The organism is Sphingobium sp. OAS761 (assembly GCF_024168485.1).
Classification (GTDB): Bacteria; Pseudomonadota; Alphaproteobacteria; order Sphingomonadales; family Sphingomonadaceae; genus Sphingobium.
This window is the reverse complement of sequence record NZ_JALJVY010000006.1, coordinates 114,278-280,219: the sequence shown is the minus strand read 5'-3', so window position 1 is coordinate 280,219 and position 165,942 is coordinate 114,278. Positions and strand designations below refer to the sequence as shown.

Annotated in this window: 153 protein-coding genes (1 of these 153 running past the window's edge); 74 read left to right on the top strand and 79 right to left on the bottom strand. The window is 62.4% G+C overall.

Going from position 1 to position 165,942, the window contains the following annotated elements:
• Window positions 1-75: 75 nt before the first annotated feature.
• Entirely contained in the window at window positions 76-609 is a 534-nt protein-coding gene (locus J3E64_RS10465) for an MFS transporter (protein ID WP_367398623.1), read from the top strand.
• Between the two features lie 177 nt (window positions 610-786).
• Here J3E64_RS10465 and J3E64_RS10460 read toward each other — a convergent pair whose 3' ends face one another.
• The 3 genes from J3E64_RS10460 to J3E64_RS10450 are packed head-to-tail and all read right to left on the bottom strand — an operon-like array spanning window position 787 to window position 4,282.
• Window positions 787-2,538 (bottom strand): amidohydrolase family protein, encoded by a 1,752-nt coding sequence (locus J3E64_RS10460; RefSeq protein WP_253342691.1) that lies wholly within the window; start codon window positions 2,536-2,538, stop codon window positions 787-789.
• Entirely contained in the window at window positions 2,535-3,392 is an 858-nt protein-coding gene (locus tag J3E64_RS10455) for a hypothetical protein (RefSeq protein WP_253342690.1), read from the bottom strand. The genes J3E64_RS10460 and J3E64_RS10455 overlap by 4 nt, the downstream gene beginning before the upstream one ends.
• A 26-nt stretch (window positions 3,393-3,418) precedes the next feature.
• Complete coding sequence (locus J3E64_RS10450) at window positions 3,419-4,282, bottom strand: TauD/TfdA family dioxygenase (protein WP_253342689.1); 864 nt, start codon at window positions 4,280-4,282, stop codon at window positions 3,419-3,421.
• Between J3E64_RS10450 and J3E64_RS10445 the strand changes: the two genes are divergently transcribed.
• The 7 genes from J3E64_RS10445 (at window position 4,224) to J3E64_RS10415 (ending at window position 10,119) form a co-directional block, all read left to right on the top strand.
• The gene (locus J3E64_RS10445) at window positions 4,224-5,651 is read left to right on the top strand and encodes a TetR/AcrR family transcriptional regulator (RefSeq protein ID WP_367398621.1); all 1,428 of its coding nucleotides are present in this window, start codon (window positions 4,224-4,226) and stop codon (window positions 5,649-5,651) included. The two genes, J3E64_RS10450 and J3E64_RS10445, sit on opposite strands and share 59 nt — an antisense overlap.
• A 94-nt stretch (window positions 5,652-5,745) precedes the next feature.
• Window positions 5,746-6,501, top strand: a complete 756-nt coding sequence (locus tag J3E64_RS10440) for an SDR family NAD(P)-dependent oxidoreductase (RefSeq protein ID WP_253342687.1) — start codon at window positions 5,746-5,748, stop codon at window positions 6,499-6,501.
• A 24-nt stretch (window positions 6,502-6,525) separates the two neighbouring features.
• The gene (locus J3E64_RS10435; protein WP_253342686.1) at window positions 6,526-6,918 is read left to right on the top strand and encodes a VOC family protein; all 393 of its coding nucleotides are present in this window, start codon (window positions 6,526-6,528) and stop codon (window positions 6,916-6,918) included.
• Between the two features lie 4 nt (window positions 6,919-6,922).
• Window positions 6,923-7,585 carry a TetR/AcrR family transcriptional regulator gene (locus J3E64_RS10430; protein WP_253342685.1) on the top strand — a complete coding sequence of 221 codons (663 nt, stop codon included), beginning with the start codon at window positions 6,923-6,925 and terminating at the stop codon, window positions 7,583-7,585.
• Between the two features lie 53 nt (window positions 7,586-7,638).
• Window positions 7,639-8,775 carry a Gfo/Idh/MocA family protein gene (locus J3E64_RS10425; protein WP_253342684.1) on the top strand — a complete coding sequence of 379 codons (1,137 nt, stop codon included), beginning with the start codon at window positions 7,639-7,641 and terminating at the stop codon, window positions 8,773-8,775.
• Window positions 8,772-9,680 (top strand): hypothetical protein, encoded by a 909-nt coding sequence (locus J3E64_RS10420; RefSeq protein ID WP_253342683.1) that lies wholly within the window; start codon window positions 8,772-8,774, stop codon window positions 9,678-9,680. The genes J3E64_RS10425 and J3E64_RS10420 overlap by 4 nt, the downstream gene beginning before the upstream one ends.
• A gap of 13 nt (window positions 9,681-9,693) precedes the next feature.
• Complete coding sequence (locus J3E64_RS10415; RefSeq protein ID WP_253342682.1) at window positions 9,694-10,119, top strand: hypothetical protein; 426 nt, start codon at window positions 9,694-9,696, stop codon at window positions 10,117-10,119.
• 41 nt (window positions 10,120-10,160) lie between these two features.
• Here the strand turns inward: J3E64_RS10415 and J3E64_RS10410 are convergent, their stop codons facing one another.
• Both J3E64_RS10410 and J3E64_RS10405 read right to left on the bottom strand, forming a co-directional pair.
• Window positions 10,161-10,877 carry an EthD domain-containing protein gene (locus J3E64_RS10410; RefSeq protein WP_253342681.1) on the bottom strand — a complete coding sequence of 239 codons (717 nt, stop codon included), beginning with the start codon at window positions 10,875-10,877 and terminating at the stop codon, window positions 10,161-10,163.
• Between the two features lie 26 nt (window positions 10,878-10,903).
• Window positions 10,904-11,665 carry an SDR family NAD(P)-dependent oxidoreductase gene (locus J3E64_RS10405; protein ID WP_253342680.1) on the bottom strand — a complete coding sequence of 254 codons (762 nt, stop codon included), beginning with the start codon at window positions 11,663-11,665 and terminating at the stop codon, window positions 10,904-10,906.
• Between the two features lie 175 nt (window positions 11,666-11,840).
• Between J3E64_RS10405 and J3E64_RS10400 the strand changes: the two genes are divergently transcribed.
• Together J3E64_RS10400 and J3E64_RS10395 are read left to right on the top strand one after the other, a co-directional pair.
• The gene (locus J3E64_RS10400; RefSeq protein WP_253342679.1) at window positions 11,841-13,529 is read left to right on the top strand and encodes an FAD-binding protein; all 1,689 of its coding nucleotides are present in this window, start codon (window positions 11,841-11,843) and stop codon (window positions 13,527-13,529) included.
• Window positions 13,526-13,942 carry a nuclear transport factor 2 family protein gene (locus J3E64_RS10395; RefSeq protein ID WP_253342678.1) on the top strand — a complete coding sequence of 139 codons (417 nt, stop codon included), beginning with the start codon at window positions 13,526-13,528 and terminating at the stop codon, window positions 13,940-13,942. Before J3E64_RS10400 ends, J3E64_RS10395 begins: the two co-directional genes overlap by 4 nt.
• Here the strand turns inward: J3E64_RS10395 and J3E64_RS10390 are convergent, their stop codons facing one another.
• The 3 genes from J3E64_RS10390 to J3E64_RS10380 form a co-directional block, all read right to left on the bottom strand.
• Entirely contained in the window at window positions 13,943-14,431 is a 489-nt protein-coding gene (locus tag J3E64_RS10390) for a lipocalin-like domain-containing protein (protein WP_253342677.1), read from the bottom strand.
• Window positions 14,428-15,072 carry a hypothetical protein gene (locus J3E64_RS10385; RefSeq protein ID WP_253342676.1) on the bottom strand — a complete coding sequence of 215 codons (645 nt, stop codon included), beginning with the start codon at window positions 15,070-15,072 and terminating at the stop codon, window positions 14,428-14,430. The genes J3E64_RS10390 and J3E64_RS10385 overlap by 4 nt, the downstream gene beginning before the upstream one ends.
• A gap of 91 nt (window positions 15,073-15,163) precedes the next feature.
• Window positions 15,164-15,967 carry an SDR family NAD(P)-dependent oxidoreductase gene (locus J3E64_RS10380; protein WP_253342675.1) on the bottom strand — a complete coding sequence of 268 codons (804 nt, stop codon included), beginning with the start codon at window positions 15,965-15,967 and terminating at the stop codon, window positions 15,164-15,166.
• A 79-nt stretch (window positions 15,968-16,046) separates the two neighbouring features.
• Here J3E64_RS10380 and J3E64_RS10375 point away from each other — a divergent pair, with 79 nt between their 5' ends.
• The gene (locus J3E64_RS10375) at window positions 16,047-16,766 is read left to right on the top strand and encodes an aspartate/glutamate racemase family protein (RefSeq protein ID WP_253342674.1); all 720 of its coding nucleotides are present in this window, start codon (window positions 16,047-16,049) and stop codon (window positions 16,764-16,766) included.
• A 34-nt stretch (window positions 16,767-16,800) separates the two neighbouring features.
• Here J3E64_RS10375 and J3E64_RS10370 read toward each other — a convergent pair whose 3' ends face one another.
• The 11 genes from J3E64_RS10370 to J3E64_RS10320 all read right to left on the bottom strand — a co-directional run bounded on the left by J3E64_RS10370 (window position 16,801) and on the right by J3E64_RS10320 (window position 28,619).
• The gene (locus J3E64_RS10370) at window positions 16,801-18,021 is read right to left on the bottom strand and encodes an amidohydrolase family protein (RefSeq protein ID WP_253342673.1); all 1,221 of its coding nucleotides are present in this window, start codon (window positions 18,019-18,021) and stop codon (window positions 16,801-16,803) included.
• A gap of 151 nt (window positions 18,022-18,172) precedes the next feature.
• The gene (locus J3E64_RS10365) at window positions 18,173-18,937 is read right to left on the bottom strand and encodes an SDR family oxidoreductase (RefSeq protein WP_253342672.1); all 765 of its coding nucleotides are present in this window, start codon (window positions 18,935-18,937) and stop codon (window positions 18,173-18,175) included.
• Window positions 18,938-19,005: 68 nt separating this feature from the next.
• The gene (locus tag J3E64_RS10360) at window positions 19,006-19,452 is read right to left on the bottom strand and encodes a nuclear transport factor 2 family protein (protein ID WP_253342671.1); all 447 of its coding nucleotides are present in this window, start codon (window positions 19,450-19,452) and stop codon (window positions 19,006-19,008) included.
• Window positions 19,453-19,456: 4 nt separating this feature from the next.
• On the bottom strand, window positions 19,457-20,209 hold the full coding sequence (locus J3E64_RS10355) for an SDR family NAD(P)-dependent oxidoreductase (RefSeq protein ID WP_253342670.1): 753 nt from the start codon (window positions 20,207-20,209) through the stop codon (window positions 19,457-19,459).
• Complete coding sequence (locus J3E64_RS10350) at window positions 20,206-21,330, bottom strand: Gfo/Idh/MocA family protein (protein WP_253342669.1); 1,125 nt, start codon at window positions 21,328-21,330, stop codon at window positions 20,206-20,208. The genes J3E64_RS10355 and J3E64_RS10350 overlap by 4 nt, the downstream gene beginning before the upstream one ends.
• Window positions 21,327-22,187: a sugar phosphate isomerase/epimerase gene (locus J3E64_RS10345; protein WP_253342668.1), complete on the bottom strand. Its 861-nt coding sequence runs from the start codon at window positions 22,185-22,187 to the stop codon at window positions 21,327-21,329. The genes J3E64_RS10350 and J3E64_RS10345 overlap by 4 nt, the downstream gene beginning before the upstream one ends.
• Entirely contained in the window at window positions 22,187-22,600 is a 414-nt protein-coding gene (locus J3E64_RS10340; protein ID WP_253342667.1) for a VOC family protein, read from the bottom strand. The genes J3E64_RS10345 and J3E64_RS10340 overlap by 1 nt, the downstream gene beginning before the upstream one ends.
• Window positions 22,601-22,605: 5 nt before the next feature.
• Complete coding sequence (locus J3E64_RS10335; protein ID WP_253342666.1) at window positions 22,606-23,847, bottom strand: hypothetical protein; 1,242 nt, start codon at window positions 23,845-23,847, stop codon at window positions 22,606-22,608.
• Window positions 23,848-23,849: 2 nt separating this feature from the next.
• Window positions 23,850-25,109 (bottom strand): sulfotransferase, encoded by a 1,260-nt coding sequence (locus J3E64_RS10330; protein WP_253342665.1) that lies wholly within the window; start codon window positions 25,107-25,109, stop codon window positions 23,850-23,852.
• On the bottom strand, window positions 25,106-26,149 hold the full coding sequence (locus tag J3E64_RS10325) for a zinc-binding dehydrogenase (protein ID WP_253342664.1): 1,044 nt from the start codon (window positions 26,147-26,149) through the stop codon (window positions 25,106-25,108). Before J3E64_RS10325 ends, J3E64_RS10330 begins: the two co-directional genes overlap by 4 nt.
• Before the next feature lie 172 nt (window positions 26,150-26,321).
• A complete protein-coding gene (locus J3E64_RS10320; protein WP_253342663.1) occupies window positions 26,322-28,619 on the bottom strand; it encodes a TonB-dependent receptor in 2,298 nt (765 codons plus the stop codon).
• Between the two features lie 263 nt (window positions 28,620-28,882).
• Here J3E64_RS10320 and J3E64_RS10315 point away from each other — a divergent pair, with 263 nt between their 5' ends.
• Complete coding sequence (locus J3E64_RS10315; protein ID WP_253342662.1) at window positions 28,883-29,707, top strand: AraC family transcriptional regulator; 825 nt, start codon at window positions 28,883-28,885, stop codon at window positions 29,705-29,707.
• 16 nt (window positions 29,708-29,723) lie between these two features.
• Here the strand turns inward: J3E64_RS10315 and J3E64_RS10310 are convergent, their stop codons facing one another.
• Genes J3E64_RS10310 through J3E64_RS10300 form a run of 3 tightly spaced genes read right to left on the bottom strand, consistent with a single transcriptional unit; the run spans window position 29,724 to window position 32,673 of the window.
• Entirely contained in the window at window positions 29,724-30,512 is a 789-nt protein-coding gene (locus J3E64_RS10310) for an SDR family oxidoreductase (protein ID WP_253342661.1), read from the bottom strand.
• A gap of 29 nt (window positions 30,513-30,541) precedes the next feature.
• Complete coding sequence (locus tag J3E64_RS10305; RefSeq protein ID WP_253342660.1) at window positions 30,542-31,486, bottom strand: haloalkane dehalogenase; 945 nt, start codon at window positions 31,484-31,486, stop codon at window positions 30,542-30,544.
• An 11-nt stretch (window positions 31,487-31,497) separates the two neighbouring features.
• Window positions 31,498-32,673 carry a sulfotransferase gene (locus J3E64_RS10300; RefSeq protein ID WP_253342659.1) on the bottom strand — a complete coding sequence of 392 codons (1,176 nt, stop codon included), beginning with the start codon at window positions 32,671-32,673 and terminating at the stop codon, window positions 31,498-31,500.
• A 530-nt stretch (window positions 32,674-33,203) separates the two neighbouring features.
• Between J3E64_RS10300 and J3E64_RS10295 the strand changes: the two genes are divergently transcribed.
• Window positions 33,204-35,723, top strand: a complete 2,520-nt coding sequence (locus J3E64_RS10295; protein ID WP_253342658.1) for a TonB-dependent receptor — start codon at window positions 33,204-33,206, stop codon at window positions 35,721-35,723.
• Between the two features lie 97 nt (window positions 35,724-35,820).
• Here J3E64_RS10295 and J3E64_RS10290 read toward each other — a convergent pair whose 3' ends face one another.
• Entirely contained in the window at window positions 35,821-36,567 is a 747-nt protein-coding gene (locus J3E64_RS10290; protein WP_253342657.1) for an SDR family NAD(P)-dependent oxidoreductase, read from the bottom strand.
• A gap of 142 nt (window positions 36,568-36,709) precedes the next feature.
• On the opposite strand from J3E64_RS10290, the gene J3E64_RS10285 reads away from it, so the two are divergent.
• From J3E64_RS10285 to J3E64_RS10240, 10 genes are read left to right on the top strand one after another with little or no spacing between them, the layout of a single operon-like run.
• The gene (locus J3E64_RS10285) at window positions 36,710-37,177 is read left to right on the top strand and encodes a nuclear transport factor 2 family protein (protein ID WP_253342656.1); all 468 of its coding nucleotides are present in this window, start codon (window positions 36,710-36,712) and stop codon (window positions 37,175-37,177) included.
• A gap of 20 nt (window positions 37,178-37,197) precedes the next feature.
• Window positions 37,198-37,653: a VOC family protein gene (locus J3E64_RS10280; RefSeq protein ID WP_253342655.1), complete on the top strand. Its 456-nt coding sequence runs from the start codon at window positions 37,198-37,200 to the stop codon at window positions 37,651-37,653.
• A gap of 42 nt (window positions 37,654-37,695) precedes the next feature.
• The gene (locus J3E64_RS10275; RefSeq protein WP_253342654.1) at window positions 37,696-38,940 is read left to right on the top strand and encodes a CynX/NimT family MFS transporter; all 1,245 of its coding nucleotides are present in this window, start codon (window positions 37,696-37,698) and stop codon (window positions 38,938-38,940) included.
• A gap of 21 nt (window positions 38,941-38,961) precedes the next feature.
• Window positions 38,962-39,960: an alpha/beta hydrolase gene (locus J3E64_RS10270; protein ID WP_253342653.1), complete on the top strand. Its 999-nt coding sequence runs from the start codon at window positions 38,962-38,964 to the stop codon at window positions 39,958-39,960.
• A gap of 17 nt (window positions 39,961-39,977) precedes the next feature.
• Window positions 39,978-40,760: an SDR family NAD(P)-dependent oxidoreductase gene (locus J3E64_RS10265; RefSeq protein WP_253342652.1), complete on the top strand. Its 783-nt coding sequence runs from the start codon at window positions 39,978-39,980 to the stop codon at window positions 40,758-40,760.
• A complete protein-coding gene (locus J3E64_RS10260; protein WP_253342651.1) occupies window positions 40,757-41,566 on the top strand; it encodes an SDR family NAD(P)-dependent oxidoreductase in 810 nt (269 codons plus the stop codon). Before J3E64_RS10265 ends, J3E64_RS10260 begins: the two co-directional genes overlap by 4 nt.
• Before the next feature lie 11 nt (window positions 41,567-41,577).
• Window positions 41,578-42,711, top strand: a complete 1,134-nt coding sequence (locus tag J3E64_RS10255) for an alpha/beta hydrolase fold domain-containing protein (RefSeq protein WP_253342650.1) — start codon at window positions 41,578-41,580, stop codon at window positions 42,709-42,711.
• On the top strand, window positions 42,708-43,679 hold the full coding sequence (locus tag J3E64_RS10250; RefSeq protein ID WP_253342649.1) for an alpha/beta hydrolase: 972 nt from the start codon (window positions 42,708-42,710) through the stop codon (window positions 43,677-43,679). Before J3E64_RS10255 ends, J3E64_RS10250 begins: the two co-directional genes overlap by 4 nt.
• Window positions 43,680-43,702: 23 nt before the next feature.
• Window positions 43,703-44,263 (top strand): carboxymuconolactone decarboxylase family protein, encoded by a 561-nt coding sequence (locus J3E64_RS10245; RefSeq protein WP_253342648.1) that lies wholly within the window; start codon window positions 43,703-43,705, stop codon window positions 44,261-44,263.
• A 12-nt stretch (window positions 44,264-44,275) separates the two neighbouring features.
• The gene (locus tag J3E64_RS10240; protein WP_253342647.1) at window positions 44,276-45,076 is read left to right on the top strand and encodes an SDR family NAD(P)-dependent oxidoreductase; all 801 of its coding nucleotides are present in this window, start codon (window positions 44,276-44,278) and stop codon (window positions 45,074-45,076) included.
• A gap of 17 nt (window positions 45,077-45,093) precedes the next feature.
• Here the strand turns inward: J3E64_RS10240 and J3E64_RS10235 are convergent, their stop codons facing one another.
• From J3E64_RS10235 to J3E64_RS10215, 5 genes are all read right to left on the bottom strand, one after another.
• Window positions 45,094-45,903: a nuclear transport factor 2 family protein gene (locus J3E64_RS10235; RefSeq protein ID WP_253342646.1), complete on the bottom strand. Its 810-nt coding sequence runs from the start codon at window positions 45,901-45,903 to the stop codon at window positions 45,094-45,096.
• A 24-nt stretch (window positions 45,904-45,927) separates the two neighbouring features.
• Window positions 45,928-46,896 (bottom strand): alpha/beta fold hydrolase, encoded by a 969-nt coding sequence (locus J3E64_RS10230; protein WP_253342645.1) that lies wholly within the window; start codon window positions 46,894-46,896, stop codon window positions 45,928-45,930.
• A gap of 93 nt (window positions 46,897-46,989) precedes the next feature.
• Window positions 46,990-49,512, bottom strand: coding sequence for a TonB-dependent receptor (locus J3E64_RS10225; protein ID WP_253342644.1), 2,523 nt, complete (start codon window positions 49,510-49,512; stop codon window positions 46,990-46,992).
• 106 nt (window positions 49,513-49,618) lie between these two features.
• Entirely contained in the window at window positions 49,619-50,407 is a 789-nt protein-coding gene (locus J3E64_RS10220) for an SDR family oxidoreductase (RefSeq protein ID WP_253342643.1), read from the bottom strand.
• A gap of 155 nt (window positions 50,408-50,562) precedes the next feature.
• Window positions 50,563-51,357: a TetR/AcrR family transcriptional regulator gene (locus J3E64_RS10215; RefSeq protein ID WP_253342642.1), complete on the bottom strand. Its 795-nt coding sequence runs from the start codon at window positions 51,355-51,357 to the stop codon at window positions 50,563-50,565.
• 83 nt (window positions 51,358-51,440) lie between these two features.
• On the opposite strand from J3E64_RS10215, the gene J3E64_RS10210 reads away from it, so the two are divergent.
• On the top strand, window positions 51,441-51,836 hold the full coding sequence (locus tag J3E64_RS10210) for a VOC family protein (protein WP_253342641.1): 396 nt from the start codon (window positions 51,441-51,443) through the stop codon (window positions 51,834-51,836).
• A gap of 20 nt (window positions 51,837-51,856) precedes the next feature.
• Here the strand turns inward: J3E64_RS10210 and J3E64_RS10205 are convergent, their stop codons facing one another.
• On the bottom strand, window positions 51,857-52,306 hold the full coding sequence (locus tag J3E64_RS10205) for a nuclear transport factor 2 family protein (protein WP_253342640.1): 450 nt from the start codon (window positions 52,304-52,306) through the stop codon (window positions 51,857-51,859).
• A gap of 183 nt (window positions 52,307-52,489) precedes the next feature.
• Between J3E64_RS10205 and J3E64_RS10200 the strand changes: the two genes are divergently transcribed.
• Genes J3E64_RS10200 through J3E64_RS10190 form a run of 3 tightly spaced genes read left to right on the top strand, consistent with a single transcriptional unit; the run spans window position 52,490 to window position 55,221 of the window.
• Entirely contained in the window at window positions 52,490-53,569 is a 1,080-nt protein-coding gene (locus J3E64_RS10200; protein WP_253342639.1) for a Rieske 2Fe-2S domain-containing protein, read from the top strand.
• A gap of 21 nt (window positions 53,570-53,590) precedes the next feature.
• The gene (locus J3E64_RS10195; protein ID WP_253342638.1) at window positions 53,591-54,457 is read left to right on the top strand and encodes an SDR family NAD(P)-dependent oxidoreductase; all 867 of its coding nucleotides are present in this window, start codon (window positions 53,591-53,593) and stop codon (window positions 54,455-54,457) included.
• A gap of 11 nt (window positions 54,458-54,468) precedes the next feature.
• On the top strand, window positions 54,469-55,221 hold the full coding sequence (locus tag J3E64_RS10190) for an SDR family NAD(P)-dependent oxidoreductase (RefSeq protein ID WP_253342637.1): 753 nt from the start codon (window positions 54,469-54,471) through the stop codon (window positions 55,219-55,221).
• 5 nt (window positions 55,222-55,226) lie between these two features.
• Here J3E64_RS10190 and J3E64_RS10185 read toward each other — a convergent pair whose 3' ends face one another.
• The gene (locus J3E64_RS10185) at window positions 55,227-55,862 is read right to left on the bottom strand and encodes a TetR/AcrR family transcriptional regulator (RefSeq protein WP_253342636.1); all 636 of its coding nucleotides are present in this window, start codon (window positions 55,860-55,862) and stop codon (window positions 55,227-55,229) included.
• 132 nt (window positions 55,863-55,994) lie between these two features.
• Here J3E64_RS10185 and J3E64_RS10180 point away from each other — a divergent pair, with 132 nt between their 5' ends.
• The 3 genes from J3E64_RS10180 to J3E64_RS10170 all read left to right on the top strand — a co-directional run bounded on the left by J3E64_RS10180 (window position 55,995) and on the right by J3E64_RS10170 (window position 60,834).
• Complete coding sequence (locus J3E64_RS10180; protein ID WP_253342635.1) at window positions 55,995-57,077, top strand: hypothetical protein; 1,083 nt, start codon at window positions 55,995-55,997, stop codon at window positions 57,075-57,077.
• A gap of 68 nt (window positions 57,078-57,145) precedes the next feature.
• On the top strand, window positions 57,146-57,940 hold the full coding sequence (locus J3E64_RS10175; RefSeq protein WP_253342634.1) for a sugar phosphate isomerase/epimerase: 795 nt from the start codon (window positions 57,146-57,148) through the stop codon (window positions 57,938-57,940).
• Window positions 57,941-58,323: 383 nt separating this feature from the next.
• On the top strand, window positions 58,324-60,834 hold the full coding sequence (locus tag J3E64_RS10170; protein ID WP_253342633.1) for a TonB-dependent receptor: 2,511 nt from the start codon (window positions 58,324-58,326) through the stop codon (window positions 60,832-60,834).
• A gap of 65 nt (window positions 60,835-60,899) precedes the next feature.
• On the opposite strand, the gene J3E64_RS10165 is transcribed toward J3E64_RS10170, so the two are convergent.
• Window positions 60,900-61,958: a hypothetical protein gene (locus J3E64_RS10165; RefSeq protein WP_253342632.1), complete on the bottom strand. Its 1,059-nt coding sequence runs from the start codon at window positions 61,956-61,958 to the stop codon at window positions 60,900-60,902.
• Window positions 61,959-62,112: 154 nt separating this feature from the next.
• Window positions 62,113-62,517: a VOC family protein gene (locus J3E64_RS10160; RefSeq protein WP_253342631.1), complete on the bottom strand. Its 405-nt coding sequence runs from the start codon at window positions 62,515-62,517 to the stop codon at window positions 62,113-62,115.
• Window positions 62,518-62,674: 157 nt separating this feature from the next.
• On the opposite strand from J3E64_RS10160, the gene J3E64_RS10155 reads away from it, so the two are divergent.
• Window positions 62,675-63,364, top strand: coding sequence for a TetR/AcrR family transcriptional regulator (locus J3E64_RS10155; RefSeq protein WP_253342630.1), 690 nt, complete (start codon window positions 62,675-62,677; stop codon window positions 63,362-63,364).
• Window positions 63,365-63,520: 156 nt separating this feature from the next.
• On the top strand, window positions 63,521-64,702 hold the full coding sequence (gene bktB / locus J3E64_RS10150; RefSeq protein WP_253342698.1) for a beta-ketothiolase BktB: 1,182 nt from the start codon (window positions 63,521-63,523) through the stop codon (window positions 64,700-64,702).
• Between the two features lie 5 nt (window positions 64,703-64,707).
• Here bktB and J3E64_RS10145 read toward each other — a convergent pair whose 3' ends face one another.
• Window positions 64,708-65,085: a hypothetical protein gene (locus J3E64_RS10145; RefSeq protein WP_253342629.1), complete on the bottom strand. Its 378-nt coding sequence runs from the start codon at window positions 65,083-65,085 to the stop codon at window positions 64,708-64,710.
• Window positions 65,086-65,310: 225 nt separating this feature from the next.
• Between J3E64_RS10145 and J3E64_RS10140 the strand changes: the two genes are divergently transcribed.
• A complete protein-coding gene (locus tag J3E64_RS10140) occupies window positions 65,311-66,519 on the top strand; it encodes a cytochrome P450 (RefSeq protein ID WP_253342628.1) in 1,209 nt (402 codons plus the stop codon).
• Between the two features lie 75 nt (window positions 66,520-66,594).
• On the opposite strand, the gene J3E64_RS10135 is transcribed toward J3E64_RS10140, so the two are convergent.
• The 17 genes from J3E64_RS10135 to J3E64_RS10055 all read right to left on the bottom strand — a co-directional run bounded on the left by J3E64_RS10135 (window position 66,595) and on the right by J3E64_RS10055 (window position 85,581).
• Window positions 66,595-67,821: a cytochrome P450 gene (locus J3E64_RS10135; protein ID WP_253342627.1), complete on the bottom strand. Its 1,227-nt coding sequence runs from the start codon at window positions 67,819-67,821 to the stop codon at window positions 66,595-66,597.
• A 10-nt stretch (window positions 67,822-67,831) separates the two neighbouring features.
• On the bottom strand, window positions 67,832-68,029 hold the full coding sequence (locus tag J3E64_RS10130; RefSeq protein ID WP_253342626.1) for a ferredoxin: 198 nt from the start codon (window positions 68,027-68,029) through the stop codon (window positions 67,832-67,834).
• A gap of 53 nt (window positions 68,030-68,082) precedes the next feature.
• A complete protein-coding gene (gene cofC / locus J3E64_RS10125; protein WP_253342625.1) occupies window positions 68,083-68,694 on the bottom strand; it encodes a 2-phospho-L-lactate guanylyltransferase in 612 nt (203 codons plus the stop codon).
• Window positions 68,679-69,656, bottom strand: a complete 978-nt coding sequence (gene cofD / locus J3E64_RS10120) for a 2-phospho-L-lactate transferase (RefSeq protein ID WP_253342624.1) — start codon at window positions 69,654-69,656, stop codon at window positions 68,679-68,681. Before cofD ends, cofC begins: the two co-directional genes overlap by 16 nt.
• Before the next feature lie 61 nt (window positions 69,657-69,717).
• Entirely contained in the window at window positions 69,718-70,392 is a 675-nt protein-coding gene (gene npdG / locus J3E64_RS10115; RefSeq protein ID WP_253342623.1) for an NADPH-dependent F420 reductase, read from the bottom strand.
• The gene (gene cofH / locus J3E64_RS10110; RefSeq protein ID WP_253342622.1) at window positions 70,389-72,779 is read right to left on the bottom strand and encodes a 5-amino-6-(D-ribitylamino)uracil--L-tyrosine 4-hydroxyphenyl transferase CofH; all 2,391 of its coding nucleotides are present in this window, start codon (window positions 72,777-72,779) and stop codon (window positions 70,389-70,391) included. The genes npdG and cofH overlap by 4 nt, the downstream gene beginning before the upstream one ends.
• 6 nt (window positions 72,780-72,785) lie before the next feature.
• Entirely contained in the window at window positions 72,786-73,796 is a 1,011-nt protein-coding gene (locus J3E64_RS10105; protein WP_253342621.1) for an LLM class flavin-dependent oxidoreductase, read from the bottom strand.
• A 17-nt stretch (window positions 73,797-73,813) separates the two neighbouring features.
• Complete coding sequence (locus tag J3E64_RS10100) at window positions 73,814-74,689, bottom strand: LLM class flavin-dependent oxidoreductase (protein WP_253342620.1); 876 nt, start codon at window positions 74,687-74,689, stop codon at window positions 73,814-73,816.
• A 139-nt stretch (window positions 74,690-74,828) separates the two neighbouring features.
• Window positions 74,829-75,794 (bottom strand): LLM class flavin-dependent oxidoreductase, encoded by a 966-nt coding sequence (locus J3E64_RS10095; protein WP_253342619.1) that lies wholly within the window; start codon window positions 75,792-75,794, stop codon window positions 74,829-74,831.
• A gap of 10 nt (window positions 75,795-75,804) precedes the next feature.
• Complete coding sequence (locus tag J3E64_RS10090; RefSeq protein WP_253342618.1) at window positions 75,805-76,587, bottom strand: SDR family NAD(P)-dependent oxidoreductase; 783 nt, start codon at window positions 76,585-76,587, stop codon at window positions 75,805-75,807.
• On the bottom strand, window positions 76,584-77,303 hold the full coding sequence (locus J3E64_RS10085) for an SDR family oxidoreductase (RefSeq protein ID WP_253342617.1): 720 nt from the start codon (window positions 77,301-77,303) through the stop codon (window positions 76,584-76,586). Before J3E64_RS10085 ends, J3E64_RS10090 begins: the two co-directional genes overlap by 4 nt.
• A gap of 389 nt (window positions 77,304-77,692) precedes the next feature.
• Entirely contained in the window at window positions 77,693-79,030 is a 1,338-nt protein-coding gene (locus tag J3E64_RS10080; RefSeq protein WP_253342616.1) for an MFS transporter, read from the bottom strand.
• 61 nt (window positions 79,031-79,091) lie between these two features.
• Window positions 79,092-79,604, bottom strand: a complete 513-nt coding sequence (locus tag J3E64_RS10075; RefSeq protein ID WP_253342615.1) for a hypothetical protein — start codon at window positions 79,602-79,604, stop codon at window positions 79,092-79,094.
• A gap of 25 nt (window positions 79,605-79,629) precedes the next feature.
• Window positions 79,630-80,472: a TauD/TfdA family dioxygenase gene (locus tag J3E64_RS10070; protein ID WP_253342614.1), complete on the bottom strand. Its 843-nt coding sequence runs from the start codon at window positions 80,470-80,472 to the stop codon at window positions 79,630-79,632.
• Between the two features lie 19 nt (window positions 80,473-80,491).
• Window positions 80,492-82,240, bottom strand: coding sequence for an amidohydrolase family protein (locus J3E64_RS10065; protein ID WP_253342613.1), 1,749 nt, complete (start codon window positions 82,238-82,240; stop codon window positions 80,492-80,494).
• Window positions 82,241-82,242: 2 nt separating this feature from the next.
• On the bottom strand, window positions 82,243-84,516 hold the full coding sequence (locus J3E64_RS10060; protein WP_253342612.1) for a TonB-dependent receptor: 2,274 nt from the start codon (window positions 84,514-84,516) through the stop codon (window positions 82,243-82,245).
• A gap of 222 nt (window positions 84,517-84,738) precedes the next feature.
• Window positions 84,739-85,581, bottom strand: a complete 843-nt coding sequence (locus J3E64_RS10055) for an IclR family transcriptional regulator (protein WP_253342611.1) — start codon at window positions 85,579-85,581, stop codon at window positions 84,739-84,741.
• 119 nt (window positions 85,582-85,700) lie between these two features.
• Here J3E64_RS10055 and J3E64_RS10050 point away from each other — a divergent pair, with 119 nt between their 5' ends.
• Entirely contained in the window at window positions 85,701-86,912 is a 1,212-nt protein-coding gene (locus J3E64_RS10050) for an amidohydrolase family protein (RefSeq protein ID WP_253342697.1), read from the top strand.
• Between the two features lie 153 nt (window positions 86,913-87,065).
• Here the strand turns inward: J3E64_RS10050 and J3E64_RS10045 are convergent, their stop codons facing one another.
• Window positions 87,066-89,735, bottom strand: coding sequence for a TonB-dependent receptor (locus J3E64_RS10045; protein WP_253342610.1), 2,670 nt, complete (start codon window positions 89,733-89,735; stop codon window positions 87,066-87,068).
• 195 nt (window positions 89,736-89,930) lie between these two features.
• A complete protein-coding gene (locus J3E64_RS10040) occupies window positions 89,931-90,752 on the bottom strand; it encodes an SDR family NAD(P)-dependent oxidoreductase (RefSeq protein ID WP_253342609.1) in 822 nt (273 codons plus the stop codon).
• A gap of 200 nt (window positions 90,753-90,952) precedes the next feature.
• Between J3E64_RS10040 and J3E64_RS10035 the strand changes: the two genes are divergently transcribed.
• The 8 genes from J3E64_RS10035 to J3E64_RS10000 all read left to right on the top strand — a co-directional run bounded on the left by J3E64_RS10035 (window position 90,953) and on the right by J3E64_RS10000 (window position 100,780).
• The gene (locus tag J3E64_RS10035; protein ID WP_253342608.1) at window positions 90,953-91,849 is read left to right on the top strand and encodes a LysR substrate-binding domain-containing protein; all 897 of its coding nucleotides are present in this window, start codon (window positions 90,953-90,955) and stop codon (window positions 91,847-91,849) included.
• A gap of 106 nt (window positions 91,850-91,955) precedes the next feature.
• Window positions 91,956-92,942: an NADPH:quinone oxidoreductase family protein gene (locus J3E64_RS10030; RefSeq protein ID WP_367398620.1), complete on the top strand. Its 987-nt coding sequence runs from the start codon at window positions 91,956-91,958 to the stop codon at window positions 92,940-92,942.
• Between the two features lie 17 nt (window positions 92,943-92,959).
• Window positions 92,960-95,044 (top strand): 3-hydroxyacyl-CoA dehydrogenase NAD-binding domain-containing protein, encoded by a 2,085-nt coding sequence (locus J3E64_RS10025; RefSeq protein WP_253342607.1) that lies wholly within the window; start codon window positions 92,960-92,962, stop codon window positions 95,042-95,044.
• Window positions 95,041-96,243, top strand: a complete 1,203-nt coding sequence (locus J3E64_RS10020) for an acyl-CoA dehydrogenase family protein (protein ID WP_253342606.1) — start codon at window positions 95,041-95,043, stop codon at window positions 96,241-96,243. The genes J3E64_RS10025 and J3E64_RS10020 overlap by 4 nt, the downstream gene beginning before the upstream one ends.
• Complete coding sequence (locus tag J3E64_RS10015) at window positions 96,236-97,288, top strand: phosphotransferase family protein (RefSeq protein ID WP_253342605.1); 1,053 nt, start codon at window positions 96,236-96,238, stop codon at window positions 97,286-97,288. The genes J3E64_RS10020 and J3E64_RS10015 overlap by 8 nt, the downstream gene beginning before the upstream one ends.
• A gap of 185 nt (window positions 97,289-97,473) precedes the next feature.
• Complete coding sequence (locus J3E64_RS10010; protein ID WP_253342604.1) at window positions 97,474-98,799, top strand: amidohydrolase family protein; 1,326 nt, start codon at window positions 97,474-97,476, stop codon at window positions 98,797-98,799.
• A gap of 113 nt (window positions 98,800-98,912) precedes the next feature.
• Window positions 98,913-99,953 (top strand): alpha/beta fold hydrolase, encoded by a 1,041-nt coding sequence (locus tag J3E64_RS10005; protein ID WP_253342603.1) that lies wholly within the window; start codon window positions 98,913-98,915, stop codon window positions 99,951-99,953.
• Window positions 99,950-100,780 carry a sugar phosphate isomerase/epimerase family protein gene (locus tag J3E64_RS10000; protein ID WP_253342602.1) on the top strand — a complete coding sequence of 277 codons (831 nt, stop codon included), beginning with the start codon at window positions 99,950-99,952 and terminating at the stop codon, window positions 100,778-100,780. The genes J3E64_RS10005 and J3E64_RS10000 overlap by 4 nt, the downstream gene beginning before the upstream one ends.
• Here the strand turns inward: J3E64_RS10000 and J3E64_RS09995 are convergent.
• From J3E64_RS09995 to J3E64_RS09980, 5 genes are all read right to left on the bottom strand, one after another.
• Window positions 100,768-101,364, bottom strand: a complete 597-nt coding sequence (locus J3E64_RS09995) for an amidohydrolase family protein (RefSeq protein WP_367398622.1) — start codon at window positions 101,362-101,364, stop codon at window positions 100,768-100,770. The two genes, J3E64_RS10000 and J3E64_RS09995, sit on opposite strands and share 13 nt — an antisense overlap.
• Window positions 101,307-101,942, bottom strand: a complete 636-nt coding sequence (locus J3E64_RS20825; protein ID WP_367398619.1) for an amidohydrolase family protein — start codon at window positions 101,940-101,942, stop codon at window positions 101,307-101,309. Before J3E64_RS20825 ends, J3E64_RS09995 begins: the two co-directional genes overlap by 58 nt.
• Before the next feature lie 20 nt (window positions 101,943-101,962).
• On the bottom strand, window positions 101,963-103,633 hold the full coding sequence (locus J3E64_RS09990) for an amidohydrolase family protein (RefSeq protein ID WP_253342601.1): 1,671 nt from the start codon (window positions 103,631-103,633) through the stop codon (window positions 101,963-101,965).
• A gap of 167 nt (window positions 103,634-103,800) precedes the next feature.
• A complete protein-coding gene (locus J3E64_RS09985; protein ID WP_253342600.1) occupies window positions 103,801-104,664 on the bottom strand; it encodes an alpha/beta fold hydrolase in 864 nt (287 codons plus the stop codon).
• A 197-nt stretch (window positions 104,665-104,861) separates the two neighbouring features.
• Complete coding sequence (locus J3E64_RS09980; RefSeq protein WP_253342599.1) at window positions 104,862-105,680, bottom strand: phytanoyl-CoA dioxygenase family protein; 819 nt, start codon at window positions 105,678-105,680, stop codon at window positions 104,862-104,864.
• A 315-nt stretch (window positions 105,681-105,995) separates the two neighbouring features.
• Between J3E64_RS09980 and J3E64_RS09975 the strand changes: the two genes are divergently transcribed.
• Window positions 105,996-106,346 (top strand): SDR family NAD(P)-dependent oxidoreductase, encoded by a 351-nt coding sequence (locus J3E64_RS09975; RefSeq protein ID WP_253342598.1) that lies wholly within the window; start codon window positions 105,996-105,998, stop codon window positions 106,344-106,346.
• On the opposite strand, the gene J3E64_RS09970 is transcribed toward J3E64_RS09975, so the two are convergent.
• The 3 genes from J3E64_RS09970 to J3E64_RS09960 form a co-directional block, all read right to left on the bottom strand.
• On the bottom strand, window positions 106,311-107,075 hold the full coding sequence (locus J3E64_RS09970; RefSeq protein WP_301287220.1) for an NADPH-dependent F420 reductase: 765 nt from the start codon (window positions 107,073-107,075) through the stop codon (window positions 106,311-106,313). The genes J3E64_RS09975 and J3E64_RS09970 overlap by 36 nt on opposite strands.
• Before the next feature lie 7 nt (window positions 107,076-107,082).
• The gene (locus J3E64_RS09965; RefSeq protein WP_253342596.1) at window positions 107,083-108,420 is read right to left on the bottom strand and encodes an MFS transporter; all 1,338 of its coding nucleotides are present in this window, start codon (window positions 108,418-108,420) and stop codon (window positions 107,083-107,085) included.
• Window positions 108,421-108,537: 117 nt separating this feature from the next.
• Window positions 108,538-109,401 (bottom strand): AraC family transcriptional regulator, encoded by an 864-nt coding sequence (locus tag J3E64_RS09960; RefSeq protein WP_253342595.1) that lies wholly within the window; start codon window positions 109,399-109,401, stop codon window positions 108,538-108,540.
• 137 nt (window positions 109,402-109,538) lie between these two features.
• Between J3E64_RS09960 and J3E64_RS09955 the strand changes: the two genes are divergently transcribed.
• Together J3E64_RS09955 and J3E64_RS09950 are read left to right on the top strand one after the other, a co-directional pair.
• Window positions 109,539-109,745 carry a ferredoxin gene (locus tag J3E64_RS09955; protein ID WP_253342594.1) on the top strand — a complete coding sequence of 69 codons (207 nt, stop codon included), beginning with the start codon at window positions 109,539-109,541 and terminating at the stop codon, window positions 109,743-109,745.
• Window positions 109,742-110,959 (top strand): cytochrome P450, encoded by a 1,218-nt coding sequence (locus J3E64_RS09950; protein WP_253342593.1) that lies wholly within the window; start codon window positions 109,742-109,744, stop codon window positions 110,957-110,959. The genes J3E64_RS09955 and J3E64_RS09950 overlap by 4 nt, the downstream gene beginning before the upstream one ends.
• Window positions 110,960-111,011: 52 nt before the next feature.
• Here the strand turns inward: J3E64_RS09950 and J3E64_RS09945 are convergent, their stop codons facing one another.
• Window positions 111,012-113,099 carry an acyl-CoA dehydrogenase gene (locus J3E64_RS09945; protein ID WP_253342592.1) on the bottom strand — a complete coding sequence of 696 codons (2,088 nt, stop codon included), beginning with the start codon at window positions 113,097-113,099 and terminating at the stop codon, window positions 111,012-111,014.
• A 154-nt stretch (window positions 113,100-113,253) separates the two neighbouring features.
• Between J3E64_RS09945 and J3E64_RS09940 the strand changes: the two genes are divergently transcribed.
• The 9 genes from J3E64_RS09940 to J3E64_RS09900 all read left to right on the top strand — a co-directional run bounded on the left by J3E64_RS09940 (window position 113,254) and on the right by J3E64_RS09900 (window position 123,392).
• Window positions 113,254-114,069, top strand: coding sequence for an enoyl-CoA hydratase (locus tag J3E64_RS09940; RefSeq protein WP_253342591.1), 816 nt, complete (start codon window positions 113,254-113,256; stop codon window positions 114,067-114,069).
• Window positions 114,066-114,857 carry an enoyl-CoA hydratase-related protein gene (locus tag J3E64_RS09935; protein ID WP_253342590.1) on the top strand — a complete coding sequence of 264 codons (792 nt, stop codon included), beginning with the start codon at window positions 114,066-114,068 and terminating at the stop codon, window positions 114,855-114,857. The genes J3E64_RS09940 and J3E64_RS09935 overlap by 4 nt, the downstream gene beginning before the upstream one ends.
• A 147-nt stretch (window positions 114,858-115,004) precedes the next feature.
• Window positions 115,005-116,894, top strand: coding sequence for an NAD(P)/FAD-dependent oxidoreductase (locus tag J3E64_RS09930; protein ID WP_253342589.1), 1,890 nt, complete (start codon window positions 115,005-115,007; stop codon window positions 116,892-116,894).
• A 7-nt stretch (window positions 116,895-116,901) separates the two neighbouring features.
• Window positions 116,902-117,819 carry an IclR family transcriptional regulator gene (locus J3E64_RS09925; protein ID WP_253342588.1) on the top strand — a complete coding sequence of 306 codons (918 nt, stop codon included), beginning with the start codon at window positions 116,902-116,904 and terminating at the stop codon, window positions 117,817-117,819.
• Window positions 117,807-118,898, top strand: coding sequence for a Zn-dependent alcohol dehydrogenase (locus J3E64_RS09920; RefSeq protein ID WP_253342587.1), 1,092 nt, complete (start codon window positions 117,807-117,809; stop codon window positions 118,896-118,898). The genes J3E64_RS09925 and J3E64_RS09920 overlap by 13 nt, the downstream gene beginning before the upstream one ends.
• 14 nt (window positions 118,899-118,912) lie before the next feature.
• Entirely contained in the window at window positions 118,913-119,758 is an 846-nt protein-coding gene (locus J3E64_RS09915; RefSeq protein ID WP_253342586.1) for an alpha/beta hydrolase, read from the top strand.
• Window positions 119,759-119,848: 90 nt separating this feature from the next.
• Window positions 119,849-121,039 (top strand): amidohydrolase family protein, encoded by a 1,191-nt coding sequence (locus J3E64_RS09910; RefSeq protein ID WP_253342585.1) that lies wholly within the window; start codon window positions 119,849-119,851, stop codon window positions 121,037-121,039.
• Between the two features lie 11 nt (window positions 121,040-121,050).
• Window positions 121,051-122,532 (top strand): class I adenylate-forming enzyme family protein, encoded by a 1,482-nt coding sequence (locus J3E64_RS09905; RefSeq protein ID WP_253342584.1) that lies wholly within the window; start codon window positions 121,051-121,053, stop codon window positions 122,530-122,532.
• A gap of 53 nt (window positions 122,533-122,585) precedes the next feature.
• Window positions 122,586-123,392 (top strand): SDR family NAD(P)-dependent oxidoreductase, encoded by an 807-nt coding sequence (locus J3E64_RS09900; RefSeq protein WP_253342583.1) that lies wholly within the window; start codon window positions 122,586-122,588, stop codon window positions 123,390-123,392.
• A gap of 44 nt (window positions 123,393-123,436) precedes the next feature.
• Here the strand turns inward: J3E64_RS09900 and J3E64_RS09895 are convergent, their stop codons facing one another.
• Window positions 123,437-124,357, bottom strand: coding sequence for an alpha/beta fold hydrolase (locus tag J3E64_RS09895; RefSeq protein ID WP_253342582.1), 921 nt, complete (start codon window positions 124,355-124,357; stop codon window positions 123,437-123,439).
• A gap of 180 nt (window positions 124,358-124,537) precedes the next feature.
• On the opposite strand from J3E64_RS09895, the gene J3E64_RS09890 reads away from it, so the two are divergent.
• Window positions 124,538-125,386: a helix-turn-helix domain-containing protein gene (locus J3E64_RS09890; protein ID WP_367398618.1), complete on the top strand. Its 849-nt coding sequence runs from the start codon at window positions 124,538-124,540 to the stop codon at window positions 125,384-125,386.
• A gap of 2 nt (window positions 125,387-125,388) precedes the next feature.
• On the opposite strand, the gene J3E64_RS09885 is transcribed toward J3E64_RS09890, so the two are convergent.
• Window positions 125,389-125,988: a cysteine hydrolase family protein gene (locus J3E64_RS09885; protein WP_301287232.1), complete on the bottom strand. Its 600-nt coding sequence runs from the start codon at window positions 125,986-125,988 to the stop codon at window positions 125,389-125,391.
• A 186-nt stretch (window positions 125,989-126,174) separates the two neighbouring features.
• Here J3E64_RS09885 and J3E64_RS09880 point away from each other — a divergent pair, with 186 nt between their 5' ends.
• Window positions 126,175-128,124: an NAD(P)/FAD-dependent oxidoreductase gene (locus J3E64_RS09880; protein WP_253342579.1), complete on the top strand. Its 1,950-nt coding sequence runs from the start codon at window positions 126,175-126,177 to the stop codon at window positions 128,122-128,124.
• Window positions 128,125-128,187: 63 nt separating this feature from the next.
• Here the strand turns inward: J3E64_RS09880 and J3E64_RS09875 are convergent, their stop codons facing one another.
• Both J3E64_RS09875 and J3E64_RS09870 read right to left on the bottom strand, forming a co-directional pair.
• Entirely contained in the window at window positions 128,188-128,982 is a 795-nt protein-coding gene (locus J3E64_RS09875; RefSeq protein ID WP_253342578.1) for a hypothetical protein, read from the bottom strand.
• A gap of 126 nt (window positions 128,983-129,108) precedes the next feature.
• Window positions 129,109-130,020, bottom strand: coding sequence for an NAD-dependent epimerase/dehydratase family protein (locus J3E64_RS09870; RefSeq protein ID WP_253342577.1), 912 nt, complete (start codon window positions 130,018-130,020; stop codon window positions 129,109-129,111).
• 327 nt (window positions 130,021-130,347) lie between these two features.
• Between J3E64_RS09870 and J3E64_RS09865 the strand changes: the two genes are divergently transcribed.
• Both J3E64_RS09865 and J3E64_RS09860 read left to right on the top strand, forming a co-directional pair.
• A complete protein-coding gene (locus J3E64_RS09865; RefSeq protein ID WP_253342576.1) occupies window positions 130,348-130,800 on the top strand; it encodes a hypothetical protein in 453 nt (150 codons plus the stop codon).
• A gap of 51 nt (window positions 130,801-130,851) precedes the next feature.
• A complete protein-coding gene (locus J3E64_RS09860) occupies window positions 130,852-131,541 on the top strand; it encodes a TetR/AcrR family transcriptional regulator (protein WP_253342575.1) in 690 nt (229 codons plus the stop codon).
• 199 nt (window positions 131,542-131,740) lie between these two features.
• Here J3E64_RS09860 and J3E64_RS09855 read toward each other — a convergent pair whose 3' ends face one another.
• Window positions 131,741-134,092, bottom strand: coding sequence for a TonB-dependent receptor (locus J3E64_RS09855; RefSeq protein WP_253342574.1), 2,352 nt, complete (start codon window positions 134,090-134,092; stop codon window positions 131,741-131,743).
• Between the two features lie 251 nt (window positions 134,093-134,343).
• Between J3E64_RS09855 and J3E64_RS09850 the strand changes: the two genes are divergently transcribed.
• The 4 genes from J3E64_RS09850 (at window position 134,344) to J3E64_RS09835 (ending at window position 139,186) form a co-directional block, all read left to right on the top strand.
• A complete protein-coding gene (locus tag J3E64_RS09850) occupies window positions 134,344-135,768 on the top strand; it encodes an NAD(P)-dependent oxidoreductase (RefSeq protein WP_253342573.1) in 1,425 nt (474 codons plus the stop codon).
• Between the two features lie 38 nt (window positions 135,769-135,806).
• The gene (locus J3E64_RS09845; RefSeq protein WP_253342572.1) at window positions 135,807-137,756 is read left to right on the top strand and encodes a cellulase family glycosylhydrolase; all 1,950 of its coding nucleotides are present in this window, start codon (window positions 135,807-135,809) and stop codon (window positions 137,754-137,756) included.
• A gap of 81 nt (window positions 137,757-137,837) precedes the next feature.
• On the top strand, window positions 137,838-138,749 hold the full coding sequence (locus tag J3E64_RS09840) for a sterol desaturase family protein (protein WP_253342571.1): 912 nt from the start codon (window positions 137,838-137,840) through the stop codon (window positions 138,747-138,749).
• Window positions 138,746-139,186 (top strand): hypothetical protein, encoded by a 441-nt coding sequence (locus J3E64_RS09835; protein ID WP_253342570.1) that lies wholly within the window; start codon window positions 138,746-138,748, stop codon window positions 139,184-139,186. The genes J3E64_RS09840 and J3E64_RS09835 overlap by 4 nt, the downstream gene beginning before the upstream one ends.
• A 20-nt stretch (window positions 139,187-139,206) precedes the next feature.
• On the opposite strand, the gene J3E64_RS09830 is transcribed toward J3E64_RS09835, so the two are convergent.
• The 3 genes from J3E64_RS09830 to J3E64_RS09820 form a co-directional block, all read right to left on the bottom strand.
• Complete coding sequence (locus tag J3E64_RS09830; protein ID WP_253342569.1) at window positions 139,207-140,265, bottom strand: alpha/beta hydrolase; 1,059 nt, start codon at window positions 140,263-140,265, stop codon at window positions 139,207-139,209.
• A 14-nt stretch (window positions 140,266-140,279) separates the two neighbouring features.
• On the bottom strand, window positions 140,280-140,477 hold the full coding sequence (locus J3E64_RS09825; protein WP_301287231.1) for a family 1 glycosylhydrolase: 198 nt from the start codon (window positions 140,475-140,477) through the stop codon (window positions 140,280-140,282).
• A gap of 148 nt (window positions 140,478-140,625) precedes the next feature.
• Window positions 140,626-142,842 (bottom strand): beta-glucosidase, encoded by a 2,217-nt coding sequence (locus J3E64_RS09820; protein ID WP_253342567.1) that lies wholly within the window; start codon window positions 142,840-142,842, stop codon window positions 140,626-140,628.
• A gap of 144 nt (window positions 142,843-142,986) precedes the next feature.
• Here J3E64_RS09820 and J3E64_RS09815 point away from each other — a divergent pair, with 144 nt between their 5' ends.
• The gene (locus J3E64_RS09815) at window positions 142,987-143,637 is read left to right on the top strand and encodes a TetR/AcrR family transcriptional regulator (RefSeq protein WP_253342566.1); all 651 of its coding nucleotides are present in this window, start codon (window positions 142,987-142,989) and stop codon (window positions 143,635-143,637) included.
• A 64-nt stretch (window positions 143,638-143,701) separates the two neighbouring features.
• Entirely contained in the window at window positions 143,702-144,022 is a 321-nt protein-coding gene (locus J3E64_RS09810) for a hypothetical protein (RefSeq protein ID WP_253342565.1), read from the top strand.
• Between the two features lie 126 nt (window positions 144,023-144,148).
• Here the strand turns inward: J3E64_RS09810 and J3E64_RS09805 are convergent, their stop codons facing one another.
• From J3E64_RS09805 to J3E64_RS09790, 4 genes are read right to left on the bottom strand one after another with little or no spacing between them, the layout of a single operon-like run.
• Window positions 144,149-144,946, bottom strand: coding sequence for a DeoR/GlpR family DNA-binding transcription regulator (locus J3E64_RS09805; RefSeq protein ID WP_253342564.1), 798 nt, complete (start codon window positions 144,944-144,946; stop codon window positions 144,149-144,151).
• Window positions 144,947-144,965: 19 nt separating this feature from the next.
• Window positions 144,966-146,204 (bottom strand): MFS transporter, encoded by a 1,239-nt coding sequence (locus J3E64_RS09800; RefSeq protein ID WP_253342563.1) that lies wholly within the window; start codon window positions 146,202-146,204, stop codon window positions 144,966-144,968.
• A 26-nt stretch (window positions 146,205-146,230) separates the two neighbouring features.
• Window positions 146,231-147,382, bottom strand: coding sequence for an FMN-dependent L-lactate dehydrogenase LldD (lldD, locus tag J3E64_RS09795; protein WP_253342562.1), 1,152 nt, complete (start codon window positions 147,380-147,382; stop codon window positions 146,231-146,233).
• Window positions 147,379-148,779, bottom strand: a complete 1,401-nt coding sequence (locus J3E64_RS09790) for an FGGY-family carbohydrate kinase (RefSeq protein WP_253342561.1) — start codon at window positions 148,777-148,779, stop codon at window positions 147,379-147,381. Before J3E64_RS09790 ends, lldD begins: the two co-directional genes overlap by 4 nt.
• Before the next feature lie 118 nt (window positions 148,780-148,897).
• Here J3E64_RS09790 and J3E64_RS09785 point away from each other — a divergent pair, with 118 nt between their 5' ends.
• Genes J3E64_RS09785 through J3E64_RS09770 form a run of 4 tightly spaced genes read left to right on the top strand, consistent with a single transcriptional unit; the run spans window position 148,898 to window position 154,592 of the window.
• Entirely contained in the window at window positions 148,898-151,009 is a 2,112-nt protein-coding gene (locus J3E64_RS09785; protein WP_301287218.1) for a bifunctional rhamnulose-1-phosphate aldolase/short-chain dehydrogenase, read from the top strand.
• Window positions 151,010-151,029: 20 nt separating this feature from the next.
• Window positions 151,030-151,953 (top strand): alpha/beta hydrolase, encoded by a 924-nt coding sequence (locus tag J3E64_RS09780; protein WP_253342559.1) that lies wholly within the window; start codon window positions 151,030-151,032, stop codon window positions 151,951-151,953.
• Window positions 151,954-151,961: 8 nt separating this feature from the next.
• On the top strand, window positions 151,962-153,254 hold the full coding sequence (gene rhaI / locus J3E64_RS09775; protein ID WP_253342558.1) for an L-rhamnose catabolism isomerase: 1,293 nt from the start codon (window positions 151,962-151,964) through the stop codon (window positions 153,252-153,254).
• Between the two features lie 33 nt (window positions 153,255-153,287).
• Window positions 153,288-154,592, top strand: coding sequence for a sugar MFS transporter (locus J3E64_RS09770; RefSeq protein ID WP_253342557.1), 1,305 nt, complete (start codon window positions 153,288-153,290; stop codon window positions 154,590-154,592).
• Between the two features lie 9 nt (window positions 154,593-154,601).
• On the opposite strand, the gene J3E64_RS09765 is transcribed toward J3E64_RS09770, so the two are convergent.
• The 5 genes from J3E64_RS09765 to J3E64_RS09745 form a co-directional block, all read right to left on the bottom strand.
• A complete protein-coding gene (locus tag J3E64_RS09765) occupies window positions 154,602-155,663 on the bottom strand; it encodes a hypothetical protein (RefSeq protein ID WP_253342556.1) in 1,062 nt (353 codons plus the stop codon).
• A 34-nt stretch (window positions 155,664-155,697) separates the two neighbouring features.
• The gene (locus tag J3E64_RS09760; RefSeq protein WP_253342555.1) at window positions 155,698-155,853 is read right to left on the bottom strand and encodes a hypothetical protein; all 156 of its coding nucleotides are present in this window, start codon (window positions 155,851-155,853) and stop codon (window positions 155,698-155,700) included.
• 35 nt (window positions 155,854-155,888) lie between these two features.
• Complete coding sequence (locus J3E64_RS09755; protein ID WP_253342554.1) at window positions 155,889-156,932, bottom strand: hypothetical protein; 1,044 nt, start codon at window positions 156,930-156,932, stop codon at window positions 155,889-155,891.
• 20 nt (window positions 156,933-156,952) lie between these two features.
• Entirely contained in the window at window positions 156,953-158,926 is a 1,974-nt protein-coding gene (locus J3E64_RS09750; protein WP_253342553.1) for an NAD(P)/FAD-dependent oxidoreductase, read from the bottom strand.
• 118 nt (window positions 158,927-159,044) lie between these two features.
• Entirely contained in the window at window positions 159,045-160,628 is a 1,584-nt protein-coding gene (locus J3E64_RS09745; protein ID WP_253342552.1) for a class I adenylate-forming enzyme family protein, read from the bottom strand.
• A gap of 115 nt (window positions 160,629-160,743) precedes the next feature.
• Between J3E64_RS09745 and J3E64_RS09740 the strand changes: the two genes are divergently transcribed.
• The 5 genes from J3E64_RS09740 to J3E64_RS09720 are packed head-to-tail and all read left to right on the top strand — an operon-like array spanning window position 160,744 to window position 165,316.
• Entirely contained in the window at window positions 160,744-161,922 is a 1,179-nt protein-coding gene (locus J3E64_RS09740) for an acyl-CoA dehydrogenase family protein (RefSeq protein ID WP_253342551.1), read from the top strand.
• Entirely contained in the window at window positions 161,919-162,992 is a 1,074-nt protein-coding gene (locus J3E64_RS09735; protein WP_253342550.1) for a phosphotransferase family protein, read from the top strand. Before J3E64_RS09740 ends, J3E64_RS09735 begins: the two co-directional genes overlap by 4 nt.
• Before the next feature lie 22 nt (window positions 162,993-163,014).
• Window positions 163,015-163,989 carry a nitronate monooxygenase family protein gene (locus J3E64_RS09730; protein WP_253342549.1) on the top strand — a complete coding sequence of 325 codons (975 nt, stop codon included), beginning with the start codon at window positions 163,015-163,017 and terminating at the stop codon, window positions 163,987-163,989.
• Between the two features lie 3 nt (window positions 163,990-163,992).
• Window positions 163,993-164,880, top strand: a complete 888-nt coding sequence (locus J3E64_RS09725; protein ID WP_253342548.1) for a crotonase/enoyl-CoA hydratase family protein — start codon at window positions 163,993-163,995, stop codon at window positions 164,878-164,880.
• Between the two features lie 25 nt (window positions 164,881-164,905).
• A complete protein-coding gene (locus J3E64_RS09720) occupies window positions 164,906-165,316 on the top strand; it encodes a nuclear transport factor 2 family protein (protein ID WP_253342547.1) in 411 nt (136 codons plus the stop codon).
• 16 nt (window positions 165,317-165,332) lie between these two features.
• Here the strand turns inward: J3E64_RS09720 and J3E64_RS09715 are convergent, their stop codons facing one another.
• The gene (locus J3E64_RS09715) at window positions 165,333-165,545 is read right to left on the bottom strand and encodes an SDR family oxidoreductase (RefSeq protein WP_253342546.1); all 213 of its coding nucleotides are present in this window, start codon (window positions 165,543-165,545) and stop codon (window positions 165,333-165,335) included.
• 155 nt (window positions 165,546-165,700) lie between these two features.
• Here J3E64_RS09715 and J3E64_RS09710 point away from each other — a divergent pair, with 155 nt between their 5' ends.
• Window positions 165,701-165,942 carry the beginning of a MarR family winged helix-turn-helix transcriptional regulator gene (locus J3E64_RS09710; RefSeq protein WP_253342545.1) on the top strand. The gene runs 259 nt beyond the window's last position, so the window shows 242 of its 501 coding nt (coding positions 1-242); it begins with the start codon at window positions 165,701-165,703; the stop codon falls past the right edge of the window.

Here is a 165,942-nt window from a genome sequence, read left to right as displayed (position 1 = left end):
CCATGGCAATGCCCTCCAACCGGCACCCATAGATTCAGACATTCATCGCTTTGGGAATCCCCAACGTGAGTCAGGATCATTGGAGGTTGGTATTATACGATCGGCATGTACATGATGGTGATCCAGGGTCCCTTCCTGCTGGCGGCAAAGGGGATCGACGCGCCGTCGGCAATCGGTCGCTACATCGGGCTGTCATCGCTCGTGGGTGCGGTCTGCAGCGCCTTTTACGGGTTCGCACGGCGCTGGCTGGGTTTCCGCCAGATGTTCGTCCTGATCTCTCTCGCGATCGGTATCGGTCTTCCGCTCGCCGCATGGGCGCCCGGAGGCGGCTGGATCATTCTTGCCATTGTCGTCATCGGTATCGGCATCGGGATCATAGAGCCGACCGTTGCGTCGCAGCTGCTGCTCGTAACGCCTGAGCCACTGCATGACCGCGCCATGGGCGTGAACGTGGCCGCGATGTTTCTGGGACAGTTTCTGAACCCGCTCGTAATCGCGCCGCTGCGCGATGGATATGGCATTTTGTTTGCCTTTACCCTGACCGGGCTCGCATTTGTGACGGGAGGCGCGCTGTTTATGCTGTCGCTCGCGCGCCGCCGCGACAGCTAGTGGTCCGGCTAGGCATTTGATACGGTTCGAAGCCAAGTCTCGCTCGAATGTCAGAATCTCTTCGGACCATTAGAAATATTTGATTCGAGTGGATTTCACGATTTTGACATTGGCTGACCCAGCCAAGCCGCCAGGGGCTGCAAATGTCAAAATCAATCCACTAGGGGCGCCGATTTTTCAGGTCGTCGCTGCCACGGCTTCAGGCAGGCGGGGACCTTCCTGTGCGCCTCGCACCACACGGCCGGGCCGCGCGCCTGTGGGACGATCGTGACGGCGAATGATCTCGCCTGAAACGATCGTCGCCACAAAGCCCGTTGCGCTCTGATCGATACGGCGACCGCCGCCGGGCAGGTCGTAGCGAACCTGCGGCGCATGCAGGGTAAGGTTGTCGATATCGATGACGTTGATGTCCGCCTTGTAGCCCGGACGCAGTAGGCCGCGATCGTTCATCCCGACCATTTCGGCGGGATCGCGTGCCAGAATACGGACTGCCTGCGCCAGCGACAGGCGTGCTCCCGCCCGGTCCCGGGTCCAGTATCGCAGCAGGAAGGTCGGGTAGCTGGCGTCGCAGATCGCGCCATAATGCGCGCCGCCGTCACCCAGTCCTACAACCGTGCCGGGATCGGACATCAGGTCATGGATGGCGTCCAGCCGGTTGTCGTGAAAATTGCCCAAGGCATTATAGAGCATCGCATGGCCGCCCCGTTCCAGCATGAGGTCATAGGCGATGTCTTCGGGGGCCTGTCCGCTTGCCGCAGCGCGGGCTGCGATGCTTTCAGCGCGAGCTGGCTCGTAATTGGGCGGGTCGCCAAGCGGAAAGATCCATTCCCAGCGCCGCGCATTCATCGCGAACAGGTTGCGCGGGTCGGGTTCCTCGCTGGTCAGCGCCGCCCGTATCGCCGGATCTCGCAGGCGCGCGATGCGCTCGGCGAAGGGGAGTAGCTCTATCGCGGGCCAGCTGGCACACGCGCAGAAGGGGTTGGTCGACAGTTCGAAACCCATGATCAACCCAACCGGACGCGGCAGCACCTGGGCACGGATATAGGCACCCGCTTCATTCGCGGCGGTAACGCGGGCCATCGCCTGCTCCCACGTCGGCGGCCCGTTGTTCGACGTGCCAAGCGTGAATGTCGCTGGCCGGCCGCTCCTTTCTGCCACCCCGATCAGATGGTCCAGTTCATTATCCCAGCTTTCCATCGGCGCATTCAGCACGAGCTGAATGATCCCAGACCCGGCGTCCGTCATTCCATCGGCGAGCGCCTGCAATTCGGCGTCGGCGGCCTGGTAGCTCGGAATCTGATCGCCCGCCTTGGTGCGATGATACATCATGCGCGACGAGGCGGTGCCCAGTGCCCCCACTTCCATGGCCTCGCGTGTCAGTGTCCGCATCCTTGCCAGATCGTCCGCCGTGGCCGGTTCGCGGTCGGCGCCGCGCTGGCCCATGACATAGACCCGCAACGGGGAATGGGGCAGATAGGCGCCCACATCGATGTCGCGCGGCCGGGCTGCAAGGGCGTCGAGATATTGCGGGAAGGTTTCCCAGTCCCAATCCAGTCCTTCGGCCATGACGACGCCGGGAATATCTTCCACGCCTTCCATGACGCGGATCAGCAAGTCGTGATCGGCCGGGCGACATGGAGCAAAGCCGACCCCGCAATTGCCTGTCACGACAGTGGTCACGCCGTGCGACGATGAAGGGGAAAGTTCCTCCGACCAGATCGCCTGACCGTCATAATGGGTATGGATGTCTACGAAGCCGGGCGTGACGATCATGCCGGTCGCATCGATAACCCTGTCAGCCTCCCCGGCGTAGGGGCCGACGGCCACGACGCGGTCATTGCAAATGGCGACATCGGCGACGAAAGGGTCGGCACCGCTGCCGTCGACCACGGTCCCGTTGCGGATCAGCAGCGCGCAGCGTGCTGTCATTCCGCGGCTTCCGCTATCGGTTCCAAGGGCGTCTTGCCGTCCGATGCCCAGAAGGCGCCTTCGCGTGAGGTATCCACATCTTCCGCGCCGCGAACGCCCAGAGCCGCGCGCGCTTCGTCGAGCGGCAGATGGAATGCGGGTTCCAGCTTCTTCATGAAGAGCGCGTCACTCGCCTGGCCCACCTTCATACCGCGCTGGATTGCGTTGACCGCTGTCGGCCAAACCTGCGGATAGTGCAGCATGGTGCGTACGGTATATCGCAGCGAGCCGAAGATATGGATGACGTTCAGTTCGCCCGCCAGTTCCGGGTCATGCATATGTTTGGGGACGTTCGTCAGGCGATACCAGTAAGGCACGAGCTCGCCCATGAAATTGAAACCGCCACCGCACAGAATGTGCTCGAAATCGTGTGTCTGCCCCGATCTTAGATTATAATAGTCCAGCTGCGTTCTGGGCTCTTTCCAGGGCGTGATCTGGATCTCGTAATCGCCAGACGTCATCTGATCGTAAAAGATGCCGCCCAGCGACCCCTTGGGATATATTTCGAAGTCTTCGATCGCATATGTCGATATGAAACCTTCGTCGAACCAGGCGTCCAATTCCGGATTGACCTTGCGCTCGGCGGTGAACATGGCTTCGATCGCGTCGAAATCGCGGATGTCGTTCAAAATCTGGACGAACTCATGCATTTCAGCAGGCGGCGGCACGTCGGAGCCGTTCCGCCGCAGCAGGATTTTGGCGACCCAGTCGCGAAGCCGTGCATCGTTGAGATATTTGGACGAGGAAACAAGCACGCTGCTGTCAGTGCCCACGGGCATTACGCCGCGCATGAGGTATGGAATGTCGCCTGCCATCTTCACTCTCCTTGAATGCCGACCATTCAGTCCAGCACCAGTTCCTTGCCGCCCGATCCCCAGGCGCTGATCCGGTTGTCCCCGACCTGAAACTGCGGCAGCAGGTCGAAGAAGCTCTTGTCCGCGATCACGATGCGCTGAAGCTTTCGTGGGTTCATGCCCGTCAGATCGCACCGGGAATGTTGAAGCGCGATATTGTCCCAAATGACGAAATCGCCGTTGTTCCAATGATGCGTGTAGATACGATCTTCGCGATAAAGTTCGTCGAACAACCGGGCGAGCGTGGCTTCGCTTTCGTCCCGGTCCATGCCTTCGATCCGGCTCGTCTGCATCCAGTTGATGTAGAGGACGGGCTCGCCGGTTCTGGGGTGCGGGATCAGCAGCGGGCGAATTTGATGGGGCATCTCGGTCGACGTGTCATAATCGACGACGCGGCTGGACTGGATAGGCGCGATCACCGTTACCGCTTGCCTGTCCCTGATTTTCCCCGCCAGTTCTTCCGGCAGGCGCGCGGCGACGTCAACGCTATTGGCAAAGGCGGTCCAGCTTTCGCCGTCGTTGACCGCCACGGCATGCAGCGAGATGATCTTGTAAGGTTCCTCGGTGAACGCAAGGTCGCTGTGCCATGTAAGCGGACCGGAACCCAGCGCGCCGTCGCTGGAGATTTCGCGATATTCGCCATGCGCGCCGAGCACCCGGCCGAAATTCTCCAATATGCGAACCTGATCCGCTTCCGTCATGACCTGGTTACGGAATATCAGCATCTTGTGCCGGTCGAACAGATCGACCAGCCGCTGTTCGAATCCGTCAGGCAGCGGCGCATCCAGCCGAATGTCTATTTCCATACCGAACGGCGCGAGCGGCCGTTCCTCCCATGCATTCCGACTCATCCGCACCTCTCCAGAAGGACGTTTGACCGAACGGTATTTGACCGTTCGGTTCTGGTCAAGGGATGCCCGATGCAACGCGCCACAATCTTGCTATAGGCATCGGATGATGCAGGGGACGGGGCAGACCAACGCAGACCAGAGGCCAGCGCCGGGCATGGGGTCCCGTCGCGTCCGACACCTTTTGGACGTCGCGCGGGGCCACTTCGTGGATCGCGGCTTCGATCCCGTCAGCATCGATGCCATCGCGCGTGCCGCCGGGGTGAGCAAGGAAACCATCTATCGTCATTTTCCCGACAAGGAAGCGTTGTTCCGGGCGGCTCTGGATGCTGCTGGCGAGGAGTTTACGGCGCGCGCCCTTGCCGTCCATGACAGGGCACCAACGGCGTCGGTCGAGCTTGCCGGACTGGCGCGGGCGATTGCGGACTCCGCTTATGATCAGGGATTGTTCAGTACGCTCTGGGTCGCGGTAGGCGTTGCCCATCGCATGCCGGACCTGGCGACCAGCCTGCGTGACGGTCAATGGCAACGACTGGAGCCCGTGCGCGAAGCTCTGGAGCATTTCGCGCGAGATCATGGCGTTTCGCGCCCTGTTGCGCTCGAACTCGCGCTGGACTTCGGGTCTCTTGCGGTCGAGGGCCCCGCGCTGTTGATGGGGTTTCCCGCGCCGGCCGCTCCGGAGCGCACTGTCCGTGCCAACCGCGTTGCCGCCTTGTTCGCTCAAGGTGTGGCTGCCGGTCTGCGATCGGGCGGGGCGACTGTTGCAGGAACAAGGGCCGTCGGCGGATCGGCCGAAGGCATGGCGCCGCATTTGCGAACCTTGCTAGAAGTATCGACGAACCATTTCCTGGAAAGCGGGTTTGAGGGAGCGAACCTTGACGCGATAGGGGTCGACGCGCGGGTGGGGCGCGGGACGCTCTATCGCCATTTCGGCAGCAAGGCCGGTCTGTTTGCCGCCGCCATGCGCTTTTCAGCGCGGGCGTGCATCGAGGAGATCGTACCGCCGCCGCTGCCAGGCCATCTGGACCGGGCGGCGCTTACCATCTTCGTCGAGACCGCACTCGACAACCTCGTCTCGGTGCGGTCGATCGGCTTGCACCGTGCCGTTGTGGCGCAGTCCCGCCGGGACCCGGCGCTTGCGCGCGACGTCTTCGCCATCCTGCGCGCACCCTGGCTTTCGTCGCTGGGACCATGGCTCGCGGCCCTGGGCTTGCAGGATGATCCGGACTGGCATGCTCGCCAGCTTTTGGTCCTCGCCACGCGGGGGAATCGCCTCTTCGCCGGAGCGCAGCCCCTTGGTGTGACGGAACGACACGCCTGCGCAGCGCGAGCCGTAACCATCCTGCTCGATGGATTTATCGCCGTCACCTGACGTCAGCTGTACGCATTCCGTCTTGCATGGGCGGTGTTGACCGCTGTTTGCGTAGCCGACTAGTCGTGACCAACGGTTTCAGGGAGAGAGAATCATGATCAACTACGGGCTCGACGGCAAGGTGGCGACCGTGACGGGTGGCGGTGGCGGCATCGGACGTGCGACGGCTCTGGCCTTCGCCGGTTCGGGCGCCGCCGTTCTGGTGAGCGACGTTAATGACGCAGACGGCGAGGAAACGGTGGCAATGATCGCGGCTCTGGGCGGGCGCGCCGCCTACAAGCGGTGCAATGTAGCCGACCCCGCCGAAGTAAAGGCCATGGTCGCCGCCGCCGTGGAGCGGTTCGGACGATTGGATTGCGCCTTCAACAATGCCGGCATCAACTCCGTGACCGTCGACGAATATGACGACGCCGTGTGGGACCGCTCCATCTCTATCAATCTGACGGGCGTGATGTATTGCATGCGCGAGGCTGCGGAAGTGATGCTGCAACAGGGCGGGGGCGCGATCGTCAACACGGCCTCGATCAACGGGCTCGTCGGCAATCCGTCGCAGCCCGCCTATACCGCCGCGAAGCACGGGGTCGTCGGCCTTACGCGTCACGCCGCCTTGCGCTGGGCTAAATGCGGCATTCGCGTCAATGCGGTTTGCCCGGGCGTCATCGAAACACCGATGTCGGCGCAGGCCGCCGCCGACCCGCAGGCGCGCGCCATGATCGAAGGCATGACCCCGATGGGCCGAATGGGCCGGCCGGAAGAAATCGCCGCCGCCGTCCTGTGGCTATGTTCCGACGCGGCCAGCTTCGTTACCGGACATCCGCTACTGGTCGACGGCGGCGTTACTGCCTATTGATGCCCGGTTGGGAGAGAAAACGTCATGCCGACACGCTTTACCTTCACCAAAATCGTTGTCGCTGATCTGGACAGCGTCATTCCTTTCTACCGTGATGCCATCGGTCTGCGTATGCTGACCCGGCTCACCGCGCCAGACGGCGATTATGCCCAGGAAGAGGCTGTGTTCGCGGGACCGGGCGGGGAGCGTGGTCCGATGTTGTTGCTCGTTCGATACCTGAACCTGGCCGCGCCCGTCGCGGGATCGGCATGGACCGGATTTTCGGTGGACGATCTGGATGCGACGCTGGCCGCCGTCGAAGCGGGCGGGGGCAAGATCGTGATCCCGCGACATGATGTCCCCGTCCATGGCCTGACCGTAGCGGTGGCGGCTGATCCGGAAGGTCATCTGATCGAACTCACGACGCCGTTGACCTGACGACATGACGCGGGTTCCGGATGCGCGCAAGACGAGGGGGGCTGGGCGTGCCGCCTATCTGCGTCGTCGGCGCGACGCGACCCGCACGATGATCCTGGTGGCGGCCCGGCATGTGTTCGCGCGCGCCAACTATCTACAGGCGAAGATCGAAGATATCATCCGTCAGGCCGGCGTCAGCCGGGCGACCTTCTACGATCATTTTGGATCAAAGCTCGATCTGGCCTTCGCGATCTATGACGAGATAGCGCCCCAAAATGCGGCGCTTTTCGCGCGCCTCCCCGGCTTGGTCGATTCGGGTGATCCAGCCGCCATGCGATCATGGCTGGACGATTTTGTCGGGATGTACGTCGAACATAGGTATGTGACTCCGCTGATCGCGCAGTTGCAGCTTTTCGAAAGCGGATTCCGGTCCCGAATCCTGGAAGATACCGAAGCGCTGATGGATGCGCTTGCCGCCGGGGGCGTATCGGGCTTTGCACCGGCCACGCGCGCGGGCGATCCTGTTCCGCGCGCACGCACGCACGGGCGGCTCCTGCTCAATCGGGTCGCGGCGGTGTGCGGGGACATCGCACGGGGGGAACAGCCGGCGGAAGCCAACACTAGCCTCGATATCATAGGCACCGAATTGCTCGCCTATCTGCGGGCTGACCGGGCTGCTGTACATTAAACCAGACTCAGAGTACGCTTTCAAAAACGAGCGCATGCGGAGAGATGTGCGAAATGGCAGAAGACCGCGTCATTCGTGTCGGCATGGTGGGTGCCAATCCTGCCTATGGGTGGGGATCGGGCGTGCATCGCCGGGTGGTCGAGCGGTTGCCCGGCTTCGTCTTGAAGGGTGTATGCACTACCAGGGAGGATAGCGCCCGCGCAGCGTCGGAAGCTTTCCGCGCGCCGCTTTGGTTCACGGATGGCCGGGCTCTCGCCGGGCACGCGGACATCGACTTGGTCGCTATCTGCGTCAAGGCGCCTCATCACTATGACGTGGCGCGCGCGGCGCTTGACGCGGGCAAGCACGTCTATTGCGAATGGCCGCTGACGACGACGCTGGAACAGTCGGAGGAACTGGCGGCGCTTGCGGAAGCGCGCGGGGTCAAGGCGATGATCGGGCTGCATCTGCGCGGCTCGGCCGCGATGCGACAGGCGGCGCAAATGATCGTGGACGGGTATGTCGGCGATGTCCATAACGTGTCCCTCAATGCCCGCATGTTCGGTCCGGTGATGCGGGCCATGGCTATGCGCGCTGGCGGCACGACCTTGCTGTCCATTTATGGCGGACATCTGCTGGATGCCCTCGATCACTATTTTGGCGGCATTGTCGACATCGCCATGCGCGGCGCCATTCACCTGCCGCCCGTCGATGAAACCGGCGCACCGGTCAGCCGGGATGCATTCGATCATCTGAAATTTCATGGCATATTAGTGGACGGCGCGCTGTTCAATGTCGATCTGGCGGGCGTGTCGTTGACGGACATGGGTTGCACCTGGCGGATTGACGGTCACGAGGGCAGCCTGGTGCTGACGACGCGCGACCCCGGTTTGCCCGCAGTCGAATCACTGGTGTTGCATGGCGCGCGGCGGGGGGCCCAGATGGCGCCCATACCCATCGAACCGTCCTTTGATTGTTCGGTGATCCCGGCCTCGCCTGATCGCTATGAAGCCTATCCCAACAGCTTCGCCTCGCGCGAAGCCCTTGCGGCCATCGGCACGCTCTATGCCGAGCTGGGTGATGCCATCCGCCGGGGCGGGCCGGTCGAACCCGATTTCCGCCATGCCGTGAAGGTGCAAAGGCTGCTGGCCAATGCCGAATCCGCGGCCATTGTCTCTCCCTATCGCCATATAGCCGGAGCCATGCCATGACCCTTGAAACCGAAGCGCACAGGCCGACGACAGATTCCGTTGGCGATGAAGTCACGAGCGGGAACCCCGTTTTCTACCTGAACGGACGGCGCAAGGTGCGGACAGACAGTAGCGTGCTGGTCAGTTCATCGCCCTGGCTCAACGATGCGCGGGTGCGCGAATGGACGGCGACCGAAGCTCTTCGCCGTAACGGACATGATTATCCCCTGCTCTACGGGTTGCCGACGTTGATGCAGGCTGTCGACGAAGTGCGCGACATCGACGCTGCCGAGCGGCTTGTGGAAAAGGAACGGGCCCGAAATCCGGAATTCGACCGCTGGCTGACCGAAGGATTCGTGTCGACCTACAGCAAGGATGATCTGCGCCAATATCCGGAAGGATCGGTCGGCCGCCAGCTGTTCGACTATATGGATGAATTCGATCTGTCGCCCGAACTCAATTCCCGCATCCTGGCGAACCCTGAATGGAAGCCGGCCAACACACTCGATTTCTGGAACCTGCGCATGGGGCAGACCCATGACTGCTATCATATTCTGGGCGAGATCGGGTTCGGTTCGGTCGCCGAATATTTCATCACGGGCGTGGTGATGGGCAATGCCTTCCGTCATCTGGGCGCGGAGCTGGCCGGCACATTGATGACCGTGAATACGCTCATCATGTTCCCCTGGATGACGCGGACCATGCTGCACTATCCGGGCGCCTGGCCGACCCTCTATCGCAACCTGTCCTACGGGTACGAGATCGGGCAGCAGTCCGACATGCTGTTCACAAGAAAGTTCGAGGAGATCCTGCACCTGCAACCGGCGGAAGCGCGCGAACAGCTCGGCTGGCGAGGATTTACCGGGCCGACCGACAGCAAGGACGCGTCCTTGATTTTCGGTGAGGGTCGGGAAATCATACCCTGACTGGAGAATAGGCATGCCGGCCCAGCACCTGATCGACGCTGCCCATGCCCATGTCATGGCTGAGGGCGCGTCGGATTTCGATGCGACCCTGGCTACGCTGGAGGGGGAGCCGGTCTACGAATTGCTGCCCGTGGGTTTGCGAATGCGGGGCATGGACGCAGCGAGGCGATATTACCGGCATTTCTTCGACAATGTTCAGCCGCGCATGATTGCCGGAATGGCAGTCGTTCACGGTAACTGGCTGGGGGAAACGGGCCTCGCGATCGAATATACGATCGGTTACAGGGGCGACGACGGGGTCGAACGGTCGTGGCGGATTCTGGGCATCCTGACCTTCGGCGAGAAAGCACTGACCGGCGAGCGCGTCTATGCGGACGAGGAACTTCTGCGCATCATGTTCGCGCCGCTGTGGGACGAAATGGAAGTGATGACGCAATAGGGTGGTGATCGCGCGCGGGGCGCGACCACCTTTTCATTGTCTCAATCGTCCAAGTCGGCGAAGTCGAACTGGCTGGTGGGGATGATGTCGATCTTGGCGAAATCTATGAAGCCCGCGCAGCTGTCGGTCATGTCCTTCGTGTTGCGGGCGAACTTCTCCTCATCGCCGACCGCGTCGAAAAATATATAGGGGTTGGTCATCGCCTCCAGCGGGAAGCACTCCTCGACGAAGGCACCGTAGGCAGGCGCATTGTCGGTCAGCGGCCGCACGATGATGTTCTGCACATATTCGAAATTGGACTGGGTATCGATGGCGACACGGGCATGATGACTGTGCCAGTGCTTGACCGAATTCATCCAGCTTTGCTCCGGTAGGAAGGAAATGAAGCTAGCCTGCGACCAGCCCCATGTGCGTTGCCCGGGCTGCGGTGCATGATCCGCATTGGGAATGATGGTCGATTCGGCCACGAGCCACGCTTCGAACCGGCTGCCATGGTCGGCCAGCACCGCATCCACCGGCCCCCGAAAAATCGCGTTGGCGGACGGCAGCCAGAATTGCGCGACGGCATCCTGCTGCTGCTCCTGCCATTGCTGGTTAAGCGGAGTGGCCGGGTCCACCGTAGCATCGCGGACATTGAGGCGGATGCCCGACGCTCCCGCGGCCTTGAGCGCCGCCGGCAGCGTTTTCAAAATACGGGCGGCATAGTCGGACCGGCTTTCGCCCTCTGGAGCCCACAGGGCGCAGATCACCTTTTCCATGTCAGTCTCTCCTGATCATTCGCGCCTTAGTCGAAATTCGCCTGCCCGCCGTCGAGCGGTACGGTCGCGCCCGTCAGATAGCCCAGATCCTGCCGGCAAAGGGCAACGAGAGCACGGCCGATATCTTCTTCCAGCCGGCCGATGCGGCCCAGGGGAATGGTGCGGAAAAATGCTTCCGCTTCTTCCGGATTATTCTCGATCCACCATTTCAGCCCCGGCGATTCGGCGTGCGGCGCGATTGTCAGCACGCGAATATTCTCGCGTCCCCATTCCGCGGCCGCTGCCCGGGTCAGGGCGCGGGTCGCCTGTTTGATGGCGCCGTAGCAGCCATAGGTCGCCATGTCCCAGCGGATACCCGCCGAAGACGCAAAGTTGAAGATGGTGCCGCCGCCGCGTTTTGCCATGTGCGGATGGCACAGCTTCATGAGGCGGAACGATGCCAGCGGACCGGATTCGAAGCCGGCGGCGAAGGCTTCGTCGCTGACATCGTCGAGCAGGCCGAGCGGCACTTCCTGCGCGTTGTTCACCAATATATCGACGCCACCCAGTTCGGCGACTGCCGTCTGCACGGCCTTGGCCAGATCATCCGGATCCTTGACGTTGCAGGCGACGGGAATGGCGCGTACGCCCTTTTCGCTCGCCATCCGGGCGGTGTCCTGCACTTTTTCCAGCGTTCGTCCCGCCAGCAGCAGGTCGATTCCCTCGCCGGCCATGGCCAGCGCCGTTCCCTGGCCAATTCCCTGCCCCGCGCCTGTGATCAGGGCGATCTTGCCTTTCAGTTCCGTCATAGCGTCTCTCCACATTATCGTAGAATATTGGCCATCCTCCTACGCAAGAAGTTGACATTATGGCAAGGAAAGTCACAGTCCGCGTGACATTTGCGGGAGGGGAACGGCGCGGCGATTATCGTTTCGTCATGCGCCCCGGTCCCCTATATCGCATGCAAAGGATCGGATGGTCGAAATGAGTAATTGGGACAAAGAGGTCGATATCCTGGTCGTCGGGTCCGGTGCCGGCGGGTTGTTGGCCGGGCTGGTAGGCGCGCATAATCGCGCTGAGGTCCTGATTGTGGAAAAGGCCGAATTGTGGGGCGGCACATCCGCCACGTCTGGCGGTGGCATCTGGATTCCGGGAAGCGACGTGGCAAAGGCCGCCGGGTTCGACGACAGCTTGGACGATGCCTTTACCTATCTGCGCGGACTGTCGGCCGACAACGTGCCGGATGCCAATATCCGCGCTTATGTCGACAATGCCGCGCCGATGCTGCGCTGGGTCATGGCCAATACGCCGGTTCAGTACATGGCTTTTCCCTATCCTGATTATCATGCGGAAAATCCGGGCGGCTCACCAACGGGTTATCGCACCCATCTGCCGATGCCGATCGATGGCAAGGTCCTGGGCGATGAAATCCGTACGTTGCGCTTCGCGTCGCCGGCAGCCAGCCTGTTCGGTTATCTGAACTGGCATTTCAGCGAAACCAGCGAACTGCTTTACCGGATGAAGGGCTGGATGAAGAATCTGGTCGTCAATATGGGCCGCTACTGGTTCGACCTCCCTTTCCGCCTGACGTCGCGCAAGGACCGGCGTCTGACCCTGGGCAATGCGCTTGTCGGCGGGTTGCGGATGTCGCTTGACAAGATAGGCGTGCCGCTATGGCTCAACGCGCCGCTGAAGGAACTGGTGCGCGAGAACGGCATGGTGACCGGAGCCATCATCGAAAAGGACGGAAAGGCCACACGAATTGGTGTTCGCAAGGGTGTCGTGTTGGCGGCCGGGGGATTCGACAAGAATCAGGCAATGCGTGACGGCAACGCGCCGCTCTATCCCAAGGCGCGCTATTCTGGCGGCGTCAGCAGCAACACCGGCGACAGTATTCGTGCCGGCGAAGCGGTCGGCGCCGGTACGATGAACCTGCAATCGGCCTGGGCCGCGCCGGTATTTCATGTGCCGGGCGAGGATCGCGGTCGGCTGTGCACGATCGAGCGGGCGTTGCCCGGCTGCATGATGGTCAACCAGAAGGGCGAACGCTATCTGAACGAGGCGGCCTCCTATCACATCGTAGGGCAACAGATGGCGCGGCGTCAGGCCGAACATGGTGATGCCGATCCGAGCTGGATGATCTTCGACCATGAATATCGCCACAAATTCCCGATGGGACCGCTCTATCCGCTGATGCCGACCATGATGCACAGCAAGGCGGTTCGCTCCATCCTGAAGCAGGGCCGGTCGATCGCCGAGCTGGCGGAGAGGATCGGTATCGACCCGGCCGCACTTTCTGCCACCGTGGCCCGTTTCAACACCCATGCGGCAAAGGGCGAAGACCCTGAATTCCATCGCGGCGTAGCGGCCTATGACAAGATGTATGGCGATTTCCGCCATGGTCCCAATCCCTGCCTGCGTCCGCTCGACAAGGGGCCCTTCTATGCCATGCCCATCTATCCGGGCGACATCGGCACCAATGGCGGCCTGTTGACCGACGCGAACGGGCAGGTCGTCGACGATGCCGGCGCGCCGATCCCTGGCCTTTATGCGGTTGGCAACAATGCCGCGTCCGCGATGGGCGAAAGCTATCCCGGTGCGGGTGTCACCATCGGTCCGGCGATGACCTTCGGCTATGTCGCGGCCCGGCACATGACCGGCGGGAACGCTTGATCCTGCAATCCCAACCCGTTGATGAAGCGCGACGTCAAGCCGTTCGTGCCTTTTTCGATGGATTGACGGCAGGGGCCTTTCCTCCAGCACTTTTTGCCCCTGCTCCACTTTTCTGGACTACCCTGTCAGGTCCGATGGTAGGCAATGCCTATTTTCGCGTGCCGGCAATGCTGGCGCGTATATTTCCTGACGGACTCAATTTTACGGTCGAAGAGCTGATACTCGAAGGCGAGCGTGCGGCCGCGGCGGTCCGGTCGGAGGGACGGTTCGATGGCGACAGCCTCTATTCGAACGATTACGCGTTCTTCTTCAATTTTGTCGGCGCGCAAATTTCGTCCGTTGCAGAGCATTTCAACCCGTTGCGCGTTTCGCCGGCGCTGTCGGAACGGATGCGGGTTGCCCTTGCCGATTGATCAGAGGTCCCGCGCGGACGGTGCGTTGACCTTGCGCCATTCGATCCGCACCAGATCAGAACCGACATCGGCTTCCAGATACAATCGATCGCCCGCAAAGGCGTAGCGGCGGGTCTGATCGGTGCCGATCCAGTCGGGATACCAGGCGCCGGTCACATGATGGGTGACGATTCCTGCCGACGCATCGACGGAAAAGCTACCAAAATATCCCGAATATCCGCGCATCGACCGGCCGAGCGCCGCGTCATCGACATGATAGACGCTGGGCCGGTCGAAGAGCGGCCGATCTGTACGCATCAGGTGGCATCTCATATGGCCGTCGGGGCTGTACATGATCTGTCCTGCGGCGTCCCGCCCGAACGGATAGTCCTTCATGCCATCGGGATGATGGGTGGTCCACAGCACCAGCTGCCAGCCGCCCACCAAGGCTAGAAATGCTGCCCGCGCGTCCATGTCGGGCCGTTCCAGCGGCGGCGGCAGGCCGGTCATGCGGCACTTGCCTGGCGGCGCAGGGACAGAGGTTCCGTACCGGGTGGGTAACGTTGCGGCCTGCACAAATTATAGGCGTCGTTGAGCACGCCGATGAAGGCCATGTCCCGATAGGGATCGGCCGGGGGGTCGAAGGCCATGCCCCGGCGCCGCAGATCGGCCATGAATATCTCGGCGACCATGTCGTGGGTCAGATCGTCCCTATGGTCGGAATGCAGCTTCAGATCGTCCAGATCATGATAGACCTCCGCATTCCAGTGCAGCATCAGCCGCAGCTCGTCCGTGTGCAAGATGGCGTTGACCCGATCGCCGGTGGTCATCAGCCAGCGATCGCGGTTATCCGGATCAACGTCCAGTTCGGTAAAATAGCACGTGCCATGGCTGGCCACCCAGCCGCGAAACTGGGCGACGATGAAATGGTCCATCGAGATGTGCGACCCGATGCGGCCGCTGGTCGAGGCTGCAATCTGTTCGACATTCTGGAACCGTCCCTTCGTCACCATGGGCCAGGGGCAATGGTGACGGATCAAGTCCATCAACTGTTCGTGCTGTCGGGGCGTGTAGACGGAGTCGACCTGGATTGGAGGCGCGAATGGGCGGATGTCCATCGGACCGTCGGCTCCGGCAGAAGTCGCCATCATGTCCTGCTCCCCTCCACTGCGCCGCTCTGATGGACGATCCGATGTAGACTGGCACGATCGGTCGACCAGACCAAGAGACTTGGCCGAAGGTTCAGCCGGGCCAGCCGGTGAAGGCGGTGATGCCGCCGTCCACGACCAGTTCCGTGCCCGTGATATAGCGCGCCTCGTCCGAAGCGAGGAATAGCGCCGCGTGGGCGACATCCCATGCATCGCCCATCCGACCCATCGGCACCTGGGCGTTGCGCTTGGCGACCATGCCTTCATAATCGCCGGCATTATATTTGTCGGCCAGCCGCTGGACGATCGGCGTCATCATGAGGCCGGGGACGACGCAGTTCAACCGCACGCCCCGGGCGGCATAGGAAACGGCGGTGACTTTCGTGAACTGGACCAGTCCCGCCTTGGCTGCGGCATAGGCGATCTGATCCTTGCCCACCCATCGCATCCCGGCGATGGAGGATATGTTCACGATGGCGCCGGTGCCCTGCTGCGCCATGACCGGAAGGGTTGCCTTGCTCGTCAGGAAAGCGCTGGTCAGGTTGATGTCGAGCTGCTTTCGCCAGGTCGCTTCATCCATCGTTTCTGGATCGCCGGGTTCCGAGCGGCCGACATTGTTGATCAGAATATCCAGCCGTCCGAACCGCATCAGACAATCCGAGACGAGTGCACCGATCTGTGTTGCGTCGGTGACGTCGCATGCGCCGACATGCAGGCTGTTGCCTTCCGCCTCCACGATCGTGCGGGTGATGGCAGCCGCGTCCATGTTGACGTCGACGCCATAGACCGTAGCTCCCTGCCGCGCGAGCAGTACCGCCGTCGCCTTGCCGTTGCCCCAGCCATCGCCGAAGGACCCGCAGCCCGTGACGATCGCAACCTTCCCGTCCAGCCTCAACATGCCCTTGCCATCCTTCCTGCTTGCGCAATGCTGATGGCATCGTCATGTCGTAATGACAACTGTAGTTGTGGAGACGGATGTGCCCCAATCGCCCCGAGACATGGCCCCGCGCATCATGCTGATCAGCGCGCTTGCACAGTCGCCCGGCCCGGCCATGGCCGCTATGCGCGAGGAGTGGCCGGAGGCCGCCGCCCATAACCTGATCGACGATTCGCTGGCGGGCGATTTCGCCACGATCGGCGAGATCAGCCCCGCGATCCATGAACGCTTTCTCACCCTCGGGCGATATGCTGCTCGAACCGGCGACGGGCGAGTGCCCACCAGCGGCATCCTGTTCACCTGTTCCGCATTCCGGCCAGCGATAGAGAGGGTGAGGGCGGATCTGGCGATTCCCGTCATCACGCCTAACGAAGGCGCGTTCGATGAGGCGCTGGCCCTGTGCCGGGACAGGGAAGGGGGAGGGCGTATCGGCCTGTTGCTGACATTCCAGGGATCGGTCGCGCCGCTGACCGGGGAAATCCACGCCATGGCCGACGCGATCGGGCAGGCGCGACCGCAGATATTGCCCGCCGTCGCCGAAGGCGCTCTGGAGGCGTTGCAGACGGGTGACGCCGACCGGCACGACCGGCTGAGCGCGCAGGCCCTTAATGCCTTGCCGCCGGTCGATGTGATCGTCATCGGCCAGTTTTCAATGGCCCGGGCTGCGCCTCTGGTGCGGGCGGCGCGCGATGAGCCGGTGCTGACCACGCCGCACATGGCCGTGCGAAAGATGCGGCGGCTGGTCGAAGCCGCCGCATGAAACACGGGCGGGCATTGCGCCCGCCCGTGGCCGGTTAGGCCGGTTCGGCGGTCCGCACGCCCTGCGGCAAGGTCAGGGGATCGCCCATCCGCTCATAAATGGCGAGCGCATTGCTGCCCATGAACCCATCCTGATAGCCGCGCGGCAAACGGCTTTCGAACGTCTTGAAGAAACGTTCGTAAAAATCCTTGGGCGTGACATGCCCTTCGAAATGCGGGAAGTCCGAGGAGAATAGCAGCATCTCATCAGGCAATTGCTGCATCAGCATGTCGAGCGGATTGTCGCTGCTGGCATCCAGCGGTGTCGCGCGCACGTTGCGACGGATATAATCGCTCGGCTTCATTGGCAGCTTATATTCGCCCAAAAACAGTTGGGCGGTCGGGTCGATCCGGCCGTCAATGTCGTTGATCAGATAGGGCAACCAGCCGATGCCCAGTTCCGCAATCATCAGTGTCAGGGTCGGATGGCGTTCGAACAGGCCGGACCAGACCATTGCGTTGATGTTGAGCATGGCGGTCACATGCTTGTGACCACTGCCGAACTGCCGCAGCAGCGTCGGGTCGGCATCCATGTTCCACCAGCCTGAATCGAACTTCATCCGTTCAAAGCCGGTGTGCAGCATGGCCGCCATGCCGTTGTCGGTGACCGCCTGCCAGAACGGCTCCCAGTCGGGATGGACAATTGCCTTGCCTTCCACCGGCGCGCCGGGGATCAGCACGATGCGGCTGCCGCGCTGGCGCATTCGTTTCAGCTCGGCGATCGCCCAGTCGAGATCGGTATAGTCGAGCGCAGTGACCGGAAGCAGCCGCCCGCCGCCCTCGTCACAGGTGTCGGCCAGCCAGTCGTTGGCCGCCCGCACCGTTTCCTGCCGCAATCCGGCATCGTCGATGAACGCCTGATAGGTGACGCCCGAAAGGCAGATGACATTCTGGATGTCGATGCCCTGTTCATCCATCCATTTCAGGCGGGCCTGCGTATTGGCGACCTCCATCTGATTGCGGCCCTCAAATTGGGCACGACGTTCCTTCTCGTCGGATTTTTCCTTTGCGAACAAGGTCAGCAGGCCGGGCGGCGCCATATCCTCGACGGAGGGACGGCGGTCTTCCGGAATGGAGGCGATCAGGTCGCCGCAGATCACCTTCACCGCCAGCGCGCCGCCATGCAATTTGGGCAAGCGCCCGGCGAGATCGGGATATTTGGCCAGCCAATCCTCTCCTGGCTCGAAATGGGCATCGACGTCGATCACCAGGCTCATAGCATCTCTCCTCGCGCATCGGACGGAAATGGCGCATCGATGCGCGTCTTCTATTTTCCGAGTCCGTTACCAAGGAGGCTACGCTGCATGGGGCAGCGCGTCCATAGATTACAACCGCCATTGTATTAAATGGGACACGTCTGCCGTGCCGTCAGACATGGGCGGGGCGCAGTATGGCGTCGCTGCCCCCATCTATGAAGATGATCTGACCCGTCAGGTAATGATTATCCATACCCAGCAGGAAGTCGATGAGTTCAGCGATCTCTTCGGGCCCGGCATAGCCTTCGACCGCGATGGGATTGCTCTGGCCGATCAGTTCCACCATCTCGGGCTGGTCGAACAACGGAGCGGTCATAGGTGTGGTGACGACGCCCGGCCCGATGCCATTCAGCAAAATGCCGGAGCCGCCCCATTCGGCGCTGACCGCCGCGCGGCGCAACCAGCGTGACAGCGCCAGCTTTGACGTGGAATATTCGCTGCCAGGCTCTGCAGCCATCGCGTCGAGTGCGGCGGCCTCGTCGCCGGCCAGGCACAGGTCCACCACCTTCGGGTCCGAGGGCAGCATCACCGCCGTCGAGCAGATGGCGACCGCGCGGGGACGGTCGGACTTGGCCAGCAGCGGGCGCAGGTCCTCCAGCGTGGCGACCGCGCCGAAATAGTTGATGGCGATCGTCTGGCGCGCCATGTCCGGGCGGGATATGCCCGCGCCCGCGAGCACGCCGTCGATACCGTCCGGCGCCATTTCGCCGACCGCCCTTGCCATTGCCGCGCGTCCTTCGGCGGTGCCGAGATCGGCGTCGATGTCGCTGCCCTTCAGATCGACTCCGATGACGCGATGACCCGCGCCCTTAAGTCTTTTAACTGTGGCGGCACCTATGCCCGATGCCGCGCCTGTCACGACAATGATCCTGCTCATGATATTTTCTCCTGCAATTTTAGCAACTTGATGGAAGATGTCGGCCCAACCGGCGCGTCGATGCGCATTCAGCCCATCTCCACCCGCAACCGCGTCAGGCGGATGGACGCGATCTTCCATGCTCCGCCCACACGGCAGTAGCGCTCATAATAGTGGCCCCACCCATGCAGCCAAGCGAAGGGCAGGGGCGACCCGGCGTTGGGCCAGACCCAATCCTCCATGGCCCAGATACCGGACGCGTTATCGGTATCCTCCACAGTGATTTCGGGCATATGGCCATGATGTACGGTCGCGACCTGATCCAGCATCGGCGTCAGCATCGCCAGATAGGGCGCTGAGCCGCGGAACAGCATATCGGGCTGGTGCTGCGGCGTGGCGTCTCGAAAATCGGCGATGAGGTCGGGCGTGAATACGGATTCGAGACCCGCCCAGTCCTTTTCGTCCATGGTACGGAAATAGCGGGCCTTGAGCATCTGAATGTCGCGGATCGCGGCGCTGCGGGAAAGTTCGTCCATTATCTTATCCCGACACCGTATATCCGCCGTCGACCGGCAGTGTCTGTCCGGTGATCCAGGCGGCGGCCGGGCTGGTCAGGAACAGGATGGCGCCGGCAATGTCCTCCGGCTCGCCCAGTCGACCAAGCGGCGTGCGGGCTAACGTAGGCGCGGTCCATTCTTCCGATGCGAAGGTGCCCGCCGTCATCCGGCTGCGCGTGATGCCGGCCGCGACCGCATTGACGCGCACGCCGCGCGGTCCCCATTCGACCGCCAATGTGCGGGTGAGGCCGACAAGCCCGGTCTTGGCCGCGCCATAGCCGGGGACGATCGGGATGCCGAAATAGCTGCTCATCGATGCGATGCCGACAACCGACCCGCCGCCCGGCAGGCCGCTTTGCGCCAGCAGGTCGACCGTACGCCGCGCCATGCGGAACGCGCCGACCAGCAGCATGTTGACGGCGCGGGCGAAGACATCGGGCTCATATTCGTCGAGACCGATGCTGGGCAGCGCCATGCCGGCATTGTTGACGAGGATGTCGAGCCGGGGGAGGGCGGCGGCCACTGCATCGATGCTCTCGCCATCCTCCACATCCATGCGCAGATAGCGGTAGCCTGACAGGTCGTCGTCATAGTCGGCCGCGTAGCCGCGCGTGCCCGTGATCGTCACCAGCGCGCCCGCATCGCGATAGGCCGCTGCCGTCGCCGCACCGATGCCGCTGGTGCCGCCGGTCACCAGCACGTGCGCGCCGTCATAATCATGCGTGATGCTGGTCATACCGCCTCCACCTCCACCCATCGGCCTTGCGCTGCCGACAGGCGGCAGGCGTCCAGCACAGCCTGTCCGGCGGCCGCGTCGCGAAAATCACCGCCCGGATCGGGCAGGGGCGCAGGCCGGCCCAGCATCCGGGCCTTCATCTGCCCGAACAGCTTGGCATAGGGTGCGACGTCGAAACCCTGCGTATGCCAACGGTCCATTTCCGTCTGGATCAGTTCCTTGATCGCGAAGGGTTCGGGGGCGGGATTGACGAGTTCGGACGGCATGGCAATCTGGCGTGCGCCTTCCGGGTCCCTCACCCACACTTCTTCCGGGTCACCGAAAGCCGCGCCCGACTGGATCCACGCCGCGCCGGCAGACCCTGCAACCTTGGTCGCCATCACGAACGGGCCGGGGAAGCTCATGGCGGCCTCGATCACTCCGCGACAGCCATTTTCGGCGATGAACTGAACGTTATAATAATCATCCGATGTCATGCTTGGCCGCGTGGTGGTCAGCTTGTGCAGGATGGCGCTGACCACCCTGATCGGCCCGATGGTGGACAGCACCTGATCGATCATGTGGGTGCCGAACGCACCAAGGAAGCCACCCCCTTGCGCGACGTCCGTCCACCAGTCCGCCAGCGGTTCGTCCTCGCCTTCGCCGGGCTGCTGATAAAGCCGGCTGAACATCAGCGGATCGCCGATCATCCCGTCCTTGACGACCCGGCGCAGCAATGCCTGCGCGCTGTCGAACCGGAATTCCGCGCCCAGCGCGTGAACCACGCCCGCCTGTTCCGCCGCGGCCAGCATCTCGCGGGCCTGCGTCAGATCCCTTGCGAAGGGTTTTTCGCACATCACCGCCCGCCCGGCGGCAATCGCCTGCATGACCGGCGTGTAATGGGCGTGGGGCGGCGTTGCGACCGTGACCAGTCTGATCGCGGGCTCATCCGCTAGCACCTGTTCCAGATCGTCCGAAGCGAGCGGAATGCCCAGCGGCGCGGCGCGCTGTGCGGTTCGCTCCCGGTTCCGGCCGACGATTGCGTGCACCTGGAACCCGGCATCGCGCAGGGCGCGGACATGGGTGAACAGGCCAAAGCCCGTGCCCACCACCACTGCGCCGATCGGCTGATTGTCGCTCATGTTCTTGCTTCTTTCCTTGCTTGCGCCACAACCGACAGCGCGGAACCGGCCCAGTCCCGGATCGCGTCAGCCATGGGTTGTTGCGCCAGTTCGCTCGAAAATATTTCAACCGAAAGCGGCGCCGTGGAACCGGTCGCGTCGATCGCCGCGATGAATCCGGGCAGATCGAAACTGCCAGTGCCTGGCAGCATCCGTCCGTTCATCGTTTCGCGCATCAGGTCGTCGCTTGCCCGTGTAGGCGCGTCGTTGATCTGCACCGTATGGATGCGATCGCCCGGAATGCTGCGCAGCAATTCCAGGCTGGAGCCGCTGCGGAAGAAGTGCCAGCTGTCCAGCGTCAGCCCGCCATTGGCGCATCCTGCCGCCTGCACGATCGCCCATGCGGTCGCCAGATCGGGAATGCCGCCGAATGGCAGAAACTCGATATGCGCCCTCAAGCCATGGCCGGCGGCGAGGTCGCAGACATGGGCGAAAGCTTCGGCCGCTTCGTCCAGCGATGGGGTCATGCCCATCATCTCGACCACCGTGAGGGAGGGCGCGCCGATGCGTGCCGCCGTCTCCACGACACGCTCGGGGGTCAAGGACCGCAGCAGCGTCGCCATCGGCGCATCGTCTCCTGCGACCCGGTGCGCGGGCAACCAGCAGGCGGTGCAGTCGATCTCCATCACGGACAGGCCGTGATCCGCCATCCGAGCGGCGATGTCGGATGCAGCCATGCCCTGCCTTTCCAGTCCCCAGACGTCGCCGGGCATCAGTGACATGCCGGTGAAGCCCGCGTCACGCGCGGGCGCCATCCGGTCGAGCAATGGCAGATGCACGAAGGGCGGGCCGGAAAGGACGAGGTCGGTGGACAGCATCAGGTCGCGGCCGAGCGGAAATTCAGTTCCAGCAGCACGCCATTCTCTTCCTCGACGAACAGTTGCACCAGATTGGCTGCGTCAAAATCGACCCGCGATACCGGCCGCCCCGCCCGTTCCAGCCGCGCCAGCATGTCCGGCAGGTCGTCGCACTCCAGCGCGACATGATGGACGGCCCCGCTGCCGCGCGCAGCGGTGAACGGCGTGGTGTCGTCGCTGGGATAGCGTGCCTTCACGGGCCCGATATGGATGATCGGATGACCGGCGGGATCGTGGATCCAGCACCCCTTGTCGATATGTTCGGCGCCCGGAGCGGCGCGCGCCTCCAGCCCCAATATGTCGCGGAAGAACGCCGCGGTTGCGGGCACGTCGGGCGTGCGGATGTTCACATGGTCCAGGGTCTTTACGGGCATGGCGTTCAGTCCACGAACTGGCCGGTGTCGACGGCGGTTTCCGGATCAAGCACGGCGGCACCCTCGCGCTCTAGTGATTGCAGCGGCAGGCGCCATAGTTTCACGGACGGCGTCACCTGCGTCTGCACGAAGCGCAGGCCCCATTGCCCCTTGTCATGGCCGAAGCTGTTGACCCAGTTCGCGCCGATGCCAGGATCGCGCTCGGCAATGACGATACGCACACGGCCGTCGGGTTCGGCAGCGAAGCGACTGTTGTTCACCCAGCCATTGCCGTCCTCGAACGTGTCGAGATTTTCCTGCCAGATGTTGCAGATCTGGAAGTTCCAATATTCGCAGGGGGGAGGGGTGAATTCGAGCACCAGCGCCTCGTCCAGCCCCTTCTCCCATCCACCGAAGGCGACATGCCGGTCGGGCACCCCGCCGTTGGACAGATATTGCGCGCGGCTGAAATCCAGCCGGTTCAGTTTCGCGGAAAAATTGCCCTGATTGCCCTGCCACCAGTTGCGAACCAGTTCGGCATAGCCCAGCACATTCTGCGCCGCCCAGGCGAGATTGTCGGCCATCAGCTTCGGGGTCAGCGGCTCGGGCGTGGCGCCGTCCATGCGTTCGATGGTCATCGCCGGTGCTGTCTGCATGGCGCGGTCGGTCCAGACGAAGCGGATCAGGATGCAGTTGGTGTCGGGCTCCAACTTCAGCCATGTCTTGCCGGCGCCCGGGTCCTGTTGCGACAGGATGATCTCGAACGTGTCATCCTCGGCGATCTGCAATTGCTGGCTGGCGAGGAAGCCGGTGGTCTTGAGGTTGGATGGATCGAACTGCTCCAAGCCCCCCACGCCCAGCGGCGCCCAGTCCCGTGCGCCCGGATCTGCGGGCGCGGGCGCGGTCAGCACTGCCATCACGAAATAGGGGATGGTGCCGCGCGTGCCGGTGATGCGGTAATCGCGCGCCTCGTCGAACTGGCACATCAGATGGTCCTGATCGACGGTCTGGAAATTGATCGACTGCCGCCAGACCATGTCGCGCAGACGGGGCCGCGTCGGCTCGCCATTTTCGACCAGCCGTTCCAGCCCCGACCGGGTCAGGCGAGTTAGAAAGCGATAGAATTCCGCCCGATCAAGGTCGGACGGCTCATCCCCGAACCGGTCGATCATCCGGCCGGCGACCTTCAACGTTTCGCAGAAGTCTTCCCACGCAGCGCCGGAAAGAAGGCGCTCGGACGCCTCGTCCGCAACGGTGTCGAGCGCCATTCTCAATCCTCCTGCCTGACGGGAAAGCGGTCAAAGTAAAAGGCGAAGCGGTCGCGCAGCGCAGCGACGTCGACGTCGAACACGCCCTCCAGATCGTAGAGTATGCGGCCATGGGCATGGCGCGGATTTTCGTCGAGATAGCCGAGGAGCGCACCCTCCGCCTCCGCGGTCATCGGCAGCCCAGCGAGATCATAGACGCGTCGCATCGTGCCTTCCTGATCGGCCATATAATCGTGGAACATCACGTCCATCGACTGATCCTGCCCCCAGGCGTCCCGCTGGTCGATGCAGGCCCGCAGCAGGCGTTCGATGCGCGCGGCCCAGTGCCGCGCCAGCCCCGGCGGATCGACCGGGTCGCGGCGGATGCGATCGCAATAACTCAGCATCGTCGTCAGCGACCGCAATACCGCGACCGGATCGCGATGGGTGATGACCAGCGTCGCGTCGGGGAAGGCCGCCTTGAGCGGTGCCAGGTTTTCCATGTGTTGCGGCGACTTCAATATCCAGCGCGCCGGGCCGCGATACCAGGTCAGTACCTGCAGCACCTTCTTCTCGTAAAGATAGCTGCCGGTGCGATCATGCGCGAAATAATGGTCGATCCAGCGCGGAATGCGCGTCTGGAATTCCCAGCTGTAGCAGTTGAGGTCCATGTAAAGCAGCTCATTATCCTCATGGATCGAGCTCGCTTCCATGCCATGCATCGCCGCCATGTGCGGCAGCATGGATTCGAAATGCCCCCAGAATTCGGCGGTGCGCAGTGCGCGCGGGTCCGGTTCGCCCGGCGGGGGAGGGGGCGCGGCGGGCACCGGTTCCTCCGACTCCCACAGGGTCAGCGAGCGCAGCCGCGTATCGCGCGCCAGCCAGTTGACCAGATGGGTGGTGCCCGATCGCGGCAACCCTGCGATGATGACAGGCTTTTCGATTTGGATCTCGAGGATTTCCGGATGGCGCTTCACCAGATCCTCGATCCGCAGGCGATTGGCCATGACGCGGATGGCATGGTCGATGATGGTGATCCGCCCGCCGCGCGTCAGCCCTTCGTCCTCCGCCAGGGATTGCAGCACCACGGCCAGACGTTCGCCAAACCCGGTATCCTCGCCGAAATCCGTAAGTCCGTCCGTAAGCGCGCTGGCGTGGGCCAGGATGTCGGTCACGCCCATGGTCTCGTCGAATTTCGCCGGGCCTTTTCGTGCGGCGATAATTGCGGGTGTAAGGCGTGGGCTGGCCAAATCGTCGATGACGATGTCCGCGGAGGCGGTCACGCAGCATTGTCCGCGAAGGTCAGCATCACCTTGGCCGACTCTTCCGTACTGGCAGCGGTGCGGAGGGCCTCGTGAAAATCGGCGAAGTCGAAATGATGGCTGATGAGCGGAGCCAGTGCGGAGCCTTCACGCGCGATCATGGCCAGAGCTTTGCCAAAGGCTTCGGCCCTGTCCACCGCGATCGAGCCAGTGATCAAGATCTCGTTTGCCATCATTCGCCACAGGTCGAGCGCGACCGGGTTCTTGTGAAGCGCCACGACGGCGATACGGGCGCGATATTTTGCGGCGCCGAACGCCTGTGTCAGCGCCTGGGGCGACCCGGCGCAATCGATGAACGCATCGGTTTCCACATGAGGCGCGCCAAAGCGTTCGCCCGCCCCGTGAAACTCCGCCAGCGCCTCCACCATGGGCTGGCGATCGACGTTGCATGCCAGGCCAGCACCCAATATGCGTGCGCGTTCCAGGCGCGTTTCGACGCGATCGAATATCGCGATCTTTTCGGCGCCCATGCTGCGCAGCATCGCCACGGTGCAAAGGCCGATCGGCCCGGCGCCGAGTATCGCGACCTTGTCGTGCGGTGCGATACCCAGGCGCTCGATTGCATGAAGGCCCACTGACAATGGTTCTGCCAGGGCCGCCTGCGCGAAACTTACATGACCAGGGAGCGGAAAGACCGTTTCGCCAAGCGACGCGCCCCGAACGCGGATGAAGGGGGCCATGGCGCCTTCCGGTCCGCCCCCGCCAATATAGCCATGATCGGGATTGACCGCGACCCGCTGCCCGGTCGCCAGGCCTGAAACGCCCCGTCCCACCGCTTCGATCGTTCCGGCGAATTCATGTCCGATGGGTAACGGCTCACTTAATGGTTCGACCCCGCCGAGCCCGCCCTGCGCTATATAGCCCAGGTCGCTGCCGCAAATCCCGCAGGCCGCAACCCTGACAATTACCTCGCCATCGGCAGGGAGCGGCACCGGCACATCGTCCAACCGCACGTCGCCCGGGCCGTGAACGCGCGCCAGCGGCATCACCTCTGCCATCATTTTGCATCCTCATATCCCTGGATGGAGAATGACAGGGCTTCAGCGGTCTTGCCAGTCCTGTATGTGTCCCGATTGTGCTTCAATCGTCGATTTGTGATGAAATCTACCGCATGATCTACGCAAAATGGCCGGAACATTGCTCCGGCCATCTTCAATTGCGCTCGATTCGGAATCAATAGCGAGCTGTCGCCGTGATGCCGAACCGCCGACCCTCGGCCCATGCCAATGTGGCAAAGCCGAGCGAACCGAAATCAACCGCGTTGAATCGCACGTCCTGGTTGAACAGATTTTCGCCATAGGCCTGGATCGTCAGGCGGGCCCGGTCACCCAGTGCGATATCCTCCAATGTGATACGTGCCGACAGATTGTCGAGTGCGTTGGTCCGGATGAAGGGATTGTAGGGGTTGACCCGATCCAGCGGGAAGTTCCAGGCCGCAGCTTGGAATTCGTAGCCCAGGTTCAGGCTGAGCTTGCTGTCGTTGAACCGTGCCGCGACCCAGTTGACGTTCACATTGCCCGTCCAGTCGGGAACATGCTGGTTATGGACTTCGTCGGCGACATCGATCGGCAGATTGGTCGTCGGATCGATGTAGATATAGCTCTTATATTTGGAGAAGACATAGCCGACCGATCCGCTGACAGTCAGATTGTCGCTCGGCACGGCCGTCATTTCCAGTTCGAAGCCGCTGAAATTCGCCTTGCCGGCATTCACCGTCTGGGTGCGGCCGCCGCCGGTGCCGGCAACGAACTGACTGACCTGCAAATCGCTATAGTCGGTGTAGAAGGCTGATGCATTCACGCGCAGGGTGCGATCGATGACGTCCGCCTTGAAGCCGACTTCGTATGACTTCACCTTCTCCGGATCGAACCCGTGGGGATTGCCGGAGCCGCCGGCATCGAACCCGCCGGCACGATAGGCGGTCGCGACGCGCGCATAGGTCATGAGTGCAGGGGAGAAGCGATAATTGGCCGATGCCGTCCAGCTGAGATCGGTCCAGTCGTTTTTCGCGAAGCCGGGCGCCAGTGCCGCGCCATTCGAAAGATTGTGCTGCTCGATCTGCTTCTTGTCGCGCGTGTAGCGCAGGCCGCCGGTCAGCTCGAGGCCGGGCGCGAAGCCGGGCGTGTAGGACACCTGCCCGAAGGCTGCATATGATTTCGACGTCTGGATATAATCGCGGACATTCACGAAATTCAGGCCGGCGGTCGGCGAAAGGACATAAGTGAAATTCTGCGTGGTCTTGCTCGCATAGCGCTCGTTGAAATAATAGAGGCCCAGCACGTAGTTCAGTTCGCCCAGATCACCGGAGGCCTGGAATTCCTGGGTGAAGGCGCGGTCCCTGGCCACGGCAGGGGTCGGATAGTCGAACAGGTAAACCCGCCCGACCCCGCCGCCCAGCAACGGCCCCATAAGTTCGCCCTGTGCGCCGTTGCTCACGGCCTGCGCTTCATAGAATTTCCGGTAGCCGGTGATTGACTTCAGTGACAGCGCCGGGCTGATCTCGTAATCCAGCGTCAGCGCACCGCCGTAATTCTTGTTTCGCCCGCGCGGCTGGTCGGCGATCGCTGTCTCTTTGGGCTTTTTGTCGGTGATCACCAACGGATCGCCACCATAGGCGGGCGACTGCGAGAAATAGGCATATTGCAGCGGGTTCATATAGGCGAGCTGCTGCAGGACCGGCGTGCTGTGCGCCTTCATGTAATCGGTGCGGAAGTCGATCTTGAATGCGTCGCTGACGTCGCCATGGATTGCTATATAGGCTGCGTCGCTGCGCTTCTGGCCTGCGGGAGAGGACCCGTTCTTGATCCTGTTGGGTACGTAGCCATCCTGCCCTATGTGGGAATAGGCCATCTTGATCGCGAAGCCGCTGTTGCCGATCTCGCCCGTGTCGACGGTCGTGCGTGCCTTGAACAGGTCATAGGTGCCATAGGTCAGCTTCTGTTCGATTCCGAATTCGCGCGAAGGCTGCTTGGTCGTGATGTTGATCGCGCCGCCTGTGGTATTGCGGCCGAACAACGTGCCTTGCGGCCCGCGCAGAATCTCCACTCGCTCCAGGTCGACCAGATCGAAGATGGCCGCGTTGGGTCGCGCGATGAGCACGCCGTCGACATAGGTGGCGATCGGATAATCGGTCGTGCCGGTGGAATCGCTGCCCCCGATGCCGCGAATATTGACCAGGATGCCGCTGGTGGTCGGACCTGATGTCGCGCGGATCGTGAGGCCGGGCGCAAAGCCCTGAAGCTTGTCCACCGAGGCGATATTTTGTTGTTCCAGTGTGTCGGCGGAAATGCCGGTAACCGACAGCGGCACATTCTGGATGTTTTCCGAGCGACGGCGGGCGGTCACGACGATGTCCGAAACGCCTCCGCTCTGAGCCCGTTCGCCTGTGGCGGGCTGATCTGCCTGAGCATAAACCGGTCCGGCAACGCAAAGCAGCGCCGCCGTCAGCATGAATTTCGATGTGGATCGCATGTTCGGTTTCCTCTCCGCCCTGAACTCGGGTTGTTGGCGCCCATAGGAGCTTGGCGGCTCCTCCTTTTCTCGCATGTGATCTTCAAGACGGCATGATGCGCGTTACGCATTGCCGGAATTGGCGGAGGGCGAACGGAGATTTTCGGGTGGAAGTGATGCGCCCGCGCAACGCTTGCCCTTGCGTGGGTCGAGGCATATCAATGGCCCCGATGGGAGAGGCTCCAGCAACTCTATGCGTTGAATCCGCCCCGCGGCCATGGCGGGTGCTGGCGCGCGCCGGAGCATCGGCGACGCGCATCGAGTTGCGTCGCTATACCCTGCCGCGTCCCAGCGAGATGTGGGAAGTTGACGACGCGCCGATCCTGTCCGTCGTCCTGCCGCGTGCGGAAGGATCGCATGGCGATATCATGTATGATGCGGGGGATCGGAACAGGTACCGCGTCGGACGCGTCATGCTGCGTCCCGCCGGGATAGCCATGCATTCGCGGGGCGATGGCGGCATAATGGACATACTTACCTGTCGCTTTGATCCCGAACGTTTCGAAGCGGCGACGGGATTGAATGACTGGGATACGCAGCGCTTGCGGCTGTGCGCGGCGATCGAGACGCCGCATGTCCGTTCGCTGGCCGCGCGCCTGCGCCGGGAGGCGACGGAACCCGGTTTCGCATCCTCGCTGGCGGTCGATGCCCTTACCGATTTGCTGATGGTGGATCTGGGACGATTGCTGCGCGGCGCGCATCGTGGCGCGGCGGCGAGGGGTGGCCTAGCTCCCTGGCAACTGGCACGGATAGAAGAGGCGCTGCGCGCCAGTGTGGGGACATGGCCCTCAACGCAGACTCTTGCGACACTATGCGGCGTTAGTCGCTCGCATCTGTCTCGCTCCTATGCCCTTGCGACCGGAAAGGCCTTGTCGGATCATGCGGCATATATCCGGATCGAACGCGCGCAGGACATGATCAGGGCAGGCGACCTGCCCCTTGGATCCATCGCCCATGTGCTGGGTTTCGCGACGGCCAGCGCATTCAGTGCAGCTTTCCGTCGGGCAACAGGTCTTACGCCGCGTCAGTTTCGCCAGCGCCAACATTGAAGCGGCGCGCGCTGCGTCAGGGCGCCATCCACTGCCCGCCATTGACATCCAGCACTGCGCCGGTGACTACAGCGGCATAATCCGAAAGCATCATCAGCACCGCGCGGGCGCAGTCATCTTCCGGCGGAATGACGCCCAGGGGAATATTGGCGGTAACGGTGCCGACGACATCCTCTTCCCGCTGTCCCTGCGCCACCATGGCGTCGATATAGCTGCGCACCGGCGCGCCATATATCCAGCCCATGCGGCAGGCGTTGACGCGGATGCCATGGCGGCCCAGATCGGCGGCCATATATTTGGTCAGCACGTTGAGGCCGCCCTTGGCAATGGCATAGCCCATTTCCATGCCATGATCGGCGCCATGCGGCTTGACGGTGCCGATCGTCGACACATTCACGATCGCCCCGCCGCCTTTCAGCATCGGCAGGCAGGCCTGGGTCAGGCGCAATGCGCCAAGGCAATTGACGTCATAGGCACGCGCGAAATCGCCGCTATCGGCATTTTCGACGAAGCTCCATTCGCCATGATAATAGGCGCTATTGATCAACCCGTGAACCTTGTCGCCGAACGCTTCGCGCGTCGCCTGCGCCAGCGCGTGGCACTGATCCGTATCGGTCACATCGCACGGGACCGCGATAGCCTCTGCGCCAGCGGACCGGATTTCGGCCAAAACGGTTTCCAGAAACGCGACATTGCGCGCTGCGAGGACCACGCGGGCGCCTTCTCGCGCCGCAAGACGGGCCAGTGCCTGTCCCATGCCCGGCCCGACGCCACTGACGATTACGGTCTTGTCTTTCAACATCATGTCAAATCTGTTCCATCAGTCATTTCCTGTCAGCGAACGCTCTTGAGAAAATCGATCAGCACCGCCGCCAGCGCGCCTCCCTGTTCCTCCTGAACGAAATGGCCAGCACGCGCTATGCGTGTGTGAGGCTGACCTTTCGCGCCCGGGATGCGGTGCTGAAAAACCGCCTCCCACGCGACCGTTGCCGGATCTTCGTTGCTGAATGCCGTGATGAACGGCTTCTCCCAACGGTCGAGTATCCGCCATGCCGCCCTGTTGTCGGCCATCCCCGGCTGCTCCTCCGCTATCGGGATGCAGCAGGTGATCTCCAGCATTCCAGCCTTGTATGCGGCATCCGGGAAAGGTGCGTCATAGGCGGCCAGGACCGCATCGCCGGGTCGCGTCACGCACGCACGCGCGATCAGTTCGTCCAATGGGAGGTCGTCATTGATCCGGCAGCTCTCGATCCAGTCCAGCGTCACCTGGTTGGGCCAGTCGACGGCACCGAGGGGCGGCGGATCGAGCGTTTGGAGCAGGGTGTTTGTGGCGAGCGTGGCGACGAAGCGATCCGGCAATTCCGTCAGCACGCGCAGTCCGATCGGACCTCCCCAATCCTGGCATACCAATGTGATGTCGTGCAGATCGAGATTTTGCACGAACGCGCGCAGCCACCCCACGAAAGCGGCCAAAGTATAGGCCGATCGCGCCTCTGGCTTGTCTGATCGACCAAAGCCGATCAGGTCGGGCACGATGACCCGGTATCCTGCAACCACGACCGGGTCGATCATGTGCCGATACAGAAAGCTCCAGGTCGGATTGCCGTGGACCATCAGCACGGTCGGTGCGTCCCGGGGGCCTTCATCGATATAATGCATCCGCAACGGGCCGAGTGCGGGGTCCGCGATATCTGTATAATGCGGTTCGAACGCATAGTCGGGCAGGTCGCGGAAGCGTTCGTCGGGCGTTCGCAATATGCCGGGACGTATTTCGGTCACGCCGCTTTCCTTCAGTCCGTGTAACGGGCGCGATAGTCCGCGAATTCCCGCTTGATGGCTTCTTCGTTCAAACCGAACCGCTCCAGCGAATAGTCATGCATCGGACGCTGCTCGCGCTTGTTGCCCGCCAGAAATTCGCTCAGCACTTCTTCCAGCCGGGCGTCGATGGGAATGCCGATGCGCGACAGGACGCGCTGTGCCTGCGCCATCGGGTCCCTGCCGACCTCGCGATAGTCGATGTCGATGAAGCGATCCTCCCCTATGCGGCCGCGCGCGTCCTCGAACAGGCGCATCCACTCGACCAGTCGCGGAAACCAGAAGGCGCCGACTTCATGGTCGGTCAGCGTCGCGCTGAGCTTGTAGAGCGCGGCCTGCATCGACACGTAGGAAGGGACAGTCTGGAGCGGATCGCGATGCGTCATGATCAACAGCGCGTCCGGGAACGCCTTTGCCGCAACTTCGGCATAGGGCAGGTTGGACGGGCTCTTGAGTATCCACTTGCGGCCGCGCCGGGTCTGATCCTGCCATTGGAGATATTTGAGGATCGTCTTGAGGTCTTCATGCCCTTTCGACTGGTCGTATCCGTTCAGCCATCGAGCGAAACTGGGGACGAAATTCATGCCTTCTATCATCGTACTGACGAACATCTGGCCCAGGACGAGTATCTCCTCGTCGGGTGCGTCCGGATCGAGCGGATGGATGGACGCAAGCTCGGGCGACAGCTGCAACCACCCGTCGATCATCGCCTGCGCATAGTCGCGGCGCTCGACCGGATTGCCGCGCTCTTCGCCGGGGAAGGGGGCGAAATTCTGGGCTTCGTACCAGCGCAGGCCGGTCATGCCAGGTGCGCTGGCTAGAAGGCGCTGGAAAATGGTGCTGCCCGTGCGGGGCAGGCCCAGGATGATGCCGGCGACCTCCACGGTTTCGTCCAGGATTTCAGGGTTGCGCTTGATATCGTCGACCATGCGCAGGCGGCTCACCAGCCCCTTGACGATCACCTCGGTCGTCGACGCACGGCCGGCGGGCGTCAATCGCCCCTCGCTGTTCGAGGCAGCGACATATTGATCCATCGGTTCCAGAAACCAGAGGTCGCCGAAATCGGAAAGGCCCGCTCTTTCCCGGGCGAGCGTCAGCAAATTTTCCCGATCGAGAATATCCGTGACGGAATTTTGGGTCAGAGTGGCCATGATGCAGTCATTCCTCCTGATGCAGGATCCCCGCCTCGGCCACCGCGCTGAGCCTTTGGCTCGTGACAGAGCGTGCCGGAATCGCTGTCTTGAATTCGCTATCATCCCGCCTATCCCCGTTCGCAGCAGTTATGCAAGCTTCGGCTTTCGCGTCGGGGCGCATTCAATGCGTAACAAATTTCACACATCACTGCGAAAATCAGCATTGATCGATCTGAAAAGCGATGATCGCAGGGACTATCAGGCAAAAATTCTTTGACAGGTCTACGCGCAATCGGCATGCCGAACCACGTTAGCCGACGCTAGAGAAGCGGCGAATATCAGGCCGGCTAAATGCCGCAAAGCGGAGAGGATTTTGCCACCTTTCGTGTTGTTGCCGATGATAATTATCGATTTTCGAGCGTCGATAAATTTCCTGTCCGCTTCACGATGATGGCCAGACCTCTCCAGACATATGTTCCTTGGAACAGTGGGAGAGAGACATGAATTCGCACGACAAGAGGTTTTTTCTGAAGCGCGGGGCTTGGCTTATGTCGAGCGCCGCGGTGCTGGCTTGTGCGGTGCCGGCAGTTGCAGCCGCCCAGACGGCCGAACAGAGCGCGGACCAGAGCCCGAACACGATGGCCGAAATCATCGTGACCGCGAACCGGCGCGAAGAGCGCGCGCAGGATGTTCCGATCGCGATCACGGCCATTTCGCCTCAGCGTCTCGAACAGCAGGGCATCAACAAGGAACAGGATCTCCAGGCCAGCGTCCCGTCGTTGGTCGTCGGCCCCAACGGGCAGGGATCGCGCGACTCCAATTCCTTCACCATTCGCGGTCAGGGTGCGACCTTCCAGGCATCGCCGGGCGTCGTCGTATATCTGAACGAGGTGCCGTTGCCCGCGGGCATCACTCTTTCACAGCAGGGCGGTCCGGGCAATTTCGTCGATCTGGAAAATCTTCAGGTCCTTTCGGGCCCCCAGGGTACGCTGTTCGGCCGCAACACGACCGGCGGCGCGGTTCTGCTGGTTCCCAAGAAGCCGACTGACGAGTTTGGCGGCTGGATCAAGGGCGAATTCGGCAATTATGACCGGCGATATGTCGAAGGCGCCGTCAACGTGCCGGCGAGCGACAAGCTCGCGTTCCGCGTGGTCGGCACCTATCATGATCGTGACGGCTATACACGCGACGTGGTCTGGAACAAGGACCGCGACAATGAGCACAGCTATTCGGGCCGTCTCGGCATCCTGTTCAAGCCGACCGAGACGATTACGAACTATACGATGGTCTATGGCGCCTACTCCAAGAATAACGGCGCAGGCCTGATCCATTCGCAATTCAATGTCGACGGTCCCGGCGGACTGGCCGCTTTGCAGCTTTGCGCGAACCTGCCTGTTGGCGTGGTTGGCGGCTATTCGTGCGACGTATATCGTGCAGCCACGGCCGAAGCCCAGGCGCGTGGGCCGCGCAAGACGGCCTTCTCCACCGACACCTTCTCGAAAACGGAAACCTGGGGCATCAGCAACACGACCGATATCGAATTGTCGGACGAGCTGACGTTGCGCAACATTGCCAGCTATCAGAAGATGAAGGTCGGCTATCGTTATGACGGCGATGCCACTGTCCTTCAGCAGCACGACGTGGACCCCGGCCGTCTGCCGGCGGACGGCGTTGTGACCTTGCCGGGAACGAACATTCCCGTCCATTATGGCAATGCGACGGCTGCCACCGAATTGCCGCGCGACGACTTCCGCGTCTGGACCGAAGAATTGCAGCTTCAGGGCAAGATGCTCGATGGCAATCTCGACTGGACAATCGGCGGGTTTTATTTCGACCAGCGCCCCGATGGTCCGCAGGGGTCTCGCGCGGTTGTCTATTGCCCTGCCGTGCAAACCGGCCTGTGCACCGCGTCGCAAGCGCAATATGGCACCAGCACCGTGTCGAAGGCGGTATATGGCCAGGCCACGCTCAATCTGGCAGCGCTCTCGCCGTCGCTCGAAGGGCTTCGTCTCACGGGCGGCTATCGCCAGACATGGGACCATGTCTACGGCTTTGCCACGCAGTTCAACTATAGTTCCCTGCTGCCCGCTGGAACTGTCGTGTGCGGCAAGGACAGCGCGCTCCTCGTTCCCGAGGCAACCGCCCTTCAGGATTGCCGCTTCAGCGGTTCACAGCGGACGAGCACGCCATCCTGGCTTGTCGGGCTGGATTACAAGGTATCGCCGAACATCCTTCTGTATGGGAAGATCAGCCACAGCTACAAAGCGGGCGGATTCAATCCCTATGCCGTGTTCTTCGGCCAGAATGGCGATCCTGACACGCGCACCTTCCTGCCGGAGGACGTGACCTCCTACGAAATCGGCATGAAGTCGGACTTCCGTCTGGGCGGGGTGCCCTTCCGCTTCAACATCGCGGGTTACAGCACCGACTATAAGGACATCCAGCGCGCTACGGGCGATTTCAATATCAAGACGGGTGCTGGTGGCGCACGGACACTCAATGCCGATGCCCGGATCCGCGGCGTGGAAATCGAAACGTCGGTACGACCCTTCGGCGGTTTGGAACTGGGCGGCAACTTCAGCTATACCGATGCCAACTATAAGAAATATGATTATGTCTCGGCAACCGGTACGTTGGCGTGCAACGGCGTTGTTCCTGCCGGGGGAACCGCCGATGCTTCCTGCATCCCGTTCCAGTACACGGCCAAATATATCTGGAGCATTCATGCCGCCGCCGATCAGGATATGGGCGACGACTTCGGCACATTGTCCTTTTACGTCGCCTATTCGCACACATCCGCGCAATATACCGAGCCGGTCAATATTCCGGCGGTTCAGCCGGGTACGACGCTGGCGCCATTTGGCCTTCTCAACGCCTCGCTCGATCTGCGACGCGTAGGCGGAACGGGATTCGACGTCGGCCTCTTCGTCACCAATGCCACCAACAAGCTGTATCGCATCAGCAACTCCAACGGTTTTCAGGCCGGCGGTTTGCTGGTCAACGAGACACTCTACGGCGAACCGCGCATGTATGGCCTGCGCGTGAAATATACGTTCGGCGGGGGCTGAAGGCGCCAAGCAGCGGGCAGGCCAGCAGGCCTGTCTCGCTGGAGGTGAGCAAGGGCCGGCGGATCTGGATCCGCCGGCCCTTGCTGTCATTGTGGGTTCAGCCGGCGGTCTGGCCCCCGTCCACGGTGAAGGCCGCGCCCGTGATGCGGCGCGCCTCGTCCGACGCGAGAAAGGCTACCGTGTCGGCAATGTCCGACGGTTCGGCGATTTCGCCGCCGTCCAGCCACGACGCCGATCGCATCACCATCTGCCAGTCGATATCTTCGGGCGGTGCCTGTTCCAGCATCGGCGTCCTGACGCCGCCGGGACAGACGGCGTTGATGCGCACGCCTTCCTTCGAAAATTCCAGCGCGAGCGCGCGGGTCAGGCCGATGACGCCGTGCTTGGACGCAGTGTAGGCCGAATTGTAGGGGACGCCGACCAATCCTGCCGCCGATGCCATGTTGATGATCGTACCGCGCCGGGGGATCAGATGCGGCATGGCCGCGCGGCACATGTGATAGACCCCCGTCAGGTTGACAGAGATAACCCGGTCCCAGCGGCTCCGGTCGACATCGGCGAAGCGGCCGAAATCGAGCACGCCGGCGATGTTGCACACAATGTCCAGTGCGCCATGGCGTTCGACCGCCTGATCCACGATTGCCCGGCAGGAGGCTTCGTCGGAGACATCGAGCGCCGCCACTACTGCATTGGCGTCCAGCATGCCGGCCGTTTCTTCCGCACCTTCGACGTTGCGGTCGCCGATCACCAGCCGGGCACCTTCGGCCGCCAGTTTCCGGGCGACTGCGCGCCCGATTCCGGACGCCGCGCCGGTGACGATGGCCACCCTGTTTTCCAGTCGCATACCCTCTCCTGCATCGATCGTTGTCAATTGGTGCTTGCGTCGCGTCGCTACGCATTTCAAGAAAGGACCGAACGCGGAACCCAAGAATGCGTTGGTCGATTCGATTTTGACCTATAAAATATTTCGAGGAGCGGGATAGGCCATGTTGTCGTTACAGGAAATCTCCGACCGGCTGGAGATTCAGGATCTTCTGGCGCGCTACAGCTATGCGATCGATGAGCAGGACTGGGACGCACTCGATGATGTGTTCGTCCCGGACGCCGTGATCGATTATAGCGAAACAGGCGGGGCCAAGGGTTCGGTCGCGCAGATCAAGGCCTGGCTTCCCGTCGCCATGAAGCGTTTTCCCCGATACCAGCATATGGTCGCGACGACGAAGCTGGAACTGGACGGCGACACCGCGCGCAGCCGCACCTGCCTGTTCAATCCGATGGTCTATCAGGGCGATGACGGCAGCGAACAGGTGTTCTTCATTGGCCTTTGGTACCGGGACCGGCTGGTTCGAACGACGACGGGCTGGCGCATTTCCGAGCGCTACGAGGAAATGGGCTATGCCCATAATGTGCCTGACATGCCTCCCGTCCCCTCGATAGAGAATATGATTGCCTGAAAGCCGAGGGGAGACAGGAAATGATCCGCAGCTTCCCGCATTTCGGCATTTATGTGGCGGATATTGACCGGGCGACGCGCTTCTATGTGGAAGGTCTGGGTTTCGATGCACAGGAAGGCGGCCGAACCGACGCGCCGGGCCCTTTGCTGGAGATGCCCGGCGCAAATGTACGGACGCAATTTGTGAAACATCCCGATGGATTGCGGATGGAGCTATGGACGGTCGAGAATCGCGACCCGGCCGGGGGACCTGTTGACCCGCGGCCCGCCAATGTGCCGGGAAGGGCGCATCTTTGCCTTGTCGTCGACAATCTCGACACAGTGGCTGCCCGCATCGCGGAATTTGGTGGATACCGGCTGAACGAAAGCCGGTCCGACCTGGGCTATGGCGAGTTGATGTTCTGCGCCGATCCCGATGGAACGCGTATCGAACTGGTCCAGGTCAAGAGTGGCTGGACCGGATATGCAGAAGAATAGCGCGGCGCCGCTGGACAGGCGCCGGCAATCGAAGGAGAGACGATGGAAGCCATGACGCGAGCCGCCGAGCCGGCCGGCAGCCCCATGCAGCGACGCCTGATGGTCGGACGCGCTTTCCTGGCCCAGAATGTCGCGGTGGGCTGCGCTTTCGGCGGATTCGGCGTGTCCGTGCTGCCCTTGCAGCAGAAATTCGGCGCCAGCAGTGCGACGGCGGCGCTGGCACTTTCCATCTGCGTCCTGGTTCTGGGTCTTGCAAGTCCCGCCATCGGCGCGCTTATCGGGCGCATCGGCCTGCGCTGGACGATGATGGCCGGGGTTATCATTTCCGCCATCGGCTATGCGCTGCTGGCAGTCGCACCCAGCATGACTGTGGTGTTGCTGGCCTATGCCCTGCCGATCGGCATCGGTCTCGCCATGTTCGGCCCGTTTCCTTCCAGCGTGCTGGCGAGCAACTGGTATGCGCATAATCCCGGCACGGCGCTCGGGGTAGCCAACACGCCGCTGTTCGCGGCCCTTCTCCCGATGATCGGCATGGCGGTGATACGCGATCATGGCCTGTCCGCTTTCTACTGGATGATGGTCGGGCTGCATATTCTGTTGCTGCCCTTCATCCTGGGTGTATCGGACGGCCCGGCGGATCGTGCACATGCACCTGACGCGCACGGGCATGTGGCGCACGAGATGATAACGGCCCGATCGCTTCTGCGGAACCCGACATTCTGGGCCGTCTGTCTGGGAGCGGGCTTTCTCAATGCCGTCGGCATAACCGGAGTGTCCCATCTGGCCGGCTTCGTGGCGGAACGCGGTGTCGCAGCGGCGGATGCGGCTGCCCTTCTGTCGGTCATGGGAGGGTCGGCCGTGATCGGATCGCTCGTGATCGGTATTCTGTGCGGGCGGCTGGGTGCACCGCGTGCGCTCTCGATCCTGGCGGCAGGGTTGGCTTTGAGCTGGTTTGCGATGCTCGGGACGACGGCCTTTGCGGTCATGGCGTTGTGCGCGCTCGTAATCGGAGCCGCCGGCGCCGGCGTGTTTCCTGCCGTCAACATGCTGTCCGCGCACCTGTTCGGCCAGCATTCGCTTCCCCGGGTCATCGGCCTGTTCGCGATAGTCACACTGCCCCTCACTTTCGGCATTCCGCCACTGGTAGGCCTGTTGCGCGACGCGGTGGGTCGATACGGGCCGGTCATCGGACTGGTTATCGGCGGCTGTGCTGTTGCCGCCTTCATGTTCTTCGCCATGTCCCGGATCGGTCGCCGTGCGCCGCCTGCGGAACTACCAGCGGCCTGACGCCGCCAAAGAGAGGATGTCATGACCTACACTATCGACAAGAGCGGGGCGGTCCAGCTTGGCGCGAACTCCGTGCCGGTGCCACGCACGGTCAGTGCGGAAGCGCACGCGTTTCTGGCGACGTCGCCCTGGGCCGAGCCGCCCGATCCCGCGGCCGAGCGGTTGCCTATGTGGGCGTTGCGCGACTTCGTCGACGAGCAGATGAAACTTGCTGGCGAAGCCGCGGTGCAGCAATATCCCGTCGACATCCAGGAAATCGAGATCGCCGGCGTCAGGTGCCATCTCGTTAAGCCGCATGAGATACCCGAAGAAAATAGGGGCCTGACCCTCATGAATCTGCATGGCGGCGGTTTCGTCATGGGATCGGGGTCACTGGTCGAAGCAATTCTCATCGCCTATGAGGCAAAGGTGGCGGTGGTGGCGGTGGATTATCGCCTGGCGCCCGAACATCCCTATCCTGCCGCCGTCGACGATGCGGTCGCGGTCTATCGTACCATGCTCGACTATCATCGCCCCGACCAGATAGGCATTTACGGGACCTCTGCCGGTGGTTTCCTCACGGGTCAGGCGATCATGCGGCTTCGCGCCGAAGGGCTGCCGCTTCCCGCCTGCTGCGGTATGTTCACCGCGGGCGGCGACCTGTCCGATCTGGGTGATACCGCCAATATATTCACGCTGATGGGGTTTTGGGGCGATCTGGTGCTGCCCACGGACCATGAGATAAGCGAGATTCGCGCCTATCTGGGGGGTGCCGACGCGAAAGATCCGGCGGTGTCGCCGGTCTATGGGGATCTGTCGCACTTTCCGCCGACATTGCTGATGAGCGGTACACGCGACGCGGTCCTGAGCGCGACGGCCAGCTTCCATCGTGCGCTGCGACGCGCCGGGCGGGAAGCCGACCTGTTCGTGTTCGAAGCGATGCCGCACGCGCACTGGTATATGTTCCACCTGCCCGAAGCGCAGGAAGCGATCAGTGTGCAGGCAAACTTCTTTCTGCGCAAGCTGCGCGGCGACCGATAACGAGAGCGAGATCAGCCATGGGAAGATTGGACGGAAAAGTTGCGATCATCACCGGAGGGGCGCGCGGCATGGGTGCCGCCACCAGCCGTCTGTTCGCAACAGAAGGCGCGAAAGTGGCGATCGCCGATTTGCTTGACGAAGCGGGCGCGGCGCTGGCGGAGGAACTGGGCGATGCGGCGCGCTTCTACCGCCTCGACGTGACGGACGAAGAGGCCTGGGCCAACATGGTCGCCGCTGTGGAAGCCGACCTGGGCCCGGTCGACATATTGGTCAATAATGCGGGCATATTGCTGTTCCGTACCCTGCTTGAAACCACCCGCGCGGAATATGAAAAGGTGCTGGAGGTAAACCTCGTGGGCCAGTTTCTTGGGCTAAAGGCCGTCGCGCCGGGCATGATCGCGCGGGGGGGCGGTGCCGTCGTCAACATTTCCTCGGTCGATGGCATGAAGGGCGCGAACGGTCTTGCCGCCTATTCGTCCAGCAAATGGGGTGTGCGCGGGCTGACCCGCGTTGCCGCGCTGGAACTGGGGCATAAGGGAATCCGGGTCAATTCGGTGCATCCCGGCGGGGTCGACACCGTCATGACCAACCATGACGGGCGCAGCCGCGACGCGGTCAACGAACGGTTTGGCAATATTCCGCTCCAACGGGTCGGCGCGCCCGAAGAGGTGGCCAGGGCTTCCCTGTTCCTGGCCAGCGACGATGCATCCTATCTGTCGGGCGCCGAAATCGCCGTCGACGGTGGGATGATGACCGGTCAATATTATGAAGGTTACCCTGGCGCACCGGGGGTCGGATGATGGCGGCTACACTCCTTGGCAAGCGAGCGCTGGTCACCGGCTCCAGTTCCGGCATCGGCGCGGAAAGCGCGCGCTGGCTGGCGCGGGCGGGCGCCAGCGTCATCGTCCACGGACGCGATCCGGACAAGATCGACGCGGTCGTTGCCGAACTGCGCAACGGTGGCGCAGATGTCGCCAGCGTGTGCGGCGCGCTGGACGCGCCGGATGACGCGCGCGCGGTCGCTGCCCAAGCGCTGGAGACAGGGCCGATCGACATATTGGTGAACAATGCCGGTGGCGCGGCGGCTGGCAACGGATCGGCCCAATGGTTCGAAGCCATGCCGGAGGATTGGGACAAAGGCTATCGCGCCAACGTGCTTTCCGCCGTCACCATGACCCATGCGATCACGCCGGGTATGATCGAGCGGGGCTGGGGCCGCGTGATCCAGACCGCGAGCGCCATTGCGGACAATCCCATTTCGACCATCCCCGACTATAAGGCGGCCAAGTCGGCAATCGTGTCGCTCACGGTAAGTCTGGCGGTAGCGCTGCGGGGAACGGGCGTGACGTCCAACGCGGTCAGCCCCGGCTTCACCGTTACGGAAGGGCTGCGCGCCTGGATCGAGGGGGAGGCGGCCAAAAATGGCTGGGGCAGCGAATGGCCGGAAATCGAGCGCAACGCCGCCGCTGCGATCTGGCCGGCTCTGGTGCCGCGTCTTGGCCGCACCGAGGACATTGCGCGCGCGGTGCTGTTTCTGGCCGAACCGGGCGCTGATTTCATTACGGGCCAGCATCTGCGCGTCGATGGCGGCCTGGCGATCGCCTGAAAGGAGGGCTGATGGAAAGGGCGGATCATGCCAGCGGCCTTGCCATGAATCGTCGTGGCATCGCGCGCTTCTGTGCCGGGCTGATCGCCATGCTGTTCCCCGCCGGTGTGCGGGCAGCTACGGCACAATCGGTCCGAGGGACGGAAGGCGCCACAGGCGTCCTTCGTGTCGATGATCATGGCATGACACTTGCCGAACGGACCATCCCCTGGCCGCAATCGATCAGCCCGCAGGCTCGCGCCGCGTTACAGGCAGCAGCGCGGCGGCCCGCGCCACCCTTTCCGGACCCATCCGACTCCGACGGCTGGCGCAATCTGGTGGCGCAGATAGACCGCGACATGGCGGCTTATCTCCCGAAACCGGACCCGACCGTGACGGTCGTTACCGAAACACTGGCCGGTGCGACCGTCCACCGCGCGCGGCCCCATGCGCTCGATGTCGCCGACAGGCGGCTCTATATCGACATTCATGGTGGCGGACTGGTGTCAGGCGGAGGCGATTTCTGCAAGGCGGGCGCGGTGCGAGAAGCCGCGCTGCATGGTGTTGAGGTCCTGTCCATCGATTACCGGATGCCGCCGGGTCATCGTTATCCCGTCGCGCTCGATGACTGCTTTGCCGTCTATGCCGCAGAGGTGAAAAGGCGGGGCGCTGACAGGATCATTGTCGGCGGCGGGTCGGCCGGTGGCTATCTGACCGCCGCGCTGATGCTGCGCGCGCGCGATGCGGGCCTGCCGCTGCCGCGCGCGGCCCTGCTGCTCTCGCCCCGGGTCGATATGACCGAGAGCGGTGACACGGTGGCGACCCTGATGGATATCGACCCGGTGCTGAAGGGGCGGCTGGCCGCCACCGCCCTGCTTTACGCCGGGGGACACGACCTGCGCGATCCTTATCTTTCCCCGTTGTTCGGCGACCTGAAGGGGCTGCCGCCCACGCTGCTGCAATCGGGCACGCGCGACCTTTATCTGTCAAACACGGTCAGGATGCACCGCGCCCTGCGCAAGGCCGGCGTCGCCGCACAGCTCCATGTCTTCGAGGCGATGCCGCACGGCCGCTTCTTCGGCGGCGCGCCGGAAGATGCAGCGCTCGATCAGGAGCTCAAGGCCTTCGTATCTGCGCACTGGCAACCGCTCGAGGACAGCGCATGACCGTTGACGAGAAGGGTATGATGCTCGACGCGCGGGTCATCCCGTGGCCACGATCGGTCAGCGGGCAGGCCGCCGACGCATTGCGGGCATCGGCGTCGCAACCACGCGCCGTGATGCCCGACCCGTCTGACACGGAGGGATGGCGCGCGACGATCGCACAGGTCGATGGCGCCATGGCCGCCGCTTATACCGGCCCTGTCGATTCATCCATCATGGTGTCGACAGAGCAGTGTGCCGGGGTCGGCGTGCACCGCGCCCGCCCGGAATCGCTGAGCGCCGACGACCAGCGGCTTTACATCGAAATCCACGGGGGTGCGCTTGTGTTCGGTGCGGGCGACTTCTGCCGGGCCTGCGGCGCGCGCGATGCAGCCCTGTTCGGCGTGGAGGTGGCCGCCATCGACTACCGCATGCCGCCCGACCATCCCTTTCCCGCTGCGCTGGACGATTGCCTGGCGGTCTATGCGGCCGAAGTGGAGCGGCGCGGTGCCCATAATATTATCGTCGGCGGCGGTTCTGCGGGCGGCAATCTGGCTGCGGCGCTGATGTTGCGCGCCAGGATGGCCGGACTGCCGATGCCTGCGGCGCTGCTGTTGTTGTCGCCCGAAGTCGACCTGACGGAGAGTGGCGACAGTTTCGAGACGCTGATGAGTATCGACCCCGTGCTGAAGGCCCGTCTGACCGAATCCATCATGCTCTACTCGAACGGTCACCGGCTCGACGATCCGCTGCTGTCTCCTTTGTTCGGCGATCTTTCCGGCTTTCCGCCGACGCTGCTGCAATCGGGCACGCGCGACCTGTTCCTGTCCAACACCGTGCGGATGCACAGGCGGTTGCGGCAGGCGGGAGTGGCCGCAGACCTGCACGTTTTCGAGGCGATGCCCCATGGCGGCTTCTTCGACGGGCCGGAGGATGAGGAAAAGGATCGAGAAATCGCTGATTTCGTCGCCGCGCACTGGGCACGGCACTGACCTGAACCGAGGAGGAGAGAGACATGTTGCGCATCGATATTCCCGAGCAGGATGCCGCCGATCCCTATGGCTATGCCGCGCGTGCGCATGGGCGGCAGTTGATGGAAACGGCAGGACATTTTTCGAAGGCCGTCTATCAGCACAGCATATTGTCGCTTCGCGAATTCGAGGGCGCGCGCAGCCGCATCGCCCAGATCAATGGCTGCATCATTTGCCAGCAGTTTCGAGCAGCGCGGGATGCGGGCGCCATGTTCGCCGCCAGCGGTACGCGGCCCGATCATCTGGTGACCGATAATGGACCGGCGCCGGACGAGGCTTTCTACGCCGATGTCGAGCAATGGCGCACATCGTCGTTGTTCAGCCCGCGTGAGCGGCTGGCTATGGAATTCGCCGAACGCTTCGCCGAGGAACCCAAGGTCATCGCCGATGACGAAGATTTCTGGGCACGCGCCCATGCGCTGTTTTCCGATGCGGAGATCGTGGATCTCGCGCACAGCGTCGCGGCGTGGATGGGCTTGGGCAGGGTCGCCCATGTGCTTGGGTTCGACAGCGTCTGTCTGCCCTTCGCCAATGCGGCCGAATAAGGATCGAAGCAGATGTCAGAAGGCAGACTGGTGGGCCGCACGGCGCTGATCACGGGCGCGGCCGATGGGATCGGGGAAGGCATGGCCCGGCGCTTCGCGAAGGAAGGCGCTGCGGTGCTGGTGGTCGATTTCGATGCCCAGAAGGGCACGGCGACGGCCCAAACGCTGCTGGCGATGGGCGCGCAATCGGCTTTTTTCCAATGCGACGTCACCGAAAAGGATCAGGTGCAGGCGGCGGTCGCCGACTGTGTGGCTCGCTTCGGCAGCATTGATGTCCTGGTCAACAACGCCTATCGCGGCACGGGCGCCAGCCGCGTCGAGACCAAGTCCGACGCGGTGTTCGCCGATTGCATGGATATGTGCCTCTATGCCGCGAAATGGTCGATGGAAGCGGCCTTCCCGCACATGCGCGCGCGTCATTGGGGGCGGATCATCAACATCGCCTCGCTGAACGGGGTCAATGCCCATATGGGCACGGCGGAATATAATGCGGGCAAGGAGGCGCTGCGTGCCTACACCCGTACTGCCGCGCGGGAATGGGCAGGCTACGGCGTTTGTGCCAACATCATCTGCCCGGCGGCGGCAACCGCCAGCTATCGCCGGTTCAAGGAAATGGAGCCCGAGGTCGCGGCGGCCACGGCGGCGGCCAATCCCATGGGTCGGATGGGTGATCCGGAAGAGGATGTCGCCCCCGTCGCCCTGTTCCTCGCCAGCGAAGACGCGCGTTACCTGACCGGAAACACATTGTATGTCGACGGCGGCGGCCATATCAACGGGGTGCCCTGGGTACCCGACCTTGGCCCTGACAGCTGAGGCATGGGCAGGCGGTCTCAGCCCAGATCGCCCGTTCCCGCATCGAGAATTGCCGGATCGCCGGTATGCGCGGCCCAGATGGCGTCGCGGCGGACGATCCGCCACCCGTCCGTCCGCCTTTCCCATCGGTCGACATATTCGCCGTTCGAATCGAATATCGGGCCGGCGGCATCGCCGATGCGCTGGTGGCGTGCCTGCACATAGGCCCGGCTGACCGCCCGGTCGCCATCGACGTCGACCAATATGCTGCCCAGCAAATGCTGTGTGCCGCCGCATCGGTCAAGGAAACGGCGCATATTGTCGGTGAGCGCCGCCATGCCTGCTTCGTCCCGGCCCGATCCATAATCAAACACGACGTCCGACGCGAAGACGTCGCCCAGCCGGTCCCACTGTTTCCTGTCGAGAATCCGGGCAAAGGTCGACAGGCCGCGCGTGATAGCGCGCTCGTCCTGCAACGCACGTAGCGGGTCGGCTGTGCCATGGCTGGCCTTCTCGTCCACCACGAACATCCGCATGGTCGACCGGTCGAATAGATTTTCCTCATCCTGCGCGATCTGGCGGGCGATGTCCGGTTCGGAGGCGCGGGCGATGAAGCGGTCATAGGCGGCGCGGTCGGCCAGGCGGATCTCCGTTACCACGTCGAAATCGATCGGCCCGGCGGCAGGATAGGAAAAAGCGCCATCAAGGTCGACATAGTTGCGGCGATAATCGACGATGCCGGGCAACAGCCGACGGATCAGGATGGAATGGCGTGTCTCATAATATTCGATGAACGCCTCCCGGCTGATGTCGGCGCGGCGCTTGAGCAACGCAATGCATTTGAACATAGCATCGATCTCCCATGTAGTGGATCAGGCAAGATCCTTCAGAAATTCGATCATCAGCGCGGTGACCGTATCGGCGGCCTCCAGCTGCATCATATGTCCGGCGCCGGTGATCAGCTCGACCCGGCGAACATCGGCATGATGATCGGTGATGGCGGGAATGGGATCGTCGCCATGCCATACCTCCAAATCGACATCCCTGTCGCTGCCGATGAAGTAGAAGGGCTGGCTGGTTTTGCGGCCGCGATAGGATGCGCGCTGCGCCCAGCGCACGTCCATCGTTCGATACCAGTTCAGCCCGCCGGTAAATCCGGACCGTGCATATTCGGAAACGAACCATTCCAGTTCCCATTCGGTCAGCCATGGCCAGGGGAGCGGCGGCGCTTGCGGAAGGGCGTCGATATAGGAGGTGCCCGGCGGATGACGCCAGATGTCGATATAGTGAAAATCGCCCGACAGTGCGTAGAATAGCCGGTGGAGAAAGGTGCGCGGTCGCGCCGCCAAATCGCGGTCGGCGGGACCGACGGGTACAAAATAGTCGATATGGACGAAGTGTTCCTTCGCCCACTCAGACGCCTCCGCCAGAGGGGATATGTCCGGCCGGTCGGGGAAATGCGGGTTCTGCAAGGCGATGATGCCGCGCACCCGCTCGGGATGGCGATGCGCCAGATCATAGATGGTGAACAACCCGAAATCGAGGCCCGCGAACACGGCCTGCTCGTCGCCGAGATGGTCGAGCAGCCCGATCAGGTCGCCGACGACATGGTCAATGTCGTAAGCCGACGCGTCGACGGGCGCATCGGTCTGACCCATGCCGCGCATGTCAGGGGCAACCACGCGCCAGCCCGCGTCTGCCAATGCGGGCATTTGCCGGTGCCAGCTCAGCCAGAGATGTGGGAAACCATGGCAGAGGATGAGCAGGGGCCCTTCGCCCTGCTCGACATAGTGCATGCCGATGCCGTTTATCCGCGCGTGGCGATGCTGCCAATAGGCCATGCGTCCTCTCCGCGCCTCCGCGTTCGCGCGGATGGCATTGTCCTGTGAATAGGGCCGGCGACATCCTGCCGCCGGCCCCGATTCTTTCAAGCCTTATTCGCCGCCGAAGCGGTAGCGCAGCTTGAGCCCGTACATGCGGGGTTCGCCGTACAGCGTCGTGTCATAGAGCAGGCCGCCATAAACATTGGCGTTGCTGATCCGGTACAGCTTGTTCGTGGCGTTGGTCACGAACAGGCCCGCGTCGACGCCGCTCCGGCCGATATTCTTCCAGTCGAGCGACATGTTCAAAATGCCGAACGCTTCCAGATAGGCACCCGGCTGCGTACCGACCAGCGAGTCCTGGTCCGTATATTGGCGTGACGTGTGCGAATAGTTCACGAAGAAGTTAAGGTCGCCCATGTCGTCGCCGACCGGGATGGTCGCATTGGCATGGATGCTCCAGATATAGGGCGACACATATTGATAGGGCAGGCAGCTCAGGTCGACGATACCGCCGGGCTGAACGGTACCGTTACATGCTTGCATCTGCGTGGGCGTCTCATAGGAATAATTTGTATATTTCGCGTCCGTGTAGCTGAAGTTGCCGCCGATCTCGAGCCCCTTGAACGGCTGCATCGAGGCTTCCACTTCGACGCCCTTGATCCGCGCGTCCGCGTTGCGCACCACCGCGCCGCCGGCGCCCGAGCCGGGATTGAAGTCGGCGCCTGCCCGCTGGCTGTTCTTGAAGTCGAGAATGTAGCCGGTCGTGTTCAGCCGGAACGGGACGTCGGCGACGCGGAAGTCCGACTTGAAGCCCGCCTCGTAGGACGTGACGGTTTCCGGATCGAACGTCCGGGTCGTCTCGAACACGGCCTGCTGGTTGAAGCCGCCCGACTTGTAGCCGCGGTTGACCTTGGCGAACAGCAATATGTCGCGCGTGACCTTGTAATCGAGCCCGATCAGCCAGGTCGAGGCGTTGCTCTTCAATTCGGCCTCGTACCGGCAATCGTCGATGGCGGTAGCCGTGGGAACCAGCAGACCGGTCGAATTGCACTTCGCGGTCGTTCCGCCGGTAGCCGCCTGCGGCGTGTAGCCGGCGGAGAAGCCGGTGATCTTGTCCCAGGTATGGCGGTAGCCGCCGGTCAGCCGCAGTCCTTCAAGCGACGGTGCGAACGCACCGAAGTCAAGCGTAGCCTGGGCATAAAGCGCCTTCGATTCCTGGCTCGTGCCATAGGTGCTGCGGCCCGAATAGCAGGCAGCCGACGAACCGGTATAGGCGGCGGGGCAGAACAGGAACACGCCGCCCTGCTGGATGCCATTGGGCTTCTGATCATAATAGAAGCCGCCAACCGTATAGGTCAGCATATTGTCCAGCGTCTTGCCCTGGAACTGGAGCTCTTCGGTAAACTGCTTCAGGTCATCGCGCGGGCTGCCGCTGTCATAGGCATTGGCATATGTCAGAGGCGTGCCGTCGGGCAGCGTCGCCTGGCCGGGCGCCGGATAGCGATTGCCGTCAACGTCATGCTGCTGCAATATCGTGCCGTCGCTGTCATAGGCGTAATCCAGCTTCATCTTCTGGAAACTGACGATGTTGCGCAGCGTCAATGTGTCGGACAGCTCGATATCTGTCGTGTTGGTGATGCCCCATGTCTTTGTTTTCGAAAACACGTCGGTGCCAAGGGCGGTCTGGCGCGGCCCCAGAGCGTTTGCCTGATCGGAAATCTGCTGATAGGCGGAGCAGGGACCGGTGAACGCGCTGTCGCACAGGCCATAGCCCCGCAGACCCGCGATATTGAAGCCGCGATGGATGAAACCGGCGCCGTTATTGCTCGACTTCGCGCCGTAGATCATCGTGTAGTTGTCGATGGTCTCGGTCGGCTTGAAGGTGATGCCGATGCGGCCCGAATACCAATGCTCGTCGTCGCGGTCCTTGTTCCACACGACATCGCGGGTGTAGCCGTCGCGGTCGTGATAGGCGCCCACGACGCGAACCAGCAGCTTGTCCTCGATCACCGGGATGTTGACCGCGCCCTCGATCTCGCGGCGGTCGTAATTGCCGATGCGGCCCTGGATCCAACCGCCGAACTCATTGGTCGGCTTCTTGGGCACCAGCAGCACCGCGCCGCCGGTGGTGTTGCGGCCGAACAGCGTGCCCTGCGGGCCGGAAAGCACCTGGAGATTTTCCAGGTCGACGAAGTTGCCGGGACCGCCCTGTTGCGACAGGGTGATGGCGGCGGGCAGCGGCACTTCGTTCAGATAGACGACGACGCCCGGCGAGGCCTGGAAGGTCGCACCCTGGCCGCGAATCGTGAAGGACTGCGAATCGCGCGATCCCTGGCCGTTGGGACCGACGACGAGCGATGGCACGCTGGCCTGAAGATCCTGTTCCTTCGCAATGCCCTGCTGCTGCAGGCGATCGGCCGACAGGGCAGTGATCGCGATCGGCACGTCCTGGTTGCGTTCGTCGCGACGGTTGGCGGTCACGACGATGTCGGCGATGCCGCTATTGGCCGCGCCAGCTTCCTGCGGCGCCTCGACCTGCGCGACGGCGGCTTGCGGCAACAACCCTGCCAGCCCTGCCAGCATGGTGGCGGCGCAAAGCTGGCGAACATGCCGGCGCCGGATTTCGGATAACATCACACTCTCTCCTGTGCATGGATCAAAGGCGCGCGGCATCGCTGCCCGCACCACATAATCCTCTCCCAGTCTTTTCTAGATTTTTGGATTTTGGTCCGGATGGAGCTCAGGGCGCCATCCAGTGGCCGCCGTTGACATCGAGCGAAGCGCCCGTGACAACGCGCGTGAAATCGGAAATCATCATGAGCACTGCACGTGCGCAATCATCTTCCGGCGGTATCTTGCCGATCGGAATGTCGCGGGTGATGCCTGCCAGGACATCCTCGCGCGCAAGCCCGGCATCGACCTGTGCCTGAATATGTCCTTCGACCGGCGCGCCATGGATCCAGCCCATCCGGCAGGCATTCACGCGAATGCCATACCGGCCCAGATCGGCGGCCATATATTTGGTGAGAGTGTTTACCGCGCCTTTGGCTACGGCATATCCCATTTCCATGCCATGCTCGCCGCCGAAGGGGCGTACCGTCGCCATGGTGGACACGTTCACCACGGCGCCGCCATCCCGCAGATAAGGAATGCAGGCGCGGGTCAAGCGCAACGTGCCGAGGCAATTGACGTCGAATGCGGTAGCCATGTCGGCAGGGTCGGCATTTTCGATAACCGACCAGTCGCCATGATAATAGGCGCTGTTCACCAGACCATCGATCCGTCCGCCGAATTCCGCCGCGGCCTTCTCGGCCAGCGCGCCGCACTGGGCTTCATCGGCGATGTCGCAGGGAATGGCGACGGCCTTGCCGCCATTTGCCACGATGTCGTCGCGCACTTCCTCGAGAAATTTATGATTGCGGGCAGCCAGGATGACCGACGCTCCTTCGGATGCGGCAATCCGCGCCAGAGCCTGGCCCATGCCGGGACCGACGCCGCTGATGATGACCACTTTTCCGTTCAGAAGCATGTCGCTCTCCCTGCCAAACTGCGCGAAGCCGCTGGAATTATGTTATGTTTTGCGGTCACTTAGGGAAACGGCAATGCCAAGGCAACAGCTATTTGTGACTATTCACTTAGATTCGGTCCGTTCGTCGCATTTTGACACTGGGTGTGGCCCAGCTGCTACGCAAGAAATGCAAGGATACGATCCTCCGCGATTCCCAACCCACGTGCGCAGAACAACATGGCGTCTCGCATCACACGATCTTCACTGTCATCATAGGGCACCGCTGTCCGCTCGTGGCAGCGGGCCATCATCATCATCGTGCCGATATGTTCAAGGAATGCTGCTATGTCGGGCGGTGAAAGAACCTCGCCAGTCAGTCCGCCGTCCTCTTGGGCACCCTTTAGCGCCAGTTCCAGGCGTGGAAGAGACAAGCGCAGCGCGCGGCGATAAACTAGGCGGGCATAATTGCCGTCGCCCGCCAGGCTGCCAACCACCATCCGCATGCCGGTCGCGTTGCTTGCCTCCGCGCCTCGCATGGCGTGCGAGACAAGGTCCCGGATCATCTCCAGAAGGCCCTGCGTGTTCGGTTTCACGGCCGCGGCGGCCCTGAACGAGGCATTCTGATCCGAGATCACTTCGCGCAAGACCGCGCGATAAATATGCGTCTTGGTCGGGAAATGACGGAAGAGCAGGGCTTCCGAAACGCCGGCAGCGCGCGCAATCTGCTGGGTACGGGCGCCCTCGAGCCCATACCGGGCGAACACGCCCTTCGCTGCGGTGATGATGGAGGCACGCCGTCCCGCGGCTGAAAGACGAGATGCGGCCATGAGTAACCGAAATACTCCCAAAAAAAATCTCTCGGGGCTGAAAGCAGCACCGGGAGGCTGACAAAGCGCGGCAGGATTGCAATCGATGGTGTAAAGGCAGTCGGCCTTTCCCACAAGCCGCGGAAGCAGCAGGCGCGATCTCAACTCGAGCCCTGCTTGCCGGGGGCAGACTGCGCAGGCATTGAGGCGGTGCACAACGAATCCACTAAATCGGAGATATTGTCATCATGCAAAAGGCGCACTTCGGCTTCACCAAATTGATCGTGCAGGATCTCGAAGCGATGGCGACATTCTACAAAGACGTCGCCGGACTTGTTGAAATGGGACGCGTCCAGAGCGCCGTTGGTGATCGCGCGATCGACGAGATTCTGTTCAATGCCACGGGCGAGGGCGGACCTACGCTCGTTTTGTTCAAGTTTCTGGACCGGGAAGCCCCGGCTGTTGAGGAGTCCATACTGGGCTTCATCACGCCGGACCTCGCCGCGTTCGTCGATCGCACGAAGGCGGCCGGCGGCGCGGTCGTCGCCGATATCAAAACGCATGTCGAACATGGCGTCAAAGTGGCGTTCGTGACGGACCCCGAAGGACATCTGCTTGAAGTGGTAGAATTATTGTCCGCCTGAACGATGCTGGCGGGCCCGGCTCATGGGTCCGCCAGCACGACCATGTCATCAGGCCCCCAATAAGCTTTCAGGCTGACTATACACCCTTCCTGATCGAAGGTGCAGACGTCCAGGGACCGGATACGCACCGGCGGCGCTTCTGGGGGATGAAAGGTCACGTCGAATATCAGCGCAGCGGCATTGGCGTGCGAACCGCGAATCGGGGCGACCTGATCGATATGCGTGCGAAATGCGACGGTGTCAGTGAACCAGTCGACGATTTCCTGCCCGCGCTTGGGCGCCGTTCCGACCGGGTCCTCGATCGTCGCGCCAGGCGCGAACAGGGCCAATATGCCGTCGCGGTCACCTTGATTGATCCTGTCGGCATATGCGGACAGCGCCGCGCGCATCACGGCTTGGCTGGGCTCTGCCGGTGCGATTCCGGGTGTGGCGTAGCTCGGGTCGCCATCATCGGCCTGTCGATCGCGCACTTTGCCTCCCGATTTTCGCGTTGTGCATCAAATGCAACGCCAAATGCCCCGCATTCAACTAAAATCTTGCGCGGTGTGGCCTGCTTTGCGTAAATAGTGCGACACTTGATCGTGGTTATGCGCCGGCGGGTAGTGCCCCGCCGCCCCATTTGCTATGCTGTGGGTAAGCGAGAGGATTGGAATATGGCTAAATCGACCGACTATCGTCTGGGTGAATTCGAATTTCCCCGTGGCTGGTTCATGGTGGGGGAAAGCGCGGAGGCGACCTCGACGCCCAAGGCTATGCGCTACTTCGGCCAGGATTTGGTGATGTACCGCGGGGAAAGCGGAGCGCCCTATGTGGTCGAAGCCTATTGCCCGCATATGGGGGCGCATCTCGCGAAGAACACGACCTCCTACATCGTTCGCGATGGCGAGCAGATCGAGGGCGAATCGATCCGGTGCCCCTTTCATGGTTGGCAGTTCGGTCCTGACGGCGCCTGCAAGGACATACCCTATTCCGATTTCAAGCCCAAGGCAGCCAGGCTGAAGACATTTCCCGTGATCGAACGCGCGGGCACGATATGGATGTGGCACGATCCCGAGGGGCAGGAACCCAATTTCGATCTTCCCGATTTCGGCGGCCATTTCGATATGCCGGGCTGGGTCAACTGGAAGATCGACTATATGGGCGATCTGGACATCCACCCGATCGAGGTTGTCGACAACATGGCCGATTTCGGTCATTTCGTGCCCATTCACGGTGCCAAGGACTTTGTGTATTTCGCCAATGAGTTCAAGGACCATATCGTCCATCAATATTATGCCGCCGGCCATCGCACGCTCACGCTCAATCCGGAGGACGTGCTGACGCTGGATACCTGGTATACGGGACCTTCGATCCTCCAGTCGGAAATGCAGGGCACGTTCGACAGCTTCATCATGATCACCCACACGCCGATCGAGGATGGCAAGATCCGGGTGTGGCACGGGCTGATGGTGCAAGTGAACGACGGTTCAGCGCCGGTAACGGATGATATGCGTGCCGCTGCTCTTGAATATCAGGAAGGCAGCCGCCTGGCTTTCGCGCAGGACGTCGAAATCTGGCAGAACAAGCGTGCCTGCCTCAATCCGCTGGTGGTGCCCAATGACGGGCCCTATGGGAAGGTCCGCCTGTGGTACAAGCAATTCTACAATCCGCGCGAAAAGGCTCCGGATTCGCACAAGCGCACTAACGGCCTGCATGTCACGATGGACAAGCGGTCTTCCAGCGCTGCTGCCTGACCATACATAAGGAGAGAATATATGGGGAGGAGTGAACGCCCGGTGGCAGTGGTCACCGGCGCAAGCCGGGGCGCGGGCCGCGGAATCGCCGCCGCCTTCGGCGCCCAAGGCTACCGCGTATATGTGACGGGTCGTACGGTGCGCGACGGTGAAGCGGATCTGCCGGGCACCATTGGCGCGACAGCCGCGCAGGTGACGGCGGCCGGCGGGGAAGGCGTGGCGGTTCAGTGCGACCATGCGGATGATGCGCAGGTCGCGGCGCTGTTCGAGCGGGTCGCCGACGAATGCGGCGGGCGCCTGGATATCCTGGTCAACAACGTCACCGCCTTGCATGACGATCTTGTAAAGCCAGGCCCGTTTTGGGAAAAATCCTTGGGTCTGGTCGATATTCTCGACGTTGGATTGCGCTCGCATTATGTTGCGAGCTGGCACGGCGCGCGCCTGATGGTGCCTGCGGGAACCGGCCTGATCGCCTTCACATCCTCTTTTGGCGCGCATTGCTACATGCATGGCCCTGCCTATGGCGCGCAAAAGGCCGGCGTCGACAAGTTCGCGGCGGACATGGGCGTGGATTTCCGGGGGACCGGGGTGGTGGCGGTGTCGCTGTGGATGGGGCCGCTCAAGACGGAACGCAGCGCCCGTACCGCCAAGGAGCATCCGGAAACCTATGCCAAGATCCTGGAAAATGCCGAAACGCCGGAGTTCAACGGCCGTGCCATCCTTGCCATGCATGATGATCCGGCGCGCGACGAATTGAACGGTCAGACCTTCATCACGGCCGAAGTCGCCGTAAAATACGGCTTTACGGATGATGACGGACGGCAGCCGCCTTCCTATCGCGGCAAGCTGGGCGAGCCGCGTATCGCGCATCCCGCCATCATCTCCTGAAGGACGAACGCATGGAACCGGGACGCCGTTTCGCCGGCAAATCGATCATTGTCACCGGCGGTGCATCGGGCATCGGGCGCGCCACCGCCTTGCGGCTGGCCGCAGAAGGAGGGCAAGTACTGGCGTTCGATCTGAACGGAGACGCACTTGCGGCTCTGGCCGATGAATGCCCCGCTATCCGCGTCCGGACCGGGTCGGCCTCGGACGAGGATGCCGTCGGTGCGATCGTAAAGGACTGGGCGGCCGAAGCGGGCGGGATCGACGTTTTGGTGAACATGGCCGGCATCATTCGTTCGGGTCATGCGGCGGACATGAGCCTGGACGATTTCATGCGTTGCGTCACCGTCAATCTTGGCAGCACCTTCCTGATGTGCCGGGCGGCATTGCCTTATCTGGAACAGGCGCGCGGCAACATCGTCAACGCGGCATCGACGTCCAGCCATTTCGGGCATCCCTTCCTGACCGGCTATGCTGCGAGCAAGGGAGCCGTGGCGGCCTTCACGCAGAGTCTGGCCTGGGAATATCTCAAGCGCGGCGTTCGCGTGAATGCCGTGGCGCCCGGCGGTATCGAAACGCCGCTGGCGAAAAGCGTGCAGACCGGGATGGTCGAAGGCGCCGATTGGGAACTCTACAACCATCTGAGCCCGATCAACGGATTCGCGCCGCCCGACCGGATCGCCGGGGTCATCGCGATGCTGGCGAGCGAGGATGGTGCGCATATGAACGGGGCCATCGTACGGGTGGACGGCGGCGTCCACGCCTGACACGTTCAGAGAGCGGGCAGGCTGGTCATGTCGAGCGCGGAAACGAACCGCGCCAGCAGCGCCTTGTGCCGATCGATCATGTCGCGCGAAAGAGGATCGTCGCCGCTTAAACTCGCTATCATGGGTGCCGCCCAGAAATAGCCGAACATCAGATTGAAGATGGCGACGATCTGCAAGGCGAGGTCGCGCGCATCCGGATCCATTTCGGCCGCGCGGGCGATGCCGCGCCCATAGTCGGCAAGCCTGTTGACCCACTCGAGCCCGATTTCGTCGCGTGCCGATGGCGAGGACAAAAGCGACCGGATCAGCAGCAACGACACGTGGGAATGACGGGTCAGAACGTCGACCAGCCGGTCGGTAAGCGTGCGGAACGACGCCTCGCTGGCCGGGCGCTGAATCGTCGCTTCCATTTCCTCCACCAAAGGTTGCAGTGCGCGCTGCAACACTTGCCGGTAGAGGGCATCCTTGCTTTCGAAATGCTTGTACAGCCCCGGCTGGCGAATATCGACCGCTGCCGCGATGTCGCGCAGGCTCGTCGCTTCATAACCTTTGTGGGCGAACAGCAGTTCTGCCGCGTCCAGCAGTCGCTCCGCCGTCCTCTGGCCCTTGCTTGCGCCGGCCTTGCCCCCGTTATCGCCCATAATTGGCAGCGTAGCGGCAAAATTTGCTCTTGGCTATCCGGTTATAGGGTGATAACTTTTTTCCACAAGCAGATGGCGCGACTCGTGCGTCTGTCATCCTGTGACCACATTATCCGAGAGGAAGAGCGACCTATGCTGAACGACGCCCAGCGCCGGCACCTGTCCGACATTCTGCAACCCGCTTCGCCGCCGCGCGAACTGAGTGACATCTTCACGCCGGAGCAGCATCGTCGCCTGCTCGACGTCGTGCACGATCAGGGCGAATGGAAGCTCATCATCGCGCAGCATTTCGCGAGCGCCGAGGAATTGATCGCAACCTTCGCAGGCGGCTTTCCCGAAGGGTTCGAACCGACCCTCGACATGTTCCTGACGCCCACCTTCCGCGGGTTTTACGGAAATTATTCGACCTGTCTCTATCCGGAGATCAGCGATCTTTTCTATAACCAGACCTTCCTGGGCCATGCGAAATCATACTGGGGCGCGGAATATGCCAAGCCCCAGATGATGCTGTTCAACGTGAACGGCCCGTGCGGGAACAATGATCCGGGCCATCTCGACACGCCCAGCTTTCGCGGTATTCGGTACGAAAATTCGCCCACCTGGCTCTGCTCGATCATGGGACGCTCGGGGCTGTTTCAGGACTATATGATCAAGATGGCCCAGGTCATCACCTGGTTCAGTCACGATCCGGCCAGCGGCTTTACCTACTGGCCGAAAGGGCCGCTGTCGCAGCCGGCCAGGCTCCAGTCGCCAATCTATAATCGCGGCATCGTCGTCCAGAACGAAATGCTGGTTCACCGCGGCGAAGCCAACGGACCGATTGAACGCCAGCGCCCCGCTGGCCTGGGTTTCGACAGCGTCTTCACCGGTGAGAAGGGCGATCCTGACGGTTGGGTCGTCAAGACAGGAGGCGAGGTGATCGAACGCTATCGTACCGAGGACCTGCGCTTCCTGGTCCATTGGTCCGCCGAAGTGTTCGAGGACTATGCCGAGCTCAAGAAGAACATGGATGGATCGGACAACCTCACTTATGACCGGGTGTTCGAAACCCTGATCAAGGATGTCCGTTCGCGCGGCATCGCCATCGACACGCCGACCGATCCGATGCGTGATCCGGCCTTCATCAAGGCATTGAATTCAGCTTATGATTATGGTGGCCCGGCCGAATATCCGGTCGATGCGCCGCGTGGAGAGGTATACGCAGCGGCGGCATGATTTTCCGCTGATACGGTAGGGCCGCGCATGACATTGCGCGGCCCGCTGCCCTGCAATAGGGCAATATCATGACCCGGTTTTGCCTCGATCATCTGTCTTTCGTGGAACTGGACGCACCCGGTTTGATCGAGGTCGCGGCCAAGGCCGGCTTCACGGCCGTCAGCCTGTTCGCTACGCCTATACCGATCAGCAAGGCAGGCAATCTGGTTTCGGACCGGGCGGCTCGGGTCGCGGTGCAGCGTGCGCTTCGCGATACAGGGCTGACGGTCGGCATTATCGAGCCGTTCATGCTCGAACCCCAAATGAATTGGCCCTTGATCGAGGGCCTTGCCCACCTGACGGCCGAACTCGGCGGCACAGTCAATATATTGGGCATGGACGATGATGCGCCGCGCATGGGGGAATCGCTCGGCCGCCTCGTCGACATCTGTCGTGCGGCGGCAGCCCCCATGGTCATAGAGGCTTTCCCTTTTTCCGCGATCCGAACGCCCGCCGTTGCGCTGGACCTGGCGCAAAGCCTGGGGCCGGACGTCGGCCTCTGTGTTGACAGCATGCACGTGATCAGAGGCGGCGGCACATGGGCGGACGTTGCCGCGCTTCCGCCTGATCGTATTCGACATGTTCAATTGAATGACGGGCCGCTTGTGCCGCCGGTTGACGGGCGCGGGGAGGCCGTTTTTGATCGCTTGGCGCCCGGGGAGGGGGAATTTGATCTCGCCGCGCTGCTGCCCCGCTTGCCTGACCATGCGACAATTGCGGTCGAAGCGCCGAAGCGCTGGCCGGATGACGTCCCAATCCTGGATCGCGCCAGGCTTTTGTATCGCGCAATGGACGCTCTCTTCACCGACGCAGCGACTGGATAATCAGACGGTTCATCAGAGGCCGGGCCTTTTAAAAATCGTTCGATAATGTGCGAATAAATGCGCAGATCCGGCATTGCGGAGAAAAGAAGTATTGATTTGCATATTACATCAGATGATGTAAGTTGCGTTTGGGGATACTGGACCAAGAAGCCGGAATCCGCAGTCGAGAGGTTGTCGGTCGCGTGGTTGCGCGGCATGGGGGGAAATATGGGTGGCCATTTGGCGATCTGTTTCTTTGCGCGTCTGTCGCTTCAGCTGTCATCGTTGACGCCTTTCGGTTCCGCCATGCAGAACCGAACATTCCCATCGACATAATGAACCCGCCGGTCCGTTCAACGAAACGGCCTCGGTGCATAATATCGAACACAGAAGGGAGAGAGATCATGCCAGGATATTTCAGAGGGTTGACGGTATCGCTGCTCACCGGGATAGCGCTTCCCGCGCTCGTGACGCAGGCGCAGGCGCAATCCGAACCGCAGGATGCGGGTGCGCTGACACCCAATACGCTGAGCGACATCGTCGTGACAGCCCAGCGTAGGGAGGAACGCGCCCAGGACGTCCCCATCGTCATCAGCGCCTTTTCGGCCGAAAAGTTGAAGCAGCTGAACGTGAATAAGCCGCAGGATCTTTATGGTAACGTCCCCTCGCTGGTGTCCGGACCCCAGGGACAGGCAAGCAGAGACGTGCAGACCTTTTCGATCCGCGGCCAGTCGACGGGCTTTCTCGCGCTGCCGTCGGTCGCCACCTATCTGAACGAAGTCCCGCTCGTCGCTTCGATCAGCCTCAGTCTTCAGGGCGGCCCGGGCCTTTTCGTCGATCTAGAGAATGTTCAGGTGCTGTCGGGGCCGCAAGGCACGCTGTTCGGACGTAATACGACGGGCGGCGCGGTGCTGCTCACAGCGCATAAACCCTCGACCGACCATGTCGAAGGTTATATTCAGGGTTCGACGGGCAATTACGACCTTGTGAACTTCGAGGGTGCGTTGAACGTTCCTCTGATCGAGGACAAGCTGGCCGTCCGCGTCGCTGGTGCCTATTATGATCGCAAAGGTTTCACGCATGACCTGGTGTGGGACAAGGATCGCGACAACCAGCATTGGTATACCGGGCGCGTCAGCATCCTTCTGACGCCGACGGAAACCTTCAGCAACAATCTGATGGTCTATGGATCGAAGTCGCGCAATCATGGCGCAGGCTATATCAACCGCGGCTTCCGGCCCGGCTCGCTGGTTCTGGGCAATTGCAATACCGCGCTGTGCAACGCAATCGCCACGCGCCAGACCGAAATCGCGCAACAGATCGGTCCGCGCAAGACCCGCAACGATCTGGACAGCTATTCCAATATCGATGCCTGGGGCGCGATCAACACCAGCGAGCTTGAACTGAGCGATACCGTCAAATTGCGTAACATCGTCAGCTATCAGAAGCTGAAGTCGGATTATGGCAACGACAATGACGGCACGCCGCTGCAAGCCTACCAGATCTCGCAAAGCGGCGACTTTCCGACGTTCCCGATCCCGGGTCTGACGGATGAATTCGGCGTGGCGCCGAACGGTTATGTCAACGGTGTAAAGCTGAATGGCCCACGCGACTATCTAAAGCAGTTCTCGGAAGAGTTGCAGATACAGGGCAATGCGCTCGACAACCACCTTACCTACACGGCGGGCGCATTCCTCATAGACACCAAACCGGTGGGTGTATGGGAATCGGCCGCGGTTCAATTTTGCCCGCCTACTTCGACCGGGGCCGAAACATGCCGCGGCTCACGCGGGTTTAGCGGCGTGGCGAACAAATCCAAGGCGCTTTATGCTCAAGGAACGCTGGATTTTGGCGCGTTCTCTCCGTCTCTCGAAAGCCTGCGTCTGACGGCGGGATACCGTTACACATGGGATACGGTAAAAGGTTTTTCCGCGGGCTTCTCCCCGATTGGCGGAGGCTCCTTCCGTTGTGGCGTCAACAACCAAATCACCACGGATCCGATGACGGATTGCCGGTTCGATGCGACGCTGAAAACCAGCGCGCCCACCTGGACGATAGGCCTGGATTTCAAGCCCGTCAGCAACCTGCTTGTGTATGGTAAGGTGACGCGTGGCTACAAGGCGGGTGGCTTTAACTCCGTCGCCGTCAATGAGCAGTATCGGACGTTCGATCCTGAACGTCTGACCACCTATGAAGTCGGCTTCAAGTCCGACTGGCGTCTTGGTAGCGTCCCGGGCCGTCTCAACCTGACCTATTATTATTCCGACTATAACAACATCCAGCGGCCCGGCGGTGACTTCAACCTGACTACGTTCGCCGGCGGTGCCGCCGTCTTTGCGGCCAAGGCGCGCATCCAGGGCCTTGAGGGCGAAGCGTCGATCCAGCCCTTCCCCGGACTGGAACTGGGTGCAACCGCGAGCTACACCGACCCCAAGTACAAGGAATTTTCTTACACGTCGCTGGGGTCCAGCTACACCTGCCTTCCCGGTGGGGGCTTCGCGCTCGCGCCTTTCGGAACCACGGTTGACGCGCGCTGCGTCCCATTCGAATATGTCACCAAGTGGATGTATAATATCCATGCGACGGCCAAGATCCCGGTGGGCGAGAATATGGGCGAGCTCAGCTATTATATCGGCTACTCGCATTTCTCGGCGCAGCCGACCTCGCCGACCGGCGATCCGTCGTTCGAATTGGGCTCGGTGCTGGAACCCTATGGCCTGCTCAACATGTCGCTCGACTGGCGCAACATCGGCGAAAGCGGTGTCGATGCGAGCCTGTTCGTCACCAATGCCACGAACAAGCTGTATCGGATCGCCAACTCCAACAGTTACAGCGGCTTGGGCATTTGGGCCGAACTCTATGGCGAACCGCGTATGTACGGCATCAAGCTGAGCTATAGTTTCGGCAATCGCTGAGGCGCAAGGGCATGAAAAAGGGGGCGTCCCGGCAACGGGACGTCCCCTTTTTTATGAGCGGCAGATCAGGCGGCGATCATGTCCTCGACAGGATCGGGCGGGAATATTGTCGGTTTTCCCAAATCATAGGCACGGGTCAACAGGCGGATGAAAGCCCGGTCGCTGATCGGATCGGTCGGTACCTCGAATGTTTCGCCCCGCGCGCGCAGGTCGGCGATCAGCATGTCGAACGCCTGATCGATACTCAGGTCGTCGGAGTGATCCAGCGACACTTTGAGTTCATCATAATCCATGAAAATCTGCGCGCCCCAATGAACCAGGAAGCGGACTTCCTCTTCCGGAATCTGCTGTATGACCTGATCGTTGTTCATGATCTGCCACCCCGGACCGGACATGTCCTTGCCGATGCGGCTTTCATAGGCGAGCCCTTCGGGTTTGCGCATGGCCGACGGACCATTCATCTCGGCCGTGTGATACATCATTTCGTTTTCGACGACGACGGCCTTGCCCCACATCGGCGCCTTCAATTGCTGCGGCGGATTTTGCGGGCCGTCGGGCCAGTAGGTAAAGCTTCCGCCGATCCGGCCGCGATAATACCAGGCGATGACCTGGGCCTTCTTTGCCTGCCAGCGCTTGAACAGGCCGGATTTGGCCATGATGTTGAGAAGCCAGACCGGTGAACTGTCGAGATTGAGCCCGCGGAAGCGCGTGCCGTCGACATGCGGCGAACCGCCGCCGCCGCATGGGCCTGAAATATTGAACAGCATGGATTCGGGCATGGCATATTGCGCGCGCCAATAGGCACGTACTTTCGCCAGAAATTCCGGATTGTGGTAGCAATCCTCGATTTCCGGGTAGAGGCACACCCCGCCACGGGCGAGGTAGCCACGGAAAACCGGATTGAGGAACGGGTCCCAGGTCAGCGTAACACCCTCGGGAACTTCGCCGGAACTGGTCGCGACGACTTCTTCCGGTGACTTGAAGTGATGGGCAAGGATCATCGGCCATGGCCCATGATCCTGCACGACGCCGACCAGGCGATTATATTGATCGTCGCTATATACGCGATCCAGCACCTGCGGCGGTGCGACCGGCCGGAAACGTTCTGCCAGGTCAGCCTTCATGACATTTCTCCTTTGTTCAGGCGGCAATATCCGCCACGTCTTTGTCGGGTGCCTTGCGGGCACCCCGCACCAGCTGCCCGGGCAGGGTGCCTGCAATGGCGATATTGCCCTGATGGGGCGTGCCTTCGGCCATCGACGATATGCGGTCCGGTGTTCATAGCATCTCGACGACTTCGATCAGATGGCCATCGCTATCCTTGATGAAGGCAACCTTCACACCATGTTGTGGCTGGGCATGGGCAGGGCGATGAACGCTGCCGCCGCATTCCAGTGCGGAAACGACCGTCGCGTCGACATCGGTCACGATGAAACCCAGTGTCGCTTCGCCGGGCTCTGGAATGGGCCGGTTGGGGAATCGCTGGATCACCAGCGTCGCCATGGCATAGCCGCCGCCTTCCGGGCCCAGAATGATCTCGTCCAGCTTGAACTCGCCCTCGCCCTGCCGCACGCGGGCTTTTTCGACCAGGCCAAAGACGCGATGATAGAAGGTGAAAAGGCTGTCGACGTCGGACACGATCAGCTTTGTGAAACTGAAGCCGCTGCGGGTTTGCTCTGGCATGTCGTCCACTCTCCCATTGCGTGCCATTCCGCGATTGTCACCATTTCGCACCGTTCTGCGGAGGGACGCAAGAATATTTTGGTAATCATTACCAAAAATATGATCCGGACGACGTAGACGCTTGACAAGACAGGTCGGTGGGCGGTCAAGAGGCGGCATGGATGCCGGTTCTTCCGCCCCCACAGTCAGACGCGCGGCGACGCGTGGCCGCCCGCGCAAGTTGACGGTGGAGGCCATAGTGGCCGCGACGCGGACGTTGCTGGCCGATCACGCTCCTGCGGATGTGACCTTTGCCCGAGTGGCATGCTCGCTTGGCGTCCCGGGTTCGTCGGTCTATAATTATTTCCCTAATCGGGACGCCCTGTTCGCTGCGGTTGCTGCTGAACTGTTCGCTTCCTTCGCTTTCGACGATCCGGGCGACGACGTTCCATGGCAGATGCGTCTGCGGACCTGGCTGGCGGCGATCGACAGGTTTTTCGACCAGAATCCGATGGCATTCCGGCTGATGGCCACCAGTAGCCAGGCATCGCCCGCCTGGGTTCATGTCCGCATGCCGCTGTTGCAGGTTCTGCGTGCGCTGGGTTTCGAAGGGCGGGATCTTGCCTTGATCCATGCCTGGTTCGAAGGGCAGGTGACCGGTTTGCTGCTGGTCGAAAGTCATGCGGGGCGCAATCGCCTGATCGCCGGTGAACCCCCGCAGGTGCCGATCGACATGAATGACGAAGCAGAGTGCGCCGAACTGGATCGCCGTTCCCATCTGCCCTCGATCCGGCGGGAGGAGATTGTGAAACTGGGGTTTGACGCACTCGTTTCGGAGCTGGAACGACAGGTAGCCGACCGATGCTGATCGGATGCGACAATCGGTCTCGCCGAAGCAAGGGCATTTCCGTAATCATGGGAAAGGCAACGACCGCGTTGACCCCCCAAGACATTGCACCCAAGGCGCCGGCCAGCCATATGCCGAGCCAACTCGCATCTGTTTTTGTCCGATAAGGAATATATGGTGGAAGATATCTACATTGTCGCCGGTGCGCGCACGGCCATCGGTGATTTCGGCGGTGCCCTCAAATCTCTCCTGCCCTCGCAGTTGGGCGCGATCGTCGTGAAGGAGGCGCTCGCGCGCGCTGGTGTTCCCGCGCAGGACGTGGGCCATGTCGTGATCGGGCAGGTGATGCCGACCAGCGCGCGCGACGGGATGTTGTCGCGGACGATCGCGCTTGACGCCGGTGTGCCCGTCACGGTGCCTGCACTGACGCTCAACCGGCTGTGTGGATCGGGCGTGCAGTCGATCGTCTCGGCCGCGCAGATGATGAAGCTGGGCGAAGCATCGATTACCGTTGCCGGTGGCGCGGAATCGATGTCGAACGTGCCTTATCATGATCATGGCACCCGCTGGGGCCGCAAGATGGGCGACAATCGGGTCGAGGACGGGCTGACCGTGGGTCTTCAGGACGCGTCGGGCGGCTATCATATGGGCATCACCGCCGAAAATTGCGCCGAACGCTATGGCGTGAGCCGTGAGGATCAGGACGCACTTGCGCTTGAGGGACATCAGCGAGCGGTTCGTGCCATCGCCGAGGGGCGTTTCGGCGATCAGATCGTGCCGGTGGAGATCAAGACGCGCAAGGGCGTGACGCTTTTCGATACGGACGAGCATCCCCGCGCCGACACGAGCCTCGACATGCTGGCGGGTATGCGCCCGGCCTTCAAGAAGGACGGCACGGTCACCGCGGGCAATGCATCGGGCATAAACGACGGCGCGGCCGCGGTCGTGCTGGCGACTGCGACCGAGGTCGAACGCCGCGGACTGAAGCCGATGGCCAGGATCATTGCATGGGGCCATGCGGGCGTCGATCCCGCCTATATGGGTGAGGCACCGATCAAGGCCGTGCCGGTCGCACTGGAACGGGCGGGCCTCACGCTGGACCAGATGGATGTGATCGAGGCGAACGAGGCCTTTGCCGCGCAGGCATTGGCTGTCGCCAATACACTCAAGTTTGACCGGGAAAAACTCAACCCCAACGGATCGGGCATCGCGTTGGGCCATCCGGTTGGCGCCACCGGAACCATATTGACCGTCAAGGCGATGTATGAACTCAGGCGCTGCGGGGGACGCTATGCGCTGGTCACCATGTGCATCGGCGGTGGGCAGGGTATCGCACTGATCATTGAAAATATCGACTGACCGACTTAACGCCTGTCGCCAACCTCATAGGCGGTCAGCCAAGTGCGCGCCGCCGTTGGCGACAGGAATACCTTCAAGCGTTCCGATGCGGTAAGTCTTTGCGCCTGCATCTTCGCCAGGCTGTTGGCGACGATATAGGCCGCGCGATCTCCACGCGTGGAGATCAGCAAGCTTTCGAGATTTTCGAATTCGTCCATCACTTCTTTAGGCTGAATCTGGGATTCTCGTCCGTCGACCAGCACCAGCGAATAGCCCCAGCGATCGCGCACGTTCGTCAAGTAACGCTTCATTTCGGAAAGATAGCCACGCGCCGTGGGGACATCCCAAAAGCCCGATGTCTCCACCTTCAGTACGCCCGCATCGTCTATTTCGAAGCGATACATCGCATCCTCACCTGATATGCCCAGCCATACAGTAATATTATTCTCTGCTCTGCGTGGCGTTGCATACAATATTATCGTGAATATGCAGTAAACGGTCGGGTCATTATCCCATTCGGGTCCGCCCGCCCCCTTGTCTGTTCCGCCAACCTGGAATAGGGCGACGCTGCGTAGTGACGGTATCGCGGACATGGCAGCGTACGCCCGACCCGGACAAGGGGAGGCGGAATGCGCGATCAACTTCGGAACGATGACATCAACTTCGACCCACATGATCCAAAGCTGGCCGAATCCGGCGTTCCTTTCGACACGCTCGCACATATTCGCGAACGGCGAACTTACCGGACAAGTGCGGGTGCATGGTACCTGTCACGCTATGACGACGTGGCGGCGGCCCTGACCGATGTCGAGGGCTTTCGCGCCGATCTTGGGCCCATCACGGGTATTCCCGCCGGGGTCGAGGCCATTCCGCCCGAACAGCATTATCTCAGCGAGATATTGGAACCGCGTCACAAGGCGATCCGCCGCCTGATAACCGCGTCCATGTCGTCGGCGCGGTTGGCCACGCTGGAGCCGCGCCTCCGCGCCGAATGCGAACTGCTGGTTGATGCAATGTGCGCTGCACCCGTCGCCGATCTGCATGAAGGATATGCGATGGCTATCCCTGCCTTCGCCATGGCGCATGTCATGGACCTTGACGAAGGCGCGGCCGCGCACTTCATGGCTTGGTCCTGGGATGGCACCTTGCTGCAACGGCCGTCATCGCCGGGCGTGCCGCCGCAAGGACCGTCAAGCCATGTCTTTTTCGCCGACTACCTGGCGCGGCAGCGCGCGCTGCCCAGGCCGTCTAACGATCTGCTGCGTCTTTTGATCGAAGCGGAGGTCGAAGGCGCGCCGCTCGGTGACGCGGAGATCATCACCCAGCTGCATTTCCTGATCCAGGCCGGAGTTCATACGACACGGTCGCTTTTGACTCACCTTTACAACCGGCTGGTGCAGGATTCGGCCCTCTGGTCGGCGCTGAAGGCGGACCGGGGATTGATCGACCGGTTCATCGAGGAATCGCTGCGCCGCGACGCCCCTGTTCAGCGAACCACGCGCCGTTGCATGCGCGACACGTCGTTCGCGGGCGTCGATATGCGACGGGGGGAGATTGTGGAAGCGGGCATCGGGTCGGCCAACCACGATGAGCGGCGCTATGACGATGCACGTGCCTTTCGTCTCGACCGTGACAGCCCGCGCACGCACCTGGCCTTCGGTACGGGCTCGCATATCTGCCCCGGCGCGGCGCTGGCCAGGCTGGAGGCGCGGACATCGCTCGAGGTGTTGCTCGATCGTGTGGCGTGTATGGAACCGATAGCCGGCGTGACCTATCCCCCCTTGCCCGGAAGCCTAGGCCATCAGCCCGTCCCGGCCCGGCTGGTGCCGTGCGCCTAGGACAGATTGGTCGTCCGATTCTGACATCCCGTTCGAGGCCAAGTCTCGCTCGAAAAACCAATCCGCCAGGCGCGTTCAGCCCGCCGGCCATTGCAGTTTCAGGCTGCGAAAGCCCATTACCGATCCGCCGAATGCCGTAGCCTGCCCCTGGTCGGGAACCAGCTCGAAATCAGGGATGCGCTTCAGCCATTCCTGAAGCGAAACCATGATTTCCCGCTTTGCGAGGTGCGATCCTACACAGCGGTGCGGACCCACGCCGAAGGTCACATGGACATTGACTTCGCGGTCCAGATTGATGGTTTCCGGGTCGCGAAATGTGCGCGGATCGCGGTTCGCGACCGTATTTGGCAGTGCCACACGGTCGTTCCGCCGCAGCTGCACGCCGCGAAACTCGCAATCGTCCTTCACCCGGCGCACGATATTCGACACGGCATTGATCCGCATCAGTTCCTCGATGGCGCGCAGGAAACCGTCAGGATCGTCCAGCCGGTCTCTGAAATAGGCGCGCGAAGCCGGGGTCGTGGCGAGATGGCGCCAGATATAGGCCATCGTGTTCGTCACCGTATCCAGCCCGGCGACGAACAATAGAAAGCCGCAATTGAGCATGTCCTGCCAGCTATGCGGGTTCCCGTCGGCATCGCGCGCGGTCACGATGGTGCTGGCGATGTCATTTCCAGGATTTTTCTGTTTTTCGCGAAAAAATGCGTCGATTTCGGCGAAGATGCTGTTCACCGCCTCGCCTTTCACCTTGGGATCGCTGGTGCGGAAGAAGGCATTGGCCAGGGTCAGGAAATCGTCCAGCCGCTCCTCGGGCATCCCGAACAGATAGAGGAAGGAGGAGGTGGGAAATTTCTCCGCATATTCGGGAATGAAGTCGCAACTTCCCTTCGCGGCAAACCCGTCGATAAGCACGGCCGAGCGGCGGCGCAGTTCATCGGTGATGTCGCGCACGGCCTTGGGCGTGAACATCGGCGCCAGCAGGCGACGGAAAACATTATGCTCCGGCGGATCGAAGCCCACGGGCTGCAATGTAGGCCAATGTTCCATCGGCGGCATGGAGGCCTGGTGGTTGGAGAAGATGGAATAGTCACGATAGGCTTCGACGATGTCGTCATAGTCCAGGAAGACCCAATGGCCCCCGTTGCGCGGCGTGTAGAATTTGCTCGGGACACCGCTTCGAACCAGATCGTGCCAGATTTCCGTGGGATCGCCTTCGCCGGGCGGAACGGAGAAGAAATCGAAGTCATGGATCAGCTCGGCCGGGACATGGTCTGGCGGAGCTGGGAAGAATGCACGGGTCATATACTGTCCTTCATCGGCTCGAAATGCGAAGCGCGCCTTCGGGGCAGTTTCGAACGGCGAGGCGGGCCTTATCCTCCAGTTCGGGCGGTACGTCCGGCTGGTGGATCACGCATTTGCCCTCGACGGCGTCTGTTCCGAAAACTTCGGGGCAGATATCTTCGCACCGCGCATGCCCCTGACAGACATTCAGGTTGACATGGACTTTCATGCTGCTTGCTCTCCGGGAAAGTGGCGCTACCCACTCTGGTAACCGAGCGAAGACTATAGGGACGAGCAACGGGCGTGTAGGGCGACCGGGGGATTTTTCATATTGCCGGAACATGCCCAGTCGCCGGGCGTGTCCATGTCCCGCGAGAGGCCTTTTAACCGGATAACGCGGCGCGAGAGGCCACGCGCATTCGCCTGCGCCAGATGATGGGCACAGCTTCCCGGACCGAAGGCGAAAAACCGATGCCTGCCCCTCAGCAAAAGGGCGTTGGTTCCCTTGCCGCTCCGGTCGCAGCCGATCAGGACGGTCTGCTCCCGTTGGGCCAGAGCACGCAACTCTGCCGCTGTCAGGAATGGCAGGTCGGCATGCAATACAAGCAGATCGGACAGGGTCGGCACCTGCCGCGCCGCACCCTTCAATTCGGCATTCAGGTCCCCTGCTTCGGACAGGATTATGTCGTCCGCGCCGCAATCGCGCGCCCATGACGCGACCTCGCTATCGGGTGTCACCACCAGCACGGGCTCGTCGAACGCCGATTGCGCGATTCCGATCGTGTGGCGGAGCAGCGTCCGGGCCAGATCGGCGCGCTGGTGCGTGCCCAGCACAGGCGCCAGCCGTTGTTTGGCCAGGCGGAAGTCCTTGGCCGGGATCAATGTCCAGGGCATGGAGCGTCCCGGCTATTCGGCAATGTCCCGGCAAAGCGGATGGCCCGTTCCGCCAGGGTGATGCGTGAAGGCAGGTCGGTCATGACGGTCGGCCCTATATTCACGGCGATACCCTGTGCTTCGATCGTTTCGCCCAGTTCGGCGTCCGCTGTGTCGAGCATGTAGCCGTCGATGAGCCCATGATAATAATGTGCGACCGTGTCGGCAGATACCGCCAGACCCATCTCGCGCATCAGCTTCGCGGTTGGCCCCTTGATCGCCTGTCCCGCGACGATGGGAGCGACCGCAACGACCGGCGCCGTAGTGGCAGCCAGCGCTGCGCGCAAGTCGGGCATGGCCAGTAGCGGCGCGATGCTCAGCCAGGGATTGGACGGGCACAGGATCACGGCTTCCAGCGCCGGATCGGAGAGCGCGGCCATCGCCGTCTCATTGGGGATGGCGGTTTCGGCGCCGCGATAATGGATGGCGCGCATCGCCGGTTCGGCGCGGCGGCCGACGAAATAGCGTTGGAAGGGAAGCAATCCCTCGTCGGTGTCGACTTCGGTTCGGATCGGATCGTCGCTCATCGGCAGGATGCGGGCGGCGACACCCAGCCGTGCCGAGACGTCGGCGGTAACGGCGGTCAGACTTTCGCCCGCACGTAATCGCCGGGTCCGTTCGACGTGCAGCGCCAGATCGCGGTCGCCAAGCTGGAACCAGTCCTCACCGCCCAGACGTCGCAGCTGGTCCATGAAAGCCCAGCTCTCGCCTTCGATGCCCCAGCCCTGCGCCGCGTTGCTGATCCCGCCCAGAGTATAGGTCACAGTGTCGACATCGGGGGAGATATGAAGGCCCAAATGCTCGAAATCGTCACCGGTGTTGACAAGGATCGCAAGCGCCTCGGCCGGAACGACATGAGTCAGGCCCAGCGCCAGCTTCGCGCCGCCTACTCCGCCGCACAGGGCCAGAACGCGCGGCTTCATCAGCACATGCCCATGTGGCGCGGCCGGATCGGGCCCTGCGCGTTGATCAGGCGTTTTCGGCTCATGGCTGGTCGGGGATGCCGGTGATACGTATCCCTGCGCCGTTTGCGACCTTGTAGCGCTTATTCATGGCGATCAGGACCGATGTCAGCGCCTCGGCCGCAGCCGAATTCGCAAGCGGCCCGGCGTGCCAGGCCACGATTCCGATCGCGCGGGCCAGCTGGCACACGGTTTCGCGCGCATCCACATCGTCACCAGCCACCAATACGTCGCAATCGACCGGCTGATCGAGCGCGGACAGTTGATGCGCCGACACATTCTGGAACGCCGACACGACGCGCACACCGTCGCCCAACATCCTTTGCAGCGCCTCCACGGCCGATCCGCCTTCGGGCAGCTGAACGCGGGCGACCTTGGGCGGTTGAAGAGGGACGGTCACGTCGATCAATATCTTGCCGTCCAGCGCCTCGCTCACCTCCTGCGCCAACGCCTGTTGCCCCGAATAGGGAACCGCCAGCACGACGATGTCACCGGCCGCAGCCGCGTCCATATTCGCTGCGCCGCTGACGTCGCCACCGGATGCTTCGGCCAGCCGGCCGGCGGCCTCCGCCGCGCGGTCGGCGTCGCGCGAACCGACGATAACCCTATACCCCGCCTTTGCCCAACGGGCCGCCAGCCCGGCGCCCTCATGGCCCGTGCCGCCCAGCACGGCGATGACTTGCTTGTCGTCATTCATGATCGTCCGGCTTCCTCCAATGCGCGCCGGCGTCGCGGCGCTGTCTGATGTGGTGCGGTCAGCGCCTCGGCACCCCGTCCCGCGGCCATCCGATCGATCGATGCCGCACGGTATAGAGTATCGCGCTGTCTGGGCTCACGACCTTCGGAGCGGATCACTCGTTCCATCGTCTCGGGCGACCATTCCTGTCCGTGGGCCGCGCCTGCCGCTCTGGATATGCTTTCGTTCATCAGCGTGCCGCCCAGGTCGTTGACGCCTGCTGCCAGCGCCGCGCTTACGCCGGCCTCGCCCATCTTGACCCAGGACACCTGGATATTGGGGATCAGCGGATGCAGCACCAACCGCGCCACCGCATGCATCAATATCGCCTCGCGGAACGTCGGGCCGGGTCGCGCGCCGCCCTTGCGATAGATCGGTGCCTCCGCCGCGACGAAGGGCAGGGGGACGAATTCCGTTATCCCGCCTGTCCGTGCCTGCAACGCCCGGATGGCAAGCAGATGGCGCGCCTGATGTTCAACCCGCTCGATATGCCCGTACATGATCGTCGCGGTGGTGGGCAGGCCGACGCCATGGGCCGCCTCTATCGTTTCGATCCACTGGCCGGCAGTCAGCTTTTCGGGACACAGCGTATCGCGGACATCGTCGCACAATATCTCCGCTGCCGTGCCCGGCAGGCTGCCCAGGCCGGCGTCCCGCAACATGGTCAGGAAAGTCGGCACGTCGACCCCCAGCGACGCAGCGCCGTGCCGTACCTCCAGCGGGGAAAAGGCATGGACATGGATATCCTTCGCGCCCGCCTTCGCCGCGGCGAGCAGGTCGAGATAGGTCTGCCCGCTATAATGGGGATGGATGCCGCCTTGCATGCAGACCTCGGTCGCACCGCGCGCCCAGGCTTCGGCGGTCCGGCGGCTGACCTCCTCAAGGTCCAGGTCATAGGCCGGTCCGCGCAGTTCGGCGGCGGTCTTTCCCTTGGAAAAGGCGCAGAAGGCGCATTTGTGGAAACAGATGTTGGTATAGTTGATGTTGCGGTTGACGACGAAGCTGACCTCGTTTCCTGCCGTTTGTGCACGCAGCGCATCGGCGGCATCGCAGACTGCGCCGACATCCGGTCCGCGCGCGCCCAGCAACTGCGTGATCATCGCGTCATCGGGCGAAGCGCCGGATTCGAGCGCTTCCAGAGTGGCCTGTACGCGCGGGTCATATGGTAGCGACGGCCGCCGGACCAACGCCGGCGCCGGCAGCGCGCTGCCGACACGCCAGCCGTCGATGCGGGGCAGGCCGTGCGTGTCCATCGCCTCACGCAAGCGGCCGTGCAATACCGGCACCTGCCAACGATCAAGGTCGACCAGATGGGAAGGATGCGCGGCCAGCCGCTCGGTCAATATACCTCCCCGGGCTTCGGTTTCCTCGCGCAGCCGGGCGATTGCGGGCCATGGGGCTTCCGGATTGACATGATCGGGCGTCACCGGCGACACGCCACCCCAGTCGTTGATGCCCGCTGCGAGCAGCTGCCCGAAACCGGCACCGGCCAGATTGGGCGGCGCCTGTATCGTCATATGCGGCCCGAAAGCCAGCCGCGCGATGGCAATGGTCCACAATAATTCGTCGCGGTCGGGTTCGTCGGCGAAGGCCATGCGCGTATCGGCTTTGGCCCGAAAATTCTGGATGATGATTTCCTGCAAATGCCCGTGGCGCCGGTGGAGCGCGCGCAGGGCCAGCAACGCATCGATCCGCTCGCTGCGGCTTTCGCCCAGGCCGATCAGGATGCCGCTGGTAAAAGGAACCTGCGCCTCGCCCGCGAGCCGGATGGTTTCCAGCCGTCGTTCGGGCAGCTTGTCGGGCGATCCGAAATGTGGTCCGCCCCGGGCAGTGAGGGAAGGGGCTGTCCCCTCCAGCATCAGGCCCTGAGAGATGGATACTTCCCGAAGCGCGGCGATATCCGCCGCCGTCATCACGCCGGGATTGGCGTGGGGGAAAAGGCCCGTTTCCTTCAGCACCAGGCGACACATGGCGGCAAGATAATCGATGGTGCTGCCATACCCCATCTGGTCCAGCGCTTCACGCGCGACGCGATAGCGCAGTTCCGGCTTGTCACCCAGGGTGAACAGCGCCTCGCGGCATCCCGCCGCTTCGCCCGTGCGCGCAATCGCCAGTATCTCGTCGGGCGAAAGATAGGGGCTCTCGCCCGTTCGCGGCGGATGGGCGAAGGTGCAATAGGAACAGACGTCGCGGCATAGACGGGTCAGCGGGATGAAGATCTTGCGCGAATAGGTAACGACGGCACCGAACCCTTCGTCGCGCACCGCCGCGGCCCGCGCCATGAGCGCCGCGAGCGGTTCCATTGCGGCGACGTGCCGCAGCGTCACTTCATCCATTGCGCCGGTCATTGCATCCTACAGCCTGTGCCGCCAACGCGGCTTCGTCGTCCGCGGAACATGCGGATGAACGTGGCGCTCATAAAGCCTCAGCATCTCCCACCCTTTCTCTATCGGGGCGCCGGCGAACAGCGGGGAAAGATACAGCGAGCTGCTGTCGCCCAGCGTCTGCACCAGCGCAACCGCCTCATCGGGGGTCAATATCTGATATTCGCCGCTTTCGCGGATCGTGTCGTCGCTGATGTTCGTGCTGTAGGGGCTCACCGTTTCGTGCTGGGCCTCCGCCGTCCAGGCGGCATAGCTGTGCATGACGTGACGTATATGCGGCATCAGCCATTGCCATTCGCGCTCGGGTTCTTCGGAAATCCAGAGGAAGGTCGGGCCCTGCCGGGGATATTCGCCTGGATCGTTGTGGCCCAGCAGCGCGCATTCCGCGCGATATATGTTCCAAGCCTTCGGCCCGAACAGCGGGACCAGCAACCCGTCGGCGACGTGGGCGGCCGCGCGCGCAACCTTCGGGGCGACGCCGCCCAGCATGATCGGCACTTCCGTGTCCGGGACCGGTGAAACCCGGCAGGGTCGCCCGTCATAATCGAACGGCTCGCCGGTCCAGGCCTGCTTCAGCAATCGGGCAACCCGGCATGTATGATCGAACCGGTCGTCGGCGTTGCGCCCGTACATGGCGAATTCGCTCGGTCGATAGCCAAAGCCCAGTCCAAGTTCGTAGCGCCCGCCGCTTACGATCTGGAGAACGGCGATATCCTCCGCCAGCCTGACCGGATCGTAGCAGGACGCGAGCAGCACCGCCGACCGCAAGATAATGCGCTTCGTCCTGCCCGCCAGCGCCCCCGCAAGCACCAGCGGGGAAGGATTGTAGCCGTCGTTTGCCTGATGATGCTCGCCAAGGCCGATCACGTCGATACCGATGTCATCGGCCCAGGTGGCGATGTCCAGCGCGGCCGCGAAAACATCCTTCCTTGGCGCGCCGAAATCCGGCGCGCGCATGTCAAAGATCAGGACCGTTTCCATCGCGCCGTGCCCATCCTTCAGAGTTTGGAGATCACCTCGTCCGCGAAGCGCTTCATGTCGTCGATTTTGTCCGACAATGGCTGGCTGTCCTCCTCGACAGCGTAGAGGTTGCGAAAGGCGACCGGCATGTCGGTGACGCCCAGATCCTCGTGCCGCTTTACCACGTCGACGTCGATCTTACCCATCGCTGTCGCGAATATGCGGAACGGATTGCCGCTGGTTCCGGCTTCCGCGCGATAGCCGTTGATTTTGTCGATCATGCTCGACACTTCTTCCGTTCCGCCATTGCCGCCGGCATACATGAAACCGTCATTATGTGCCGCGCGCTTGAGCGCCGCGTCCGAAAAGCCCCCGATCAGGATCGGCAACGGCTTGCCGGGGACGGGATTGAGCTTTGCCGGCGGCAGATCGTAGAATTCGCCGTGGAATTCGAAGTAGCCGCCCGCACACAGGCCGCGCACGATGGCGATGCACTCGTCGAACCGCTTCCCGCGCTTGGCATAAGGCACGCCCATGACGGTATAATCCTCAGGCCAGACCGAAAGTCCCACGCCCAGGTTGAACCGGTCGCCGGTCAGCGCGGCGATGGAGGAAACCAGCTTGGCGGAATAGAGCGGGGGGCGCACCGGCAGCTTGACGACATTGGTCGTCATCTCCAGGGTTTTCGTCGACACGCCGATCGCAGTCGCCAGAATGAAGCTTTCGATGAATGGCTTGTTTTCCAGAAACTCGCGCCCGCCATCCTCGGTATAGCTGTAGCTGGTGTCGGATGCCTTGGGATAGATCAGACTGTCGGGGATCGTGAAGCCCGCATAACCGTTGGCCTCAGCCGCCTGGGCCAGAGGAACGTAATTGGCAATGGGGGTCATGCTTTCGGCATAGTGAAACCGCATATCTCTCTCCCGTTCCGTAGCGGTTCGTTACGCCCGGCGCTGGGCTTCACCGCATTTCGCATTGGATTGGTCGCCTACCTATCCGCAAATGACGGTCATTGCCAGATAGTTAATTATTGATTGCGTAGAAAATATGCCTTCACCCTCGTTGTTTCCATGGGTGCGCGGCGCGCAGCAGCGGCAGCATAGGCGCGAGCGCGTCGATCTGCGCCTCCACCTCTTCAGGCATCACCCCCGGCACATGCACGCGCAGGTTGATGGCGTCCGCGCCCACGGCATGGGCAGCCTCGGCTAGCTGGTCGGCAATGGCGTCCGGCGTCCCGTTGATCAGCTGATTTTCCCCCCAATGCTTCATCAGCTCCCTGCTGCCATAAGAGCCATATACACCGATCTGCCTTTCCTGCCGTTCGAACGATCCTTCACCCGCCCACACGCGGCGGATCAGGACGATAGGCCCCGTCCCGCCATGATCATGGTAGATCTGCGCGAGTTCGCGCAGGCGGGGTGGAGGCGTGATGGATTCGAACAGCAGGCCTGCCTGAACGCTGGCGGCAAAGCGGCAGCCGCGCGGGGAAGCGCTGGCCGCCAGGATCGGTACCGGCGCATCGGCGCAGGCCAGGATTGCGGGGTCCTGGCCCAGTTCGCCTTCCGACCGGCCGCGCAGCGCCTCTGCTATATGCCCGAACGCATGGAGGAAGCGGTCTATATGGCCCTCCTTGGGCACTTCCATGATATCGAAATCGCTCTCCAGCGATCCGGTGCCCACCCCGAGTCCGACCCGGCCGGGGAAGCGCGCGGACAGCCAGGCCATATCTTCCGCGACGAGTGCCCAGGGGCGCAGCGGCAGCAGGACCGGGGCAGGGGCTACCCACCCTCCATCCATCGCTCCCAGCATGAATCCGGCCGTCTGGATCGTATTGGGGATGTAGCCCGGGAAACCGCCATGATGTTCGCCCATCATGATCCCGTCGAAGCCGACCTTGGCCGCCTGGCGTGCTTGTTTCATCTGCTGCCCCACAATGTTTTGCGCTGACAGTCCGTCGTGCAGGTAGATACGCAACGAAATGGAGCCGGGCGCGAAGGGCGGAAGATGCTGATAGGCCATGGCACATCCTTCAGAGGGTAGTGAAGCGGCCACCATCGACGATGATCGTCTGGCCGTTGATATAGCCGGAGCCGCTGCTCATAAGGAATGCGACCACCGGCGCGATGTCGGTTTCGGGATCGCCCACCCGGGCCAGGGGCACCACCCGGTCAAGCCGGGCCTTCAGCGCGGGGTTGGCGGCGATCGCACTTTCCAGTCCCGGTGTCATCGACAGGGGGGACAGGCAGGTCACGGAAATTCCGTACCGTCCCCATTCCACTGCCAGGCTCTTGGCAAAGCCGCGCAGGGCGCCCTTGACTGCGGCATAGGCGTGGCGGCGCACGGCACCCTCCATCGCGGCCGGGGATGTCATCAGCAAAAGGCGCCCGCGCCCCGGCCGGAGGTGGGGGAAGGCGGCACGTGCGAGGTTGAACGCGCCGCGCAGCGACACGCCGATCGCCGACTCCCATTGGTCATCGGTTGCATTCTGAATTTCGATTTCCGATCCGCTTCGCCGGTCGATGGCGTTGTGGACAATGCCGTCCAGCCCACCGAAAATCTCCACGGCGCGCGCGACGGCGCGTTCGACGTCGGCCGCGACGGTGACGTCGCCCTGCACCCAGAGAGCCGAGCCTCCCCTTGCTTTCACCGCATCCTGCGTCCTCGCGCCGTTTTCGCTCGGGGCAAGGATGGCGACATTCGCGCCCGCATCGCCGCAGGCCAGGCATATGCCGCGACCGATGCCGGCGCCGCCGCCTGTCACCAATATTGTCCGGTCCGTCAGATCGAGAAAATAGTCGTCGCGCTTGCTCATGGCGTCATCCACCGTCCGTCGTCCGCGCCGATCGTTGTCCCGGTCACGGCCGCGAAGCCTGGCGTCAGCATGGTGGCGATCAGTTGTGCCGTACTCGTCCAGTCCGAACCCGCATGCAGGCTGGGCGCGGGCAGCCCGGGCCGTTCCAGTTCTGCCTCGATGCCGGCGAGGCGGGCGGCGGGGACCGCGATGCTGTTGACGCGAATGCCATGATTTCCCCATGCGCGCGCGGCGGCCTTGGCCAGTGACCGCAATCCTTCAGCCGCTGCCGCCCAAGGCAATAATCCGTCGGCACCGGTCATGGCGAGCGAAGGTATCAGCAGGATGATCCGCCCACCCGTCGGGCGCAGCATGTCGTGCGCGGCCTGAAAGAAGATGCGTCCGTTTTGCAGGGGGCGTTCGCAGCGGGCGATCCAGTCGCCTTCCGTCATCGTTGCGATGGGCTGCGGGGTCGCGACATCCTCGTCCGCGCAGCTCAGGATCATCGCATCTACCCCCCCCAGATTTGCGCATACGGTCGACATGAACGCATGGGTGGCTTCGACGGAGGAAAGCGGGTTCGTGTCGGTCGCTTCGCCCGCGACGGGCGCGCAGCGCACGCCGGACCGATGCAAACCGTCCGCCAGTTGGCGCGCCACTGTTCCTCTCGCGAAGATCGCCGCCCGGGGGGCGGTGCTTTCGTCCGTGAACACTCTTATCGGTGCTTCGGCTGTCATTTCGACAAGCTAACCGCAGCCACGCATATGACCATATGATCATGGCCCTATTCCGACATTTCAGAATATTTCCCATAATATCGAAAAATCTCTCCATACGTTCATTGTTGACCCGGATGTCGGCAGGCCGAAGGGCATTGGGAGAGGATTTGCGATGCTGAATCTGGAAGGGTGCTTTTACATCGTCGCGGGGGCAGGGAGCGGCGGCATCGTAAACCTGACATCGGCGGCAGGACAGGCGTCGATGGCCGATGCGGTGGGGTATGGCGCGGCCAAGGCAGTGCTCAATAATCTGACGAGGACCAGGCTGCCGAATGGGCGGCATTCGGTTCGCGTCATTCCGCTCGGTCAGCGCGAATGCCGCGCTGAGGGAACGGATCGGCTGATGGTCAGGCCTGTGCCGGCAGTTCTGCCTTTTCGCGTTGCAGAGCCCGGACGGTGACCAACCAGTGAACAGCGGCCCAGGCGAACAAGCCTGCAAACACCATGAGCGCCATGCGCAGCCCGATGGAAGGGGCGCCATATGCCTTGCCGAAATGATCGCTCAGCATCCCGCAGACGAGCGGCCCGGCCGACACGCCGATCAGGTTGGCTGCGACGATGCGCACCGCTGCCGCGCGCGCCCGCGTCGCGACCGGGGCCAGGTTTTGCGTCAACGCGATTGCCGGTGCTGTCCAGAAGGCCCCGAATATCGTCGGCAGAAGCAGCATGCCCAGCGCCAGCCGGCCGCTGTCGACATAGAAGACCGTGGCATAGAGCGGTATGCACAGCAACAGGCCGACGACGGGCAGCCACAATGTCCGGTCCATGCCGTTGCGACCGAAGCGCGTCGCCTGCCAGCCGCCGAACATCGTTCCGATGACGCCCCCCGCGCCTGCGATCAGGCCCATGCTGGGCCCCACTTGCGACAAAGGCAGGCCGTGCGACCGGATCAGATAGGATGGAATCCAGGCCATCATGCCCGCCTCGACGAAGGAGGTAACGGCCGTCGCAATCGTGACATGGACGAACGAGGCGCGACGCAGCAGCAGTTTAAGCGCCTGACCAAAGGGAATGAGTGCCTTGTGCCCATCCTCCTTCTGTTGCCGGTCCATTGCGCCGCGCATCGGCTCGCGGGCGAAAAGCCAGAATAGTATCGCGGCGACGATGCCGGGCGCGCCGGCAACGAACAGCGCCGTCCGCCAATCGGAATAGGCCGCGACCAGCCCTCCGATCGAGAGGCCGGCCATCACACCGAAGGGAATCCCGACCGAAAATACCCCGAGCGCGCGTGGGCGTTCGGCGGGCGGGTACAGGTCCGAAATCAGCGCATGGGCGGTGGGCGTAAATCCCGACTCCGCCAGCCCCACGCCCATGCGCGCCATGAAGAAATGCGCATAACCGCGCGACAGGCCGCAGATTGCAGTCATGGCACTCCAAATCGCCAGCAGGCCCGACAGCATCCGTACCCGATTGATCCCGCGATCCACGATCTGAGCGATCGGAACGCCCATTATCGTGTAGAAAAAGCCGAAGGCCGCGCCCGTCAGCAAGCCCAGATGCCAATCCTGCAGCTGGAACTCATGCTTTATCGGCTCCTGTAGGATGACGATGATCTGCCGGTCGAGATAGTTCAGCATGTAGATGAAGCAGAGCATGAAGAGCATGGCCCGCCGCCGGCCTGCACTGATAGCCGGCGGACGAGAGCGCATATCATTTTCCGCCGCCAGCGGGGCTGCTGCCTCCATGTCCGTCATCCTCTCACCTCCGCGCGGGCGGTTGGCCCCGTCATTCTGAAGTAACTTTGGCTCAGCTGCCGTCCTTGGTGACCGCATTGCGTGAATCGGTGAACCATTCCGGAATATCGAGTTGCGCGTCCGGCAGCTGCTCCACGCCTCGTTCCCGGCGCAATTTTTCAAATCCCTCCGGATCGGCCGGGAAGGAACCCGGATCGCCCATCATGATCATATAGGATGTGCAGCCTTCGGGCCCGGCGATGAAAGGGCCGAACGTGTCGCCGTGGTCCAGCGCGATATGCGTGCCCGGACCGCAGACGCGGTCGCCGCAAGTCATCGATCCTTTGAGCACGAATACGATGTGATCGCTGTTATGGCCATGGGCGCGGATCATCATTCCCGGATCCCATTCGGCATATAGCGAATTATAGCGGGGGTTCCATTCCATCCATTTTTCCCGCGCCTCGACGACCCGGTCGCCGATCTTCTGGCGGCGAACGACCTGCCACTTATGGTCTTCCAGCTGGGTGAAGCGGGCCTTCTCGTTGATGCCGGCCAAGGGATAGCGCGCTTGCTCTTCCGCCATGATCCTGATCCTTTCCTGGTGTTGTTCAGGCCGCCATGCCTTGGCTCTCCGGCCCCTTGGGCGGATGCCCGACGAGCGCGACCCGCTTCATGACACGCCTGGTGTTGAAATCGGCGATGGCACAATGCTGCACCGTCCGGTTGTCCCAGAAGGCGACGTCGCCGACATTCCAGTGGAACCGCACGGCGAATTCGGGCCGCTTGACATGTTCGAGCAGGAAATCGAGCAGCATCCGGCCTTCTTCCTGTGACAAGCCCATAATCTCGGTCGTCCAGTTGGCGTTGACGTTGAGCGCCTTGCGGCCGCTGACCGGGTGGACTTCGACCAGCGGATGGACCGCGGTCGGAAAGCTGTGGATTTTATCTCCCAGCGTATCGCGTACGTCCTGGCTTCGCGCAGCGAGGGGACGGATCGAATGCAGCGCGGACAGCCGGTCGACCAAGGCCTGTATCGGTTCGGACAATGCCTCATAGGCGGCAACCGAACTTGTCCAGCAGGTATCGCCGCCGACGTCCGGCTTTACCATGCATTGCAGGATCGATCCCAGCGGCGGAGCCTCCAGATAGGTGCGGTCGCGATGCCAATATTCCGCGCCCCGACCCTTGGCCGATGTCGCCTCCATCCACAGCACTTCGCGATTGGACGATGGTTTCGGCTGGATTTCGGAAATGTCGAGCGTGCCGAAATAGCGGCCCACGCGCATATGTTCCTCTTCTGACAAAGGCCGCTGTTCGCGGAAGAACACCACATAATGGTCATGCAGCGCATTGGTGATCGCGCTGATTTCGCCGTCCGACAACGGCCGGCTAAGGTCTACCCCGCCTACTTCGGCGCCGATCGCGCCCGTCACCTTGCGGATTTCCATCATCTGCATTCCTCCTGCGATGTCACGCCGCTTCCAGGGCGGTGCCGGGTGCCACCACATGCCCGGGCAGCGCACCGGTCAGTTCGCCATCGATGACGATCGGCTGGCCGTTGACGATCGTCGCCTTGACTCCCGTTCCCAAAGCCTTCCAGCGACCGATGTCACCGGGCAGGTCGCGCACGAATTCCTTGCGCCAAGGGCCGATCGTTTCCGGGTCGAAGATCATGATGTCGGCCCAGCCACCGACGCGCAGCGTGCCACGATCGGAGAAACCCAGCATGGCGGCCGGCACCTGCGTGATCTGGCGGACGCCTTCCTCCAGTGTCCAGCGCTTGCGGTCGAGCACCCAGGACCGTAGGAAATAGGAACTCCAGTCCGAACCGTCGTCCTTGTGCAGATGGGCTCCGCCATCGGAGACGCCGACGATCATGTTAGGATGCCCTTGCGCCACGTCCACGGCTTGTGCCCATTCCGGGCTCTCGGTGCGCCAGCGGAACGTTGTGCGCATATCCTCGTCCGCGGCAAGGTCCAGCATCGCGTCCATGGGCGCGACGCCGCGACCGGCCGCCAGATCGGCGATGGATTTCCCTTCCAACGCACGATTGCGCTCCTCGGCGACCTGCACCACGTAAATGTCGCCCCATTGCGGTGCGGGCAGGGTTGTGCCCTTCGCGGGGTCCTTGTTGCAATTTTCGACCGACATGCGCAGCCGGTCCCGCCACGCCGGCTCGCAGATCGCGGCGCGGCGTTCGTCGTCGGGCAGGTTCAGGAATTCGTGAAAGGCGAAGCAGGCCTTGTAATGTCCGTTGTTCGGCCCGATCTCGACCGTCCGGTCAAAGGGGCGGCTCATCATCAGCGAATAGACAGGCGTGCCACGCTCCGTCGCCAGGTCCAGAAACTTGGATGCCGCTTCCCATCCGGCTGTGGGCACATCGACCTTGCTGCGGCCGCCGATGCCCTGGATGACGACCGGCAGCCCCGAAGCATCGCCGATTTCAAGCAGCAGGTCGTAATCATCCTGTGTCATTCCGCCGATCGCGCTGGCGGGGAGGTAACAGATGCTGCCCGGCCGCCCCTTGCCGGCGGTTGCCGACAGGGCCAGCAATTCCCGCCGGTCCGCCTGGCGCGACGGAACGGGCCGCCCCTTTATGTCCAGATGCGTGGCGGCGGCCGATGAGGACAGACCGGCGGCGCCAGCCTCCACCGCCTCGTCGACGACCGCCTGCATCGCCTCTACCTCTTCAGGTGTGGCCGCGCGATCATAGGCGGCGTCCCCCATCACCCAGCGCCTTATGTTCGAATGGCCGACATAACAGGCGAAGTTGACGCCCAATGTGCCCTTGAGTGAGGCGAGATATTCCGGAAATGTCTCGAAATTGTCCCAGGGGACACCGGATAGGGCGATCGGGTTCATGTCTTCGACGGCGGCGAAGATGTCGGTCAGGAACTCCCGGTCGTCCCTGCGCACGGGCGCAGCCGAAAAACCGCAATTGCCCGCGAGCACCGTCGTCACGCCGTGAAAGCACGACATGGTGGCATAGGGATCAAAGGTGATCTGCGGATCGTAATGTGTATGCGGGTCGACGATTCCCGGCGCCACGATCATCCCGGTCGCGTCGATTTCCCGGTCCGCCGTCGCATCGCGCAGATGCGACAACGCCGCGACCCGGCCGTTCCTGATGCCGACATCGACGCGCCGACGCGGGAGGCCCGTCCCGTCGATGACGAAGCCGCCGCGAATGACAAGATCATAGTGCTGGGAAGACTGCATGTTCAGAACCTCACGGTGAAATCCACGCCGAAGCGGGCAGGTTCGCTGTAAACGCCGCCGGCAAAGCCCAGCGAACCGAAGTCGATGGCATTGTTGATATATTCTTCGCTGAAGATGTTCTGGCCCCACAGCGCGACATCGCCTTTGACACGATCCGTCAACGGAATGTCGGAAAGCGAGACGCGGGCGTTGAACACATTGTGCGAGGGGTCGGAAATCAGCGGTGTCCATGGCGCAATGGCTGCGGGGGAGGCCGCGAAATAACGGCGGCTGGTATAGCTGTGGTCCAGCCGGACCTGAAATGTGCCTACGCTGGCCAGCGGCTGCGAATAGCTGATGCCGTTGGCCACTGTCCATTTTGGCTGGTAGGCGAAATAGGCCTGATCGGCATAATTTTCCAGAAAGCCCGTGGCCGGATTGGGGAAGAAAATCCGGTCATACCGGGCGTCGGTATAGCCGACATTACTATAGAGCGTCAGGCCCCGCACGGGACGAATGGTCAGTTCTGTCTCGATGCCCTTGTAGACGGCGGCCGCGCTCAAAATATCGCCGACAGTGCCGTCCTTGGTCACGCCGTTGAACTGGTTTACCTGCAAATCGCGATATTTCGTATAGAAACCGGTCACGTTGAAGCGAACGGCCTTGTCGAGAAAGTCGGACTTGATGCCGATTTCATAGACATTGGCCTTTTCCGGCTTGAAGGTGAAATCAGCGCCGGCCGATGCGCGCGTGTTGAACCCGCCGGCGCGATAGCCCGTGCCCACCCGGCCGAACAACATGACATCGGGCGTGATGCGGTAACTGGCCGTGAAGTTGTAGGACACATTGTCGAAGCTGGCCGTGCCGCCTCTGACGGTGCTGGCTGTCTGCTGGAAAACCTTGCGATCATGCGAATAGCGCAGCCCGCCTGCCATCTCCAGTCGTTCGTCCGCCCAGGACGGACGATAGGTGAGCTGCCCGAAGGCGGCCTTCGCGACGGATTTCACCGAAAAATTGGTCAGAGATGTGAAGGGCGCCGCAAGCGTGTCGGAAATCAGGAAGGTCCCGCGCGAAATTCCTTCTTCGCGCGCCTTTTCGCGGAAGTAATAGAGCCCGCCTATGTAGGAAAGGTCGCCTGATGTCCCGTAAAGTTGCACTTCCTGCGAAAATTGATGCTGATACTGGTTGGGTCGCGAGGCGTAGACGAGCATATCCTGAACGCCAGTCGGGGTCGAACCGCGCAGGCCGTCCGGTCCATAAGGCGCGACGCCAAGCTTGTGGAATTTGCGGTAGGCGCTGATCGACTTGACGGACAGGGCGTCGGACAGATCGGCGTTGAGAGTAAGGGCATGGCCGAGCGATCGTACGTCGATCGGGTCGCTCTCCAGCACCGGCAGATTCTTGATCCGCCCATCGGCCCCCATCACCAGCGGCGCGCCGCCCAGAGATTCCGACCGCCCGAAATAATTTTTGAAGCGATCGCTGGCGACCATGATCTGATAGGCATTGGACATGAAGTCCCCATTCATCAGGTCAAATGTGTAATCCGCCGTGACGCTGCCCCACTCGCCGTGGATGCGGGTCCAGAATGCGTCGAGCGAGAGTGCCCCGGGATCGCGGTCGCTGGGCAGAGTTGGACTGTTGAGGGTGCCGTGCCGCTGCCGGTGCAGATATACAGCGGTGGCGCGCAACCCGCTCTGGCCCAGGTCACCGGTCGTGACCCGCGATCGGGAGATGAACTCGCCGCGCTCACCGATGGTGACCCGCTGTTCGAACCCGAATTCCGGGTCCGGGACGCGCGTTACCAGGCTGATTGCGCCGCCGGTCGTGTTGCGCCCGAAGAGCGTCCCCTGCGGTCCGCGCAACACTTCTATCCGCTGGACGTCCGCCAGCTCCAGGTTGGCGGCGGTCATGCGGCCGATATAGACGCCGTCAATATAGGTTGCGACCGGCGGATCGAGCGCCGCATTGGGGTCGCCCGTGCCGATGCCGCGGATATAGGCGACATTGCCGATGGGACTGCCGCCCACCTGGACCATCGCCACGTTGGGCACGACCGCGTTCAACTGATCGGGCGTGCGGACGTTGAGATCCTTGAGCATGGCCGAGGACACCGCGCTGACCGCAACCGGGACCTGTTGCAGGCTTTCATCGACACGCCGAGCGGATACGATGATCTCGTTGGGATCGGTATTCTGTTCGGCCAGTTTGACATTCTGGGCGTAGGCGGCGGGCATGGCCACGCAGGCCATGGCAATTATCGTGCCTGATTTCAGCGATGCGCTGCTTACGGACATTTTCTCTCTCCCGTCACTCGCTCTCGTCATGGAGCATTGGACCACGGCCCTTGGCGTGCCGATCCGCGCAAAGTCGCAGGGTTTAGAGATTCGTCAATGTTAATTCCTATTATCGAATAATTTTCCGGATATGAGAAAAGAAGCCAAGCCTTTGGTCGCCACGGTGCAGCGATACAGGCGTACCATCACTTGCAAAAATGCCTTTCGTTCTCGCCGGCGCCGTCAAAGCGGCGGAAAATCGCGTCCGGCAATGAAGCGCGTGATGCGGGTGCATGCTGCTCGAAGCTTCGTGCCCATGGCTTCCACGGCGTCGCCCTTCAAGGGCTTGTCAAAACCCACCAGTCCGAGGCCGAATACGACCTTCTGTGCCGCGCCGAAGACGGGGGAGGCTACGAAGGCGAGGTTATAGCTGGCTTTGGGATCGAGCGAGGACAGGGCATAGTCGGTCATGTCCCGTCGGTTGTGCAACTCGAGTGCCCGTTCCAGCCCGTCGATGGACGCAGTCCGGACGCCGAAGGCATAACCACGCTCCCGCAGGAAGCCCATGGCTGCATGCAGGTCATCCCTGTCCGTAGGGTTAAGCGGGGGATTAGCGGCCGAAAACCATGTTTCCAGGTCGGAAAGTTCGTCCCAGGCTACGAACAAGGTGCCGACCGGCGCGGTGGCGCGCAGGGAAGCGCGGCCCGGCATGTTCCAGGCGACATGGGACAGGGCGGCGGCTCGCTCGCGCACCACGATCTGATCGCCCCGCAACGTATAGACGGAACATACGACATCGAATTCATCGGCGATCGCCCGCATTTCCGGGCGGACGACCTGCATGAGCAAGTCCGGATTGACGGCGGCCTGCGCGACCCGGCTGACCCCAGGGCCGATGACATAGGTTTTGGCGGCCGTCCGGTAAATATAGCCGGCTTCGGCCAGCGCCCCCAGCAGATTATGGCAGGTGGCGCTGCTGATGCGGAGTGATTTCGCGATTTCGGTCAGGGTAAAAGCCTGGCCGGCATGGCCACCAAGAAAGTTCAGGACTGCAACGGCCCGGGATATAGGAGGGGAAGATGCCATAGCGCCGCCCTAACATGATTTCGGCGAGGCATGAGCGGATAATTCGCGTCGATCTATGATATAATTTTCGATATGTGGAAAATATAATCGACTTATTGACGAGGGATAATGCCGTGCCGATGCTGGGGGAGATGCCGGAAGCGCACGAGGTTTCCGGCGAAATTCCGGAGAGGATGACCATGGCCGAACTGAATTTCGTTCCCTTCGACGCCGACGCGCATGTGAACCCGCCCCCCACATTCTGGGATGACTATCTGCCTTCGGCCTTTGCCGGCCGGGGACCGCAGATCGAGGCGGGCACATCCGCGGAGGGACATGACTGGGTTGTCTTCGAAGGTGTGCGCAAGCCTCTCAACCTCCTGTCCTCGGTGGTGGCGCAAGGGCGCAATTTTCGGCCGGTGGGCAGTCGTGACGACATCCAGGCCGGTAGCTGGGCGCCCGAAGCTCGTCTGACGGATATGGACAAGGACGGGGTGGGAGCGGCTGCGCTGTTCGGTGGCGGTCCGCTCGGAACCCGCGACAATGATCTTTTCATCGCAAGCTTCGAGGCCTATAATCGCTGGTTAGCGGATTTCTGCGCGCATGCGCCCGATCGCCTGGTCGGCGTTGCTTATCTACCCATGCAGGACATCGACCAGTCCGTTCGGATGCTCAAGGACGCGGCCGGACGGGGCATGCGCGGCGTCAACATCCCCGCTTTCCCGCAATCGTCCAAGGGCACCGACGGCGGCGGGTTCGCTGCCCAGGTGCTGGCGCTGACCGGCGACCCGGACGGCCCGCTGCAATATGATGATCTGGCTTTCGATCCATTCTGGAAGGCTTGCGTCGATCATGACATGGCCATCACTATCCATCTGGGTGCCCGCATCGCACGCCCGGGCATGAACCGGTTTCTGCCCAACCTGGTGATGTCGAAAGTCTGCATGGCAGAACCGATCGCCAACATGATCTTCGGCGGCGTTTTCGACCGTTTCCCCGCACTGCGTTTCGGTGCCATCGAAAGCGGCGTCGGCTGGATGGCTTGGATGGCCGAATATATGGACAGCATTTACGACAATCAGCGCCACTGGCTGCAACTCGACCTGAAGCATCGGCCGAGCCATTACATGGACCAGAATATCTTTGCCTCCTTCATTCGCGATCCCGTCGGTATCCGGAACCGCGACTTGCCGGGCGGGCGCAATATCATGTGGTCGACGGACTACCCGCATTCCGAGACGACCTGGCCGCGGTCTCGCGAAGTGATGGACTGGCAATTTGACGGCGTACCGATCGCTGAGCGCAAGCCGATCATGCGCGATACGGCAAGGCGCTTCTTCGACCTCGACTGACATTTGCAAGAAAAGGCGCTGGCCGGCGCATCCCGAAAAAGGGGCCGCCGGTCTTTTTTTGCGTCGCCGGGGCGGCGCGCAGGAAGGAGTATCAAACGGCCGCCCGGCTGAAAGCGCGGGCGGCCGGGCGATGCGGGCTTTCGCCCGCACCAATCAGTTGGAACCGAAACGATAGCGGATCTGTGCACCCACCATGCGCGGTTCGTTGTAGACCACGTCGTTGAAGCCGGTCGAGCTATCGAGGCTGGATGCCGTGTTGCTGACCTTGAAGGTGGTATTGGTCAGGTTCGTCACGAAGAAGCGCAGGTCGACGCCCGATCCGCCAACGCCGTTCCAGTCGACGGACGCATTGAACAGATTATAGGCATCGACATAGCCGCCGGGTTCCTGGGACGGCAAGGTGGTGACCGCCGTCCAGTTCTTGTCGGCATGGCTGTAGCTGCCCGACAGGACGAGCGTTCCCAGGCCGTTTTCCAGTTCATGCGAATAGCGTGCGTTGATGGCGAACTGGTTTTTCGGAATGAACGGGAAGGGCGCGCAGCTGAAGTCCAGCACGGCTCCGGGCACGCCGATGCCCTTGGGCACGGTCACCGGGCCCGAGCAGGTCTGGCGCACGGCGTTGCTGGATCCGGCCGGCGGATCTGGCGGCAGGGTCAGCTTGTAATCGAGATACCGGCCCTTCGTATAGGAATAGCTGCCCGACAGTTCAAAGCCGGGGAACAGACGCGCGGTCGTTTCCAGTTCAATGCCATGCACACGCGCGGTGCCGGCATTGTATGTGATCGCACCCTGGTCCAGCCCGGTCGTGTTGCAATAGGGGTTGGTCGCGTCGGGACAGCCGTTGGGGAAATTGTCGCCCGCGGCACGCTGAATACCGTCATAATCGAGCCGATAGCCCGACAGGTTGACCCGCATGGGAATCGACCCCAGTGTGAAATCGGTCTTGGCGCCGATTTCATAACTTTTCACATATTCAGGATCGAAGGTCAGGCCATCGGGGCGCACTCCGGCATAGTTGAATCCACCCGCCTTGTACCCCTTGGTAATCTTTGCGTAGAGCAGGGCATTCCGCATCTGGTAATCGACACCCAGCGTCCAGGTGGTCTTCTTGTAGGTGTCGCCGGCCGAAGCGAGCGGGATAACGACATAGTTGGGGGAGATGCGCCGTCCGTCATACTGATCGTTCGTGTAGCGAATTCCGCCCGTGAACTTGAGGCCGTCGAGCGACGGTGAGAAAGCGCCAAAGTCCAGCGTGGCCTGGCCATAGACCGCCTTGCTCTTCGTCGTGACCCAGAAGTAGCCGCCGCCATAGCCTGCCGCGTTGTAGCTTCCGGTCGCCTGGAGGCCTTCGGGCTTTTGCTTGGAATAGAACAGGCCTACCACGCCGGTCAGCTTTCCGTCCAGCAAGTCGGCCTGAATCTGCGGTTCGACCGTCAGCAGGCTCGTGTTGGTGACCTTCGCGCGCATGCCGGCTTCGAGTTCGGGAAAACGTGCTGCCACCGCCGACGAAACCACATTGGGCACCTGCGACAGGATCGGCAGCGGGCTGCCGTCGAGATCCCAGCTGTAATCCTGCTTCATCCGTTGATAGCCGAAGATGTTGCGGAAGGTCAGCTCGTCGGACAGCTGCACGTTCAGCGTGTCGACGATGCTGTAGGTTTCCAGTTCATAGAACTGGTCCTGGTTCAGCGACGTCCGGCGCGGTCCGAGCGCGCGCGATCGGGCCGCTAGCGCCTCGGCAATCGTCGAGTCGCCGGAGGTGAACGCACCGGGGGCTCCAGGCTGGCCCAGATTTGCATTGCCATATGTGTTGGCGACCAGGTTTGTCAGCGTCGGATGATCGGTGGCGACGGCATAGAGGATCTGGCCAGTGCCGTTATTGTGGGACTTGGCGTAATGAACGACCAGATAATTTTCGATCGTTTCGGTCGGTTTGAAGAGCACACCGACGCGGCCGACCCAATAATGGCGATCGTCATAATCCTTGCCGCGGAAATCGGCATGTGTGTTGTTGATGCCGGGCAGGCCCAGATTGCCGGAGTTGGGGCCATTACCCGGCAACACCAAGCCGGAGTTCTTGATCACGACGGGGGTGAAGCCCGCGCCCTGGAACGGCAGGGAAACGGGCAGGTCGGCGGTGCCGGCATCGATGGTATAGCCGTCGCGATCCGCCTTCTTGAACGAGAAGCGCACGGCCAGCTTGTCCTCGACGATGGGGATGTTGACGACGGCTTCAAATTCGCGGCTGTTATAATTGCCCAGCTGCGCCGACACCCACCCTTCCAGCCGGTCGGTCGGCTTCTTGGGACCGATCAGCAGCGCGCCTCCGGTGGTGTTCTTGCCGAACAGCGTGCCCTGCGGACCGCGCAAAACCTGAAGGGATTCGACGTCAAACAATGTGCCCGGGCCGCCCTGGTTGCCGATGATGGAGCCTGCGATCAGCGGGACTTCGGCAAAATAGTTCACGACGCCAGTTGGCGCGAGGTAGGTCTGGCCCTGTCCACGGATGGTGATCGTTTCGGCTTCGCGCTGCTGGCCGTTCGTGGTCACGTTGAGCGACGGTATGCGGCCCATAAGGTCACTCGCCGACGAGATATTCTGTTCGCGCAGCGTGTCGGCGTTCAGTGCCGATACAGCGGTGGCCACCTTTTGCATGCCTTCTTCGCGGCGGTTTGCCGTGACGATGATGTCGGCGATGCCCTGAGCGGGCTGGTCAGCGGCAGCGGCCTGCGCGAGGGCCGTTCCCGGCTGGGCCGTCAGCAGCAGGCCGGCAGTCAGTCCAAACAAAGATGTGGCGGTGGCGGAAAATTTGATCCGTCTCATGATTTCCTCTCCCTGAAGAGGGTGGTCAGTATTCAGCATGGCTTTATTGGTTTCCCGACAGTCTGGAGAGCCGGTGAAACGCGACGCAATTGGAGGAATTAGGGGGCTTCGTGCAATTGCGCCCATGGATATTCCAGCGGGGCGGAAAATTGCGCGGGCGCATCATTCAAATGCATTCAATCGTGTCGGCCGGACTCAATTGATTCCGGGTGAACGACCACCGTCGCTTCGGAAATTGGCGCCGTTGACGAAATCGGCAAGCGGACTGCACAGATAGGCCGTCAGGCTTGCGATATCGCGCACGCGGCCCACGCGCGACACTGTCTGGTGGACAATGTTCGCCATGGCCCAGCGCTCGGCCCGCTTGGCGGCATCAGGCCCGGTCCAGCCCTTTTCCGCTGCGATCTGGTCAAACCATTCGTCGACCGACGGTGTGGCGATCATTCCGGGGCTGATCGTATTGGCGGTTACGCCGGTGTTCGCGAATGCCTTTGACAGGCTGACGGTCAGGTTGATGATCGCGGCTTTCGATGCCGCGTAATGCCCTACCGCCGAACTTGGCGAATTGGCCGCTGACGATGCGAACTGGATGAGCCGCCCCCAGCCGCGTTCCTTCATGGCCGGGGCAAGTCGGTGGATCATGCGCACGGTGGCTATGGTATTCTTCTGATATGTGTCGGCCCAGTCCGTTACCGATGCCGCCATCCAGTCGGATGCGCCGTCGCCGCCCGAGCGGCCACCGGCATTGTTGATCAGTATGTCGATACCGCCAAATGCAGCAACCGCCGCATTGGCGACGGCATCGGCGCCATCGTCGGTCGACAGGTCGCCGATGGCGGTGGCGGAACGGCCGCCGGCATCCGCTATTGCCCTGGCCACTGCGTGGGTGCGATCCGCGTTGCGACCATGAACCACGACCAGGGCGCCCTCCCGCGCCAGTTCTTCGGCGATGCCAGCGCCGATGCCGGAACTTGATCCGGTGATGAGTGCGCGCTTGCCCGTTAGTTGCAGATCCATGATCCCGCTTCTCCTGCTTCGATGTTGCTGGCGACCAATTCGGATGCTGCCTACCGTGATCGGTCGTCGACCAGGGTCAGTGCTTTTTCTTTTTCCGCCTATTTGGAGCCAAGGCCAGAGGGTCTGTCCTTTCCTGTTTTCCGCAAGCCGGTCGCCGCCTATGACAGGCGTCGAAGCAGGGGCCGGATAGAGGGACGCGGGTGAGAATTACGTTGCGGCAGATCGCGGTGTTCGAAGCCGTGGCGCGGATCGGCAGCATCGCCGGCGCGGCGGAGGAAATCGGCCTGTCACCATCGGCCGCCAGCATGTCGCTCAAGGATCTGGAAACGCATCTGGGCATCCCGCTGTTCGCGCGGTCCGGGCGCAGAATGCATCTGTCGGATCAGGGGCGGCCCATGCTGGAAATGGCCCGCGGCGTTCTGGTGCGGGTAGCCGACATGGAGGCTCTGTCCCTGCCGGAGGAAGTGCGCGGGCGCCTGCGCATCGGTGCGGTGGCACCGGTGGGCAACTATGTGCTTCCGTCCCTGTGCGCGGCTTTTCTGCGCCGCCATCCCGGTGTGCGGATGGATGTCCGGGTCCTGCCCTCGCAGGACGTGATGGAAGGGGTGCGGAACATGGCGCTCGACATCGGCTTTGTCGGGGCGCCGGTCAATTCCAGTTATCTGGATGCCGAACCCTGGTTGCGTGACGGACTGGCCGTTTGCGCGGCGCCCGGCCATCCGCTTGCCGGCGATGCCGAAGCGCCGCTCTCGACCCTGGCCGATGCCATGTGGATTTTGGAAAAGACCCAGTCGAGCGAGCGCATCTCCTTCACCGTCGAAGCGCTGAAATATATCAATTCGCTCAACATCATATTCGAGGCTGACAGCATCGAGACGATCAAGCGCGTTGTGCGGGAAGGCGCCGGTCTGGGATGCCTGTCGCGGCTGGCCGTAGAGGAGGAAGTCGCGCGCGGCGATCTCAGGCTGCTCGACGTCCCGGAACTGCGCTTTACCCGCATATTCAGCCTGATCAGCCGCCGCAATACCGAACAGCCCGCTGCAACCCGCGCATTTCGCGCCTTCGCCGCGCAACTGGCGAATATCGAAGGCAACTGACGGCCTGACATCAGTTTCTCTTATGTTATGCGTCTGATATTCGAAATGGTAGCGCACGGCGACAGCGCCTAGGCAGGGCGCGCGATCGTTGGGTGAGGAGAGAGATGTGAAGGCAATGGTGTGTGAGGCGTTTGCGCCCATAGAAACCCTGTCCTTCGGCGAATTTCCGGCACCTGAAGCAGGAGCGGGCGAAGTGGTCGTCGCCGTCTCGGCCGCGGGCGTCAACTATCCCGACGTGCTGATCGTCCAGGGCAAATACCAGACCAAGCCCGCGCTTCCCTTTGTGCCCGGCAGCGAAGCGTCGGGTACGATCGCTGCGATCGGAGAGGGCGTCGAGGGCTTTTCGATCGGCGACCGGGTCATTGCTTTCACCGGCAGCGGAGCGTTCGCGCAGCAGGTCCGCGTCCCGGCGACGCAGATATGGGCGGTGCCCGATGGTGTCGATCTGGACGTCGCGGCCGGTATCTCGATTACCTACGGTACATCTTATCATGCACTCAAGGATCGGGCGGGGCTGCGGCCGGGCGAAACCCTGCTGGTGCTGGGCGCCGGGGGAGGGGTGGGCCTGACCGCGGTGGAACTGGGCAAGCTCATGGGCGCGCGCGTCATTGCCGCTGCCTCCAGTGCCGAAAAGCTTGGACTGGCACAGGCGCAGGGTGCGGACGAACTGATCAATTATAGCGATGAGGATTTGCGAGAAAGGATCAAGACGATCACCGGCGGCAAGGGCGTCGACGTCGTCTACGATCCGGTCGGCGGGTCGATGAACCTGACCGCGGTCAAGAGCCTGGCATGGGGCGGGCGCCTGCTGGTGATAGGCTTTGCCGGCGGGGAAATCCCGTCCATCCCTGCCAACCTGCTGCTGCTCAAGAGCGCTTCTGCGGTGGGCGTCCTGTGGGGCAACAGCGTGCGCGCCGACCCGGTGGCGCAGGGCGCCAATATGCGCCAGTTGCTTGACTGGCTAGCGCAAGGCGCAATCCGCCCGGTCGTCGATACCCGTTTCGCGCTGCCCGATGCGGTCGCGGCGCTCCAGCATCTCGAAGGACGCAAGGTCAAGGGCAAGGTGCTGCTGACCATCGCGCCTGAATCCTGACAAAGGAAAGCAAGATCATGTCCGAAACCGTTGCCTACGCCGTCAACGGCGCCATCGCCGAAGCGCTGATCGACAATCCGCCCGTCAACGCCACATCGGCCAGCGTTCGCCACGGCCTTGCCGCAGCGATCGAGGCGATGGAGGCCGACCCCTCCGTCAAGGCACTGGTGGTCCGCTGTGCTGGCAAGACCTTCATCGCGGGTGCGGACATCAAGGAATTCGGCAAGCCAATGGCCGATCCCGGCCTGCCCGAAGTGATGGCGATGATGGACAAGGCAACCAAACCGATCGTCGCCGCCGTGCACGGCACGGTGCTGGGCGGCGGGTTCGAGGTCGCGCTCGCCTGCCATTACCGCATCGCCGCCAAAGGCACGAAATTCGGCTTCCCCGAGGTGAAGCTCGGCCTGATGCCCGGAGGCGGCGGTACCCAGCGCACGCCGCGCCTGGCCGGCCTCGCCGCTGCGATCCCGCTGGTGACGGAGGGCAATCCGATCGGCGCGGACAAGGCGCTGGCGGCGAACCTGATCGACGCCATCGCGTCGGGCGACGATCTCGCCACGCAGGCGCGCGCCTTTGCCGAACAGCTCGTGGCGGAGAGCAAGGGGCCGCGCAGTTCCTCCACTCTGCCCATGCCAGAGGACGACCCAGCCCTGTTCGAGGAAGCGAAGAAGACGCTTGCGAAGAAGATGAAGGGCCAGACCGCACCGCTGCGCGCGCTGGAAGCGATGCGGCTGGGCTATATGCTGCCCTTCGACGAGGCGGTGAAACAGGAGCTGGCGATCTTCCGCGAATGCATGGGCGGCCCCCAATCGAAGGCGCTGCGCTACCTGTTCGCCGCCGAGCGCGAGGTCGCGCGCATTCCCGACCTGCCGGCCGACACCGCGACCCGCCCGGTCAACACGGTCGGCGTCATCGGCCTGGGCGTCATGGGCCGGGGCATCGTCATGGCGCTTGCCGGCGCGGGCGTGCCCGTCATCGCCGTGGGCCTCGACCAGGGCCATGTCGACAAGGCGATGCAGGCGATTGCCAAGCTCTGGTCCTCCTCGGTCGCCAAGGGGCGCATGAGCCAGGAGGCGATGGACGCGCAGATGGCGCGCATCACCACCGCGACCGACCTCGCCGATCTCGCCGCCGCCGATCTGGTGATCGAGGCGGTGACGGAGGACATGGCCACCAAGCAGGCGGTGTTCGCGCAGCTGGGGCAGGCGACGAAGCCCGGCACCATCCTCGCTTCCAACACCAGCTTCCTCAACATCGACGCGCTGGCGGAGGCCTCGGGCCGGCCGCAGGACGTGTGCGGCATGCACTTCTTCAACCCCGCCAACGTCATGAAGCTGCTGGAAAATGTCCGCACCGCGCGGACCGACCCGCAGGTCGTCGCGACGATCATGGCGCTGGGCAAGCGCATCGGCAAGCTGCCCGTCCTCTCGGGCGTATGCGACGGCTTCATCGTCAACCGGATGCTCTCCAAGCGCTCGCGCGAGGGCTTCTTCCTGGTCGAGGAGGGCGCGAAACCCGCCGACATCGACAAGGTGCTGCTGTCCTACGGCTTCCCGATGGGGCCTTTCGCATTGGGCGACCTGGCGGGCCTCGACGTGCAGGCCGCCGCGCGCAAGGCCCGCGCCGCCTCCGCCACGCAGCGCGAGCTGCGCGCCGACTTCCCCGAACAGATGGTCGCCCAGGGGCGGCTGGGGCAGAAGACGGGCTCTGGCTGGTACAGCTATGACGAGAATCGCAAGGCCAGCGCGAATCCTGAGACCGACGCGATGATCGCCGCCCATGCGCAGCGCCATGGCCTCACTCTGCGGGAGATCGGCGAGGACGAGATCCGCGAGCGGCTGCTCTACGCCATGGTCAATGAAGGCGCGAAGATCCTGGACGAAGGCATCGCCCCACGCGCGCAGGAGATCGACGTGGCGATGGTGAACGGCCTCGGCTGGCCGGCCTATACCGGCGGCCCGATGCACTGGGCCGACCGGATCGGCCTCGACAAGGTGCTGGCGCGGATCGAGCAATTCCGGGCCGAACAGGGCGACGCCTATTGGACGCCTTCGCCGCTGCTGGTCCGCTACGCGGCGGAGGGCAGGGGTTTCACCGCATGAGCTACGATCCCAATCCCAGGACCGCCGACCTGCTGGCGCGGCTGCGCGCCTTCATGGACGCGCATATCTATCCCAATGAACAGGCCTATTATGAGGAGGTGGCGACCGGCGACCGCTGGGCGCACGTCACGCTGGTCGACCGGCTGAAACCGCTCGCGAAAGAGGCGGGTCTTTGGAACCTGTTCCTGCCCGCCAGCGGCCATGGAGCCGGGCTCACCAACCTTGAATATGCGCCGCTCTGCGAGGAGATGGGGCGGGTGCACTGGTGCCCCGCCGTGTTCAACTGCGCCGCGCCCGACACCGGCAATATGGAGACGCTGGAGCGCTTCGGCACCGACGCGCACAAGGAATGCTGGCTCAAGCCCATGCTGGCGGGCGAAATGCGGTCCGCCTTCGCCATGACCGAGCCCGACGTCGCCTCCTCCGACGCCACCAATATCCAGAGCTCGATTGTCCGCGACGGCGACGATTATGTCATCAACGGCCGCAAGTGGTGGATTTCGGGCATGGGCGAGGCGGACTGCGCGCTCATGATCTTCATGGGCAAGACCGATCCGTCAGCGCCCAAGCACAAGCAGCAATCGATGATCCTGGTGCCGCGCGACACGCCGGGCATCACCGTGCTGCGGCCGATGACGGTGCTGGGCTATGACGATGCGCCGCACGGCCATATGGAAATAGTGTTCGAGGATGTGCGCGTGCCCGCGTCGAACATGCTGCTGGGCGAAGGGCGCGGATTCGAGATCGCGCAGGCGCGGCTCGGGCCGGGACGCATCCACCATTGCATGCGCATGATCGGCATGGCCGAACGCGCGCTCGAAGCCATGTGCCGCCGGGTCAAGTCCCGCGTCGCCTTCGGCAAGCCGCTGGCCGAGCAGGGGGTGATCATTGAACGCATCGCCAACGCCCGCATCATGATCGATCAGGCGCGGCTTTTGACCCTCCACGCCGCCCATCGCATGGATACGGTCGGCAACAAGGAAGCTAAGGCCGAGATCGCGATGATCAAGGTCGCCGCGCCCAGCATGGCCTGCCAGGTCATCGACTGGGCGATGCAGGCGCATGGCGCGGCGGGCATCAGCCAGGATTTCTTCCTCGCCAACTATTACGCCCACGCCCGCAAGATCCGCTATGCCGACGGCCCGGACGAGGTGCACCGCCACCAGCTTGGCCGTATGGAGCTGGCGAAATATGGCTGAAGGGCAGGACGTGCGCACGCTGGACGTCGCGCGTCTGTCGCCCTGGCTGCGCGACCATGTGCCGGGCGCGGACGGCGTCATCACGGCGGAGAAATTCGTCGGGGGCCAGTCCAACCCGACCTATTTGCTGGCGGTCGACGGCGAGGAGAAATTCGTGCTGCGGCGCAAGCCCGATGGCGTGCTGCTGCCATCGGCCCATGCGGTCGAGCGCGAATATCGGGTCACCGATGCGCTGAAGGACACGGACGTGCCGGTCGCGCGGCCCTTCGCCCTGTGCGAGGATGCGAGCATCGTCGGCACGCCCTTCTTCGTGATGGACTATGCGCGCGGCCGCAATTTCTGGGACGCGCGCCTCCCCGACCAGTCGCCGGTCGAGCGCGCCGCCATATATGACGAGATGAACCGCGTCCTCGCCGCGCTGCACGCGGTCGATCCGGTCGCAGTGGGACTGGAGACCTATGGCCGTCCCGGCAATTATTTCGCGCGGCAGGTCGCGCGCTGGACGAAGCAGTATCGCGCCACTGAAACGCAACGGATCGAGGCGATGGAGCGGCTGATCGACTGGTTGCCCGCCAATGATCCGGGGCTGGAGGCGAGCCGGATCGTCCATGGCGACTTTCGCAACGACAATATGATCTTCGCGCCCGATGCGCCGCGCATCGTCGCGGTGCTAGACTGGGAGTTGTCCACGCTCGGCCATCCGCTTGCCGACCTCGCCCAGCACGTCATGGCCTGGCGCGTACCGCGTGAGGGCTATCGCGGACTGTCCGACGCAAACTTGCGGGCGCTCGGCATTCCGTCCGAGGCTGACTATGTGCGCCGCTATGGCGAGCGCAGCGGCGCGGGCGCGATCGATCCAAACCATTGGCGCTATGCGCTGACCTTCGCGATGTTCCGCAACGCCGGCATCCGTCAGGGTGTCTATCGCCGCGCGATCGACGGCAATGCGTCGAGCGAGGCGGCGGCCATGCACGGCGCCCGCGCCGGCGAGATTGCCGGGCTGGCATGGCGTATCGCCAACGGGGACGATGATGCGCGTCTGTAGCATGAGTCGGGACGGCATTTGGTAGCGGATGCAAATTCCGCTCCTGCGGAAAGCTTTTAAAAGCCGCCGGCGCCACTGGCGCTGCACAAGTCGATTTGAGCGACGTCAAAGTCGCTTCCCGGTGTCGGCGACACAAGAAGCCCCAAGGACGCCGTCCGTGCGACGGTCAGCCAAGGGAGTTTCCGATGCCAATAGAAAATGCGGTCGATGTCGACTTCATCCGCCGCCGCCTGGAACAGAGCAACCCGGACCCCCTGCGGACCGTTCCCGCCGTCGCGAAGGCGGACGGCACCCATGCACCTTTGCAGAAAGATTCCGCCATGCCCAAGCACGACCTGCCTTTCCCCGTTTATGACGCGGACCATCATTTCTATGATCCTGACGATTCCATCCTCCGCCACATGCCCGCGCAGTATAAAAACGACTTCCAGTTCCTGGAGGTGAACGGGGCGCGGCGGCTGGCCATCCGCGGTCAGATTTCTCGCTATATTCCCAACCCCACCTTCGACAAGGTGGCCGCGCCCGGATCGCACCTCAAATATTATCGCGGCGAGAATATCGAAGGCCTGTCCATCCGCGAGATAGGCGGCGATCCGATCCGTCCGTCGGACGCCATGCGCTATCGCGACGACCGGGTGAAATGGATGGACAAGGTCGGGGTGCAGGGCGCGCTGACCTTTCCCAACCTGTTTTCGGTGATCGAAAGCCGCATGGACCACGACCATGATTTCCTGTTTGCCGCCGCCCATTCGCTCAATCGCTATATCGACGAGGAGTGGGGTTTCGCGCGTGACGGCCGGCTGTTCATGACCCCGGTCATTTCCCTGGCGGACATCGACAAGGCGGTAAAGGAGCTGGACTGGCTGCTGAAGCAGGGCGCTCGAGCGGTGGCGATGAGCCCGCAGCCGGTGCCCGGCTATCGCGGCTATCGCTCGCCGGGCGACAAGATGTTCGATCCATTTTGGACGCGGATCAACGAAGCGGGCATTTTCGTCGCCTATCATGCGTCCGACACGCCCTATTCGCAACTTGCCCAGTGGTGGAATCGCGGATCGGAATGGACGCCTTTCAAGCCGGACCCGATGACTGCTTGCGTCATGACGCTGGAACGCGCCATTTCCGACACGTGCAGCGCGCTCATCTGCCATGGCGTGTTCGACCGGCATCCGAATGTGCGCGTCGCGTCGGTCGAAAATGGCGCGACGTGGGTCGGTTCGCTGCTGCATCGGCTGGACCATGTGCATGGGATGATGCCGCAATATTTCAAACGCCATCCGGTCGAGACCTTCAGGCGGCATTTCTTCATCACGCCGTTTACCGAGGATTCAGTGTCCACCCTGATCGATCAGGTCGGCGTGGACCGGGTCATGTTCGGCAGCGATTGGCCGCATCCCGAGGGGCTCGCCGATCCGCTCGATTTCATCGAGGAGGCGCAGGGCCTGTCGACGGCCGATCTGGCCAGGGTCATGGGCGGCAACCTGAAGGGGCTGTTGGAAGGCTTGCGAGACTGAAAGTCCGATCGGTGCGCCCGCCCGCCTTATTTCCGGGTGGCGCCGGGGTCCGGTCTTCGCCATGGTTTCGGGGAGGTGGATGAACCACCGGCTTGGGCGGAGAGGATGCGGGATTGACGGAAAGCCTGATCGACGTTGGCGGGTATCGGTTGCGGGCCGTGGAACGGGGCGATGGCCCGCTGGTGCTGATGATCCATGGTTTCCCCGGCCTCGCCTGGTCATGGCGTCATCAGATGGCGCCGCTGGCGCAGGCCGGTTACCGCGCCGTCGCCATCGACAGCCTGGGCTATGGCGGCAGCGACCGGCCGAGCGATCCGTCTGCCTATACGTCCGACAGAATGCAGACCTATCTGATCGCGCTGATCGATCATTATGGCGCGGACCGGGCAATAGTGGTCGGGCAGGATTTCGGGGCGCAATATGCCTGGAACATGGCGGTGCGTGCGCCCCACCGCGTCGCCGCGCTGATCACGACCATCCCCTATGACTATGACATGGCCGGACGGGCGATGCTGGGCGTGGCACCGCGCCTGCCGGTCGACGCGCCGGCCCGGCCCGTCGCTTCGTCGCCCGATCGCCTGCCCAGCGAACGGTTTGCGGCGATGGCACGGGACCAGTTCGTCCATTTTCATTATTTCCAGTCGGCCGGCCCCGCGGAACGCGAACTGGGCGCCCGCCCTGCCGATTTCCTGCACCGCCTGTTCCACACATTGTCGGCAGACGGCGACATGTGGGCGTGGAAGGCGGGATCGAGTGACGGATCGGGCTATCTTGACGTGCTGCCCGATGCGCCGCCGCTTCCCTGGCCGTGGCTGAGCGAAGCGGCTTTCGAACATTTTGCGATGGGCTATGACCATCCCGATCCGATGCTGCGCTTTATCGGCGGCCTCAACAGCTACCGCACGGCCGATGCGAACTGGCGGATCGGCGCCGCTTACGCCGACGCCGATGTCACGGTGCCGACCCTGTTCCTTTACGGAGCCCAAGACCCGTCCTTCGGCTTTTTCCCCGACTGGGAAGCGCGGTTGCGCACGCGGGTGCCGGGCTTGCGCGGGATCGAACCGATCGCAGGCGCCGGTCATTTCGTGCAACAGGAGCAGCCTGAGGCTTTCAACGCCGCCATGCTGGGCTTTCTGGACGAGGTGATGCCATGATTTTGGGCGGGCATCTGGGACTGAGCGCCCCGGACCTGCCATTGCTGGCGCATCTGGGGTTTTCGGTCGACCCGCTTGACCAGATCGACGCGCTCGCCGACTACGGTTTTCGCGCTGTGCAGGATCTGTTCCTGAAGCTGCGCCCGGCCGCCGAACAACTGTCCATGGCGCAGCGGATGGCGGCGCGCGGAATGCGTCTGTCCAGTTTCGGCGGCGATCCGCTGCACTGGAACACGCCTTTGTGGAGCGGTAACGATCATGTCGCACTTTCGGGCAGCGTAACGGAAAGCGCCCGGCTGGCGCGGCTTTTCGGCGGGGCGGGAGTAGTGGTGGTCGCTGGCCTTGATCCCGACCGCCCGGTCGCGGCCCAGTTGGCCGACCTGACCGAAAATCTCAGGCGCGTGGCCGAGGACGCCGCGCGTGATGGCCTGGTCCTGCTGATCGAACCGATCGCGCTGCAACGCATTCCCGACATGCTGCTCGACAGGCTGGAATCCGCGGTGGCCGTTGTGCGGGCTGTTGCGATGCCATCCGTCCGGCTGATGTTCGACATCGGCCATGTCGCGATGATGGGGCATGACGTGCCCGTCGCGCTGCGGCAATGTGCAGACTGCATCGGACTTGTCCAGGCGGCAGACGTCAAGGGACGGGAACGGGTCGACATCGGCCTTGGCACGTTGGACTGGGCCGCGATACTCGGCGCGCTGGACGCCGTCGGTTATCCCGGTGTGATCGAGCTGGAGCATGAACCCGTCGACCAGAGCGCGGCCGGCGAGGCAGCGATGCTCGACCGCCTCGCCGCGATCATCCGGGGTCAGAAGCCGTAGATGCGGCGGACATTGCCGTTCACGACCTTCTCGATCTCCTCAGGCGACAGGATTGCCAGGTTGCGCGCCAATATTTCCATCGAGCGCGGATAGGTGGATTCCGTGTGCGGATAATCGCTGCCCCAGCATAGGCCGTCGGTGCCGAAAATGTCGCGCAGGCGCAGACCATAGGGGTCCTCCTGAAAGGACACGAAGATGTTGGAGCGGAAGAAATCGCTCGGCAGTTTGGAACGGTCCTTGAAGCGCATCCATTCCGCCCCGCGCGCCGGCCGGTCGGTGTAGGTATAATCGAGGCGCTGGAGGAACACCGGCATCCAGGACAATTCGAATTCCACCGCGCCGACGATCAGTTTCGGAAATCGCTCGAAAATTCCGGAATAGATCATGTCGGCCAGGGTGATGCGGACGCGATAATCGGAATTGATGAAGGTCGATGGCGGCACTTCCTTCACGTTCAGGCGAAAAGCGGCATCGCCCACGCGCGGGTCGGCGCGGTCCGTACCGATGTGCAGCGACAACGGCATCGTCAGGTCCTGCGCGACGGCCCAGAGCCGATCATATTCGCGGCTGCGTAGGGGGCCCAGGCAGGCGGCGCTACGCTGATCATCGCACCCACGAGCCCCAAGGCCCGCGCCCGCTTCAGTTCCGTCACGGCTTCGTCGATGTCGTCGGCGTTCAGCATGGCAATGCCCTTCAGCCGGTCGGGCGCCGCCGAGCAGAATTCCGCGATCCAGTCATTGTAGCGGCGCATGGCCAGCGTTGCGACCTCGCTGTCGGGCACGGCGTAGAGGACCAGGCCCTGGCTGGGATAGATGACGGAAGCCCAGACGCCGTCGCTCTCATTTTCCTTCAGGTAGCGGTGCGGATCGGTAGCGCCCGGTGCCACATCGGAAAAATGGCCCGACGTGCGCAGGTCATAGCTGTCGATCTCGAACCGCTTGCCCGCGTTGATGCCCAGGAAGGACATTGTTTTCTTGTTGTCGACATACCACCAGTCGCCATCGTCGGCAGTGACGACGCGCGGCGCGCGGTCGCCAAGATGCGCTTCGAGCGGCGCCCAGACGTCGGGCGGCTCGATAATGTGGGAGTCGGACGAAATCACCCTGGTGCGCGCCAGTTCGGCTGCGACATCGGTCGGCGCGGGTTCGGCAAGAGTAGCCATGGCTATGCTCCTTTATGTCGTCAGGCGGCGGGACGGCTGCGCAGGATCTGGCCGGGGGCGCATGCCAGCCCGTCTCGATCGATTGCGCCATTGCGACGGATCGGCACGCCGTTGATCAGGATATGCGCGATGCCGCGCGGCGCGTCGGCGATCAGACGGTCGGCACCGCCGGGGAAATCATGCACACGCCGGATCGGTCCAACCTCCAACTGGTCCAGGTCGAAGACGACAATATCGGCCGGCATGTCGGGTTTCAGATAACCGCGGTCGATGCGCATCACGTCGGCCAGCTCGCCGGTCAGTTTGCGAACTCCCTGTTCGATCGGCATGATCGCGCGATCGCGCACCCAGCGCGACAGGAAGTCGGTCGGCAGCACCGCGTCGCAGATCTGCGCCGCATGGGCGCCTGCATCCGACAGCCCGATGATGCAATTGTCACCCTTCAGCAGCGCCGCGACGGCGTCCTCGTCGTCATTGGCGAACGTCACGCTGAACCGAGTGTCGAGATCGTCCTCGAGTGAAAGATCTATCATGACATCGAAAGGCCGGGCCTGCCGTTCGGCGGCGAGGTCGGCAATCGAACGGCCCAGCAAGGCGCGGTGCCGGGTCGTCTCCGCGACCCGCATCAGGTTCCAGCGCGGTTGCAGCACATTGGGCTGGTCAAGGCCCGCGTGCAGCCGCGCGCGCCAGTCGGGATCGCTATACAATGTGGCGCGCTCATCCGGCGCTGCGGCCAATATTTCGGGAAAGGCGGGCAGGTTGGAATAGGAATAGGGCGTTTTCAGTGACAGGAGCTGGATGATGGGACGGCAGGTAACCTGACCTACCAGCGCAGCTCCTTCGGCTTTTGCTTGCGCCAGCAGGGCCGCTTTCGGGGAATAATCGCGGCCGGACCCATGCGGATAGGCCAGGATCGCGGACCAGTTGATCATACCGCCTATGCGACGCTGGAAAGCGGGCAACCAGGCATAATTTTCCCCCGGTGCGATATGCGCGATGCCTTGCCCTATTTCCGCCGGAACGCTCATCAACGCCTCGGTTTCCTCCTGCGTGGCTACGACCGACGGAACGGGCTTGCCCTTATAGCCAAGAATGAAGCCGGCCCGGTCGGTCGAAAATCCCAACGCGCCCTCCCGGATGGAACGGGCGACCAGAGCTTTCATTTCGGCGATCTCATGCGGCGTCGCTTCGCGTTCACATCCTTCCTCGCCCATTATGTGGATGCGTATGGGGGTATGGCCCACATAGCCGCCGAAATTGATCGCCAGGCCGGCGCGTTTCAGGGAATCGAGATAGTCGCCGTAACTTTCGAAATCCCATGTAATGCCGCTGCGCATTGCGTCGGCATCCATGTCCTCGACCTTCTCGAGCGTCCCGATCAGTATCTCGCGTCCTTCCGGCTTCACCGGCGCGACGCTGAAACCGCAATTGCCGGCCACGACCGAAGTGACGCCATGCCAGGAAGACGGGGTGAGCTGGCGATCCCAGAGCACCTGCGGGTCGTAATGGGTATGCACGTCGACAAAGCCGGGCGCGACGATCTGGCCGGTCGCGTCAAGCTCTTCCTTGCCTTCCAGTCCCTGACCTACTTCGGAGATCCGACCGTCGACGATGCCCAGATCCGCTACAAAGCCGGGCGTGCCCGTTCCATCGATCACGGTGCCGCCCTTGATGACGAGATCGTGCTGCATGCCGGCTATCCTCTATCCTTATCGACTCATCTTCGACTTCGAATAGCAAGATAGATGTATCATACAAATATTTGGTTGAATAATTCCGGAAGACCAGATGCGACACAGGCGCGAGCGGATGCTCGCGCCTGTGGTCTTTCAGAACTCGTTATCAGCGCGTCGCGCTGTCAGCCCGCCTGGCCGGTGAGAAAGCCCAGAACCAGCGTCTCGAATTCCGCCTTGCGTTCGATCATCGCCCAATGGCCGCAACGGGGGAAAACATGCAGTGTCGCGTCCGGTATCATCCGCATGGGCAAGAGCGCCCCATCGAGCGGATTGACCTTGTCGTCGCGTCCCCAGGTGATGAGGGTCGGTGCCTGAATACGGGCCAGATAGTCAAGCCGCTGCGCCCCTTCGGGACCGCTGATCGCGCTGGCGATGAAGCCGAGTGCCGCGCGGGTATATATCTTCTTGCTGCTTTCCATGGTCACCGGGTCCAGCGCCTGCTTCATCCGCGCATCGACCAACTCGTCGGTGATGATCGATTTGTCGTAGACCATCGAATGCAGCCAGGCGATCAGTCGTTCGCGGGTCGGCTCCTCCACGAAATCGACCAACCGGGTCAGCCCTTCGCTGGGGAAGGCGGATGTCAGGTTATAGCCGATGCCACCGATCGTCACATAATGGTCCACCCGGTCCGGGTGCTTTGCGGCGAAATTGCCGCCCACAATGCCGCCATAGCTGTTACCGATGACGTGCGCTTTGTCGATGTCCAGGCCGTCGAGCAACGCAACGCAGGCATCCACCGCCACCTGGACCGGGTCGCCCGCCACCGGCGCGCTCTGGCCGTAGCCGGGCGCGTCGAGAATGATCGTGCGGAAATGGGTCGAAAAGAAGGACAGGTTGGCGCCGAAATTGGCCCATCCCGACACGCCGATGCCCGATCCGTGCAACAGCAGCAGCGCGGTGCCGGTGCCGGCTTCATGATAATGAAGCTTTCCGTTCGCCGTTTCGAGGAACCGGCTGGTTGATTCATAGCTGAGGTCGGTCACGATCCATCTCTCCCAAATTCTCGTAGAGCTGGGCTATCCGTATTGCGGAGTTTGGCGTGGGACAACCGTCTATGATGCAAATCTGCGTAGATTACCCGACCTTGTCGGCACGCACGGCCCAAATCGTGGCGCACTGTCCGGCGCCCGTGAGGGGCCGGACCGTATATTCTACACCAGCGCGGTCGGGCTGGTGAGCCTCACCACTCCATCTCGGGCGTGACGAGCAGGTCCTTCACCGCCTGCGGCGCGAAGGTCCAGGGTTCGTCAAAGCCGATTGCGACCGACGAATATCCCATGAGTTGCCGCAACGTCTTGCTTGAATCCTGCATCGCGGCCGGGTCGGTAGTCATGGGGAACTGGATCATGGGTTTCCACCAGGGCGGGCAATAGCCGATGATGACACCCGCCCGCTCAAGATTGGAAGAGACATTCGCGCCCGTTCCGTGCAGCAGCAGGTCGGTGTAAATCAGGACAGACCCGGCAGGGGCCTCGGCCGCGACCGACTCATATTGCACGCTCCACGACTGCGGCTCGGTATCCAGATGACTGCCGGGAACGACCCTGGTTGCACCGTTTTCCTCCACGAAATCGTCGAGGCACCAGATGAAGCGCGTCTGTGCCGCGCCCGCGCTGAGTGGTACGTTGCCGCCCCGGTCGCGATGAATACCCTGCTGCGCACTGCCCGGCCGCGTCACGTTGGCACCATAGCTGTGAATGAGGTAGGATTCATCGTGGGTCTGCGGACCCAATATCTCCTTAGTTATGCCAAGCGGCAGTTCATGCTCCAATATGTCACGGAAAAAGGGATGGCGATTGACCAGTTCCGCACCTGAAACACGCCGGTTGCGGTCGTCGTTGTCGGTATAGAATCCGCGCACGTTATCGACATCGATCGCCTCCAGCCGTGCGATCTCGTCCGCCAGGAAATTTCGCATCTCCTTGGCCTTTTGCGGCGTGATCACTTCAGCGGCGATGGCATAGCCTGCACGTCCCAGATCGGCGCGTATCTGGTCCATATCCCGGGTCGGGCGAGGCAGCGGACCGTCAAAATCCAAAGGCTTTACCGGTCGCGAGTCTCCAGCAGACATACCGGAAACCATCTGCCGTTTCGCGTTGCCAACTGCCATCACATGTCTCCCTTAAAGCTCGCGCCTCACGCGCGAATCACATATCTTTCTCCCATATTAGCAACGTCCGTGGTCAAATACATCGAATGCTGCAAGATTTCCGCGTGCGACCGGATGATCGTGAACATCGGACGGTACCCGGTGAAGGAACGGCATTTTCATGTCCTGATCATGTAAGGACAAGGGTGAGGATGGAAGGACTGGATGCAACAGGTCGCACTTGTTGTCGGCGCCACGCGGGGCATTGGCCGCGCTATCGCATCGGCGCTCGGCCGGGCGGGCTTTGCGATAGTGGTCACCGGTCGGACCATGGTCCGACGGCCGGCGTGCATGACGGAATGCGCAAGCCCGTACCGGGCAGCGTGGCCGAAACCGTCGCCGCGATCAGGCCGAGGGCGGATGCGCCATCGGTGTTCGGCTCGATCTCCTGGACCGTTCCTCGATAGACGCGGCAATCGCGACGCCTGGCATAATCAACACTCCGGACTTTTTCGTCGAGAACGGGATCGATCCCGACGGTTAGGCCCGATCGCTACGCCCTGCGGCGTTCCATAGGCCGACCTGAGCCCCGTTCGCCTGCCAGGAGCGGGCGCGATCCAGTGCCTCTTGTCGAGCCGCGGTCACGGCGTCCCGGCGCGCCGCTGCCAGAGCAGCGCGCGCCGCATCGATGCCGAGATGGGCGCAATAGACGGGCGTCCCGGGTTGCTGGCGCCACGACTCCGTCAATGCGCCCGCGTCCAACCCGTCGAAGCCGATGCTGTCCGCCAAGGCGATGGCGCGTGCCCTGTCCTCCGGATCGTCGCCTGCAATCGTCAGGCAAAGGCGATCGGGCGCTCCGGCCGGGCGATGCGATTCGGCGATGCGGTTCGCATGGATCATGTTGAACATCTTGATTACCGGTCGGCCGATCCGACTGACCACCCACTGGCTGTCGGGCATTCCCCCGTCGATTTCCGCGATCGAGCCATCCCGCACCCCGGGGTAATAGTTGCCCGCGTCCAGGATGATGGCATCGGCCGGGGTGTGCGCGAACAATCCGTCTGGCAATTCCGCGACAGCATATTCGGGTATCGCGATCAAAACCACGTCGCGCGCGCCCGCTGCCTGTTCCAGTGTCGCGGGAACGATCCCCAGGACATTGGCCTGATCACCGAGCGATTCAGGACCGCGCCGGTTCGCCATCCGGACTTCGTGACCCGTCGCGATCAGGCGTTGGGCGACCGCGCAGCCGATGTTGCCCGCCCCGATAATACCTGCCTGCTTCATGGCTTCATTCCTTGCCATATCGGTGTCACGCTGTCCCTTCGCGCTTGAGCAGGCGGCCTACATAGGCCCAATGCCCGGCGCCGATGAACATGAAAAGGGTGAGCAGCATGAGTGCGTCGCGCAATCCGCGCGCCGCATCGCCGCCGTTCATGTTCGTGAACCAGTCGCTCAAGGCGCCCGCCACAAGGGGCCCCATCGATACGCCGATCAGGTTGGCGGCTACGATATAGACGGCGCTGGCGCGTGCACGCATGGCGACCGGCGCCAGGCTCTGGGTCAGCGCGATGGATGGCGCCGTCCAAAATGCGCCCAGCAGGACTGGCGCCACCAGCAGCATCAGTGCCGCAAAGCCGCTGCCCATGTTCAGTACCAGGACGTAAAGAGGAGCAGCCAGGACGATCCCGATGATCGGGAGGCGCACGATGGCGTGCAATCCGGCTCGGCCGAAGCGCGTCCCCTGCCATCCGCCAAACCAGGTTCCGATCGCACCGCACAGACCGCTTATGACGCCCAGACTGAGGCCGACCTGCGCCAGGCTCATGCCATGCGTGCGGATGAGGAAGGAAGGCAACCAGGTCGCGATCCCCGCCTGCGCAAAAGAAAAGGCAGCGCTGCCGGCGATCACGTGGACGAAGGCAGAGCGCCGCGCGAGCAGTTTCAGACCTTCCATGAACCCCAGCCTGGCCGGCGCGGTTCCGGGCGCGACGGGCGCGTCGGTTCCACCGCGGGTGGGCTCGCGCGCCACGAAGGGAAAGATCAGCGCGATCAACACGCCCGGGATGCCCGCGAGCAGCAGCGCCGTTCGCCAGTCCGCATACTGGGCGACCACCCCGCCGATCGAGAGGCCTGCCATCATCCCGATCGGGACGCCGATGGCGAAAAGACCGGCCGCTGCGGGACGTTCGCGCGGTTCGTAGAGATCGGAGATAAGCGAATGTGCCGCCGGTGCGAAACCGGCCTCGGCAAGGCCGACGCCCATGCGGGCGGTAAAGAACTGGGCAAAATTGCGGGTTATGCCGCATACTGCGGTCATGATGCTCCACACCGCGGTGAAGCCTGCTATCAATCGGACGCGATTGACGCCCTTGTCGATGATGTTCGCGATCGGGATTCCCATGGCGGTGTAGAATATGCCAAAGGCGCCTCCGGTCAGCAGGCCGAGTTCCCAGTCGGCCAGCTGGAAATCATGCTTGATCGGTTCCTGAAGGATGATGACGATCTGTCGATCCAGATAATTCAGGCTGTATATGAAGGCGAGCATCAGGAGCATCGCCGTGCGGGGACCGCGTTCGCGCGGCACGCCCGCATCTGCGGTCGGTTCGCTGGCTATGCGCGGCGCTGCAGGCTGTGAAAGTTCTGGCATTGCTCTCCTTCGTGCAAGGCGAAGCCTGAACGCCGCGCGCATGCGGCAAGAGCAGGACCTTGGCTTGCGTCTGTAATCAACGCGAGCGGCCAGCTTTCCATCTATCTGGAAGCGGATTCATGCCTCGTTTTCGCCGGGCATGGTGCCGGACAGGCGCTGCCGGAATCGGCGTGGCGGGACTCCGGTCGCGCGTCGGAATGCCCTGGCGAAGCTGTTGGGGTGGGAAAAGCCGAGAACGAACGCGATATTCTTGACCGGAACATCGCCGGCCAGCATTTCCTTTGCACGCTCAATCCAGAAATTTGTCACATAGTCGCCAACGGTGCTGCCGGTCAGAGCCAGAAATTGACGATTGAGATGACGCACGCTGATGCCACACAGCGCTGCGAGTTCGACGGCGGATGGAACCGGACCGGTCTGTGCCAGTCGTTCGCGGATTCGCCTATACTGCCAGGCCGCAAGCCGTCCGCCCGGCGATGCATGGACCTGTTGATCGAGCAGGCGCCTGATCTCGATCGCCGCCAGCGTCTGCAGCGCCGCCAGAGCTTCGGCGGATCGATCTTCCCGCGCGGTCATTTCGCGCACCACGAGGTTCATGATCTTGCGCAGACTTTCGCGGCGAATGTCGAGCAGACCCTGCAACACAGTTACCGCCGGGAGCGTGACGCCACCCAGGATGCGTCTTGCCAGCGCGTCATCGAAGATGAAGCGCAGGACGCGGATATGCCCTCCCTCGCCGCGGCCATGGATCGTGATACCTGGATACCGGACAAAAAGCGTTCCCACAAAGCATCGATTGCCTGGATCGATTTCCGGGAATTCAGCCGATGCATCGGTGGCATGGGGCGCCAGTGCCATTTCGAGCATCAGGTCATATTCCTTCTTCTCGAAGTCAATGATGTCAGGCCATAACCACTCCACCAGTTCCACCCGGCCTTGGGGTAGAGCGACGCATTCGAGGATGGTGGGCGTGAAATCCATGACGATCCCCAGGAAACGGGCAACCGGATTATGGCGCAGTCAGTTCAGTAAGTCCAGTTTTGCTCTGATCACGCCATGGTCGTCCCTCGTTGGACTGATACACAGGACGTCAATCATAGGGCTGGGAGAGCTTGCCAATGAAGGTCGTCGCGAATTTGAACGTGTGCCAGGGCCATGCCCGCTGCGAGGATATTTGTCCCGAAGTGTTTTCGACCGATGCGATCGAGGGAAAGGTCGTGATCGAAAATCCGGAATTTCCGCCGGAGCTTGAGGAGAAGGTACGCCTGGCGGTACGCAATTGTCCCGAAGGTGCGTTGCGCATTGCGAAGGGGGCCAAGGCATGACCCTTCACTGGCAACCCTCGGCGCCCGAACATGTGCCGCCTGAATTGATGGTCGATTTCGATTTCTTCAAGATTCCTGAAGGTTTGAAGGACCCGGCGCAAATCTGGCACGGCCTTGTCCGCGATGGCGCGCCGCCGATTTTCTACACGCCCCACAATGGCGGGCATTGGGTCTTCCTGAAATATGACGACATAGTCGAGGGCTATCGCGACTTCGAGAAATTCTCGACCTACCAGACGCCGATTCCACCGATCGAGCCTTTTCCGGTTGTGATGCCGCAGGGCGTCGATCCGCCGGAACACACGGTATTCCGCATGCTTCTCGCGCCGATGTTCACGCCGCTGGCCGTACGGCGCATGACCGAACATTTGCAGCAACGTGCCGAAAAGCTGATCGCCGGTTTCGCCGACAAGGGCGAGTGCGATTTCATTGCGGACTATGCATCCATCTTTCCGACCAGCACGTTCCTGGAGCTGTTCGGGTTGCCGCAGGAACGGTTGCCCGAGTTCCTGGCGCTGTCGGAGGTTTTTTTCCGCAGCACCGATCCCGACGCCCGCGCGCAGAATCTCAATGACATCTATGCGGTGCTGGAGGATTTGTTTCGCGAGAAGGAACGCAATCCCGGCAATGACATCGCCTCCACGATCGTCACCGCCCGGGATGCGGACGGAAACCAGCATAAATGGATCGACATCCTCAACTGCGGTTTCCTGCTGTTCGTCGCGGGGCTGGACACTGTCACCAATACGATGACCTATGTCTGGCGCTACCTTGCGACCACGCCGGAAGCACGGGCCTATTTCCGGTCGAAGCTGGATGACCCCCAGGCGTTCCTGATGGCGATCGAGGAATTGATGCGCATCAACGCGGTGTCCAATATCTACCGCCGGGTAACGCATGATTTCGAATATAAGGGCATTCGTTTCAAGCGGAACGACCGGATCATCCTGCCCAACACGGTCGCCAATCGCGATCCCTCGATCTTCAGCAATCCGCAGAGCATCGATCTGGACCGGAAGGTGAACAATCACGTGACCTTCGGCGTAGGGCCGCATCGCTGTATCGGTTCGCATCTCGCCAAGCGCGAGATCATGATCTCGATGCAGGAATGGCTCAAGCATATTCCCGATTTCGAGTTGGCGCCCGACCAGGCAGAGGCATCCGTCTTTGGCGGGTCGGTGATGGGTTTTACCTCCCTCAAGCTGCGCTGGTAAGCGTGGCTTGACCCATCGCCATGGCGGGAGCCTTAGCGGCTCCCGCCCTTTTTTATGCCCTCGGCAGGCCCAGTCCGTGCTGGGCGATGATACCGCGATGCACTTCACTGGTACCGCCATAGATGGTCTGGCCCAATGACTGTCGATAGGATTCCTCGATGACCGACAATGCGGGTGTCGCCGGTTTGAGAGAAGCTGGCGCGGTAAGCGCCACGAGATCGCCCGCATCCTCCATATAGATGTCGGTGGTGAACATCTTGGCCATCGGGCCGATTGCGCGGGTCATCCTGTCCGCACCGATCGCCCAGGTAACGCGCCGGCAGAACAGGTCGGCAATCTCCATGTGCGCGCGCGCCTTTGCCAGGCGAGCGCGCACCGCCGGATTCTCGATCGGGCGGTTGCCCGATGCATCGGTGGCCCGCGCCCATTCGACCGCAGCCCGCATCAGGCTGTGGTGATAGATATGATAGCCCTCGCCGCCATGCTCGATTTCCATCGCCGCAGCCATTACCTTCAGTCCGCCATTGACCTCACCCAGCCGGTAGCGATCGGGTACGCGCACATCGTCGTAGAAGGTGATGTTGGTGCGTTCCTCCTGGACCGTGTTCACCGGCTGGATGGTGATGCCGGGCAGGCGCAGCGGGAAAAAGAAAATAGTGATGCCCTTGTGCTTGGGGGCATCGGGATCGGTGCGCGCCAGCATCAGTATATAGTCGGAGATATGCGCGATGGTCGTGAACATCTTCTGGCCGGAGATGATCCAGTCGTCACCGTCGCGCGTGGCGCGGGTGCGGGCGGCATACATGTCGGAACCGGACCCCGGCTCGGTAAAGCCCAGGCACGCCAGCGCCGACCCGTCGGCCAGGCGCGGCAGCACTTCGGCCTTCAGTTCGGGCGAACCGAATTTCATCGTCATGCGGGCGCCCATATTGGTGCAGCCGATGGGAATGCGCGACAGGCCGAATTCCTCGAACACGCGGCCCAGCGCGGTAACCTCCATCGGGCTGCGTCCCTGACCGCCCCATTCTGCCGGCCAGTCCGGATAGGCAAGACCGGCTGCGGCGAGCTTCACATGCAATTCGGGAATATGGCCGTCCGTGGACGCCTTTGCCTTGGCGCGTATATCGTCGGTGACATTGACTTCCAGAAAGCGGCGGACCTCGGCGGCGAACGATTCTTCCTCGGACGTAAAACCCATTTCGACGCCCGGCTCCCCGGCATCGGGCAGGGCCGCGCTTGCGCCGCCCCATAGGCGATCACCGGCGTCTATCAGCCGGCCTTCCGGATCGCCCGCCGCCAGCGCTACGCGGTTGATGGAGAGGAAATAGAGGTGGATGCCATATTCGACGGACAGGCCATAGCCGCCGAACACGCGCAGCGACCGGCGGACGGCGGCGCGGGCGGTCGTGGCCGTCCACCAGTCCGCCAGCGCGATGAGCGCGCCGGCGTCCTTCTGCCCCTCCGCGATGCCCCAGATGGTGCGCCATACCAGCAGCCGTGCGCCTTCCATATCGGTGAAGGAATCGGCGAGCGGAAAGGCAACGCCCTGGAAAGCGCCGATAGGCTGATTGAACTGCTTGCGCTCCGTCGCATAAGCGGCGGCCATCTCGACCGCGCGCGTTCCTGCTCCGATCAGCCAGGCAGCGCGCAACAATGCCCGTTCGTTGAGCGCGGCCTCGAACATTTCGGCAACGGCATTGCCGCTGGCGATCATCGTCCTGCTCCCGTCGGTTGCGATGGCATGCAGGCTGTCGCCGTCGAGCACGAGCTGGGTGCCGTCCACCACGGCGTCGAAGCCGACCGGCCGTGTCATTGCTTCGCCAAGCAGCGCGGTCGCCGCCCCGTCCTCCAGCCCGCCCAGAAGCGTGCACGCGGCGATGCCGTCCGCGATCGGAATGGGCGCCGCTCCCCGGCCTGCCGCCTCGCAGATCAGCGCGGCTTCCATCAGGCCCATGCCCAGGCCGCCCTTGTCCTCGGCAGCGCGCATGGTGACGAAGCCCATCTCCGCGGCGTCGCGCCACAACGCCGTGTCAGTGGCCTCGCCGGCGACCCGTGCCGCCTGCACCACCTCGTCCCGATCGAAGAAGCGGCGGGCCGCATCCTGCATCATTTCCTGCTGTTCGTTCAAATCGAGGTTCATCGCGCTTCCACCTTGTTTGCAGTTCCATGCAAGGCCATCCTGTCATCCCCAATGTCAATTTTTGGGCGCCGCGCTTCCGACCATGCGGAAGGGGGCGGTATCGGCTGTTCGGCGACGCGCGGACGCGCGACCGGCGGCACAGGAGATCGGGACCATGATGCAATATATACGCTATTCGGTCGAGGAGCGGGTCGCGACGATCACGCTCGACCGGGCCGACCGGGCGAATGCCCAGAACGAGCCGTTTTTGCAACAGCTCAACGCCGCCTGGGAAAAGGCGGCCGAGGACGAAGACGTGCGGGTCATTCTGCTGCGTGCGGAGGGCAAGCATTTTTCCGCCGGGCACGACGTCAGCGAGGAAGCGATCCGCGACGGGTCCTTCAACCGTATCCGGGAAACCATTCCGGAAAGGGGCCTGCTGGGCATCCATGAATGGGAAGCAAAGCATTATCTCGGCTATTCCCGGCGCTGGCGCGACATTCCCAAGCCCTCGATCGCGGCCGTGCAAGGCGCGTGCATCGCCGGCGGCCTGTTGCTCGCCTGGCCCTGCGACCTGATCATCGCCGCGGACGACGCCCGTTTTTCCGATCCGGTTGTGCTGATGGGTATCGGCGGTGTGGAATATCATGGCCACACCTGGGAACTAGGGCCACGCAAGGCGAAGGAGATGTTGTTCACCGCCAAGCCGATCGGTGCTGTCGAGGCGGAACGGCGCGGCATGGTGAACCGGGTCGTGCCGCGTGCAGACTTGGACGCCGAAGCGCTGGCGCTCGCACGCGACATTGCCCAGATGCATCCGCACGCGCTCGCGATGGCGAAGCGGGCCGTCAACCAGACGCTGGACATCATGGGGCAGGGAGCCGCGCTCCAGAGTTGCTTCGACATCCACCAACTGGGGCACGCGTCTGCCTATGGCCAGACCGGTGAGTTCATCGTTGCGGGTATGGACAAGGTAAAAGCACGGTCATGAGCATCCTGACCACGATCGATCAGGGTGTCGCCACGCTGACGCTCAACCGGCCAGATCGCCTGAACGCCGTGACCGAAGCGATGCTGGACGACATTGCCGGGACGCTGCGCAAGTGGTCGGCCGATCCGGCGGTGCGGTGCGTCGTCCTCGCGGGATCAGGGCGCGGTTTTTGCGCCGGTTACGACCTGTCGGGCGACGGGAAGGAAGAACGGGCGGAACCGATGCGGCCTGACGAGGCGGCGGCACGGATGATGATCCACGCCGAAATTCCCCTGCTGCTGCATCGCATGCCCAAGCCCACCATGGCCAGCATACGCGGCCCGGCGGCAGGCAGCGGTCTCGTCATGGCGGCAGCTTGCGACCTGCGCATCGCGTCGCGCACGGTCAAGCTCAAGCTGGCCTTCGCCAGCGCGGGGCGCTGCGGCGATCCGGGCGGCAGCTATCTGCTCACCCGTTTGTTGGGTGCGGCGCGGGCGCGGGAGATGTTCCTGCTCGATGAGCCGATGAACGGCGATCAGGCGCTTGCCGCCGGCCTGCTGAACCGGCTGGTCGACGACGATGCGCTTGACGCGGAAACCATGGTGCTGGCGACGAAGCTTGCCGCCGGTCCGACAGCCGCCTTTGCCGCCATGAAGCGTAACCTCAATGCGGCGGCCGTGGGCGCCTTGGAGGAAACGATGGCCCAGGAAGCTGTGTCCAACGCACAGATCAGCCTGCTTTCGCATGACGCGACCGAGGCGGCGAAGGCCTTCCTGGAGCGTCGCATGCCCCGTTATCTGGGGTATTGAAAGAACGAAACCCCATTCGCTTCAGGCCGGTTCCGTAATGCCGGAATGGTGGCGGAGGCGCATTTGCCAGTTCACAAAATTCGATATTGCAAAAAATACATAGGCGATGGCGGTCGAGTCCGCCGGCCCGGACGACGAGGATGTGGAATGGCGACGGCGGCTAAAGCGGTAGACACGGATTTCATCACGCGCGCGGTGGAGCAGGCGGACCTGAACGCGGTTCGCGTGGCCCTGTACCAGAATAGCGGAGACGCGGAAGTCGGGGCACTCCCCCCCACTGCCCAGATGAGCGATGCACAAAAGGCGATGCTCATCGACCGTGCGGTCGCGTGGCTGGCGGACAATGCGGCGAGTATTCGCCTGCCCGAGCCGCCCGAGCCGGAATTGCGCAAGCTGATGACGATGGTCACCGGCAAGGAAATGAGCGATCATGAGTTCGCGGCTCGGCGCGATCTCCCGGCGTTTCGGGATTATCCCTTCGCCGCAGAATGGGAAGGCGACAAGCCCGCCATTCCCGAGGATTTCAGCGTCATCATCGTGGGCAGCGGCCCGGCCGGCATTGCCGCCAGCATGCAGTGCAAGCTGTTGGGCGTCCCGTACACCGTTCTGGAACGGCAGGATCAGGCGGGCGGGACCTGGACGATCAACCGCTATCCCGACGTGCGCGTCGACACGCCGTCGGTCAATTACGAGTTCGGGTTCGAGAAGGATTATCGCTGGGCCGAGCATTTCAACCGCGGCGGCGCGGTGCGCGAATATCTCCAGCACATCTCTGAAAAATACGGCATCGCGGACAATACGCTGTTCGGCCATGACGTGAAGCGGGCCGAATTCGATCCGGCGCGCGACATGTGGGTGCTGACGGTCGATACGCCTGCGGGCGAGAAGGTGATGGAAAGCCGCTTCGTCATCACGGCCTGCGGCACTTTCGCCAATGCGCAGTTGCCCAATGTCAAAGGCGTGGAAAAATTCCGCGGCGCCTTTGTGCATCCGTCGAAGTGGCCGGCCGATCTGGACTTGCGGGGCAAGCGGGTCGCGGTGATCGGCAACGGTTCGACCGGCGTCCAGTTGTTGAGTGCCGTGGCCCAGCAGGCGGCGCATGTGACCGTCATCCAGCGCACGGCGCAGTGGATCAGCCCGCGCGAGAAATATGGTGAGCCGATCCAGTCGGAATTAGCCTGGCTGATCGATAGCCTGCCCGGTTACTGGAACTGGTCGCGTTATCTGGCTGCGGCCGGGCTTTTCGATTTCCACCTGATGCAGCGCGTCGACCGCGCCTGGCAGGAAAAGGGAGGCAAGGTCAGCGAAGCCAATGACCAGGTGCGCGACTTTCTGATCAGCTATATCCGGTCGGAAACCAACGGCGACGAGGAACTGATCAACAAGCTGATCCCCGACTATGCGCCGCTGTCGCGCCGTCCGGTGGTGGACAATGGCTGGTATCGCGCCTTGACGCGCGACAATGTGGACCTGATCGCCGGGGCTGTGGAACGGTTCGACGAAACCGGTTTTACCGTCAGCGATGGTACGTATGTGGAGGTGGACGTCGTCGTTTCGGCGACCGGCTTCGATGTGCTCAAATATCTTTGGCCCGCCCGCTACAAGGGCGCCGACGGGCAGGATCTGCACGACAGCTGGGACGAAGGCGACGGACCACGCGCCTATATCTCCATGATGGTGCCCCGCTTCCCCAACATGTTCATGCTCTATGGCCCGAACTCGCAGCCGCTCACCGGCGGTACCGGCCTGCCGCAGTGGTGGACGGTATGGTCGAGCTATGCCGGTCGCGTGATCATGCAGATGATCAGGGACGGCAAGACGCGAGTGGACGTGAAACCCGAGGCGTTCGATCGTTTCAACCGCGCGCTGGACGCCGAAGGCGAAAAGTGGCTTCAGATGACGCCCGAAGGCGGCATGGACAAGAATTATTACGTCAACCAGAAAGCGCGGCGCCTGGGCGTCAGCTGCCCGTTCCTCAGCCCGGACTTCCACCGCATGTGCACGGTGGTGGAATGGGACGATCTGGCGCTGAGCTGAACGCGCCTTGCCTCGTCCCGCCCTGGCCGCGTCCCGCGCCATAGACATATTGAACTTCATGGCGGCTGCGCCGGCCCGGGGCTATTCGTTGACGGATCTGGTGCGTGCTTTGGACCTCAATCCGGCATCCTGCCATGCGCTGCTAAATGCCATGACGCGCGACGGCTATCTGGTCCGGCAACCGCGGGGACGGACCTATCAGCTGGGGCCGGCACTCATCGCGATCGGTCAGGGCGCTCTGCAATGTCATCCCCTCGTGGCCGCCGCGCGCGAGCGCATCGGCCCGCTGTCGGCCGAGCTGGATCTGGATTGCCTGCTGACAGCGCGCGTCGACGATCGACTGATCGCGTTGGCGTCGGCCGGGCCGGGGCGCCAGCCCGGGTTGCGGGTTGGCCAGCGCGTACCGATGATCCCGCCACTGGGGACACCGTTTCTGGCTTGGGCGGACGAAGCGGAAGTCGAAAGCTGGCTGGCGCGGGCGCCGGCGGGTGTGGAGCCTGTGCGATTGCGGGAGTCGCTGGCGGTCGTCCGACAGCACGGCTTTGCCGTTACGCTGCGCAGTCCGCAGCAGGGCGCTGCGGAGCTGGCAGTCCTCGACCTTGCCGACGAACCATTTGCCGACGCGCGTCAGCGGCAGGCCGCCGAAGCCATCGGACGGATGGGCGACGCTTACCTGATGATCGATGCGCTACCTGACAGGCTCTACCCGGTCGACCTGATTTCCGCGCCGGTATTCGATGGCGCTGGTGCGGTGGTGTGCACATTGTCGCTGTTCGGTTTCGACCGGCCATTATCGTTGAAGCGGATAACGCTGCTCGGGAACAGTCTGATACGTGATTGCCGCATGGCGGCAAACGCACTCACCGCGAAGGACGCGGGGATGCTGAATATGGTTGGAATGGGAGATGCTGAATGCGCGCTCTGATGTATGAAGGTCCCGGCAAAATCCGGTATGTCGAGGATATGGAGGTCCGGGATCCGGAGGCCGGCGAGGTGCTGGTGCGGATCGCGGCCAGCGGCATTTGCCATTCGGACATTTCCGTGATCAACGGCACGATCGACTGGCCGGCGCCGGCGGTGTTGGGCCATGAAGGCGCCGGCGTTGTGGAAAAGCTGGGTCCGGGAGTCACCGACCTGGCGGTGGGCGATCATGTCGCGCTCCACACGCTGGCCAATTGCGGCCGCTGTGGACCATGCGAGAGCGGTCGTCCGACCCATTGTCGCCAATCCTACGGCAATCGTGCGCAACCCTTCCGCCGCAATGGCGAAGCGGTATCGAGTTTTGCCGCGACATCGACTTTCGTCGAAAAAACGGTGGTCAAGTCGAACCAGGCGGTCAAGATCGATCCTACCGTGCCGCTCGATACGGCTTGTGTGGTGGGCTGCGGCGTCCTCACTGGGGTCGGATCGGTCGTGAACCGTGCCCGCGTGCGCCCTGGGGAAACCGCTGCCGTGTTCGGCATCGGCGGTATCGGGCTTAACGTGCTACAGGGACTGCGCCTGGCCGGCGCCAGCCGCATCATCGCGATAGACCTGCTTCCTTCGCGCGAGCAAAAGGCGCGCGAATTTGGCGCGACCGACTTCGTGGACGCTTCGCAGGGCGACACACCTCGGCGGATCAAGGACATCGTATCCGACGGCAATCCCGATCATGGCAGCGGCGTGGACTGGGCGTTCGAATGTGTCGGCAGCACCCGCGTGCTCAAGGACGCGATGGACAGCTTGGGGTGGGGCGGCAATTGCGTCATGGTCGGTACGACAGCCGCCGGCACGACCGCCGAGATATCGCTTACTCCGCTGGCCTTCGTGGATCGCGGCGTGATGGGGGCTCGCTACGGCGCGTCGCGTCCGCACCAGGACATTCCGGCCTATATCGCGCAATATCGGCAGGGAAAGCTGATGCTCGATGAACTTGTCACGCAGCGCTACGATCTCAAGGATTTCGAGCAGGCCTTCCACGATCTGGAGGAAGGCAAGCTGGCTCGCGGGGTATTCGTGTTGTGACAGGCGGATGGATATTGCCGCCCCTGCGCCAAGGCTGTCCGGCGGATGAAAGCCTTGTCGAGCGGCGGGCACGGGCGGCAGGCAGTTGCGATGCGCCCTTACCGGAAGCGGACATCGGCGGGGTGCGCTGCCTCCTTGTCGAACCGGCGGCGGGCGGCGCGACGGGTGACATTCTCTACATTCACGGTGGCGGCTACCGGCTCGGATCTCCGGTAGCCTATCTTGGTTATGCCAGGCGGATCGCGGACCTGTCCGGACGCCGGATCGTTCTGCCCTTCTATCCGCTCGCGCCGGAAAACCCTTTTCCTGCGGCGCTGCACGATATCGTCGGGATATATCGCGCGTTGCCCGATCCTGCCTCTACGGTCATCGCCGGGGATTCCGCCGGTGGCGGCCTGACGGCGGCATTATGTATATTGGCGGCGCGTGCGGGGCAGCGGCCGGCGGCTGCTATCATGGTGTCGCCGATGCTCGACCTCACGGCACAAGGGGATAGCCTCGACCGCAATGCCGAGCGCGATCTGTTGTTTTCCAAGGCATCGGTGCTCGATTCCGCCACACTCTATCTCCAGGGCCACGACGCGTCTGATCCGCTGGTATCGCCCATACAGGCTGACCCCACCGATTTTCCGCCGATGCTGGTGCTGACAGGTGGCGCGGAGGTGCTGCTGGACGAGGCGCTGGCCTTTGTTCACAAACTCGCTCTGGCCGACCAGCGCGTCAGTCTGCATATTGCGCCGGCTATGGGGCATGTATGGCCGCTGATGGCGCCCGATTCGCCGGAAGGCACCGCTGCCATTGCGGCCATGGCGGACTTCGTGAAGGCACTGAAACCAACGGTTTCCGGGGTTTCCGCGTAGCCGGAAAGGCGGACCGCCCAATTGACCCCAAAGGCCCGGCTGCCCGACAAGCAGGCCATATAGGATCACCCTTTTATCGAGAGACGTTCGATGACGACCGAGACGCTGCCTTTCCCCGTTTATGACGCGGACAATCATTTCTACGAACCGGAAGATGCGCTGTTCCGTCATCTTCCCAAAAAGTGGCACAAGGATTTCCGCTTCGTGCAGGTCGACGGACGCAAGCGTCTGGCGATCAAGGGGCAGATTTCCGATTATATCCCGAACCCGACCTTTGAGCGTGTCGCCGCGCCGGGCACGCACGTCAATTATTATAAGGCCAAAAATCCGGATGGTCTGACGATGCGCGAAATGACCGGCAAGCCGGTCACGCCCCCCGAATCCTGGCGCACCGGCGGTGAGCGCCTGGCGGTGCTCGACGGGCATAATGTCCATGCCGCGCTGATGTTTCCGACCCTCTTTTCGGTGATCGAAAAGTGGATGAGCTATGATCATGAGTTCCTGAATGACGCGTTGCACGCGCTCAACCAGTGGACCAGCGAGGAATGGGGTTTTGCGCGCGAAAACCGTCTGTTCGGCGTGCCGGTCGTTTCGCTGGCGAACATTGACCGGGCGGTCGCGGAGACCGACTGGCTGATCAAGCAGGGCGCACGCACCATTTGCATTCGCCCGTCCCCGGTCCCCGGCTACCGCGGCGGTCGTTCCATGGGCCTGAAGGATTTCGATCCCTTCTGGGCGCGAGTGGAGGAAGCGGGCATCTTCGTTTCCATCCACGCCTCCAATTCCGACTATGACAATCTGATCGAGATGTGGACCGGCGGCGCCGAATGGTTGCCGTTCGAATCCGATCCGTTCGTCAGTTGCCTGCGTATTATCGAGCGGGCGATTTCCGACACAGTGGCTGCCATCATATGCGGCGGCGTGTTCAATCGCTTTCCTGACGTCCGCGTTGTCAGCGTGGAAAATGGTGCGAAATGGGTGATCCCGCTGATCGAGCAACTCAAGCACGTCTATGGCCAGATGCCGCAGAAGTTCAAGGTAGACCCGGTCGAGCAATTCCATCGCAACATCTTTGTCACGCCGTTCGTCGAGGATGATTTTTCCGAACTCAAGGAGCATATGCAGGTCAACCGCATCCTGTTCGGCAGCGATTATCCGCACCCCGAAGGGACCGAGCATCCGCTCGATTTCCTGCATGAACTGACCAGCTATTCGATGGCTGAAAAGGAAATGGTCATGTCGTCCAACCTCAAGGGGTTGCTCGAAGGCGTGCGGAACTGAGGAAGCAACTGTTGAGCCACGACGTTATCGACCAGCTCCGCGCCAATCTGCGTGACCATAGTGAAGACCGCGCGATCGAGTTCGAAGGCCGCTGGATAAGCTGGGGCGACGTCGCGCGCTATGGCGATGCCGTCGTGGCGCAACTGGATGCTGCCGGCTGTCCGCCAACGGCGAAGGTCGGCATCATCATCCGCAATCGTCTGGCTCATGCCGCCGCAGTAGTGGGCCTGTTGGCCCACCGCCGGTCGGTGAGCTTCGTCTATCCGTTTCTCCCGGCGGCGGTGATCGCGGAAAATATCGAAAGTCTGGGCGCGGCGGCGATCCTGGCCGACGAACAGGACTGGCCGAATTTTCGCGACGCGGCGGCCCAGGCCGGATGCGCGGGCCTGGCCTTGTGCAGCATCGACAAGGATGCGGTGCTGGTCGAAGGGCTGGAACGCTGTACCCGCACGGGCTTCGATGACGCGCTTGCGGACGGCGGGATCGAAGTGCTGTCCAGCGGCACAACCGGCACGCCCAAGCGCATTCCCATGGCGCTAAAGCTGCTGGAACGCGCCGTGATGAGCGCGCCGGGCGCGGAATCAGGCAAGGCACCGCCGGTCCAGATCAACATCTGGCCGCTGGGCGGGGTTGGCGGCGTGTGTCTGCTGACGGGCGCGGCGGTCAACAACACGCCGCTGGTGCTGATGGAACGCTTTTCTGTCGATGCTCTGGTCGATGCATTGCGACGGCATCGACCGGACATGCTGGGCCTGAACCCCACTGCTATCGCGATGCTGATGGACGCAAACCTGCCGGACGATGCCCTGTCGAGCGTGGAGGTCGTGTCGGGCGGATCGGCCTATCTCGATCCCGATCTTCAGGACCGGTTCGAAAAACGGTTCGGCGTGCCGATATTGTGGGGGATGGGTGCCACGGAATTCTGCGGCACGATCATACGCTGGACGCCGCAGATGCGCGCGCAGGTCGGCGACAGCAAGCGGGGCAGCACCGGCCTGCCCATGCCGGGCGTCGAGATCAAGGCGGTCGATCCTGAAAACGGGGCGGAGGTGGCTCGCGGCCAGGAAGGGCTGATGGAAGTATATTGTCCCTCGGTTCGCCCGGATTGGGTTCGCACCACCGACCTCGTGATGATCGACGAGGATGGCTATGTTTTCCATCGCGGCCGGTTCGACGGTGCCATCGTGCGCGGCGGCTTCAAGATCCTACCCGAACGGGTCGTCGACGCACTGCGGCGTCATCCGGCAGTCGTCGACGCGTCGGTCGTTGGCATTCCCGATACACGCCTGGGCGCTGTACCGGTGGCCGCCGTTGAATTGAGCCACAGCGCCGGTGCCATTGATCAGGATGCGCTCATCGCCTTCCTGCGGCAGGAATTGCCGGCGACGCACATTCCGAAGGAAATCCGGATCGTCGACGCCCTGCCGCGCACGCCCTCGCTGAAAGTCAGCCTGAACGACGTCAAGCGGATGTTTCTGGCTGACGCGGCCTGACCGCCGCCACGGCAAATATGCCGCCCGATGAGCTATTGAGAGGAAAGAAAATAATGACCGCATCCTTGCTGGGACTGGAAGGAAAGAAGGCGCTGATCGTGGGCGGCGGCCGCGGTATGGGTGAAGCGAGTGCTCTGATCCTGGCGCAGGCAGGGTGCGACATCGCGGTGCTGGACAGCGTGCTTGACCGCGCGGAGTTGGTGGCGAGCGAGGTGCGCAAGCTCGGTCGGGCAGGCGTTCCGGTCGAAGCGGACATTTTGGACGAAGGCGCCGTGAAAAAGGCTGTGGCCGAAGCGGAAGAAAAGCTTGGCGGTCTCGATATTCTCGTCACCATCGTCGGCCAGGCGCTGTTCAAGCCGCTTCTCGATGTCACGGTGGAGGAATGGGATTTCGACCAGTCGCGCAATCTGCGTTATTTCTTCGTCACTGGACGGGCCGTGGCGGAATCGATGATCAAGCGCGGGGTCAAAGGATCGCTGATCTGCATCGGGTCGAGCGATGGCATCGTCGGTGCACCATGGCACGCGCCTTATGGCGCGGCAAAGGCGGGCCTGATGCACCTCGTAAAATCCATGGCAGCGGAATGGGGCCGCAACGGCATCCGGGCCAACGCAATCGCGCCCGGCAGCATCAGCACGCCGCGCCTGCCCGAAACCCCGGAATCCAAAAAGCGTATGGAAGACAGCGTTCTGCCCATCGGTCGGGCGGGCACCACGCAGGACATCGCCGGCGGCGTGCTCTACCTCGCTTCGCCGCTATCGGATTATGTGACCGGACATACGCTGTGCATCGATGGCGGCTGGATGGCGGCAAATCACTTCGATCCGCGCGTCATGTCGGTGAAAACCAGCAACGAATGATGATCGACGTGCTGGCCGACCCTGCGGTTGGCCCGCACGCCCCCTTACCCCGACCTGTCGTGCAGAAAGGCGCAGATCGCGCTCAGGCATTCCGGCAGCGCATCATGCTGAGGCCAGTGGCCGCTGTCGCGAAGGCGTATTTCGCGCACGTCGCTAAGCGTCCGGACCAGACGCTCCGGTACCGACGACGGCCAGCTCTTTTCGCCATAGATCAGCAGCGTCGGACAGGTGACATGACGCCACAACGACTCGGTTTCCGCCAGGTCAAGTTCGGGGAAAGGCCACACGGTCACTAGCGGATCATATTTCCAACGCCACTGCCCATGCCGGCGTCGCACGCCGCAACGTGTCAGATGCAAGGCCTGCGCGGCGGTAAGATAGGGGTGCCGCGACAGCATCCGTTCCGCCGCGGCGTGGACCGAGGGAAAGAGGCGCGGGCGCGAGGCGGCGGCATCGTGACGGTCGTCGAACCAGGATCGCAAAGACGCATCGAGCGTCATGGCGGACTGACGCGCGTCGAGCGCAGGTGGCGCGCCCACGGCCTCTATTGCCACCAGATGGCGGACAAGATCCGGCCGCGCGCCGGCGAAGCGCAGGGCGACGTGCGCGCCGAGGGAATGGCCGACCAGCAAAGCCGGCTGTTCGGACGTGACGCCCAAGTGCCTAAAAAGAACGTCAATATCAGATAGATAAGCGGCGTAATTATAGCGGCCGTCCGAAGACCATCCGCTGTCACCATGCCCGCGCAGATCAGGGGCCACGACATGATGATTGCGGTGTAGGACCGATGCGATCCCGTCCCAGCTGCGACTGTGATCACGGTTGCCATGGACCAGGATCGCGATCGGAGCTCCTTCATTTGCCCATTCGGTATAGGCGAGCGGCATGCGGATGTTCAGGAAATGCCGCCGTGTGCATGGCGACTTGGCGCGGGATCGCTTCGCCTCAGTATGGATATGTGCCATCGAATGCCTAAAGGCGGTTGCACCATGGACCGCGACCGGCAAAATCCGCTTTCCGCATGGCCGTAAACGGTATCGGGTGGCAGGAATGCTTGAATCAATGCCCGCCTGGGAATATGGTGGGTCTACATAAAAGGACGGCGATCGGCGACGTGCGTCTGCGGGAATGCGCCGTGCAGGAGGATGGGAATGGGTTCTGACATTCGCGCGGGAGACGGCAGATCGCGCGGGCGGGGTAGCGTGAAATCCTGTCTGCGAACATTGGAGGTTTTGGAGTTCTTTATGCGGGCGCGCGTGCCGGCGAGGACGATCGAAATCAGCGAGGCGTTGGGGATTCCCAATTCGAGCGCCGATGAAATTCTCCGCACGCTCGCGATGACCGGCTATCTTAGCTATAATCAGGCATCGAAGCTCTACTCGCCTTCATACAAGATCATTGCCAGTGCGACGTCGATCGAGGACAGCTTTTTCGGCAGCGGCCGGATAAACGAGATCATGGAAGATCTGCGACGCGAAACGGGCGCTACGGTCTTCCTCACGCAGCAGAATGACTGCTGGGTGGAAAGCGTGGCCGAAGTGACCGGTGAATGGGCGGCCGCGCCGGACATTCAGCCTACCTACCCTAATGAAATGATTTGTTTCGATCATAACAACTGGCGCCCGGCCACCAATTTCGCGGCCGCGATGCTGTCGCAGCAGACCAACGTGGCGATCATTCAGCTTGCCACCCGCACCCAGAGGTTGGGGCTGGGGCCCAAGGGTCCGACCTTGATGAAGAATCTGGTCGATCGCATCGCGCATACGCGCACGCGCGGTTTCGCCCTGTGCCGTCGCCGTCCGAGCGTGCCGGTCGATTCCATCGCGATGCCGCTGCGCGTGCCGCATGCCGTTGCCTCCTACGCAATAGGCGTCGTGGGGGATCCGTTGTTCGAAAATGACAATGACGTCCGCCACATGTTGTCGGCGATGCAGTCAGTCATCTTCCGCTATAATGATGGGCTGCGTCGCAGTTCGCGTGGCAACATTCAATAGCTTCACGTCGTTTTGAGCGCCGCTTCGACATCGGCCGCGGTCGAGATCCGTGCAATCATGCGGAGCTGTTCGTTGACGATAACGTCGTGGATCGCGGGATCACTGGCGGCGATACAGTCCTCGGCTACGACGACATGATAGCCCAGATCGGCGCCGACCATGGCGCATCCGGTCACCGCAACATTCGTCGACACGCCGGTGATGACGACTGAATCGATCCGCATGCGTCGCAACATCGCATCGAGCGACGTGCCTAAAAAGCCGATGAGTCCGGAACTGCGTTCAACCACGAAGTCTTTGGCGGCGGGCGTCAGTTCTGCAATGATGTCTGCTTCGGGTGTTCCTGCAACCAGCATGCGGTGCTTGCGCGCCAGCGTTCCTAGCAAGCTGTTGGGCAGCACGTCCGCGAAATCCTGTCGATGCGCGATGGTCAGGTGAATGACGGGAAGGCCCAACGCGCGAAAATGCGCGGCCAATCGGGCGATGCGGGGCACGATGCCGCGGTCTGTCACCTGCCCGATCAACGCAGGGAAGCCACCCATGCCGGGCTCCATGATACCACGTTGGCACTCGCTGACGAGGAGCGCGCTGCGCCCACGCATCGAAAAGGTCAATCGTTCAGCTCCCGGCACCCTTCATCAGATGAAAAGCATCTTTTCGTCTACCCCAGCAACTGTGTAAAGACTTACTCCGGAGTCGCGGAAACCCTTTCGAGCCAACCCGTCATGGCCTCCATTCCATTGGCGGATGCGACTAGAGAGAAGTCCAAATAACCGAGGAGTCCCTGAATGGCCGCCAATTTTGCTGAACTTGACCAAGTCGAGCGGGTGGATTTGAGCAAGCGAACCCTTCCCATGGATGATACGCCCGAATTGCGGAAGGCGATCGAGGAAGGCGAAATCCACACGCTGCTGATGACATATGTCCATGTCACCGGTGACGAAGAGATGCTCGACAAGTTCGCGCCGCACATCAAGTCGCCATACGCCTATCCGCCGGAATCGATCCCGGCGGAGCTGCAGCAGGAATTGCGCGAGAAGCTGTTGCACGTTCTTGTGACGCCGGGTGCTTCCGCGGGCGATCCGTCGGAAGCCCTTATGCATCGCATGATGGGTGTCGGCCTGGCTGAGGAAGTGGCGGACGAATTCCTGCCGCTTCTGTACGACCAGATCGGGCTGAAGCCTGAAATGCCGCGTAAGGAAAGGCCAGGCCGAAAGCCCGCCGACCCCAATTTCAAGGTGCTCGTTATCGGCGCTGGCATGACCGGCCTTGCCGCCGGTGTACGGCTGAACGAGGCGGGATATGACTGGGAAATCGTCGAGAAGAATGAGGAAATCGGCGGGACCTGGTGGGAAAACCGCTATCCCGGCGTCGGCGTCGACACGCCTAGCCATTTCTATTCCTTCTCTTTCGCTTTGAATCCGGAGTGGAATAATTACCACCCCCAGGGGAACGATATGTTCGCCTATCTCAAGCGCGTCACGGACGATTTCGGTCTGCGTCCGAACATTCGCTTCAACACGGCGGTCGAAAAGCTTGTTTGGGATGATGAAGCCGCTGTCTGGAATGTCACCGTGCGCAAGCGCGACGGGAGCGAGGAAGTTCTCCGCGCCAACGCGGTCATCAACGGTCATGGCCCCGTCAACCGCTATAAATGGCCGAACATTCCGGGTCTTGAGAGCTTCGAGGGCCCGCGCCTGCACACGGCGACTTGGGACACGTCTATCGACCTGACCGGCAAGCGTGTCGGTGTGATCGGCACCGGTGCGAGCGCGGCTCAGCTTATCCCGGCGGTTTCCGACACAGTCGATCAATTGTTCGTGTTCCAGCGCAGCCGCCACTGGGTCATGCCCAGCCCGGCCGGTGAGGATCTGGTGACGGATGGCGTGAAATTCGCGATGCGGCATATTCCGCACTATCTGGAATGGTATCGTTTCCGGATCTATTGGTTTGCTGCCGACGGCCTTTATCCCAACGTCCTGCTTGATCCCGAATGGCCCAAGGATTCACCGTCGGTTTCGGCGGTAAACGAAGCCATGCGGCAGTTCGCGGTGGGTCATATCGAACGGACGTTCGCGGAACGGCCCGACCTGAAGGAAAAGCTGACGCCGGACTTCCCGGTTTTTTCCAAGCGGATCATCCTGGATCGCGGTCCCTATTTCACGACCTATCTGAAGTCGAATGTGCATCTGGAGCAGGGGGGCATTGAATGCATCACGCCCAAGGGCATCAAGATGAAGGATGGGCGAGAGATCGAACTGGACGTTCTCGTCTGTGCGACCGGGTTCGACGTTGCCAACATGATGGGCAATCTGGAAATCGTCGGAAGGGGCGGCAAGCGTCTGCGTGACGAATGGGGGACCGAAGATCCGCGCGCCTATTTCGGCATGCTGATCCCCGGATTTCCCAATTATTTTCACACGGTGGGGCCGAACAGCGCGCCCAATCACGCGGCAGGCCAGAATCTGATCTCCGAGCGGCAGGTCAATTATGCGATCGAATGTCTCGACTGGATCAATGCTGAAGGGAAGAAGGCCATCGAGCCCTCCCAAATGGCGTTCGAAGCGTGGCAGGACAAGGTCGACGACCAGATGGTGCACATGATCTGGAGCCATCCGCGCGCCTACAGCTATTATAACAACAGCAAGAAGCGTAATTTCCTGTCGTGGCCGTGGCGTCTGATCGACTTCTGGAATGCATGCAGCGGCCCGCGCAAGGATGACATGGAATTGTCATAAAGCACACGCAGGTAAAAAGAAGGGGGCGGAAACGCCCCCTTTTTCGTGCCTGGCCTGATCCGGTCAAAGCTGATCGGTATAACTGTCCGTGCCCGGAATTGTCGGAATGAAGGGCGACGCGATGGCGATCAAGCCGATGCCGGCGTCCTCGATTGCCTTGGCGAGCGGCACATATTTCTCTTCCCAGACCGATTTGGGATCCTCGATCGAGAAACTCACGAGCACGGCGCGATCCTTCTCCTCCACCGGCACGTCCTTCGGGCTCGTCGGATCCAGGGGGAGGGGCGACCCGCTCAGCGCAACGTCGCCGGGCAGGTCTCGCGCCTTCAGAAACGCCACGAGGTCATCGCCGGTCTTCCCCGGATTGAGATCGATGATGAAGGCAGCAAGGCCGCCATAGGCGCGGTCGAGCGCCAGTTCGATCGGCATGCTGCTGCCCGGGGCGTTATATTCCGCATCATAATTGTAGAAGCTGGTGTGGATATGATCCCGCTCCTTGAACATGCGGCCGGTCGAGTGCAGCACGTTTACCTGCTTTACCGCCCAGGCGTCCCAGTCCTGATGATGCTCGTCCAATATCCAGTAAAGCGCGAGATAGGATCCCTTGGAAAGGTCCATGCTGCCGGATCCGAAGCGCTTGGCCTTTTCGGCCTTGGTCGCGACGTAGCGACCGCCCGAAACGGTATATTCGCCGATCATGCAGCCGCTGTAGAAATGATCACGCTCGTACCAGCGATTATAGGCGACGGCATGGCCGGGCCTGGGCTCCACCATCGTGAACAGAAGCGATCCCAGTCGGATGGGACGATCGGCGCGCGCGATGTCGGCCTTGCTGAACAGCTCTTCGCTCGTTTGCATGGAACTCTCCTGAATTTGCAGCGACGGTTGCCGCTGTCTAGCTGATGCGAAGGGCAATGAACCGGGTCGGCAACGGGCGTCAAAGCCGCACGCGTTTCGTTCCGGGTCGGCGGAACAGCCCCCGGTTCAGCCGTCCATCCCGGCCATCCGCCGATAGGCCGGATGGCCGACGTCGGCGAGGATGTCGAGGTGGCGAGGGCGCCAGCCCAGTTCGCGCCGGGTGCGGGGACTGCGAGAGCGGCTGGAAATGGCCATGCCTATCAGCGTTTCGAACTTGCCCCAGCGGCGTACACCCTCGGCGAAATCGACGCTGCGCGCCGTCATGCCCAGATCTCTTGCCACGGCTTGTGCAAGGCCGCGATTGTTGAGCTCACCTGCTACGGCATGGTAGAGCGCCCCGCCGCTGCCCTTTTCCAGCGCCAGCCGGTAAACGTCCGCCAAATCCTCGACATGAACATTGGAATAGAGATTGAGTCCCGCGCCCAGGTAGGCGACGTCGCCGCTGCGTCCGGCATCGGTGTAGAACATCCGCAAATGGCCGCATCCGCCATTGCCCCATATCATCGGTGGGCGGACAACCATTGCGCGCGTGGCGCCTGATGACCCGCTCTGGCGGATCATGGTTTCCGTCACGAGGCGAAAGCCGATATATTTGGACGGCGTGAACGGTTCGTCCTCTGCGAAACTGTCCTCGCTCCAGTCGCCGTCGGTGCGCTGGGAAAGAAGGCCCGTGCCGCTGGTGAAAACGAATCCGTGATCGCGCCCTTCGACGCCGGTCAACACCGCACGGACGGTGTCATATTCCTCCTGCAACATCAGCTGGGCGGCATAGATGGTCGCATCGTGGCCGCGCATCAGGTCGACGATAGCGGCCGGGTCCGACAGATCGCCCCGCGCCACGGTGGCACCCGCGTCGATTACCTTTGTGTCGCGGGACGAGTCCCGGCTCAATCCGCTGACGCTATGTCCGGCTGCTATCAGGTTGGCCACAATGTGAGAACCGAGATAACCCGTCGCTCCGATAACCAGAATGTGCATGAAGATCCTCCGATGCCGAAGAGAGGGAAGGTATGTCCGGCGTCAACCGAACGGATCTTCCTTCCATAGCCGTGGAACCCGATTGCCGGATCCTGCATGTGAAGTGGCGGCAGTGACACTTTACCCGGGGGCAAAGTGTCACGCCCGACAAAATACCGTTTCCGGTCGATATCGGCATATAGGGGATTCACATCGTCTCTGCTTTGTGCTTGATTCAATCCCGTTATGTTTCATCGCCAGGTCAGTCGTAACAATAGGTCCACGCACAATCGGGCGACGTTGCTGGTCTGTCTCGCTGAACATTGCACCCGTCCGCGCTATGCTTATATGTTGTTGAGCTTGCTGGCGGATATCGCCCGGCCGGATGGCAGCGCCGGGCCATGGATAGCGCGCGACGACGGGCTCATTTCCCTTCGCGACTGGCTGTGCGAGGCTCTGAGCCCCATGGCCGATCGCGATGCACGGCGCAAGGCACTGGCCGTCCGGGCGATGCGTGATCTTGCAGCGAATGGGGAATGGCCCAAGGACCCTGTCGCCGCGGCGACCCGTCTGGAAGAAGAGGTAAGGACGCGGATTTTGTCTTCGGGCAAGACGAATGTCAGCCGAACCGTGTCGGAACTCGTGCGTGCCGGGCTGCTTAAGCGCCATTATCAGGGCTACAGGGTCGATCATGAAAATCGCGGTGCGCGGCGGCAGGCGGTTTACACTCTGGCCGGCACGGCGCGCTGCCTTCTTGCCGCTATTCCTCCAGCCGCACCGGCTCAGATGCGCTTGCTCTGACGAGTGCGGCAACGACTGGACGTTTCAAACGCAAAAGTCCATGATGCCTTGATGCACGGGACAAGCGAAACCATCCAATTGGAAGAGAGGACGACGGCAGCCGATAGTTCGATCCGGCGACGGGTCGGGCGGCCCAGTGCGCGGGAAGCCGAACGCAAGCATGAGGCGATGCTGGAAGCGGCGCTCGAGGAATTTTCCAGCCACGGATTCCATGGTGCTTCCGTTCGTGCCATCGCCGAACGGGCCGGATTGTCGACGCGCACGCTCTACAATCGCTACACCGACAAGGCGGCCCTGTTTGCTGCCTGTCTCGAAATGTCAGCGCTTCAGGATGTCTGGGAACCGCAAGAGCGCTGCGCGGCCCTGCAGGAACAGCTCATCGATTTTTCCATCCATATGCAGGGGCGACTGAATCAGGATCGGCAGGTTCGTCTCGCGCGCGTGATTTTCCGCGAATGTACCAGCTTTCCGCAACTTGAGGCGATTTCCCGCTACCAATTCGATCGATTCCAATTGGCCCCGGTTCGGCAGATTCTGGAAGCGCATGGATTTGACGCCGCGCAAGCCAAGGAACTCGGGACGACCTATGTCGCGATGGTGTTTCAGAAATGGCAAAACCGCGTCATTTATGGCGAGAGACCGATGACGAAAGCAGCGATCCGGCGCCAGGCGGAAGTCGCGACGGCCCTGTTCCTTCGGGGCGCCGGTGAGATGCGCGGAGATGAAAACGGCCGGAATTGATCGCGATGTGGAGCGGTTAGGGACGAAAGCCGATATTGTTCATTTGGGGAAACACCTTACCTCCAGCCTGTCGTCCAGTAAGGAAACGGGATGAAATGGTGGACCCTGGCAGGGAATGCCAGTTCGCTGGCCCAGCCAAAAGAAATGTCCCGCCCGCGCAAGCGCGAACGGGACACCCTTCAATCACCGATGACTGATTTTACCAGTTATACTTCAGCGTCAGGCCAAATTCGCGGGGCGGATTGAGGACGGCCGTATGATAGCCGGAATCGAGGGGTATGCCCGCGCGACCGGTCGGCTGGAAGGTTATGAAATCCAGTTCGCTGGTTCCACTCTGCACGGTGCCTTGCGATGCTGCGAGCACGCGGGTCTGATTGAGCAGATTCTTGGCGAATGCCGATATCTCCCAACGCTGGCTCGCATCGCGGACACCGATAAACAGGTCGACCTTGGTATAAGCGCGATAGCGATAATCATCGTCCAGCGAATAGAAGCCGGGGCGATAATTCACCAGGCCGCGAACGAAGGGCTCGACCGATCCCGTGGGAATGCGCAGTTCGCCATTGGCGGACAGCGAGAATTTGGGAGTCCGGCTGATCCGGTCGTTTCGTGTGCAGAAGGAGACTTGTTTTCCGGGCTGGACGCTCGGTGTCCCGTTGGCATCCGGAATGCCGTCGCCGTTAAAGTCGTTGCAGGGAATCGATGCATTATCCCAATGCGCATCGGTATAGGACGCGTTGACCCCGAAATTGGCGTAGTCGGACGGACGCACTTCCAGTTGCATCTCGACACCCTTGGAGATTGCGTCCCCGGCGAACGGCAACGGCGTACCCGTGGAGTCGATGATGCCATCCATATCGGCATCGGTGGTAACCCCCCCTGCGTAGGAGATGTAGTTTTTGAACTTCTGGTAGAATGCGGCGAGATTCAGCGAAACCTTCCGGTCCAACAGGAAGGTTTTGACGCCGACCTCGAAACCGTCCGATGTTTCATCCGGCGTGACCAGAAGATTGGCGTCGAGCGGCACCGAGACGCCCACCGCGAAGACGCCCTGGCGATAGGAATGCCCGTAATTGCCGTAAATGGTCAGGTCCGGGGTCGCTTCCCAGCTGATATTCGCGCCGCCTGTGAGCGCCTTCTTGTGCAGGTTCGAGACGGTGGGCGGGGAGGGCAGGACCAGATCCAGGTCCGGCAGGGTAACGACGACGACCTGCTCGCGGTTGATGTCCGCCCATGTTTGGCGCAGGCCGCCCGTCACGGTCAGCCCGTCCGTCAGTTCATAACCGAGCGTACCGGCAAGACCGTAGGTATCCGATGCGATACCGATGCCGACATCGGCGATGATCGGGAAGGCGGAACTCGCGGGGAGCGGTCCGACATATTGCAGGGAGTACAGCTGATCCTGATTTTGCAGCACAGATACGTTATTCTTCTGATGCGTATAGTTGCCGCTGATTGCCCAAAAGAGCCGGCTTCCCGCGCTCGATTGCAGGCGCAGTTCTGCGTTCGACACCTGATATGCGGTCGTGAGTCTCTGGTCCAAGACATAATCGGGGACCGCGTTGCCCTTATCCAGGTCGGAATGCTGCGTCAGCAGCGTGTCCTGATAGCCTCCGTTGAAAATGATTTCAGCTGCGCCGAGATCATATTTTGCGTTCAGCGTGACGAAATCCGTGCGGTTCTGGAAACGCTCGATGCCTTCGGTCACCGACGTCCGGTCCTTGATGCTCAGCGCCGGCCCGCTACGTTCGGGACTGAGAGGGCTGGGCTGATTGCCCGGTCCGAACACCGCCACGAACGAACGATTATCTGCGTTCAGATGCTGGTAGGTCAGATTTGCGGTCAGGCCAGCGCCCGAATCATAGGCAAGGCTGATGCGGCCGCTCATCGTCTTGCTGGACGGGCGGCGCCCGTCGATATTGCGGACCGAATTGAGGTCATTTTCGTCGTAAAGCAGTGCGGCGCGCAGCGCCAGCTTGTCGGTGACCAGCGGCAGATTGGCCGCGCCCTGTACGTTCACGGCATGACGATTGCTGGCAGTTGCCTGCATGTAGCCGGTAAAATCGTTCAGATCGGGCTTCTGTGCGCCAATCAGGATCGCGCCTGCCGGCGAGGTCCGGCCACGGAAAAGACCCTGCGGACCGCGCAGCACCTCGATCTGGCCGATGTCGTAGATGGCCGTGAACATCGTCTGGGCGTCGGTCGGAATTTCATTGAAGAACAGGTCGACCGCAGGTGCCGAACCGGAATCCGGGTCGAAGGTGATGCCGCGCAGGGTTGCGACGTTTGAACGGCCCGAATTGTTGGTCAGTTCAAGGCCGGGTGCGAGATTTTGCACCTCCTTGACATCGAAGATATTCAGGTTGCGGATGTCCTGGGCGGTCACGACGTCGACGGCGGCCGGAGTGTCCTGCAGCGATTTTTCCTGCCGGGTCGCCGTAACCACGATCTCCGCGATGCCACCTGATTCGGCCGTCTGTGCCTGTGCCGCAGTGGCCATCGCCAATGTGGATGTGCCCAGCAGGGCGAAAAGAGAGCGGCGCAAAATCATTAAAGTCCTCCCCATCATGGATGTCCGGTATTCCATCCGGCTATCGAAACATGAGCCGAGGATTAGCGGGAAGCCATGAGTCTGGCAACGCTAACATGATCGAAAACGAGCACCTTGCGTCATTCTCGGGGTAAAAAATGATCATTTCATGGCAGATGTTGCAGGATTGCATCAGTGGGGCATTGCAGGTTGACGATTGATATTGGAACGTAAGCGTGCGATTATAGCTCAATGTGGGGAGGACGACCTGAATGATGGACAGTCGAAAACTTGTGTTCCTGACCGGCGCCACCGGCAATATGGGGCGCGAAGCTGTTCGGCGGATCGCAGCCCAGCAAGATCGCCTTCGTCTACGCGTTCTGATTCGCCCCGAGGAGCGCGATCACCCGGTGGTGCGGACAATCGTTCGCGAGCGGTTGGCGGAGGTTCAATGGGGCGACCTTGCCGATGCGGCCTCCATCGAGGCCGGGGTTAAAGGTGCTGATATCGTTCTGCACGTAGGTGGATTGGTGTCGCCGCTGGCAGACCGGTTACCGGCTGACGTCGTGACGCGTGTCAACGTCGGCGGTGCGCGCAACATCGTTAACGCGATCCATGCCGTGGGCGATCCCCGCAGGACGCGTCTCGTCTACATCGGCACCGTGGCCGAAACCGGTAGTCGCAACGCGCCGATCCATTGGGGGCGAACGGGCGATCCGATCAAGATCAGCCAATATGATCACTATGCCGTCACCAAGACCCAGGCCGAAGCGATCGTTGCGCAAAGCGGCATCGATCACTGGGTGTCCCTCCGGCAGAGCGGGATGGCCCATTTCGACATGTGGAAGATCAACGATCCGATCATGTTTCATAACCCGCTGAACGGTGTCTTCGAATGGTCGACCGCCAATGACAGCGGCCGCCTGATGGCCGGGGTCTGTGCGGACGACGTACCGGAGGCGTTCTGGCGGGGGTTTTACAATATCGGTGGCGGGGCTGCCTCGCGCGTGGTCAACCATGAATTCATGGCTGCGCAAATCGCCAATTATCACAAGATATTGAAGCCGCACTGGTTTGCGACGCGCAATTTCCATGGGCAATGGTATGCCGATTCCGACAGGCTTGAGGCGTTGATACCCTATCGCGAGCAGTCGATCGGCGACTATTTCGATCAGGCCCCTCGCCACATGCCCTTTCTCGTCCGTGCCATTCCCAAGGTCGTGCCTGGCCTGGTTTACAAGCAGATCGAAATGATGGCGAAAGGGCCCGGCGGGTCCCTCCACTGGTTCGATACCAATGACGAGGCGCACATCCGCGCCTATTTCGGATCGCGCGCGGCCTGGGAAGCAATTCCGCGTGATTGGAAGGATTTTGCGCTCGAGCAGCCGTCGCGCGAGCCGACGCTGCTCGACCTTGGCTATGACGAGACGCGCGCGCCCGATGACTGGCGGCTGGACGATCTGCGAGCCGCGGCCGAATTTCGGGGTGCTCGGTGCGAGGCTGCGGTGTTCGAAGGTCCCGACGTCCCCGTTGGCTGGGTATCGGCGGCGGGCCATCGTTTCGAAATGACGCCGCGGCTTTACCTTCAGGGCGGCCATTGGTGCCCCGACACCATGATCCAGCCTGAGACCTACGATGCCGAGGCAGCGCGCAATCCGTTTTTCGCGCAGGTGTGGACGGAAGAAAAGACGAACTGACGGCAAGCCGCCAACCGCCAACCGAAGGAGAGAGACAAATGAGCGCGATGCTGAAGGTGAGTTGCGCCATTCTGGCATGGACTTTGGCGCTTCCGGTTCAGGCGGAACCCGCCCGCATCGCGCAGCAGGGGCGCTGGTTCGTCGACCCGGATGGACGGGCCATCCTTATTCACGGTGGAAATGTCAGCTTGCCGGGCAATGCCGCAAATGGCGGCGCGCAAACGCAGTGGAGCGATGCGACGCCCGCGCGCATGGCTGAACAAGGCTTCAATGGCGTCCGTCTGGCGATTTACCTGTCGGGTCTGATGCCGGAACCCGGCGTCATTGACGACGCTTATCTCGACCGGATCGCGGCGGCTGTCACGGCCTATAAGGATGCCGGCATCCACGTCCTCATCGATTTTCATCAGGATGAATATGGCGCCCTGGTCGGGGTGCGCGGCATGCCCGACTGGGCCGTGCTCAACGACGGGCTGTCGCGCAAGCCGGGCGTGGAATTTCCCATGGGCTATTTCATCGATCCGGCTGTCCAGAAGGCATTTGATGGTTTCTGGGCCAACCGCCTGGTGCCGGGCACGGACAAGGGCGTGCAGGATTTCTATATTGAAGGACTGGTCGCGGTAGCCCGTCGTTTCCGCGACGAACCGGCGGTGATCGGTATCGACGTGATGAACGAGCCGGCGACCGGGTCCCGTTGCGCCAAGCCGGATCCGGTAGCGTCCAACTGCCCGGAGCTGCAGGACGAACTGCTGCGCCCCTTTTATGAAAAGGCCAGCAGCGCGATCGCGGGTGCCGCGCCGCGCATGATGGTGTTCGTGGAACCCTTCATGCTGCAAGGGGCACTGGGCGTACCCGCGATCGACACGCCGATCGTCGCGCCGCAGGGACGAAGGGCATTGTCCTTCCATAATTACGGACCAATCAAGGCCACGCGCGACACGGTGAACGACGGCGCGATAGCTCATGTCGAGCGGGTCGGGGCGGCGATCCTGAACACGGAATGGGGATTTTCGAACGACCCGGCGGAGGTGGACGGCCAGGCGGATGATTTCGATGCGCGGCATATATCCTGGCTCGCCTGGACGCGTGGCGCGTTCGAGTCTCTGGTAGATCCCGCGCTGCCCGATGAGGGTAACGGCAATCGCCTCGCCATGCTGCGCGCCTATGCCCGGCCTTATCCTCAGGCGACCGCCGGCACGCCCGACGCGCTGACATATGATCAGCAGACCGGTCATATGCGCTATACCTGGTCGGCGCGATTGCCGGACGGGCGGCGCGCCGGGGCGGCGCTGCTGACCGAAGTCCGTATTCCGGCCGCCGCCTTTCCCGATGGCTATCGCGCGCGTGTGACCGGGGGAAGGGTCATATCCCCGCCCGATGCCGCCACTCTGACCGTTCGCAACGCAGCGGGCGCCGACAACATATCTCTGACGATCGAGCGCAAAGGGGATTTACCGCTCTTGCCGCCTTCGCCGGCCCAGGACGATAAGGTGCAAACGGCGATCGTCGATCTTCCGCCCGTGCCCGATGCGCCTCTTACGCACCGGTCGCTGATCGGCCACATCGTTGCGACGCCCGGCGGCAAGGCGGTTCTGGACCGGATGGTGCCTGGCCTGCTTCAGGGGATGAGCCATATCCATGGCTGGGAGCGCCTGACTCTGGACGGAATCAGGCAGTTTGCCCCGGGGATGCTGACCGAGGCAAAGCTTGCGGAAATAGATGGCGCGCTCGCGGGAGTGAAGGTGATACCGGGGCCGGTGCGCGCGGCGAATGGCCAGCATTACAGTCTCGATTCCTTGACCAGCGACCTGCTGGCCGACCCGCGAAGCCGGGCGATCCTCGACCGGGAGGTTCCGGCGCTCGCGGAGTCTCCGAACAAGGGGCTGTTTCCCCAAACGCGACTCCGCAACCTTCAGCCGATGATGCCGGACATCCTGACCGACACCGTCCTGCGCCGGATCGACCGGGCCCTTGCAGCTTTGCCCTGATCGGGCAGGTCTTGGCACGGGCAGGCGATCGGCATAAGCTGATTGTCAAATAACCGCTTGGCGATGGGACCGGGGGAGGGGATGATGGACGAAGCGTTCGTCGGCGATCTGGTGCATGTCATTCAGATATTCGGGTTCGGCGGCGGCATTTTGTTGCTGTTCTGCGTCATTGCCGAGTCCTTCCTGCGCTGGCGGGAGGGCGAACGGCCGTTCAGCCGCGAAATGATCCACAACTACCTATTTTTCCCCCTCGGTCCGCTGATGGAGGGCATATTCGCCAATGCCTTGCTGATCGCCGGCCTCACCGCCGCCTGGCACCTCACGCCTCTGCGGGTGCCGGTAAGTTGGTGGACCTTGCCGCTCTATTTCCTCGCCGGCGAACTGGCCTTCTACCTCTTCCATCGCGCGGGCCATGAAATGCGGATTTTCTGGGCGGATCATTCGATCCATCACAGCGCCGAACATTATGACTTCACCGTCAACCTGCGTCATACACCTTTCGCCACCGTCTACAGGCTGATCACATGGACGCCGCTCGCGCTGCTCGGCTTTCATCCGGTTGCGTTGGTGATCATGGCGATCAATATTCCGGCCTTTCAGACCTTCTGCCACACGCGGCGCATCGGACGGTTGGCGCCATGGTTCGAATGGCTGTTCGTGACACCCTGCAACCATGCGGTGCATCATGCCTGCAACAGGCTGTATATCGACCGCAATTATGGCGGCCTCCTCATGTTGTGGGACCATGTGTTCGGCACCTATCAGCGGCTTGAGAATAGCGAACCTCCGGTGTTCGGCATCACGCGCCAGCCGCGTTCGGCAAACCCTGTCCGTGTCCTTGCCCATGAGTTCCGCTACCTGGCGCGCGACGTTGCCGCGGCGCCGACCCTGCGCGCCAAGATGCATGTGCTGGCCGGCCCGCCAGGCAAGACCTTCCAGGCACCCGCGCGGCCCGATCCGCTGGTGCTCGATCGCGGATCGGACGCGATATGAACATGCCGCAGGCGGGCGTCGACCCGCTCTTCCTCCTGCCCGGCGCGATGCTGCTGCCACTGGCGGCGACCCTGCGTCAGAGCTGGCCCGGGGCAGCACGGTGCCGCGGTGTATTGGCCGGTGTGATAGCCGGTGCGGGCTGGTTGCTGCCGCTGATCTTCATCGTGCCGGCTTGTGTTGGCCTGATGGTGACAGGTGCCCTGTCGCCACTGCCGCAGATTGCCTATGCCGACATGAGCGGCAGCCATGGACGGGCCATGGGTCTGGCCGCAGCGGTTGCGGTCGTCATCGCCGACCTGTGGCTGCTTCTTACCCCTGCGATGGTCCTGTTGCGCCACGCACCCGAAGCCCAGGCGGCGCATCTGCGCGCCGCTGTCCCGCTCAACGTAGCGCTAGGCGGCCTTTTTCTGACCGCCGTCCTGGTGCTGCGCGGCTGAAGCGGACCTGCGCCGGCCCGTCACCCGCCCGGTTTGAGCACGCGAGCAAGCGCGGCTTCCAGCGCGGCGTTGAACTGTTGCGAGACGGCGGCTCGCGGCACGGCGCGCTGAAAACCGTGGAAGGCGCCAGGTATCACCAGCAATTCGGTGGGCACCCCGGCATCGACCAGCCGCCTGGCGAATTCGATATCCTCGTTGGCGAACAGGTCGATGGAACCCACGCCGATAAAAGTGGGCGGCAGACCTGTCAGATCCTTTTCCCGCGCCGGAACGGCGCCGCGCGGTTCGTCGGACCGGCCGGGCTTGCGGCCCAGCAAGGCCTGCCAGCCCGCACGATTCGACTCCGCGGTCCAGATCAGGCGCCCGGCATGGGGAGGAACGGTGCGGGCGGACCCGGTCCGGTCGTCCAGCATCGGATATACCAGCGCCTGGAAGGCGATGGGGACCTCCTTGCGCGCCCGTGCGGCAATGGTCAGCATCGCCGCATGTCCACCACCGGCGCTCTCGCCCATCACCACCAGCCGAGCGGGATCGACGCCAAGTTCCCCGGCATGCGCGTGCAGCCATTTCAGCGCGGCATAATTGTCTTCCAGTGCGCCGGGAAAGGGGGTGGCGGGTGCCAGCCGATACTGGACGCTGACAATCAGGCAATCGAGCCGACGGGCGAGAGGCAGGAGTTCGCGCAGATCGTCGCGGGCGTCGCCGGCGACGAAGCCGCCGCCATGAATATAGAGGATGGCGCCCCGCGGCGGCGTCAGCGCTGCGCTGCGGTTGACGATATAGAGGGTGACCGGTGGCGCCTTGCCCATGCCGGGCACTTCAACCTCGCTGACGCCATCGGGCGGGCGAGCCGGGCGGGACGGTTTGAAGGACCGTTCCAGCCGTTGCGCATTCAGCAGGATGCGCGCCATCGGGCGCAATTCGGAATTGACGGTCGCCAATATGGCCTGATCGTCCGGCACAGAAACGGGGGCAGCCCCCATCAGGAATATCGCCGCGCACATGGCGAGAACCGGCCGACGGTGCTTTCTGGCAGGTCTGTAATGCCGCAGGCGGGAAATATCCGATAGTCGAAGCATGTCTCGTTCCTTACTCACATGGCCATCCGGTTCGCGCGGGCAATCCGGCCGAGATGTCGGGCGCTCGGCTTCGGCGTCCGGACCTGGGTGGTCCTGTCTACCGCCACCAGTCCGAAGGTCGGGCGATAGCCCAGCATCCATTCGAGATCATCGAAAAGCGACCAGTGCAGATAGCCGCGCACATCAATGCCGTCGGCGGTGCATGCCGCCAGCGCGGTGCGCCGCCGTAGCGGCGCCCCGAAGGAAGCCGCAGGATGGCCGGATCGATTTCAGCGCTCGTCCGGATGCGGGCAGAGCGGTCAGCGTCGTTGCCGCGAACGTCGATCCGATCAGTGCGCGTGGCGAAAACGCCGGCATGCTTCAGGGCCTTCGCGATACACGCGCCAGTTTTGCGGTGTCGCTGAGTGCCGCATCGACCGCGGACGTACCCACTTCTACCCGGACCGTTCCGGCTGGAACGATCCAGCGTTGCGTCTTTACGTCGAAGTCCGCCAGAACGCGCGGATCGGCCGTAACGCTGACCTGCGCGCTTTCGCCAGGCTTGAGATCCGGGCGGCCCCAACCGATCAACCGCTTGGCCTTGCCCGGCCGCACCACATAAACCTGCGGGACGTCGACGCCTGCACGATCGCCGGTATTTGTCACGGTAAAGCGGACGGTGAGCGTCTTTCCGCCCGAAACCTTAAGGTCGCCATAGCGAAACTGCGTGTAGCTGAGGCCATAGCCGAAGGGATAAAGGGGTTTCACCGCTTTCCGATCGAACCAGCGATAACCCGCGTCGGACCCTTCAGGATAACGGATTTCAAATGGCTTCGTGCCGGCTTGCAACCCATAGACCGCGCGCGTTTCCTTGTCTGCGGGCGGCGCGTCCGATCCCGGCAGCACCGGATTGGGAAGCTGGTCGACGGCGGCGGGGAAGGTCACCGGCAAATGGCCGGAGGGATTGACCGCGCCGGTCAGCACGCGCGCGATTGCCGCTCCGCCGCGCTGGCCGCCATACCATGCCGACAGGATGGCGGGAACCTTGTCGTGCCATGGCATCAACACCGGGTTGCCGGTTTCCAGAACAACGACCGTGCGGGGATTGGCATCGGCCACTGCATCGATCAGCGCATCCTGGCCTTCGCCCAAGGCCAGGTCGGGCTGGTCGGCGGCTTCGGTCGCATATTTTTCGGCAAAGACGATCACGATGTCGGCCTTCGCCGCTGCATCGCGCGTCGCGGCAACATCCTTGCCGTCGAGGAAGCTTATGGCGGCCTGTGGCAATGCCGCCCTCAACGCGTCGAGCGGTGCAGTGCCGCCATAGCCGCGCTTCGCAAATCCTGCGGCGACGCCGCTTTCTGCGCCTCTGGTCACACGCTTCAGGCCGCCGACCGGATGCACCTGGCTTGACCCGCCGCCGCCGGGCACGCCGATATCGGCATTGCCGCCAACCAGCAATATCGACTTCGCGTTCGCGGCGAGCGGCAGGATTTTTCCCTCGTTCCGCAACAGGACAATGCCCTGTTCCGCCGCCTGCTGGGCGATGTCGCCATGGGCGTCATAATCGATCGCCTGTCCCGGAACGATGGGATTGTCTGCCACGCCATGGGCGTAAATGCTCCGCAAGACTCTTTTTGCAGCGGTGTCGATGGCCGTCGCCGGCACCTCTCCTTTCTCGACCGCTTGCGCCAGCATGGTCGAGAAGTACGGCTTGCTGTCGATCTGTTCGCCCGATTGCTGGTCCAGGCCCGCCAATATGGCCTTGGTCGAGTGCACGGCGCCCCAGTCGGACATGACGAAGCCCTTATAGCCCCAGTCACGGCGAAGTACGTCGTTCAAAAGGAAGGCATGTTCGCAGGCATGCACGCCGCCGACCCGGTTATAGGCGCACATCACCGATCCGGGGTCGCCGCGTTCGATACCGATTTGAAATGCGAGCAGGTCGCTTTCGCGCATCGCGGCCTCATCCATTTCCACCGTGGCGACATTCCGTCCGGTTTCCTGGTCGTTCAGGGCGAAATGCTTGATGGTCGCAATGATATTGTTGGATTGCACACCTGCGATCTGCGCCCCCGCGAGGCTGCCCGCGAGCAAAGGGTCCTCGCCCAGATATTCGAAATTCCGGCCGGCACGCGGATCGCGCACCAGATTGACGCCGCCCACCAGCATGACGTTGAAGCCCTTGGCACGGGCCTCCGCTCCGATCATCCGGCCGCCCGCCTCGGCGACGGCCGGGTTCCAGGTGGACGCGAGGGACAGGCCGGAAGGCAGGGCCGTGGCGACGTCGCCCTTCCGCATTTCCATCAGGTTGGAGACGCCGAGGCTGGCATCGGTTTCCACCAGCATCGGGACTCCCAGCCTTTCGATCCCCTCGATGAAACCGGCCCCCAACGGCACGCCTTGCGGACGCTTGGCGGGCGCAAGCAGCGCGGGCATGGGACCGTGCAGCAGTTTCAGCTTCTCTTCGGCCGTCATGCGCGACACTATGTCGCGCGCCCGCTGGTCGGGCGACGGATTGGCTTCGCCGGCCAGCGCCGAGGTTGCGCTCGCGCCCGACAGAAGAAGCAGGAATATATGACGCTTATGTCCGCTCATCGCGAAATCCTCTCGATGCAGCGCCGTGGCTTGACCCGCGGCGTTCAGCCAAGAGATAAGGCGATAAATGTCCGGCGTCAATAATCGAACGGAAGCGATCGAATATTGACGCCGGATCGGCGATGTGATCCAGCAGGTAACCCGATGACGAAAAGCAGTGCCCTTCCCACTTTCACGCCTCGCCGGGGACGTCCCAATGCAGCGCAGACGGCTGCGATCGAGCAAACCATCCTGGCCACTGCCCGCGCGATGTTTTTCGAGGAGGGATATGACACGGTGACGATGGAAAATGTCGCCGCCCGCGCGGGCGTGTCGAAAGGTACGCTCTACGCCCGCTACCCCTCCAAGGAAGCGCTGTTCACCGCGATCGTCGATGAAAATGTCCATGCCTGGGCGCGTGAGGCATCGCAGCGGGACCATTTGCTGACCGACGATATCGGCGATCGGCTGCGGCACCATGGGCACACCATCGCAAAGTCGCTGACCCGTCCGGATGTTCAGGCGTTTCAGCGTCTGGTGTTTGCCAATGCCGAGCGCTTTCCCGAACTGGCACGTGCGATGCACGATATCGGCTATCTTCACATCGTCGGCTTGATCGCCGCCGACATTGCGGCCGCCGCGCAACGCGATGGTCGGGCTGCCAAGGCCCCCGACGAGATAGCGCGCATGTTCGTATCTACCCTGATCGGCCGTTATGTTCAGGAGGGGACTGTACGCGCCATAGACGATGACGATTGGCCGGTCATCGTCGAAAGGATCGTCGCATTGTTCCTTGCAGGCCGGGACGCGTGGTGACACTTGAAATTAGAACGATAACGTGCGATATAGGCGTGCATAGTCAATTGGAGGATCCTGTAATATGCGCTTGTACCTGATCGCCGCGGCTGCACTGGTTGCGGCACCTGCTTTTGCCCAGACCGATGCGAAACAGCCGGCCCCCGTTGATCATTCGGCCCATGCAGCGCCGAAATATTCTACCGAAGATACCCCTCTGGGTGACTTGCTGGACAATCCGGCCGCCAAGGCGATCATCGAAAAGCACATCCCCGGGATGACCACCAACGACCAGGTGGACATGGCCCGCGGCATGACGCTGAAGGGTATCCAGGCCTATGCGCCCGACGATGTTACGGACGAACGGCTGGCAGCCATCGATGCGGAACTCGCTGCGTTGAAATAAGCCATGGCGGCACCGCCTCTCCCGAAAAGGCCGGAGAGTGCGGTGCCGTTGCGCGGCGGAAAGCGCGATCCGCGCAGGAACGTCGCCCGATTATCCAAAATCTTCTGATGAGTTGCCTAGCGGGGTTCAGGCTTCATCGCGTGCGATGATCAGGTGGACCCCGGCCTGCCGCACCATCGCTTCGGCTTGCGCGCTGATTCCTTCGTCCGTGATCAAGATGTCGACTTCTTCGAGGTGGCACACGATTGCGCCGGAGGACGACATGAACTTCGAACTGTCGACCAGCAGGATCAGCCGTTCGGCCCGATCTATCAATCGTCGTTCCGCCGCCACCAGGATGACGTCCTGCTGCATTATCCCCTGCGGACCCACGGCCGCCGCGCCCATGAACAGCTTGGGAGCATGAAAGCGCGGCATCGAATCCTCGCCGGCTGGCGCCAGAATGATATTCTGTTCGCGAAAAACCGTTCCGGACGGGGTAAGAATTCTGGTGCCAGCCTGCGGCAGCAGAGCGTTCACGATGTGCAGCGAGTTGGTCAGCACCTGCAAGTTCAGGCCGTCCAGGTTGGCACACATTTGCAACGTGGTCGTGCCGCCATCGATCATTACGCCTTCACCGGGCTCGCACAAGGCAGCGGCCGCGCGCCCGATGGCGCGTTTTTGCGCAAGATTGTGACCGATCGCCTGTTCGAACGGTACGCCGGCTAGTTGCGCTGGCGGTTCGGGTTGCGGAGCGACCGGCATATTGTCCAGGCGCGCTCCCCCGTGGACGCGCACAATCCGGCCCTCCTCTTCCAGACGCGCGAGATCACGACGGATGGTGGCGGGCGAGGCGTCGAGCTGGGCCTCCAGGTCACGATATGTGATGAAGCCGTTGTGGCTCAGCGCCTCCATGATCAGCCCGTGCCGTTCCGCCGCGTGCATGTACTGTCCGTTGCTCCCGTTATCCGCTGATCTGTCGCTCCGCGTCGAGTTGTTCGAGCGACTTGCCTTCGTTGCGCGGTGCCCACAGGGCGCCGATGACGCCGCTTATGGCAAGGAAGCCCGTGAGAATCCACGCAAGATTGGTAAAGCCCGTCGACGTCAGGAATGGTACGAAGAAACTGAAAATGCCAAGGCCGATCCGCACGATCGCAAACGCCAGTCCCTGCGCTGTCGAGCGCAGCAGCGTAGGGAACATCTCCGCGCTCCAGAGCTGGAAGAAACTTTGCGCGCCGAATCCGCCGCCGAACTGGAGCAGGAAGACGTGCAGGATGGCGATCGGCAACGTCAGCGGGAAGAGAGCGAGCAATGCCATGCCGCCGACCTGGATGACAGCCGACAGGATGAACAGCAGCCGCTGGTTGACCCGGTCCGACAGGCGCATGAAGATCAGCCAGATGGACACCATGCCGGTGAAGAAGCTGAGCGCTTGGATAGCCACGCTCTGCGCCTGCGTAGCGGCGCCCACGGTTCGCAGGATGTAAGGAAAGAAGAAGCCGTTGGTGCCGGCCCACAGGTTCCAGAATCCGTACATGCCTACCAATGCGGCGAGCGCTGCTAGGTTCCTGCCCTTGAGCAGGCTGGACATGGCCGGGCGCTTCTCGTCGCTTTTCTGTGCATCCTCCCAACGTTCGGATTCGCGCATCTTGGACCGCAGGAGCGTGAGGCCGAGCGCGATTATCAGAAGATGGGCGAAAACGATCCGCGCACCCAATATGCCGAAATCGGTCAGCGCGAGGCTCATGAGCAGCACCACGACCGGGCCGAGATACCAGAGGATCTGGGCCACACCCGAATGTTTGCCGCGCTCTCCGTCAGGCGCCTGTTCGGCGATCAGCGACCAGCTGGCCGGAATATCGGCACCCACCGCGAGACCGACGATGACGAACCCCGTGACGATCATCCAGGGGTGCACCGCGAACACCAGCAGGGCCATGCCGCAGGCGTAAATCAGCATGTCCCATTGATAGATCTTCTTGCGACCGACCCGGTCGCAGAGCCAGCCGCCGATGAGCGCGCCGACGCCGGCCGATATCGCATTGGCGCTGAAGGCGCCGATCAGGCCGATGAAGCTGTCGGACAGGTGATAGATGTCCTTCCACAGCGCCAGCGCAACCGAGCCGGCAACGATGGAGCCGGCGTCGATGTAATTGGCGAGGCCCGCCAGCACAGTGTTGCGCCAGTGTTCCCGGGTGCTCATAGTCTGCCTTGCGGATGTTGACGCCATTAAAAGGGCTTCCTCACCAATATGTCCTGATTGATTTCCGCGATTTGGGTGACGCCCGTCAGCGTCATCGCCACACGCATTTCCGATTCGATAAGCGCCAGCATCTGGCTGACGCCGGCTTCGCCGCGCGCGGCGAGCGCATAGGCCCACGCCCGGCCGAGCATCACGCCCTTTGCACCCAATGCCAGCATGCGCACGACATCCAGTCCCGACCGGACGCCGCCGTCTGCGAGTATGGTCAGTCGGTCGCCTACCGCGTCAGCGATCGCCGGCAAGGCACGCGCCGTGGAGGGCACGCCATCGAGTTGCCGACCGCCGTGGTTGGACACGACGATGCCGTCGGCACCGGTTTCGGCAGCCGCCTTTGCGTCGTCCGGATCGAGAATGCCCTTGAGGATCAACGGTCCCTTCCATTCCGAACGGATGAAATCCAGGTCGCGCCAGTTGATCGACGGGTCGAAATTGTTGCGCATCCAGGCGAAGAAATCCTCGATCCCGGTCTTGCCTTTCAGCACCGGGGCGACATTGCCCAGGGCATGCGGACGGCCAAGCACGCCGACATCCAAGGCCCAGTGCGGGCGCAGCAGTGCCTGCGCAAACCGCCATAGCGCACCCTTCATGCCCGGTGCGCCCGCAAGCCCCGTGCGATAATCGCGATAGCGGCTGCCGGGCACAGGCATGTCGACGGTGAAGACCAGCGCGGAACATCCCGCCTCAACTGCCTGCGCCAGCAGATCTTTCATGAAGCCCCGGTCACGGATCATGTAAAGCTGGAACCAGAATGGCGCGCGCGCCGCCGTAGCGACTTCGCCGAGGGTGCAGGCGGATACCGTGGAGAGAGTGAACGGTATGTCCGCACCCCCGGCGGCACGCACCGCCTGGCATTCTCCGCGGCGCGCGTTCAGGCCCGCCAGCCCGATCGGGGCAAGGGCGACGGGAAGGGATTGTCTGTGTCCGAACAGTTCGGTCGTGAGGTCGAGCGAGGACATGTCGCGCAATACACGTTGTCGCAGCGCGATATCGCCAAGGTCATCGACATTGCGGCGCAACGTCACCTCGGCATACGATCCTCCATCCATATATTCGAACAGGAACCGGGGCAGCCGGCGACGCGCCGCCTCCCGAAAATCGGCGATGTTGGCGATGATCATGCCAGTATCCTGACACGGTCGGCCCACGCCGCGCGATAGTCCGTCATGTCTGCGTCCAGCGGCCGGACCCGGGTCAGCGAGCCACCGGGCCTGAGGCCGGGATCGATCAGGCGCAGTGCGCCGAACGACACGTCATGCTGGGCATGGCCGACATATACGTCCACGTCCGGACGTAGTCTTGCCAGTGCCCGCACGAACACCTCCGCCTCGGCGAAGCGTCCCTCCACGAGGACCCGTCCGCGCGAGCCGATCAGTCCGATCGCCGTATCCGCTACGAGCGCCGCATAAAGACAGGCGGCGGCGCGGCGGGCGAACCAGTCATCGGGTCGATTGATCCACTCAAACTGTCCGTCGGGATAGGGACCGAAGCCGGGCGCCAAGGTTGGCAGGATCATCGTACCCGATGCCAGCACGCCCTCGACGGCGGCAAGCAGAGCCGGCTGGTCGGGCTTGATGTCGACCCGGCGCGTATCGATCTCGATCAGGGACTCGATTTCGCGCCCGCCCATGAAGCGGGCCGATGGAACCGGGTGGCCATAGGCATCGACATTGACCAGGCAGTCGCGCGCTTCCGGCAGGACGCTCAGGTCGACCGGGCTGGAGGGAAGGCGCATCGCGACGAACCAGGTTCCGGTGGACAGGACCGTGGCTTCCTGCCCCGCAATTTCGGCAAAGCCCCGCGCGGCAAGCAGCGCGGCGTTCGAGTCGTGCAGTCCGGCAAGAACGCGGGTGGACGCGGGAAGGCCGGTGCGATGTGCGACCTCCGCAGTCAGCGTGCCGATCGTTTCAGCGGCAGGCACGACCGGCGCGAAGCGTTCGGCCCAGCCGAGCCGCCTCGCCATCGGCGAGAAATCGGCATCGCCGGGTGCCCAGACATCGCTGTGGCAACCAAGGCTGGTCACTTCGCTGACGGCGCGGCCGGTCAGGAACCAGCTCCAATATTGCGCCCATGGCAGCAAGATCGTACCGCGCATAGCCTCGGGCGCCATCCTGTCCATCCAGAAGATTTGCGCCCCCATATTAAGGCCGTCGGGCAGCGCGGGCGATCCCGTCACGGCAAAGGGATCGCGTTCGCGGCGATATGCCGCCAGAATATCCTGCGGCGGAGCCTGTTCATAATCGATCGGCGACATGACCGGACCAGATTGCCCCAGGGCTACGACGCCGGCGCCATGTCCGACCGGGACGATGCACTCGACGGGCTGTCCGGCATAATGCGTCAGGGCATCGAGCAGCCAGTCGCCGATGCCCACAGCGTCGAGGCATCGGACGCCATCGACCTGGCATGGCAGATTGGCGCGCGTCTGCCGGTCGACCATGTGGCCATCGCGCGACCACAGGCTGACCTTGCTCAGCGTCTTGCCGATGTCGATGACGATGATTGCGCCCTGGCGCAAAATGCTGCCTCCCCACTTTGATATGAAATGATCACTATCAATCGCAATTGATCATTTCCAGCAAAAATGTTAGTCCGCCGTCGAAACCAGAAAATGTCCGACGCCTGAAGGTATATTTATGAACGCTCCAGTTGCTCTTTCCCGTTCCGCAACGCGCTTTGCCGTGCCCGTCAGCCGCTGGGATGATTCCCGGGCAGCCGCTATGACGCCGGCCGAACTTCTGCTGTACCGTTCTAACCTGCTGGGATCCGATCTTACTGTCACGAATTTCGGGGGCGGCAATACATCGGCCAAGTTGACGGAGATCGACCCGCTTACCGGAGCGGCGGTCGAGGTGCTGTGGGTCAAGGGTTCGGGCGGCGACATCGGCTCCATGAAGCTTGATGGTTTTGCGACCCTGTATCAGGAAAAGCTCCTGAGCCTTGAGCGCCATTATGGCGGGCCGCAGGACGACGACAAGATGGTCGGCTATCTTCCGCATTGCACGTTCAACCTGAACGGGCGCGCGGCGTCGATCGATACCCCGCTGCACTCGCTTTTGCCCTTTGCCCATGTCGACCATGTTCATCCCGACGCGATCATCGCGCTGGCGGCTTCGTCTGGCGGCGAAGCGGCGACTCGGACGATCTGGGGCGGGCGGATCGGTTGGCTTCCCTGGAAGCGGCCGGGCTACACGCTGGGCGTGCAGCTGCGCGATTATGTGAAGGCGAACCCGCATGTCGAAGGCGTCATGCTGGCCGGACACGGCATCATCTGCTGGGCGGACAGTGCCAAGGCCTGCTACGAGCACACGATCGAGCTGATCGCGGACGCGGCAGCCTATCTCAACGCGAAGCTCGCCGATGCCCCTGCCTTTGGCGGCGAGAAGGTGGCACCCGATGACGATCGCGCAGCGATTGCCGCTGCGTTGATGCCGCGGCTGCGTGGCCTGATGACCGGGGCGCGCCGCAAGGTCGGCCATTTCTCGGACGATGGCGAAGCGCTGGAATTCGTCGGTTCGGTGGAGTTCGAACGGCTGGCGGCGCTGGGAACGTCTTGCCCGGACCATTTTCTGCGGACCAAGATCGCGCCGTTGACGCTCGATCCCGCGCGCCTGTCCGACGACGCCTATCTGGCGGAGAAGCTGGAGGATTATCGCCGGCTTTACGCCGCCTATTATGACCGGTGCAAGCGGGCCGATTCGCCCGCCATGCGCGATCCCAACCCCGTGGTTGTGCTGGTGCCCGGTGTCGGCCGGATGACTTTCGCCACTGACAAGACGACCGCCCGGCTTGCAGGCGAGTTCTATGGCAACGCCATCAACGTGATGCGCGGCGCGGAAGCGATCGGAGACTATATCGCGCTTGACGAGCAGGAAGCCTTCGACATCGAATATTGGCTGCTGGAGGAGGCGAAACTCCAGCGCATGCCCAAGCCAAAGCCGCTGGTCGGTCGCATCGCTCTGGTCACAGGCGGGGCTGGGGGTATCGGCGCCGCGACGGCGGCGCGGCTGTTGGCCGATGGAGCCTGTGTCATGCTGGCGGATCGCGATGCCGCCGCCGTCGAAGAGGTACGCGCCGGATTTGCCGGCCAGTACGGCAAGGACGTGGTGCGTGCGAGCGTCGTCGATGTAACCGATGAAAGCCAGGTGGAGGCCGGTTTCCAGGCCTGTGCCCGCGAATTCGGCGGTCTCGACATGCTCGTCGCCAATGCCGGAATAGCCTCTTCCGCGCCGATTGAAGAAACAACCAAGAGCCTTTGGGATCGCAACTATGATGTCCTGGCGCAGGGATATTTCCTGACCGCCAAACATGCTTGGCCGCTGCTTAAGGGCATGTCGGCGCAAGGCGGCTCAAGTGTCGTTTTTATCGGATCGAAAAATGCCGTGGCGGCGGCGACCAATGCGTCTGCCTATGCGTCAGCCAAGGCGGCGGCGAACCATCTTGCCCGCTGCCTTGCGCTGGAGGGTGCGCCCGCCGGCATTCGCGTCAACATCGTCAACCCCGATGCGGTGATCAAGGGATCGCGTATATGGGACGGCGACTGGCGCAAGGAGCGCGCGGGTGCCTACGGCATCGATTCGGGAAGCGAACTGGAGGAGCATTACCGCCAGCGTTCGATGCTGAAGCGCGACGTGCTGCCGTCCGACATCGCCGAAGCCGTCTATTTCCTGGCATCGGACATGTCGGCCAAATCGACCGGCAACATGATCAATGTCGATGCGGGCAACGCGCAGGCCTTTACCCGCTAGAAATCGGGGAAGGGAGAGGAATGATGAGAAAATTCGTCCGGACCCTATGCGCTCTGGGACTGCTGGCGCAGGCGGCGACAATGCACGCGCGGCCGGCGGCAGTTGCGCCCATTGCCGCCGCCGAACCCGGCGCGATTCCGCTGCTTTCGACTGCAAGAGGCGGTGACGCGGACGAAATCTGGACCATCGTTCCCAACGAAGGGCGGTCGGTGCGCAATGTGACCGTGCCGACATTGACGCCCTTTCTGCCCGCGGCCGGCAAAGCCAATGGCGCCGGCGTCATCATTTTCCCGGGCGGCGGCTTCATGGCGCTGTCCATGGACCATGAAGGGTACAAGGTTGCCCGCTGGCTGGCCGATCGCGGGATCGCCGCGTTCGTCGTGAAATATCGCCTGATACCGACACCTGCCGATCCGAAGGAGGCCATGCGTTTCATGGCGATGCGGATCGGCCAGGCGGTGCGGGGCAGGACCAACGACGCGAAGCTGGAAAAGCCGGAAGCGACGGACGACGCGCTTGCCGCGTTGCGCCTTGTCCGGCGAGATGCGCATGAATGGGGCGTTGACCCGGCGCATGTCGGCATGATCGGTTTTTCGGCCGGAGCCATGACGGCGATGAATGCCACGCTGGCGACGGGCGCTGACGAGCATCCCGCCTTTGTCGGCTATATCTATGGGCCCCAGGCGGCTGTCACCGTGCCCGCCGCGGCTCCGCCGCTGTTCGATGCGATCGCGATGGACGACCCGCTGTTTCCCACTAATGGTTTTCCGATCGCGCAGGCCTGGCATGCTGCCCGGCGGCCGGTAGAAATCCACGCCTATCAAAAGGGTTATCACGGCTTTGGCGGCATGGGCCGCGCCGGGACGACCACAACCTTGTTGATGGAAGAATTTCACGCCTGGCTGGCGATGCAAGGCTTCCTCGAACCGATTTCCAAGAAGTGAGAATGATCATGACCAGCCTGCCTCTCTCCGCCGATCTGATCGCCGAAACCAATGCGCGGGACGCGGTCGCCTTGGAAGAGGATTACGCCGCGCTCGGCCGCAAGCTGGATCGCAGCGGCATCGCCATCGACGCGGTGAAGGCGCGCGTGGCAAATTTCTCGGTCGCCGTGCCGAGTTGGGGAGCGGGTCGGGGCGGTACGCGCTTCGCCAAGTTTCCGATCGCGGGGGAGCCGACCGACATTCATGAAAAGCTGGAAGATTGCGCCGTCATCAACCAACTCAGCCGGGTAACGCCGCGCGTTTCGCCGCATTTCCCGTGGGACAAAGTTTCGGACTATGGAGCGCTGCGCGAAGAGGCTGCGTCTCTCGGCCTTGGGTTCGACGCAGTCAATTCCAACACGTTCCAGGACCAGCCGGGTCAGGCGCACAGCTATGCCACCGGTTCCCTGTCCTCGACCGTCGCGGAAACGCGGCAACAAGCCGTGGACCATAATATCGAATGCATCGAGATTGGTCGCCAGCTTGGCGCCAAGGACCTGACCGTATGGGTGGGCGACGGCACGAACCTGCCGGGGCAGCAGGATCTGGCCCGCAGCCTTGACCGTTATCTGGACGCGGCGGCGCAGGTGTATGCAGCCTTGCCGGACGACTGGCGCATGCTGCTCGAGCACAAAATGTTCGAGCCCGCTTTCTATTCCTCCGTCATTTCCGACTGGGGCAGTTCAATCCTGGCCGCGCAGGAACTGGGCGATAAATGCCAATGCCTGGTCGACCTCGGCCACCATGCGCCCAACGTCAATATCGAGCAGATCGTCGCGCGCCTCCACCGCTTCGGCAAGCTTGGCGGCTTCCATTTCAACGACAGCAAATATGGCGACGACGATCTCGATTCCGGGTCGATCAATCCGCATCAGCTTTTTCTGATATTCAACGAACTGGTCGAGGCCGAATTGCATCCGCGCGGCGGCTTCAACCCCAGCTACATGATCGATCAGTCGCACAATGTGACCGACCCGATCGAATCGATGTTGTCCTCGGCCGAAGCGATCACCCAATGTTTTGCCAAGGCATTGCTGGTCGACCGCGACGCGCTCCACACGGCTCAGGACGGGAACGATACTATGATGGCGTTCCAGGCGCTTCGCCGTGCCTATACCGTCGATGTGTCGCCGATCGTTGCCATGGCCCGCATGGAGGCCGGCGGTGCAATCGACGTGCTGACCGCCTATCGCGACAGTCGCTGGCGTGAACGCAAGAGCCAGGAGCGGAAGGCGGTAGGCCTGGGCGCCGGTATCGTCTAAACCCGCCCATCAGTCGCAGGAGCAATGCAAGACATGGTCAGTTCCGTCCCCCCGGCATCTTCGGCACAACCGACGCAGTCCGGTTCCGCGCCGCGCATGCTGGTGGCGGCCGTCGTCGCCCTGTTCTTTCTCTGGGGTGGCCTGACCAGCCTCAATGACATTTTAATACCGAAGCTCAAGTCACTGTTTTCGCTCAGCTATACCGAAGCGATGCTGACGCAGTTCGCCTTTTTCACGGCCTATGCCGTCATGTCCCTGCCGGCAGGCGCGCTTATCGCGCGCATCGGCTACGCACGCGGTATCGTGCTGGGCCTGTGCACGATGGCGGCAGGGTGTCTTCTTTTCGTTCCGGCATCGTCGTCGGGCATCTATGCGACATTCCTCGTGGCGCTCTTCGTCCTGGCAAGCGGGATCACGCTGCTACAGGTCGCGGCCAACCCGCTGATCGCGAACATGGGCGATCCGGCGACGTCGCACAGCCGCCTGACCCTGGCGCAGGCGTTCAATGCGCTGGGTACCACTCTGTTTCCGCCGATCGGCGCGCTGGTGATCCTGGGATCACTCGCCGACGTCGATCCCGCCACACTCGGGCCGGAAGACCGCGCCCTGTTCACCGCGCGTGAAGCTGCGGTAATCGGCCATGCCTATGTCGGCATTGCGCTTATCCTCGCCCTGATCGCGGGCTTCTTCTGGTGGCGACGTCGTCTCATAGCGGGCGGCGCTGCGCCTGCCGCGAGCCTGGACGGCGCCTTTTCCTTGCTTCGCATCCCGCGCGTGGCCGGTGCTGTTGCGTCCATATTCCTCTATGTCGGCGCGGAAGTGTCGATCGGATCGATGCTCGTCAACTATCTCGGGCAGCCGCGCGTCATGGGCCTTGCCGAACAGGCGGCGGGTGGCATGGTAGCCTTTTACTGGGGCGGGGCGATGGTCGGCCGCTTCGCGGGCGCTTATGCGCTGCGCAGGGTCAGTCCCGGGTTGCTGCTGGCGATCATGTGCATCGGCGCCATTCTGCTAGCCGCCGTTTCGGCGTTGTCGGACGGAATGGTCGCAGGCTATACGATCCTCGCGATCGGGCTCATGAATGCGATCATGTTCCCCACGATCTTCAGCCTCGGCGTCGAAGGGCTGGGAGACCGCACGCCGCAGGCATCGGGTCTGCTGTGCATGGCGATTGTCGGCGGCGCGCTGGTGCCGCTGCTGACCGGAGCGGTGGCGGATGCGTCCAGCCTGGCCGTGGCCCTGATGGTACCGGCTGTCTGTTATTTGCTGATTGCCGTCTACGGTTGGTCGGTCCGTGCACCTGCCGGAACAGGCGCCGAAGCGCCTGTCCTGCACTAACCGCTGGGGTCAGGCCGCTATCGCCGGCCTGACGTCGAGCGGCGCTTCTGCCGGATAATGCGACGGACTCATGGCGTATGTTTCGGTTAGCGTCGCGATGAATGCTCGGTCGGTCATGGGATCGCCCGGCATGGCAAAGCCTACGCCTCGCCGCTTCAAATCAGCGATCAGCATGTCGAAAGCCCGTTCGATCGTCAGATCGTCCTTATGGTCGTAAAAGAGCTTCAACTCGTCCATATCGGTGAAAACATGCGCGCTGTAATGAAACAGGATGCGCATGTCGCTGGGCTGATAACGGGCGATCAGGCGGTCTCCGTCGACCACGCGCCAGCCCTGTTCTCCGTCCGCCTCCAGAACGGAATCCAACGTCATGCCGTCCGGGGTATCGCGCCGGTCGCGCGGACCGCAGGCCTCGCCCCGATGATACATGTGCTGGTTGTCGGTCAGAAGGCCGCTGTTCCAGAATGGCGCCGCCATACGTTGCGGCGCTGCTTCCGGGCCGTCCGGCCAGTAAGTGAAGCCGCCATCGACATCGGACGGATAATAATAGGATATCACCTGCCCGGCTTTCACTTCCCACGCGTCGAACAGCCCCGATTTCGCCATCACCGCGCCAAGCCAGGCCGGCATGTTGGTCGGGTCGAGCCCGCGCCAGCTTCGCCCGTCGAAATGGCCGGGATCATAGCCATGGCACGGTCCCTGGATGTTGAACTGGAACAGATAGGGCGTCCCATAGCGCGCACCGTGCATCGACTTGACAAGATCCACCAGCTTGCGGCTGTAGAAGATTTCGTGTGCTTCCTCCTCATAGGGCAGGCCATGATTGCCGAAGAAGCCGCGGAAGGAAGGGTTGAGCATGTCCGACAGGGAGCGCGGTCGTGTGCCCCCTGCACCCGGGCTCGAAATTGCAAGCAGTTCTTCCACCGATTTGAAATAGATAGCCGCGATCAACCGCCAGGGTCCATTGGTGCGCAGGATATGGAAAAGCCGCCGGTTCTCCTCCGGCGTGAAGATGTCATGCAGCATCCTGGGCGGGACGACGGGCTTCATTCTGCGCGCGCGGTCGATCATGTCGGCAACTCCTGCTTGCTGTTGCGCCTCTCGGTCAGCTCCGGCTGGTGTCGGGCGAGACCCGGACAAGTATCTTGGCGCCTGGGCTGTCGCCCGAGATACAGGCGGCCAGCGCCTCCGGCGCGCTTTCCAGCCCTTCGAAGATCGTCTGGGGAACGCTGATGCCGCCGTCTTTCCACAACTGGGTCATCTCGGCGCGGAAAGGCGCATAATCGCCCCCTTATATCAGGCCGCGAGCGCTTCCTCGGGCTCCGGCGGGAAGATCGCCGGCTTGCCCGGGTCGTAGGTCCGGGTGAGCAGGGCGATGAACTTCTGATCGGTCAGCGGATCTGTCGGGACCTCGAAGGTAAGGCCGCGCGCGCGCATGTCGGCAATCAGCGTGTCGAACACCTGGTCCTTGCTGATGTCGTCGGTGTGGTCGAGCGCACGCTTGAGTTCGTTGTAATCCATATAGATGTCGGCGCCCCAGTGCAGCAGCAGGCGGAATTCCTCTGCCGGAATGTCCTGGATCACCGTATCGCCATTCACGACCTGCCATCCGTCGGAATCGGGCGCACTGCGCATGCGCGACTTGATGTTCAGTCCGTCCGGCCAACGCATCGCGGACGGTCCGGTCGCTTCGGCCGTGTGGTACATCATTTCATTTTCGACCACGACGGCGCGGCCCCACATCGGCGCCTTGATCTGGGCGGGCTCGGCCTGCGGGCCGTTGGGCCAATAGTTGAAGCCGCCTCCGACCTGACCCCGGTAATACCAGGTGATGACCTGGGCCTTCTTGCAGCGCCAGCGGTCGAACAGGCCCGACTTGACCATCATGTTCATCAGCCAGACGGGAGCGTTCAGGCTGTCGACGCCGCGGAAATTGGTCGCATCGACATGCGGAGTTTCGCTGCCGCGGCAGGGCCCCTGAATGTTGAAGAGCATGTTTTCGGGACGGGCATATTCGGCCCCCCAATAATTGCGCACCAGATCGGTGAACTTGCTGTTCCAGAAGCAATCCTCGATCTCGGGATAGAGGGCGGTCGCGCCTTTGGCGAGATAGCCTCGGAACACCGGCGACATGAACATTTCCCACGTCGGGGTGAAGCCTTCGGGCATGGTTCCCGACGTGGTGGCCAGCACTTCCTCGGGCGACTGGAAATGCTGCGCCAGAATCATTTCCCACGGCCCCTTGTCGCGGACCAGCTTGAGCAGCCGAGCATGCTGGTCCGTGCTATAAACCCCCTCGATGATCTGCGGTGGGGCGACCGGAACGAATTTGGTGGCCATGCGACATCTCCTCTGGCGCCCTAGGCGCGGATGATAAATTCGGAAGGAACGGGTGCCCGGCTGTTGTGCCAGGCATCGACGATGCGAAACGGGCACGACAGCCAAAGACGGCCAGCGCTGTTCTGGTAATAGCTTTTGACGCGATGATGGCCCCAGATCATGTGCTGCAACTGATCGTCCAGCCTGGCATTCCATTCGTCGAACGCCTCCGACTTCGGCTCGATCGCCTTACCGCCGTTTGACAGCATGAGGTCCAGGCAACCGATGATGAAGTTGGTCTGCGTTTCGGACAGGATGTTGATGCCCGCACCATGCTGGGGCACGCTGTTGGGGCCGGAAATCATGAAGAAGTTGGGGAATCCGGGTACGGTCGATCCGCGATGCGCACGCGGGTCGTCCCAGCCCCAAAGCTGACGGATCGTGACACCGTCGCGCCCCTCGACATGCATCGGCGCCAGCATTTCCGCCAGGACATAGCCGGTGGCGAAGACGATCACGTCCAGTTCGATCAGTTCGCCGTCCCTGGTCAGTATCCCATTTTCGACAATCTTTTCGATACCGCTGGTTTCCAGCGTCACATTGTCCTGCAACAGCATGTCGAACCAGCCCGCATCCATGCAAAGCCGCTTGGCGCCGGGCGGGTAGTCGGGCGTCACCTTTTCTTTCAGGTCCGGCCGATCCTTCAGTTTCTCGTCCAGATAGGCGAGCAGATATTGCCGCATCGCCTCATTCGGTGCGGATACCGACTGGTCGGGCATGTGCCAGTCCGGATCGATCACCACATTCTGGTACAGGCCGTCGGAGGCGTTCCAGTAGGTGAAGAGCCGCCACCATTGCCCATAATGGGGAATGTGGCGCATCGCCCAGCGGACGCCGTCGGGCACCTTGCTGTTCAGAATGGCAATCGGGTTTATCCAGTGGCGCGACCGCTGGAATACCGTGAGGTGCGACGCGATTTTTGCCATTTGAGGCGAGATCTGCATCGAACTGGCGCCGGTGCCGATCACGCCTATCCGCTTGCCGGCAAGGTCGGCGCTGTGGTTCCACTGGGCGGAGTGCATCGCCACGCCCGTGAAATCCGCCGCGCCCGGAATGTCGAACGTCTGTGGCCGGTTGCTGAATCCCAGGGCGGAGATGACGGCATTCACCCGTCTTTTTTCCGTTTTGCCGCTATCGAGCGACCGGATGGTAACGTCCCACATCGCGGAATCTTCGTCCCAGATCGCGCTGGTTACCTCGGTGCGGAATGTCGTGCGGTCGCGCACGCCATATTTGATCGCGCAATGGCGCAAATAGGCCTGATTCTGGTAGCCCCGTGAAAACCAGTGAGACCAGTCGGCGTTCAGCTCGAAGGAAAAGGAATAGAAATGGCTGGGCGTATCGACCGCCAGTCCCGGATAGGTCGTGTGATACCAGGTGCCGCCGACCTCTTCGTTCTTCTCAATGACCTCATAGTCATAGCCGGCTTCCCCCAGCTTCGCGCCGAGTGCGATGCCGGACATGCCCGCCCCGATGACCAATATCCTAAAATCCGCCGGCGGCACGGCGCGCGCAGAAAGATCGACACCCTGGACGCCCGCCAAGCCGGCCTGTTCCAGCAACAGGGGCACGAACTCGTCCGCAACATGTTCGCCTGTATAGACGTCCATCATCCGGCGCATACGACCGGATTCGATGGGAATGGCTGCCGGCGCTTCACGGGTGAGCAATTCGAACAGGCGATCGCGCATATCGGCCTTGAGATCCTCCGGTATCCCCGCCGATCCACCCTGCATGAACGGCTTGATGTGCGGGCGGAACGGGTCCAGCAGCGTTTCGTCACCGCTGATCTGGGTATAGACCATCAGCAAGGTGGGAATGTCAGCCTGCTGCAACGCTGCCCGCAATGCCGCGCCATCGGTGATCGGCAAATGTCCGGCCAATTGATTGGCGGTGGGCGAAATCACGGGTTCTTCTGCCGGCGCCGGGCGCGGCTGATCCACCTTTACTGACATCCACTCCTCCCGTCGTTCCGTTCGGGTCGGAACGATTGCTTGCGGTATCCGTCGTTCAGACTACGGACGATGCCTTACTCAGGCAAGATAAAGCAACGATCAATGCACTTAATTGCGGCTATTGCGCGGCGACCGGCGGCAGCCATTCACGCACGACATTCTTCAAAAGTTTTCCATTGGCGTTGCGGGGCAGGGGGCCGTCCACGATGTAGACATGATCCGGTATCTTGTAGTCTGAAAGCCGGTCTGCGCAGAATTGCCGCAATGCGTCGTCCCGGACCGCTTCGTGCGCGACGACGAACGCCTCGACCCGCTCCCCCAGCACCGGGCAGGGACGGCCTACGACGACGGCTTCCGCGACGGCATCATGGGCCATCAGCACATTTTCGACCTCGACCGAATATATCTTGAACCCGCCTCTGTTGATCACGTCCTTCATCCGGTCGAGCAGCCGGATATAGCCGTCGGCGTCCATGACCCCGATGTCCCCCGACTTCCAGTATCCGCCGGTAAAGTTCGTCGCGCTTGCGTCCGCATTGTTCCAATAGCGCGGCACCGTCATGGGCCCGGCTATCCAGATTTCGCCCTGCTGGCCGGCTGGGCATTGGCGTCCATCCGCGTCCATGATCACTATGTCGGCATAGGGCAGCGCCCGGCCCACCTGATCGCGGCGCGACGGCCCCTCGCCGAGCGGCATCATGACGGCGGGCGACGTCGTTTCGGTGGAGCCGTAGATATTGACCAGTGTGAGCTGGGGCGTCTCGCGCGCCAGTTTTTCGATAGTCGCTTCCGCCATGGGCGCACCGCCATAGGCGCCGATCCGCCATCGGCTTAGGTCGAAGGCGGCATAGTCCTCGTCCATCAGGCACAGCTTGTACATCGCCGGAACCATGATCGCATAGGTCACGCCTTCTGCCTGTGCGAATTCCAGGAACTGCTTGGCCTTGAAGCCACGCTGCACGACCAGCTTTCCCGCCACGCACAAAGCCAGCATCAGCACCAGGACGATACCGGTGACGTGCGACGCCGGCACCGACAGGACCATCGCCTCACCGTCGCGCAGGTGGAGATGATCGCGGCTGCCGAGGCAGCTTGTGACGACACCGAAATGCGTCAGGACCGCGCCTTTGGGGCGCCCGGTAGTCCCGGATGTATAGAGGATGCAGAAGGGGTCGTCCTCCGTCACCGCCGATCGCTGCGGCCCATCGGCGGCCATGACGGGCTGACGGTCCCAGAGCGCCGCTTCGGTCGAGTAGGGCAGCCAGAGGCGCAGGTCCGGTAACGCCCCGCGATTCGGCAATTGGTCTGCCAAAATATTTTCATATACCAGCGCGACCGCACCGCTGTCGGTTAGCGCATGTGCGGTTTCCGGCGGTTTCTGGCGGATATTCATCGGCACGGCGATGAGCCCAAGGCGCGCTGACGCCAGCAATAGCGTCGTATAGTCCGCCCGGTTGTCCAGCAGAATGCCCAGCCGGTCGCCGGCGACCAGTCCAAGCGCGGCCAGTCGTGCGGCGCATTGTCCGGCTCGCCGGGCGAGTGTCGCATAAGTCCAGCGTATGTCGCCATCGACCAGCGCCACCGCATCGGGCGCGCGCGCCACGGTATCGAGGAACATGGCGAATATGTCCGTTGGCCTGTCACCGTGGCAGGTGACGACCCGGCCATGATGTTCTTCCTTGCGAAACCGCTTGTCCGTCATGCGTCGTCCGTCCATCCTCTCGCGATAAGCACCGGCTTTGCCATCCGACGCTTTATTACAACTTGCTTTGTCGTTCTGGGCTTGGCAAGCGCCCTTTGCCGGGAAAGGAACAGACATGCCTGAACAGAGCGAAGGCGTCGCCATGGCGCGGAAGGTGGAAGCGTTCGTTCGCGACGTCGTGATTGCCTATGAGGGCGACGAGCGCCACGATGGCCATGGCCCGCTGGACACCATGGTGCAGGAAATGCGGTCGAAGGCGCGGGCTGCGGGCGTGCTCACCCCGCATATCCGTGCGGACGGCAGTCATATGTCCCACCGCGACACGGCTATCGTGCTGCGTGCTTCGGGCCTGTCGCCGCTCGGGCCGCTCGCCTGCAACACCAATGCACCCGACGAAGGCAATATGTTCCTGCTCGGCAAGGTCGCGACGCCTGAGCAAAAGGCGCAGTTCCTGGAGCCCATGATCGCAGGTGATGGGCGTTCCTGCTTCCTGATGACGGAACCGGCCGTTGACGGCGGTACCGGATCGGACCCGTCGATGATGCAGACGCAGGCGAAAAAGCAGGGCGACATGTGGGTGATCAATGGCCGCAAGGCGTTCGCCACCGGTTTTGCCGGCGCCAAATTCGCCATTCTGATGGCCAAGACAGTGCGCGATGACGGGAAGGATGCAGCCACGATGTTCCTTGTGCCGCTGCCGCACCCCGCGCTGGTTCAGGAAAGGCTGATCGGCACCATCGACAGTTCGATGCCGGGCGGGCATGCGGTCGTGAAGGTCGACGATCTTCGGCTTGGGGCGGATGCCATTCTCGGGGCGCCGCATGAAGGCTTCGTCTATGCGCAGGTGCGCCTGGCTCCGGCGCGCCTTACTCATTGCATGCGCTGGCTGGGCGCGGCGACCCGGGCGAACGAGATTGCGACCGATTATGCGGTCCGGCGGCAGGCGTTCGGCAAGCCCCTGATCGACCATGAAGGCGTAGGCTTCATGCTGGCGGACAATCTTATCGATCTTCAACAGTGTGCGCTCATGATCGACTGGTGCGCCGACGCGCTGGATGCGGGAAGCAAGGCGATCACCGAAAGCTCCATGGCGAAGGTCGCGATTTCCGAAACCCTGTTTCGCGTCGCGGATCGCTGCGTTCAGGTGATGGGCGGGACCGGGGTCAGCCACGACACGATCGTGGAGCAGGTGTTTCGCGAAATCCGGGCGTTTCGCATCTATGACGGTCCGACGCAGGTGCATAAATGGTCGCTGGCCAAGAAGATCAAGCGCGAGGCTCTGGCAAGGATATGAGCGGGACGAGCGATTTGGTCGATGCGCTGAACGCCGGAACGACTGCCGTGCGCGAGGGACATCGCTTCGACGAGAATGCCCTGCGCGAATGGATGCGCGCCCATGTGCCGGAGGCCGAGGGCGAAGTGACCGTCCGGCAGTTCAAGGGCGGCCAGTCCAACCCGACCTTCCGGCTTGATACCCGTGATCGTTCCTTCGTCCTGCGCCGCAAGCCCCCCGGGGTGACTATTCCCGGGGCCCACGCGGTGGACCGGGAAGCGCGGGTGATCGGCGCGCTGGGCAAGGCGGGATTTCCAGTTCCCCAAGTCTATGGCCTGTGCACGGATGATGCGGTCATCGGCAGCTGGTTTTACATCATGGAATGCGTCGAAGGCCGCGTGTTCTGGAACTCGCGCTTTGAATCCGTCCCTCGTGACGAGCGGCGCGCCTATCTCGACGCCATGAACGGGACGTTGGCGCAATTGCATGGCTTCGACCCAGCGTCACTGGGCCTGGCTGACTTCGGCAAGACCGGCAATTATTTCGAACGGCAGATTTCGCGTTGGTCGCGGCAATATCTTGCTGATGAGGTTGCCGGGCGGGACCCGCATATGGACCGCCTGATCGAATGGCTGCCCGCCAACATTCCCGCCGGGGACGAAAGCCGCATCGTTCACGGCGATTTCCGTGCCGACAATATGGTGTTTCATTCCACCGAACCGCGCGTGGCGGCCGTGCTCGACTGGGAATTGTCGACGCTGGGGCACCCCCTGGCCGATTTCGTCAATCATCTGATGATGTACCGGCTGCCCCCGACAATCCTGTCGGGCCTGCGTGGCACCGATGTCGACACGTTCGGCCTGATGTCGGAGGACGATTATGTGGCGGCCTATTGCCGTCGCACGGGTCGCGATGGCATCGGAGATCTGGACTTCTACCGCGCCTTCTCCCTATTCCGTCTTGCCGCCATCTATCATGGCATCAAGGCGCGCGCCTTGCGCGGGACGGCGGCCTCCGCCCATGCCGAGGCGCTGGCGGCACATTATCCGCTGCTGGCGGAACTGGGATGGAACGAGGCCACAGGCGCCTGAGACAAGTGCATAGGGAGCAGCAATGAAGACGCGTATTACGGATCTGACGGGCACGCGCTATCCGATCATCCAGGGGGGCATGCAATGGGTCGGTCGCGCGGAACTGGCCTCCGCTGTGTCCAACGCCGGCGGCCTTGGCATCCTGACCGCTCTGACACAGCCCACGCCAGAGGCGCTCGCGGCCGAAATCTCCCGCTGCCGGACCATGACCGACAAGCCGTTCGGCGTGAACCTCACCATCCTGCCGACCGCGCAGCCCGTACCCTATGACGCCTATGTCGAAGTGATCGCGGCGTCGGGTGTCGGCATCGTGGAAACGGCCGGCCGCAGCCCCGCCGAATTCATCGCACGCTTCAAGGAAGCCGGGATGAAGATCGTCCACAAATGCACAGCCGTGCGTCACGCGCTTTCGGCCCAGCGCGCCGGCGTCGACGCCGTGTCGATCGACGGCTTCGAAGCGGCGGGACATCCGGGTGAGGACGATATTCCTGGCCTTGTTCTCATTCCTGCCGCGGCGCGCGCGTTGGACATTCCGATATTGGCGGCCGGCGGCATGGCCAGCGGCCGGTCGATGGCCGCCGCGCTGTCGCTGGGCGCAGAAGGCATCACCATGGGAACACGCTTCATGCTGACGCAGGAAGCCCCGATCCATGACTCGATAAAGCAGGCTGTCGTGCAGGGCAGCGAACGCGATACCCGCCTCATCTTTCGGGGATTCCGCAATACCGCCCGCGTATTCCGTAATGCCGTGTCGGAAGAGGTGGTGACGATCGAACAGCAGCCAGGCGCCAAGTTTGAGGACATAAAAGCGCTGGTCGCGGGCGTGCGGGGCCGGGCGGCATTGGAAAACGGAGATGTCGACGGCGGCCTGGTCTGGGCCGGTTTGGGCATAGGCCTGATGGACGATGTGCCCAGTTGCGCGGAACTTATCGATCGCATCGTGGCCGAATGCCGGGAATCGCTGGCACGCGCTGCCGGCCTCGTTTCGGAGAATTGACCGATGGACTACACGACGATCCGCTATGATGTGGAAGAGGACGGTTTGCTCCTCCTGACGCTCAATCGGCCTGACAAGCTCAATGCCTTCACCGTCGAAATGTGCGGGGAACTGATCGACGCCTATAATCGGGCGAGCATGGACGATGCGGTCCGTGTGATCGTGGTGACGGGCGAGGGCCGGGCTTTCTGCGCCGGCATGGATCTGTCTGTCGGTGGCAACGTCTTCGGGCTGGACGAAGCCATGGCGCCGACAATGGATGATCTGCGAACGGCGCCGGACGACCCGGCCGTGCTGAAGGGCGTGCGCGACACCGGTGGGCGGGTCACCCTGGCCATGTATAATTGCCGCAAGCCGATCGTCGGCGCGGTTAACGGCGTGGCCGTGGGTATCGGTTCGACCATGCTGCTGCCGATGGATTTCCGCTTCGCTTCGGAAAAGGCGCGCTTCGGTTTCGTCTTCGGGCGGCTGGGCATCACGATGGAGGCCTGCTCCTCCTTCTTCCTGCCCCGTATCGTGGGCGTTGAGCAGGCATTGGAATGGGCCTACAAGGCCGACATATTTGACGCCATTGAAGCCCAGGAGAAGGGTCTGGTGCGTGCCGTCCTGCCGGCCGATGCCCTGCTGGACGAGGCCAAGGCCTTCGCCCGGTCACTGGTGAAGGACCGTTCGCCCGTGTCGATCGCGCTGATCCGTCAGATGATCAACCGCAACGGTGCCCAGGCGACGCCTTGGGAGGCGCACCTGACCGAATCGCTGGCGGTTTTCTACACAAGCATGGCCGATGGCCGCGAAGGCGTGCGCGCCTTCAATGAAAAGCGCCCGGCGCAGTTCACGGGCAAAGCATCGCAGATGCCGCCCTTTTTCCCTTGGTATGACGAACATCAATAACGAAGAAAGACAGGATATGGTCACGTTGGAAGACAAGATCGCGATCGGTGAACTGATCGCGCGTTTCGCCCATTGCTCGGACTATTGCGACTGGGACGCGCTCGCGACGCTCTACACGCCTGACGTCGAAACCGAAATGGAAGGCATCCCCCTGCGGTTCCGCGGCATCGACGAGCAGATCGAACATGCAAAGGTGTCCGAGCAGCAGACCGAAGGCAAGAACCGCCACTATAATTATAATCTCTTCGTCACGGAGGAGAATGGCGAGGTTCAGGCCAATTATATGTTCACCAACGTCAATGCCGGCCATCAACCGATGGCGGCAAAGATTGTCGTGTCGGGCAGGATGCGCGACACCGTGGTCAAAACGGACGGGGAATGGAAAATCGCCCGCCGCTTCGTACGCTTCGATCAGGACGTGAACGTCTCGGCCTGATCCTGCGGCGCAGCGCCTAGAGGGAGGTCCTGCCGCCATCGATCGGCAGGATCGCGCCGGTTAGCGGGGAGGCGTTGTCGGAAACGAGGAAGAGGGCGGTTTTCGCCACTTCCTCGACGCCCTGCGTCATCTTCACGACGTCGGGCGGAACGGTATCGAAATTCATGCGGGCCGCATGGCGTGCAAACTGAAAGGCCGCCTCGTCGCGCGCAATGGCGTGTCCCGGCATCCTGCCCTCCCATATACTTGTATAATACATGCTATACCTTTGTCTAATCGCTTTAGATGCATCATACAACTAATTATCGGAGGGCGGCTGCTTGCATCGATCGCCGCCGCGGCTAAGCGGGAATGGCAGTGACAGGGCAGGGCGAAGAGGATCATGTGACCGGAAAACCCACGACAGCGGCGGCGCGTATTGCCAAGGCAATCGTCGATCTACGGCGCAACCCGTATAACCGGGCGATTCAACGCTCGATCTACTCGGTCGGCGATCATGAACTCACGCCTGTCCAGGTCGACATATTGGAAACTGTCATGGCTGATCCGGGTCAGCGCATGAATGAACTGGCACAGGCGCTGGGGGTCAATGCCTCGACCGTCAGCCGAACGATATTGCCGCTGGT

What these genes read in the sequence shown, in the direction of transcription:
- J3E64_RS10460 (WP_253342691.1), bottom strand. Translation starts at nt 2,538, where the DNA reads ATGACAGCACGCTGCGCGCTGCTGATCCGCAACGGGACCGTGGTCGAC.
- J3E64_RS10455 (WP_253342690.1), bottom strand. Translation starts at nt 3,392, where the DNA reads ATGGCAGGCGACATTCCATACCTCATGCGCGGCGTAATGCCCGTGGGC.
- J3E64_RS10445 (WP_367398621.1), top strand. Translation starts at nt 4,224, where the DNA reads ATGTCTATTTCCATACCGAACGGCGCGAGCGGCCGTTCCTCCCATGCA.
- J3E64_RS10450 (WP_253342689.1), bottom strand. Translation starts at nt 4,282, where the DNA reads ATGAGTCGGAATGCATGGGAGGAACGGCCGCTCGCGCCGTTCGGTATG.
- J3E64_RS10440 (WP_253342687.1), top strand. Translation starts at nt 5,746, where the DNA reads ATGATCAACTACGGGCTCGACGGCAAGGTGGCGACCGTGACGGGTGGC.
- J3E64_RS10435 (WP_253342686.1), top strand. Translation starts at nt 6,526, where the DNA reads ATGCCGACACGCTTTACCTTCACCAAAATCGTTGTCGCTGATCTGGAC.
- J3E64_RS10430 (WP_253342685.1), top strand. Translation starts at nt 6,923, where the DNA reads ATGACGCGGGTTCCGGATGCGCGCAAGACGAGGGGGGCTGGGCGTGCC.
- J3E64_RS10425 (WP_253342684.1), top strand. Translation starts at nt 7,639, where the DNA reads ATGGCAGAAGACCGCGTCATTCGTGTCGGCATGGTGGGTGCCAATCCT.
- J3E64_RS10420 (WP_253342683.1), top strand. Translation starts at nt 8,772, where the DNA reads ATGACCCTTGAAACCGAAGCGCACAGGCCGACGACAGATTCCGTTGGC.
- J3E64_RS10415 (WP_253342682.1), top strand. Translation starts at nt 9,694, where the DNA reads ATGCCGGCCCAGCACCTGATCGACGCTGCCCATGCCCATGTCATGGCT.
- J3E64_RS10410 (WP_253342681.1), bottom strand. Translation starts at nt 10,877, where the DNA reads ATGGAAAAGGTGATCTGCGCCCTGTGGGCTCCAGAGGGCGAAAGCCGG.
- J3E64_RS10405 (WP_253342680.1), bottom strand. Translation starts at nt 11,665, where the DNA reads ATGACGGAACTGAAAGGCAAGATCGCCCTGATCACAGGCGCGGGGCAG.
- J3E64_RS10400 (WP_253342679.1), top strand. Translation starts at nt 11,841, where the DNA reads ATGAGTAATTGGGACAAAGAGGTCGATATCCTGGTCGTCGGGTCCGGT.
- J3E64_RS10390 (WP_253342677.1), bottom strand. Translation starts at nt 14,431, where the DNA reads ATGACCGGCCTGCCGCCGCCGCTGGAACGGCCCGACATGGACGCGCGG.
- J3E64_RS10385 (WP_253342676.1), bottom strand. Translation starts at nt 15,072, where the DNA reads ATGATGGCGACTTCTGCCGGAGCCGACGGTCCGATGGACATCCGCCCA.
- J3E64_RS10380 (WP_253342675.1), bottom strand. Translation starts at nt 15,967, where the DNA reads ATGTTGAGGCTGGACGGGAAGGTTGCGATCGTCACGGGCTGCGGGTCC.
- J3E64_RS10370 (WP_253342673.1), bottom strand. Translation starts at nt 18,021, where the DNA reads ATGAGCCTGGTGATCGACGTCGATGCCCATTTCGAGCCAGGAGAGGAT.
- J3E64_RS10365 (WP_253342672.1), bottom strand. Translation starts at nt 18,937, where the DNA reads ATGAGCAGGATCATTGTCGTGACAGGCGCGGCATCGGGCATAGGTGCC.
- J3E64_RS10360 (WP_253342671.1), bottom strand. Translation starts at nt 19,452, where the DNA reads ATGGACGAACTTTCCCGCAGCGCCGCGATCCGCGACATTCAGATGCTC.
- J3E64_RS10355 (WP_253342670.1), bottom strand. Translation starts at nt 20,209, where the DNA reads ATGACCAGCATCACGCATGATTATGACGGCGCGCACGTGCTGGTGACC.
- J3E64_RS10350 (WP_253342669.1), bottom strand. Translation starts at nt 21,330, where the DNA reads ATGAGCGACAATCAGCCGATCGGCGCAGTGGTGGTGGGCACGGGCTTT.
- J3E64_RS10345 (WP_253342668.1), bottom strand. Translation starts at nt 22,187, where the DNA reads ATGCTGTCCACCGACCTCGTCCTTTCCGGCCCGCCCTTCGTGCATCTG.
- J3E64_RS10340 (WP_253342667.1), bottom strand. Translation starts at nt 22,600, where the DNA reads ATGCCCGTAAAGACCCTGGACCATGTGAACATCCGCACGCCCGACGTG.
- J3E64_RS10335 (WP_253342666.1), bottom strand. Translation starts at nt 23,847, where the DNA reads ATGGCGCTCGACACCGTTGCGGACGAGGCGTCCGAGCGCCTTCTTTCC.
- J3E64_RS10325 (WP_253342664.1), bottom strand. Translation starts at nt 26,149, where the DNA reads ATGATGGCAGAGGTGATGCCGCTGGCGCGCGTTCACGGCCCGGGCGAC.
- J3E64_RS10320 (WP_253342663.1), bottom strand. Translation starts at nt 28,619, where the DNA reads ATGCGATCCACATCGAAATTCATGCTGACGGCGGCGCTGCTTTGCGTT.
- J3E64_RS10310 (WP_253342661.1), bottom strand. Translation starts at nt 30,512, where the DNA reads ATGATGTTGAAAGACAAGACCGTAATCGTCAGTGGCGTCGGGCCGGGC.
- J3E64_RS10300 (WP_253342659.1), bottom strand. Translation starts at nt 32,673, where the DNA reads ATGGCCACTCTGACCCAAAATTCCGTCACGGATATTCTCGATCGGGAA.
- J3E64_RS10295 (WP_253342658.1), top strand. Translation starts at nt 33,204, where the DNA reads ATGTCGAGCGCCGCGGTGCTGGCTTGTGCGGTGCCGGCAGTTGCAGCC.
- J3E64_RS10290 (WP_253342657.1), bottom strand. Translation starts at nt 36,567, where the DNA reads ATGCGACTGGAAAACAGGGTGGCCATCGTCACCGGCGCGGCGTCCGGA.
- J3E64_RS10285 (WP_253342656.1), top strand. Translation starts at nt 36,710, where the DNA reads ATGTTGTCGTTACAGGAAATCTCCGACCGGCTGGAGATTCAGGATCTT.
- J3E64_RS10280 (WP_253342655.1), top strand. Translation starts at nt 37,198, where the DNA reads ATGATCCGCAGCTTCCCGCATTTCGGCATTTATGTGGCGGATATTGAC.
- J3E64_RS10275 (WP_253342654.1), top strand. Translation starts at nt 37,696, where the DNA reads ATGGAAGCCATGACGCGAGCCGCCGAGCCGGCCGGCAGCCCCATGCAG.
- J3E64_RS10270 (WP_253342653.1), top strand. Translation starts at nt 38,962, where the DNA reads ATGACCTACACTATCGACAAGAGCGGGGCGGTCCAGCTTGGCGCGAAC.
- J3E64_RS10265 (WP_253342652.1), top strand. Translation starts at nt 39,978, where the DNA reads ATGGGAAGATTGGACGGAAAAGTTGCGATCATCACCGGAGGGGCGCGC.
- J3E64_RS10260 (WP_253342651.1), top strand. Translation starts at nt 40,757, where the DNA reads ATGATGGCGGCTACACTCCTTGGCAAGCGAGCGCTGGTCACCGGCTCC.
- J3E64_RS10255 (WP_253342650.1), top strand. Translation starts at nt 41,578, where the DNA reads ATGGAAAGGGCGGATCATGCCAGCGGCCTTGCCATGAATCGTCGTGGC.
- J3E64_RS10250 (WP_253342649.1), top strand. Translation starts at nt 42,708, where the DNA reads ATGACCGTTGACGAGAAGGGTATGATGCTCGACGCGCGGGTCATCCCG.
- J3E64_RS10245 (WP_253342648.1), top strand. Translation starts at nt 43,703, where the DNA reads ATGTTGCGCATCGATATTCCCGAGCAGGATGCCGCCGATCCCTATGGC.
- J3E64_RS10240 (WP_253342647.1), top strand. Translation starts at nt 44,276, where the DNA reads ATGTCAGAAGGCAGACTGGTGGGCCGCACGGCGCTGATCACGGGCGCG.
- J3E64_RS10235 (WP_253342646.1), bottom strand. Translation starts at nt 45,903, where the DNA reads ATGTTCAAATGCATTGCGTTGCTCAAGCGCCGCGCCGACATCAGCCGG.
- J3E64_RS10230 (WP_253342645.1), bottom strand. Translation starts at nt 46,896, where the DNA reads ATGGCCTATTGGCAGCATCGCCACGCGCGGATAAACGGCATCGGCATG.
- J3E64_RS10225 (WP_253342644.1), bottom strand. Translation starts at nt 49,512, where the DNA reads ATGTTATCCGAAATCCGGCGCCGGCATGTTCGCCAGCTTTGCGCCGCC.
- J3E64_RS10220 (WP_253342643.1), bottom strand. Translation starts at nt 50,407, where the DNA reads ATGCTTCTGAACGGAAAAGTGGTCATCATCAGCGGCGTCGGTCCCGGC.
- J3E64_RS10210 (WP_253342641.1), top strand. Translation starts at nt 51,441, where the DNA reads ATGCAAAAGGCGCACTTCGGCTTCACCAAATTGATCGTGCAGGATCTC.
- J3E64_RS10200 (WP_253342639.1), top strand. Translation starts at nt 52,490, where the DNA reads ATGGCTAAATCGACCGACTATCGTCTGGGTGAATTCGAATTTCCCCGT.
- J3E64_RS10195 (WP_253342638.1), top strand. Translation starts at nt 53,591, where the DNA reads ATGGGGAGGAGTGAACGCCCGGTGGCAGTGGTCACCGGCGCAAGCCGG.
- J3E64_RS10190 (WP_253342637.1), top strand. Translation starts at nt 54,469, where the DNA reads ATGGAACCGGGACGCCGTTTCGCCGGCAAATCGATCATTGTCACCGGC.
- J3E64_RS10185 (WP_253342636.1), bottom strand. Translation starts at nt 55,862, where the DNA reads ATGGGCGATAACGGGGGCAAGGCCGGCGCAAGCAAGGGCCAGAGGACG.
- J3E64_RS10180 (WP_253342635.1), top strand. Translation starts at nt 55,995, where the DNA reads ATGCTGAACGACGCCCAGCGCCGGCACCTGTCCGACATTCTGCAACCC.
- J3E64_RS10175 (WP_253342634.1), top strand. Translation starts at nt 57,146, where the DNA reads ATGACCCGGTTTTGCCTCGATCATCTGTCTTTCGTGGAACTGGACGCA.
- J3E64_RS10170 (WP_253342633.1), top strand. Translation starts at nt 58,324, where the DNA reads ATGCCAGGATATTTCAGAGGGTTGACGGTATCGCTGCTCACCGGGATA.
- J3E64_RS10165 (WP_253342632.1), bottom strand. Translation starts at nt 61,958, where the DNA reads ATGAAGGCTGACCTGGCAGAACGTTTCCGGCCGGTCGCACCGCCGCAG.
- J3E64_RS10160 (WP_253342631.1), bottom strand. Translation starts at nt 62,517, where the DNA reads ATGCCAGAGCAAACCCGCAGCGGCTTCAGTTTCACAAAGCTGATCGTG.
- J3E64_RS10155 (WP_253342630.1), top strand. Translation starts at nt 62,675, where the DNA reads ATGGATGCCGGTTCTTCCGCCCCCACAGTCAGACGCGCGGCGACGCGT.
- J3E64_RS10145 (WP_253342629.1), bottom strand. Translation starts at nt 65,085, where the DNA reads ATGTATCGCTTCGAAATAGACGATGCGGGCGTACTGAAGGTGGAGACA.
- J3E64_RS10140 (WP_253342628.1), top strand. Translation starts at nt 65,311, where the DNA reads ATGCGCGATCAACTTCGGAACGATGACATCAACTTCGACCCACATGAT.
- J3E64_RS10135 (WP_253342627.1), bottom strand. Translation starts at nt 67,821, where the DNA reads ATGACCCGTGCATTCTTCCCAGCTCCGCCAGACCATGTCCCGGCCGAG.
- J3E64_RS10130 (WP_253342626.1), bottom strand. Translation starts at nt 68,029, where the DNA reads ATGAAAGTCCATGTCAACCTGAATGTCTGTCAGGGGCATGCGCGGTGC.
- cofC (WP_253342625.1), bottom strand. Translation starts at nt 68,694, where the DNA reads ATGCCCTGGACATTGATCCCGGCCAAGGACTTCCGCCTGGCCAAACAA.
- cofD (WP_253342624.1), bottom strand. Translation starts at nt 69,656, where the DNA reads ATGAAGCCGCGCGTTCTGGCCCTGTGCGGCGGAGTAGGCGGCGCGAAG.
- npdG (WP_253342623.1), bottom strand. Translation starts at nt 70,392, where the DNA reads ATGAATGACGACAAGCAAGTCATCGCCGTGCTGGGCGGCACGGGCCAT.
- cofH (WP_253342622.1), bottom strand. Translation starts at nt 72,779, where the DNA reads ATGACCGGCGCAATGGATGAAGTGACGCTGCGGCACGTCGCCGCAATG.
- J3E64_RS10105 (WP_253342621.1), bottom strand. Translation starts at nt 73,796, where the DNA reads ATGGAAACGGTCCTGATCTTTGACATGCGCGCGCCGGATTTCGGCGCG.
- J3E64_RS10100 (WP_253342620.1), bottom strand. Translation starts at nt 74,689, where the DNA reads ATGCGGTTTCACTATGCCGAAAGCATGACCCCCATTGCCAATTACGTT.
- J3E64_RS10095 (WP_253342619.1), bottom strand. Translation starts at nt 75,794, where the DNA reads ATGGCCTATCAGCATCTTCCGCCCTTCGCGCCCGGCTCCATTTCGTTG.
- J3E64_RS10090 (WP_253342618.1), bottom strand. Translation starts at nt 76,587, where the DNA reads ATGAGCAAGCGCGACGACTATTTTCTCGATCTGACGGACCGGACAATA.
- J3E64_RS10085 (WP_253342617.1), bottom strand. Translation starts at nt 77,303, where the DNA reads ATGACAGCCGAAGCACCGATAAGAGTGTTCACGGACGAAAGCACCGCC.
- J3E64_RS10080 (WP_253342616.1), bottom strand. Translation starts at nt 79,030, where the DNA reads ATGGAGGCAGCAGCCCCGCTGGCGGCGGAAAATGATATGCGCTCTCGT.
- J3E64_RS10075 (WP_253342615.1), bottom strand. Translation starts at nt 79,604, where the DNA reads ATGGCGGAAGAGCAAGCGCGCTATCCCTTGGCCGGCATCAACGAGAAG.
- J3E64_RS10070 (WP_253342614.1), bottom strand. Translation starts at nt 80,472, where the DNA reads ATGATGGAAATCCGCAAGGTGACGGGCGCGATCGGCGCCGAAGTAGGC.
- J3E64_RS10065 (WP_253342613.1), bottom strand. Translation starts at nt 82,240, where the DNA reads ATGCAGTCTTCCCAGCACTATGATCTTGTCATTCGCGGCGGCTTCGTC.
- J3E64_RS10060 (WP_253342612.1), bottom strand. Translation starts at nt 84,516, where the DNA reads ATGTCCGTAAGCAGCGCATCGCTGAAATCAGGCACGATAATTGCCATG.
- J3E64_RS10055 (WP_253342611.1), bottom strand. Translation starts at nt 85,581, where the DNA reads ATGGCATCTTCCCCTCCTATATCCCGGGCCGTTGCAGTCCTGAACTTT.
- J3E64_RS10050 (WP_253342697.1), top strand. Translation starts at nt 85,701, where the DNA reads ATGCTGGGGGAGATGCCGGAAGCGCACGAGGTTTCCGGCGAAATTCCG.
- J3E64_RS10045 (WP_253342610.1), bottom strand. Translation starts at nt 89,735, where the DNA reads ATGAGACGGATCAAATTTTCCGCCACCGCCACATCTTTGTTTGGACTG.
- J3E64_RS10040 (WP_253342609.1), bottom strand. Translation starts at nt 90,752, where the DNA reads ATGGATCTGCAACTAACGGGCAAGCGCGCACTCATCACCGGATCAAGT.
- J3E64_RS10025 (WP_253342607.1), top strand. Translation starts at nt 92,960, where the DNA reads ATGTCCGAAACCGTTGCCTACGCCGTCAACGGCGCCATCGCCGAAGCG.
- J3E64_RS10020 (WP_253342606.1), top strand. Translation starts at nt 95,041, where the DNA reads ATGAGCTACGATCCCAATCCCAGGACCGCCGACCTGCTGGCGCGGCTG.
- J3E64_RS10015 (WP_253342605.1), top strand. Translation starts at nt 96,236, where the DNA reads ATGGCTGAAGGGCAGGACGTGCGCACGCTGGACGTCGCGCGTCTGTCG.
- J3E64_RS10010 (WP_253342604.1), top strand. Translation starts at nt 97,474, where the DNA reads ATGCCAATAGAAAATGCGGTCGATGTCGACTTCATCCGCCGCCGCCTG.
- J3E64_RS10000 (WP_253342602.1), top strand. Translation starts at nt 99,950, where the DNA reads ATGATTTTGGGCGGGCATCTGGGACTGAGCGCCCCGGACCTGCCATTG.
- J3E64_RS20825 (WP_367398619.1), bottom strand. Translation starts at nt 101,942, where the DNA reads ATGGCTACTCTTGCCGAACCCGCGCCGACCGATGTCGCAGCCGAACTG.
- J3E64_RS09990 (WP_253342601.1), bottom strand. Translation starts at nt 103,633, where the DNA reads ATGCAGCACGATCTCGTCATCAAGGGCGGCACCGTGATCGATGGAACG.
- J3E64_RS09980 (WP_253342599.1), bottom strand. Translation starts at nt 105,680, where the DNA reads ATGGACCAGATACGCGCCGATCTGGGACGTGCAGGCTATGCCATCGCC.
- J3E64_RS09975 (WP_253342598.1), top strand. Translation starts at nt 105,996, where the DNA reads ATGCAACAGGTCGCACTTGTTGTCGGCGCCACGCGGGGCATTGGCCGC.
- J3E64_RS09970 (WP_301287220.1), bottom strand. Translation starts at nt 107,075, where the DNA reads ATGGCAAGGAATGAAGCCATGAAGCAGGCAGGTATTATCGGGGCGGGC.
- J3E64_RS09965 (WP_253342596.1), bottom strand. Translation starts at nt 108,420, where the DNA reads ATGCCAGAACTTTCACAGCCTGCAGCGCCGCGCATAGCCAGCGAACCG.
- J3E64_RS09960 (WP_253342595.1), bottom strand. Translation starts at nt 109,401, where the DNA reads ATGGATTTCACGCCCACCATCCTCGAATGCGTCGCTCTACCCCAAGGC.
- J3E64_RS09955 (WP_253342594.1), top strand. Translation starts at nt 109,539, where the DNA reads ATGAAGGTCGTCGCGAATTTGAACGTGTGCCAGGGCCATGCCCGCTGC.
- J3E64_RS09950 (WP_253342593.1), top strand. Translation starts at nt 109,742, where the DNA reads ATGACCCTTCACTGGCAACCCTCGGCGCCCGAACATGTGCCGCCTGAA.
- J3E64_RS09945 (WP_253342592.1), bottom strand. Translation starts at nt 113,099, where the DNA reads ATGAACCTCGATTTGAACGAACAGCAGGAAATGATGCAGGATGCGGCC.
- J3E64_RS09940 (WP_253342591.1), top strand. Translation starts at nt 113,254, where the DNA reads ATGATGCAATATATACGCTATTCGGTCGAGGAGCGGGTCGCGACGATC.
- J3E64_RS09935 (WP_253342590.1), top strand. Translation starts at nt 114,066, where the DNA reads ATGAGCATCCTGACCACGATCGATCAGGGTGTCGCCACGCTGACGCTC.
- J3E64_RS09930 (WP_253342589.1), top strand. Translation starts at nt 115,005, where the DNA reads ATGGCGACGGCGGCTAAAGCGGTAGACACGGATTTCATCACGCGCGCG.
- J3E64_RS09920 (WP_253342587.1), top strand. Translation starts at nt 117,807, where the DNA reads ATGCGCGCTCTGATGTATGAAGGTCCCGGCAAAATCCGGTATGTCGAG.
- J3E64_RS09910 (WP_253342585.1), top strand. Translation starts at nt 119,849, where the DNA reads ATGACGACCGAGACGCTGCCTTTCCCCGTTTATGACGCGGACAATCAT.
- J3E64_RS09900 (WP_253342583.1), top strand. Translation starts at nt 122,586, where the DNA reads ATGACCGCATCCTTGCTGGGACTGGAAGGAAAGAAGGCGCTGATCGTG.
- J3E64_RS09895 (WP_253342582.1), bottom strand. Translation starts at nt 124,357, where the DNA reads ATGGCACATATCCATACTGAGGCGAAGCGATCCCGCGCCAAGTCGCCA.
- J3E64_RS09890 (WP_367398618.1), top strand. Translation starts at nt 124,538, where the DNA reads ATGGGAATGGGTTCTGACATTCGCGCGGGAGACGGCAGATCGCGCGGG.
- J3E64_RS09885 (WP_301287232.1), bottom strand. Translation starts at nt 125,988, where the DNA reads ATGCGTGGGCGCAGCGCGCTCCTCGTCAGCGAGTGCCAACGTGGTATC.
- J3E64_RS09880 (WP_253342579.1), top strand. Translation starts at nt 126,175, where the DNA reads ATGGCCGCCAATTTTGCTGAACTTGACCAAGTCGAGCGGGTGGATTTG.
- J3E64_RS09875 (WP_253342578.1), bottom strand. Translation starts at nt 128,982, where the DNA reads ATGCAAACGAGCGAAGAGCTGTTCAGCAAGGCCGACATCGCGCGCGCC.
- J3E64_RS09870 (WP_253342577.1), bottom strand. Translation starts at nt 130,020, where the DNA reads ATGCACATTCTGGTTATCGGAGCGACGGGTTATCTCGGTTCTCACATT.
- J3E64_RS09865 (WP_253342576.1), top strand. Translation starts at nt 130,348, where the DNA reads ATGTTGTTGAGCTTGCTGGCGGATATCGCCCGGCCGGATGGCAGCGCC.
- J3E64_RS09860 (WP_253342575.1), top strand. Translation starts at nt 130,852, where the DNA reads ATGCACGGGACAAGCGAAACCATCCAATTGGAAGAGAGGACGACGGCA.
- J3E64_RS09855 (WP_253342574.1), bottom strand. Translation starts at nt 134,092, where the DNA reads ATGATTTTGCGCCGCTCTCTTTTCGCCCTGCTGGGCACATCCACATTG.
- J3E64_RS09850 (WP_253342573.1), top strand. Translation starts at nt 134,344, where the DNA reads ATGATGGACAGTCGAAAACTTGTGTTCCTGACCGGCGCCACCGGCAAT.
- J3E64_RS09845 (WP_253342572.1), top strand. Translation starts at nt 135,807, where the DNA reads ATGAGCGCGATGCTGAAGGTGAGTTGCGCCATTCTGGCATGGACTTTG.
- J3E64_RS09840 (WP_253342571.1), top strand. Translation starts at nt 137,838, where the DNA reads ATGATGGACGAAGCGTTCGTCGGCGATCTGGTGCATGTCATTCAGATA.
- J3E64_RS09835 (WP_253342570.1), top strand. Translation starts at nt 138,746, where the DNA reads ATGAACATGCCGCAGGCGGGCGTCGACCCGCTCTTCCTCCTGCCCGGC.
- J3E64_RS09830 (WP_253342569.1), bottom strand. Translation starts at nt 140,265, where the DNA reads ATGCTTCGACTATCGGATATTTCCCGCCTGCGGCATTACAGACCTGCC.
- J3E64_RS09820 (WP_253342567.1), bottom strand. Translation starts at nt 142,842, where the DNA reads ATGAGCGGACATAAGCGTCATATATTCCTGCTTCTTCTGTCGGGCGCG.
- J3E64_RS09815 (WP_253342566.1), top strand. Translation starts at nt 142,987, where the DNA reads ATGACGAAAAGCAGTGCCCTTCCCACTTTCACGCCTCGCCGGGGACGT.
- J3E64_RS09810 (WP_253342565.1), top strand. Translation starts at nt 143,702, where the DNA reads ATGCGCTTGTACCTGATCGCCGCGGCTGCACTGGTTGCGGCACCTGCT.
- J3E64_RS09805 (WP_253342564.1), bottom strand. Translation starts at nt 144,946, where the DNA reads ATGCACGCGGCGGAACGGCACGGGCTGATCATGGAGGCGCTGAGCCAC.
- J3E64_RS09800 (WP_253342563.1), bottom strand. Translation starts at nt 146,204, where the DNA reads ATGAGCACCCGGGAACACTGGCGCAACACTGTGCTGGCGGGCCTCGCC.
- lldD (WP_253342562.1), bottom strand. Translation starts at nt 147,382, where the DNA reads ATGATCATCGCCAACATCGCCGATTTTCGGGAGGCGGCGCGTCGCCGG.
- J3E64_RS09785 (WP_301287218.1), top strand. Translation starts at nt 148,898, where the DNA reads ATGAACGCTCCAGTTGCTCTTTCCCGTTCCGCAACGCGCTTTGCCGTG.
- J3E64_RS09780 (WP_253342559.1), top strand. Translation starts at nt 151,030, where the DNA reads ATGATGAGAAAATTCGTCCGGACCCTATGCGCTCTGGGACTGCTGGCG.
- rhaI (WP_253342558.1), top strand. Translation starts at nt 151,962, where the DNA reads ATGACCAGCCTGCCTCTCTCCGCCGATCTGATCGCCGAAACCAATGCG.
- J3E64_RS09770 (WP_253342557.1), top strand. Translation starts at nt 153,288, where the DNA reads ATGGTCAGTTCCGTCCCCCCGGCATCTTCGGCACAACCGACGCAGTCC.
- J3E64_RS09765 (WP_253342556.1), bottom strand. Translation starts at nt 155,663, where the DNA reads ATGATCGACCGCGCGCGCAGAATGAAGCCCGTCGTCCCGCCCAGGATG.
- J3E64_RS09760 (WP_253342555.1), bottom strand. Translation starts at nt 155,853, where the DNA reads ATGACCCAGTTGTGGAAAGACGGCGGCATCAGCGTTCCCCAGACGATC.
- J3E64_RS09755 (WP_253342554.1), bottom strand. Translation starts at nt 156,932, where the DNA reads ATGGCCACCAAATTCGTTCCGGTCGCCCCACCGCAGATCATCGAGGGG.
- J3E64_RS09750 (WP_253342553.1), bottom strand. Translation starts at nt 158,926, where the DNA reads ATGTCAGTAAAGGTGGATCAGCCGCGCCCGGCGCCGGCAGAAGAACCC.
- J3E64_RS09745 (WP_253342552.1), bottom strand. Translation starts at nt 160,628, where the DNA reads ATGACGGACAAGCGGTTTCGCAAGGAAGAACATCATGGCCGGGTCGTC.
- J3E64_RS09740 (WP_253342551.1), top strand. Translation starts at nt 160,744, where the DNA reads ATGCCTGAACAGAGCGAAGGCGTCGCCATGGCGCGGAAGGTGGAAGCG.
- J3E64_RS09735 (WP_253342550.1), top strand. Translation starts at nt 161,919, where the DNA reads ATGAGCGGGACGAGCGATTTGGTCGATGCGCTGAACGCCGGAACGACT.
- J3E64_RS09730 (WP_253342549.1), top strand. Translation starts at nt 163,015, where the DNA reads ATGAAGACGCGTATTACGGATCTGACGGGCACGCGCTATCCGATCATC.
- J3E64_RS09725 (WP_253342548.1), top strand. Translation starts at nt 163,993, where the DNA reads ATGGACTACACGACGATCCGCTATGATGTGGAAGAGGACGGTTTGCTC.
- J3E64_RS09715 (WP_253342546.1), bottom strand. Translation starts at nt 165,545, where the DNA reads ATGCCGGGACACGCCATTGCGCGCGACGAGGCGGCCTTTCAGTTTGCA.